This window comes from Bordetella genomosp. 10, assembly GCF_002261225.1.
Lineage (GTDB): Bacteria > Pseudomonadota > Gammaproteobacteria > Burkholderiales > Burkholderiaceae_B > Bordetella_C.
The window spans coordinates 1-230,686 of sequence record NZ_NEVM01000005.1; the positions used below are offsets into that span (position 1 = coordinate 1).

Sequence of the window (230,686 nt, forward strand, 5' to 3'; positions counted from 1 at the left end):
GGGAGCCGCCGGCTTGGCCGGCGCCGCGGCAGGGGCATCCAGGCGCGGCGCCTCGCCCGTGGCGGCCGGCGCGGCCGGCGCAACCGACGCAGCCGGCTGCGCGGCGGACCGGGCGGCAGCGGGAACGGCCGTATGCGAGGAAGCGGCGGCGGACCCGACCGCGCGCGGCGCGGCCGCGGCAGGAGCGGTAGGAGTGGCAGGAGCAACGGGTGCAGCCACGCGCGGCGGCGCGGCGGGCGCAGCCAAGGGCTGGGCCGACACCTCGATGACTTGGCCTTGGTTGATCTTGAACACCGCCACCGCCTGGGCCAGGCGCTGCGCCTGTTCCTGCAGCGAACCGGCGGCGGCGGCCGCCTGCTCCACCAGCGCCGCGTTCTGCTGCGTCACTTCATCCATCTGCGAGACCGCGCGGTTGACCTGGTCGATGCCGCTGGACTGCTCCTCGGACGCCGCCGAGATCTCGCCCATGATGTCCGTCACGCGCTTCACCGACGTCACGATTTCCTGCATGGTCGCGCCAGCGCGCTCCACCTGCTCGGAGCCGGCGCCCACCTTGGACACCGAGTCCTCGATCAGGCCCTTGATTTCCTTGGCCGCCTGGGCGCTGCGCTGGGCCAGCGAACGCACTTCGCCCGCCACCACCGCGAAACCCTTGCCCTGCTCGCCCGCCCGCGCCGCTTCCACCGCCGCGTTCAGCGCCAGGATGTTGGTCTGGAAGGCGATGCCGTCGATCACGCTGACGATTTCCGAAATCTTGCGCGAGCTGGCCGAAATGCCCTGCATCGTGTTGACCACCTCGCTCACGGCCGAGCCGCCGCGTTCGGCCACGTCCGAGGCGCTGGCCGCCAACTGGTTGGCCTGGCGCGCGTTGTCCGCGTTCTGCTTCACGGTCGAGGCCAGTTGCTCCATCGACGCGGCGGTTTCCTCCAGCGAGGCCGCCTGCTGCTCGGTGCGGCTGGACAGGTCGGTGTTGCCGGCGGAGATCTCGCGCGCGCCGACGTTGATTTCCTCCACCCCGCGGCGCACCGAGGCCACCGTGCGGGTCAGGCTTTCCTGCATGCGCTTGATCGCGCCATAGAGCACGCCGACTTCATTGGAGGAGCGGACGTCCACGCGCTGCGTGAAATCGCCTTCCGCGATACGGTCGAAATGATTGCTGGCCTCGCGCAGCGGACGCAGCAGCATGCGGTTGATGAACAGCCAGCAGCCGATCGTCAGCAACACGGCCACGGCCACCATGACGGCCGTCACCACCTGCGATCGGGTGAAATCCTGGTGCCCCTTGCTCATGAGCACGTCGGCGTCCTTGTCCATGGCCTGGAAGAAGGCCTGGAACGCGCGATCCATGTCGTCGTTCGCCGCGCGCACCTGGTCATTGGACTTGGCGAAAGTATCCCCGTCCTTGGCGCGCAGGGCGTTGGCTTGCAGATCCAGCGCCGCGTTCATCTTGCGGAAGGCGGCGTCGACGCCCGACACGATGGCCTGCGCCCCCTCCATCTTGGGGGATTTCGCGAAGGCTTCGTAGGTCTGGGCCGCCTTGGCCTGATAGTTCTTGGCGCGATCGACGTTGGCCACCGCCTGATCGGCCTTGCCGTCCTTCAGGAACTGGTACGAGGTGGCCAGGATCAGCCGGCCGCGCAAGATGCTCACGTAGGTGCTGTACAACTGCGTGACCTGGTCGCCGTACACCACGTTCAGTTCGTCGGCCTTGGTGTTCATGGAGCGCAGGCCCAGCCAGCCGAAGCCGTTGGACGACAGCATGGCCACCATGTACAGGGCCAGGACCAGCGCGATGCAGGTCCGGATTCTCATATTCGCGAACATTCTGTCTTTCTTTCCCACCATGGGCCGAGTCCGGGCGAGCAGCCCCGGACCGCGGCGAAACGCTCTATTTGTTCATGCTGAAGAGGCTGACGCCCTGGATCGACGAGAATGCGGCCATCGATGCCTGCAGCGCCACCTGGCGCAGCGTCAGGGAAGATACCGCCGAGTAGTAGTCCAGGTCCGTCAGGTCGGACAGCACCTTGGTGTCGGTCAGCTTGCGCTGGCTGCCGGTGCTGTCCAGGGCATCCAGTTCGTTCTGGCGCGCGCCCACCGATGCCTGCACCGTCGAAACGTTGTCCAGGTTGATCGCCAGCTTGCGCGCCGCCGTGGTCAGTGTGTTGCGCAGCGAGGCCGACGCGGCGGCGTCGCCTTGCGTGGCCCCGGTCAGTGCCGAGATCAACTGGTCCATGGTCGCGAACACGTCCATGTCGGCGCCCTGCGCCGGCTCCACGGTGAAGCTGTCGCCGTTGGCCGGCGCGCCCGACAGGGTCATCGTCACGCCGCCCATGTCGATCGTGTCGCCATCCGTATAGGCGACCGGCGCCGAGGTGGTCGACGTGCCGCCCGCGTCGGTCGTGGTGATCGTATAGGTGGTGTCGCCGGTGGTGGCGTCGACCGCGAAATCGATCTTGAACGTCGAACCGATGTTGGCGCCGCCGGTCTGGGTGTTCGGCGCGAGGAAGGTCGCCGTGCCGGTGTTGGCCGAAGCGGCCGACGCGATATAGGACGTGGTGCCGGGATTGGCGCGGCTGAAGATGTCCGAGCCGACGTCCGAGGTGGACATCTGGCGCGCCTGGTCCACCTGGACGACGCGCTGGCCGGTGTCGCCGGCGTAGGTGATGGCGCCGGTGGCCGGATCCTGGACGTAGGCCGCGCTGCCGCTCTGGTATCCCGAGAACAGGTACTGGCCGCTGCCGTCGGTGCTGTTGGCCAGCGCGAACAGGGCGTCGCGCGAGTTGCTCAACACCGTCGCCAGCGTCTGGCGGTCGGTATCGGACAGCGTCCCGTTGCCCGCCTGCACCACCTTCTCCATCGAGGCCGTGATGTTGTTGACGATGGCGCTCAGGGCGTTGCCTTCGTTGCCCAGCGACGTGTTGGCCACGTTGCGGTTGCTGGCGTAGTTGCCGGTCATCGACAGGTTCTGGCTGGCGGTGATCGACTGGCCGGCGGCCAGCGGATCGTCCGACGCCGTCACGATGCGGCGGCCGCTGCTGACCTGCTGCTGCAGGGACAACAGCGACGACTGGCTGTTCAGAATGCCGTTCAGGCCGCTCTGGTAAATCATCGAGGTGCTGAGGCGCACGGTCATGCTATGGCTCCTGGTGTTCTCTGGGCTGGCGCGTTCGATGCGGGCTTACTGGATGCCCAACAGGGCCTGGAAGACCGTATTGGCGACGTCGATGATCTTGGCGGCGGCCTGGTATTGCTGCTGGAACATGCTCAGGCTGACGTATTCTTCGTTCAGGTTGACCCCCGACACCGACTGCTGGTCGGTCTGGCGCTGGGAGATCACGGATTGCTGGGCCGTATCGTTGGCCTTGGCGGCGGCCGTCTGCTGGCCCACGGTGTTGACGATCTGCGAAAAGGCGTCGGTCACGCTCAGCGTGCCGCCGGCCAGCGTCTTGCTGGTCTGCAGTTGCGCCATGGCCAGGGCGTTGTTGCCATTGGCGGAACCCGGGTTGGTGCTGTCGGAGGCCGCGATCTTGCTGGGGTCGGTGATCGCCACGGCGATCTGGCCGGCGGCGTCGCGGGTCGGGCTCAGCACCCACTTGTCGCCGTCGGCGGGGACGCCGCTGATGTTCATGCTCAGGCCGTCGAAGGCCATGGGCGGCGTGGTCCCGTCGCCCGTGTACACCTGCGTGCCGTCCGAGCGGGTCACCGTGTAGTTGCCGCCCGTATAGCTGATCGTGTAGTCGTTGGCCGTCAGCGCGCTGGCGTCGGTATAGTCGGCCGTCATCGTGGCGCTGCCGGTGTTCTTGGCGTTGGGCAGCGCCGACGGCGTGCCCAGCGAAAAGAAGTCCTCGCCGGCATCGCCGTTCAAGTCCACGCCCTGCGCCTGCAAGGCATTGAAGGCGGTGGCCAGGCCGACGGACATCTGGCCCAGCTTGTTCTGCAGCGTGTCCAGCGATTGCGAACGGAATTGCAGCAGGCCGCCCAGGCTGCCCTGGGTAATGGCGCTGTCCTTCATTTCCACGGTGGTCGTGGCGCCGCCCGGGCCCGAAGGCACGGTATAGGCGACGACGGTGCGCGACGGATCGGCGGCCGAGGCCACCGCCTGCAACTTGTAGACCGTCGTGCCGGACAGCAGCGACTGGCCGCTGGACAGCGCGATATCGACGGCGTAGCCGTTCGAGGCCGTCGAGGTGCGGATGCCGACCACCTGGCCCAATTGCTGCACCAGCGAATCGCGCTGGTCCATCAGGTCGTTGGGGGCATTGCCGGCGCCGTTGCTGACGGCGGCGACGATCTGCTGGTTCAGGTTGTTGATCTGGCTCAGGTAGCTGTTGACCTGGTCCACCGAGGACGAGATCTGCGTATTCAGGCCGGTGCGCTGCGTCTGCAGGTCCGCATAGGCGGAATTGATCTGGCTCACCAGGCTCTGGGCCTTGCCGATCAGGTCCTGGCGGGTCGCGGCGTCGGCGGGCGAACTGGCCACCGCGTTCAGCGACGTGAAGAAATCGTTCAGCGCCGGCGAGATGCCGGTGGTGTTGTCGCCCAGCATGTTGTCGACCTGTGTGAGCTGCGTCAGCAGGCTGGACGTCGCCGCGCCGGTGCTCTGGGCCTGCACCAACTGGTTGTACAGAAACCCGCTGTACTGGCGCTGCACGGTATCGACCATGACGCCGCGGCCATAGTAGCCCGAGCCGGTCGCGGTGGCGCCCGCGGTCGAGGTCATCACCTTCTGACGGTTGTAGCCATCCGTCCCCGAGTTATCGATGTTGTGGCCGGTGACCGTCAGGCCGGCTTGCGCCGCGTTCAGGCCACTCAGGCCAAGGCTGAACAAACTCATGTCTAGGTGCCTCTGCAAATAACCGTGCGAGTTCTCGGGATACCCGTTTAACGGCAACGATTCGCAAAAATTTAGCGTTATCTATCCGTTATCCATCTATTGATGCCTTCCCATGGCGCCTTCCCTGGCGGGCCGTGGGAAAAACAGGGTCACAGCATGTTTTTGATTTTTCCTGGATCCAGCGCCATCAGATCCCTCCCCCATCGCCGCCCAATCCCGCGGCGGCGGCCGCGCCCGCGCGTCCGCCCCGGAACTGGCCCATGATGCCGATCAGCTTTTCCGCGTAACGCGGGTCGGTGGCGTAGCCGGCCGCCTGGATGCGGCGCGCCGCGTCCACTTCGTCGCGGGCCTGCGCCACCGCCTCGTAGCGCGGGCTGCCGCCGATCAGGCGGGCATAGTCGGCGAACGATTCGGCATAGGAGTTATAGGCGCGGAAGGGCTGCATCACCTTCCTGGGCACGCCGTCCTCGTATTCCGTGGTCATCACGTTGACCACCTTGCCCTTCCAGGCGTCGTTGGCCTTGATGCCGAACAGGTTGTAGCTGGTGCGGCCGTCCTCGTAGCGGATTTCGCGCTTGCCCCAGCCCGACTCCAGGGCGGCCTGGCCCAGGATCAGGCGCGCCGGCACGCCGCTCATGCGCTCGGCCGCCTTGGCGGCGGAGGCCATCTGGGAGACGAATTCCACCACGTGCTCCGGGGCGCCCTCGGCCGCCGCCAGGGCGCGGTCCGCCGGGCGATTGCGATCCAGCACGCGCAGCAGCGCGGCCAGCTCGGGCGACAGGCTGCTGCCGGCGCGCGGCGGCGCCATGCGGCGCAGGTCCAGCGCCATCTCGCCCTGGGCGGGATCCGCCGCATTGGCCTGGGCGGCGTCGTCGACCACCGCGTCGGCGGGCGGCTGGGCGTCGCCGTTCTGCGCGCGCATCTGGCGCAGCAGCGACTGCGCCAGGCCGATGCCGGGCGTGGCCAGTTGCAAGGCCAGTTGCTCGTCGGCCATGGACTGGATCATGCGCGACTGCTCGGAATCGAACAGGCCGCTTTTCATCGTGGCCTCGCGCATGCGCTTGAGCATCATCTGTATATAGACGGCCTCGAACTGCTTGGCGACCTGGGCCTGCTTGTCCGCGCTGTTCGGGTTCACGCTGACGTCGCGCTTGAGCGCGCCCAGCGAGCCGAAGTCGAAGATCGACGCTTGCCCCGAATCGAGCGAGCCGGCGCCGGACAGGATAGCCATGATCAGATGATCTCCAGCTCGGCGCGCAGGGCGCCGGCGGTCTGCATGGCCTGCAGGATGGCGAGCAGGTCCTGGGGCGTGGCGCCCAGCGCGTTGAGCGCGCGCACCACGTCGGCCAGGTTGGCGCTGGTGCGCACGCGCTGCAACGAGCCGTTCTCCTGGCGTACGTCGATCTGGGTGTTCGGCACCACCACGGTCTGGCCGCCGCCGAAAGGCGTGTTCGGCTGCGAGACCGCGTTGGTCTGGTTGACCACCACCGAGAGGTTGCCGTGGGCCACCGCGGCTTCCTCGATCATCACCGTGCGGTTCATCACCACCGACCCCGTGCGGGCATTGATGATGACCTTGGCGGCGGCCGGCGCGCGCGTCACCTGCAGGTTCTCGACCTGCGACAGGAAGGCCGCCTGCCCCGCCGGGTCCAGCGGCCCCTGCAGGCGGATGACGCGGCCGTCCACCACCGAGGCCGTGCCCGGCCCGAAGCGCTGGTTCAGGGCCGCCGAGACGTTCTGCGTCGTGCCGAAATCCAGCTCGTTCATTTCCAGGAAAATATTGCCGTCGCGCGCGAACGTCGTCGGCACCGCGCGCTCGACGATGGCGCCGTTGCTGATGCGGCCGCCGTTCAACTGGTTGATGGCCACGCTGGAGCCGCCCGCCGAGGCGCCGGCGCCGCCCACCACCAGGTTGCCCTGGGCGATGGCGTAGACCTGGCCGTCCGCGCCCTTCATCGGCGTCATCAGCAGCGTGCCGCCGCGCAGGCTCTTGGCGTTGCCCATGGCCGACACCACCACGTCGGCGGTCTGGCCCGGGCGCGCGAAGGCCGGCAGCGTCATGGTGACCATCGCGGCCGCCACGTTCTTCAACTGCATATTGGTATTGGACGGCACCGTCACGCCGAGCTGCGACAGCATGTTCGTCAGGCTCTGCTGGGTGAACGGGGTCTGGCGCACCTGGTCGCCCGTGCCGTCCAGGCCCACCACCAGGCCGTAGCCGATCAACTGGTTGCCGCGGACGCCCTGGATGGCGGACAGGTCCTTGAGGCGCTCCGCGTGCGCGGCGCCGGCCAGCATGGCGCCGGCCACGCAGGCGCGCAGCAGCACGGAGGCCAGGGCGGAAAAGGCGGTGGAGAGCTTCATATCAGAACGGAGATGCAATCAGGAAAAAGCGCTGCAGCCAGCCCATGGTCTGCACTTCGTCCATCACGCCCTTGCTGCGGTACTCGATGCGCGCATCGGCCACCCGCGTCGACGAGACGGTGTTGGTGCCGGTGATCGCGCGCGGATCGACCACGCCGGAAAAACGGATGTACTCGCTGCCGCGGTTGATGGCGATCTGCTTTTCGCCGGCGACCTGCAGGTTGCCGTTGGGCAGCACGCCCACCACCGTGGTCGTCAGCGTGCCGGTGAAGGTGTTGTTGGCGCTGCTGTCGCCCGCTCCCTTGGTCTGGTTGCCGCCCTTGGTGGAGGTGTCCAGCTTGGCGTTGAACCAGCTACTCAGGAAGCCCGGCGAGGCCGAGATCGAATTGTCGGTGGCCGAACTGCGGTCCGTATTGGTCGCCACGTTCTTGGCGGCGGCGGTCTTTTCCTCCAGCACCACGGTCACGATATCGCCGACGTTGCGCGGCCGGCGGTCCTCGAACAGCGGGTAGTTGCCGTAGGCGGTCGGCTGGTAGATGGCGCCGTCGGGCGTCGGGGAAATCGGCGCGGGCGGCGGCGGCGCCGCCGTGGTCGAACCGAGCACCACCGGTTCCGGCGGCACCAGGGCGCAGCCGGCCAGCCACAATGCCATCGAAGCGAGGAAAACGAAACGCATGAAACGCATGTTCGGGTCCGGACGTCGCATCAAAGCTGGGTCAGGCGCTGCAGCATCTGATCGGCGGTCTGCACGGCCTTGGAGTTCATTTCGTAGGCGCGCTGCGTGGTGATCATGTTGACCAGTTCCTCCGCCACGTTGACGTTGGAGGTTTCCAGGTACTTCTGCTGCATCGTGCCCAGGCCGTCGACGCCGGGGTTGCCGATGTTCGGCGGGCCGGACGAATCGGTCTCCAGGTACAGGTTCTCGCCCACGCTCTGCAAGCCGTTGGGGTTGATGAAGTTGGCCAGTTGCAATTGGCCGACCTGCACGTTCACGCCGGGCGCGGCGGGCTGGGTCACCGACACCGTGCCGTCGGTGCCGATGGTCAGCGTCAGCGCGTTGTTGGGGATGTTGATCGGCGGCTGCACCACGTAGCCTTCGGCGGTCGTCAACTGGCCGTTCTGGTCGCGCTGCAAGGAGCCGTCGCGGGTGTAGGCGTCGGTGCCGTCCGGCAACTGGATCTGCAGGAAACCGGCACCCTGGATGGCGACGTCCAGGTCCTGGCCGGTGCTGGTCAGGCCGCCCTGGGTATGCAGGCGCTCCGTCGCCGCCACGCGCGTGCCCGTGCCGAGCTGCAGGCCGGAGGGCAACTGGTTGGCGTCGCCGACCTGGGCGCCGGGCTGGCGCACCGTCTGGTACATCAGGTCCTGGAACACGGCGCGGCCACGCTTGTAGCCGGTGGTGTTGACGTTGGCCAGGTTGTTCGAGATGACGTCCAACTGGGTTTGCTGACCCTCGAGGCCCGTCTTGGCGATCCAGAGCGAACGAAGCATGGTTTTAGACTCCTGGGTTGCCGGGCGCGGGGCCCGGCAGGTAATTCGGTTTCAGAACGGGGCAACGGGGCTTACGAGGTCACCGACAGAATGCCGTTGGCGCGGTCCTCGTTGGTGTCCGCATCCTTGACCACCTGCATCTGCATTTCAAAACGGCGCGAGTTCTCGATCATGCCGACCATCGAGGTCGCGGCGTTGGCGTTGCTGCCTTCCAGCACGCCCGAGGTGACGCGCACGGACGGATCGGCCGGCATCGGCGGCGCCGGCTGGCCGTTGGCCGCGACGCGCCGGAACACGCCGTCGTCGCCGTGCACCAGGGTGTTTTCGTCAGGCTTGACCAGCTTGAGCTGGCCCAGGTTGAGCACCGTATTGGGCGGGTCGCCGGCGCCGATGGAGGTCACCGTGCCGTCCGTGCCGATGGTCAAGGCGGCCATGGCAGGCACGTCGATCACGCCGTTCTGCTGCGACAGCACGGGGATGCCCTGCGAGGTCTGCAACTGCCCGTTGACGCCCACCTGCAGGTCGCCGGCGCGGGTATAGGCCTCGCCTTGCGGGGTCTGCACGGCCAGCCAGCCGCCTTCGGTCACGGCGACGTCCAGTGGGTTGCCCGTGGACTGCAACACGCCCATCTGGAAATCGCTGCGCGGCGTCGCCGCCACGGTCGACACGCGGGTCGGCAGGCTGGTTCCGTCATTGACCGGCACCGAGCGGTACATGGACATCTGGGCCCGGAAGCCCACGGTGTTGACGTTGGCCATGTTGTTCGTCAGAACGTTCTGCTGCTCGCTGATGCGGGCGGCGCCGTTCATGGCGGTGTAGATGATGCGGTCCATGCCTGGTTCGGTTCCGTGTCGGCGTAGCGGGTTTACGAGATCTGCAGCAGGTTCTGCAACACGTCGCTCTGGGTCTTGATGGTCTGCGTGTTGGCCTGGTAGGTGCGCTGCGCGACGATCATGTTGACCAGCTCCGAGCTGAGGTCGACGTTGGACTCTTCCACCGACTGGCCGCGGATCAGGGCCATGCCGTTGGTGCCGGGCTGGCCCAGTTGGGCGGCGCCCGAGTCGGCCGACTCGCTCCAGGCGTTGTCGCCCACCGGCTTCAGGCCCTGCACGTTGTTGAAATTGGCCAGCACGACCGTGCCCACGTTCTGCGTCTCGCCGTTCGAATAGCTGGCGATGATGGAGCCGTCGGTGCCGAACGAGATCGAGTTGAACTCGCCCGAGGTGTAGCCGTTGGGCGTCTTGCTGGACGTGAAGTCGCTGCCGTACTGGGTGGTGCCGGTGTAGTTGATGTCGACGCTTAGCGGCGCGGCGGGCGAGGACGCGCCGCCGGGATCGGCCAGGGTCACGGTCTGGACGGCGGGATTGGTCGTCAGGCGGCCGGCGCTGTCGAAGCGCAGCTCGGTGGGGTTGCCCCAGACCGCCGGCGTGCCGGTCGAGGTCGTCGGCGACATGGCGGCGCCGTCCAGCGTGTAGTACACGTCGTACACGCTAGCAATAGGCTCGTTCGTTACTGGATCTTTCTCCGACTCCCGCTTGACGAAGTACTGCGTCAATTGGTGCGAGTTGCCCAGCGAGTCGTATACGGTCATCGGCTGCGTGTCGGTATAGGTGTCCGCGTTGGCCGGATCGAACGGCGTCGCCGTGTTGTCGATCACGCTGGCGTTGCCGTTCAGGTTGGCGACGAAGCCGGCCGTGGTCGTCGCCTGCGGGGAGATATTGGCCTGCGGCAGCGACAACTGGATCGGCGCGGTGCCGATGCCGCCCGTGCCGTAGCCGGTCAGGTACTGGCCCTGCGCGTTGACGATGTTCAGGTTCTTGTCGATGGAGAACTGGCCGTTGCGGGTGTAGAAGACGTTGCCGCTGCTGTCGACGGTGCGGAAGAAGCCGTTGGCGCCGTCGATGGCCATGTCGTACTGGCCGCCCGAGGAAATCGTGCCCACCGTGAAGCGCTGCTGCACGGCGGAGACCTTCACGCCCAGGCCCACGCGCGACGAGGCGTAGACGTCCGCGAACTGCACGCTGGAGGCCTTGAAGCCGACGGTGCCGGAGTTGGCGATGTTGTTGCCGATGACGTCCAGGTTCTGCGCGGCGGCGTTCAGGCCGCTAAGTCCTTGTCCGAAGCCCATGTGTATCTCTCGCTATTCAAAAATTCAGTGAAACGATGAGCCGCCGCGACGCGGGCGGCGAGCGTTCAAAAAAAGGCCCCCACGCCGCGCGGCTTACGCCGCTTGCTGCCCCCCGGGGGGGCGTTTTTGCCTTGGGACGGCCCGGCGTCAAAAAACGTCAACCCAAAACCTCCCGGATATCCAGCACGCTGAACTGGCCGAGCAGGCCCAGGTCCAGGCGCACGCCGTCGGTGGTGTACGCCACGTTCTGCACCGTGCCCGAGGACAGCGCGTCGGCGGTCACCGCCGCGCCGGTGCTGTCGGTGGCGGTCACGGCGATGGTGTACTTGCCGTCGGCCATGGAATTGCCCGAATCGTCCTTGCCGTCCCAGGTCGGCGTCAGGATGCCGGCCTTCTGGGCGCCCAGGTCCAGCGTGCGCACCACGCGGCCGCTCGAATCGCTGATCGTCATCTTGACGTCGTCGGCATCGGCCTGCAGGTCGATGCCGACCGGGGTGGTGACGCGCGCGCCGGTGTCATCGGTGTCGATGTTCAACGTCGTGCCGGGCACCAGCACGTTCTTGCCGATCATCGAGACGGCCGACATCGACTGCGACACGTCGACCTGCCCGCTGATGGTGGACACCAGGGTCTTCAGGTCGGTGATGCCCTGCACCGTGGAGATCTGCGCCAGTTGCGAGGTCAACTGCGAGTTGTCCATCGGGTTCAGTGGATCCTGATTGTTCAACTGGGTGACCAGCAGGGTCAGGAACTGGTTCTGGATGTCGGCCGCGCTGGAGGCGGTGCTGCTTGCCGACGAACCGACCGAGTTGGCGCTGGAAGTCGACGTGGTCGAGGAAGTGGACGAAACGGCCATGAACGGCTCCGGTTGGGGTTACGCGACGATGTCCGCGCTCATTGCCCGATGGTCAGGGTTTTCTGCATCAACGTCTTGGCGGTGTTCAGCACCTCGACGTTGGCCTGGTAGGAACGCGAGGCCGAGATCATGTTGACCGTCTCGGCGACCGGGTCGACGTTGGGCATGTTCACGTAGCCGTCGCGGTCCGCCAGGGGATTGCGGGGATCGTAGAGGCGCTTGAGCGGCGACTGGTCCTCGACCACGCCGGCCACGCGCACGCCGCCGATTTCCTGGCCGTAGGCCTGGCCGGCCGGCGGGTTCACCTGGAACACCACCTGGCGGGCGCGGTACGGCTGACCGTCGGGCCCGACGGCGCTGTCGGCGTTGGCCAGGTTGCTGGCGGCGACGTTCATGCGCTGCGACTGCGCGCTCATGGCGGAGCCGGCGATGTCGAAAATGCTCAGGAGAGGCATGTCTGTTCCCTGTTTCCTGTTTGCTATGCGTCTTTATGCGCCCGCGTCTTATTCGCTGACCGCGCGCATCATGTCCTTGAGCTGCTGGTTCAGCACCGACATGCTGCTCTGGTAATGCAGCGCGTTGTCGGCGAACTGCACGCGCTCGACGTTCATGTCCACCGTGTTGCCGTCCAGGCTGGCCTGGTAGGGATTGCGGTAGAGCAGGTCGGCGGGACCGCTCTGGCTGGACGCCTGCGCCGGGATGTGGCGCGGCGAGGTCAGCGCCAGGCTGGTGTCGGGCAGCCGCATGCGGGTGTCCATCGCGTTTTGCATGGCCGTGGCGAAATCGAAATCGCGCGCCTTGTAGTTGGGCGTGTCCGCGTTGGCGATATTGGCCGACAGCACTTCCTGGCGATCCGCGCGCAAGGCGATAGATTGCTGGAAGAACGACAGTTCCTGGCTTAGACGATCCATCTGGTGGCCGTTTCCTATAGAGTCTGCTTCGGCGGCGGACGATGGGCCCGCGCCATCCCGGGGCGCGGCGAGCGCACTGCCCGCTTTTCCGGGATGACCAGAATCATAGGTTCGCAAGCTTGCGAACAATTTCGCAAATAACCCGAGATTTCTCAGCTAATTCGGGTATTGGTTCGGGCGCCCTCTTCCTACAATTCCCCTACCTTGAAATACCGGGCCCGTCCCATGCCGCGCTTTTTCTCCCGTTTCGTCCTTGCCGCGTCGACCGCCCTGCCCCTGGCCGCGTCCGCGCAGGAGGCCGCGCCGGCGTTCGCGCCGCAGGATCCGGCCGCCGTGATCAGCGTGGCGGACGACTACCTGCGGCAGCAACTTGCCGCCATCTCCCCCAATCCCATCATCAAGTTCGACGAAGTCCGCACCGAAAGGCTGCAGGCCTGCGACGATCTCAGCGCCTTCATGTCGGCCGGCGCCCGGCCGCGCGCCCGCATGAGCGTGGGCGTGCGCTGCGCCGCCCCCCGGCCCTGGAGCGTCTATGCCCAGGCCTCCGTCAGCATTCCGGGCCAGTACGTCGTGGCCGCGCGCACCATCAACGCCGGCGAGCCCATCACCCCGGACGCCATGGCGCCGCGCGACGGCGACCTGGTCAACCTGCCGCCCGGCGCCGTCACCGACGGCCAGTCCATCGTCGGCATGACCGCCAGCTATCGCATCGCCAGCGGCCAGCCGATCAAACTGACCTCCCTGCGCAGCGCCGGCGCGATCCAGCGCGGCCAGACGGTGCGCATCAACGCCCACGGGCGCGGCTTCACCGTCAGCAGCGAGGGCGTCGCCATGGAAAGCGCCGCGCCCGGCTCGACCGTCCAGGTGCGCACGCCCTCCGGCCAGATCGTGAGCGGCATCGTGCAACGGACCGGCAACGTCGAAGTCCCTCTTTAAACCGTGTTACAACTATCCCCGTCCCGCCCCGCCGCGCCCCCTAAAGTTCAGGGGTGGATTGCCGTTACAAGGACATCGACGGCCTGGACCGGTATCCGCGGATCGCGGCCGCAGCACGGAGAAACAACGTGAAAATCAACGCACCCACCACCCGCCCCACCCTGGGCCCCGACGCCGCCACGCAGCGCAGCACGCTGGCGCAGGCCTATGCCGGCGCAGGCGGCGGCAGCACGGGCGGGTCGTCCCAGGTCGAGCTGAGCAGCGCCTCGCGCGCCCTGTCCGACCTGCAGGACGGAAAATCGGACATCGATACGGCGCGCGTGGCCGAAATCAAGGCGGCGATCGCTTCGGGCCAACTGAAGATCGACGCCGGCAAGATCGCGGACGGCATCATCGCCAGCGCCCGCGAACTGGTGAAATAACCCTGGAAATCCGGAAGACTGGTATGGACTACGTGGCGCAATTGCTGGACTGCCTGCGGGAAGAAGACGCGGCCATCGTCGAATTCACCTCCCTGCTGGAGGAAGAAAGCACGGCGCTGACCGGTCGCCAGTCCTTCGAGACGCTGCAAGCCATCACCGACCGCAAGAACGAATTCGCCGCCCGCCTGGGCGGCCTGAGCCATCGCCGCGATACGCTGCTGGCCGAGCTGGACCTGCCGGCCGCCCACGAAGGCACCGAAGCGGCCGCCGCCCGGCACCCCGAACTGGCCGAAACCTGGCAGACCCTGCTGGCGCATTCGGCGAAGGCGGCCGCCATCAACGAGCGCAACGGCTCGCTGATCGACATGCACCTGCGCCACACCGAGGACGCGCTGGAAACGCTGCGCAACATCGGCGCGGCCAGCAATCTGTACACCTCGCAAGGCCGCTCCGGCGCGGCCGGCGCGCTGCGCAAGGCCTACGTCGCCAGCTAAGCGCCGGGCAGCTAAGCGCCAGACAAGCGGCCAAATAGGCGCCAAGCGCCGAGGCCGGCCCCGCGCCGCCTCAGCCCGCCATTTCCACCATCGCGAAAAAGCGCAGCAGCGCCGGCGGCACCAGCCGCGCCGGCAGCTTGCGCTCCGGTCCCATCAGGTTCTGCAACAGGCGCCGCATCACCGCCGCATTGGGCGCGTGCGCCAATTGCCAGCACGCCGCGCCCAACTGGCCGGCCATCAGCGCCTGGCGCTGCAAGGCGTCGTCGCCCGTGCCCGCGCCGGCCAGGGGCTGCCAGGCGTGGACCATGTAGCGGAAGGCGGACTTGGCCTGCTCGTTGAGCACCAGCCAGCGGGCCACGGCGGCCGCGTCGGCCTGGGTCACGCCGATATTGGTCAGGCCGTACAGCACGGACACCACCTTGCCGGCCGGGTCGATCAGCTTGGCGCAGACCAGGCGCAGGGGCGCGCCGTCGGTTCCGCGCGCCGCCAGCGACACCTCGCCGCCCGCCGCCCACAACCGCAGCGCCACCGGCTTGTCGTCCTTCACCAGGGTCAGGCCCGGCATGTCGCCGGCCTGCCCCACCGGCACGTAGCCCAGGGTCTTGGCCACCGCCTGCAGGATGGTGGGCGTTTCCTCCTGCATGACGCGCAGGGCGCCGGTGCAGCGCGACAGCCAGGCATGGCCCTGCTCCGACAAGGAGGACCACAGGGCGGAAGTGCCGGCGTCGATGACGTGCACGACCGGCAGATGCGGCAAGGCGCCGCCCAGCCACTGCACGCGCGCGGCCAGCGCATCGGCGGGATTAACCGGGGCCTTGCCGGCGTCGGCGTAGGTGGTCACGGCGCCATGCTGCAACACCAGTTGATGCGCCGGCGCGGCCAGCGCGGCGCCGCGGTCGCTCATCAGCAATGCCGCGTGCAGTTGCCCGGACGGCAGGCCGTCTCCACGCAGGGGCGCCTTGCCGTGTATGGCCAGCAGGTGGCGCTGGCAGGTGGCGGAGAATTCGCCGCGCGTCATTTCCAGCGGCTTGCTCCACAGCGCCTCGGTGGGCGCGGGACGCGCGCCGCCGAATTCGCGCCAGCCCAGGCGCGCCTGGACGCAGGCCGGATCCGTGTTCATCCACGCCAGCGCCGCGTCCATTTCCTCTTCGTCGTCGGCGCGCTTGCCCATGGGCTGGGCCACCGCGGCCGCCAGCAACTGGCGGCGCCGCACCGCGTCGACCAGTTCGCCGCCGGCGGCTTCCCGCGAAGCCGACCACAATGCCGCCAGGTCGGATTCGCTGGGGGTGTAGAGGGCCGGCCGCTTCAGGCAGGCAAAGGCGCCGTCGATCAGCTCGGCCGCCGCCGGAATCTCCATGTGCTCGGGCACCCGCTGGCCGCGCGAGACGTAATGAATGGGCAGGCGATGGCGAATGGCGGTGTCGAGGGCGGCGGCGTAGTGCGAGGCCTCGTCCACCTTGGTGACGATGCAGCCGCGCAGCGGCTGGTTGCCGACGTTGCGATAGGCCTGCGCCACTTCGTCCAGCGTGTCGCCCTGGCTGGCGGCGTTGAGCACCAGCAGGCGCTGCACCGGCCGGCCGGCGCCATTGAGCATGGCGGCCTGCTCGGAGACATAGTGGTCGCGCTGGCTGATGCCGGTGGTGTCGATCAGGATGATCCTGCGATGCCCCAGCTCGGTCAGGGTGGCGCGCAGTTCGTCGCCGTCGCGCACCGAGCGGGTCGGCACGCCCAGCAGGCGGCCGTAGATCTGCAATTGCTCGTGCGCGCCGATACGGAAATTGTCGGTGGTCAGCATCGCCAACTGGTCGCGGCCGACGCGCGCCACGCAGCGCGCGGCCAGCTTGGCCAGCGTGGTGGTTTTGCCCACGCCGGTCGGACCGACCAGCGCGAACACGCCGCCGTCGCCCAGCAATTCGTCTTCGTCGCCCACCACCGGCAGGTGGGCCACCAGTTCGCTACGCGCCCAGGCCAGGGCTTGCGCCGCGGTGTACTGGCGCGGCAGGCGGTCCATCAGCGCCCGCACGAGCGCGGTGCTGAAACCGGCCTCCAGCAAGGTGCGGAACAGCGTGGCGACGACCGGCTCGGCGCGCAGGCCCTTGCTCCAGAGCAGGCCGTCGATGCGGTTTTCCAGGGTGCCGCGCAGGGTTTCCAGGGCCTGGCGCCACTCTTGCGCGGCGACCGGCGACTGCTCGGCGTCCGGCGACGGCGCGTCTTCCTCCACCACCGACAAGGCGCTGTCGGTCATGGCGCTGTAGGCGGCGCCGGCGCGCTGGCCGGGCGTCAGGGAGCGGGCGCTGTAAGGCTCCGGCGTTTCCAGCGACGGGGCCGGCGGGATCTCGGCCGGCGGCTCGTCGGCCGGCATATCGGCGATGTCGATATAGCGGGCCGCCATGCGGCCGCCATGCGACGCGGGCTGGGGCGCCGGCTGCGGTGCGGCGGCTTCGCGGAAGGCCGGCCGCGCACGGCTCCAGGCGTGTCCATCGTCCCGGCCGGGCGCGGCGAAGCCGTCCGGCTGGCGCGGCGCGTAGGCCGAAGGCGCGGAAGCGGACGCCGGCGCGGGCTGGGGCCGGGCCGCCGCCGGGAAACGGGCGTGGCCGTTGTCCTCCGCCGTGGCGGCGACTTCCTGCAAGGCGGTCTCGGGGCGGCGCAGGCGGCCGTGGTCGTCCAGCGCCGACGGATCGGTCGCCATGACTTCGATGCCGCCGTCGACGCCGCGGCTGGAAATGATCAAGGCGTCGGGCCCCAGGGCCTGACGGACCTGCCGCATCACTTCGCGGTTGGTCGGAGCAAAGAATCGCAGGATATTCAAGCCGGGCTCCCGCCTATCAGCGCGGTCACGCGCACAATGCGCTCATCGGGGATTTCAGTATTGGCCAGCACGCCGAGCTGCGGCAGATGGTGGCGCAGGAAGCGCGACAGCGACGGCCGCAGCAGCGGCGACACCACCAGCACCGGGGCGTTGCCCAGCGCTTCCTGGCGCTGCACGGCGGCCTGCGCCTCGCGCAGCACGTTTTCGGCCAGGCCGGGCTCCAGCACGCCGCTGGTCGAAATGGCCTGCGACAGCACGCGTTCGAGCTTGACGTCCAGCCCGATGACGCGGATCTCGCCGTCGCCCGGGAACCACTGCTGCGTAATGGCGCGGCCCAGGGCGCGGCGCGACAGCGCGATCAGCTCGCCCACGTCGGGCTGGCCGCCGGCCGTGGACGCCTGCGCCGACAGGCGCGGCGCATGCTCGGAAATCGTGTCGATGATGGAACGCATGTCGCGGATCGGCACTTCCTCGGCCAGCAGGCCCTGCAGGGTCTTCTGCAGGATGGTGAGCGAGAGCGTCTTGGGCACCAGGTCCTCGACCAGCTTGGGCGCTTCCTTGCCGATGCGGTCCAGCAACTGCTGCACTTCCTGGCGGCCCAGCAGCAGCGAGCCGTGGCGGTGCATCAGGTGGTTCAGGTGCGTGGCCACGACGGTGCTGGCGTCGACCACCGTGTAGCCGGCGATCTGGGCCTGGTCGCGCATCGAGGCCTCGATCCACACCGCCGGCAGGCCGAAGGCCGGATCCGTGGTGACCGTGCCCTTCAGCTTCACGGTGACGCCGCCCGGGTCGATGGCCAGCCACTGGCCGGGCATGGCGACGCCCCGGCCGACTTCCACGCCCGAGAGCTGGATGACGTAGTCGTTGGGCTTGAGCTCGAGATTGTCGCGGATGTGGACCACGGGCGGCAGGAAGCCGACGTCCTGCGCGAACTTCTTGCGCAGGCTGCGTATCCGGTGCAACAGCTCGCCGTTCTGCGCGTGGTCCACCAGCGGGATCAGGCGGTAGCCGACTTCCAGGCCCAACTGGTCCACCATGGACACGTCGTCCCAGGTCGCCTCGGCGGCGGCGGCCTTGGCCTGCGCCTGGCCGGGATTGGGCTTCTCCGCGGCGGCGGCCTTGGCGCGCATTTCCCGGCGCACCATCATGTAGCCGGAGCCGCCGAAGATGGCGGCCAGCGACAGGAAGGCGATGTGGGGCATGTTGGGAATCAGGCCCATGATGCCGATGATGACCGCCGTCAGGAACAGCACGCGGGGGTTGGAGAACAACTGCCCCATGATCTGCTGGCCGACGTCCTGGTCGTTGGCCACGCGCGACACCACCACGCCGGCCGCGGTCGAGATGACCAGCGCCGGGATCTGCGCGACCAGGCCGTCGCCGATGGTCAGCAGGGTGTAGACGCGGCCGGCCTCGCTGACCGACAGGTCATGCTGGGCGACGCCCACCAGCAGGCCGCCGATGACGTTGATCACCATGATCAGCAGGCCGGCCACGGCGTCGCCGCGCACGAACTTGCTGGCGCCGTCCATGGAGCCGTAGAAATCGGCTTCCTGCGACACCTCGGCGCGGCGCCGGCGCGCCTCGTCCTCGCGGATCAGGCCGGCGTTCAGGTCGGCGTCGATGGCCATCTGCTTGCCGGGCATGGCGTCCAGGGTGAAGCGCGCGCCCACCTCGGCGATACGTCCCGCGCCCTTGGTGATGACGATGAAGTTGATGATCGTCAGGATCACGAAGACGATGATGCCGATGGCGAAATTGCCGCCCACCAGGAAGTGGCCGAAGGCCTCGATCACCTTGCCGGCGGCGTCCGGCCCGGCGTGGCCGTTCATCAGGACGACGCGGGTCGAGGCGACGTTCAGCGACAGGCGCAGCAAGGTGGCGAACAGCAGCACCGAGGGGAAGGCGGCGAAGTCCAGCGGCTTGCGCGTGAACATGGCCACCAGCAGGATCATCACCGCCAGCGAGATGTTGAAGGTGAACAGCAGGTCCAGGATGAACGCCGGCAAGGGCAGGATCATCATGCCCAGCACGAGGACGATCAACAGCGGACCGGCCAGCAGGCGCGCCTGGGCGGCGCCGTTGGCCTTGAACATGGCGAGCAATTCGCTCATTTACTCAAACTCCTTCGGCCGCGGCTTGCGCCTGCGGGTCGAGCCGGGACGGCACCGGCAAATCGGTGGGCGGCATGGGCTGGACCCAGCCCGGCCGCCAGGCGCGCAACTGGAACACCCAGGCCAGCACTTCGGCCACGGCCGTGTACAGCGCTACCGGGATTTCCTTGCCCACTTCCACGTGTTTGTGCAATGCGCGCGCCAGCGGCGGGGCTTCCAGCAGGGGAACGCGGTGTTCCATGGCGATCTCGCGGATATGGGCGGCGATCAGGCCGGTTCCCTTGGCGACCACGCGCGGGGCGGACATGTCGCCTTCGCTGTACTTCAGCGCCACGGCGAAATGGGTGGGGTTGGTGACCACGACGTCGGCCTTGGGGACGTCGGCCATCATCCGCCGGCGCGCGGCCTGGCGCTGCTGCTGGCGGATGCGCGCCTTGAGCAGCGGGTCGCCCTCGCTTTCCTTGAATTCCTTCTTGACGTCCTCCTTGCTCATGCGCAGCTTCTTCAGGTGGCTGAAGATCTGCCACGGCACGTCGGCCAGGACGAGGAGGACCATGGACGCGATGATCAGCGCGCAGCAGGTGGCCACGATCCTGAGCATGCCGACCAGCCCCTCGATGGGCGTGGTGTGCATGAGGGCGATCATGTCGTCGTGGTGGCGCCAGATGGCGACGGCGCCCACGCCGCCGACGATGCCCGCCTTCAGGAGGGTCTTGCCGAGCTCGACCAGGGTGGTCCAGGAGAAGATGCGGCCGAAGCCCGTGATCGGGTTCAGCTTGTCGAGCTTGATCTCCAGGGGCTTGGTGGACCAGACCAGGCCGCCCAGGGCCAGTTGCGAGGCCACCGAAATCACGGCCACGACCAGGAAGAACGGAGCCAGCACCAGCATGGCCTCACCGACGCCGCGCACCGCCATGGCGATCATCACGTGGGTGTCGCGCGGAACGCGGGCGTCGAAAGCCAGGCCGTTGTGGACGACGCCCGCCAGGCCGCGGTACAGCAACGGCGCGCCCAGCCACAGGTAGGCGAGGCCGCCCACCAGCACCGTAAAGGTGCTGAGCTCGCGCGAACGCGGCACCTGCCCCTCCTCACGCGCCTTTTCGAGGCGCCTGGGAGAGGCGGCTTCGGTCTTCTCGAGGTCGCTTTCTTCTGCCATGCGGGGGGATGGGTCAAGCGGCCGTCATTCCAGGTCGTACGGCCGCTGGCAGGCATTGTAGAAAACGTCCGGCGGGTGCTAAGGGGGGATAAAACGGGGGAAAACGGCGTTATTTGCGGGGCGATGGCGTTTCCCCGCGCCGGATGGCAGCCAGGCCGGGCGGCCGGGCCGCCTCCCCTGCCCCGCGCGCGGGGCGGAGACGAGCTTGGAAACAGGCCCGGAAACAGGCCCGGAACAGGCCCGAATGGGCCCGGAAAGCCGCGCTCAGAAGCCCAGGCTGGCCAGGAGATCGTCCACCTGGTCCTGGCTGGTCACCACGTCGGGCTTGCCTTCGGGGTTGACCTGGGGACCGTTGAGCAGGGAATTGGCTTCATCCCGCTTCTCGGTGGGCACGCTGTCCAGCAGCACCTGCAGCAGCTCGCGCTCGATGGCGCCGACGACGTCCATCATGCGCATGATGACCTGGCCCGTCAGGTCCTGGAAATCCTGCGCCATCATGATTTCCATCAGCTTGGACTGCGTCACCTGCGTCTGCGCCGGCACGCTCTGCAGGAAAGCGCGGGTGTCCTTGACCAGTTCGCGCGCCTGCGGCAGCTCCAGGGGCTGGTCGAACCACTCGTTCCAACGCGAATCGAGCTGCTTGGCGTTGCGGGCGAGATCTTCCTGCACCGGCTGGGCCTGGTCGATGGCGTTGAGCACCCGGTTGGCGGCCTGCTCCGTCATCTGCGCGACGTAGCGCAGGCGGTCGCGCGCATCGGGAATGGCCTGGGCGGCATCCTTGATGGCCTGGTCCAGGCCCAGCTCGCGCATGCTGTCGCGCAGCATGCGCGTCAGCGAGGCGATGCGGTGGATCAGATCGGTGGGATCGCCGTTGGGGGTTTGGACCTGCGTGCTTTCCGTGCTTTCCATGGCAGTCTCAACCGGCGATTTTCTCGAAGATCTTGTTCAACTTCTCTTCCAGCGTGGCGGCCGTGAAGGGCTTGACCACGTAGCCGTTGGCGCCCGCCTGGGCCGCCGCGACGATGTTTTCCTTCTTCGCTTCCGCCGTCACCATCAGGACCGGCAGCTTGGCCAGGTTGGGATCGGCGCGGATCTGCTGCAACATGGACAGGCCGTCCAGGTTGGGCATGTTCCAGTCGGACACCACGAACTGGAAGCCGCCGTTGCGCAGCTTGTCCAGGGCGATGGCGCCATCCTCGGCCTCGTCCACGTTCTCGAAACCGAGCTCCTTCAGCAGATTGCGGACGATCCGACGCATCGTCGGGAAATCGTCCACAACCAGGATCTTCAAACTTTTGTCAACCATCATAGACTCCAAGAAATACTTTCGTCCCGGGCGGGAAGGCCCCGGGCGGGACCGCTCCGCGTCACACGCGGTGGCCGCGGTCGCCCACGTTGGCCAGGATACGTTCGCTCATTGCGTCCAGCGCAACCACTTCATCCGCCGCGCCGATGGCGATCGCCTCGCGCGGCATGCCGAACACCACGCAACTGGCCTCGTCCTGGGCCAGGGTGCGCGCGCCGGCGCGTTTCATTTCGAGCAGGCCGTGGGCGCCGTCCTTGCCCATGCCGGTCAGGATGACGCCGATGGCGTTGCGGCCCGCCGCCGCGGCGGCCGAATGAAACAATACGTCGACCGACGGCCGATGCCGGTTGACCGGCTCGGACGGATCGAGTTCGATCACGTAGTTCGCCCCGCTGCGGCCCAGGCGCATGTGCGTCTCGCCGCCTGGCGCCAGGTAGGCGTGCCCCGGCAGCACGCGCTCGCCGTGGGTGGCCTCGCGCACCGTCAGGCTGCACAAGGCATCGAGCCGCTGCGCGAAGGATCGCGTGAAGCCGGCCGGCATATGCTGCGTGATCAGGATGGCGGGGCTGTCCGCGGGCAGCGGCTGCAGGACGTACCGGATCGCCTCGGTGCCGCCCGTCGACGCGCCGATGATGACCAGTTTTTCCGAACTCGACAAGGGCGAGCGCAAGGCCCGCGGCGGCGGCGCGCTCGCGGGGGCGGCCGCCGGCAGGCGCGCGCGCGCGGCGGCGCGGATCTTGTCGGCGATCAGCTCGGTATATTCGAGCAGGCCGTCGCGGATGCCCAGCTTGGGCTTGGTGACGAAATCGATCGCGCCCAGCTCCAGGGCGCGCAAGGTGATTTCCGAACCGCGTTCGGTCAGCGACGACACCATCAGCACCGGCATGGGCCGCAGGCGCATCAGCTTTTCCAGGAAATCGAGGCCGTCCATGCGCGGCATTTCCACGTCCAGCGTCAGGACGTCGGGATTGTGCTTCTTGATCAGCTCGCGCGCGACCAGGGGATCCGGCGCCGTGGCGACCACGGTCATGTCCGGCTGGCTGTTGATGATCTCCGTCATCAGGCCACGCACCAGCGCCGAATCGTCCACGCACAATACGTTGATTTTCTTCTGCATCTTTTCTTATCGTTCCCGGCCTTTGCTACGGCCTGCCCAAACATTCATACACCGTCTGCCCGCGCAAACGGAATTCCCGGCTGATATAGGTAAAGTTCTCCGAATGGCCGGCGAACAACAGACCGCCCGGCTTGAGCAAAGGAACGAAGCGCTCCAGTATCCGCGCCTGGGTGGGCTTGTCGAAATAGATCATGACGTTGCGGCAGAAGATGGCGTCGAACTTCTCCTGGATCGGCCACGAGGGCGCGAGCAGGTTCAGCATGTCGAAGCGCACCATCCCGGCCACTTCGGGGCGCACGCGCACCTGCCCCGCCGCCGGCCCCTTGCCCTTGAGGAAGAAGCGGCGCAGCCGCGCCTCCTCGATCTTGGCCACGCGCTCATAGGGATAGACGGCGCTGCGCGCCTTCTGCAGCACATTGGTGTCGATATCGGTGGCGAACACGCTGGCGTTGGCCAGCGAACGGCCGCTCAGCGTCTCGGCCAGCGTGATGGCGATCGAGTACGGCTCCTCGCCGGTCGACGCCGCACAGCACCAGACCGAAACCGGGTCCTGCCGCGAAGCGACGAATTTCGAGAGGATGGGGAAATGGTGCGACTCGCGGAAGAACGCCGTCAGGTTGGTGGTCAGGGCGTTGACGAAGTCTTCCCATTCCGGGTCCGCCGCTTCCCGCTCCAGTTGGTCCAGGTAGCTGGCGAAGTCCACGCGTCCCAATACCCGCAGGCGGCGCGCCAGGCGGCTGTAGACCATCTCGCGCTTGTGCTCGCCCAGCGAAATCCCCGCCCGCTCGTGAATCATGCGACGCACGCGCGAGAAATCCGTATCGCGAAAATCGAATTGCCGTTCAACCTGGAAGGACGGCGCCGCCGCTATCGTCGTCACACCTGCCTCTTAAACCGCCGCTTCGGCCAGCAAGCCGGCGCCGCCCGGCAGCGCGGGCGCTTGCCTGCCGCCGAGCTGCTGTGCCGGCGCATCGATGACCTGGCCTTGATTGATCTTGAATACCGCCACGGCCTGGGCCAGGCGCTGCGCCTGCTCCTGCAACGAACCCGCCGCGGCCGCCGCCTGCTCCACCAGCGCCGCGTTCTGCTGCGTCACCTCGTCCATCTGCGAGACCGCGCGGTTGACCTGCTCGATGCCGCTGGACTGCTCGTCGGACGCCGCCGAGATCTCGCCCATGATGTCCGTCACGCGCTTGACCGACGCCACGATCTCCTGCATGGTCGCGCCGGCGCGCTCGACCTGCTCGGAGCCGGCGCCGACCTTGGACACCGAGTCCTCGATCAGGCCCTTGATTTCCTTGGCCGCCTGGGCGCTGCGCTGGGCCAGCGAACGCACTTCGCCCGCCACCACCGCGAAACCCTTGCCCTGCTCGCCCGCCCGGGCCGCTTCCACCGCCGCGTTCAGCGCCAGGATGTTGGTCTGGAAGGCGATGCCATCGATCACGCTGACGATTTCCGAAATCTTGCGCGAGCTGGCGGAAATGCCCTGCATCGTGCTGACCACTTCGCTCACGGCCGAACCGCCGCGCGCCGCCACGTCCGACGCGCTGGCCGCCAGTTGGTTGGCCTGGTGCGCATTGTCCGCGTTCTGCTTCACGGTCGAGGCCAGCTCTTCCATGGACGCCGCGGTCTGCTCCAGCGAGGCCGCCTGCTGCTCGGTGCGGCTGGACAGGTCGGTGTTGCCGGCGGAGATCTCGCGCGCGCCGACGTTGATTTCCTCCACCCCGCGGCGCACCGAGGCCACCGTGCGGGTGAGGCTTTCCTGCATGCGCCGCAGCGCCGCGTAAAGGCGGCCGATCTCGTTGTTCGAACGCGCCTCGATGGTCTCCGTCAGGTCGCCCGAGGCGATGCGGTCGAAGCGTTGCGCGGCCTCGTCCAGCGGGCGGATGACCCGGCGGCGCAGGAACAGATAGGTGGACAGCACCAGGAAGATCGCGATGACGCCGCCCGCGCCGACCGCCACCAGCCCCCACCGGTAGCGCTGCTCGGCCGCGTCGTAGGCTTCGCCGTTGGTGCGCGTGCGCCAGGACTCGAACTGCTCCAGCGCCAGGTTGAAGCGGTCTTCCATGACGTCCGACACCATCTGCGCGTGCAGGTGGTAGTTGGGCAGGTCGGCCTTGGCCAGGTCGTCGAACAAGGGCTTGACGCCGTCCTGCATCATCGCCAGGAAGGCGGCGTCGATTTCCTTGAATTCGCTCTCCAGGCCGGGCGGATGCGGCAAGCCCTGGTAATGCTTGAACGCCGCCATCGACTTGTCATAGGAAATGCGGGCGAAGTCCATCAGGCTCTTGGCGGGCGCCGCCAGGCCGGGCTGGGGGATGGCGGCGTCGCCGATGTGCTTGACCACCTCGCTCAGATGCACCGAGGCCGCGCGGCCCAGGCCGATCATGGCGTTCTTGTATTCGGCCACCGAGGCGTCCAGCGACGTCGCCAGTTGCTGGCTGCGCCGCATCGACTGCATCGTGCCGTTGCTGACGTACAGCGACGCGACGCCCAGCACCGCGCCGAGCACCAGCATCAGCGAGAAGAAGGCCAGCACGCCGAGCAGGCTGGCGCGGATCGACATATTGGCGAAGAAACGGCGCATCGCTAGATTCCCCCCGTCTTTCAGGATCGGCGTCCGTACGGTCCGTGCCGGCGCCGCTCAGGCGGCGGCTTTCTCTACCAGCGCCATTTCGTCGCTGGTCATCATTTTCTCGATATCCACCAGGATCAGCATGCGGTCCTCGATCGTGCCCAGCCCCGTCAGGTACTCGGTCGACAGCTTGGCGCCGAACTCGGGCGCCGGACGGATCTGGCCGGCGTTGAGCATCAGCACGTCGGACACGCCGTCGACCACGATGCCGACGACGCGGCGATCGAGGTTGAGGATGATGACCACGGTCTGCTCGTTGTACTCGACCTTGCCCAGGTTGAACTTGATGCGCAAGTCGACGATGGGCACGATGATGCCGCGCAGGTTCGTCACGCCCTTGATGAAGGGCGGCACGTTGGCGATGCGGGTCACCGTGGCGGCATCGTAGCCGCGGATTTCCTGCACCTTCAAGATATCGATGCCGTATTCTTCTTCGCCCAGCGTGAACACCAGGAATTCGCTGCCGACGTCTTCGACGCGGCTACCCTGCGATTGCGGTTTGGCTGCCATTGTTGTTTCTCCTTCAGGTCAGCATGGCTTCGGGTTGCGCCCACTTTTCGCGGTTGGCGCGCGCCAATGCAAACACGTCGATGATCAGGGCGACGCTGCCGTCGCCCAGGATGGTGGCGGCGGAAATGCCGGGCACCTTGCGGTAATTCGATTCCAGGTTCTTCACCACCACCTGATGCTGCCCGACCAGGTGGTCGACCAGCAGCGCGAAGCGGCGGTCCTCGGCCTGCATGATGACGGCGATGGCCTGCGTCGGGTCGGTCTGGGCATTGGCCACGCCGAACACGCGATGCATTTCCACCAGCGACAGGTACTCGCCGCGCACGTGCATGACGCGCTCGTTGCCGGTCACCGAATAGATCTGCTCGTTGTTCGGCTGCAGCGACTCGGTCACGTGGTTCAGCGGCAGGATGAAGGTTTCCTCGCCCACGCGCACCGACATGCCGTCCAGGATGGCCAGCGTCAGCGGCAGCACGATGCGGGTGGTGGTGCCCTGCCCCGGGACGGACGACAACTGCACGTGGCCGCCCATGTCCTGGATGTTGCGCCGGACGACGTCCATGCCGACGCCGCGGCCGGAGATGTCGGTGATCTGCTCGGCCGTCGAGAAGCCCGGCGCGAAGATGAGCTGCCAGATTTCGTCGTCGGTGGCGTTCTCGCTGACGGCGATGCCCTGCTGCGCCGCCTTCTTCAGGATGCGCTCGCGGTTCAGGCCGCCGCCGTCGTCGCTCACCTCGATGACGATGTTGCCGCCGCTGTGCTGCGCCGACAGCACCAGTTGGCCCACGGGGTCCTTGCCGGCCTCGATGCGCTTCTCCGGCGTCTCGATGCCGTGGTCCAGGCTGTTGCGCACCAGGTGGGTGAGCGGGTCGATGATGCGCTCGATCAGGCTCTTGTCCAGTTCGGTGGCGCGGCCGTAGGTCTGCAATTCGATCTGCTTGCCCATCTTGCCGGCGATGTCGCGCACCACGCGGGGGAAGCGGCTGAAAACGTAGTCCATCGGCATCATGCGGATGGACATCACGGCCTCCTGGAGGTCGCGCGCATTGCGTTCGAGCTGCTCCATGCCGTTGAGCAGGCGGTCGTGCAGCACCGGATCCAGCGTGGACGCCTGTTGCGCCAGCATGGCTTGCGTAATGACCAGCTCGCCCACCAGGTTGATGACCTGGTCGACCTTCTCGACGCCCACGCGGATCGAGGTCGACTCGCTGCCGCCGTGGTTCGCCTGGGCATTGGATGCCGCGGCCGCGCGGGCGGCGCGCGGGGCGCCGGCGTGTTCGCCGGCCGCGCCTGGCGCGGACTCGGCCGGGTGGGCGGAGGCGGCGGAGGCGGCCTGCGCCACGACGTGGGCGGCTTCCTGCGCCGCGGCTTGCGCGGCGGGCGCGGGGACAACCGCCGCGGGCGGCGCGGGTTCGGCCTGCGCCTGGGCGGCGAATTCCTCCGCGGCCTGGGCGAATTCCTCGACGGCCCGCGCGGGCGCGGCGCCCGGCGCGGCTTCATGCGTGATGGCGATCTGGTCGGCGTCGACGATGAAGCAGCAGACCGCCTCGATGTCGTCGGACGAGCAGGTGCTCTCCAGCCACACCGTCAGGCCGCCGCCCGCCTTGTCGCTGGCCAGCACCTGGCCCAGGTTGCCCATTTCTTCCAGGATGGAAGCGGCGTCCTTGTCCGAGATCTTGTTGATGCGCAGGCGCAGCGGCAGGTCGCCGGCCGGAGCCGGGGCGGCCACGGGCGCAGGAGCGGCGGCCGGAGCCGGGGCCACGGGCGCCGCCGGCGGGGTTACGGGCGCGGGCGCCTCGCCCTTGTGCTCCAGGGCCAGTTGGCGGAGCACTTGGCAAATACGTTCGTAGGCCGCCGCGTCCGGCTCCTCGGAGGCGCGATAGGCATCCAGTTGGCTCTTCAGCACGTCCTTCGTTTCCAGAAAAATATCGATCATGTCGGTGCGCAGCGCCATTTCGCCACGGCGTATCGCATCGAGCAGGTTTTCCAGCAGGTGGGTGGTCTCCGCCAGCGCCGTGAAGGTGCCGAAGGTCGCCGCGCCGCCCTTGATGGAGTGCGCCGCGCGGAAGATCGCGTTCAGTTGCTCGACGTCCGGCGAGCCGGCATCCAGTTCGAGCAGCAGTTGCTCCATCTGCGCCAGCAGTTCATCCGCTTCATCGAAGAAGGTCTCGTAAAACTGACTCAGGTCAAGACCCGTCATGGCCGCCCTTCCCTCTCAACTTGCCTGCTCGCCGGACACGTCCAGCAATTCGGTCGCCATTTCCACCAGCAGATCGGGATCGACCGGTTTCTGCAGCCAGCCGCACACGCCCAGGTCGCGCGCCGCCGTCTTGCTTTCCACGTCGTCCTCGGTGGTCAACACCAGCACCGGCACGTCCTCGTAGCGCTCGACCTCGCGCAGGCTGGAAATCAGGCCCAGGCCGCCCATCACGGGCATGTTCCAGTCGCTCACCACCAGGTCGACGGGCGTTTCCTGCGCCATCGCCAGCTCCAGCGCTTCCTTGCCATTGCCGGCCGCGACCACCTTCCAGCCGGCGCCGGTCAGCGTGGCCTGAACTATCATGCGCATCGTCGCGGAATCGTCCGCGACCAGAATCGTCGCCGTCATTTACTCAAAACCCCCTAGAGTCGGTTACTGTGCCGTCGGCGTGGACGCGGCGGGCGCGCCGGCCGCCGCGGGCGCCGGCGCGGTCGACGCCGGCTGCGGCGCGAGGCGTTCCTCGATCGCGCTGCCGATCTGGCGGCCGTCCTTGCCCGAGACGTCGGCGGCCGCGGAATTGTCGCGGTCGAACCGTTCCTGCGTCTCGCGGTTCAACACCACCAGACTGATACGACGGTTAACGGCAGCATATGGGTCATCCTTAACCAGGCTGTAGCTGGAAGACAGCCCCACCACCCGCGCCACCTTGTTTTCCGCCATGCCGCCGGCCACCAGTTCCTGGCGCGAGGCGTTGGCGCGATCGGCCGACAACTCCCAATTGCTGTAGGCGCGCTCGCCGCGGGCGTACTGGGTGGCGTCGGTGTGGCCGGAAATGCTGATCTTGAACGGAATGTCGTTGAGCACCGGGGCCAGCTCGTGCAGGATGTCGCGCATATAGGGCTGCGGCTCGGCGCGGCCGGTCGCGAACATCGGACGATTCTGGTTGTCGATGATCTGGATGCGCAGCCCCTCGGGCGTCATGTCGATCATCAGTTGCGGACGGAAATTCTTCAGCAGCGGGCTGGTGTCTATGGTCTTCTCGATGCGCGAGCGCACCTGCTCCAGGCGGCGCTGGTCGCGCCGCTCGGCATCGCCCTTGACCTGCGATTCCAGGCGGGTGCCATCGGCGCGGCGGATATCGCCGTCGCTGCGGACCGGGTCGGCGCCGCCGCCCGGGATGGCGCTGGTTTCGGCGGAATTGCTGGGACCGCCGGTCAGCGCCACGTGCAGCGGCATGCGGAAATACTCGGCGATGCCCTTGAGTTCCTCGCGCGGCACGACGCTGATCAGCCACATCACGAGAAAAAAGGCCATCATGGCCGTGACGAAGTCCGCGTACGCAATCTTCCAACTGCCGCCGTGATGCCCGCCCCCGGCGGACTTCTTGCGGCGGATGACGACCCGGTGATTATTGACGGTGGCCATCTACGTATCCCGGCCGCCTCAAGCCTTGCCGGCCGACGTCTTGGCCTGGCGCACGTGTTCCTCGAGTTCGGCGAAGGACGGCCGCACGCCCGAGTAGAGCACCTTGCGGCCGAATTCCACCGCCAGTTGCGGCGGGTAGCCGTTCATGCTGGCCAGCAGCGTGGTCTTGATGCACTCGAGGATCTTGATCGATTCGGCCGTCTGCTTCTCGACGCGCGAAGCCAGCGGCGCCACGAAACCGTAGGCCAGCAGAATCCCGAGGAAGGTGCCGACCATGGCCTTGGAAATCAGGTCGCCCAGCACGGCCGGCGGCTGGTCCACCGCCGCCAGCGCCTTGATCACGCCCAGCACGGCCGCCACGATGCCGAAGGCCGGCATGGCGTCGGCCACGGTCTGCAGGGAGTGCACGGGCACGTGGACTTCGTGGCTGAAGGTCTCGATTTCCTCGTCCATCAGCGTTTCGATCTCGAACGAACTCATGTTGCCGCTGATCATGATGCGCAGGTAATCCGTGATGAATTCCATCAACTTCGGATCCTTCATGATGCGCGGCGACTCCATGAAGATGGGGCTGGACGACGGGTCCTCGATATGCGATTCGATCGCCATCAGGCCTTCGCGGCGGGCCTTGTTCAGGATCACGTACATGAGCGACATCAGCTCCATGTACATGTCCTTGTTGTAGGGCGCGCCGCGCAGGGCAGCCGGAATCGCCTTCTTGGTCAGCTTGATCGACTTGGCGCTGTTGCCGGCGAGAAAGGACCCCACCGCGGCGCCGCCGATCAGGGTGAACTCGAACGGCTGGTAGAGCGCGCCCAGGTGTCCGCCCATGATGACGAAGCTTCCGACCACGGAAGCAATCACTACCAAGTAACCAATAACAATCAGCACATCAGGCCCCTGCCAAGCTTAGACGTAATATGAACGCCCATCATCCGCTGTTTCCCCTCACGCAAAAGCGTGGGTTACAGGGGAATTTCGGCGGCTTTTGAGGTTATTGGGCGGAAATCGTCACAGCCCGACGACGTCGGCGGCCACCCCCGCGCGACGTCCCGCACGCTCCTTGGCGGCCGCGCGGGTCTTGCCGGCGCGGGGAGGCGGACGGCAGATGGCGCAGACGAAATCGCCGCGCGGATCGTGCGCGTGGGCGATGAAATGTCCGCCGCACTGCCGGCATTCCGACAACTGCAGCATCTTGCCTTCGAAGAAACGCACCAGCATCCAGGCGCGGGTGAAGCTGAGGACAGGCTCGCCACCTTCGCCGTCGCGCACGCCGTTATGTTCCAGATACAGGCGGTAGGCATCGATGATGGCGCGGATGCCCTTGCTGCCGGTGTTCTCGTTGAGGAACTTGTAGACGTTGTAGAACAGGGAGGAATGGATGTTCGGCAGCCAGGTCATGAACCAGTCCACCGAGAACGGCAGCATCCCCTTCGGCGGCGAGCAGCCGCGGATCTCCCGGTACAGCCGCGCCAGGCGGTCGTGGCTGAGGTTGGTCTCGGACTCCAGGACTTGAAGCCGCGCGCCCAACCCGATCATGGCGCTGGCCAGCAGGATTTCGTCGGCTTCTTGAGATACGCTTTTGGTCGCCATGGGCCGTTACAAACCTGACATATGTAGAAGATAAGAAAAAGTAACCGGTCGTCGGCGCTTCAGGCCAACTGCTCGACCGGTTGCTTCGCCAGGAGAATCGTGGCGTGCGCCTGTTGCAGCGCGCCGCCCAGCACGTCGTGGGTCAAGGCCGACAGCAGGCTGTAGTCGTCGAAGCGGAAACGGCACAGCAGGGAGCTGGAGCTGGCCAGCTTGACCAGTTGCGCGGGCGAGAGGCGCAGCAGGATATCCGCGACCTGGTCGCTGAAGCCCAGGCGGAACATGGCCGAGGCATAGTCATCCCGCAACATGCGCTGAGCCAACAAGAGATAGGACAAATTGACTTCGCGGATGTCGGCGAGCAGAGAATTCTCAGTCTGTTTCATGGGTCTTCCGTTGATCACTTTCGAAGGGCTAAGGAGGCTGGCCGTGTGAACTGAGCAAACAAACGTTACATACGACACATACGATTCAACATCGAGGTTGCGAAATGTGTCCTTTGTTCGCAAACGTCAGAGAATTTACCACGGGTGCTGTCATTTTCTATGTCAAGTATGACAAAAATTGTTTGTTCGACAAATATCGCACTTCAAGGATATATATGGCAACAAAGAATTCCCTAGTTTGAGGCAATTCTGTAAATAAGCCTTCAAATGCTTGCGTCCTTGGGGGAATGGATCGGGACGGAATGCCGACAATTGCACGAAGAAGTGAAAAGTCCGCCCCCGGCGCTTTCGCGCGCTACGGGTTGTTCCCAGGTCGTAACAATGTGGCCTTGGGACAACAAGGGCGGGCGCTCCTGTTGCCCCAAGGTTTCGTAAGTCATAGCGCAATGCCTCAACCCGAAGACAGCCTGGCCGAATATGCACCGCTCGTACGCAAGCTTGCGTTGCAGTTGCTTGCCCGGTTGCCGGCCAGCGTCGAACTGGACGACCTGATCCAGTCCGGCATGATCGGCCTGCTCGATGCCGCCCGCCGCTACCAGGAAACCGCGGACGCGCAATTCGAGACCTATGCCACCACGCGCATCCGCGGCGCCATGCTCGACGAGCTGCGCAACCAGGATTGGCTGCCGCGCAGCGTGCGCAGCAAGGCCAAGCGCATCGAACAGGCGGTCGCGCACCTGGGCCAGCGCCTGATGCGCGCGCCCACCGAATCGGAAATCGCGGCCCAGCTCGACATGCCGCTGAACGAGTACCACGAGATGCTGTACGACGCGCAAGGCGTGCAGATCGTGCATTACGAGGATTTCGGCGCCGAGAACGGCGGCGAAGGCGGCGATTCCGACTGGAGCAACGGCGCCGCGGCCACCTCCTCCGGCGCCAATCCGCTGGACAGCCTGCTGGCGGGCGACTTCCGCCAGGTGCTGGTGGAAGCCATCGAATCCCTGCCCGAGCGCGAAAAGCTGCTGCTCTCCCTGTATTACGAGCAGGGACTGAACCTGAAGGAAATCGGCGCCATCATGGAAGTAACCGAAGCCCGCGTGTGCCAATTGCGCAGCCAGGCGACGGCGCGGCTGCGGGCGTACATGCATAGCCAGTCCTGGCGGGAGATGCCGGGGCACGGGTTGTTGGCGCAGGTGATGTAAGGACGGCCACGCAATGCCGCCGCAATACGGGCACGATAAAAAACTTAGCAAGAAAGGCCTAAAGATCCCAAGGTAGCCGCCGTTATCCAGGCAACGGAATGCTTCGTTGCGGTCAATCCGGGCGATCAACCGTGTCCTTAGCGGCAGCACAGCCGCCTAGTTTGAAGAAGCCTTTCTTTCTTTGGAGCTACTCATGGCCGTCATCAACACCAATTACCTGTCTCTGGTCGCCCAGAACAATTTGTCGAAGTCGCAATCCTCGCTGGGCACCGCCATCGAACGCCTGTCCTCGGGCTTGCGCATCAACAGCGCCAAGGACGACGCGGCCGGCCAGGCAATTGCCAACCGCTTCACCGCCAATGTGAACGGTCTGACCCAGGCGGCTCGCAATGCCAACGACGGCATCTCGATCGCTCAGACGACGGAAGGCGCTCTTTCCGAAGTCAACAACAACCTGCAGCGCATCCGCGAACTGGCCGTCCAAGCCGCCAACGGCACGAACTCCTCTTCGGACCTGAAGTCCATCCAGGATGAAATCAGCCAGCGCCTGGAAGAAATCGACCGCGTGTCCTCGCAGACCCAATTCAACGGCGTGAAGGTTCTTGCTCAAGACAACAGCCTCTCGATCCAGGTCGGCGCCAACGACAACCAGACCATTAACATCAACCTGCAGCAAATCGACAGCAGCACTCTGGGGCTGAGCGGCTTCTCGGTCGCGCAAAAGACTCTCAATGTCGGTGCGGCTGTTACCTCTTTCGGCGGATCGAGCACTGCTGCTCCCGCGACCATCGACGTCAGCGCCGCGGCGACGAAACTGGGTGTCGATGCTTCGACGCTGACTGTTCACAACGTACTCACCAGCGCCGGCGCAGCCACCAGCCAGTACGTCGTGCAATCGGGTGATGATTTCTACGCCGCGTCGATTTCCACCACGGGTGCAGTGACCCTGAACACGACCGACGTCGCCTACACGGATACCGACAATGGTGTGACCACGGCCGCCACGTTGTCGAGCCAATTGGTCCACGTCGGCGTCGACAGCGCTGGGGCGGCCACCGCGTACGTCGCGGTAAGCGGCACCAACTACACGACGGCAGCAACTGCCCTGTCGAACGCTGGCGCTTCGACCAACGTCGCAGCCTCGGCCACCATCGCCCTCAGCGGCGCTACGCCGACGGCGGCCTTCACCTCCGCGTCGACCGTTGACCCGCTGGCGAAGATCGACGCGGCTCTGGCCAAGGTGGATGGTTTCCGTAGCCAACTGGGTGCAATCCAGAACCGCTTCGATTCGGCCATTACCAACCTGAACAACACTATCAACAACCTGTCCGCAGCGCGTTCGGGGATCCAGGATGCGGATTACGCCACCGAAGTCTCCAACATGACCCGAGCCCAAATCCTGCAGCAAGCCGGCACCTCGGTGCTGGCACAAGCCAACCAAGTACCCCAGACGGTACTGTCGCTGCTGCGTTAATTTGAACCTCTGGCTTGGGGGCAGGCCATGGGTTGTATCTGCCCCCTCCTCCGTTGTTCAAGCGTGAAGCCCCTGCCAACTGTCAGGGGCTTCATTCATTTGCAGCCCCCCGCCTGCGGCTCCAATTTCAAAAAGAACATCTCCCGCCCGTCGCCTGCTGTCATCTACACCCTGTTACCTTGGGTATTCAGCGGGTCTGAGAGCGCAGCATAGACCCTTGACAGGTGAAATCAGGCCGATTTCCCTTCTTTTCCTGGCTCTTCACTTCATTGCTTCGGTTTACCATCGGTGTGCTATTGACCTCTTTTATCGGACCCGCACTGTTCGTAGAGGACCAAGCGGACCAAAGAAGCTGAAATGAAACCCATACGCATCGTCTGCGGAACTCGAGCCACCAAGCAGGAGTTCCTCAGCAATACAGCACTAGGCCGGTCCTTACGCCTTCATAAGATGGCGAATCCGATGGAAGTACAACTATTTGCCCAGAATACCAAGGGGCTCTCCTCTATCTACAATTCGGCGATCGACCGGGCGCGCGATCAACCTGCAATTCTTGTTTTTATCCATGACGACGTACAAATCCTGGATTTTTTCTTTTCGCAGAAACTGCGCACCGGACTCCAGCATTATGACGTTCTCGGAGTCGCTGGCAATATTCGCCGGTTGCCGCGACAGCCGGCGTGGGCTTTTGTAGACGATCGCTTCACTTGGGATGATGGTCGATATCTAAGCGGTACCGTCGGTCATATCAAGAACGGCGAACTCGGATTGGCGAAATTTGGAGAGGCGCCCGCTGCATGCCGCCTATTGGACGGATTGATATTGGCCGCCGATAGCGAACGTCTGCTGGATGCCGAGATCCGCTTCGACGAACGCTTCGCATTCCACTTCTATGACATGGCATTTTGCCGCGATGCTGAAGAAAAAGGCCTAACCATGGGCACATGGCCATTGAGTCTGACTCACGAGAGTGATGGGGCATACGGAACCGATGCGTGGCACGACGGTTATTGGCGTTATCTTCAAAAATATGGAAGCTGAGCTTACACCGATGAAGCAAACCCCCATACACCATGCGCACAATCCGGATCTTCTGGCCTTGATTCCTAAAGACGCAAAGCGGATCGTCGAGATCGGATGCAGTTCCGGCGCACTTGCCCGGGAATATAAAAAGACTAATCCCACTGTTTATTATACGGGTATCGAGATCGATCCCGCATACGCCGAGGTTGCAAGCACTTTTTGCGATCGTGTAATTGCCTTGGACATAGAGAATACGGATCCGGACTACCTACGCTCAGAATTAGGAGGCGATTGCTGGGTGTTTGGCGACGTCCTTGAGCATCTTCGAGATCCGTGGAAAGTACTTCAAAACATTCGATCGTCGTTATTGCCCGGCGCATCGCTAGTAGCTTGCATTCCAAACGCTCAACATTGGAGCCTGCAGGCACGATTGGCGGTTGGGGATTTTCGTTATGAAGATTCCGGTCTCCTGGATCGGACTCATTTGCGATGGTTTACCCGCCGCACCATGCTCGACCTCTTCAGAAAAACCGGCTTTGTAGTCAAGGATGCGAGAGCAAGGATTTTTGAAGAACCAGCCAGAGCTGCTTTTTTGCCCATCGTGCGCTCAATGGCGCTAGCGGCCGGCGGCGATGGTGAAGCGGCTATTCGAGATGCCACGCCATTGCAATATGTCTTCCGCGTCGCGGCGGAATGACGGCGGGACGCCACCAGAATGCCTTTCAACGTTTAGATTAAACGCTCAGATCCATGGAATTCGAAAAGAACCCGTCCATTTTGTCTATCGACGAACTCATTCAGGACGCCGACGACATCGGAGATCCTGCACGCGATCACGAATCAGCTCGCACTGCCGTCGATCTAAACGATGATTTTGGACTGCCCTTCGAACAGCAGCTATCGCATATTGGTCATATCAGCCAAAATGCAGGCAGCGTCAACGGTGCAGAAGGTAACCGCGGCAGTGAAGAGACGCCTTCAGAAGGCGTACATTTTTGGCTATCTCCCATCCAGTTGCGCGCCTCCGCTTATCTTTACGGCATTGAGACCGTGGCGCTGGAAAATGCCAAGGTTCTCGAAATCGGCTGCGGATCTGGTAGTAATATTCTCCCTTTTGCCGCAGCGTATCCAAAAGCGAACGTCGTGGGACTGGATCTGGATACCGACGCGCTGACGGAAGCCAGCGACGTGGCTGCGGGCATGGGGTTGCATAACGTTCAATTCCTGGCTGCAGACCTAGAATCGCTGAAGCCAGACTTTGGACAATTCGATTACATCATTGCACATAATGTCTTCGGACGATCGCGGGCCGAGACAACTGGCGCCCTGCTTCGCGTATGCCGGGAAAACCTTTCCCCTAAAGGTATCGCCTTTATCAGTTACAACGCTTATCCGGGATGGAAAGCAGCCGAAATTGTCCGTGACGGTATCATGCTGCATACCAGGTCGGCTGAGACCGACCACGAGTTGGTGGAGGGAGCACGCGCTGCAATCCGGCTTCTATTCAAGGAGGCTATAACGGACCGGCCGATCTCCGCCGCCGTGAAGTCCATGGCCGACACGGCAGAACGCCTGCCCGAAGCCGACCTTATCGCCGACTATCTGGTCAGCCCGAAATCCGGTTGGTATCTCCTTGAATTTGCCGAAGCAGCGGGCTCTGCCGGATTGGCATATGTTGGAGATACGCGGCCGGAACACGAGATCGCGGCTGCCTATGGTCATGCGTTGTCGCTGAATCACAGTCTCGCCGCCATGGGACAACCCAAATTGGTGCGGCAACAATACCTGGACTTCATGGTTGGGCGGGAATCGCGCGGCAGCTTGCTCGTGGACGAGCGCCGCGCTGGCGAGATTCTGCCTACGCCCGATCTCACTCGTCTCCAGCATCTCCGTGTAGCGGGTCGATTTTCACGTTTGCCGGCGAGCGCCGGGCTTGCCCCCGGGACAGTCAGCTACCTCGCCGACATCGGGCAGAGGCGACACATGGACACCGATGACGATGCGGTAATCGCAGTCATCGAAGTTCTAAATAACGCATGGCCGATGACTGTCGACTTTGAAACGCTGGTCTCTCACCCTGCAACCTCTTGCTATGCGCTGAGTGCAGATGAAAGACGAGCCAGTGTATTTAATGCCCTGACGAAACTCTTCAAGCAAGGCATGCTGCGGTATTGCCTCGGTACAGGTCCTTACGATCATGTACAAACGGCTGGTTTCCGCCTGATACCAGGTTTCAAGGAGGAGCTGGCAAAAATTGATGGAGACAAACCGATTACGGTTTCCTATTTCAATTTATGGCATCAGACTGCGTCCATCATGGTCAGCGGCACTGATCGTGCCTTACTTTCCCTACTGGATGAAACCACCACTATCGATTCGCTGTTCCAGGCAGCGAAAGAAATTTCGGATTCAAAGTTTCCTCCTGGGCGCTCTCCTCTCGCCCCTAGTTCTGATCTGGCCACTTGCAACAGCACGGTTGGTCTCATGGATAGGCTCCGCCGAAGCGGTGTGGTTCAAGGAACGGCACGAGACTGGCGGTGTTATTTTTCCTCGGCGCTTTCGATCGTCGGCGAAAAGACTGCCGCGTGGTTGCAATACGTGGGCCCACTGACTTTCTATGCAGACAGGGCGGCCAAGTCGCAGGGGGCAGCCGGCCGGAGCAACATAAACAGACCTGCTACCCCGCATACACCGAAAGAGGTGCAGCGACAGTTGGCTGCATTCCAGCGTAGTTTTGACTCTGACGATTTCGAAGAGGCGATAGCTCGTGGACGGCTGATTACAGAGAAGTTTCCAGGGGTTGCGCTTGGCTGGCTATACCTGGGAACAGGTTTCTTACGCCAGGGCGCCTTTGACGAGGCCTTCAAGGCACTGCGTCATGCGCTAGCCATGGAACCGCTGGATGCCAAGACACACGCGACGATAGGCCTCGCGCTGCAACGAAGCGGGGATACGACAAACGCGGAGATATGCCTTCGGCGGACCATTACGCTGGCGCCGAAAAACCATATCGGCCACTCGTATTTGGGAAGTTTGCTGTGGTCTGCTCGTCGGATGCGGGAAGCCGAGGCATGCTTCACCAGAGCCGCAGAGTTGGCTCCGGAAGTCGCGGAGAACTTGAACAATCTCGCGCTCGCGCTGATGGGACGAGGGGAGTTGGAAAAAGCGATCGACACATACCGTCGATCACTGGCGAGAGGTCCGGACCTGCAATCAGTAAACAGCAACTTCCTTTTCCTCTTGTCGCATTACGAAAATATAACGCCGGAGGCTTTATTCGAGGAACATTGCCGCCATGGAAACAAACTCGTCCAAAGAATAAACGAAAAAGCCGCCGATCTGCCGCCATACAGTGGTAGCCTGGAGCCATCTCGACGATTAAGAATAGGATTCGTTTCCAGTGATCTCTATAATCACGCGGTGGCTTATTTTCTAGAGCCAGTTTGGGGATCACTGGATAGGAATGCTTTCGAAATATATGCGTATCACACCGATACCATCGAGGACGCGACTACGGTGAGATTGCGGCAATTCGCCAGTAAGTGGTGCAATGCGGCATCACTTACCGACATCCACCTTGCTCGAGAGATCCGAAGGGACAGAATCGATATTCTGTTCGATTTGGCAGGCCATTCCGGTATGTCTCGTATGCCGGTTTTCGCCATGAAACCAGCCCCGATCATGGTCAACTGGATCGGCCATCCATCAACGACTGGGCTGCCAAATATGGACTATCACATTCTTGATAGGCATGTCGCGCAACCTGGTGAATTAGATGATCAATTCTCCGAGAAATTGGTGCATCTAAAGGCTGCGCTGCCATTCGCATTGGGTGCTAACTCCCCTGGCATTCAACCGTTGCCTGCCATCAAGAATGGATATCTCACCTTCGGCACATTCAATCGAGCCACTAAGATAGGCCCAAAATCCTTGGAGCTTTGGGCGCGGGTGATGCAAGCGCTGCCGGATGCCAAGTTACTGGTGGGTGCACTACCCGGGGGAGACGCTCAAAGACAGCTTATCGACAGGATCGTCGCCCAAGGAATCAGCGAAGACCGATTACTGCTGCGCCCTCGCGTGCCTATGGGGCAATATCTCAATTTCCATGCCGACGTGGACATTCTGCTTGACACTATCCCCTTTACCGGGCTGACGGTGACTTGCAATGCCATGTGGATGGGAGTGCCCACGCTTACATTGCGAGGACAGACTCGCGCCGGCCGCCAATCCGCAGGAGTCATGAGTCATCTCGGTTTGCCTGAATTCGTAGCCGACAACGAAGATGACTTGATCAAGAAGGCTGTATTTTGGCGTTCACGGCTGGAGCAATTAGCATCGATCCGGCGAAGCATGCGGGAGCGATTGGAACAGTCATCGATGCGCCCTGACGGGCGCCCCGTAGCCCGATCTCTGGAGGCTGCCATGAGAGTAATGTGGCATCGTTATTGCAATGGCCTTGGGCCGGAGGCATTTGTTTCCCCTGAATGAACCCCACACGACAGCCCCACGGCTACCGTTGTCAGGTGTCAAGTTTCAGGGGGGCGATGCAGACGCCATCGATTTTCGATATTGCCGAAATTATGGCGGCTGTCGCAAGTGGAGCAACCGCTACGCCTGCGGCGGTCGCACATTCGCTGCAGTCCGCGGCAAGTTGACGGGCGTCGTGTTACCGGCGGATAGCAGCCTGCCGCATGCTTGCTCCGCCGAACCGCGCCCTCATTCCTCCCCGGAATCCGCATGCCCACTCTTCATCTCGGAGCCCTCTCCCCCATGCCATAGTCCCTCCTGGCAAGAACAATAACCAAGACCAGGAGACTCGACATGTCCACCCCGCTATCCCGCCTGCGCGCGCGCCTGCACGCCGGCTTCCTGCTGCTGGCCCTATGCTGGACCGCCGCCGCCGCGGCCGCCCAGGCCTGGCCCGACCGCCCCGTCTACGTCGTGGTGCCCTATGCCCCCGGCGGCATCGCAGACATCGCCGCGCGCGCGGTCGCCCAGAAGCTGGCCGTCAATACGGGCCAGTCCTTCATCGTGGAAAACAAACCCGGGGCGGACACGCGCATCGGCACCGAGCAGGTCGCGCGCGCCAAACCCGACGGCTACACCTTGCTGCTGGCCGGCGGCGGTTTCGCCGTCAACAACGCCCTGTTCAACAACCTCCCCTACGACACCGCCCGCGATTTCATGCCGGTAGGCCTGGTCGTGTCCAACCCGCTGGTCCTGGTGGTCGGCCCCACGCAGCCCTTCCACTCCGTGCGGGACCTGCTGGACGCCGCGGCCAAGCCGGACCAGCACGTCACCCTGGCCTCCGGCGGCCGGGGGACGCTGAGCCATATGTCGATGGAGCTGCTGTCCTCGATGGCCAAGGTGCACATCACCCACGTGCCCTATCGCGGCGGATCGGCCTTCGTCGGCGACGTGGTCGGCGGCGTGGTGTCGGGGATTTTCGAGAACCCCAGTTCGGCGATGCCCTTGATCCAGTCCGGCAAATACCGCGCGCTGGCCGTCACCAGCGCCCAGCGCAGCCCCGCGCTGCCCGGCGTGCCCACCATGATCGAAAGCGGCGTGCCGGGCTTCGAGGTCACGAACTGGTTCGGCATGTTCATGCCGGCCGGCGTGCCCGAGCCCGTGGCTGCCCAGATCGCCGCGCAACTGCAGCGCGCGCTGGACGATCCCGCGCTGAAAGCGCGCTTCGCGCGGGACGGCGTGCTGGTGGGCGGCCCCATGCGCGCGGCCTTCGGCAAGTTCGTCGCCGGCGAGACGGCCAAGTGGGGCGACATCGTGCGCAGCCGGGGGATCCGTGCCGACTGAACCGCGTCCCGCCATCGATGCCCATCTATTGCAGGTGTTGCGGCGCGCCGCCGCGCTGGAGAGCGCCAGCCACCGCTGGGAATTGCCCGAGGCGCAGCGCCGGCGGCAGGCCAGCGAGCAAGCCGCCGCCCTGCTGCCGAAGCTGGCGCACCGCGGCCTGACGCGCACCGACGTCTACGCCGTCGCCGCCGGCCGGGAGATTCCGGTGCGGCTGTACCGTCCCGCCGCCGCGGCGGGACGGCGCGCCGCGTTGATGCCCTATGCGCACGGCGGCGGCTGGGTGGTGGGCAGCATCGCCACGCATGACACGCTGTGCGCGGAGCTGGCGGTCCGCACCGGCTACGTCGTGGCCAGCGTGCATTACCGCCGCGCGCCCGAGCATCGGCATCCCGCGCAGCACGACGACCTGTGGGATGCCGTGGCATGGCTGCTGCGCCACGCCGCCGCGCTGGGCCTGGACGGCGACGCGCCGATGGCGCTGGGCGGCGATAGCGCCGGCGCCCATCTGGCGCTGGGCTGCGCCTATCGCGCGCTGCGGGAAGCGCCCGGCCGCTACGATCGCCTGCTGCTGTTCTACCCGGCCCTGGACCCGGCGATGTCGTCCGGCAGCGCGCGGCGCCATGCCGAGGGCCCCGGCCTGACGCGCGCCGCCATGCGGTATTACTGGGAGGCGCTGTTGGGCGGCGCCGCGCCGCGCCGCTCGCAACGGCTGGCCTTGCCGCTGACGTGGCCGCGGCGCGGCCCGGCGCTGCCGGCCACGGTGCTGGTCACGGCGGAGACCGACATGCTGCGCGACGAAGGGGAAGACTACGCGCGGCGCCTGCAGGCCGCCGGCGTGCGGGTCGCGCACTGGCGCGCGCCCGGCATGGTGCACGGTTTCGCGCGCATGCTGGCCGCCAGCCCGGCGGCGCGCCGGCAAGTGCGGCGGGCCTGCCGCGCGCTACTGGACATTGCCTGAACCGGCCGCCGGCGCCGGCGCGGCGGGCAGCCATTCGCGCGCCATTTCCTCGGCGCGGGCCATCAACCAGTCGCCCGCAGCGCGCACGGCCTGGGCCGGCGCTGCGGTATCGCGCAACACCAGGTAATAGCCGCTGGAGCCCAGCACCACTTCGTTGAACGGCGCCTCCAATTCGCCGGAGGCCAGCGCCTTGCGCACCAGCAGGCGCGGCACGATGGCGACGCCCAGCTCGGCCTGCACGGCCTCCAGCATCACCGAGTAATGATCGTATTCCGGTCCCGTGGCATCCAGCGCCAGGCCGGGAGCCATGGCGCGGGCCCATTCCGTCCACGCGCTGGGGTAAAGCACGTGGCGCAGCAGGGGCGAGAGAGAGATCGGCATAGCGCCGCAATGCCAGTCGCCGGCATAGCGCCGGGGTGGCCACGACGCACATTTCGCGGCCGAACAGATACTGGGCCCGCACGCCCTGCCAGGCCCCGTTGCCGAAGCGGATGTCCGCATCGACGTCGCCGCGGCCCACGCCGCCGCTCAGCAGGCGCGGACGCATCTGAAGATCGATGTCGGGATGATCCACGGCGAATCGCGGCAGGAGCGGCACCAGCCAGTACTGCAATACCGCGGGGGGCGCCAGGAAGGTCACCGTGGCCTTCTGCGCCGGCTTGGCGCGCACCTGCTCCACGGCATGCCAGATCTGCTGCAACGCCGGCTCCGTCGCTTCCAGGAACCTCGCGCCGGCCGGCGTCGGCGCCACGCCGCCGGCGCGGGTGAAAAGCGGCACGCCCAATTGCTTTTCCAGCAGCCCGACATGCTTGCTGACCGTGCTCTGGGTCAGGCACAGCGCATCGGCCGCGCGCGTGAAACTGCCCAGGCGGGCCACCGCAACGAAGATCTGCAACGTGAGCAGGGAAAATGGCGGACGTGACGGCGTCATGGCTGCGGGGGTTGGGCGGTAGCGGAGTCAGTAGGACCGAGACGAGGCAAAAGGGAAGAAGGCGGTCCTGCCCGCCGAAGCGCGACCGCCGGCCTTTTCGGCGACGTCAAGGCGCATCCGGCGGGCGCTTGCATCACGCGCCTTTTTTCTTCCAGCTTCCATTACTGCCAATGGAAACGTATTTGCCTGCCCTCATTATTTCCGCTCTCGCCCGCACCAGCGCTCCGTGCAAAATTTTATCGCTGACCTCGTTCTCGGAGAGTCCCATCCGTTCTCTGTGCCCACCGGAGGCAGTGCGCTTCAGGAAGGGATAGGCCTCCCTCAGAACGCTGGTGAATAGAAAAGGACCCGTCGTCCTGAGCACGTCTTCGGAATCCTTGCTACTAAGATCCGCGCGCGACAATCTTCCTATCATTTCGTGAAGCACGGGATGGCGAGGGACGGCAATGATGGGGGTATTGTTGATTACTTTTTCTTCAATGCCAGGCGGATATACGGGCCACGTAGTAAAAATTCCAAATCTTGGCACATCGACATCCACTATTCCAATGGCCGTATCATCCACATCAGCATAGACACCGCCAAATTTATACAAGGCATAAATTCTGAAAATATCGGCAGCCTGGGCAAATCGCTTGTTTTTTATGGCGAATTTATATCTTGAATATAAATCCGCATAGGCCTCCTCTGATCTGAACTCCTCCAGCTCAGGGGACCTGTGAATATCGATAATCTGAATCCGTGGGTCTAGCGACTCTTTCGATTTCCAGCGTGCCTTCAGCCGATTCAAACGAGTCGGGCCTGTGGAGCTGTCCGTAAAGAGAAAAGACTGGAAACCCTTCTCCGAGTAAAAATGTATAAACCCATTGAGATTGGAGACAAAAAGGTCGGGCAACACCTTGGGCCCCACCCAGATATGCAGCAGATTCCTGGGCAACTTTTCTGTATTTTCGTCATACGAGGAGAGTATTCTTTCCGCGAGAAGTTCCGTCGGACGCTTATGGATAGCGACGTCATCGCTGGCCAGCCCGTTGCCATCCCTTAAGGAAACCGGGTTGTTCCGCACCATGCAGTAGAGATTTTTCCCGTCGACGGCGCCGCCCGGGTCGGGATTGATCCAGCGCCCGATCCATGGCTGGTAATAGCGCAGCCCGTAGTAATAGAGGCCCGCCGCGTCGCGTTCCTTGCCCGAATACCGAATGGTCTTGTATTTGGCCTCGCTGGTGGACGCGACCGCCCATACGGCGGTGCCGCCATAGGGGTAGTACTCCTCCTGAGTGATGACCGCCCCGGTGTCGTCGGTCTCGATCTGGCACGAGTTCTGCCGATCGCTATACCGGTAGCGAATCTGCCGGTTGCCGATGTCGCCTGGCTTTCCAGCGGTCCAGTTCAACACCCGCGCGCCGTCGTCGAGCACCATGACTTCCAACTGCTCGCCCGCGCTCTGTTGACGGATTTCCAGCCCGGGCAGGTAGATGACGTCGGCTTGATTCCAGGCGCCGCTCGCCTTGGCGAATCCGGTCTTGCGTACGCGCCGGCCGCCGCCATCGTAGGCATAACTCTCGCGGTCGTTCTGCGCCGGGTCCGTGGCGCTACGTTGGACCGTCACCAGGCAACCGAGCTGGTTCAGCCCGCTCCAACGCATCGGCTGCCGCATGTTGCCATCCAGGCAGTTCGCGTTACCGGCCGCATCGAAATAGGTCGCATGCACGTTCGCCGGCGTCGCGCCCGTGGCGGAGGCATTGCTGACGGCGCGATTGCTGGCGAGCGCCACGGTCATGATGCGATTGGGCAAACCGTTGCCCGGGGTAATCCGTATCAGGTTGCCGCCCAGGTCATAGGCGTAGCTACGGCTGTAATTGCGATAGTTCACCGGATCCGGCCCGGGGTTGTCGGTATCCGGCGATCCGCTGGCGACCGCGTTTTCACGCCCACTGGCGCTCAAGAGCCGATAGAGCGCGTCGTAGGTGTACGCGCGCGCGGCCGTCGTGGCCTGATTCTTGAAGCAGGCGGCCTGCGCGGCGTTGTCGGTCATGCCGACGACGTTGCCCACGGGATCGTAGGTGTAGGCCAAGTCCTGCAGCACCGTCGCGATCGCGCCCTGCTTGCGGCTGACCTTGATCCCGAGCACCCGCCCGGTAAGCTGAGGTTCGTACGTGTAGGCGGTGGCAATGCCGTTGGCATCGGCCTTGGTCTCGATCTCGCCGCCCGCGGCGTAGGTGATCGCGGCGGTGACGCCTCTTTCCTCGGCCTGGCCCTGGAGCTGGACCCAGCCCGCGCTCTTGCGCCCGGCGACGTCGTAGGCGCGGCGCTGGACGTGGCCCCGCGCGTCGGTCTGCCGCAGGACCCGACCCAAGGCGTTGTAGGTCCAGGCGGTGCAATAGGCCGGCAGGCCTGTCAGGCCGGCCTGCCAGTCCGCCGCCGACGCGCCGCTCCAATCGCTGGAAGTTTCCGGCGGCAGCAAGGTGCGGTCTTGCCGCTGGGCCGCGCCCTGCACCGTGTAGCCGGCCGCGCGGGTATCGAGCAGGCCCGCCGTGTCGTAGTGCTGGACGACCTGGCCGCGCTGGTTCAGGTTGCGCGGATCGGTCTCGTCGGTCGCGGCATAGCCGGCCGCGGGCAACGCGGCATCTCCGTAAACCCAGCGCTCGCGCACGGCGGGCGCTTGTCCGGCCAGCGCCTCGGTGCGCGACACGGGCCGGCCCAGGGCGTCGCGGGTGAATTGTTGGACCGTGCCGCGGGCATCGCGTTGCCAGACGGGACGGCCGTCGATATCGTGGAAGGCCTGCGCCTGGCCGGCGTCGGCGCCCAGCGTTTGCAGCATCCGGCCCGATAGCGCCGGGGTATATCGGAAATTGAGCGTGGGCGAGGCGCCGCCTTGGGCAAAGAAGCGGGCATCCTGCGAGGACTCGGGCTGGCCCAGGGGATTGAAGGCATCGCGTTCGACGCACTGGCTGGCGACGTCCCCCGGCGCGACGCGGTTATAGCGCAGCGTGCGCACATCGAGGCCGCGGTTGTCGCGAACGCGAATAGTCGGGGTACCAGAGCAAACGGAACTCGACGCCATGACCTCGCAGTACCTGGACGAAGCAGAAGCCCGTCCGTAGCCGGGTGATGCGCGGAGTCTACGCTACCGTATGACGTAACCGCAAGGTTACGCGCGGCGCGGTATCCAGCGTGCGCCGGCGTCGTGCCAAGGACGCGCCGCGACCGCGCCACGACCTCGCGCTTCCGGTAAGCTATCGGCCATGCTCATCAAACCTGCCCTCCACGCGGCCTGCCTCGCGGCCGCTGCTTCTTTCATTCCCTTTGCGGCAAACGCCAGTTGCGGCTGGGGCGACGTCAATCTGCAAAACGCCCAGGCTGCCGTCGTCACCCCGGCCAAGCTTCATTTCGTCAAGCATGCGGATGCGTCCAACCACTGCCCCAGCGACGGCAAGGAGTGCCAGGCGAAGGCCTACCTGATTCGCGGCGACGTGGTGCTGGCGGGCACCCGGGAAGGCGATTTCGTCTGCACCGGCTACGTCACGGCGCGCGGCGACATGCTGCTCGAATGGCTGCCGGCCGCCTCACTGGAGATCGCGCCGGCCGAAGCGCAGAAACCCGTCAATTGGACCGGGACATGGCGCGTCTTCGACAACGAGATAAGCATCGAGCCCAAGGGCGACGCCCTGGCGGTGGACGGCAACGCGACATGGCGCGCGGGCGACAACGTCCACGTGGGCGACCTGCACGGCGTGGTGAAACCCGAGAACGGGCTGCTCGCCTTCACCTCGACGGGCAATGACGCCCTGCCCTACGCGCAAGGCGGCCCGGACGACTGCCGCGTCAAGATGGCGCGGCGCGGCACCTATCTCCTGGTCGAGGACAACTACAAGTGCGGCGGGATGAACGTCACGTTCACCGGTTTCTACAGACAGAGCGTCATGAAGCAGCACTGAGGCCGCCCTTCACGAGCCTGGCCTCGCGGTGGAGGCCAGAAGCGCGGCCGGATCAGCCGGACTCACCCGAACGCTTCCCCCAAGGTCTGGATCTTCCCCGTCTCGCTTGCGTCGTAGCCGACCAGTTGCCCGATGAAATTCCGGTAGCCCGGCCCCTGCATCACGCCCAGCAACGCTCGCATGGCGGGCTGGTCCATCAGTTCCTTGCGCACGGCGAAGAAATAGCGTTCGCGCGCCAGCGGCACGAAATCCAGGCCGAAGCGATGCGCCGCCGTCTCCACGCCGATGCCGGTGTCGGCCATGCCGCTGGCGATGTGCGCCGCCACCGCCATGTGCGTGAACTCGCTGTTCTCGTAGCCCTGCACCTGCGCCACCGGGATGTCCAGCCGGCGCAGCATCAGTTCGATCAGCAACCGCGTGCTGGAACCGGTCTGGCGATTGACGAAGCGCACGCCCGGCCGCGCCAGGTCGGCCATGCCGCGGATGCGCTTGGGATTGCCGGCCGGCACGAACAGGCCGGTATTGCGCACCGCCAGGTGCACCAGCAAGTGATCCTCGCGATGCAGCCACTGCCGGTAGTGCGCCAGCATGGACGGCTCGAACTCGCCCAGCGGCACCTGGAAGCCGGCCAGGTCGCATTCGCCGCCGTCGAGCGCCGCCAACGCCTCGCTGGCGGTCCGGTAGCGCAGTTCCAGGCCCGGCGCCCGCGCCTGCATGTGCTGCATCAGCGCCTCGACCGCGAAGCCGTGGCTGGCGTGCAGGCGCAGGTGCGGCTTGCCCTCCGGCAGCAGGCGCTGCAACTCTTCCTGCAATTCGGAAGCCAGGCTGTCGAGCATGGGCATCAAGCGCGCCTCGATGCGGCGATTGGCCCACAGCAGACGCTGTCCGAAGGGCGCCAGTTCGGTGCCCTGGCGCCGGTGCGTGACGAGCAGCGGCGCGCCGAACAATGCCTCGAACCTGCGCAGCACGCCCCAGGCGTGGCGATAGGACAGGCCGCAGGCGCGGCAGGCGCCGGCGATGTTGCCCGTGGCGTCGATCGCGGCCAGCAAGGCCAGCACGTCCTGTAGCGGGATACCGCCGTCGGCGTCGTCGCGCTCCAGCCACCAGCCCGGCCGCAGCGCGACGCGGAAAGCGCCGGTGTGGTCGTTCATGAGGCGGAGTGTACGCCCGGGTGTACACCAAATAGGAAAATAATTTCATATTGAACCGGGAGCCCGCTGGCTTTAGAGTCGCGCCAAGGAGACACCGGCATCGTCATATATGTCCCAAATAGCATATAGACGTAGCATATAGACGGCCGTACACCACAGAACCTCGGGAGCCCAACTCCATGATCAAAGGTCAGGCCAGGATAGATCTGGCATCCACCGGCGCCGCGCGCGGGACGCATGACGCCCAGCGCCCGCCGGACAACGCCCATGGCGCGCCCTGTACGCCCGCGCTGGCCGCCGTCCAGCGCATCGTCGCCGCGCACGCGCAACGGCCTGGCCCCCTGTTGCCCATCCTGCATGCGGTCCAGGCCGAACTGGGCCACATCCCGCCGGACACCGTGCAGGCCATCGCGGACGGCCTGAACCTGTCGCGCGCCGAGGTCCATGGCGTCATCACCTTCTATCCGCACTTCCGCCAGGCGCCGCCGGGCCGTCACGTCGTCGAGTTGTGCCGGGCCGAGTCCTGCCAGGCCATGGGCAGCGAGCGCCTGGCCGAGCACGCGCGCAAAAAGCTGGGCTGCGATTTCCACGCCAGCAGCGCCGACGGCGCCTACACGCTGGAGCCCGTCTACTGCCTGGGCCTGTGCGCGCAATCGCCGGCCATGCTGGTGGACGGCGTGCCCTATGCCCGGCTCACGCCCAAGCGCTTCGACAAGATCCTGGGCTACGTGACGGAGGCCGCGAAATGAACCAGCCATCCGTGATGCCGGCGCCGACCGCCGTGACGGTCTACGTCCCGCGCGACGCCGCCGCCCTGGCGGTGGGCGCCGACGCCGTGGCCCTGGCCGTCAGCACCGAGGCGGCCCGCCGCGGGCTGGCCGTGCGCGTGGTGCGCAACGGTTCGCGCGGCCTGCTGTGGCTCGAAACCTTGGTCGAGGTCGCCACCCCGGCCGGCCGCGTGGCCTATGGCCCCATAGACGCCGACGACGTGCCCGGCCTGTTCGACGCCGGCTGGCTGGCCGGCGCCGCCCACGCGCTGTGCCATGGCCTCACCGAGGAAATCCCCTATCTCAAGCGCCAGGAACGCCTGACCTTCGCGCGCGTCGGCATCGTCGACCCGCGCTCGGCCGCGGACTACGAGGCGAACGGCGGCCTCGCCGGCCTGCGCCGCGCGCTGGCCATGGAACCGGCGCAAATCGTCGAGGAAGTCCTGCAATCCGGCCTGCGCGGCCGCGGCGGCGCCGCCTTCCCCACGGGCATCAAGTGGAAGACCGTGGCCTCGGCGCCGGCCGCGCAGAAGTACATCGTGTGCAACGCCGACGAAGGCGATTCGGGCACTTTCGCGGACCGCCTGTTGATGGAAGGCGACCCCTTCGTGCTGATCGAAGGCATGGCCATCGCCGGCCTGGCGGTGGGCGCGACCGCCGGCTATATCTACGTGCGCTCCGAATATCCGCAATCGATCGAGGCGCTGGACGCGGCGATCGCGGCGGCGCGCGCCGCCGGGTGGCTGGGCGACGACGTCTGCGGCAGCAGCCGCCGCTTCGACCTGGAAGTGCGGACCGGCGCGGGCGCCTACATCTGCGGCGAGGAAACCTCGCTGCTCGAAAGCCTGGAGGGCAAGCGCGGCGTGGTGCGCGCCAAGCCGCCGCTGCCGGCCATCGCCGGCCTGTTCGGCAAGCCCACCGTCATCAATAACGTGATCTCGCTGGCCTCGGTGCCCATCATCCTGGCGCGCGGCGCGCAACACTACCGCGACTACGGGGTGGGCCGCTCCACCGGCACCCTGCCCTTCCAGTTGGCCGGCAACCTGCGCCAGGGCGGCCTGGTCGAGAAGGCCTTCGGCCTGACCCTGCGCGAACTGCTCTACGACTTCGGCGGCGGCAGCGCCAGCGGCCGGCCGCTGCGCGCGGTGCAGGTCGGCGGCCCGCTGGGCGCCTACCTGCCCGAGTCGCAATGGGACATCCCGCTGGACTACGAGGCCTATGCGGCGGCGTCGGCCATGATCGGCCACGGCGGCCTGGTCGCCTTCGACGACAGCGTGGACATGCTGCGCATGGCGCGCTACGCGATGGAATTCTGCGCGGTCGAATCCTGCGGCAAGTGCACGCCATGCCGCATCGGCTCGACGCGCGGCATGGAGACGCTGGACCGCATCGCGGCCGGCGGCGCCGACCACGGGAAACAGGTCGTGCTGCTGCGCGACCTGTGCGACACCATGCTGGGCGGCTCGCTGTGCGCGCTCGGCGGCATGACGCCCTACCCCGTGCTGTCGGCGCTCGACCATTTCCCCCAGGACTTCGGCCTGGAACGGACGGCCCGCCAGCCGGCCCATCAGCCGGCCTGACGGCCCGCACGGGAGACAACGATCATGCTAGAGACCGTCGTAAAACGAGAACGCGACTACGGCACCCCGGCGCGCGCCGCCGAAGAAATGGTGAGCCTGACCATAGACGGCCAGGAGATCCAGGCGCCCGCCGGCACGTCGATCATGCGCGCGGCCGCCGAGGCCGGCATCAACATCCCCAAGCTGTGCGCCACCGACAGCCTGGAAGCCTTCGGCTCCTGCCGCCTGTGCCTGGTGCAGATCGACGGCCGGCGCGGGTATCCGGCCTCCTGCACCACGCCGGTGGAAGCCGGCATGGTGGTGCGCACCGAAACGCCCAAGCTGCATGAACTGCGCCGCGGCGTGATGGAGCTGTACATCTCCGACCACCCGCTGGACTGCCTGACCTGCCCCGCCAACGGCGACTGCGAACTGCAGGACATGGCCGGCGTGGTGGGGCTGCGCGAGGTGCGCTACGGCTACCAGGGCGCCAACCACCTGCAAAGCGCCAAGGACGAGTCGAACCCCTACTTCGCCTACGATCCCTCCAAGTGCATCGTCTGCAACCGCTGCGTGCGCGCCTGCGAGGAAACCCAGGGCACCTTCGCGCTGACCATCTCGGGCCGCGGCTTCGAATCCCGCGTGTCGGCGGGCCAGGACCAGCCTTTCATGGAAAGCGAGTGCGTGTCCTGCGGCGCCTGCGTGCAGGCCTGCCCGACCTCCACGCTACAGGAAAAGACCGTCATCATGATGGGCCAGGCCGAACATTCGGTCGTCACCACCTGCGCCTACTGCGGCGTGGGCTGCGCCTTCCGCGCCGAGATGAAGGGCCAGGAAGTGGTGCGCATGGTGCCGTGGAAGGACGGCCAGGCCAACCGCGGCCACTCCTGCGTCAAGGGCCGCTTCGCCTGGGGCTACGCCACGCACAAGGAACGCGTGCTCAAGCCCATGATCCGCAAGCGCATCAGCGATCCCTGGCGCGAGGTCAGTTGGGAAGAAGCCATCGGCCACGCGGCCGCCGAGTTCAAGCGGCTGCAGGCCACCTACGGCCGCGACGCCGTCGGCGGCATCACGTCCTCGCGCTGCACCAACGAGGAGACCTGGCTGGTGCAGAAGCTGGTGCGCGCCGCCTTCAACACCAACAACGTCGACACCTGCGCCCGCGTCTGCCACTCGCCCACCGGCTACGGACTGAAGCAGACCCTGGGCGAATCGGCCGGCACGCAGACCTTCGATTCGGTGATGCATGCCGACGTGGTCGTGGTGATGGGGGCCAACCCCAGCAGCGGCCATCCGGTCTTCGCCTCGCGCCTGAAAAAGCGGCTGCGCCAGGGCGCGCGGCTCATCGTCATCGACCCGCGCCGCATCGAGCTGGTCAGCTCGCCGCACATCAAGGCGGACTTCCATCTTCAGGTGCGGCCCGGCACCAATGTCGCGCTGCTGTCGTCGCTGGCCCACGTCATCGCCACCGAGAACCTGATCGACGAGGCCTACGTGGCCGCGCGCTGCGAGAAGAAGGCCTTCGAGGAATGGCGCGCCTTCGTATCGCAGCCGGAGAATTCGCCGGAAGCCATGGAATCGGTCACCGGCGTGCCGGCGGCCGCCGTGCGCGGCGCGGCGCGCCTGTACGCGACGGCCGGCAACGGCGCCATCTACTACGGCCTGGGCGTGACCGAGCACAGCCAGGGCTCGACCACGGTGATGGGCATCGCCAACCTGGCCATGGCCACCGGCAACATCGGCCGCGAAGGCGTCGGCGTGAACCCGCTGCGCGGCCAGAACAACGTGCAGGGCTCCTGCGACATGGGCTCCTTCCCGCACGAGCTGCCGGGCTACCGCCACATTTCCGACGACGCGGTGCGCGCCCAATTCGAGCAGGATTGGGGCGTGACGCTGCAGCCGGAGCCGGGCCTGCGCATTCCCAATATGTTCGAGGCGGCGCTGGGCGGCTCCTTCAAGGGCCTTTACTGCCAGGGCGAGGACATCGTCCAGTCCGATCCCAACACGCAGCACGTGGCGGCCGCCCTGGCCGCCATGGAATGCATCGTGGTGCAGGACCTGTTCCTCAACGAGACCGCCAAGTACGCCCACGTGTTCCTGCCGGGTTCCTCCTTCCTGGAGAAGGACGGCACCTTCACCAATGCCGAACGGCGAATCTCGCGCGTGCGCAAGGTGATGGAGCCGAAGAACGGCAAGGCCGACTGGGAAGTGACCGTGGCCTTGTCCAACGCGCTCGGCTACCCCATGAACTACCGCCATCCGTCCGAGATCATGGACGAGATCGCGCGCCTGACGCCGACCTTCGCCGGCGTCAGCTACGAGAAGCTGGAGCACCTGGGCAGCCTGCAATGGCCCTGCACCGAGGAGACGCCGGATGGCACGCCCATCATGCACGTCGACGAGTTCGTGCGCGGCAAGGGGCGCTTCATCATTACCAAGTACGTGGCGAGCGACGAGCGCAGCACGCGCAAGTTCCCGCTGCTGCTGACCACCGGCCGCATCCTGTCCCAGTACAACGTCGGCGCCCAGACGCGCCGCACGCCCAACGTCATGTGGCACGGCGAGGACGTGCTGGAGGTGCATCCGCAGGACGCCGAGGACAGGGGCATCGCCAGCGGCGACTGGGTGGGCGTGCAGAGCCGGGCCGGCGAAACCGTGCTGCGCGCCGTCCTGACCGATCGCGTGCAGCCGGGCGTGGTATACACCACCTTCCATTTTCCGGAGTCGGGCGCCAACGTGGTGACCACCGACAATTCGGACTGGGCCACCAACTGTCCGGAGTACAAGGTGACGGCCGTGCAGGTCGTGCGGGTGTCCCAGCCTTCGGAGTGGCAGCGCCAATGGAGCCGGTTCACCGATATCCAGCAGAAACTGCTGGCCGAACGCGAAGCGGCGCCCGCCGGCAAGTAAACGCACCGACGCCATACCCACATACGCCATACCCCATACCGATTCCCTGCCCGCCCGACCATGGACCCGCACAACCTGATCCGCATGGCCAACCGCATCGGCGACTTCTTCGACGCCATGCCGGACCGGCCGGAAGCGCTGGAAGGCATCGCCGGCCACATCCAGAAATTCTGGGAGCCGCGCATGCGCAATGAACTGCTGGCGTTCCTGCAGCGGCATCCCGATGGCGTCGACGGCGATACCCGCCTCGCTCCCATCGTGCTGCAGGCCGTCACGCAATACCGCGAGCGCCTGTTGCCGCGCGTCGCGGCGCCGGCGTCGGCTTCGACCACGCCGCCCGCGCCCGCCGGAACGCCGGCCGGGCAGCCATGAATCGCCCGATCCACGCATCTTCCCGGCCATTCCCCTCCTGAAGTACCCCAGAGAAAGACCCCAGAGAAGTACCCATGAAGTACCCGCGATACCCCGTCTCGCCGTCTCGCCGCTTCTACGAACGACAATTAAAGGAAATAAGATGAATACGGCAACCACCCTAGACCTGCCGGGTTCGCGACCCGGCTTTCTCGACAAGGAACGCACCATCGCCGGCCCCGGCTTCAGCCGCTGGCTGGTCCCGCCGGCCGCGCTGGCGATCCACCTGTGCATCGGCATGGCCTACGGCTTTTCCGTGTTCTGGCTGCCGCTGTCCAAGGCCCTGGGCGGCAACGCCCCCCAGGCCTGCGCGGCCGGCATGAGCCTGTTCGACGAACTCTTCACCACCACCTGCGACTGGCGCATCTCCAGCCTGACCGGGACCTACATCCTGTTCTTCGTGGTGCTCGGCTGCGCCGCCGCGCTCTGGGGCGGCTGGCTCGAACGCGCGGGCCCGCGCAAGGCCGGCCTGGTGGCGGCGCTGTGCTGGTGCGGCGGCCTGGTGATCTCCGCCATCGGCGTCTACGTGCATCAACTGTGGATGCTGTGGGTCGGCTCCGGCATCATCGGCGGCATCGGTCTGGGCCTGGGCTACATCTCGCCCGTCAGCACGCTGATCAAGTGGTTCCCGGACCGCCGCGGCATGGCCACGGGCATGGCCATCATGGGTTTCGGCGGCGGCGCCATGGTCGGCGCGCCGCTGGCCAATGCGCTGATGCGCTACTACGCCGAACCGGGCTCGCCCGGCGTCTGGCAGACCTTCCTGACCATGGCCGCGATCTACGCCGTCTTCATGGTCGGGGGCGCGCTGGGCTACCGCGTGCCGGCCTCCAACTGGAAACCGGAAGGCTGGACCGCGCCCGCCGCCCATACGCGCAACGCCATGATCACCCACGGCCACGTGCACGTGAAGAAGATCTGGGGCGTGCCGCAGTTCTGGCTGGTATGGCTGGTGCTGTGCCTGAACGTGACCGCCGGCATCGGCATCCTGAGCATGGCCTCGCCGCTGCTGCAGGAAGTCTTCGGCGGCAGCCTGATCGGCCAGGACAGCCTGGGCTTCGCGCAGTTGAACAAGGAGCAACTGGCCGTCATCGCCACCATCGCCGCCGGCTTCACCGGCCTGCTGAGCCTGTTCAACATCGGCGGCCGCTTCGTCTGGGCCAGCCTGTCGGACAAGCTGGGCCGCAAGCTGACCTACGCGGTGTTCTTCGTGGCCGGCATCGTGCTGTACGCCTCGGTGCCCTGGTCCGCGCACAATAGCCACCTGGCCCTGTTCGTCGGCGCCTTCTGCATCATCCTGTCGTTCTACGGCGGCGGCTTCGCCACCGTGCCGGCCTACCTGGCCGACCTGTTCGGGACGCAGATGGTGGGCGCCATCCACGGCCGCCTGCTGACCGCGTGGTCCGCCGCCGGCATCTTCGGGCCCATGCTGATCAGCTCGCTGCGCGAATACCAATTGTCCATCGGCGTGCCGCGCGCGCAGGTGTACGACATCACCATGTACATCCTGGCCGGCCTGCTGCTGCTGGGCCTGCTGTGCAACCTGGCCATCCGCCCGGTCAACCCCAAGCACTTCATGACGGACGGGGAACTGGCCACCGAGAAGGCGCTGGCCCATGAGCGCGTCTCCGCCTCCGAGGTGCATGGCCAGGGCGCCAGCACCTTCCGCACGCCGGCCGCCCTGGTGCTGTTCGCCTGGGCGTGCGTGGTGATCCCGCTGGCCTACGGCTTCTGGGGCACGCTGCAACAGGCGGTGGTGCTGTTCCGGTAGGACGGCGGCACGGCGATAAAAAACGGCGCGTTCCCGATGAACGCGCCGTTTTTCGTTTGCCGCGAGCAAAGCCCAAGGCCCAAGGCCCGGAGGCCCCGGCGGTGCCGCTTATTACTTCTTCCGCGTGGGCGGCAGGTCCGTGCAAACGCCTTCCGCCACTTCCGCGGCCATGCCCACCGACTCGCCCAGCGTGGGATGCGGGTGGATGGTCTTGGCGATGTCGACCACGTCCGCGCCCATTTCCACCGCCAGGGCCAATTCGCTGATCAGGTCGCCGGCATGGGTGCCGACGATGCCGCCGCCCAGAATGCGATGGGTTTCGGCGTCGAACAGCAGCTTGGTGAAGCCCTCGTCGCGGCCGTTGGCGATGGCGCGGCCGGAGGCGGCCCAGGGGAAGACGCCCTTCTCGATCTTGATGCCCTGCTTCTTGGCATCGTCCTCGGTCAGGCCGACCCAGGCCACTTCCGGATCGGTGTAGGCCACCGCCGGAATGACGCGGGCGTCGAAGAAGGACTTCTCGCCGGACGCGGCCTCGGCCGCCACGTGGCCTTCGTGCACGGCCTTGTGCGCCAGCATGGGCTGGCCGACGATGTCGCCGATGGCATAGATGTGCGGCACGTTGGTGCGCATCTGCTTGTCGACGTCGATGAAGCCGCGGTCCGTCACCGCGATGCCCGCCTTGTCGGCGCCGATCTTCTTGCCGTTGGGGCTGCGGCCGACGGCCTGCAGCACCAGGTCGTAGCGCTGCGGCTCTTTCGGCGCGCCCTCGCCCTCGAAGGTGACGTAGATGCCGTCCTTCCTGGCTTCCGCCGCGACCGTCTTGGTCTTGAGCATGATGTTGTCGAAGCGCGGCGCATTCATCTTCTGCCACACCTTGACCAGGTCGCGGTCCGCGCCCTGCATCAGGCCGTCCAGCATTTCCACCACGTCCAGGCGCGCGCCCAGCGTCGAGTAGACCGTGCCCATTTCCAGGCCGATGATCCCGCCGCCGACGATCAGCATCTTCTTGGGGATGCTGCGCAGGAGCAGCGCGCCGGTCGAATCGACGATGCGTTCGTCGTCGGGCAGGAAAGGCAGGCGCACGGCCTGGCTGCCCGCCGCGATGATGGCGTTCTTGAAGCGGATGGTCTGGGTCTTGCCGTCGGCCGCCTTCACCGTCAGGTGATGGGGATCGGCGAACTCGCCCACGCCGGTCACCACGGTGACCTTGCGCATCTTGGCCATGCCGCCCAGGCCGCCGGTCAGCTTGCCGACCACGCTGTCCTTGAAGCTGCGCAGCTTGTCCAGGTCGATCTTGGGCTCGCCGAAGGTGATGCCGTGATCGGCCAGGGCCTTGGCTTCCTCCATGACCGCCGCGACGTGCAGCAGCGCCTTCGAGGGGATGCACCCCACGTTCAGGCAGACGCCGCCCAGCGTCGAATAGCGTTCGACCAGGACGGTCTTCATGCCCAGGTCGGCGGCGCGGAAAGCGGCCGAATAGCCGCCCGGGCCGGCGCCCAGCACCAGCATGTCGCACTCGAGGTCGGCGCTGCCGGAATAGGACGACGCGACCGGCGCGGTGGCCGGCGGCGCGGCCTTGGCGGCCGGCGGCGGCGCCGGCATCTTGGGCGCCTCGGCGGCGGCCGCCTTGGGCGCGGCCGCCGGCGCGGCGGCGCCGGACGGCTCCAGGTCCAGCACCACCGAACCCATCGACACCTTGTCGCCGACCTTGACCTTCACCGCCTTCACCACGCCGGCTTGCGACGAGGGGATTTCCATCGAGGCCTTGTCCGACTCGACCGTGATCAGGCTCTGCTCGGCCTGGATCGTGTCGCCCGGGGCCACCAGCACTTCGATGACTTCCACTTCCTTGAAGTCGCCGATATCGGGTACCTTGATTTCCACCGTGTTGCTCATAGGGCTCCCCGTTTACAGCGCGATGCGGCGGAAGTCGGCCAGCAGCGCGCCCAGATAGGCATTGAAGCGGGCCGCGGCGGCGCCGTCGATGACGCGGTGGTCATAGGACAGCGACAGCGGCAGGATCAGGCGGGGCACGAACTCCTTGCCGTTCCACACCGGCTTGCGATCCGAGCGCGAGACGCCCAGGATGGCCACTTCCGGCGCGTTGATGATGGGCGTGAAGTGGGTGCCGCCGATGCCGCCCAGCGACGAGATCGAGAAGCAGCCGCCCTGCATTTCGGCCGGCGACAGCTTGCCGTCGCGCGCCTTCTTGGCCAGGTCGGAGGTTTCCTTGGCGATCTCGAAGACGCCCTTCTTGTCGGCGTCGCGGATCACCGGCACCACCAGCCCGTTGGGCGTGTCGGCCGCGAAGCCGATGTGGTAGTACTGCTTCAGGACCAGGTTGTCGCCGTCCAGCGAGGCGTTGAACTCGGGGAATTTCTTCAGGGCCGCGACCACGGCCTTGATCAGGAACGCGAGCATGGTGACCTTGATGCCGGCCTTCTCGTTTTCCTTGTTCAGCGTCACGCGCAGCGCTTCCAGGTCGGTGATGTCCGCTTCGTCATTGTTGGTGACGTGCGGGATCATGACCCAGTTGCGATGCAGGTTGGCGCCGGAGATCTTCTTGATGCGCGACAGCGGCTTGGCTTCGATCGGCCCGAACTTGGCGAAGTCGACCTGCGGCCACGGCAGCACGCTCAGGCCGCCGCCGGCCACGGCCGGGGCGCCCGAGGCGGCGGGTGCCCCGCCGGCCAGGGCCTGCTTGACGAAGTTGCGCACGTCATCCTGCGTAATGCGGTCCTTTGGACCGGTGCCCTTCACGCGCACCAGGTCCACGCCCAGTTCGCGCGCGAACTTGCGCACCGACGGCGAGGCATGCGGCAGTTGGCCGGGCTTGAGCGCGGACGCTTCCAGCGCGGCGGCCGGGCGTTGGGCGGCCTGGGCCGGCGCGGCCTTGGGCGCGGGCGCCGCTTCGGCCTTGCCCGCGTCGGCCTTCGCCGCGGGCGCGCTTTCCGCCTGCGGCGCGGCGGCCGGCGCGGCGCCGCCGCCACCCTCGACCACCAGCACGACGGAACCCTTGGATACCTTGTCGCCCACCTTGACGTTGATGGACTTGACCACGCCGCCCTGCGAGGCCGGGATCTCCATCGAAGCCTTGTCGGACTCCACGGTGATCAGGCTTTGTTCCGGCTTGATCGTGTCGCCGACGGCGACCATCACCTCGATGACTTCCACTTCCTTGAAGTCGCCGATATCGGGCACGGTGATTTCGGCTTCGCCGCCGCCTTGGGCGGGCGCCGGCGCGGCCGCTTCGGCCTTGGACGCCGCGGCGGCCTGGGCCTTGGGCGCTTCGGCCTGGGCCGGCGCGGCGGCGGGCGCCGCCGCGGCATCAGCCGCTTCCAGCTCCAGCACCACCGAACCCATCGACACCTTGTCGCCGACCTTGACCTTCACCGCCTTCACCACGCCGGCTTGCGACGAGGGGATTTCCATGGACGCCTTGTCCGATTCGACCGTGATCAGGCTTTGTTCGGCCTGGATCGTGTCGCCGGGGGCCACCAGCACTTCGATGACCTCCACTTCCTTGAAGTCGCCGATATCGGGTACCTTGATTTCCACCGTATTGCTCATGTGTTTTACCCTCAGGCGTATTGGGGGTTGGCTTTATTGGGATCGATGCCGTACTTCTTGATGGCCTCGGCGACCTTGGCGACCGGGACCGTGCCTTCGTCGGCCAGCGCCTTCAGCGCCGACAATACAACGAAGTGGCGGTCCACCTCAAAGTGCTCGCGCAGCTTGGCGCGGAAATCCGAACGGCCGAAGCCGTCGGTGCCCAGCACGCGATAGTCGCGGCCCTTGGGCATGAACGGGCGGATCTGGTCGGCGAACAGCTTCATGTAGTCGGTCGACGCGATGATGGGGCCCGTGGTCTTTTCCAGTTGCTGGGTGACGAAGGGCACCTGCGGCTTCTTGTCTTCCGGGTGCAGCAGGTTGTGGCGATCCACGTCCAGGCCGTCGCGGCGCAGCAGCGTGAAGCTGGTGACGCTCCACAGGTCCGAACCGATGCCCCAATCCGCCTCCAGCAGGTCCTGGGCGGCCTGCACTTCGCGCAGGATGGTGCCGGAGCCCATCAACTGCACGCGCTGCTTGCCCTTGCCGACGCTCCTGAGCTTGTACATGCCGCGCACGATGCCTTCCTCGTCGCCGGCGGTCAGGCCAGGCTGCGAGTAGTTTTCGTTCATCACGGTCAGGTAGTAGTACACGTTCTCCTGGTTCTCGACCATGCGGCGCAGGCCGTCCTGGACGATGACCGCCAGTTCGTGCGCGTAGGTCGGGTCGTAGGGAACGCAGTTCGGGATGGTCGCCGCCAGCAGGTGGCTGTGGCCGTCCTCATGCTGCAGGCCTTCGCCGTTGAGCGTGGTGCGGCCGGCGGTGCCGCCGATCAGGAAGCCGCGCGCCTGCATGTCGCCGGCGGCCCAGGCCAGGTCGCCGATGCGCTGGAAGCCGAACATCGAGTAGTACACGAAGAACGGGATCATGATGCGGTTGTTCGTCGAGTACGACGTCGCCGCGGCGATCCACGAGCTCATGGCGCCCGCTTCGTTGATGCCTTCCTGCAGCAGTTGGCCGTCGGCGGATTCCTTGTAGTACATGACCTGGTCCTTGTCGACCGGGATGTACTTCTGGCCTTCCGGCGCATAGATGCCGATCTGGCGGAACAGGCCTTCCATGCCGAAGGTGCGCGACTCGTCGGCCAGGATGGGCACCACGCGCGGGCCCAGTTGCTTGTCGCGCAGGATCTGGTTCAGCGTGCGCACGAAGGCCTGGGTGGTGGAGATCTCGCGCCCTTCCTGGGTCGGCTCCAGCACCGCCTTGAAGGCGTCCAGCGGGGGCGCCTTCAACTGCTCGTCGGCCTTGGTGCGGCGCGCGGGCAGGTAGCCGCCCAGCGCCTTGCGGCGTTCATGCAGGTACTTCATTTCCGGCGAATCCTCGGACGGCTTGAAGTACGGCAGCTTTTCCAGTTGGTCGTCGGGGATGGGGATGCCGAAACGGTCGCGGAATTCGCGGATCGAGTCCAGCTCCAGCTTCTTCTGCTGGTGGGTGGGATTCTTGGCCTGGCCGACGTGGCCCATGCCGTAGCCCTTGATGGTCTTGGCCAGGATGACGGTGGGCTGGCCCTTGTGCGCCGTGGCGGCGGAGAAGGCCGCGTACACCTTGTGCGGATCGTGGCCGCCGCGGTTCAGGCGCCAGATGTCCTCGTCGCTCATGCGCGCGACCATGGCCAGCAACTGCGGATGCTTGCCGAAGAAGTTCTCGCGCACGAACTTGCCGTCGTTGGCCTTGTAGGCCTGGTATTCGCCGTCGACGGTCTCTTCCATCACGCGGCGCAGGATGCCTTCCTTGTCGTGGGCCAGCAGCGGATCCCAGTAGCCGCCCCAGATCAGCTTGATGACGTTCCAGCCGCTGCCGCGGAAATCGCCTTCCAGTTCCTGGATGATCTTGCCGTTGCCGCGCACCGGGCCGTCCAGGCGCTGCAGGTTGCAGTTGACGACGAAGATCAGGTTGTCCAGCTTCTCGCGCGCGGCCAGGGCGATGGCGCCCAGCGATTCCGGCTCGTCCATTTCGCCGTCGCCGCAGAACACCCAGACCTTGCGGTTGGAGGTGTCGGCGATGCCGCGGGCGTGCAGGTACTTGAGGAAGCGCGCCTGGTAGATGGCGGTCAGCGGGCCCAGGCCCATGGACACGGTGGGGAACTGCCAGAATTCCGGCATCAGCTTGGGATGCGGATAGGAGGACAGGCCCTTGCCGTCCACTTCCTGGCGGAAATGATTCAGTTGGTCTTCGGTCAGGCGGCCTTCCAGGTAAGCGCGGCCATAGACGCCGGGCGAGGAGTGGCCCTGGAAATACACCAGGTCGCCGCCGCGCTCGGGGGTCTCGGCGTGCCAGAAGTGGTTCTGGCCGGTGCCGATCATGGTCGCCAGCGAGGCGAAGGAGGCGATGTGGCCGCCCAGGTCGCCGCCGTCGGGCGGGTTATGCTTGTTCGCACGGACCACCATCGCCATGGCGTTCCAGCGCACGTAGGAGCGGATGCGCGCTTCCAGCTCCATGTTGCCGGGATGCGCCGGCTCCAGGCCAGGAGGAATCGTGTTCACATAGGCGGTGTTCGGCGAGTACGGAATGTGCGCGCCGGAACGGCGAGCCTCGTCGATCAGGCGCTCAAGCAGATAATGGGCGCGCTGCGGACCTTCGCGTTCCAGCACCGCCGCCAGGGCTTCGAGCCACTCCTGAGTTTCTAGGGTGTCTTCGTCGTTGGCGGCCGTATAGGCGCCTGCCTGGGCGTTAGAGGACATCGTGTGTCTCCTGAAGGGTTGTGGCCGCGCGCTTCGATAGCGGAGCGGGCAAGAATAACCGGCCTGCGGCGCTATTGCCCTCGGCTGTATGGCAGAGGATGATAGTCAATCAGGGCCATGTCGTTTGAGCGGCATTCTAGGAATAAGAATAGTCGCTCGCAAGCAAAATTTCATGTTGCGGTACGGCATTTCATAATGCGAAACCGCATATTATCGCGATGCGAAATGACCAGCTAAAATGCCGGCAGTCTTTTCGGTACAGCCATGGCCAGCGCCCCCAAGTCGAACATCCCCACGCCGTTCCACGATCACGCCCGCCTGCGCCGGCGCGGCTTGTACTGGCTGACGCCCGTCCTCGTGCTGGTGCTCTATATATGCGTGATGGCGGTCTTCTTCTGGCTCCAGCGCATCCACGACGACAGCGTCATGTTCGTCACCATCGACCAGGAGATGCGCCAGCAGCGCCTGCTGTGGGTGGTGCTGGCGCTGTCCTGCGTGATCGTGATCAGCCTGCTGATGCTCTGGCGCTATACCCGCTTCCGTTCGCACGCCGAGGCCGCCCTGATCGCCGAGACCGGCTTTCGCCGCGCCATGGAGAACTCCATGTCCACCGGCATGCGCGTGCTGGACATGGAAGGCCGCATCTCCTACGTCAACCCGGCCTTCTGCCGGATGATAGGCTGGAACGAAGCCGACCTGATCGGCCGCAGCCCGCCCTTCCCCTACTGGGTGCCGGGACGCCATGAGCAGCACCAGCACACCCTGGACATCCTGACCTCGGGCAAGACGCCCAGCAGCGGCCTGGAGGTGGAGGCGCAGCGGCGCGACGGCTCGCGCTTCACCGCGCGCATGTACGTTTCGCCCCTGCTGGACCCCAGCGGCAACCAGATCGGCTGGATGACCTCCATGACCGACATCACCGAGCCCAAGCGTATCCGCGAGGCCCTGACCGCCGCCCACGAGCGCTTCATGACGGTGCTGGAAGGCCTGGACGACGCCATTTCGGTGACCGCCGACACCCATGACGGCCTGGAGCTGCTGTTCGCGAACCGGACCTACCGCCGCGTCTTCGGCGCCCAGACCGGCGGCCACGACGAATTGCTGGCCGGCCGGCGCGGCCGCTTCACCGACGAATCGGTGGAGGTCTTCTCGCCCTCGGTGCAGCGCTGGTTCGAAGTGCATCACCGCATGCTGGCCTGGACCGACGGCCGCCGCGTGCGCCTGCAGGTGGCGCGCGACATCACCGAGCGCCGCAACCACGAGGAAGCGTCGCGCGTGCAGCAGGAAAAGATCCAGTTGACCAGCCGCCTGACCACCATGGGCGAAATGGCCTCGTCCCTGGCCCACGAACTGAACCAGCCGCTGACGGCCATCGCCAACTACAGCATGGGCGCGGTGGCCCTGGTCAAGGCCGGCCACACCAACCCGCGCATGCTGCTGCCGGCGCTGGAAAAAGCCGCCGCGCAGGCCCAGCGCGCCGGCAAGATCATCAGCCGCATCCGCGAATTCGTGAAGCGCAGCGAGCCGCGGCGCCAGCGCGTGGCCATCGGCGGCATCGTGGAAAACGCCATCGGCTTCGCCGAAATCGACGCCCGCAAACGCCGCATCCGCATCGAAAGCTTCGTGCCGTCGAACGCGCCCGAAGTGCTGGCCGACCCCATCCTCATCGAGCAGGTGCTGTTGAACCTGCTGAAGAACGGGCTGGAGGCCATGGAGAACAGCGAATCCGACGAGCTGAAGGTCGCCGTCATTCCGCACGAGCAGCACCTGGAGGTCGCCGTGGTCGACCGCGGCCATGGCCTGGCCGACCCGGAACGCCTGTTCGAACCCTTTTTCAGCACCAAATCCCAGGGCCTGGGGATGGGGTTGAATATCTGCCGTACCATTATCGAATCGCACCACGGCCGCCTTTGGGCCGATCCCAACCCGGCAGGCGGCACCATATTCCGCTTTACCCTGCCCTGCGCCGCGCCACAATCGCAGTCGCAATCTGACCAGTCCGAGGAGCTCCACGCATGAACACCCCAATTCCGTCGAGCACGGTTTACATCGTCGACGACGACGAAGCCGTCCGCGATTCCCTGCGCTGGCTGCTGGAGGCCAATGGCTATCGCGTGCGCGCCTACCCCAGCGCCGAGAATTTCCTGGAAGACTACGACCCCAACCTGGTCGGCGTGCTGATCGCCGACGTGCGCATGCCCGGCATGAGCGGCCTGGAACTGCAGGAACAGCTCATCGCCCGCCAGGCGCCGCTGCCCATCGTCTTCATCACCGGCCACGGCGACGTGCCGATGGCCGTGACCACGATGAAGAAAGGCGCCATCGACTTCCTGGAAAAACCCTTCAACGAATCGGACCTGCGCGAAATCGTCGCGCGCATGCTGGAACAGGCGACGCAGCGCGTGTCCAAGTTCCAGGCGCAGCGCGACCATGAAGCCATGCTGGCGCGCCTGACCGCGCGCGAACAGCAGGTCCTGGAGCGCATCGTCGCCGGCCGCCTGAACAAGCAGATCGCCGACGACCTGGGCATCAGCATCAAGACCGTGGAAGCGCATCGCGCGAACATCATGGAAAAACTGGAAGTCACGACCGTGGCCGACCTGATGAAGGTGGCCCTGGCGAAACCCGAGGCGCACGCATGACGGCACGTATCATCGACGGCGCGGCGCTGTCGCAGAAAATCCGCGAGGAAGTCGCGCAGCGCGTGGCGAAACTGGCCGCGACCGGCGTGCGTCCGGGCCTGGCGGTGGTGCTGGTGGGCGACGATCCCGCCTCCCAGGTCTACGTGCGCAACAAGGTGGCGGCCTGCGAGAAGGCCGGCCTGCACTCCGTCAAGGAACAGTACCCGGCCAGCATGAGCGAGGCCGAACTGCTGCAACGCATCGAAGTCCTCAACGGCGACCCGACCATCCACGGCATCCTGGTGCAATTGCCGCTGCCGCCGCACATGGACAGCCACAAGGTGATCGAGGCGATCGCCGCGGAAAAGGACGTGGACGGCTTCCACATCAGCAACGCCGGCCTGCTGATGACCGGCCAGCCGCTGTTCCGCCCCTGCACGCCCTACGGCGTGATGAAGATGCTGGAAGCGGAAAACGTGCCCCTGCGCGGCGCCGAAGCGGTGATCGTGGGCGCCAGCAATATCGTCGGCAAGCCCATGGCCATGCTGCTGCTGGCCGCCGGCGCCACCGTGACGCTGTGCAATTCGAAGACGCGCGACCTGGGCGCGCAGACCCGCCGCGCCGACGTGCTGGTGGTGGCCACCGGCAAGGCGGGCATCGTCAAGGGCGACATGATCAAGCCGGGCGCGGTGGTGATCGACGTGGGCATCAACCGCGGCGCCGACGGCAAGCTGTGCGGCGACGTGGATTTCGCCTCGGCGCGCGAAGTGGCCGGCGCCATCACGCCGGTGCCCGGCGGCGTCGGCCCGATGACCATCGCCATGCTGCTGGTGAACACGGTCGAAGCCGCCGAACGGCTGGGGTAGAAGGCCGCCCGCGCCCGCGGCGGGGCCGGCATCGGCGGTGTTTCCACCACCCGGTCCGGCCTTGCAGGAATGGCGGCCGCCCCCATTTGAAGTACACATTCGTTTTCCCGGAATCCGTCATGAGCAGCAATCCCCTCCTCGCCCCCGTGCAAGACCTGGTCGACTACGCGGCCATCCAACCGGCGCACGTGGTGCCGGCGGTGGACGAACTGCTGACGGTGGCGCGCGCCGCCGTCGAAAAGGCCGCCGATCCCGCGCTGCCGGCGACCTGGGAAGCGGTGGTCGAGCCGCTGGATTCCGCCTCCGAGCGCCTGTGGCGCGCCTGGTCGGTGGCGGGACACCTGAACGCCGTGGTCAACACGCCCGCGCTGCGCGAGGCCTATAACGCCGCCCTGCCCAAGGTCACCGAGTTCTCGACCTGGGTCGGCCTGCACGAGGGCTTGTACAAGCAATACCAGCGCCTGCGCGCCGCGCCGGATTTCGACGGCTGGAGCCCCGTGCGGCGCCGCATCGTCGACCTGGCCCTGCGCGACTTCCGCCTGGGCGGCGTCGAGCTGCAAGGCGAGGCGCGCGAACGCTATGCCGAAATTTCCGACCGCGAGGCCCAGGTCTCGCAGAAATTCTCCGAGAACGTCCTCGACGCCATCGACGCCTGGTCGCTGCTGATCGAGGACGAAAGCCGTCTGGCGGGCATCCCCGCCGACGTCCTGGACGCCGCGCGCGAAGCGGCCCAGGCCGACGGCCAGGCCGGCTGGAAGCTGACGCTGAAAATGCCCTGCTACCTGCCCGTCATGCAGTACGCGCGCGACCGCGCGCTGCGCGAGACGCTGTACCGCGCCTACGGCACGGTCGCGTCCGAACAGGGCGACGCCCGCTACGACAACTCGCCGCTGATCGAGGAGCTGCTGAACCTGCGCGCCGAGGAAGCCCGCCTGCTCGGGTACGGCAATTTCGCCGAACTGCGCCTGCAGACCCGCATGGCGCGCAGCGCGGCCCAGGTGGCGGAATTCCTGCGCGACCTCGCCGGCCGCGCCCGTCCCTACGCGCAGCGTGACTTGGCCCAGGTGCGCGAATTCGCCGCCCGCGAACTGGGCCTGACGGACCTGCAGCCCTGGGACCTGCCCTATGCCTCCGAACGCCTGCGCGAGACGCGCTACGCCTATTCGGAAGACGAGATCAAGCAGTACTTCACCGAACCGCGCGTGCTGGCCGGCCTGTTCGACGTCATCCAGACCCTGTTCAACGTGCGCCTGCGCGAAACGCCGGTGTCGGCCTGGCATGCGGACGCGCGCGGCGTGCGCGTGGAACGGCCCGACGGCGCGCTGGTCGGCTATCTGTATCTGGACCTCTATGCCCGCGCCGGCAAGCAAGGCGGCGCCTGGGTCGACAGCGAGCGCAGCCGCCGCGTGGCCGCGGGCAGCCTGCAGACGCCGGTCGTCTACCTAACCTGCAATTTCTCGCGCCCGGCCGGCGCCAAGGACGGCAAGGGCGGCAAGGCCGCGCTGCTGACGCACGACGACGTCATCACCCTCTTCCACGAAACCGGCCACGCCCTGCACGCGCTGCTGTCGGAAGTGGACGAGCCCGGCGCCGCCGCGTTCGCCAGCGTGGAATGGGACGCCATCGAGCTGCCGTCGCAGTTCATGGAGAACTTCTGCTGGGAATGGCCGGTGGTGCAGCAACTGTCCGCGCACGTCGAGACCGGCGAACCGCTGCCGCGCGCGCTGTTCGACAAGCTGCTGGCGGCGCGCAATTACCAGAGCGGCATGCAGACGGTGCGCCAGATCGAATTCGCGCTGTTCGACATGCTGCTGCACGACAAGGCGCAGGGCGCGCCCATCGCCGACGTGCTGGCGCTGCTGCAAACGGTGCGCGACGAGGTCGCGGTGTTCTCGCCGCCCTCCTGGCACCGCATGCCGCACAGCTTCTCGCACCTGTTCGCGGGCGGCTACGGCGCCGGCTACTACAGCTACAAGTGGGCGGAAGTGCTGTCGGCCGATGCCTACGAGGCCTTCGAGGAGGCGGCGCGCGCGACCGGCCAGGGCACGCTGGACGCCGCCACGGGCGACCGCTTCCGCCGCGAGATCCTCGCGGTCGGCGGCGGGCGGCCCGCGGCCGAGTCCTTCAAGGCTTTCCGCGGCCGCGAGCCGCGCATCGATGCCCTGCTGCGCCACAGCGGCATGGCGACGGCGCAGGCGGCCTGAGATGGCGGCGCGCCGTCGGCCGGGGTTGATGGGGGCGGCGGGCCGCCTGCTGCCGGGCGTGTCGCTGACGGGCGCGCTGCTGACCGGCGCGCCGGCGCTGGCGGCGCAGCAGGCGCAGATGGCGCAGGCACAGGCAACGCAGGGGGCGCAGATGCAGGCGCAGGCGCAGCCCGCGCGGGTCGTCTACGACATCGCCGGCCACCTGCCCGACCTGCGTTTTTCGCTGTCGGGCGCGCAAGGCAAGACCGTCACCGACGCCGACGTGCGGGGGCGCACGGTGCTGCTGTTCTTCGGCTACGCCAACTGCCCCGACGTCTGCCCCACCACCATGGCCCAGTTGACCGACGTGCTGGGCCAGTTGGGCGAGGACGCGGCCAAGGTGGAGATCCTGTTCGTCAGCGTCGACCCGCATCGCGATACCCCCGATCGTTTGCAAGCGTATGTGAACGCCTTCAATCATTCGACCATCGGCCTGACCGGCACCGACAGCCAGATCGCCGACCTCGCGCGCCGCTACCGCGTCTCCTACCAGATCGAGAAGCCGCGTCCCGGCGCCGACCCCACGGTCTACAACGTCGCCCACAGCCGCGGCGTGTTCGTCTTCGACGCCCAGGGCCGCGCGCGCCTGCTGCTCGCCGACAGCGCCGACACCGCGCAGATCGTGCAGGGCCTGAAGCCGCTGCTCAAATAGAATAGAGGGGCGCGACGATGCACGCCCCCCTTTCCCCGGATTCGATTTATTACAACCGCCGGGCATGACCCGTGCTTATGATCGCGCTGTTTTACCCCCCGCCAACACGCATACACACCAGGAGCACGGCATGGACATCATCATCATGATCATTGTGGGTTTCATCGTCGGCTTGATCGCCCGCGCGATCATGCCCGGAGACCAGCCCATGGGCATCATCCTGACCACCATACTCGGCATCGTCGGCTCCATCGTGGCCGGCTTCCTCGGCCGCACCCTGGGCTGGTACGCCCCGGGCCAGCCCGTCGGCTGGATCGCCTCGGTGGTCGGCGCCATCATCGTGCTTTTCATCGTCGGCCTGGTCCGGCGCCGCGCCTGAAGTCCGGCATAGGGGAGCCCACCCCCTACCGCGCTACGCGCGGCCCCCTCAAGGGGGCGACACCGGCGGACCGGGGAACCCGGCTCCGCGGTGTCTTCGATGGGCTTTGCTTCTTTTTTGGCGCCGGGCCTCCAGGGGAGGCCCACCCCGCACCCGCTTCGCGGGTGCATTTCACTTTCAGCTAGCCTCGCCGGCGCGGCCGGCGATGAGCGCCCGCAGCCACGCATGCCCCGGGTCCCGATGGCTGCGCTCGTGCCAGAACATGGCCATTTCATAGCCTTGCACCGCCACCGGCGGCGCCACCACCCGTAGCCCGGCCGCCGCCCGCAGCAGGCGCTCCGGCAGCATCGCCACCAGGTCCGTGCGCGCCAGCACCGCCGTCACGAAAAGGAAATGCGGCACCGACAAGGCGACGCGGCGCTGCAAGCCCATCTCCGCCAGCACGCGATCCGTGACGCCGTGGAAACCGCCGCCGTCGGGCGAGACGACCACGTGCTCCAGGGCGCAGAACTGCTTGAGGCCCAGCCGCCGCCGCAAGCCGGGATGCCCCGCCCGCCCGGCCAGGACGTAGCGTTCGCGAAACAGGAACCGCCGGTGCAGATGCGCCGGGGTCTCCGCCTCATCCCAAATGTGGAATCCGAGATCGATGTCCCCCTTCTCCATCTGGGCCGCCAGCCGCGGCGGCGCGAGCTCCAGCACGGCCAGGCGGCAACGCGGCGCCGCCGCATACAGGTCCGCCAGGAGCGGCAGCAGGACCGTGGTCTCGCTGTAGTCCGTGGCGGCGATGCGCCAGCTCGCCGCGGCCTGGGCGGGATCGAAGGCTTCGGGCGGCGCGATGGTGCCCGCCAGCACCCGCAGGGCTTCGCGCAAGGGTTCGCGCAGCGCCAGGGCCCGCGCCGTCGGCCGCATGCCGCGCGGCCCGGGCAGCAGCAAGGGATCGTCGAAGATTTCCCGCAGCTTGGCCAGTTGCACGCTGACGGTGGGCTGCGCCAGGAACAGGCGCTGCGCCGCCCGCGTGACGTTCAACTCCGCCAGCAAGGCGTCCAGCGTGACCAGCAGGTTCAGGTCGATGCGCCTGAGATTGTCCATGGCAATACCTGGAATTTCAGAAATTCATTTCCAATATAGCGTGGAAATTCCTAAGCTGGACGCATCTTCAACCTTCACTGGAAATGCGCCATGAACATCCTGCTTGTCTACGCCCACCCCGAACCCCGCTCCCTCACGGGCGCCCTGAAGGACTTCGCCGTCCAACACCTGCGGGGACGCGAACATGCCGTCCAGGTGTCGGACCTGTATGCGATGGGATGGAAGGCGGCGCTGGACGGCGCCGACCGCCTGGACCGCGACCCGGCCGCGCGCTTCGACGCCTCGCTCGATTCCCAATATGCCTATGCGCACGGCACGCAAAGCGCCGACATCGCCGCCGAGCAGGACAAGCTGCGCTGGGCCGACGCCGTGCTCTTTCATTTCCCGCTCTGGTGGTTTTCCATGCCGGCCATCATGAAGGGCTGGTTCGAACGGGTCTATGCCTACGGGTTCGGCTACGGGGTCGGCGAGCATTCCGACAAGCGCTGGGGGGACCGCTACGGCGAAGGCATGCTGGCCGGCAAGCGCGCCATGCTGGTGGTGACGACGGGCGGCTGGACGCCGCACTACGGGCCGCGCGGCATCAACGGCCCGCTGGGCGATCTGCTCTTTCCCATCCACCACGGCATGCTGTTCTATCCGGGTTTCGACGTGCTGCCGCCCTTCGCCGTCCATCGGACGGGCCGCATGGACGATGCGCGCTACGCGGAAACGACGGCCGCGCTCGCGCAGCGCCTGGACACGCTGTGGACGCAGGCGCCCATTCCCTTCCGCCGCCAGAATGCCGGCGATTACCTGATCCCGGAACTGACGCTGCGGCCGGAGCTGGCGCCGGGGGTGGTCGGGTATGCCGCCCACCTCGCCGACGACCCCGCCTAGGCGAGGCGCGCGCCGGATCAGGCCGCGGCCGCCAGCGGGGCCCGCGCCTCGCGCAGCTTGGCCGAGGCGTCGCGCAGGGCGGTGCGCAGGCCCTCTTCCACCACCGGATGGTAGAAGGGCATTTCCAGCATGGCGTCCACGGTCAGTTGCTGCTGCAAGGCCCAGGCCAGCAGGTGGGCCATGTGCTCGACGCCGGGGCCGGCCATTTCGGCGCCCAGGAAGCGGCCGCTGGCGCGGTCGGCGTAGACGTGCAGCCGGCCCTTGTTCTTCAGCATGACGCGCGAACGCCCCTGGTTGCCGAAGTCCACCTCGCCGCTGACGAAGCAGCCTTCCTGCAGGCGGCCGTAGGGCGTGCCGACCACGCCGATCTGCGGGTCCGAGAACACCACCGCCATCGGCGCGCGGCGCTGCCCGGGCGCGACCCGCGGGTAGCCGGCCGCGTTCTCGCCGGCGATGCGGCCTTCGTCGGCGGCTTCGTGCAGCAAGGGCACGTCGCCGTTCGCATCGCCCGCGATGAAGATGGACGAGGCGCCGGCCTGCATCGTGTGGCGGTCGAACGCCGGCACGCCGGCCGCGTTCAGCTTGAGCGAGGTGTTCTTCAGGTCCAGGCCGCCCAGGTTGGGACGGCGGCCGGTCGCCACCAGCGCATAGTCGAAGGTCTCGGTGCGCTCGCTGTTGTCCAGCGCCACGTAGCGGATCTTCACCGCATCGCCGTCGCGCGCCATGTCCAGCACGCGCGCATCGGGATCCAGGTAGAACTCCTCCTGGAAGGCCTTGCGGGCGCTGTCGCGCACCGCCGGATCCGACAGGCCGCCGAGGCTGCCGCTGACGCCGAACACACGCACCCGCACGCCCAGGCGGGCCAGGGCCTGGCCCAGCTCCAGGCCGATGACGCCGGGGCCGAACACGGCCACGCTGCGCGGCAGGTCGTCCCAGTGGAAGACGTCGTCGTTGACGACCACGCGGTCGCCCAGGGCCTTGAACGGCGGCGGCACGGCGGGCGCCGAGCCGGTGGCGATCACCACGCTGGCCGCTTGGACCTCCGTATGGTCGTCCACGCGCAGCACGGTGTCGGAGACGAAGCGCGCATAGCCGAGCAGCTTGTCCTGCGCCGGGATGCTTTCCACGCCTTCCACGACGAAACCGACGAAGCGGTCGCGTTCGCGGCGCACGCGGGCCATGACCTCGCGGCCGTCGACGCGCACCTTGCCGTCGACATGCACGCCGAACGGCGCGCCATGGGCGGCGGCGTGGGCGGCCTCGGCGGCGGCGATCAGCAACTTGGACGGCATGCAGCCCACGCGGGCGCAGGTGGTGCCGTATTGGCCGCCTTCGATAAGCAGCGCGCGCTTGCCGGCGGCGACGGCCGCGCGGTAGGCGGCCAATCCGGCGGTGCCGGCGCCGATCACGGCGACATCGGTGTGCAAGGTCTTCATGGTTATCCTTTTGGCGTTTTAGCGTGGGGGCGCCCGGCGGCCGGCCACGGCGCGCACGGTGCGCACCGGCACGACACGTTGAGGGCCGTGGCGGGCACGCCGGCCGCGACGCGGAACAGCGTCAGTCTTGGCGGGAGAGCGTATGAACCGAGGCCCGGGGCCGCGCTGGGGCGCCCGCGAGGTCCGGTCGTGGATCCGCGCGGGCGCCGCAGGCCTGGCCTGGGCCTGGGAGCCGCGATCAGGCGGCGATGGCGAAGTGCGTCTTCAGCTTGTCCAGGCCGCCGATCAGGGCGCCGTTGATGAACACCTGCGGGGCGGTGCCCGCGCCCGACACGGCGCCGATCACGCGACCGCGCACCTTGTTGTCCAGCGGGATGTCGACGAAGTTGTAGCCCTTGTCCTTCAGGATGGTCTTGGCTTCGACGCAGAAGGGGCAGCCCACCTTGGAGAACACCACGACCTGGTCCGGCTTGGCGGCCGTGGGCGCCAGGTAGTTCAGCATCGTGTCGGCGTCCGAGACCTCGAAGGGGTCGCCGTCCTTTTCGGGTTCGATGAACATCTTCTCGATCACGCCGTCGCGCACCAGCATGGAATAGCGCCAGCTACGCTTGCCGAAGCCGAGGTTGCGCTTGTCGACCAGCATGCCCATGCCTTCGGTGAAATCGCCGTTGCCGTCGGGCAGCAGGCTGATGTTCGACGCTTCCTGGTCCTTGGCCCATTCGTTCATCACGAAGGTGTCGTTGACCGACAGGCAGACGATGCTATCGACGCCGTTGGCGAAGAAGGCCGGCGCCAGTTCGTTGTAGCGCGGCAGGTGGGTGGACGAGCAGGTGGGGGTGAACGCGCCGGGCAGGGAGAACACCACCACCGTCTTGTTCTTGAACACGTCGTCGGTGCTTACCTGCTTCCATTCGTTGCCTTCCCGGATGGGGAAAGTGGCGTTGGGAACGCGTTGGCCTTCACGAGCTTGCAGCATAAGAGGATCTCCAGTCATGGGGGTTTGAAATGTCGGCGTTGACGCCATGACTGAATAATAAACAATAGCTATCTAGTTATCTAATTTAATTAATTTATTTTATTTATAGATTTTGACAATCATAAATGGGAGACCATAGCTTTTACCCGCCGGGGGAGGAAGGAGGTGCCCGGCCGGAGGCCGGGCACCTTATCCGCTTCCCGCCGGATTTTGGGAGCACGGGGTGCATGCAGGACGGGCGCCAACTTGCCGTTGGCTCGAATCCTTCAAGCAGGCGTGGGACTGTAGCCGGCCTCGCGGATAGCGTTTTCGACGATGGTCTTGTCGTCCGTGCCGGTGACGGTGACGCGGTGAGTCGCCACGTCGGCCTGCACGGCGGTGCCGGGAACCGCCGTGGTGACCGCGCCGGTGATGGTCTTGACGCAATGGCCGCACGTCATATCGGGAACCTGGTACTGCAGGACCATGATGTTTCTCCTGTGAAGGTGTTCCGCAAACAAGCCCGGGGACGGGCTCGGGTACGAAACAAGCATAGACCTTCCCATTGTAGGAAGGTCAAGCCATTGCCTTGCGCCCGAACGCCCCGGCCGGCGCCCGGGACAGCGCGGCCCCTTGCAATCAACGGCCCCGGCCTCATGCAAAGCAGTAGACTTGACCTTGCCATCATGGGAAGGATGATACTTGCGTCATCCTTCCTATCCACCCTCCTATCATGAATACCCCCGCCCTCCCCGCCACCGAACTGGATCTCGCCATCGAAGGCATGAGCTGCGCGTCCTGCGTGCGGCGCGTGGAAAAGGCCCTGGCCTCCGTGCCCGGCGTCAGCGAGGCCAGCGTCAACCTGGCCACCGAGCGCGCGCGGGTCGCCTGGCAAGGCGGTCTCGCGGATCCGCTGCTGGCGGCCGTCGCCAAGGCCGGCTACGCCGCGCACGTCATCGAGGACCCCGGCCGCCAGGCCGAGCAGTTGAACGCGCAACGCGAGGCCGAGGCGCTGCGCCTGCAGCGGCGCTTCTGGCTGGCGCTGGCGCTCGCCCTGCCCGTCTTCCTGCTGGAAATGGGCGGCCACGTCTTTCCGCCCCTGCATGACTGGATCCACGTCCACATCGGCATGCAGCGCAGTTGGCTGCTACAGGCGCTGCTGACGACGGTATTGCTGGCCGGTCCGGGCCGCGACTTCTTCCTGCTGGGCCTGCCGGCATTGTGGCGGCGCGCGCCCGACATGAACTCCCTGGTCGCCCTCGGCGCGGGCAGCGCCTGGGGCTATTCCATGGTGGCGACCCTGCTGCCCGGCGCGCTGCCCGCCGGCACCGGCGCCGTCTACTTCGAGGCCGCCGCCGTCATCGTCACCCTCATCCTGCTGGGCCGCATGCTGGAGGCGCGCGCCAAGGGACGCACCGGCGCGGCCATCGCCCGCCTGGCCGCCTTGCAGCCCCGCACCGCGCGCGTGCTGCGGGGCGACGCCGCGACGGACCTGCCCATCGCCGAGGTGCGCGCCGGCGACCGGGTGCTGGTGCGCCCCGGCGAAAAAATCCCGGTGGACGGCGAAGTGGTCGACGGCGGCTCCTACGTCGACGAATCGATGATCACCGGCGAGCCGGTGCCGGTGGAAAAGGCGCGCGGCGCCGCCGTCACCGGCGGCACGCTCAACACGACCGGCGCGCTGACGGTGCGCGTCACCCATACCGGCGCCGACACCGCGCTCGCGCGCATCGCGCAACTGGTCGAACAGGCCCAGGGCGCGCGCCTGCCCATCCAGGCGCTGGTGGACCGCGTGACGTATTACTTCGTGCCCGCCATCCTGCTCGCCGCCCTGCTCGCCTTCGCGGCCTGGCTGGCCTGGGGCCCCGCGCCCTCGCTGCCCCTGGCCCTGGTGCACGCGGTGGCCGTGCTGATCGTGGCCTGCCCCTGCGCCATGGGCCTGGCCACGCCCATGTCCATCATGGTCGGCACGGGGCGCGCGGCCGAACTGGGCGTGCTGTTCCGTCAGGGCACGGCGCTGCAAACCCTGCGCGACGTGGACGTGGTGGCCTTCGACAAGACCGGCACCCTGACGGTCGGCAAGCCCGCGCTGACGGATATGCAGCTTGCCGAAGGGCTTGCGCGCGACGACGTGCTGGCGTGGACGGCCGCGGTGCAGTCCGCGTCCGAGCATCCCATCGCCGTGGCCGTCCTGGCGGCGGCGCGCGAAGCCGGCATCGCGCCGCCCCCCGTGCAGGACTTCGAGGCGCTGACCGGCGCCGGCGTGCGCGGCACGGTGCAGGGACGCAGGCTGGTGCTGGGATCCGCCGCGCTGATGCGCCAGGAAGGCGTGGACATCGCCGCCTTCGGCGCCACCGCCGAGACCTGGGCCAATGCCGGCAAGACCCCCATCCACGTGGCCATCGACGGCCACGCGGCGGCGCTGATGGCGGTCTCCGATCCGGTCAAGCCCGGCGCGGCCGCGGCCGTCGCGGCCCTGCACGCGGCGGGCGTGCGCACCGCGATGATCACCGGCGACGACCGCCGCACCGCGCAGGCGGTGGCGCGGGAGCTGGGCATCGACGAAGTCCATGCGGAGACCTTGCCGGCCGACAAGCAGCGAGTGATCGCGCGCTTGCAGGGGCTGGCTGGCGCGGGTCCGGACGGGACAACCGCGATGACCGCAACGCCCGCAACGATTCCGGGGGCGGCAGCGGCAACGACCTCGGCGGCGGCAACAACGACAGCAACGGCGGCCACGGCAACCCCGGCGGCCACGAGCCAGGCCTCGCCTGAAACCCACGGCAAGCGCCCCGTCGTCGCCTTCGTCGGCGACGGCATCAACGACGCTCCGGCCCTGGCCGCGGCGGACGTCGGCATCGCCATCGGCACCGGCACGGACGTGGCCCTGGACGCCGCCGACGTGGTGCTGATGTCGGGCGACCCGCAAGGCGTGCCGCGCGCGATCGGCGTCAGCCACGCGACCCTGGTGAACATCCGCCAGAACCTTTTCTGGGCCTTCGCCTACAACGTGGCCTTGATCCCGCTGGCCGCGGGCGTGTTGCAGCCGCTGGGCGGCCCCACGCTGTCGCCGATCTTCGCGGCGGCGGCCATGGCCTTGTCCAGCGTCTTCGTGGTGGGCAATGCCCTGAGACTGAAGCGCTACGGCGCCGGAGGGACCCACGCATGAATATCGGACAAGCCGCGGCGGCGACGGGCATCAGCGCGAAGATGATCCGCTACTACGAAAGCATAGGCTTGATCGACGCCGCCGGCCGCACGGAAGCGGGCTATCGCGTCTATACCGACCACGACCTGCACACGCTGCGCTTCATCCGGCGCGCGCGCGACCTGGGCTTCAGCGTCGACGTCATGCGCGATCTGCTGGCCTTGTGGCGCGATCGCGACCGCGCCAGCGCCGACGTCAAACGTATCGCGCTGGCCCACGTGGCCGAGCTGGAGCGCAAGGCGGCGGCGCTGCGCCAGATGGCCGACACCCTGCAGCACCTGGCCGCCCATTGCCATGGCGACCAGCGGCCGGATTGCCCCATCATCGACGAACTGGGCGCCCCCTGACCCATCCCATCGACGCACCGGGCGCGCCCCGGTCGTCATCGGCGATATCGGCGAATCCGGCGCCCTGAGAAAGATCCGAGCGCGGCTCGGATTCTTCGCGCAGACGGCCGGGCCGCCGCTGCCTATGCTCCGCGAACGGGCTATTCCTTACTTCCTGTTCCCGCCCGTTCGCCATCGGTCGCTGACCGATCAAGGAGCTCCATTGAAACGCGCGCACCTGTTCTCCCTTTCCTTCGCCGGCATGCTGGCGCTGGCCGGCGCCAACGCCTGGGCGGCCCCCGACTCGCTGAGCGTGCACGTCCTGGACCAGAACACGGGCCAGCCGGCCGTCGGCGTCCACGTCGACCTGGAACGGAAAATCGACCACCGCTGGCGCGGCCTGGGAACCGGGGTGACGGACCGGGACGGCCGCATCAAGGCGCTTTTCCCGGCCGGCGAGCCCTTCGTCGACGGCGAATACCGCGTCGTCTTCCATACCGGGGACTACCACGGCAAGGCCAAGGCAGCGGCCTTCTTCCCGGAGATCGTCGTCCCCTTCATGGTCGAGGACGCCAATCAGCGCTATCACATCCCCCTGCTGCTGAGCCGCTACGGCTATACCGTCTATCGCGGCCGCTGAAGCGGCGGGCGTGGCGCGCGCAATAGCGCCATCGCGCCGCCGGACCTCGCCATCACGCCACCGGGCCGGTCCATTCCGTGACGAAGTCCCGGAAATCCGGGCGCTGCACGGGAGGCACCGCGCAGCCGGGCGTGCCGATGGCCAGGTAGCCGAGGAAGCGGTAGTCCAGCGGATCGAAACCCAGCGCCAACTGGACTTCTTCCACGTACGTGCCCACGCCCGTGCTCCAGAAGGCGCCGTAGCCCATCATGTGCACGGCGTTCAGGATGTTCATGACCGACGCGCCCGTCGCCAGCATCTGCTCGTGCTCCGGGATCTTGCCGTGGTCTATCTTCTGCGCCACCGCGATGAACAGCGGCACGGCGGCCATCCATTCGCGCACCGACTTCTCCTTTTCGGGCGTCATGCGCGGATCGCCGCTGCGCTTGACCGCGCCCAGGGCCAGGTCCGCCAGCTTGGCGATGTTCTCGCCGCGGATGACGGCGTAGCGCCACGGACGCAGCGAGCCATGGTCCGGCGCCGACATGCCGGCCTGCAGGATCTGGGCCATTTCTTCCGGCGACGGCGCGGGGGCGCGCAGGAACTTGGTCGAACGGCGGGAATTCAGCGCGTGCAAGGGAGTGGAGATCGTTTCAGGGGAGTTCATGCTTCGGAATTTCTCTCGGAATGGATGAATGGGGCGTCGCTGCGAGCCTCCGCGCGCGCGGCGCCGTCCGTGACGACGCCGCGGCGGCCATGCCGCCTCGGATTCAACCCAGGTGGGTATGGCGCTCGGGACGCTCCTCGACCTGCATTTCGGCCAGGCCATGCAGAATGCCGCAGTTCTCGGCGTGCGGCCGGGCCGAAAGACATCGCCGGCGCAACTCCCCCAACTGCGCCTTCAATTGCGTCAGTTCGGCGATGCGCTCGTCGACGTGGGCGATGTGGGCGTCGAAGATATCGTTGATGGGGCCGCAGTCGGCCGCGTGGCTGTCGGCCAGGTGCAGGATGGCGCGGATTTCTTCCTGCGTCATGTCCAGCGCGCGGCAGTTGCGGATGAGGCGCAGCCGGTCGGCGTGCTGCGGCCCGTAGCTGCGGTAGTTGTTGCCGGCCCGCCCGGGCGCGGGTAGCAGGCCTTCCTTCTCGTAATAGCGCACGGTTTCCACCGTGGTGCCGGCGGCCTTGGCCAACTCGCCGATTTTCATGTTCCAGCCTCCGCGAAAGGCGCGTTGCCGGGGCAACGCTTGACCCTATAGTAACCCCAGGGTGTGGAATAAGGCCCATGACTACCAGATTCCCGCCCATCGTCGCCGCCAAAACCAGGGACGGACATGATCCGCACCCGGGACACGCCCATGGACATGGAGCCTGCTGCGGACATGACCATGGAAAGCCGGCCGCCGCCGGGCATGATCCTCACGGACATGGACACCCGGAGCATGCTCATCAGGAGCATGACCATGAGCACGGGCACGGTCATGCCGGCGACCCCGACCATCTCCACGCCTCCGCCCCTGCCGCGCAGGACGACGCCCACGGCCACGCGCACACCTGCTGCGGACACGACCATGGCGCGCGCCATGCGGTGGCGCAGCCGGACGCCGATCTGCGCGCGGCCCCGGGCGAAGCGCTGACGCGGCTGCTGATCGAGCAGATGGATTGCCCCACCGAGGAAACCCTCATCCGCCGCAAGCTCGGCGCGATGCCCCAGGTCAGGCAGCTTCATTTCAACCTGATGCAGCGCGTGCTGACGGTGGTGCACGCCAGCGAGGCCCTGGCGGCCGTGCAAGCCGCCATCAAGGACCTGGGCATGGCGTCCTCGGTGCTGGAAGGCGGGGCCGAGCCGGCGCCCGCCGCGGCGCCCACGCGCTGGCGCGGCCTGATCGCCGGCGGCGTGCTGGCCGCCCTGGCCGAAGCCGTGCATTTCGCCGGCAACCCCATGCTGGGACCGATCCCGGTCGCCGCCCTGCTGGCGCTGCTGGCCGTGCTGGCGTGCGGCCTGGGCACCTATCGCAAGGGCTGGATCGCCGTGCGCAACGGCAACCTGAACATCAATGCCCTGATGAGCATCGCCGTGACCGGCGCGGCCGCCATCGGCCAGTGGCCGGAAGCCGCGATGGTCATGTTCCTGTTCAACGTCGCGGAATTGATCGAAGCCCGCTCGCTGGACCGCGCGCGCAACGCCGTGCGCGGCCTGCTGGACCTGGCGCCCGCCCATGCCACGGTGCGCCAGCCCGACGGCAATTGGAGCACCGTGCCGGCCGCCAGCCTGAAAGTGGACGACGTGGTCCGCGTGCGGCCCGGCGAACGCATCGCCGCCGACGGCGTGCTCGTGGCCGGCGCCTCTGCCGTCGACCAGTCGCCCATCACCGGGGAAAGCCTGCCCGCCGAAAAAACCGTGGGCGACCCTGTCTACGCGGCCACGGTGAATACCCATGGCGCCTTCGAGTACCGCGTCAGCGCCGCCGCCGCGGACAGCACGCTGGCGCGCATCATCCACGCCGTCGAGCAGGCCCAGGGCGCGCGCGCGCCCACCCAGCGCTTCATCGACCGCTTCGCCCGCGTCTACACGCCGGCCGTGGTGATACTCGCCCTGCTGGTGGCCTGCGTGCCGCCCCTGGCGCTGGGCCAGCCCTGGCCGACCGCCATCTACCGCGCGCTGACCCTGCTGATCATCGCCTGCCCGTGCGCGCTGGTGATCTCGACGCCGGTCAGCGTGGTCAGCGGGCTGACGGCCGCGGCGCGGCGCGGCATCCTGATCAAGGGCGGCGCCTACCTGGAAAACGGCCGACGCCTGCGCTGGCTGGCGCTGGACAAGACCGGCACCCTCACCCATGGCCGTCCGGTCCTGACGGATCTGCTGCCGCTGGAAGGGACGACGGAGGCCGCCGCGCGCCGCCTGGCCGCCAGCCTGGCGGCGCGCTCGGATCACCCCGTCTCCCTGGCCATCGCCGCCGGCGCCGCGCAAGCCGTGGGCGCGCTGGCCGAGGTCGAGGACTTCGCCGCCCTGCCCGGCCGCGGCACGCGCGGCCGCATCGACGGGGTCGGCTACCACCTGGGCAATGCCCGCCTGATGCGCGAGCTGGGCTTCGAAACGCCCGCGCTGGCGCAGGCGCTGGACGCGCTGCAGAGCCAGGGCAAGACGGCGGTGGTATTGGCCGGCCCGCAAGGGGCCCTGGCCATCGCCGCCGTGGCCGACACGGTCAAGCCGGCCAGCCGCCAGGCCATCGCCGACCTGCATGCCTTGAACATCCACACGCTGATGCTCAGCGGCGACAACCAGGCCACCGTGCGCGCCATCGCCGATGAAGTGGGCATCGACGCGGCGCATGGCGAGCAGTTGCCCGAGCACAAGCTGCGGGCGCTGGAAGCACGCGCCGGCGAAGGCCTGGTCGGCATGGTGGGCGACGGCATCAACGACGCCCCGGCGCTGGCGCGCGCCGACATCGGTTTCGCCATGGGCGCGGCCGGCGCCGGCACCGCCATCGAGACCGCCGACGTCGCGCTGATGGACGACGACCTGCGCAAGATCGGCGAATTCCTGCGCCTGTCGCGCGCCACGCACCGCGTGCTGGTGCAGAACATCGTGCTGGCGCTGGGCATCAAGGCGGTCTTCCTGGCGCTGACCCTGGCCGGCGCCGCGACGTTGTGGATGGCGGTCTTCGCCGACGTCGGCGCCAGCCTGCTGGTGGTGGCCAACGGCCTGCGGCTGCTGCGCACGGGCGACGGCCGGCTGGCGCGCGGCGAGGCGGCCGGCCCTGTCGACGAACTCAGGACCGCCGGGGCCTGAGCGGGGGTAGCCGGGGGGATTCCCCCCAGCCGCGCTTAGTTAGGGCCCGCTTCTTCGCGCCTCTGCGGGCGCCTGGCGCGCCAGGTAGACCTCGTGCAAGGTGATCTTGCGCACCTCCGCCTGGCTGGACGCGATATGGGCGGAGAGCAGGCGGCACGCCTCGTCCGCCCGTTGCGCCAGCACGGCGCGCAGGATGCGGGCATGTTCGTCGTAAGTGGCTTCCACGCGCGGACGCTGGGTGAAATCCAGGCGGCGGATGATGCGGATGCGTTCGGTGACTTCGCGGTGCACGCGCGTCATTTCGTCGTTGCCGGCGGCGCGGACCAGCGTGCAATGGAAGGCCTCGTCCCACAACCCTACCTGCGCCATGTCCCGGCAACGCGCCTCGGCCGCCACCAGCCAGATGTCGGCCAGGCCGTCCAGCGCGCCGCGGTCGATGCGCGGGGATCCCGAACACAGGCGGCGCACCGCCTCGGACTCCAGCACCATGCGCAGGTCGTATAGCTGCTCGAACTGCTTGAAGTCGAAGGGCAAGACCCGCCAGCCGGCGCGGAACAGGACTTCGACGAAGCCTTCCTGCTGCAAGCGGAACAAGGCCTGGCGCACGGGGGTGCGCGATACCCCCAGGCGCTCGCTGATCTCGCTTTCGGTGAAACGGTCGCCCGGCACCAGGCGAAAATCCGCGATGTCCCGCTTGAGCAAGGCGTAGACGTCGGCCGCGCGGCTGGAACGCGGCGCGGCGGATGCGGCTGGCGCAACGGCCGCGGATGGCCCGTCCGTGGCGGCGTTGCGCGTCCTCATGCCGCGCACGGCCTTACAACGCCGCCTGGCGCGGGCCGGCGACGCCGGACCGTTCCAGAACGCGGGCGGCGCGCAATGCCAGATCCTCCCGCCAAGGCGCGGTAATGATCTGCACGCCCAGGGGCAGGCCCTGCGTGCCCTCCGGCCACAAGGGCGCCGCCACCACCGGGCAGCCCGCGAAGGAAATGGGTTGCGTCAGCAGGCCCATCGCCGCGCGGGCCGGCTGCGTGGCGCCGCTCAAGTCCAGCCACTCGGTGCCGATCGGCAAGGCCGGCACCGGCGTCGCGGGCGCCAGCAGCACGTCCCACCGGCTGAACAAGGCCAGCACCCGTTCCCGGTACACGCGGCGGAAGCGATGCGCGCGGGCCAGCCAATGCGCCGGCTGTAGCGCGCCGGCGATGAAGCGGTCCACGGACAAGGGCTCGAAATCGTCGGCGCGCCGCCGCAGGTCCTCCAGGTGCAGGCTGCCGCCTTCGCTGGCCGTGATGATGAAAGCCGCGACCCGCGCCAGGCCCGCGTCCGGCCACTCGACCATGGCCTGCGCGCCCAGGGCCTTGCCCGCCATGCGCACCGCGCTACGCGCGGCATCGGTGGCGTTGTCCTCGAAATACCCGTCCAGCAGCGCCACCTTCAGCCCGTCCACGCCCTCCTCCAGCACAGGCGCGACGGGCTGGACGGCGCGCGCGTGGCAGCCGGGGTCCTGCGCATCGGCGCATTGCAGCGCGTCGTAGACACGGGCCAGCAAGGCCGCCGAGTCGGCGAAAGGTCCCAGATGATCGATGCTGTGGACGAAAGGATAGGTCCCGCGCCGCGACAGCCGGCCGAAGGTCGGTTTCAAGCCCCACACGCCGCACAGCGACGCCGGCACGCGGATCGAGCCGTTGGTGTCCGAGCCCAGCGTCACCGGCACTTCCCCGGCCGCCACGGCGGCGCCGGAACCGCCCGACGAACCGCCGGCGATGCGCCGCGTGTCGTGCGGATTGCGCACGGGGCCGTAGTGCGTGTTCTCGGTGGTGAAGCCGTAGGCGTACTCGTCCATGTTCAGCGCGCCCACCAGCACGGCGCCCGCTTCGCGCAGGCGCTGCACCAGCACCGCGTCGGCGGCGGCCGGCGCGTGATCGCGGTTGATCGTGGAGCCGGCGACGGTGATCTCGCCTTCGATGTCGTAGAGGTTCTTGACCGCGTAAGGCAGGCCCGCCAGCGGCGGCAGCGTCTCGCCGGCCGCGCGGCGCGCGTCGATGGCGTCGGCCTCGCGGCGCGCGCGGGCCAGCGTGCGCAGGGTGAAGGCGTTGACGCGTTCGTCCACGGCCTCGATGCGCGCGATGCACTGTTCCAGCCAATCGCGGGCGCGCAGCTCCCCGCGCGCGACGGCCGCCAGCCGCGCCAGCGTCTCGCCGCCGGCCGGCAAGCCGGCTGCGTCCGCGCCAGGCTGGGATAGGGTCGAATTGCTCATGCCTCGACCTCCGGAAAAGGCGCCGAGCAGAACAAAGCCACGGGCTCGTCCTCCACGCCCAGGGGCACGGCGTCCAGCAGCGCCGCCATGGCCTGGGTGCGGCCCAGGTGGGCGGCCACGCGCAGCGCGCGGGCGTCGTCCAGCGGCAGGTCCAGCAAGGCCGCGCTGGCTTTCACGTAGTCCAGGATACGGGGGTCTTCGGTCATTGCATTCCTCCTTGTTTCCCGAGAGCGGCGCCGTGCTCAGCGCCGCACCTCGCGCTGGAATATCTCCAGGCTCGATTTCTTGGCGGCCACGAAACTGGCTTGGGACAGCGTCTCCACGGTGCGCGGCCGCGCGTCCGTGTATTCGAGGATCTCCGCGACCTTGGTGGGCCGCTTGGTCAGCAGCAGGATCTGGTCGGCCAGGTAGACCGCCTCTTCCAGATCGTGCGACACCAGCAGCATGGTGGTGCCGGTCTGCATGAAGACTTCCTGCAGTTTCTCACGGATGAACAGCGTCATCTCGAAATCCAGCGCGGAGAACGGCTCGTCCAGGAACAGCACCTCCGGCCGCGGCGCCAGGGCGCGCATGATGGACGCCGTCTGCTGCTGCCCGCCGGACAGTTCGTACGGATAACGGTTCAGGTCGAACTTGACGTCGAACGACGCCACCAGTTCCTCCATGCGGCGGTCCACCTCGGCCTTGCTCTTGCCTTCCAGCAGCAAGGGATAGGCGATGTTGTCTATCGTCCGCATCCAGGGGAACAGCGCCTCGCGGTAGTTCTGGAACACATAGCCGATGCGGGTGTCCTTCAGCGACTTGCCGTCGAACAGGATCTCGCCGCTGTCGATGGGAATGAGCCCGGCGATCATGTTGATCAAGGTGCTCTTGCCGCAACCGTTGGGCCCGAATACCGAGACGATCTTGTTCTTCGGGATATCGAGGTCGAAGTTCTCGTACAGCGGCCAGCCGGCGAAGTACTTGGTCAGCCCGCGGATGGTGATGTGGGTCCCCACCGGGCCGGGCTGGAAGCGCGGCTTGGGGACGTCGGCGAACGCCGGGGGATTCAGGACGCTACTCATGGCTTACCTTCCGCTCCAGTGGACGACGCGGCGTTCCAGCACCAGGAACACGATGTTCAACACATAGCCCAGCGCGCCGGCCGCCAGGATGGCCGCATACATGGTCTTGACGTTCAGCACCTGCTGGGCGTCGATGATGGCGTGCCCCAGGCCGTTTTCCGACCCGATGAACATCTCCGCCACGATGACGATGACCAGCGCCATCGACACCGCCGAGCGCAGCCCGACGAAGCTGGGCTGCAGGCTTTCCCACAGCAGCACGTCCTTGAAGATGCGCCAGCGCGAAGCGCCCATCACCCGGGCCGCCATGACCCGCTGCTTGCGCGCGTTGATCACCCCGTAGGCGCTGTTGAAGACGACGATCAGCAAGGCGCCGAAGGCCGCGATGGCCACCTTGTTGATGTCGCTGACGCCGAAGATGAGCAGGAACAGGGGAATCAGCGCGGACGACGGCGTGGAGCGGAAGAAGTCGATCAGGAACTCGACGCTGCGGTACGCCTTCTCGTTGCTGCCCAGCAGGACGCCCAGGGGCATGCCGATGACGGCGGCGATGACGAAGGCTTCCAGCGTCCGCGCCACCGTGACCGCGAAGTCCGTCAGCAGCGGGCCGCCGGCCAGGCCGGTGACCAGGGCCACCAGCGTGTCGGCCGGACTGGGCAGCAGGATCGCCTTGATGAGGCCGGCCCGGACCACCAGGTCCCAGATGATGAACAGCACGACCGGCCCGACGAAAGGCAGCAGGCGGTCGCGCAACGGCGGTTTCGGCGCCGCCGCGTCGCTGGAGGCGGGCGGCGCCCAGCCCGCCGGAGCGCCCGCCGCGGGGACGGGGGTAGAAGCCTTGGACATGGTTCAAGCCTTGTAAAGCAGTTTCGTGACGTCGACTTTCCGCGAGAAGATGCCCTTCTCGGTGAACAGGTCGTAGAACTTCTGGAAGTAGGCCACGTCGCTGGGCTTGAACTCGTCGTAGGTCATGTAGGCCGCCAGCGGCACTTCCTTGGTCAGCGGGCCCTCGATGGCCGTGTAGCCCTTCATGTACTGGCGCGCGTCGTCGGGATGCTCGCGCACCAACTGGATGCCGCGCTTGTAGGCCGCGATGTACTTCGCCGTGGCCTCGGGGTACTTCTTGATGAAGTCGGTGGTCAGGCTGGCCGCCCCGCCATGCCACGGCGCCTGCGGATCGCCCAGGATGTAGTGCGCCACCACCCCCGCCTCCAGCACGCGCGTGGTGCCGTTCAGGCGGCCCACCGTGCCGGTCGGCTCCAGCGTATAGACGCCGTCGACCTGGCCGGCCGCGATGGCCGCCACGTGCTGGCCGATGGGCAGTTCGATCACCGTGGCGCCAGCGGCGCCGGCGCGCTCCAGCATGGTCTTGGCCAGCGTCACGTTCTGGATGCCGGGGCCGCAGCCTATCTTCTTGCCCTTGAGATCGGCGGCCGTCTTGTAGGCGCTGTCCTTGGCCACCAGGAATTCTTCCAGGACGTTCGTGGCGTTGCTGGGGTTGGTGCAGAAAATCTTGAACATGCCCGGCTGGGCGATTTCGCCGATGGCCAGGTTGGCGGCGCCCACGCCATTGGCGCTGCCGTCGCAACGGCCGGCCAGCATGCCTTCCATGACCTGCTGGGCGCCGGCGAACTTCTGCGCCTCGACGTCCAGGCCGGCGTCCTTGAAATAGCCCTTTTCCACCGCCGCGAAGAACGGCAGCGCCGCCGCCACCGGCCAGAAGCCGATGCGGATCTTCGGCGCGGATTGCGCGCGCGCGAAGCGCGGGGCGGCCACCGCGCCCAGGACGGCGGCGCCGGTCAACAGCGTGCGGCGGCGGCCGGCATCGGGCAATGCGGCGGTCTTGATGATGGGCTTGGTCATGATCGACTCCAATAATCGGGATTAACGGTCAGCAGGGAGAAGGCGAGAGTTTCTGAATGAGCGACGGCGAGAAACAAGGCTTGGGATCGAAGGTTTAGGATCGGAGACTTGGGATCACAGCGACGCCACGTAGGCGCGCCATCCGCCGTAAGCCGTGACGTCGCGCGCGGCCGCCAGCGCATGGCCTTCGCAGACGAAGCCATGCTCCCAGCGGCCATCGGCGAGTTCGACGCTGCCCAGGGCCAATGGCGCGGGCACCAGCGCCAGGAAGCTGCCGACCGCCGCCAGGGGCACCTGCCACACTTCCACTTCGATGGCGGCGCCGCCGGCCTCCACGCGTTGCAGGCCCGGCTTGGGCGGCACGGTGCCGGGCAGCGCGTACAGGCGATAGCGCGGCGCCGTGGCCGTGCGCCGCGCCAGCACGGCGCCGCGTTCGGTCAATTGGCCGTTCAGCGGCAGGCCGCTCAGGTGCGCGCCCACCACCACCAGCGCCAGGTGCGTCTCGGGCGACGGCGCGGGAGCGTCCACGGACGCCGCGGCCGGCGCGGCGGACAAGGCGGCGATCGGCCGCGGCGCCGGCAGCGGCTGGCCGGTCGCGCCCTGCGTCAGGCCGGTGTCGTGATGAAAGCGCTGCCCCAGGTCGGCGAGCTGCCAGTCGCTGCCGGCCTGGCCGATCAAGGTGATGCCGAAAGGCAGGCCGTCCGGCCGTATGCTGGCCGGCACCGACAACGCGGCGTAGTCCAGCAGATTGACGAAGTTGGTGTATTGGCCCAATTCGCGATTGCGCTGGACCGGCTCCCGCGCCATGGCTTCCAGCGTGCAATGGGTGGGCGCGGTCGGCACGCACAGCACGTCGATATCGCGCCACATCGCGGCGGCCTGCTGGCCCAGCGCGCGCAGGCGGTGCTGCGCCTGGAAGACCTGGGCGGCGTCATAGGACTTGCCCGCCGCGAGAATCGACCGCACCGGTTCGATCACCGCGTCCGCGCGCGCATCGAAGAAATCGCGCACGGCGGCGTAGCGCTCGGCCACGAGCGCGCTTTCATAGAGCAGGCCGGCGGCCTCGGCCAGCGGCGCATAGTCCACGGGCACCGGCGTGCCGCCCAGCGCCGCCAGGCGCGCGACGGCCTGGTCGAAGGCGTCGCGCGCCAGCGTGTCGCCGAAGAATTCCGGCCGCACGGGCACGCCGAAACGGAAGGCGGCCGGGAACGGGCGCGTCGCCAGCGCCAGTTCGCGCGAATACGGATCGCGCGCATCGTGGCCCATCGCCGTTTCCAGCACGCGCACCGCCACGGCGACGGTGCGCGCTAGGATGGAAACGCAGTCCACGCTCTGCGCGGCCGGCACCACGCCGTGCGCGGAAATCAGTCCCTTGCTGGGCTTGAGGCCGACGATGTTGTTCAGGCCGGCGGGCACGCGGCCGGAGCCGGCCGTGTCAGTGCCCAGCGCGAAGTCGCATTCGCCGGCCGCCACGACGTAGGCGGACCCCGAACTCGAACCGCCGCTGACGTAGCGCGCGTCGAAGCTGTTGGGGACCGCGCCATAGGGCGAACGGCTGCCGTTCAGGCCGCAGGCGAATTGATCCAGGTTGGTCTTGCCGGCCAGGGCGGCGCCGGCGTCGAGCAGCCGCTGGACGACCGCGGCGTTCTCGGTGGGCACATAGGCGAATTCAGGGCAGGCGGCGGTGGTCGGGATGCCCGCGGCGTCGATATTGTCCTTGGCCGCGAAGCGCAGCCCGGCCAGCGGCCCGGCGGCCGCCGTCGTCAACGGCGCGTCCAGGCGCGTGATCCATGCGCAGGCCGGCGTGCCGGAGGCGGCCGACGGCACGGGCATGCCGGCCGTTGCGGGCACTGAAGGCACGCGGGGGGAAGAAAAGGCAAAGGGGGAAGAAGCCACGTTGTCTCGCACGGGAAAAGCGGATTCGGGAAGCTGAAATCCAAACTTGTGTACAAGACGACTCAAAGCAAAGGCTGTGCCAACTTTGCGTGACGCGTGTTTCGCCGCCATGCGTCGCGGCCGCGACGGGGCTCGCCGCACGGCGAAAAAAACCAGGGAAATCGGGCACATGCGGGCCGCGCCGTGCGGCACGATCAACGCGCCGATGGCGACGCATGGCCGGTCGACAGCGATGCTGAATGACGCCGGGCGACCGCCATGCCGCGCACCGCGCACGTGCCCCCGCACGCATCGGCGCGTGCGAAACGCACCATCACGGTGCGTACGGAACGCCGGCGCGTCAACGCGGCAAGCAGCCCCGCAGCGTATGAAAGGCCGGCGCGATGTCCCGCTCGTGGACGCACGCATAACCCAGCAGCAGTCCGCGCCGCGCGCCGGGATGCATGTAGTAGCGCGACAAGGGACGGGTGAGGACGCCGCGGGCCTGCGCCGCCGCGCTGATCGCCACGTCGTCGCAATCGGGCGGCAGGCGCAGCACCAGGTGCAGGCCGGCGTTGCTGGACTGGGGATCCAGGTACGCCGGCCCCAGGTAGCGGTTGATCAAGCCTTCCAGCAAGGCGCGCCGGCGCGCATACAGCACCCGCATGCGGCGGATGTGCGCCGCGTAGTGGCCCTGCTCCAGCAACTCGGCCAGGGCGGCCTGCGTCAGGGCATGGCCTTCGCGGTAGAGATCCGCGTGCGCGGCGCGAAAGGGTTCGGCCAGGGCGCGCGGCAACACCATATAGCCCACGCGCAGCCCGGGAAACAGCGTCTTGCTGAAGGTGCCGATGTAGATGACGGGCGCGTCTTCCTCCAGCCCCTGCATGGCGGGGATGGGGCGTCCGGCATAGCGGAATTCGCTGTCGTAGTCGTCCTCGACGATCCAGCTTCCCGAGGCCCGCGCGTAGTCCAGCAACTCGCGCCGCCGCGCCAGGCTCATCACCAGTCCCAGCGGATATTGATGCGACGGCGTCACGAAGATCAGCCGCGGCGGCGCCTTGCCGGCGGGCCATCCGCTGCCCTCTTCCTCCACCCGCAACGGCTTCACCACCGCCGACACCATCTGCAGGACCTTATGGAAACCCCAGTAGCCGGGCTCCTCCACCCAGACGGTTTCGCGCGGATCGACCAGCATGCGCAGGGACAGGTCGATGGCCTGGTGCACGCCCTCGGTCACCAGGATCTGGCCGGGATCGCAACGCACCGAGCGGGCCACGCGCAGATGCTCCGCGATGGCGGCGCGCAGCGCCGGATGGCCGCCGCCGTGCGCGTAGGTCAGCAACTGCGGCGCGGGATCGCGCCACAGGCGGGACAGGATGCGGCTGAAATGCCGGTTCGGGAACTGCGTCACGTCCGGCACGCCCGGCATGAAGGCGCCCCATTGGGCGGGCGCCGCCGAGACGTTGGACAGCAGCGCCTGCGCGCGCCGCGCCAGCCGCAACGGCGCGCCGGCGGCGTCCGGGCCGGCGGCGGCCGCCTGCAGGCCTTGCAGCCCTTGCAATCGTTCGGCGCTCAGGTAGCTGTCCGGCGCGGTCTCCGCCACGAAGGTGCCGCTGCCCACGCGGGCGTGGACATAGCCTTCGGTGCGCAGTTGCTCGTAGGCATGCAGCACCGTGTTGCGCGACATGCCGATTTCGCGCGCAAGGTCGCGCGAGGCGGGCAGCGCGCTGGACGGCGGCAGGCTGCCGTCGAGGATGGCCCCGCGCAGGCATTCGTAAAGCTGGCGGTTGAGCGTGCCGCCGCCCGCGGGCGCGAGGCGCTGCAGGACCAGGTCGGAGCAGATCGACTTGATCACGTCAGCTCCCCCGGTCCGCGGCGCGCCGCCGGCGCCGGGGCAATGCGCCGGCCATCCGGCGCGCCCGCGCGGCGTGGCCGCCACGCGCAGCGGGAAGGCGCGACAACAACATGTGGGAGCAAGGTCTCGGACAACGGCCGTCCGCCCTTGGCAAGGGATGCATTCCAGGGAGCCATTCCGGGCAGGCGTCTCCGATCGAGGTTCATTCAGGGCGGCGCTTCCAATTGGCCCATTTCCAATTGGCCCCATCGATTTGAACGAACTGGATCTTTCGGAAGGGGCCAATCCGCCATTAAATCAGGTTTTCCCCCGAACCCCTACCTGAAACGCTTTCATCATGAAAAACGCCGATCTGCAGTCCCGCCGCCTGGCCGCCACCCCGCGCGGCGTGGGCGTGATGTGCGACTTCTATGCCCAGCGCGCCGAGAACGCCACCATCTGGGACGTCGAAGGCCGCGAGTTCATCGACTTCGCCGCCGGCATCGCCGTGCTGAACACCGGCCATCGCCATCCGCGCATCGCCGCCGCCATCGGCGCGCAGCTCGAAAGCTTCACCCACACCGCGTACCAGATCGTCCCCTACGAAAGCGTCGTCATGCTGGCCGAGCGCATCAACGCCGCCGCGCCCATCGAGGGGCCGGCCAAGACCGCCTTCTTCACGACCGGCGCCGAAGCCGTCGAGAACGCCGTCAAGATCGCCCGCGCCCACACCGGCCGTTCGGGCGTCATCGCCTTCGCCGGCGGCTTCCATGGCCGCACCATGATGACCCTGGCGCTGACCGGCAAGGTCCAGCCCTACAAGGCCGGCTTCGGGCCCTTCCCCGGCGAGGTCTACCACGTCCCCTTCCCCAGCGCCCTGGGCGGCGTCACCGCCAAGGACTCGCTGGCCGCGATCAACCAGTTGTTCAAGGCGGACATCGATCCCAAGCGCGTGGCCGCCATCATCATCGAACCGGTGCAGGGCGAAGGCGGCTTCAACGTCGCGCCGACGGAGCTGATGCAGGGCCTGCGCGCGCTGTGCGACGAACACGGCATCGTCATGATCGCCGATGAAGTCCAGACCGGCTATGGCCGCACCGGCAAGCTGTTCTCGATGGAACATCACGGCGTGCGGCCCGACCTGATCACCATGGCCAAGAGCCTGGCCGGCGGCATGCCCCTGTCGGCCGTCTGCGGCCGCGCCGAAGTGATGGACGCGCCGCCTCCCGGCGGCCTGGGCGGCACCTATGCCGGCAACCCCCTGTCGGTGGCCGCGGCGCATGCCGTGCTGGACGTGATCGCCGAGGAAAAGCTGTGCGAACGCGCCGCCGCGCTGGGCGAGCGCCTGGTGGCCCGCCTGCGCGCCGCGCAGAAGGCCAACCCCGGCATCGCCGATATCCGCGCCCAGGGCTCGATGGTCGCCATCGAACTGCGCACCGCCGCCGGCGAACCGGACGCGGACGCCGTGCGCCGCGTCCAGCAGCGCGCCCAGGAGCGCGGGCTGGTGCTGCTGAGCTGCGGCATGTACGGCAACGTCATCCGCTTCCTGTACCCGCTGACGATTCCCGAGGCGCAATTCGAGCGCGCCCTGGGCATCCTGGACGAAGCCCTGCAAGCGTAAGCCCCATGGCCGGGGCCGGCGCGTCCGGCCTGGCCATCGCGAACCAACGCCGGGCGCCGCCCGGCGTTTGCCGCTATCCGCCGGCGCCGGAATCGCCCGGCGCCGCTATTCGGCCTTGATGCCGTTCTCCGCGATGACCGCCGCCCACTTCGCGTACTCCTTGGACAGGCGCTCCCTGGTCTCGGCAAGGCTCGTCGGTTGCGGCTGGACCCCCATGAACTGGAAGGTCTCGACCGCCTTGGGCGTCTTCAGCGCCTTGACGGCCAGGGCGTTGAGTTTTTCCAGCACGTCCTTGGGCGTGCCGGCGGGCGCCAGCAGGCTGTAGGTGGAAACCACCTCGAACCCCTTCAGCCCGGCCTCCGCGGGCGTGGGCAGCGTCGGCAGCGCGGGATTTCTTTCTGTGGTGGTGACCATCAATGCCTTGATGCGCCCGCTGTCCTTGTTGGAAACGACGGTGGGCGCCGTGGCGAAGAGGACGTCGATCTGCCCGCCCATGAGATCGATGATGGCCGGCCCCGCCCCGCGATAGGGAACGTGCACGGCGCCGCCCGGAACGCCCTTGAAGAACAGCTCCGCCGCGATGTGCTCCAGCGAGCCCACGCCGGTTGAACCGAAAGTGAGCTTGTGGGTCTTGGCGTACGCCAGCAGCCCGGTCACGCTGTCGACCGGCAGCTTCGGATTCACCATCAGCACCATGGGCTGCACGCCCAGCAAGGTGACCGGCGCGAAATCCTTCTGCAAGTCGTACCCCACGCGCGAGCCGTACAGGATGCCGTTGATCCGGTAGGTGGTGGTGGGCGCCACCAGCAGCGTGTAGCCGTCAGGCGGGGATTTCGCCACGTAGGCCGCGCCGATGTTGCCGGAAAAACCGCCACGGTTATCGACGATCACGCTTTGGCCGGAGACGTCGCCCAGTTGCGAGGCAACGGCGCGGGCGAGCGCGTCGGCCCCGCCGCCGGGCGGATACCCGATCACGACCGTAATGGGCCTGGAGGGATAGGACTGGGCCTGGGCGGCGCCAGTGCCCGCGCTCAACAACGCCGCACCCGCCAGCGCAAGAACTGCCACGGAGAACTTCATGATTAACCCCTTGGATAATTGAAGCCGACGCGCCGTCTGGTCACGGCACGAGCGGCAGTGTATTCCAACAAGCTAATCCAAACAATAAGTAAAATTAATTATGGGTTCTCGATGGCGCCGCCCCAGGGCGCCACCTTCTTGATCTGCGGCACCCACTGGTGCTTGAGGATGGTTTTCGCGGTGGCGGAGATCCGCTCCCACAGCGCCGCGTGCTCGCCGTCGTGGGCCACCAGCCGCAAGGTCCGTTCCAGCCCCCCGCCCGGCAAGGGCAGGTAGTGGTATTCCTGGGGTTGCAGCCGCGTCTTCAGCACGCATAGCGGCGTGGTGATGGCCCAGCCCAGTCCGGCGCGAACCATGGCGAGCACCGCGTCCGAGGTGTCGAATTCGTACTCCCGCTGCAACGACACCCCCTGCTGGCGCAGATAGGCGTCGATCTTGGGTCCCAGGAAGGTGCCGGCGCTGTACCGGATGAAGGGCAGCGCCTGGCCCAGTTGCTCCAGATTGCCCGCCGGCACGGCGAGGCCCTTGGGCGCCACGATGCAGAACGGCTCCTTGATCAACGGCAGGTCCAGCAACCGGGGGGCGTCGCCGATGTCGTCGGACGTGATGATCACGTCCAGGCGCTGCTCGACCAGGCCGCGCACGTCCGTGCCGGACACCCCCGAGGTCACGGACCAGCGCGAGGCCATGGTGGCGATCTCGCGCAGCAGCACCGGTCCCACCGTGCTGGCGAACGAATCGACCATGCCCATCCGCAGCACCGGCAACTGGGCGTTCTGCTGCAGGCTGACCAGTTGCTCCAGTTCGCGCGAGCGCCGCAGCAGCTCGATGGCGCGCTCGTAGAAGGTGTTGCCGAACAGCGTGAGCTGCATGGGCCGCTTGGAGCGGTCGATCAGTTGCGCGCCCAGCCCCGTTTCCATGGCGCCGATGGCCTGGGAAACGGCGGACTGGGTCATGCCCAGCCGGTTCGCGGCGTGGGTCATGCCGTCTTCCTGCACGACCGCCACGAAAACCTCGATCAGGCGCAGGTTCAGCCAGCTACGGCCGGCGCCCTGTTCGACGTTCAGCGGCGCGGGCGCGGCGGCGGCCTTCGGTTTTTTTTCAGCACTATTTTTGACGGCGGGCTTGCGCATACTATTTTTCAGGACTTATATTAAAAATAAGGAAAATTAATTCCACACCGCCCCATCCGGCAAGGCCTTGCCCGGGGCTACGTGTGTCGGCGTCTCGTTCCTCAACCTGCAACCACCCGAAGGAATCCGCATGGAACCCGATCCTATCCTACCCGTGACGAAGACGCTCGCCGAATTCGTCGCCGATCTGGCCTGGCAAAAGCTGCCGCCCGCCGTGCAGGAAGAAGGCCGACTGGCCATCGCCGACACGATAGGCGGCGCCCTCGCCGCCGTGAACGAGCCGGCGGCGCGCGCCGTGATGGCCATCGTCGAGGGAGAGACCGGCCCCAGCGCCATCTGGGGAACCGCGTTGCGCACCACGCCCCGCAACGCCGCCCTGGTCAATGGCGCCATGGCGCACGCCCACGACATCGACGATACCAATCCGTCGATGCGCGGCCATCCCTCCTGCCCGGTCGTGCCGGCCATCTTCGCCCTCGCCGCCAAGACCGGCGCGAGCGGCCAGGAACTGGTCACCGCCTACGTCGCCGGGGTGGAAATCGCCACCAAGCTGGGGCGCGCCGTCAACATGCCCCACTACAACAAGGGCTGGCACACCACCCTGACGCTGGGCACCCTGGGCGCCGCGGCCGCCTGCGCCAGGCTGCTCCGGCTGGACGCGGGGAAGACCGCCATCGCCCTGGCCATCGCCGGTTCGCGCGCGGGCGGCCTGGTGGCCAACTTCGGCACCATGACCAAGCCGACGCATTCCGGCTTCGCCGCGGAAGGCGGCGTGACGGCGGCCCTGCTCGCGCAGGCCGGCACGACGGCGAACCCCGCCGCGCTGGAGTGCAAGAACGGCTTCTTCGACCTGTTCGCCGGCCTGGAGCAGGTGCAGCCCGCCCTGGCGCTGGAGGCGCTGAACGAGCGCTTCGACCTGGTCGACCCCGGCAACATCTACAAGCAGTACCCCACCTGCTCGCTGACCCATTGCGCCATCGACATGCTGCTCGACGGCGTGGCCGAGGGCGCCATCAAGCCGGACCAGATCGCATCCATCGACTGCGGGGTCGGCTATCGCTGCGTCAGCACGCTGCCCTACCACGACGCGCGCACCGGACTGGAGGGCAAGTTCAGCATGGAATATTGCCTGGCGGCGGCGCTGGTCCATGGCCAGGTCACCTTCGCCGAATTCGAGGACGAGAAGGTGCGTTCGCCCGCCATCGCGGCGATGCAGCGCAAGATCAACCTCTACACCCATCCCGAGCTGACCACGCCGGAATCGGTGCCCTACGACTTCACCGACATCGTGATCAAGCACCAGGACGGCACCGTCTTCCATGGCCGCGAGCAGAAGGCGAAGGGCGATCCGGCCAAGCGCTGGACCTTGCAGCAGTTCAAGGACAAGTTCGTCCGCTGCGCGGCCGGCGGCATGGGCGCGGAGGCGGCGGCGCGGCTGTGGGACGACCTGCATCGCCTGGATGCGCTGCCGGCGGGCCAGCCCAAGGGACTGATCTGAGCCCGCGCGGGCCATCGCGGGTTATCGCGCGTCATCCGGCACGTGGCGGCGCGCCGCCGGGTTGCGGGCCATCGCGCGCCGCGCCATGCAACCCGGCCCTTTGAACTTCACGCCTTGAACTCCATCAACGAAGGAACACCTCCTATGCAAGCCCATCCCATCGAGGGCGTCACCGACATCCTGCACGTCGACGTGCGGGACAAGATCGCAACCGTCACCCTGAACCGTCCGCAGGTGCTGAACGCGCTCAACCACGAACAGCGCGGCAACCTGGAAACCGCCTTCAAGGCGCTGGACGCGGACGAAGCGGTGCGGGTCATCGTCCTGCGGGGCGACGGCCGGGCCTTCTGCGCCGGCCAGGACCAGAAGGAAAGCGCCACCATGGACGCGGCGGGCGCGCATCGCCGCATCGAAGGCTATGCCTCGCTCTATACCCTGATGCGCAGCCTGAGCAAACCCATCATCGCGCGTATCCATGGCTACGCCACGGGCGCGGGACTGCAGCTCGCGCTGCTGTCCGACCTGCGCATCGCGTCGGCCGAATCCAAGCTGGGCATGACCGAGCTGAACGTGGGATCGGCCGCCATCATGGGCAGCGCCTTCCTGCTGCCCTTGATCGGCGAAGCCGAAATGCGGCGCCTGGTGATGCTTTCGGAATTCGTGGACGCGGAGAAAGCGCTGTCCATGAAGCTGGTGCATGAAGTCCTGCCGCCCGAGGCGCTGGACGCGCGCGTGGCGGAGATCGCCACGCGGATGGCCGGCTGGCCGCCACTGGGCATCGCCCTAACCAAGGAATGGTGGCGCAAGATGGGGGACGAACTGTTCTTCGCGGCCATGGACCAGGCCCGCGAATCGCATGCGAAGAACTTCGCCGCCGGCGGCCTGTCCCACGGCGCCCGCAAATTCCTCGAACGGGAGCGGGGTTGAACATGGCGCAGCTTCCCTTGGCCGGCGTGCGCGTGCTCGACCTGACGCAGGCATTGGCCGGCCCCTTCGCCACCATGATCCTCGCGGACATGGGAGCCGAAGTCATCAAGATAGAGTCGCCGGCGGGCGACCTGACCCGCACCACCCCGCCTCACATCGTCCAGGGCACCTCGCTCTATTTCCTCACCAACAACCGCAACAAGCGCGGCATGGTGCTGGACCTCAAGGCCCCCGACGCGCTGGCCGCGTTCTACGACCTGTGCAAGGTGGCCGACGTGGTGATCTACAACTTCAGCGAAGGCGTGGCCGACCGCCTGAAGATAGACGCCGACACGCTGCGGAAAATCAATGAGAAGCTGATCGTCTGCAACATGACGGGCTATGGCCGCAAGGGGCCCGATGCGCGCCGCCGCGCGGTCGATCCCATCGTCCAGTCGCTGGCTGGCGCGGTCAGCATCACGGGCGTGCCCGGCGGCGAGCCGGTGCGCGCGGGCGTGCCGTCCGCCGACCTGTCCACCGGCCTGTACGCGGCGATCGGCGTGCTCGCGGCGCTGCACGGCCGCGACCGGACCGGCGTCGGCAGCAGCGTGGAGGCCAGCCTGTTCCATTCGCAGCTCAGCCTCCTCAACTACATGGCGACCTACTGCGCGTATTCCGGCGAGATCCCGCAGCCGGTGGGGTCGGGCCATCCGGGCACGGTGCCCTCCCAGGTCTTCAAGACGGCCGACGGCTGGATCACCATCGATGCCGGCTTCGACCGGCATTTCCAGACGCTGTGCCGGATACTCGGCAAGGAGAGCCTGTCGCGCGATCCGCGCTTCGTGTCGCGCCAGGTGCGCGCGCGCCACCGCGGGGAACTGCTGCCCATCCTCATTGCCGAAATCGAAAAGCACACCACGGCCGAATGGGAGCGCATCCTCGACGAGGCGGGCATCCCCTGCGGCAAGGTGAACAACGTCAAGGAGGCATTGGAATCACCCCAGAGCGTGGCGTATCACTCGCTGCGCGATATCCGCTATCGCGGCGAGGACGTGCGGGTATTGGCGACGCCGGTGTGGTTCGACGGCGAAGACCGCCATCCCGTCGAACCGCCGCCGGAGCTGGGCCAGCATACCGCCGACATCCTGCGCGGCCTGCTGGGCTACGACGACGCGCGCATCGCGGCGCTGACGGCGAAGCGGGAGGATTGAAACAGGAAAGCCCCCCGCGCGGCGCGGGGGGCTTTTTTATCGCCGGGCGGCCGTGCCCAGGCAAGCTGGGCCCAGGCCGCTCAATACATCGATTCCCCGCCGTTCAAATGAATGAGCTGCCCCGTCACGTAGCTGTGCTGTCCAGACAGGTACAGGCAGCACTCCGCCACGTCTTCCGCCGTGCCCAGCCGCCGCAGCGGCATGCTCTTGACCGCCTCGGCCCATAGGGCCCGATAGTTCGGGTAATTCGCCTCGTCGCGGACCGTGTTCATCTTGCCGGGCGCGATGGTGTTGGCCGTGATGTTGAACTCGCCGAATTCCACGGCGATGGCCTTGGCCAGCGCATGCAGGCCCGCCTTGGCCGTGACGTTGTGGGCGCGGTTGGCATACGTGAAGAAGCCGTCCCGGCCGGAGATATGGATCACCCTGCCCCACTTGTTGTCGCGCATGGCGGGCAACACCGCGCGCGCCAGGTAGAAGGCGGAACTCAGGCTGGTCTCGATGACGCGCCGCCAGTCGTCCACCGAGATATCGAGGAAGGCCTGGCGCGGCCGCAAGCCGACGTTGGAGACGGCGATGTCCACCGCGCCGAAGCGCCGCAGCGCCTGCCCGACCATGTCCTGCACCTGCTCCGGCTGCGTCACGTCCGCCTGCACGCACAGGGCCTTCCCGCCCAGCGCCTCGACTTCCGCGCCGACGGCCCGCAGCGCCTCCATATCGCGGTGGCCGTTGAGCACGATATTGGCGCCCTGGCGCGCGAATCCCAAGGCAATGCCCCGCCCCAGGTTTCTGCCGGATCCCGTTACGAGGACCGTCCGCCCTCTCAAGGAAGCATCAGCTATAGTCATGGTCCTTGCTCCAGTAATGGTGATATGTAGTGGCCGGCGCGCACGCCATCGGGCCTGGCTCGCTGCGGGCCTTCCGATAAGCCGCGCCCCGGGCCGGATGCGTCCCGCCTCTAGGCCGAAAATCCGCCCACATCATTATGGCTAATATCAAGAATTAGCTCCAACTGATATTTAGCGCATTCTCCTTGGCGCGCTTTCCCTTTCGATCCGGTCTCGGCGGACTTTTGGCGCCTGACGACAGCTATCCCGGCCCTTTCCCATGTCACATATCCGCCTTCCCGCGACGGGCTCCCTGATTGCGTTCGAAGCCGCCGCGCGGCACCTGAACTTCCGCCTCGCCGCGGGCGAACTGCATCTGACGCCCAGCGCCATCAGCCAGCAGATACGCGTGCTGGAACAGCAGATCGGCGTGGCGCTGTTCGCGCGCGTGCGCCAGCGCGTGCTGCTCACCAGCGCGGGGGAACGCTATCTCCACGAAGTGCGCCGGATATTGCGCGATCTGCGCGAGGTCACCTACCAGGCGCTCGCCAGCGGCGACAAGGAATGGCTCAACCTCGCGGTGGTCCCGACCTTCGCCGTCAAGTGGCTGATCCCGCGCCTGCCGGACTTCGTGGCCCGGCATCCCGAGGTCCATCTGAATATCGTTTCGCGCAGCGCCCCGTTCGACTTCGCGCACGAAGCCTTCGACGCCGCCATCCACTATGGCGAGGCGGTCTGGCCCGGCGCCCAGCTCGCGCACCTGATGGACGAACAGATGACGCCGGTGTGCAGTCGCGCGTTGCAGGAACGGCTGGGCATCTACGCGCCCGCCGACCTGCTGCGGGTGCCGCTGCTGCAGCAGTTCACCCGCCCCTCCTCGTGGAACGACTGGTTCGAGCACCTGGCCATCGTCCCCGCCAACGCCTTCGAAGGCCCTCGCTTCGACAGTTTCAACATGATCCTGGAGGCGGTCCGGGCCGGCATGGGCGCGGCGCTGCTGCCGCGTTTCATGATCGACGAGGCCGCCGACCAGTTGGTGCGCATCAGCGACGTCTGCCTGCCCTCCCGGCGCGGCTATCACCTCGCCTGGCCCACCGCGAAAAGCGAGCTGGGGAGCGTGCGCAAATTCCAGGCGTGGCTGTCCGCCCAGGCCAGCGCATCGGGACTTGATTAGTTTTTCTGTTCAACAACTCAGAATTTATCGTTTTATGCCTGCCACGGCCGGCCGCAAAATCCGATCATCGACAGAACCGCTCATCATCGAACCATGTCACTCGCTCCCAAGCAGACGGACCGGCGCTGGAAAGATCCCGTCCTTCCCTTCGTTTCCAACCCCGCGCCCGAACGCCTGCCGGCCGATCTCGTGGCGGCGCTGGGCGGCATGGACGTCACTCGCATCGCCGACGCCGTCGGCCGCATGTACACCTGCCAGTCCCAGTTGCGCTCGCTCACGCCCACCGCCCGGCCGCTTTGCGGCACCGCCCTCACGGTGAAATGCCCGCCGGGCGACAACCTGGGCCTGATGGCCGGCATCCGCCAGTTGCAGCCCGGCGACGTGCTGGTGGTCGACGGACAAGGCTTCACGAGCTGGTGCCTGGGCGGGGCCGAACTGCTGAAATTCGCCCGCGACGAATACGGCATGGCCGGGCTGGTGGTCCACGGCGCCTGGCGCGACGCGCAGGAACTGGAGGAAGCGGAGATCCCCGTGTACGGACTGGGCGTCGCGCCCTATTCCGGCCCCAAGCTGGGCCCCGCCGAAGTGAACGTGCCGGTGGCCTGCGCGGGCGTCATCGTGCAGCCGGGCGACGTCGTGTGCGCCAGCCTGGAAGGCGTGGCGGTGGTGCCGCGCGCCCACGCGCGCCGCGTCGCGGACCGCCTGTCGCAAGCGGCCGCGGGCCATGGCATCGCGGCGTTCATGGACGACATGGACGTGCTGGTGCGCCAATGGCTGGACAGGTCCGCCGGATGAGCGCCCTACCCGCCGGCTCGCAGGCGCCCGAGGCAGGCCTTACCCGCTTTCTCGCGCGCGCCATTGCCCGCGCGCGCTACGCGGACCTGAACGCCGCGACGCTCGCGCAGGCCCGCCTCGCCATCGCCGATTGCATGGCCTGCGGCCTTGCCGGGGCCGACACGCCCGCCGTGCGCGCGCTGGCGGCGGCGATGGCCGATGCGGCCGGACCGTGCGGCCTGTGGGGCCGCGGCGAACGCGCGGCGCCGCACGCGGCGGCGCTCATCAACGGCACGGCGGCCCATGTGCACGCGCTCGACGACACCAACGAGTCGATGCGCGGACATCCCAGCGTCGCCGTCTGGCCCGCCGTGGCCGCGCTCGGCGAGGCGCTTGACGCCGGCGGCGAGGCGCTGCTGCTGGCCTATTGCGTGGGCGTGGAAACGGCGGCCAAGCTGGGCCGTTGCGTCAACGACCGCCACTCGCGCCTGGGCTGGCACACGACCAGCACGCTCGGTCCCGTCGGCGCCGCCGCGGCCGGGGCCGTGCTGCTCGGGCTGGACGACGTCCGGACCGCCCATGCGCTGGGCATCGCCGCCTCCATGGCGGGCGGGCTGCGCGTGAATTTCGGCACCATGACCAAGGCGCTGCACGCGGGCTGGTCGGCGCACAACGGCGTCCTCGCCGCCAGGCTGGCCGCCGACGGCGTCACCGCCAGCGAACAGGCCCTGGAAGGTCATGAGGGATTCGTCGCCCTGTTCTGCGGCGACGAGGACGGCAAGCCGGAGGCGGCCGCATCCTGGGGCGCCCCCTGGGAGCTGGAAGCGCCGGGCGTCGTCATCAAGCAATACCCCACCTGCTCGCTGCAACACGCGCTCATCGACCTGGTCCTGGAAGCCCGCGCGCAGCGGCCGCTGGACGGTCCCGGGCTGCGGCTCGAATGCTCCATCAGCCAGCGCCTGGACGCCATGCGGACGCAGGGCTGGCCCACGCACGGCGGCAGCGCGAAATTCAGCGTCGAGTACGGCGTCGCGGTGGCCGCGCTGCGCGGCACGCAGGGCATCGAGGATTTCACCGACGAGGCCGTGCGCGACGAAGCCGTCCGCGCCATGGCGGACAGGGTGCGCGTGCAGGTCGGCGCGCATCTCACGCCGGGCAACGGCGACGCCGCCGAGCTGCGCGTGTTCGACGGGCAGACGCTGGTGCACCAAGCCCGCCGGGAAAAGCCTTGCGGCCATCCCTCCCATCCGCTATCGGAAGCGGCGTTCGCGGACAAGTTCCACGCCCTGGGCGACCCGGCGCTGGGTGCCGGCCGCGCCCGCCAGTTGCTGGCGCTGATCCGCGCGCTGCCGTCCGCCGGCGCGCGCGCCCTCGCGCAAGCGGCGGCGCCGGCCGGCTGAATCCGCCGGCATTCTTTCCCTTTTTTTGAGAAGCGAATCATGACCACGCTGTCCCGCCGTCAATTTCTCGCCAGCGCCGCCGCCGCGCCGTTGGCGCTGCACCCCTGCTTCAGCCGCGCCGCGGGCCGGGTCATCACCCTCATCGTCCCCTATCCGCCGGGAGGCTCGCTCGACGCCATGGCGCGCGTGGTCGCGCAAGGCCTCGGCGACCTCCGCGGGCAGAGCGTGGTGGTGGAGAACAAGCCCGGCTTCTCGGGCAACATCGGCGCGCAATACGTCGTGAAGGGGCCGGCCGACGGCAGCATGCTGCTGATGACGGCGCTCACCACCTATGCCATCAACGCGAGCCTCATGACCAAGACCATGGGCTACGACCTGATGAAGGACCTGAAGCACGTCGCCATCGTCGGCGACCTGCCCAACGTGCTGATCGCGCCCTCCTCCCTGCCCGTGCAGAACCTGACGGAGTTCGTGCAATACGCCAAGACCAAGCCGGGACAGCTTTCCTACGCGACGACGGGCGTCGGCTCGCTGGAACACATCGCGGGCGAAATGCTGTGCCGCGCCGCCGGCATCGAGATGCTCGCGGTGCCCTACAAGGGTTCGACGCCGGGCGTGCAGGACCTGTTCGGCGGCCTCATCCAGGCCATGTTCGTGAACACCTCCACGGCCATCAACAACCTCAAGACCGGCCGCATCCGGGTGCTGGGCATCGCCGGTCCCGCGACGGTCGCGGCGCTGCCCGGCGTGCAGACCTTCAGCGCCCAAGGCGTGCGGATGATGAACGACGTGGTCTCGATCTTCGGCATCGCGGCGCCCGCCGGCACGCCCCAGCCCGTGGTCGACGCGCTCAACCAGGACATCAACAAAGTGCTGGCCGCCCCCGAGGTCCACAACCGCTTCTCCAGCCTGGGCGTGGACGTGGTGACGCAGCCCAGCGAATTCGCGCAGGACCGCGTCCGCCGCGAAATCGCCATCTGGGACAAGGTGATCAAGACCACTGGGATCACGCTGGACTAGAACAGACGCGGCTGTCGGTGATCGCGCCAAGCGGGGCGGCATGCGCGAGCGCCCGCGCGCCGGTAGCGTTGCCCTTGCACCGCCTTGCCGACGACGGCTGCCGTCGGCGCCGCCACGGTGGCCGTCGCGGAACAGCGATCCGCCTAGTCGTCCACCGCGATGAGCACGCTGGACGCCTTGAAGATCGCCGCCGCCTCCTTGCCCGTGGCCAGGTCCAGGCGGTCGGCGCTTTCGTTGGTGACGATGGCGGCCACGCGCGCGCCTTCGGGCGTGTCCAGCAACACCTCGGCGTTGACGGCGCCCTTGGTCACCGACGACAGCTTGCCGCGCAGGCAATTGCGCGCGGACACCAGCACCTTGTCCGCATCCATCATCACGATGACGGACGAAGCCTTGACCAGCGCATAGGCGGCCTTGCCCGGCGCCAGGCCAAGGGAGACCGTGCTGGCATGGGTAATGATGGCGATGATCTCCAGCCCTTCCTGGGTGCGCAGCACGATTTCATCGTTGACCGCGCCGGTCTTGACGCTGGCGATGGTTCCGGCGAACTGGTTGCGGGCGCTGGTTTTCATGGGAATCTCCAATGGGTGGATCGATTGATCGTGCAAGTGCGGGCGAAGACGCGCTCACTGGACCACCCTCCTGTCGCTGCGCGACCTCCTCCCCGAGGGAGGATTCGCGCTTGGGGCGGCCCGGCGCGCGCATGGACGCGAATCTCCGGATACGACATAGCGTAGCCGATTCAGGCCTGCTGGCGGTCCGGTCCGAAGGACGAGGGAGGACGGCCCAGGCGCTTGCGGAACATGGTCGAGAACGCGGCCGGGCTGTCGTAGCCCAGTTCCAGCGCCACCGACGTCACCGACTGCCCTTCCGCCAATCGCGACAGCGCGGCCAGCAGGCAGGCCTGCTGGCGCCATTGCGCGAACGCCATGCCGGTCTCCTGGCGAAACAGCCGGCTGAAACTGCGCTCGCTCTTGTGCAGGCGGCGGGCCCAATCGGCGGGCAGATCGCGGATCCCAGGCCGGTGCAGGAAGGCCATGCACAGCGCGGCCAATGCGGGATGCCGGGGCAGCGGCGCGAAAAACGGCAGGGACGAGGCGCGGGCCAGCTCATGCAGGACCAGCCGCATCAAGGCGCCGTCACGGCCCTTGGGATCGTAGGCCGCCGGAACGTCGCTGCTGGCCAGCAGCAGTTGCCGCAGCAGCGGCGAGACCTTGAGCACTTCGCACTGCGCCCCCTTGCGCGGCGCCGCGCGCGGTTCGATGTACAGGCTGCGCGTGCTCACCCCGACCATTCTTACCCGATGCGGCTTGCCGGCGGGTATCCATACCCCGCTGTCCGGCGGCACGACCCAGGCGCCGTCGTCGGTGCCCACCTCCATCAACCCGGTGGCGCCATAGAGGAATTGCGCGCGCCGGTGGCTGTGGGTGTCGAGCAGCAGGCCATGCGGGTAGTCGGTGCTGATCGCCAGGACCGGCCGCGCGACGGCATCGACGGAATCCAGGGAAACGTTGCGCATCGGAAGCTTCGGAAGGCGGGCTGAAAGTCCAGCATTATCGGCGATGCGGTTTTCATTGCCCATGGGCGGCGGCTTCGGCCCGCGCCAGGAACTGGGCCGGTGATCGTGGGCGAGCACGCACAGTTCGGGCCCCGGCCGCCGCTTGGGGGAACCTGGCTGGCCGTGGTGGCCGTAGTGGCCCCCGGTGGCTGAAATGCGAAACTATCCGTCTGATTCTCGCAAGTCAGCCACGCGATACGGGAATAAGCTTTGCCTCTTTCGTAAACGCTTTCTTGCCTGCCATGTCGCTTTACCTGCTTCTCGCCGTGTTCGGCTGCCTGGCGGGGGTCACGACCGTCCTGTTCGGCTTCGGCGGCGGTTTCGTCGTCGTTCCCCTGCTCTACAGACTGCTGACCCTGACCCATCCGCCCGGCAGTCCGGCGGCCGATGCGGCGATGCAGATCGCGGTCGCCACCTCCACCTGCGTCATGATCTTCGGCGCCGCCATGGCGACGCGGCGGCACCAGCGGGCGGGAAACATCGAATGGACGCGGGTGTGGCCGCTGCTGGCGCCCATCGCGATCGGCGCGGCGTGCGGCGCGGCGGCCGCGACGGCGGTCGACGGCGACAGCCTGCGATGGGCCTTTGCCGCCTACCTGGCCCTGACGATCCTGGATTGCGTCCTGCGGCCGGGTTTCCTGGCCCGGCCCGCGACCGCGGCCGGACACGCCGGCGCTGCCTCCAACACCCTCATCGGCCTGGTCATCGGCCTGATCGCCGCCTTCCTAGGCGTCGGCGGCAGCGTCATGACCGTCCCCTTGATGCGCCGGCGCGGCGCCGACATGACCCGCGCCACGGCCATGGCCAACCCCCTTTCCCTCCCCGTCGCCCTGGCCGGCGCCGCCGCCTACGTCGTCCTCGCCTGGCACGCGCCCGCCCTGGGCGCCTGGCACATCGGCTACGTCGACCTGCGCGCCCTGCTGATCCTGATCGCCGGCTCCTGGCTCGGCATCCGCCTCACCACCCCCTTCATCGGCAAAGTCCCCGACCGCATCCATGCGCGCGTCTACATAGGACTATTGATCCTCGTACTGGTCGCCATGCTCCTGCGTTGATTCTTTCGATCCGAAAGCCGATAGAAGCCGGCTCCCGGCGCTCCTCCCCGTTCAGGCTTTCATGGGGATATTGTCGTGCGCTAAAGGGAAGCGCGGTCCAGGCGACAGCCTGCGATCCAGCCACGCGGTAATATCCTGCAGGATGGCCGGTAACAAATCCGGCTGGCCGGGCATTGCATGGATAGCTGGATATGCAGCAAGCATGATTTTTCCATTCAAGTGCCTGGAGACCCGCATCGATAGCAGACCCGAGAAATACATGCAGCTTGCCACCTGGAACATCAACTCCCTCAACGTCCGACTCCCGCAGGTTCTCGACTGGCTGCAGGCCAATCCGGTCGACGTGCTCTGTCTGCAGGAACTGAAGCTGACCGACGACAAGTTTCCGGTGGATGCGTTCACGCAGGCGGGCTACCACGCCGTGTGGGCGGGGCAGAAAACCTATAACGGGGTGGCGATTCTGTCGCGGCAGCCGGGAAGCGGCATGGTCCGCAATATCCCGGGCCTGGAGGATCCGCAGCAGCGCGTGCTGGCCCTGACGGTGCCGGCGCCGGGCGGCGATATCCGCGTCATCTGCGCGTATTGCCCCAACGGCCAGGCCGTCGGGACGGAAAAGTACGAATACAAGCTGCGCTGGTTCGCCGCGATGCGCGAATGGCTCAAGGGCGAACTGGACCTGCATCCCCGCCTGGCCGTGCTGGGCGACTACAACGTCGCGCCGGCCGATGCCGACGTGCACGACCCGGCGAAATGGGAAGGCCAGGTGCTGGTCTCGGGACCGGAACGCGATGCCTTCTTCGCGCTGATCGACCTGGGCCTGGTCGACTCGTTCCGCCTGTTCGAGCAACCGGAAAAAACCTTCTCGTGGTGGGACTACCGCATGATGGGCTTCCGCCGCAACGCGGGCCTGCGCATCGACCACGTCCTGCTGTCCAACGTCCTGGCGCAAGACTGCACCGCCTGCGTCGTGGACAAGGGCCCGCGCGGCAACCCGCAACCCTCCGACCATGCGCCCGTGATTGCGACGCTGAAGGGCTAAGGGCTAAGACCCACCAAGTCTGGAAAGCGCCTCATGCAGGCCGAGAAGGCCCGGAGCCAAGGACCTTTTGGGGGCGGGACACGGCCCTTCTGAAGCCGCCAAATTGGCGCGCAACGCCTCGCCGCGTTCCGTCCTCCATACGAAATCGAATAAAATCTGAGGAATCACCCCAAATCCGAACAAAAAATTGTAACAACGAACTTTTTCTGAGCGAAACCATGGCGGCGCCTATCTCACCGAATGAAGTTGGCTATGGACACATCGCTCACGAGCTCAAGTTGCGCGTAAGCGGGTGCCAGCTTCCGGCCCGGATCGATACTCGCGTACTGGCCGTTCGACGGCAAGGCAACGAACTGCACGTCCCCGCCAGCGTAGCTCCCGCCAGCGCGGATCCGCTAGCCCATCTCGAGTTCGCCCTGAAATACCAGGGCATCGACCTTGAAATAATCCAGGCTGCGTGCGCAGCCCTCCTTCCCGAACAAATCCAGGCACGCCTGAACAACACGCCCAACGGGAAATTCACCCGGATAATCGCCGCATTGTACGAAGCCTTTACCGGAACGGAATTGCAGAGGCCAGCGCTTACGGCGAGGTACGTCAACCTGTTCGATCCCGACGTCTATGTCTGCGGTCCGGCGCGCAGGCAAGCGAAGTTCAACGTGAACTTCAACGGGCTTGGCGACTTGGACCTCTGCCCGATCGTTCGCCGCACGCCAGACCTGGAGAAGCTTCTTGCCCGCGACATCTTCGGCGATCTCCATGCCTTTGTGGAGTCGATCGGTGGCGCTCAGAATTTGGATCGAGCCCTCGGCTGGGCCTATCTCGACGAAACCCGCAGCTCTTTCGCTATCGAGCACGAGGCGCCCTCCGACGACAAAGCACGCCGCTTCGTTCAACTTCTGCACAGCGCGCACGACGGACGCCCGCTCTCGGAGGACTATCTCACCGAACTGCAACGAGCGACCATTACGAACCCCCTGTTGGAAGCCTTCTCCTTCCGGCATGAACAGAACTGGCTGCAGCAAGGAGGCCGGCTGCGCGCATCGAGCATCACCTACATGCCGCCCCCTCCCGATGATGTCTATCCGCTGATGCAAGCCCTGACAGCGTTCGCCAACGGCGCAGACACGATAAATCCGCTACTCAAGGCCTTCCTGGTCTCGTTTGCCTTCGTCTTTATCCATCCGTTCATGGATGGCAACGGAAGAATCTCGCGTTTTCTCGTGCATCATGGTCTCTGCCGATCGGGCAAACTCGAGCAAGGTCTCATCCTGCCAATATCGGTAGCCATGTCCCATCACGAGAGCGAATACCTTTCAGCCTTGGAAAGCGTCTCACGTCCAATTCGCGGGCTGTGGAACGTGATGATGATCGATGATGGGCACATTGACGCGCAACTCACCGCCAGCGGTTCCCCTTATCGCTACTGGGACGCGACGAAGTGCCTGGAGTTCGGGCTACGGATGACCCACTACGCCCTTGATACGTCATTGATCAAGGAGACCGAATTCCTGAAGCGCTTCGACATCGTGCGCTCCCGCATCAATGCCCGCTACGACCTAATGGATCGCGATCTGCATGCGCTGATTCGCATGGCGCATAGCAACGGCGGAACGATTTCGCAGAATCGGCGTAAGCAATATCTTTATCGGGTACCACCCGAAATTCTGGACGCCATAGAAACCGAAGTCCGGGAAGTATTTCTGGACGATGAAAATGATTGAGGACATGCGGTTACCGGCGAACGGCCGCCACTTAGGTTGCCTGGGGGTGGCGGCAACACACTGTTCAACGCTGAGCTAGAACCGATACGCCACCCTCAGGCTGCCTTGTTGCCCCGACGCGCCGCCGGTGTTGATGAGCGCGTCGTAGTTCAGGCTGACGTCGAGGTTCTTGCGCGGATGCAGCGTGAAGCTGGCGCCGGCGGTCAGGGATCCGCGCGGCAGGCTCGCGCCGGTGGCGGTGAACGGCGTGCCATCCTGCGAGGTGACGCCGATGGCGCGGTTGGCGTCGAGCACTTCCCGCGCGTAGCCCACCCGCACTTGCGCGTTCATCGGATTCGCATCGTCGCCGAATGCCTGGTCGAGGGCCAGGCCGACGTAGGGTTGCAGGCTGTGGATGTTGTCCGTGCCCACGTGCAGGTTCTGGCCGCTCGCGCCCTTCTCGTTGAAACTGTCGGCCCGCACATAGGCATAGCGCAGGCCCAGCTTGGGCGTCAGCAAGGTGCGGGCGCCCAGTTGCAGCGGCAGGCCGGCCTGCAAGCCCAGCGTCGCTTCCTGGCCCGTATGGTTGCCCTCGGCCGTGCCGACGGCGTCGAAGGGCCGCTTTTGCGACAGGAAATTCAATCCCACCCCGGCGGTGGCGCCCAGCACGAAGGGACCGGCGGCGCGGCCGCCATATACCCCCAGGCGCACCGTGTCGAGCTTGCCCGAGCTGCCCGTGCCGCGTTCCTGGATGTCGGCGTGATCGTAGCCAAAGGCCACGCCCAGCACGCCCGGTCCGGCCGGACGGTCATGGCCGGCCAGGAAGCCGTAGCGCTGGCTTTGGAAGCCGGGCGCGCCGCTGTTGCCGCCCACCCGGGTGTAGTTGCCCGTAAGCGTGGCCCACACGGAAGACCCCGGCTCCATCGCCAAGGCCTGCGCCGATCTCATGCCCGCGCCCGATCCCGCGCGATCCAGCAGCGCGCCGCTGGCCGACTGCGCCCCCAGCAACGCCGTGGTGCCCAGCGCCGTGTAGATGCTGGTTTGCGTCGGCGCGACGACCACGGCCGCGGGCGGCGAGGTCTCGGACGCGCCCGGCTCCGCCAGAACCAGGTCCACCGTGTTGCCGCCCACCGAGACCGTCTGCGCCAGCGTCCCCAGCGCCGACGCGCCCGTGCTGCTGACCGTGTCGAACGCGCCGCTCACGCCGCCGGCCGCCGACACGATGGTGTACGAGCGCGCCGAGTACGTGCCGGGGTCGTAGACCAGCGCCAGCGTGCCCGCCAGGCTGGCCGTGCCGCCCACCTTCAATTGCGACGCCTGCGTCGGGCTCACCTCGATCCGCAGCGTGGCATCGCTGGCTTGCGTGTAGTTGCCGCCCACCGTCAAGGTGCCGATCGAGCCGCCCGGCGCCACCGTACCGGCGTTTTCCACGTTGCCCAGGATGGCGCCGTGCCCGCGCAAGGTGCCGGCAGCCTCGACCGCCACGTTGCCGCCCAGCACGGCCGAAGGCGTATCGATGTCGCCCACTTCCAGTTCGCCGCCGGCCACGGTGGTGGCGCCCGTGAACGCCGCGCTGTCGCCGTTCAGGATCAGCAGGCCGCCGCCCTGCTTGGTCAGCCCGCCGCTGCCGCTCAGCGCGCCGGAGAAAATGGTATCCGTGCCGTCGCCGCCCGCCGTCAACGTACCGGACCCGACCAGGACGTTGCCAGCGCCCGCCAGCGACCCGATGCTCTGCTTCGTATTGCCCAGGTCCAGCGTGGCCGCGCTGGCAATCGTCACCGCGCTATTGGCGCTGAAGACATTATCCGCGCCCGCCTTCAGCACGCCGGCCCGCAAAGCCGTCGCGCCCGAATAATCGCTACGGCCCGCCAACGTCAGCGTGCCCGCGCCGTCCTTGACGAGGTTGCCCTGGCCCGTGATCGCGCCGGCGTAGCTCCCGGCGGCCGCCTGGTCCAGCGTCAGCGTGGCCCCGCCCAGCGCCACGGCGCCGCCGGTGCCCGTGAGCGAAGACGCCACGAGATCGTAGCCATGCAGATCCAGCGTGCCGCCGTTCACGACGTAGGCGCCGTTCGAGACGAACGCATGGTCCGCGCCCTGGACCAACGTGCCGTCCAGCACCGCGGTAGGGCCGCTGTAGCGATTGGCCGCCGTCAGCGTCACCGTTCCCGTGCCCGCTTTCAGCAAGGCGCCGCCACCGCTGATCTGGCCCGCATAGTCGCCATCGATGGCCTGGTTGAAGACCAGCGCCGCATCGGCGGCGACGGCGATATCGCCTTGGAGCATGGCGGTCGTCGCCTGCAAGGCGCCGGCGTCGACATGCGTGCCGCCGGTGTAATTCTGCACGGCCGTGAAGACCAGGGTGCCGTTGCCCAGCTTCTGCACGCCGCCCGCGCCCGAGATCACGCCGGTATAGCTGCCGCTCGCATCCTGCTGGAAGGTGATGAAAGCGCCGCTGCCCACCTCGGCGTCGCCCGGCAGGCTGGCGCCCGCCGCCACCAGTTCGCCGCCGAGCACGAGGGTGCCGCCCTCGTAGCTGTTGGCGCCCGTCAACGTCAGCGTGCCCGCGCCTTGCTTGGTCAGGCTGCCCGTGCCGCCGATGGCGCCGCCGTAGGTCTGCGCGCTGCCGTTATCGAAGACCAGGACGGCGTTGTCGACGATGTCGCCGGCGACGCTGCCGTTGCTCGCGCCGTCGCCCAGCCGCAGCGTACCGGCGCCGATGGTCGTGACGCCGGCATACGTGTTCGCGCCAGTCAACGTCAGCATGCCCGCGCCCTGCTTGGCCAGCCCGCCGCTGCCGCTCAGCGCGCCGGAGAAGGTGGTGCTCGCGCCGTCGCCGCCCGCCGTCAACGTGGCGGCGCCGAGCAGGACGTCGCCCGCGCCGGCCAGCGAACCGATGCGCTGGTCCTTGCTGTCCAGATCCAGCCTTGCGCCCGAGGCGACCGTCACCGCGCTGCCGTCGCCCAGCACATCGACCGCGCCCGCCTGCAAGGTGCCGGCGTTGACCACGGTCGCGCCGGTATAGGTGTTGGCGCCCGAAAGCGTCAGCGTGCCGGTTCCGTCCTGGACGACGCCGCCGAAGCCGGAGATGGCGCCGCCGAAACTCACGGCGTCGCTGCGCTTGAAGGCCAACGTGCCTTTGCTGGCGCTGCTGGCGCCCGTGTTCACGTCGCCGTCGATGCTGCCCGCCGTGCCGCCGTCGCCGACCTGCACCGTACCGCCGTACAGGAGCATGGAGCCGAAGCTGTCGGCGCCGGTCAACGTCGCCGTTCCCGCGCCCTGCTTCCAGACGGCGCCGGCGCCGCTGATGCTGCCGGCATAGCGGATGTCGTCGCTACGGTCGAACGCCAGCACGCCATTGTTGGCGATGTCGCCGGAAATCGATCCCGCCGTGCCGCCGTCGCCGATGCGCAGCCCGCCGCCCGTACCGATGGTGGTGCCGCCGCGATGGTCGCTCGCGCCGGTGAGCGTGAGGAACCCGGTCACCGCGAGCCTGCCGCTGCCGCTGATGTCGCCGCCGAAGGTGCGTCCGAAGTCCGTGTCGGCATTGACGAAAGCCAGCGTCCCGTGGCCGACCGCATCCCCCGTGTACACGTTGCCCGTGATGCTGCCCGTTGCGTCGATTTGCAGGGTGCCGCCGGAAATCGCCGTACCGCCGTAGGCGTTCGTCCCGGAAAGGGTGAGGGTCCCCGCGCCGGCCTTGATCAACTCGGCCGTGCTGCTGATCGAGCCCGCGTAGAGCGTGTCGGTCGCATTGTTCAAGATGACGTCTTTCGCGCCCAGCAGGACCGTCGTGCCCGCGTTGCCCGACAGCGCACCGATGGTGGCCGACGTCGCATAGATACCGCTGATGTCGAGGCTGCCGCCGATGAGCGTCACGTCGCCCGAGGGCGACAGGCTGCCGCCATCCGACAAGGCCAGCGTGCCCGCCGTGATCACGGTGCCGCCGCCATAGGTATTGGTGCCGGTCAGCGACAGCCTGCCTGCGCCCTGCTTGACGAGGTTGCCGCCCGGGCTCGTCAGCGCGGTGGCGAAGACGACGTTCTGGACATTGGTATCGATGCGGTATTGCTGACCGGCGGCGGTGCTGAAGCGGGAGGAATAGTCCGTGGTGTTGGAAGCCGAATACTGCAGCGTGCCGCCGCCGAAACTGATCGTGCCCGCCAGTCCCAGTGCCTGGGGAGACAGGAGCGACAGCGTGCCGGCGTCAAGGCGCGTGCCGCCGCTATAAGTATTCGTCCCGAGGAGGAAAAGCGGGCCCGCGCCGGCTTTGGTCAGGCTGCCCGTGCCGCTGATGGCGCCGCTGTATAGCTGCGGGGTGCCGTTGTCGAAGACCAGGGCGGCGTTGTCGACGATATCGCCCGCGACGTTGCCAAGGCTCGTCCCGTCGCCCAGTTGCAGCGTGCCCGCGCTGATCGTCGTGGCGCCGTTGTAGTTGCTCCAGCCGGTCAGCGTCAGCGTACCCGCGCCCAGCTTGGTCAGGCTGCCCCCGCCGCTGTTCAAGCCGGCGGCGAATACGACGTTCTCGCCGTTGGTGTCGATGCGATATTGCTGGTTGGCGGCGGCGCTGAAACGGAACGAATAGTCCGTGGTGTTGGAAGCCGAATACTGCAGCGTGCCGCCGCCGAAACTGATCGTGCCCGGCCCCAGGGCCTGGGAAGACTGGAGCGACAGCGTGCCGGCGTCAAGGCGCGTGTCGCCGCTATAGGTATTCGTCCCGCGGAGGATAAGCGTGCCCGCGCCGGCCTTGGTCAGGCTGCCCGCGCCGCTGATGGCGCCGCTGTAGGTCTGCGAGGTGCCGTTGGCGAAGACCAGGGCGGCGTTGTCGACGATATCGCCCGCGACGCTGCCATTGCTCGTCCCGTCGCCCAATTGCAGCGTGCCTCCGCTGATGGTCGTGGCGCCGGTGTAGGTGCTCACGCCGGTCAGCAGCAGCGTGCCCGAACCCAGCTTGGTCAGGCTGCCTCCGGCGCTGGTCAAGCCGGTGGCGAAGGCGACGTTCTCGCCGTTGGTGTCGATGCGGTATTGCTGGTTGGCGGCGGTGCTGAAACGGGACGAATAGTCCGTATTGTTGGAAGCCGAATACTGCAGCGTGCCGCCGCCGAAACTGATCGCGCCCGTCGTGCCCAGCGCGCCGGCGGAACCGAGCGCCAGCGTACCGCCATTGATGGTCGTGCCGCCGGTGTAGGTGTTCGTCCCGGAAAGGGTAAGCGTGCCCGCGCCGGCCTTGGTCAGGCTGCCCGCGCCGCCCAGCGCCGAATCGACGCCGATATCGAAGCCGTTGCTGTCGATGACGCCGCCACCCGTGCCCAGCGTCACCTGCCCCACGTCGAAGCCCGTGAGGAAAGAGGCATTGCTGCTCCCCGCCTGCAGGGTGCCGCCATTGCCGATGTTGACCTGCCCGCTGCCCAAGCCCTTGCCGAGACTGCCGGTGTGCAGCACGCTGCCGTCGAGCGTCAGCGTGCCCGTGCCGCCGGCATCCTGGGCAACGATGACGTCGATGGCCGAGACCGTGCCGCCATTGAGGATATCGAGGGTGCCGGTACTGTCGAAACGGCTGACAACGATCAGCCCCATCGACGTCAAGGCCCCGCCGCTCTCGACGGTGACGGCGCCCGGGAGCCCGCTGCCGTTGCCGATCAAGAGCCTGCCGGCATTGACCATACCGCCGTTCTGGATCGTCAGGGAGCCCGCGGCATATTCGCCGACGAATATGCCGCTCACGGCGTTCCAGGCCGAGCCGCTGCCGGTCACCGTGACACTGCCCGTCGAGGAGGCGCCGACAACGCTGGCAGTTTCGCCCGCGCCAGTGTCGTTCACCACGCCGCCATTCTCGATGGTGAGGTCGCTGGCAGCGCCGTTGCCTATGTACAAGGCGCCAGGAGTCCACGGCAAGGCCGCGCTACCGATATACGTGCCGCCGGAGGGGGCAACGGTAGCGCCGGCGGCATTGAGGTAATAGATCGTGTCGGCCCGCGCCTGCGGCGAAGATGAAGCGGCCGCCAGGACAAGCGTCAGCGCCCCGGCCGCCCGCCCCGCCTTGCCTCGCCCCCTGGCCGTCTCCGCCACGGCCTGCCAAAGGCCCAGGGTGCAATTGAAGACGAGCCGGTAGGCGTGGTTCATGCTTTTCTCTTCGAAGGAGGATGGCGAGGCGGGGGAGCCGATAGGAGTCGCCTGCCCACGGCGAGGCGTCGCCCACCGTGAAATTGCCTGCCCCTCTTGCGAACGCTGCCCGGCACGTTACTCATAAAAGTAACAATTGACGAGAATATAAATTAAAAGTCGCAAATAAAGGTAATTAATTATTTAATCGCGGGGGATTATTCAAAAATATGTGGCGACGATGTTACTTTTTTGAAATAATTCTGAATCATCACGTTGCCGACCGCCCTCCGCGCACTGGCGCATCGCCCCTGGACGGAAAATCCACCGCACCGGCGCCCGCGACAGCGGCACATGGCGGCCGCGGCCCCCGCAACGAGGCGCAAGGACGCCAGGCCCGGCCCTTACCCCAGCCCCAGCATGTCTGCCAGGCTGCGCTCCGTCCGTTCCTCGACCAGTTGGATATGCGATTCGAGATCGCGCAGGTGGGCGTCCATCTCGGCGATGGCTTCCTTGACCTTGCCCCGCTCCAGGTAATCGACCACCCGCGCGTGTTCGTCGTGTTCGCAAGTGGCGTTGCCGGGGGGCTGGAAGATGGCGACGACCAGCGCGCAGCGCGAGATGATTTCCATCAGATAGCGCGCCAGCAGCGGGTTGCCCGACATTTCGCCCAGCTTCAGGTGGAACGTGCTGGCCAGGCGCGCCCATTCGGTCTGCGGCGCGCTGTGCATGGCGTGGTGCTCCTCGCGCAGTTGCCGGCGCAGCATGGCGAAATCGGCCTTGGTGGCCGACTTCGCCACGAGCGGCAGGATGGACGTCTCCAGTATGCGACGGGCCTCGAACAGCTTGTCCACTTCCTCGCGCGTCGGCATGGCGACGATGGCGCCGCGGTTGGGCCGCAGCTCCACCACGTGGTCATGCGCCAGCCGCTGCAAGGCCTTCTGCACCACGGTGCGCCCCACGCCGAACAGTTCGCACAGGGCGGCCTCGGGCAGCTTGGTGCCCGGCAGCAGCCGCTGTCCCATGACGCCGCCCAGCACCGATCGGTAGATGCGGGTCTCGGCGTCTTCGGCGGTATCGGCCGCGACCAGCGCGCTCGGGCGCACCTTGGGACGGCCGCGTGTCGTCGCGGCCTTGGCGGGAGTCTTGCGTACGGCTTGTTGCTTCATGCGTGGGCGCCCAGGGCGGAAAGTCGTTTGCCGATGGAGATGGCCAGCCGGATCAGCGACAGATCGCTGCCGGCCGGTCCCAGCAAGGATACGCCAGCCGGCAGGCCATCGTCGCCGATGAAGGGAATATTGACCTGCGGCAGCCCCGCCAGGCCGGCGATCGAGGTCAGGCGGAACGTCTGGGCACGGATCGCGTCCACCGCCGCCGGGTCGGCCGTGCGCGCGATCGCCGCGCTGGAGGCCGAGGGCAGCACCGCCACGCGGTCTTCGCCGAGCAGGCCGCGCACCTCGGCGCGCAGCCGGTCCTGCACCGCCCGCGCCTCGGCCGCCGCCTCGGCGCCGGTCCCCGCCGCTGCCTGCCAGCGCGCGGCGATGGCAGGCGCGAACACCGGCTGCTCGCGCGTGATCCAGTCGCCATGCGCGCGCCAGGCGTCATGGGCCGACACGGTGATGTAGGCGCGGCGCCACGTTTCCAGGTCGGTGGCGGACACCGGCCCGCGCGCCAGCGGCAGGCCGGCGGCCTGCAAGGCGCCGGCCACGGACTCGACCAGCGGCCCGAAGGCGGCGTCGGCCTGCGCGCAGGCATCGGTCAGCACGACGGCCTCGCGCCACGCGACCTCGCGCGCATCGTCGAGCAATACCCGGCCCACGCGTTCGAACACCTCGTCCCGCGCGGCCAGCCAGGTCACGGTGTCGAACAGGGGCGACAAGGGCACCATGTGCCGGGCGCTCAACAAGCCATGCGTGGTGCGCAGGCCCCACAAGCCGCAATAGCTGGCCGGCACCCGCGTGGAACCGCCCGTGTCCGTGCCCAGCGCGAAGTCGACCAGCCCAGCGGCCACCGCGGCCGCCGAGCCGCTGGACGATCCGCCGGGCACGCGATCGGGCGCGCGCGGATTGCGCGGCGTGCCGTAGTGCATGTTGTCGCCCTGGATGCTGTAGGCCAGTTCGTCGGTGATCACCTTGCCGTGCAGCCGGGCGCCGGCATCCATCAGGCGCGCCACCACGGGACTGGTATGGGCGGCGGGTTCATGGCTGCGCAGCCATGCCGGGTTGCCCGCCCCCGTGCGATGGCCCGCCACGTCATACAGATCCTTGGCGGCGAAGCCCAGCCCGTCGAGCGGGCCGCTGCCCGTGGGGGCCAGGCTGAAACGTCCATGCGGGACCCAGGCGCCCACGGTGTCGTCGAAAGGCAGTGTCATAGCGTCCGGCATTGTCATAGCGTCGTGTTTCCATTGTTGGACGCCGCCTCGCGCGCCATCGCGCGCGGCGCCGCCACGTCCCGCGCGGCCGGGCGTTGCGCCGCCGCGTGTTCGAAGATCGCGCCCGGCGTCGTGAACCATATCTCGCCGCTGTCGCGCCGCGCGGCGATATGCGCCAGGGCGCGGCGCAGGTGGCGCAGCCGGTAGGGCTGCCCCACCAGATAAGGATGCAGGGCGATGCCCATGACCAGCGGCTGACGCCGCGACTGCTCCAGCATCTCGTCGAAGTGGTCGATGATGAGCTGGGCGAAATCCTTGCCGTCCATCTGCCGCGCCACGATCATGGGAATATCGTTGACCTCCTGCGGATACGGCACGGCCCACAGCGGCGCGCCGCCGCGCGTGCGCATCGGCACGGGCTGGTCGTCATGCGACCAGTTCAGCGTATAGCCGTAGCCCGTCTCGGCCAGCAGGTCGGGCGTGAGCGGCGACTCGGCGATCCAGGGAGAAAGCCAGCCCGCCGGCCGCTTGCCGCCGACGCGCTCCAGCGCCTGCGCGCAGTGCACGAGCAAGGCGCGTTCGGCGGCCTCGTTGTAATCGCCCTGGTGCAAGGCGTTGGTGTGGCCGTGCGCGATCAGCTCGTCGCCGCGCGCCACGCAGGCCTCGACCAGTTCGGGGCAATGGTCCAGCAAGGCCGTGTTCACGATGGCGCCGGCGGGCAGGCGCAAGGCGTCGAACAGGTCCAGGCAGCGCCAGGCGCCGACCCGGTTGCCGTACTCGCGCCACGCGTAATTCAGCACGTCGGGTCCGCCCAGGTGCGGCCCCAGCCGCGCGCCCAGGCCCTCGCCGAAAGCGAAGTGCTCGATGTTGAAGCCCAGGTACACCGCCAGCCGCGCGCCGTTGGGCCAGGCATAGTCGGGCCGCCGATGGATGGGCGAATACGCGAAGCGGCCGTGCGTGGCCAGCGGGCGGAAATCCGGCAGGTCCGCCATGCCCGTAACGTCGATACGACTCATAACGTCGCCAACCCCGCCTTCGCCAGCAGCCATTCGGCGCTGTCGTTCCAGACATCCATTTCCGTGATGAGCCCGTCGCGCAGCACGTAGCGGTCGACGTAGCGATTGCCCTCGAACGGCGTGCCGTCCAGCCACTCGCCATGCAAGGTGCCGCGGTTGTAGACCACCGCGTATGCCGGCGTGGCGCCCGCCACCACCTCGGTGGCCTCGAAGCGCTTTTTCACCCAGGCATAGCGCGACGCATTGAAGGCCGCGCATTCGGCCGGCTCGCGCATGGCGCGGCCGCCGGTGAAGCGGATCCGCAGATCGGGCGAGACGTAGCGCCGCGCGCCCTCGGGGTCGGGTTTCATGAGGATGGTCAGGTAGGCCTCGACGATGGCGCCCGGATCGCCGGTCCCGGCGCCAGCGTCCTGTCTTGGTGCTTCGTGCATCGTTATCTCCCATGTTCTGCGCCACATTGGTGCGCGCGTTGCGCAACATCGATCTTGCAAGGCATGCGGCCGCAAGGCCCCTGCTCCGATTTTTTGCTGCATTAGTCCAATAAATTGTCGTCAATAAATAGAGTGGTTTGACGACAAAAACATATCCTGACCGAAGCAAAAGCCATGCCAGTATTGTCGCCGGGAAAGTAGTTTTGGCATGGGTTTTGCTTTGACTCCCGATGCAACCATTCCGGCCTCTTGCACAACGACATCATCGGGAGAACTCCATGTCGCGCTTTTCTCGCCGCACCTTCGTCCGCTCCAGCCTGGCCCTGGCCTGCGCCACCCTGGGCTTCGCCGCGCAGGCGGCCGAACCCATCAAGATCGGCCTCATCACCGCCCTCTCGGGCCAGTCGGCCCTGGCCGGCGAAGCGATTACGCGCGGCATGCAGATGGCCATCGACGAAATAAACGCCCAGGGCGGCCTGCTCGGCGGCCGCAAGCTCGAACTCGTGCGCCGTGACGACGAGGCCAATCCCGCCAAGGGCGTGACGGCCGCGCGCGAGCTGATCTACAAGGAAAAGGCCGCGGTGATTTTCGGCGGCCTGGACACGCCGGTCTCCATGGCCATCGTGCCGCTGATGAACCAGGCCAAGGTGCCCTTCATGGGCCCGTGGGCCGCGGGCACGCCCATCACCAAGAACGGCGCCAATCCCAATTACGTGTTCCGCGTCTCGGCGGTCGACGAACAGGTCGACGCCGGCATGGTCGACTATGCCCAGAAGACCTTCAAGAGCGCCAGGTTCGGCCTGATCATGGTCAACAACCCCTGGGGCGAGTCCAACCAGAAAGGCATCGTCGCCGCGCTTGCCGCCAAGGGCATGAAGCCCGCCGGCTCCGAGAAATTCGACGACACCGCCGTCGACGTGGTGCCGCAGCTCACCCGGCTCAAGGAAGCCGGCGCCGACACGCTGCTGCTGGTCGGCAACGTCGGCCCCTCGGCGCAGGTGGTCAAGTCGCTCGACCGCATGGGATGGAAGGTGCCGATCGTGTCGCACTGGGGTCCCGCGGGCGGCCGCTTCACCGAACTGGCGGGCCCCAACGCCAAGACCGTGCACTTCGTGCAGACCTACAGCTTCTTCGGCAAGCAGTCGCCGGTGGGCGAGAAGGTCATCGCCGAGATGAAGGCCAAGTATCCCGACGTGAAGGGCCCCGAGAACATCACGCCGGCCGTGGGCGTGGCCAATGCCTACGACGCCATGCATCTCACCGCGCTGGCCATCGCCAAGGCCGGCTCCACCGACGGCGACGCGATTCGCCAGGGCTTCGAGCAGATCGACGGCTACGACGGCCTGATCAAGTCGTACAAGCATCCCTTCACGCCCACGCAGCATGACGCGCTCGGCGCGCAGGACTATATCTGGGCGCAGTTCATCGACAATCGCATCCTGCCCGTGGGCATGGACAAGTAAGCGGCGGAACATTCCATGCAGTTGCTGGCAGCACTCATCAGCGGCCTGGGCCTGGGCAGCATGTACGCCCTCACGGCCCTGGGCTTTCACGTTACGCATGCCGTCTCGGGGACGGTGAACTTCGCCCAGGGCAGCTCGATGATGCTGGGCGCGGTGCTGTGCTTCACCTTCGCCCAGACCCTGGGCTGGGGCATGGGGCCGGCCATCGTGCTGGCCCTGGCGTGCTGCGCGCTATACGGCCTCCTGGTCGAGTTCCTGGCGGTGCGGCCCTTCGCCTCGCGCGGCTCCAATGCCTGGCTCATGTCCACCGTGGCGCTGGGCATCGTGCTCGACAACGTGGTCATGCACACCTTCGGCAAGGAGCCGCGCAGCCTGCCCTCGCCGCTGGCGGTGTCGCCCATCGAGGTCGCCGGCCTGGGCCTGGGCGTGTACCCGCTGCAACTGCTCATTCCGCTGGTGGGCTTCGCGCTGGCGGCGGTCCTGCACCTGGTGGGCCGCCGCACGCGCTGGGGCACGGCGCTGCTGGCCGTCTCGCAAAACCGCGACGCGGCGCGCCTGATGGGCATACCCATCAAGCGCGCGGTGGCCGCGGCCTTCGCGCTGTCGACCTTGCTGGCCGGCGTGGCGGGCGTGCTGATCGCGCCGCTCTTCAACGTCAACGCCGACATGGGCACCCTGTTCGGCCTGAAGGCGTACGCCGTGGCCATCCTGGGCGGCATTTCCAGCGCCTGGGGCGTCATGTTCGCCGGCCTGATCTTCGGCGTGGCGGAAGCCGTGGTCACGGTGACCCTGGGTTCCGGCTACACCCAGATCATCACCTTCTTCCTGGTCATCGTGGTGCTGGCCGCGCGACCCAATGGCCTGTTCGGCCGCGCGGAGGTCAAGAAAGTATGAATTCCAAGTCTCTCGTCCTGGGCCTGGCCGCGGCGGCCGTGGCCATCGCGCTGGCCTTCACGCTCAACAGCTACTACGTTTTCGTGCTGGCCCAGATCGCCCTGCTCGCCATCGTGGGCATCGGCCTGAACGTGCTGCTGGGCCTGACCGGCCAGGTTTCCTTCGGCCACGTGGGCTTCTACGCCATCGGCGCCTACGTGGTCGCCATCCTCACCACCAAGGCGGGCTGGAGCTTCTGGCCCGCCTGGGCCGCCGGCACCCTGTTGGCCGCCGCGCTGGGCGCCCTCCTGGCCCTGCCCGCGCTGCGCGTCAAGGGTCCCTACCTGGCGATGATCACCATCGCCTTCAGTTTCATCGTCCAGCATGCCGCCATCGAGATGGACGGCATCACCGGCGGCCAGAGCGGCATCATGGGCGTGCCGCCGCCGCCGCTGGTCGCGGCATGGGGCGTCGAACAAGCCGTCACCGTGCTCGCCGTGGCCGCCGCCGCCGTGCTGCTGGCCGCCTACTGGCGGCTCTCGCGCGGCGCCTGGGGCGCCGCCATGCGCGCCGTCAAGGACAGCGAGACGGCCGCGCAGTCCATCGGCCTGAACCCCCTGGTCATCAAGACCGTGGCCTTCACCCTGTCGGCGGCCGCGGCCGGCCTGGCGGGCGGCCTGTTCGCGCCCTTGTCGGGCTTCGTCACGCCCGACACCTTCAACTTCATGCAGTCCATCCTCTTCGTGCTGGTGGTCGTCATCGGCGGCTCGGGGACGGTGGCCGGCCCCGTCATCGGCGCGCTGATCGTCGGCGCCCTGCCCGAACTGCTGGCCTCGCTGGAAGACTATCGCCTGCTCTTCTTCGGCGCCTTGCTGCTGCTGGTGCTATGGGTGGCGCCCGATGGCCTGATGGGCCTGTGGCGCCAGGTCCGCGGCCGCGCGGGCATGGCCGCCGGCGCCGATGCGGCGCCCGCCGGCGCGCAAAAGGTCGCCCTGGCCCAACGCCCGCGCGCGACCCTCGCTGCCCGGGACCTGGGCATCACGTTCGGCGGCGTGCGCGCCGTCAGCGAGCTGTCCATGCAGGTGCCGGCCGGCGCGGTCACCAGCCTGATCGGCCCCAACGGCGCGGGCAAGACCACGGCGCTGAACATGCTGAGCGGCTTCTACCAGCCTTCCACCGGCGACGTGCTGCTGGGCGAGCGCTCGCTCGCCGGACGGCCGGCCTTCCGGATCGCGCGCAGCGGCGTGGCCCGCACCTACCAGACCTCGCAACTCTTCGGCTCGCTCAGCGTCGAGGAAAACGTCATCCTGGCCATCGGCCGCGGCCGTCTCGGCGGCCTGCTGGCGGCTCGCAATCTGCGCGGCGAGCAGCCGCGCGCCCTGGCGCGCGCGCTGCTGGCCTATTGCGGCTACCGCGGCGCGCCCGAGGCCGTGGCCGGCGACCTGGCGCACGTCGACCGCCGCCTGGTCGAAATCGCCCGCGCCCTGGCCACCGACCCCGACGTGCTGCTGCTTGACGAGCCCGCCGCCGGCCTGTCCCGCGAGGACAAGGGCATGCTCGCCACCCTGCTGCGCCGCATCGCCGATGCCGGCATCGGCGTGGCCATCGTCGAACATGACATGACCCTGGTCATGTCGATCTCCGACCAGCTCGTGGTGCTGGATGCCGGCCGCCGCCTGGCCGTGGGCACACCCGCCGACATCCAGAACGATCCGGCCGTCAAGCAGGCCTACCTGGGCGAATCCCTGGACGTCCAGATAAGCGCGGCCCGCGAGCCCCGGACGGCCGGCCCCGAATTGCTGGGCGTATCCGACCTGGTGGCCGGCTATGGCGCCGAACCCGTGCTGCACGGCATCAGCCTGCAGGTGCGCCAGGGCGAGATGGTGGCCCTGCTGGGCGCCAACGGCGCCGGCAAGTCCACGCTGATGCGCACGCTGGCGGGCCTGCACCAGAGCCATTCCGGCGCCATGCACATCGACGGCAACACCATCGAGGGCCGTCCGGCCGAGACCGTGGTGGGCCTGGGCCTGGTGCTGGTGCCCGAAGGCCGCCAGGTCTTCCCCGAGCTGTCGGTGCTGGACAACCTGCGCCTGGGCGGCTTCCTGCACCAGGCCGGCCGCGAGGCCCGCGTGCAGGAAATGCTGGATCGCTTCCCGCGCCTGCGCGAACGCCTGCACCAGCGCGCCGGCCTGCTTTCGGGCGGCGAGCAGCAGATGCTGGCGGTGGCCCGCGGCCTCATGAGCCAGCCGCGCGTGCTGTTGCTGGACGAACCCTCGCTGGGCCTGGCGCCCAAGGTCATCGCCGAGCTGTTTGCCTCGCTGGACCGCCTGCGCGCGGAGAACATGACGATTCTGCTGGTGGACCAGATGGCGGGGCTGGCCCTGGCCCTGGCCGACCGCGCCTACGTCCTGGAAAGCGGCCGCGTCGTGGCGCAGGGCACGTCGACGGAAATCGCCGCCAACGATGCGCTGGCCAACGCCTATCTGCATGCGTGAGCGGGCTGCCGGCGTTCTATCCGGGCATGCCCCGGGCAGAACGCCCATCGGGCGCCGGCCCGCGGCCTGCATCCGGCCGCGATAGCCGATCGTGCCGTGGGGGCCGCCTCAGGCCGCCGCCACCCCGGGACCGCTCATGATCTCGATCCCCAGGTTGGCCAGGATGTTCCGCGTCACGGCATCCGGCACGTCCTCGGCATAGACGGCGATGTTCAAGGCGCGCGCGGTCTCCAGCACCGACACCGTCAACTGCTGGCTGCCGATGCTTTGCGCCATGCCGCCGACGAAGCCGCCGCCCAGCTTCACATAAGCCAGTTGCAGGTTGTGCAACTGGCTCAGGGCGTTGAACTGCTGGGCCAGGCGGCGCACCCCGACCCGCGCGCCCGTCTGCGCCGCCACGCGGCACAGCGCCGCCACTTCGGCATGGCGTTCGACCAGGGCGTGCGCGTCGATCTCCAACAGCAGGCGGCCGGCCTGCGCGCGCTTCTCGGCCAGCATGCGCTCCAGTTGCAGCAGGAAATTCTGGTGCCCCAGCGACGGCATGGACAGGCGTATCGTCAATTCGCCCGGATTCATCATCAGCCAGCTCAGGGCCAGCCGCAGGGCCTGGATATCGCAATCCGCCGACAGGTCCAGGCGGATCGCCGCCGGGACGAACAGCCGCGCCGGGATCGGCTCGGAGGCGTCGTCGCCGTGCAGCATCAGCGTGGCTTCCTGCCGCAGCAATTGCCCGTCCAGGGAGGACAGCGGCTGCAAGGACAGGGTGAAGCGCTCGCGCTCGATGCCGGCCGTGATGAGCTGGCGCCACGACGACTCGCTGTTGGCCGACAGCATGGGTTCGTCGTCCGAGGTCAACTGCACGTGATCGTCGCCCGAGCTTTCGCCGCGCATCAGGGCGTAGTCCAGGCGTCCCAGCAGATCGCCCACGCGCGCGCCCGGCGCGTAGTCCGCCAGGGCCTGCACCCAGCGGCACAGGCCGCCCTCGCCCACCGGAATGCGGGCCGCGCGCAGCTCCGCGCGCAGGCGCTCGGCGACCATGATGGCCTTGGGCGCCGGGCATCCGGGCATCAGCAGCGCGAAGTCGGAGCCGTTCAGGCGCGCCAGCACCGCGTTGTCCACCTGCATGTTGTCCAGCATCGCGCGCACGCGATCGACCAGCGTGCGCAGCCACTGGTCCACGAACTCGCGCGGCATGTAGCGGTTGATGGCGCCCAGGTCGCGCTGGCGGAAGACCAGGATATGGCCGCCCGGCGTGGCCGCGTCCTTCGTCGACGCCAGTTCCGGATCCAGTTCGCGCAGGAATTCATTGATGAAGTACTTGCGGTTGGCCAGGCCCGTCACGGGATCCTGGTTGACCTCGATCTGCAACGACTCGATCCTGGCATTCTGTTCCTCGGCCGTCGCCCGCAATTGCTCGCGGGTCTGGTTCAAGGCATCGGTGATGCCGCTCAGTTCCGGCACGCGCGGCGCCAGATGCTGCCCCCACTGGCCGCGGCCGATGGCGCGCATCTGCTCCCCGACTTCGGCCAGCAGCCGCTTCTCGATCCAGCGCACCAGGGCGAAGGCGAACAAGGCCCACAGTACCCCCGCGCCGACCACCAGCATGATCATACGCAGGCTATTGCGCCACAGCGTTTCCCAGGCGTAGATGTCCGTGGCCGTCAGCGTGACCTCGCCCAGTTGGCGCCAGCCGTCGGTCACCACGTGGCTGGCCGACTTGGCCGACAGCGGCACCAGGCGCTGGAACCAGCCCGGCACGGGCGCGGCGGCGTCGCTGCTGCGCGAGATCAGCACCTTGCCTTGCGGGTCCGTCAATTTGACCAGGGAGAAATGGCCGCCGTCGAACAGCGCGGAGACCAGCAGGTCCTGCGTGATGCGGTCGCTGTTCGCGGGCTGCGACAGCGACAGCGCCAGCGACACCGCCGCGTCGTTGCTCTGCACCTGCAACTGGCCGGAAAGATAGTCGCGCGCCGCGTTGACGCTGAATATCAACGTCCCCAGGAGGATGACGACGACGGCCAGCGTGATGCTCAATAGAAGTTGTCGAAGAATGGACATAGTTGCTTCCCGCCGCGGGACTTACGGTCGAATGCCTTCGCGCTCCATGCGCTGCAGCAGATTACGCCAACGCCCGATCCGGTCGACCGGGGCAGCCTGTTTTCCATTTACATAGACGCCTTCCGCATTGAAACTGAAGACGGGGACCAGGTCCCGCCGCTGCGACGCGGGCAGGATGGTGGAAATCAAGCTGTCGAGAACCAGCGGCATGGCATTCGGCGAGGGATAATAGCCCAACACCATGTGCGCGATCTGTTCCGTGCTTTCGGGCCCGCCGATGCGGGCGCGGACGTACACGAAACGCAGCTTGCTGGTGGGCACGCCCAGGCTGATCAGCGAGAAATACTTCCCGATGACGTAATCCTCGCAATCGCCCGCGCCCTTCCCCAGGGCCTCCAGCGGCGTGGCCCAGTAATCCTCGACGCCCCAGACCGTCATGTCGTCGGACTGGCGCACGCGCTGGTTCCAGAAATCGTTGACGCTCGCGAGCTTGTCCTGTTCGGACATCTCGCGGTCGTCCTGCAATACCTTCAACCACGCCTCGACCGCCTGCTCGCCGCGCGCGCCATAGCGGCTGGCAGCCAGCTTCACCAGCTTCTGGCTGTCCAGTTCGAGCGCGCCGCTGAGGCTCCACCCGCCGACCAGGCAAAGTATCAGCGTCCAGCACAGCGCCTGCAAAGCGAGCGGACGTAAATATCTGGGCATGGGGGTCTGGGTGTACTCCGGGCGCCTCCGCGGAGTGCGGAGGTGCCCATCTTACACAGCTACCTCAGTCGTGCGTATGCAGCTTCCCTTTTTGCAACAGATCGGTGATCACTTGCTGGTCGGTGGTGTGGCTGCCGATCAGGTCGACGTTCTCCAGCACGATCTTCTGGTCGAACCCGGTGGCGACCTGGCCCTGCGTGCTGACCTGGATCACCGTATTGCTGCCATCCTTGGTGAAATGCAGGTACTTGCTCAGGTCCCCGTCAGCCGGGTTCTGCAACAGCCCGGCCAGGTCCAGGACGTCGCCGCCCGAGCCGACGTCCGCGGTCGAGAACTGCTTGACCGTGTCGACGGCGGGGTTGGAGGTGGTGCCCTGGTCGTGGAGTTCCCACTTGAAGGTATCGCCGCCACCGCCGCCGACCAGGGTGTCGTTGCCCTGCCCGCCGATCAGCGTGTCGGCGCCCGTGCCCGCGTAGAGGGTGTCGTTGCCCGCGCCGCCATGCAGGGTGTTGTTGCCCGACGTGGCGTAGATGATGTCGTTGCCATCGTCCCCGTACAGGTCGTCGTTGCCGCCGCCGCCGTAGATGATGTCATCGCCGGCGCCGCCGTGGATGACGTCGTTGCTGCCGAGGGGATCGCCCACCACGTTGAAGTCGGCGCTGTGCTGGGCGATATAGTCGTACACCTCCGCCGTGGTCGCGGCGTGGCCATTGGTCGCGGTGAGGTAGTCCACCAGGCCCTGGTAGCCCGCGCCATCGTGGGTCCCGGCGGCATGGCCCGCCCATGACAACGCATCCGTATTGATCGTATCCCCGAAGATGATGTCGTTGCCATCGCCGCCGTTGATCGTATCGCTGCCGACGGACAGCGGATCCTGGTGGGAGCTGCCGCCTTGCAGGACGGCATCCAGGTCGGAAGCCTGGTGGACGATGTCCACCGTGCCCGCCGGCGCGGTGACCGTGCTCGAATAGGCGTGCGTCGTGATGTTGTCGATGTTCACCGTGGAGCTGCCCGAACCCGACGAATTGTCGGTGACCGAGTACACCAGGTGATACGTGCCGGCGCCCAGGACGTTCGACTCCATCGTCACCAGGCTGGAGATCGCGCTGGTGCTGGTGCCGGTCTGCGCCACTTCCCAGTGGCCGTTGACCAGCTTCTCGATGGTCCACTTGAAGGTGTCGCCGGTGTTGAAGTTCGAGGTCGACACGTCGAAGGAGACGCTGGTCTTGTCGCCGATCGTGAAGCTCTGGCTGGTGACGGTGGTGGCGCCGGAGCCATTGGCGTCGGTGATGTGGAATTGCTGGTTGCTCTTGCTGATCGAGCTGCCCGAACCGCCCAGCGACTGGGTCCAGTTGGACACATCGTTCATGCCACCGCTGCTGCCGCTGCCCCGGTTGTTGAAGTTCGCCAAGGTGGACGCGGTGTTGCTGCCGATGCCGATCGTCGCGGAACTCGTTCCGCCCGCCGCCGTGTTGTCGAAGAACTGGAGGATCTGGCTGTCCACGTCGTCGCCGATGCCGACGGCATGCACCTCGCTCACGTTGCTCAGCGCGGCGAAGGCATCCACCGAGTGCTGCACGGTGGTGACGTCCGTCGTGTTGCCGGTGCCGCCGACTCCGCCCGAGCTCTTGAGGTAATACGTCGGATCGCCGTCCGTCAGGAAGTAGGTGACGTTCTCGTAGTTCGCCCCCGTCTTGCCCGCCGCGGTCTGCGCATTGAACCACGACACCGCCGAATCGAACGCCGCTTCGTAGTTCGTGCCGCCGGTGGCCGTCATCGCCTGGATCTTGCTGATCAGCGTATCGACGTTCGCGGTCGTCAGGCCCTGGATCGGGATGGTGCTGTCCGCGTTGGTGCCGAAGCCGATCAAGGCGACGTTGACGACGCCGCCGGAATGGGTATCCAGGGTGTTCAGCAGGTTGATGAGCGCGGCCTTGACGAGCGACATGCGATCCTGCCCGGAGGACGGGTTCTGGCTGCCGTCGAGGCCCCAGGCCATGCTGCCGGAATGGTCGATGATCAGCGCGATGTTGTAGCTCATGCCGGCCACGACGACGGTCTTCGTGCCGCCCAGGTCGCCGACGATGACGTCGTCGCCCGAGCCGCCGTTGATCACGCCGCTATCGTTGCCGCCCACCACCAACTGGTTGGTGGCGATGGCGAAGTTGTACTCGCCGGACGTGTCCTGGCCGCCATGGTCGGTGCCGCCGTTGTCGACCACCTTGAAGCCGAAGCTGGCGTCGCCGCCGTCCGCGCCGGGCACGTAGACGAGCTTGCCCGCGTTGATCTGGTCGACGGAGATGACGTCGCCCGCGTGCACCGTCGCGCCGTTCAGCGTCAGGGTGCCGTCGGTCGGAACGCGGCTGATGATCACGCTCTGCAGGGTGTTGTGCTCGCCCTGCGTGTCGGCGAAGTTGAATTCCGCCGCCGTGAAGGTGTGGGTGTCGCCGACCGCGACGGTCGTCGAGTTGTCGGCCGCGACCGGGGCGTCATTGGTGCCGTTGATCGTCACGTTGACGTTGTACGTCGCGGTGCCGTCTTCCGAAACCACCGTGAACGTGCGGACCGGGAGGCTGTCGCCGCCGGACAGCGCCTGCACCGTCGCGTTGGTGTTGTCCAGCGTGTAGCTCCACTTGCCGTTGGCGTCGATGGTGAAGGTGCCATAGTCGTCCTTCACGGTCTGCGCCTGGAAGAGGCTCTCGCCGTCGTCGGTGTCCTTGATGGTCAGGGATCCGTTGTAGACGCTGGCCGTGTCTTCGTAGACCACGCCCGCCGCGGAATCGCCGGCGCCCACCGTGATGGTCGGGACGTCGTTGGTGCCGGTGACGGTGACGGTCAAGGTGGCCGTGGAGGTGCCGCCCTCGCCGTCGCTGATCGTGTAGTTGATCGACGTGGTGGCGGTCTTGCCCGCACCCAGGTGGTCGAAGGCATGGCCCGCGTTGAAGCTGTAGCTGCCGTCGGCGTTGACGACGAACGTGCCGCCGTGGTCGCCGGCGATGGTCTTGCCGACGTTGGCGTCGACGCCGTTGACCGACTTCACCGCGATGCTGTCGCCGTCCGGATCGGAGTCCTTGCCCACGCCGTTGGCGTCACCCGTGAGGACGTTGCCGGCAGCCGTGCCGCCTTGCAGCGTGCTGTTGGCGTCATTGACCGCCGTGGGCGCCGGGTTGGTGACGTCCCAGGTGAAGGTCTGCGTGACCGTGCCGCCGTGGCCGTCGTTGGCCGTGACCGTGACGGTATACACACCCTTGTCCAGGCCGGCTTCCTGGTGCTGCGAAGCCGAGTGGTCCAGCGTGCCGGTGATCTTGCCCGTGGCCGGGTCGATCGTCAGGCCCGTCGGCAGGCCCGAGGCCGAGTACGTCAGCTTGTCGCCGGCGTCCTGGTCGTGGAAGTAGCCCGCGACCGAGAAGTCGACCTTGCCGGCGTCCACCCCGGTCTGGTTGTTGATCACGTCGACGGTCGGCGCATGGTTGGTGCCCGTGACCGTCACGGTCAGGCTGGCCTTCGAGGTGCCGCCCTCGCCGTCGCTGACCGTGTAGTTGATCGACGTCGTTTGCGAGGCGCCGTTGGCCAGGCTGTCGAAGTCGTGGCCGGCGTTGAAGGTGTAGGTGCCGTCGGCGTTGATGGTGAACGTGCCGCCATGGTCGCCGGCGATGGTCTTGCCGACGTTGGCATCTTGCCCGTTGACCGACTTCACGACGAGCGTGTCGCCGTCCGGATCGACGTCCTTGCCCGCGCCGCCGGCGGCGCCGCTGATGACGTTGCCGGTCGCCGTGCCCGTCGGGGTGGCGCTGTTCACGTCGTTCGCGGCCGTCGGGGCCGGGTTGGTGACGTCCCAGGTGAAGGTCTGCGTGACCGTGCCACCGTGGCCGTCATTGGCGGTAACCGTGACGGTGTACACGCCCTTGTCCAGGCCGGCTTCCTGGTGCTGCGAAGCCGAATGGTCCAGCGTGCCGGTGATCTTGCCCGTGGCCGGGTCGATCGCCAGGCCCGTGGGCAGGCCCGAGGCCGAGTACGTCAGCGTGTCGCCAACGTCCTTGTCGTGGAAGAAGCCGGACGTATCGAAGTCCACCTTGCCGGCGTCGACGCCGGTCTGGTTGTTGATGACGTCGACCGTCGGGACATCGTTGGTGCCCGTGACCGTGACGGTCAGGGTCGCCGTCGAGGTGCCGCCTTCGTTGTCGGTCACCGTGTAGGTGATCGAGCTGGTCGCGGTCTTGCCTTGGGCCAGGCTGTCGAAATCGTGGCCGGCGTTGAAGGTGTAGGTGCCGTCGGCGTTGATGGTGAAGGAACCGCCGTGGTCGCCTGCGATAACCTGGCCGACGTTGCCGGCATGGCCGTTGACCGACTGGACCTTCAGCGTGTCGCCGTCGGGGTCCACGTCCTTGCCCGCGCCATTGGCATCGCCAGTGATGACGTTGCCGGAGGCGGTGCCGCCCTGTTGGGTCGCATTGACATCATTCGCCGCCGTCGGGGCCGGGTTGGTGACGTCCCAGGTGAAGGTCTGCGTGACCGTGCCACCGAGGCCGTCGTTGGCCGTGACCGTGACGGTGTACACGCCCTTGTCCAGGCCCGCTTCCTGATGCTGCGAGGCCGAGTGATCCAGCGTGCCCGTGATCTTGCCCGTCGCCGGGTCGATCGTCAGACCCGTGGGCAGGCCCGAGGCCGAATAGGTCAGCTTGTCGCCGACGTCCTGGTCGTGGAAGTAGCTCGCGACCGAGAAGTCGACCTTGCCGGCGTCGACGCCCGTCTGGTTGTTGATGACGTCGACGGTCGGCGCATGGTTGGTGCCGGTGATCGTCACGGTGAGGTTGGCCGTCGAGGTGCCGCCCTCGCCGTCGCTGACCGTATAGCTGACCGACGTCGTTTGCGACGTGCCGTTGCTCAGGTTGTCGAAGTCGTGGCCCGCGTTGAAGGTGTAGGTGCCGTCGGCGTTGATGGTGAACGTGCCGCCGTGGTCGCCGGCGACGGTCTTGCCGACATTGGCGTCCTGGCCGTTGACCGACTGGACCTTCAGCGTATCGCCGTCGGGGTCCACGTCCTTGCCGGCGCCCGAGCTGTCGCCCGTAATGACGTTGCCGGTCGCGGTGCCCGCAGCGCTGGTGCTGTTGACGTCGTTAGCGGCCGTGGGCGCCGGGTTGGTCACGTCCCAGGTAAAGGTCTGCGTGACCGTGCCGCCGTGGCCGTCGTTGGCCGTGACCGTAACGGTGTAGACGCCCTTGTCCAGCCCGGCTTCCTGGTGCTGCGAAGCCGAGTGGTCCAACGTGCCCGTGATCTTGCCCGTGGCCGGGTCGATCGTCAGGCCCGTCGGCAGGCCCGAAGCCGAGTAGGTCAGCGTGTCGCCGACATCCTTGTCGTGGAAGAAGCCAGCGGTATCGAAGTCCACCTTGCCGGCGTCCACGCCGGTTTGGTTGTTGATGACGTCGACCGTCGGCGCATCGTTGGTGCCCGTAACGATGACGATCAAGGTCGCCGTCGACGTGCCGCCTTCGTTGTCGGTCACCGTGTAGGTGATCGAGCTGGTCGCCGTCTTGCCTTGCGCTAAGCTGTCGAAATCGTGGCCGGCATTGAAGGTGTAGGTGCCGTCGGCGTTGATCGTGAAGGAGCCGCCGTGGTCGCCGGCAATAACCTGGCCGACATTGCCAGCCTGGCCGTTGACCGATTGAACCGTCAGCTTGTCGCCGTCCGGATCGACGTCCTTGCCCGCGCCATTGACATCGCCGGTGATGACGTTGCCGGTGGCGGTGCCACCCTGCTGCGTCGCATTGACGTCATTGGCCGCCGTCGGCGCCGGGTTGGTCACGTCCCAGTTGAACGTTTGCGTAACCGTGCCGCCGTGACCGTCGTTGGCCGTGACGACGACCGTATAGACGCCGCCCTCGCCGCCTTGCGAGGCCGAGTGGTCGATGGTGCCCGTGATCTTGCCCGTATTCGGGTCGATTTCCAGGCCCTTCGGCAGACCCGAAGCCGAGTACGTCAGCGTATCGCCCGCGTCGATGTCCTTGAAGTAGCCGGACACGTCCACATTGATGCCGGTATCCGCATCCTGGCCCACCTGGGTCTGGATATGGCCTTCCGCCGTCGGCACGTCGTTGGTGCCGGTCACCGTCACCGCCAAGGTCGCCGTCGAGGTGCCGCCTTCGCCATCGGTCACGGTATAGGTGATCGAGCTGACGGCGGTCTTGCCTTGGGCCAGGGCATCGAAATCATGGCCGGCATTGAAGGTGTACGTGCCGTCGGCGTTGATCGTGAACGTGCCGCCATGGTCGCCCGCGACCACCTGGCCGACATTGCCCGCCTGGCCATTGACCGACTGCACCGTCAGCTTGTCGCCGTCCGGATCCACGTCCTTGCCCGCGCCCGAAGCGTCGCCGGTGATGACGTTGCCGGTCGCCGAGCCACCCTGCTGGGTCGCGGCGGCGTCATTCGCCGCCGTGGGCGCCGGGTTGGTGACATCCCAGTTGAACGTCTGCGTAACCGTGCCGCCGTGGCCGTCATCGGCCGTGACCGTGACGGCGTACACGCCCTTGTCCAGGCCCGCTTCCTGGTGTTGCGACGCCGAGTGATCCAGCGTGCCCGTGATCTTGCCCGTGGCCGGATCGATCGTCAGCCCAGCCGGCAGGCCCGACGCCGAATAGGTCAGCTTGTCGCCGATATCCAGGTCGTGGAAGTAGCTCGCGACCGAGAAGTCGACCTTGCCGGCGTCCACGCCGGTCTGGTCGTTGATCACGTCGACGGTCGGCGCATGGTTGGTGCCGGTGATCGTCACGGTGAGATTGGCCGTCGAGGTGCCGCCCTCGCCGTCGCTGACCGTGTAGCTGATGGACGTCGTCTGCGACGTGCCATTGCTCAGGTTGTCGAAGTCGTGACCCGCGTTGAAGGTGTAGGTACCGTCGGCGTTGATGGTGAACGTGCCGCCGTGGTCGCCGGCAATGGTCTTGCCGACGTTGCCGTCCTGGCCGTTGACCGACTTCACGACCAGCGTGTCGCCGTCCGGATCCACGTCCTTGCCCGCGCCCGAAGCGTCGCCGGTGATGACGTTGCCGGTCGCGGTGCCGGCCGCGCTGGTGCTGTTCACGTCGTTAGCGGCCGTGGGCGCCGGGTTGGTGACGTCCCAGTTGAAGGTCTGCGTGACCGTGCCGCCATGGCCGTCGTTGGCCGTCACGACGACCGTGTAGACGCCGCCCTCGCCGCCTTGCGAAGCGGAGTGGTCGATGGTGCCGGTGATCTTGCCCGTGTTCGGGTCGATCTCCAGGCCCTTGGGCAGGCCGGAAGCCGAGTACGTCAGCGTATCGCCGGCGTCGATGTCCTTGAAGTAGCCCGACACGTCCACGTTGATGCCCGTATCGGCGTCCTGACCCACCTGGGTCTGGATATGGCCTTCCGCGGTCGGCACATCGTTGGTGCCCGTGACCGTGACCGTCAGGGTCGCCGTCGATATGCCGCCTTCGTTGTCGGTCACCGTGTAGGTGATCGAGCTGGTCGCCGTCTTGCCTTGCGCCAACGCGTCGAAATCGTGGCCGGCATTGAAGGTATAGGTGCCGTCGGCATTGATCGTGAAGCTGCCGCCGTGATCGCCGGCGATAACCTGACCGACCTTGTCGGCCTGGCCGTTGACCGATTGAACCGTCAGCTTGTCGCCGTCCGGATCGACGTCCTTGCCCGTGCCCGAAGCGTCGCCCGTGATGACGTTGCCGGTGGCGGTGCCACCCTGTTGGGTCGCATTGACATCATTCGCCGCCGTCGGGGCCGGGTTGGTCACATCCCAGTTGAAGGTTTGCGTGACCGTGCCGCCATGGCCGTCGTTGGCCGTGACGACGACCGTGTAGACGCCACCCTCGCCACCCTGCGAAGCGGAGTGATCGATGGTGCCGGTGATCTTGCCCGTGTTCGGGTCGATTTCCAGGCCCTTCGGCAGACCAGACGCCGAATACGTCAGCGTGTCGCCCGCGTCGATGTCCTTGAAGTAACCCGACACGTCCACATTGATGCCGGTATCGGCATCCTGACCCACCTGGGTCTGGATATGGCCTTCCGCCGTCGGCACATCATTGGTGCCCGTGACCGTGACGGTCAGCGTCGCCGTCGAGGTGCCGCCCTCGTTGTCAGTCACCGTATAGGTGATCGAGCTCGTCGCGGTCTTGCCTTCAGCCAGGCTGTCGAAATCGTGGCCGGCGTTGAAGGTATACGAGCCGTCGGCGTTGATCGTGAAGGAGCCGCCGTGGTCGCCAGCAATAACCTGGCCGACCTTGTCGGCTTGGCCGTTGACCGATTGAACCGTCAGCTTGTCGCCGTCCGGATCGACGTCCTTGCCGGCGCCCGAAGCGTCGCCCGTAATGACGTTGCCGGTCGCGGTGCCATCTTGCAGCGTGCTGTTGCTGTCGTTGGCCGCCGTCGGCGCCGGGTTCGTGACATCCCAGGAGAAGGTCTGCGTGACCGTGCCGCCATGGCCGTCATTGGCCGTGACCGTGACGGTGTACACGCCCTTGTCCAGACCCGCTTCCTGATGCTGCGAGGCCGAGTGGTCGATCGTGCCCGTGATCTTGCCCGTGGCCGGATCGATCGTCAGGCCCGTCGGCAGACCCGAGGCGGAGTACGTCAGCGTGTCGCCGACGTCCTTGTCGTGGAAGAAACCAGCGGTGTCGAAATCCACCTTGCCGGCGTCCACGCCGGTTTGGTTGTTGATCACGTCGACCGTCGGGGCATCGTTGGTGCCCGTGACCGTGACGGTCAAGGTCGCCGTCGAGGTGCCACCTTCGTTGTCGGTCACCGTGTAGGTGATCGAGCTGGTCGCCGTCTTGCCTTGGGCCAACGCGTCGAAATCGTGGCCGGCGTTGAAGGTGTACGTGCCGTCGGCATTGATCGTGAAGGAGCCGCCATGGTCGCCGGCGATAACCTGGCCGACGTTGGCCGCCTGCCCATTGACCGATTGAACCGTCAGCTTGTCGCCGTCGGGATCCACGTCCTTGCCCACGCCCGCGGCATCGCCGGTGATGACGTTGCCGGTCGCCGTGCCGCCCTGCTGCGTCGCATTGACGTCATTGGCCGCCGTCGGCGCCGGGTTGGTCACGTCCCAATTGAAGGTCTGCGTGATCGTGCCGCCATGGCCGTCGTTGGCCGTGACAACAACCGTGTAAACGCCGCTCTCACCGCCCTGCGAGGCCGAATGATCGATGGTGCCGGTGATCTTGCCCGTGGCCGGGTCGATCTCCAGGCCCTTCGGCAGACCCGAAGCCGAGTACGTCAGCGTATCGCCGGCATCGATGTCCTTGAAGTAACCCGACACGTCCACGTTGATGCCGGTGTCGGCATCCTGACCCACCTGGGTTTCGATATGGCCTTCCGCCGTCGGCACGTCGTTGGTGCCCGTCACCGTGACCGTCAAGGTCGCCGTCGACGTGCCACCTTCGCCATCGGTCACCGTATAGGTGATCGAGCTGGTCGCCGTCTTGCCCTCGGCCAAGGTATCGAAATCGTGGCCGGCGTTGAAGGTGTACGAACCGTCGGCATTGATCGTGAACGTGCCGCCGTGATCGCCGGCAATAACCTGGCCGACATTGCCCGCGTCGCCCTTGACCGATTGAACCGTCAGCTTGTCGCCGTCCGGATCCACGTCCTTGCCCGCACCCGAAGCATCGCCAGTGATGACGTTGCCGGTCGCGGTGCCGCCCTGCTGCGTCACATTGACATCATCCGCCGCCGTCGGCGCCGGGTTGGTCACGTCCCAGTTGAACGTCTGCGTAACCGTGCCGCCGTGACCGTCGTTGGCCGTGACAACAACCGTGTAAACGCCGCCCTCGCCACCCTGCGAAGCGGAGTGATCGATGGTCCCGGTGATCTTGCCCGTATTCGGATCGATCTCCAGGCCCTTCGGCAGACCCGACGCCGAATACGTCAGCGTATCGCCGACGTCGATGTCCTTGAAGTAGCCCGAGACGTCCACATTGACGCCCGTATCGGCGTCCTGACCCACCTGGGTCTGGATATGACCTTCAGCCGTCGGCACATCGTTGGTGCCGGTCACCGTCACCGCCAAGGTCGCCGTCGAGATGCCGCCTTCGCTGTCGGTCACCGTGTAGGTCACCGAACTGACAGCCGTCTTGCCCTCGGCCAAGCTATCGAAATCGTGGCCGGCGTTGAAGGTGTAGGTACCGTCGGCATTGATGGTGAACGTGCCGCCATGATCGCCGGCGACGACCTGGCCGACGTTGCCGTCCTGCCCATTGACCGACTGGACCTTCAGCGTGTCGCCGTCCGGGTCCACGTCCTTGCCGGCGCCAGAAGCGTCGCCCGTGATGACATTGCCGGAAGCCGTGCCGCCCTGCTCGGTCGCGGCAACATCATTCGCCGCCGTCGGCGCGGGGTTGGTGACGTCCCAGGAGAAGGTCTGCGTAACCGTGCCGCCATGACCGTCATCGGCCGTGACCGTAACGGTGTAGACGCCCTTCTCCAGGCCCGCTTCCTGATGCTGCGAGGCCGAGTGGTCGATGGTGCCGGTGATCTTGCCCGTATCCGGGTCGATCATCAGGCCCGTCGGCAGGCCCGACGCCGAATAGGTCAGCTTGTCGCCGGCATCGATGTCCTTGAAATAACCCGACACGTCCACGTTGATGCCGCTATCGGCATCCTGGCTCGCCTGGGTCTGGATATGGCCTTCCGCCGTCGGCGCATCGTTGGCGCCCGTGACCGTGACCGTCAAGGTCGCCGTCGACGTGCCGCCTTCGCCGTCGCTCACCGTATAGGTGATCGAGCTGGTCGCCGTCTTGCCTTCGGCCAGGGTATCGAAATCATGGCCGGCATTGAAGGTGTACGAACCGTCGGCGTTGATCGTGAACGTGCCGCCATGGTCGCCCGCGACCACCTGGCCGACGTTGCCGTCCTGGCCGTTGACCGACTGGACCTTCAGCGTGTCGCCGTCCGGATCCACGTCCTTGCCCGCGCCCGCGGCGTCGCCCGCGATGACGTTGCCCTCGGCCGTGCCGCCCTGCAGCGTCGCATTGGCATCGTCCGCCGCCGTCGGGGCGGGGTTGGTCACGTCCCAGGTGAAGGTCTGCGTGGCCGTGCCGCCGTTGCCGTCGTTGGCCGTGACGACGACCGTGTAGACGCCGCCCTCGCCGCCCTGCGACGCCGAGTGGTCGATGGTGCCCGTGATCTTGCCCGTATCCGGGTCGATCTCCAGCCCCTTGGGCAGGCCCGACGCCGAATACGTCAGCTTGTCGCCGTCGTCGATGTCCTTGAAGTAGCCCGACACGTCCACGTTGATGCCGGTATCGGCATCCTGGCCCGCCTGGGTTTCGATATGGCCTTCCGCGGTCGGCGCGTCGTTGGTGCCGGTCACCGTCACCGCCAGGGTCGCCGTCGAGGTGCCGCCTTCGCTGTCGGTCACCGTATAGGTGATCGAGCTGACCGCCGTCTTGCCCACGGCCAAGGTGTCGAAATCGTGGCCGGCGTTGAAGGTGTACGAACCGTCGGCATTGATGGTGAACGTGCCGCCATGGTCGCCCGCGACCACCTGGCCGACGTTGCCGTCCTGGCCGTTGACCGACTGGACCTTCAGCGTGTCGCCGTCCGGGTCCACGTCCTTGCCCGCGCCCGAAGCGTCGCCATTGATGACGTTGCCGGTCACGGTGCCGCCCTGCTGCGTCGCGTTGGCGTCATCGGCCGCCGTCGGCGCGGGGTTCGTCACGTTCCAGTTGAACTGTTCGCTGACCGACGCGCCGCTCGTATCCGTGGCGGTCACGACGATGGTGTACACGCCCTTGTCGCCGCCCTGCGAGGCGGAATGGTCGATGGTGCCGGTGATCACGCCCGTATTGGGGTCGATCGTCAGGCCGGGGGGCAGGCCGGTGGCCGTATAGGTCAGCTTGTCGCCGTTGTCGATGTCCGAGAAATGGGACGACAGGTCGACGTCCACCTTCTGGGCGTCCACGCCGGTCATGCCGTCGATGGCCGTGCCGGTGGGGGCATCGTTCAAGCCGTTGACCGTGACGGTGACCGTGGCGGTCGAGGTCGCGCCCGACGGATCGGTAACCGTATAGGTCGTGCTGCTGGTCGTCGACTGCCCGGCGCCCAGGTTATGGAAACCGTCGCCGGGATTGAAGGTGTAGCTTCCGTCCGGGAACACGGTGAAGGTGCCGCCGTTCGAACCCGTCACCGTGACGCCGCCCGTGACCATTTGCTGGCCGCCCACCGACACGATGGCCAGCGCGTCGCCGTCCGGGTCCGTGTCGTTGGTGAGGATATTGCCCGAGACCGTCGACCGCTCCGTGCCGGTGGCCGTATCGTCGGCCGCGGTCGGGGCATTGTTGGGCGCCGTCTGGTCGGTCGTCGCCACGCCGGCGGACGCTTGCAGATTCAATGCGCCGACGCCCGAATTGGGATAGGCCAGGTCCAGCGGGGTCGTCGATTCGACGATGCGCGCCAGGCGCACGAAACTGCTGCCGCCGCCGTCGCCGCCGCCCGAGACCAGGGTGGCCGCGGTCGGATCCAGGTTGTCGAACGGATCCTGGCCATTCTGCAGGGCCGCCAGCAGGCGGTCCGAATCGGTGCCCGCCGGGGGCGCCACGGCGGCCTCCGACGCGTCCACCGGCTGGCCGGCCATCTCCGCGTTGAACGCCACGTCGCGGTTCTCGCCGATCGTCAGCGGCATCCCGCCTTCGGTCTGCAGGGCAACCGTCGCACCCGACGCCGTCACGATTTCCGTATCGGGGGAAATCTTGCTTCCGACGTGCAATTCCGTCAGCGAACCATCGCTGTTGCGGATCCATGCGCGACCTGTGACTTGGGTAACGACGGCGGGGGTGGAGAAGGCCATGGGATTTAGCTCCGGTTTAGGATGGCGTAATCCTATAGATCGCACCGAAGTACCGGTATTGTCCTCGAGGACATATTCGAGGGTTGTATTGAACAACCGATGTCCTAGACCGTTCGCCCGGCCTCCCCTGTCGGGCCGCCGGACCGCGCCTTATCGGCTGATGCCGTGCACCTTCAGCGCCAGTTGCAGCCGGTCGCTCACCCCCAGCTTCTCGAAAGCCGAGGAAAGATGCGCCTTCACCGTGCGCTCGGTAATGCCCAGCGAGGCGGCGATCTCGCCATTGGCCTGGCCGACCGCGGCCCGCCGCACCACCATGTCCTCGCGCTCGGTCAGCACGTCCGCATGCCATTGGTCCATGCCGTTGGTCCTGCTGTCCACCAGGCGCAACAGGCGCGTGACCAGCGAGCGCCCCATCCAGATTTCCCCGGACTCGACGACCTCCAGGATCTGCACCAGGGACGCCAGCGGCGCGTAGGCGTGGCAGTAGCCGACCGCGCCGGACGCCAGGACCTTGGTGCCCTGCTCGTCATGCGGCCGCGGGCTGGCGACGATGACGCGCAAGCCGGCGATGGCGTTGGTCCACGGCTCGGAAGCCCAGCCGGGAAGCTTGGGCAGGTCCGCATCCACGACGGCCAAGGTCCGGCCCTGCTCGCGCCAGCGCGCCAGGTCGCCCAGCGACCGTCCGCGCGCGGGCAGCCACCGGCGCGCGTCCAGGCCAGCCCAATGCTTCCACAGCAGATCATCATGTGTGACGAACAGAACCGGTGCCACTTGCATCCATACCTCTGACATTGGGCAAGCCATGGCGCGGGGCGGCGCGGCACGGATTGCGTGAAACAGGATCGGGGCCCAGGGCGGGCCCGGCCCGCCGGCCTTGCCTACCGCTCGGTGAACGCATTCTCCTTCGCGCGCAGGATAGGCTTGAGCAGGTACTGAAGCACGGTCCGCTTGCCGGTCAGGATATGCACCTCGGCCACCATGCCGGGGATGATGGGCAGGTGCTTGTCGCCGACGGTTCCCTTCGACGTGCGCACCCGCACGATGTAGAACGAATTGCCGCGCTCGTCGGTGGTGGTGTCCGCGCCGATCTGCTCGACCACGCCTTCGAGACCGCCGTAGATCGAATAGTCATAGGCCGTGAACTTCACCTCGGCCTTCTGCTGGGCGTGCAGGAAACCGATGTCGCGCGGCTGGATGCGCACTTCCAGCAGCAGCGTGTCGTCGGTGGGAACGATCTCGATGATGTCCTTGCCCGGCTGGACCACGCCGCCGACCGTATTGGCCAGCAGCGTCTTGACCGTGCCGCGGACCGGCGAGCGGATTTCCGACAGCTTGACCTTGTCGGCGAGCGCCAGCTTGCCTTCCCGCAGGGTGCGCAGCTTGGTGTTGGTGTCCGACAGCTCGCTGCGCGCCTGGTTGCGGATGTTCAGCTCCGCCTCCTTGGTCTTGCTGAGCGCTTCCTGAATGGCAGCCTGGATGCGGTCGATCTGTGCGTCGGCGGCCTTCTGGTCGCCGCAGCTCTTGGCGACGTCGCGCTGCAGGCGCAGGAGATCGACCTCGGACACGGCGCCGCTGGCCAGCAGCGGACGGGTGACCGACAGCTCCCTGGACGTCAGCGAGCAGGTCGTGGCCGCCTGGTCGCGCTTGGCCTGGGTTTCCCGCAATTCTTCCTGGCGCTGCTTGACCTGTTCCTTGGCGACGCTGACCGTGGCGTTCAACTCGTTGGTGCGCTGGATCCACGCATTGCGCTCGGCTTCCGCGGCCTGGGGCAGTTGTTGCAGCACTTCCTCCGGCACCGTGAAGGGGTCGCCGGTGGACAAGGCCTGCAGGCGCGCCGCCTTGGCTTCCAGGGAGAGATATTCCGCCTGGTTCTCGCCCAGCGACGAGGCAAAACGCGTCGGGTCTATCTTCAGGAGCACCTGGCCGGGCTGCACTTCCTGCCCCGGCTGGACGAGGATCTCCTTGACCACGCCGCCGTCCAGGCTCTGCACCACCTGCACCTGCCGCGAAGGAACGACCTTGCCCTCGCCGCGCACCACTTCATCGATGGAGCCGAACGCCGCCCAGACCAGCAGGCAGGCCACCACGAACAGCGACGTCCACAGCAGCACGCGGGCGCCGCGCGCCTCGGAGGTGTAGATGGCCCATTCCGCGTCGCCCGCATAGCCGGCGCGCACCTTGGGCTTGCCGCGCTCCTCGCCTTCGAGCAGCGCGTCGAAAAACTTGACGAAAATCGTGCGCGGCAGGCGCAACAATCCACCCAGGAAGGATCCGCCCTGGCCTTCGACGTGCGTGTTCATGCGCCGCCTCCCCGTCCAACCCGGCCGCTGCGCAAGGCCTCGACGACCTGTTCCTTCGGACCGTCGGCCATGATGCGTCCGGCATCGATGACGATCAGGCGCGTGACCAGGTCGAGCAGCGCCGTGCGGTGCGTGATCAGCAGCATCGTCTTGTTGGCGCTGGCGCCCGCCAGTTGCGTCTTCAACCGCGTTTCGCTCTGGTGGTCCATATTGCTGCTGGGTTCGTCCATCAGCAGCACGGGCGGATCGTTGACCAGCGCCCGCGCGACCGCGACCGATTGCCGCTGTCCGCCCGAAAGCGATTCGCCGCGCTCGCCGATCGCCATGTCGAAACCGTCCGGATGGACGTTCGCGAACTCGCTCACGCCCGCCACGTCGGCGGCGGCCAGGATGCTGGCGTCATCGGCATAGGGCGCGCCCATGGCGATGTTGTGCTTGAGGCTGCCGAAGAACAGCGTGGGATCCTGCGGCACGTAGCCGATCGCGCGGCGCAGGTCGGCCGGATCGATCTGGCGCACGTCCACGCCGTCGAGCAGCACCATGCCCTCCGACGGCTGGTACAGGCCGAGAATCAGCTTCTCCAGCGTGGTCTTGCCCGACCCGACGCGGCCGATGATGCCCAGTCTCTCTCCGGGCGCCAGCTTGAAGGACACGTTCTTCAGGGCCGGCTGGGCCGCGCCGGGATAGGAAAACGACACGTTGCGGAATTCGATCGCCCCATGGAACACGGGACGATGCAGGAACTCGGCCGTCTCCGGCCGCTCGACGGGCAAATTCATATAGCCGTCGATGGAACCCAGCGAGGTCCGCGCGTTCTGGTACTGCATCAACAGCCCGGCGACCTGGCTCAAGGGCACCAGGCAACGGCTCGAGATCATGGACGCGGCGATGATGCCGCCCATCGAGATCAGGGAATCGTGCGCCAGGAAAACGCCGATGGTCACGACGGCGACCGAGACCAGTTGCTGCATGGCCCCCACGAAGCCCACCGTCGAACTGGAGATCAGCTTCAGCTTGCTGCTGATGTTGGCGATGTACTCGGTCGAGCGTTCCCAATTCCGCTGCACGGCGCCCTGCGCGTTGAGGGTCTTGACCGTCTCGAACCCCACCAGCGCCTCGACCAGCGTCGCGTTGCGCTGGGACGATGCCTGGTAGGACGCCATGGTCAGCGTCTCCATGCGGAACTGGGCGGCGAGCGACACCAGCACGATCAGGATGATGCAGACCACGGGCGGGATCAGCATCCACGGCGAGATCCATGCCAGCACGAGCAGGAACAGGATCACGAACGGGAAATCGACCAGCGTCGAGATGCTCGCCGACGCGATGAAGTCGCGGATGGACTCGAAGGAGCGCAGGTTGGCGGCGAACGAGCCGACCGACACCGGCCGCCCTTCCATCCGCAGGTCCAGCACCCGCTCCATGATCAGGGCCGACAGGCGCACGTCGACCTTCTTGCTCGCGCTGTCGATGACGTGCGCGCGCGCCGTCGACAGGATGGTATTGAAGATGACCACGATGGCGATGCCGACGACCAGGACCCAGAGGGTCTCCAGCGCGTTGTTCGGCACGACCCGGTCATAGACGTTCATCGTGAACAGCGGCATGGCCAGCGCGAAGACGTTGATCAGCACCGCCGCCACGATGGCGTCCCGGTAAAGACGCCGGTTCTCGAAGATCACCGACCAGAACCAGTGCCGGCCGCGCACCTTGGAGACTTCCGGCGAGCGCGCGTCGAAGCGGAACTGGGGCCGGACATAGCAGGCCATCCCCGTATAGTCCCGCGCCAGTTCCTCGGCGGATATCTCCACCGAGCCGGCGCCCAGCTCGGGATGGCTGATCAGGTATCCGCCGTCGCGGGCTTCCAGCAGCAGGCAGGCCCGCTCGCCATGCAAAAGCAGGATGGCGGGCAGGATGTCCTGCGGAATCTCGGCGAGCGAGCGCTTCACCACGCGCGCCGACAGGCGCGCGCGGGCCGCCGCGCGCGGCAGCAAGGCCGGCGTCAGGCGATGGTCCACCAGCGGCAGGCCGGCCGAAAGCGCCTGCGAGGTCGTGGGCGCGCCGTGCACGCGCGCCAGCTCGACCAGGCATTCCAGCAAGGGATCGTCGTGGGTCGAACGCGGGTCCACACGCCACGAATCCACCGAGCGGTCAAATAACTTGTCCGTCTTCATCACTCAACAAATCCAGATGTTCGGATAATTTTGCTCGGTGCTGCTTGCGCTCGTTGAGCTTGCGTTGCGCATCAGGCGGTAGATCGGTCAATCGCAATGTGCCATTGGCGATCAAGGTATCGATCAAATCTTCGAGTACTCGGACGAAATCCAGGTCCAGCCTGGAAAAGCCGTCCGCTCGCTCATCGCTGCCTTGAGTCGCCATGGCAGATCACCACTTGGGAGTTGTCCCGCTCTGCGCGGGAGAAGTTTGGGAAGGCTTGCCGCTCGGCACGAAGTCGGGCGGCGTCGCGCCGTCGTTGTAGATCACCTTGACCGGCTGCAGGCGCGCGGCGTCGGGCACCGTCGAGTTGCACAGCTTGATCACGTCGTCCGTGACCTCCAGCTTGCCGTTCTCCTCGGGCGTTTCGTCGTTGGCGGGACGCAGGCCCAGGGTGGGCAGCAGCTTGTGCGACAAGGCCAGCCAGCGGTATTGCGCCACCTGCAGGTCATACAAGGCATTGGTCAGCGCGCGGCGCGACTCGAACAACTCGTTTTCCGTGTCCAGCAAGTCGAGCAAGGTGCGCTGCCCGATCTGGAACTGCTGGCGATAGGCGTCGCGCACCTTGGTCGTCGACACTTCGTGGTCGCGCAGGTACGGCAAGGCCTGGCGCAGATGCACGATGTTGTTCCAGGCGATCGCGAGATCCTGTTGAAGGTTGCGGCAGGTGTAGTCGCGCACGTCGCGCGCGGCATAGCTCTGGGCCGCCGTCTGGCGCACGCGCGCCGAGTCGCCGCCGCCGCGGTACAGGTTGTACGTCATCAGCACCTGCACGTTGGTGCTGCGCGTGTTCTTGTAGTCGGGGCCCGGTTGCGAGGTGTCCGTGCCGGTCGAGGCCACGAACTCGAACTTGGGCGAGAACGCGCTCTTGGACGACTGGTTGCCGGCCGCGGCGGCCTGCATCAAGGCCTGCTTCGACAGGAACTGCGGATTGCTGCGCAGCGAATCGTTGAAGTTGGTCGGGTCCTTGGGCAGCTTGTCGTCCAGGCGCGGCGGCGCCGCGAGAACGGGCGGCGCGTCCAGGCCGGTGACGCGGCGGAAACGGGCCGTCACGTCATTCAGGTTGGCGTTCTCGGTCATCAGGTTGGTCTGCGCCAACGCCAGGCGGCCGCTGGCCTGCTCCAGGTCCACGCGCCGGCCCACGCCCGAATCCGCCCGCTCGCGAATCTGCTTCAGGGTTTCGTTGTGCAGGCTGTAGTTCTGGCGCGCGAGCATTTCCAGATCGCGATAGCGCTCGAGATCCAGGTAGGCCTGCGTGGCGCTGAAGGCCGTGTCGTCGCTGGTGGCGAGCAGGTCGTAGAAGCGGGAGAGCTTTTCGAAGCCCGATTGCTTCACGTCGTTGCTGGTGCGGAAGCCATCGAACAGCAACTGGCGCAGTTCGACGGTATAGCCGGGCCGGTTCCAACTGGCGTTGCCTTCGCCCGGCAAATGGCTCTGCCACTCGTGGCCGTACCAGCCCTGCGCGTTCACTTGCGGCAGAAAGCCGGCGCGCACCACGTTCTGGCCTTCCAGCGAAGAGCGGAAGTCGTTGTAGCGGGCCTGGATCTCGGGGTTCGTCAGCAGCGTCTGCTCGACGATCTGGTTCAAGGTGGCGGCGTTCTTGCCCTCGGTCGCTTGCGCAACGGGCCGCGATAAAGGCGCGTTGGGGGCTGCCTTGGTGGTTCCCTGGCTGGGCTGGGCAAGCAGACTGACGGGAATCGCGGCTGCAACAAGTGCAACTACATGCTTCAAACGAAACGAGGTCATAACCTTTCCGAAGTGCGTGTCGTAGTTAAGTAACGGCTGATTTCCCGGCTGTAATACCTTCCGTCTCCGCATCCGCCTCAACGTTGAAACGCACGTCTTTACGTCATTTGCGGCCGATGAACCAGCATCGAAGTGAACTGCGGCGAGATTGTCGATGCGGTGGCCGTGACTATCAACTCCACAAAAATGCCCTTTATTGCGCAATATTTCTGATATTTATGAATTACAGAACGCAACTTGCACACCATTCAGATACATAAGAGTGTCAGGTTATGTAATTTGTTCCCTCGAAACGCCAACTTTTCTCCTATTGACATAGGGCGGGGCTCATGAGGAAGGATACGCATATTGCCTTGATTTCTTAGATTTGCAAGAGAACAACACAACAAAACAAAAAGTTGCTACGTTGTTGCTTCGTTCCAACGTTGGAAATGTATCAGCGCCGGGTAACCATTACGGGCGTGGCGGCCAGGTCGGCCAGGTGGGCCATGCCCGCCAGGCAAGGAATGCAAATCGTTTATCGTCTGCCATTGCGGTACCGCGTCGACGCGACGAGACAACCTGGAGCTCGCATGGCAAATCGATCGTATCTTTACAGCCTCGACAATCGGCCGGCGTCCTATGAGGACCGGCCGGAAACGATACGCGGCCTGTCGGAATGGCCGTATGACGTGCCTTTCATGTACCGCTTGCTGATGTCGGCCGATCCGCGGATCTGCAGCACCTTGATCTCGGATGGCCTGGACGGTTCGAAGACGCCCTTGCACGCCATCAGCGCGCCTTTCGACGAGGGACTGGAACGGGTAAGGCGTTTCGTGGCTGTCGTGAAGACGCTGATCGCCGAGCCCGAGGCGGGGCGCACGGCGGAGACGCGGGAGGAAAGCGGCAAGCCCACGCTCGCGGCCCGGATGCGGCAGTGGCTGGGCCTGTCTTCCGCGTCCGCCGCGCAACCGGCGCCGGCCGCCGCGCCTTCATCGCCCGAGACGGCGCCCGCCGCCATCGAACACCTGCCCGCGTGGCTGGATGAAACCGTCGCCTTCCTCGAAGCGCACCGCGATCGCTACCTGCTGCTCGAAACGATAGAACTGGACATCATGAGCGAGAGCGATCCGGATGCCTTGCGGGCCATGGTCGAGGCGGAAATAGAACGCTGCCGGCGCGTAGGCGAAGGCTACGCGGCGCTGCCGGACGACGTCGCCGAGGCCGCACGAGTGCTGCGCCGGGCCGCCGCGGCGCCCTCTCCCGCGCCGCTCGACGTCTTCCACGGCCTGCGCTTCGACGACGCTTGCGACCACGCGCGTTCCGGCCACACGGAATATCCGCTGGGACTCGAATGGACGGACGTGCTGTACTTCCAGTTGTCCAATCGCGAGGAATTCGAAGCGGCGAAGCGGCAGCCGCCGGAATCGGAATCGGATTGAAGCCGTGGCTGGCTGGCCGTGACCGTGGCCGGCCGCGGCAATAAAAAACCCCGCAAACCAATGATTTGCAGGGTTCTTCCGGGCTTCCCGAATCTCTCCGGAAAGGATCTTGGTGGAGCGGAGGAGGATCGAACTCCCGACCTTCGCATTGCGAACGCGACGCTCTCCCAGCTGAGCTACCGCCCCACACGCAAGACCGCAACTATACCATAAAAATCCGGAAAGATATCTCGCCTCGTCACGCCTGGGGCTTGTCGGCATGCCCCGCGCGCGTCAGGGCCTCCAGCCGCTCGGGCCGCAATACGCGCAGCATGCCGCGGCCGTCCGAGATGTACCCCTCCCGGCGCCACTTCGCGAAGATGCGGCTCAGCGTCTCGGCGCGCATGCCCAGCTTCACCGCGATCTGCGAATGCGTCAACGGCAGGTTGATGGGCTGGTTCGCCTTGGGCCTGCCGGCGCGCAGCACGTATTCGGCCAGGCGCTCCTCGGCCGAACTCGACGTGAGCCAGTCGATCTGGTCGGTGTGATGGCGAACCAAGTTGGCCGCGTGCCGCAGCAAGCGGCCCGCCAGGCCCGCGTGCTCGCCGCATAGCCGGCGCAGCGCGGCGCCGTTCAACAGGCAGGCGGCGCCCGCCTCGATGGCGCGGGCGCAGTGCAAGTGCCGCGGCGTCGCCTCGAACAGGTTGAGCACCGACAGGAAGCCGCCCGGCCCCACGTGGCCGAATACCTTGTCGCCCCCCTCCGGCGTATAGCGCAGGCCTTGCAGCTTGCCGTGGCACACCAGCAGGCACGAGGTCGCTTCCTGCCCTTCCGAAAGCAGCATGTCGCCCGGCTCGAACTCCACCCAGCGGCTGCATCGCGCCAGCCCGGCCAGCGCAGCGTCGTCCACGTCGCCGAACCACTCGTGCGCGCGCAGCGCCAAGACGATCCGCAGCGGCTCCGGAAGCGAATTGACTTTAGTCATTTGGATTCGTGCGCCACATTCCTAGACTTATTAAGAGTAATTCTTATTTTCAATAATCTCAAACACGCATGTCTTCTTCCTGGTTCCGCTGCGCGGCGCGGCACACGCTCGCGCCGATGCTCGCCCTTCTTCCCGTCCTGGCCGCCGCGCAGGCGAATCCCGTCTCGTTCCGCGACATGCTGGGCAATACCGTCACGCTGGCCGGGCCCGCCCAGCGCGCCGTGACGCTGCCCATGCCGGCCGGCTCGCTGCTGATGTCGCTGGACCGCGGCCCCGCCCACCTGGCCGGCATGCATCCGAATGCCCATACCTACCTGGCGCGCAGCGTACTGGCCAAGGCGTTTCCCGCCTCGGTCTCGGTGCGCGCCGACATCACGCGCTCCGGTTTCGCGCCCAACATCGAAACCCTGCTGGAGATCCGGCCCGACATCGTCTGGCAATGGGGGCACATGGGCGACGAACTGCTCGCGCCGCTGCGCGACGCGGGCCTGACCGCCGCCGCCCTGGTCTACGGCAGCGAGGACCGCACCCGCGAATGGATACGCATCATCGGCCATTCGCTGGGGCAGGACGCCCGCGCGCGGGCGCAATTGCAATGGCGCGACACGGTCCATGCCGAGATCGCCCGGGCCACCGGCGCCTTGCGCGCCGACCAGCGGCCCGGCGTGCTGTACCTGTCCCGATATGCGCCCCAATACCGCACCGCCGGCGCCGGCACGAATTTCGAACACGACGTCGCGCTGGCCGGCGGGCGCAACGTGGCCGCGGCCGTTGCCGGGGCGCAGGCGGTGAACATCGAGCAGATCATGGCCTGGGCGCCGGACGTGATCCTGGTCGGCAACTTCGATCCCGGACTGACGCCGCGGGTGCTGTACGACGATCCGCTGTTCGCCGGCTTGCCGGCGGTGCGCAACCACCGCGTCTACCAGATTCCCGCGGGCGGCTACCTGTGGGACCCGCCGAGCCAGGAAAGCCCCTTGTACTGGCAATGGCTGGGCCTGCTGCTGCATCCCGAGCTGTTCGACTGGCCGCTGCGCGAGCGCATCGTCCAGGCCTACGGCGAACTGTACGGCTACACCCCCGACGCGGGCGACATCGACCGGATCCTGCGCGTGCGGGACAACCAGGAGGCCCGTGGCTATGACCGCCTGCGTTGAACCCCGAAGCGGCTGGGCGGACACGCCGCGGCGCGCCAGGCGCGCATGGCCCTGGCTGCTGATGGGCCTGGCCCTGCCCCTCTCGCTGCTGGCCGCGCTGTGCGTGGGCCGCTATCCCCTGCCCTTGCCGCACGCCGGCAGCATATTGGCGGGACTGGCGCTGCCCGAATGGGCCCGCGGCTGGCTGCCCGTGGCCAGCGCGACCGAGCATCGCGTCATCGAGCAGGTCCGGCTGCCGCGCGCGCTGCTGGCGCTCCTCGCCGGGTCCAGCCTGGCGACGTGCGGCGCGGCGCTGCAAGGCGCCTTCCGCAATCCGCTGGTGGGACCGCAGATCCTGGGCATTTCCTCGGGCGCGGCCTTCGGCGGCTGCATGGCCATCCTGCTGGTGCCGTCGCTGCCGGCCACGCTGGCGCTGGCCTTCGCCGGCGGCCTGCTGGCGGTGTCCATCGTCTATGCGCTGAGCCGCTCGCAAGGCCGGTCCACCCTGTTGATGCTGGTCCTGGCGGGCGTGGTGACGGGCGCCTTCTTTTCCGCGCTGATTTCGCTGGCGACCTATTTCGCCGATCCCAACGACAGCCTGCCGTCCATCGTGTTCTGGTTGATGGGCAGTTTCGCTACCGCGTCATATACGAAGCTGGCGGCGGCCGCGCCGCCCATCCTGGCGGGCATGGCCCTGCTGTGCCTGCTGCGCTTCCGCATCAACGTGCTGTCGCTGGGCGACGAACAGGCCGCCGCGCTGGGCATCGCCGTGGAGCCGCTGCGCTGGACGCTGCTGGGCTGCGTCACGCTGGTCGTGTCGGCCAGCGTGGCGGTCTCCGGCACGGTGGGCTGGGTGGGACTGGTGGTGCCGCACATCGCGCGCATGCTGGTCGGCCCCGACCATCGCGTCCTGCTGCCGGCCAGCGCGCTGCTGGGCGGCAGCTACATGCTGTGGGTGGACACGGCGGCGCGCAGCGTCACCAGCGCCGAGATCCCGCTGGGCGTGATCACCGCGCTGATCGGCGCGCCTATCTTCGCCTGGCTACTGCGGCGCGCGCAGACACGGGGGAACGCGGCATGATCGAACTCGACCGTCTCTCGATCCAGGCCGGCGGACGCCGCCTGCTCTCGGACCTGTCGCTGCGCGTGCCCGCCGGCGCCATCCTGGCCGTGCTGGGCCCCAACGGGCGCGGCAAGACCACGCTGCTGCGCACGATGCTGAACCTGCACAAGCCCGCCGGCGGCGCGGTGCGGCTGGGCGGCCACGCGGCCTATGTGCCGCAGCAGGCCGGCGTGCCGTTCGACTACGACGTGCTGTCCATGGTGTGCATGGGCCGCGCGCGCCGGCTGCGCTGGTATGCGTCGCCCGGCCCGCGCGACCTGGAGATCGCGCGGGCATGCCTGGACGCCGTGCGGCTGGGCCATCTCGCCGGCCGTCCCTTCCTTGCCTTGAGCGGCGGCGAGCGGCAACTCGTCTGCATCGCGCGCGCCCTGGCCGGCGACAGCCCGATCATCGTGCTGGACGAACCCGCCGCCGCCCTCGACCTGCACAACCAGGACCTGATCCTGGCGCTGCTGCGCCGCCTGGCCCGCGAACAGGGCCTGACCGTGGTGTTCTCCACCCACCAGCCGCAGCATGCGCAGCATATCGCCGACCAGACGCTGCTGATGCACGCCGACGCCTGCGAGAGCGGCCCCACCGCCACGATGTGCGTCGACGAGCGGCTCAGCCGTCTCTACCGCCTGCCGGTGCGCGTCGTGTCGCAACCCGGCCCGCACGGCGAAGCGCGCGGCGTCATTCCGCTTTTCCGGTGACGCCATGCGCAAGCCTATCGCCTATCTCAACAACTGGACCGGCCGCGGCCCCGCCGCGCTGACCGGCGGCGCGGCGCCCGTCGCGCAGCCCGTGCCGCTCTATGAGCTGGATGCGCTGGCGTTGCCGCGCTACGCGGCCCTGCTCGTGCCGTCCCACAGCGACCAGCGCTACCTCGCCGCCCAGCGCGGCCGGCTGGAGGCCTACCTGCTTGCCGGCGGCACGATGGTCGTCAACGGCCACGTCGCCCATCCCTTCCTGCGCTGGCTGGCGCCTTTCGAGCCGGGCGCGGCCGCCGGCCTGGAAGGCCTGCGCATCCATCGCGCCCAAGCGCATCCGGTTTTCGAGGGCGTCGACGCCAACGACCTGACGTTCCGCCGCGGCGTCGCGGGCTTCTATGCGCGCGGCGGCAATCCGCCCCCGGCCGGCGCGCGCGTGCTGAACACCCTGGGACCGCGCGCCCAGCCGGTGGACTGGCTGCTGGACCTGCCCGGCGGCGGCCGCCTGCTGGTGCATTCGGGCAACGATCTGTGGATGTACGCCGGCGGCGGCGACAGCGCCGCGCGCCTCGTGCCGCAATTGATCGAATGGATATACGAACGATGAGCCCCCGAACCGCCGTGATCGCCGCGCTCGACGCCGGCACCTATTACCACCATCGCACCTTCCACACGGAATCGTTGGCGCCCTATATCGATCGCACGGTCTACGTCCGCGAACTGGACGACGCGGCGCTGGACGGCTGCGACGCGTTCATCGTGTCGTGCCGCAGCAACCCCGATCTTCTGGCGGCGCGGCGCGCATGCTTCGCGCGCTTCCTGGCCGCCGGCAAGACGCTGGTGGCGATGGGCGAGACGGGCTCCGAACAGTGGCTGGACGGCGTGCGGTGGACGCCCTGCGAGGTGAACTTCTGGTGGTGGAAGGAACCCGGCGCCGACCCCGGCCTGCGGCTGGCCGCGCCGGAGCACGCCTTGTTCCGCTACCTGACGCTGGCCGACGCCACCTGGCATCAGCACGGCACGTTCGCGCCGCCGCCCGGCGCGGTGTCGCTGATCGACAAGGCCGGCGCCGGCTCGGTGCTGTACGAAGACCGCCGCAGCACGCCGGGCCGGCTGATCGTGACTTCGCTCGATCCCATGTACCACCACGGCAGCTATTTCATGCCGGCGGCCACTCGCTTCCTGCACGGCTTCCTGCCCTGGCTGAAGGATTCCACGCCGGCGCCCTGACTCACCGCGGCCTGGTCCAACGCGCGCCGTCCCGCGCGCGGTCCCCGCATGCCGCCTATCTCGTCATTCCTCCCGTCATTCACCTCGTCACCCACCGCAGACTCGTATGCAACGCTCTCTTCTACACGCCACCCTGGCCGGCACCCTGGGCGCCGGCCTGCTCCCCGCCGCGCCCGCCAATGCCCAGTCCGAAAACGCCGCTACCTTGCCCGTCATCCACGTGAAGCCCGAGGCCGAACGCGACGACGGCCGGCTGCGCGCCATGACCGTGGAACCGCCCGCCGCGACCATCGACCACGCCGTCACGCAGCCGGTCACCGTGGTCGAACGGCAGGACATCGACCGCACCAATCCGCTCAGCACGCTGGACGTGCTCTCGCGCGTGCCCAACGTGACCGTCAACCGGACCGGCGGCATCGCCGGCACGATCTTCCTGCGCGGCCTGAACACCAATGACATGCGGGTGCCCATGTTCATCGACGGCGACCGCTTCCGTGGCCGCAACACCCTGCAGTTCATGCTGATCGCGCCCTCCGAGATCGAGCAGGTCGAAGTCGTGCGCGGCCCCGATTCGGCGCGCTTCGGCAGCGACGGCATGGGCGGCTTGATCAACTTCGTCACCAAGCGCGCCCACGGCAACCTGGACCACCCGTTCAGCATCACCGGCGGCGAGGTCTCCACCACCTACCAGAGCAACGGCCACGGCGTGCAGGCCACCACCGCCATCGAAGGCTCGGGCGACGGCTTCGACCTGCGCGCCTACGCCACCGGCCGCCGCGCCAGCGACTACGACAGCGCGAACGGCAAGGTGCCCAACAGCGATTTCCGCGGCGCCAGCGGCGGCATCACGCTGGGCTACATGCCCGACGCCCAACAGCGCATCGAGTTCAGCGTGCGTTCCGCCTACGTGGAAGCGGGACTGGCCGGCGCCTCGCCGCCGTATCCGCAAAGCGTCAGCCGCTACGAGCCGCTGAAGGTGAAGCAGGCCCGCCTCGCCTACGACGGCAATTTCGAGGGAGCGCCGGTGAGCAGGCTCAAGGCCAGCCTGTACGTGGACGAGTTCGACACCACGCTGCCCACCCGCACCACCACGTCGTCCAAGGTGACCCAGTCGTACAGCCACGTGATCGGGCCGGTCGCCACCGGCGGCAGCGTGGCGGCCACCCTGCGGCCGTGGGGCGACACGCAGACCACCGTGGGCCTGGATTTCATGCACGAGCGGCGCCCGGGCTCGGAATCGCGCAGCAAGGTCACCACCGCTACTTCCGTCACCAGCACCGACTACAAGCAGACCGGGCCGGACACCTACCAGACCAACGTCGGCGCCTTCGTCACCACCGAGTGGAAGCCCACGTCCCGCTGGACCGTGACGGCCGGCGGCCGCTTCGACTGGTTCCATTCCGACGTCAAGCTCTCGCCGCTGCCTTCGCAGAACCTGTTGCCCGCCTTCCGCGCGGCGCGCAACCAGAACGAGACGGCCACCACCGGCAGCCTGGGCCTGTCCTACCAGGCCACCCAGGTCGTGGAGCTGCTGGGCAGCGTAGGCACCTCGTTCCGGATGCCGTGGACGTCCGAGCTTTTCACCAGCAGCTATACCGGCAGCAGCTACACCTTTCCCAATCCTAACCTCAAGCCCGAACGCGGGGTGAACGCCGAACTGGGCACCCGCCTGCATTTCGAGGACGCCTCGTTCGGGCTGACGATGTTCCGCAGCAACTACCGCAACTTCATCGAAAGCGTCACCACCACCTACATGGGGCTGCCCGCCACGCAGCGCCAGAACGTGGGCCGCGCGCGCATCCAGGGCGTCGAGACCGACTGGCGCTGGCAACTGACGCGCCAATGGAACGTCTACGGCAACGCCAGCTACCTGCACGCCACCAACCGCAGCACGGGCACGCCGCTGAAGTCCATCGCGCCGCTCAGCGGCCTGCTGGGACTGCAATACATGGGGCCGGGCCAGGCCTACGCCCTCAGCGGCGAAATGCAGTGGGCCAAGGGCCAGACCCGCTACGACGCCAGCAGCGAATACCCATCCGCCGGCTTCGGCGTGGTCAACCTGTATGCGCAATTCCAGCTCGACCGGCTGGGCCTGCCGCAATTGCGCAACACGCAGGTGGTGCTGGGCGTGAACAACGTGTTCGATCGCGCCTACCGCACCGCCGCCACGTCGTCCAACGTGGCCTACGCCATGACCGACCTCAATCCCCTGCTGGAGCCCGGCCGCAGCGTCAGCCTGACCTTGCGCACCCGATTCTGACGAGACATCCCATGCCCCCTGTCGATACATCCGTCCGCGGCGCGGCCTTGCGCATCGCCGCCGAAGAAGGCCCGCTGGAAATCACCTACGAATCGGTGCAGGCCTACCATGGCCACGGCGCGCTGGCCATGCTGGCCCTGGTTTTCCAGGGCCTGCGCGGCGCCCTGCCGCTGCTGGAGGAAAACGGCCAGCCGGTGCCGCGCACCGCGCTGGCCGTGACCAGCGGCCATCCCGGTCCCGGCGTGCGCGACGCCATCGAGTTCGTCACGCGCGCGGTCACGCGGGGCTGCTATACGGTGGACACCTCCCTGCCCGAAGCCCGCTACAGCGCGAACCGCGACAAATCCTACAGTTTCCGGCTGCGGCGGGATGCGTGGGAAGCGCGCGCCGTGCTGCGCGACGGCGTGCTGCCGCCCGAGTTCTTCGCCCTGCTCGGCGCCCCCGGCGCGCAGGCGCGGCAGGCGCATGCCGCGCTGCGGCGGCGGATCGCGGGCGAAGTCCTGCTGCGGCCGCCGCAGGAACTGTTCCTGTTCTCGACCCTGCGCGGCTGACGCCGGCAAGCCGCTACGGCAGCACCGGCGGCTTGTATTCCAGCGTCGACGCGAGCGCCCACAGCATGATCAGGACGATGGGCGCGTGCACCACCAACTGGGTGAAGGTGAAGCCCACGACGTCGCGCGCGCGCACGCCCAGCACGCCCAGCAGCGGCAGCATCCAGAAGGGATTGATCAGGTTGGGCAGCGCCTCGGCGGCGTTGTAGACGGTGACCGCCCAGCCCAGGTGCACGTGCAGGTCGTTCGCCGCCTGCATGACGTAAGGCGCCTCGATGACCCACTTGCCGCCGCCGGACGGGACGAAGAAGCCCAGCACCGCCGAGTAGACGCCCATCAAGGCGGGAAAGGAGGCATGCGACGAGACCGAGACGAAGAAGGACGACAGCATGTGCGTCAAGGTGTGGCCGTCGCTGCCGGCCGCCTTGGTCAGGATGAAGGCGACGCCGCCGTAGAGCGGAAACTGGATCAGCACCCCGCCCACCGACGGGACCGACTTGGCCACCGCGGCGAGAAAACTGCGCGGACGCCAGTGCAGCAGCATCCCCAGCATCAGGAACACGAAGTTGTAGGTGTTCAGGTTGGAGATCGCCAGCACGGCGTTCTTGGTGGTGAATTCGTTGTAGATCCAGACGGCGCCCAGGGCCACGATCAGCAGCGTCAGCACCGGGCTGTACTCCATCCAGTCCCCGGGCCGCGCCGGCGGCGCGACCTTGACGGCCGCCTCGCCGACGTCCACGCCCAGCTCTTGCGCGGTCACCGCCTTCTCGCCGGTCGGAGAGGAATAGAAGGCCACCACCATCGACGCCACGGTCAGCACCGCCGCGATGGCGATGGACTGCCACAGGAAGATGGTTTCCGAGAACGGAATCACGCCCGTGATCTGCAACAGCGAAGGCGGCAGGCTGCCGGGATTGGCCTGCAACTGCGCGGGCGCCGAGCTCAGCCCCAGCGCCCACGTCGCACCCATGCCCAGGTAGGCGGCGGCGCCGGCGGCGCGGTAGTCCATGCGCAATGCCTCGCGCCGGGCCAGGGCGCGCGCCAGCAGGCCGCTGAAGATCAGGCTGATGGCCCAGTTCAACAGCGAGGTGGCGATGCTGACGAAGGCCACGAAGCAGATCGCGCCGCGCGCCGTGCGGGGCAGGCGGGCCAGGCGTTCGATGAGCCGCGCCGCGGGCGGCGAGACCGCCACCACGTAGCCCGAAATCGCCACGATCGCCATCTGCATGGTGAACGGTATCAGCGACCAGAAGCCGTCGCCGAAGGCGATGCCCACCTTCTGCACGGGCGCGCCGATGGCCACCGCGCCCAGGGCCACCACCAGCACGGCGATGACCGCGAAGATATAGGCGTCCGGGAACCACTTTTCCGACCATGCGGTGACGCCCGCAGCGAGGCGTTCCAGGCCGCTGGACGATGCCGCGGCCGCCGGCTGCTGTTTGGCGAGAGATTCGGTTTTCATGCACTTTCCCCTTGTCGTGTCATTGACGATAAAAAACTTCAGATCCCTAAAAAAGCTGCGCGGACCAGGCCGCCGCGCGATACCGGGCCGACCGCGCGCGGCCGGGGGCCCTGCTTCCTGCTCCCTGCTTCACGCATCCAGCACGAGATCGGCGACCGGCACGGCCTGGCAGGTCAGGCAGATATCCGGATCCTCCGGCTCGGTCCCATGCAGATGGCGCACCTGGCCGGACAGGATGCGCACCGCACAGCTTTCGCACTGGCCGACCCGGCAGCCGCTGGGCAGGTCCAGGCCCAGGCTTTCGGCGAAGTCCAGCAAGGAGCCGCGCGCGCTGGTCCACACGGACGTCTTGTTTCCCGACCGCGCGAAGCGCACTTCGTGGCGAGCGTCGCCGGCCGACGCCGGCGCGGGCGGGGAACGGAAGACCTCGCTGAAGATGTCGAAGGCCGGCACGCCGCGCGCGATCAGGCCCTCGGCGAGGTCGCGCATCATGGTTTCGGAACCGCACATGTAGAAGCGCGCGCGCCGGCGCAGCAGCGACGCGTCCACGCAGCCGGCGTCCAGCCGCCGGGCGGCCACGCCGTCGCCGGGCAAGGGATGGGCATAATAGTCGACCACCGTCAGGCACGGCAGGCGCGCGCACAGCTCGGCCAGGCGGCCGGCGTAGGCGTGATGGCGGCTGTCCCGATTGGCGTAATGCAGCCAGACTTCCGGCAAGTCATCAGCCGGCAAGCCATCGTCCGCCGCCATGGCGACGAGGGTTTCCAGGTGTGCGATGAAGGGCGTGATGCCGATGCCGGCGGCGAAACAGACCAGCGGCTGCGGCGAACGGCGCGGCACGATGAAATTGCCGCCCGGCGCTCCCAGCCGCACGCCATCGCCCACCCGCAGACGGCCGTGCAGATGACCGGACATGCGGCCCTGCCAGTCCGCGCCGTCCGCGCCCCTGCCGTATTGGCGGCGGACCGCCACCCGGTATTCGCGCCGGGGCGCGGCGGGCGGGGAAGCCGCGGCGCCGACCAGCGAATAGGCGCGCATCAGCTTCTCGCCGTCAGGCAGGCCTGAGATTTCGACCGTGACGTGCTGGCCCGGCTGATAGTCCGGCAAGGGGCCGCCGTCCGCCGCGGTAAAGGCAATCTCCAGCACGTCGCGCGTGCGGGCATGGAGCTGGCTGACGAGGAAGGGCCGCGTGCCGCTCCAGGGCCGGCGCGCCGGATCGACGGCGGGATCACGCTCCAGCTCGCAGGGGAAGGCCCGCATGGGCACCGAGCCGCTGACGGGGTCCGCCTGCGCGGCGCTGATCAGGGCGTTGTAGTTGCTGGCCGTCCCCAGCACCGCATAGCCTTGCTGGCCGATCTCCGGGCAGGCCTGCCACCAGCCGTAGTCGGCGACCAGGACATCGTCGTTCAGGTCCGCGTCGACCAGCGCGACAAAGCGCGCCTGCCCGATGGGCGTGGCGACGCGCACCCAATCGCCGGTGACGACCTGCCTGCGCGCCGCCAGGCCGGGACCCAGCGCCACGCGCGGCAGCGGCGCCCGCTTGCGCAAGGACACCAGCGAGCGGTGCTGGCTGTGGCAGTAGTAGCCGCTCTTGGCCGAGGTCAGGACCAGCGGATAGGCGCCGCCGCCGGCTTCGGCGGGCGATGCGACGTGGACCGGCATGGGGGCATAACCGTGACGCAGCAGGCGTTCCGAATACAGTTCGACGCGGCGCGTCTCCGTGGCGAATCCGGCGACGGGCGCGGCATCCGGCGGCGTGGCCGCGCTTTCCGGCAATGCGTACTTGCGGTCCTTGCCCTGCAAGGGCGGAGACAGCGTCCCGCCCGCCCGGCGCAAATCGGCGACGCGGATGCCCAGGGGCGCGAGGATGTGGTCCCAGCCGCGCTCCAGGCTGCCGTCGAAGAAGGCCTCGCCCATCCCCAGCCGGCAAGCCAGATCGAAAACGATGTCGTTGTCCGAGCGCGATTCGCCGCGCGGCGTCACCATGCGCGGACGCAACTGGATGCGCGCCTCCGCGGCCTGGGTGATCTCGAAGCCGACGCGCAGCCCTTCCCGCTCCCACGGCGTGTTGACCGGCAGCAGGATGTCGGCGTAACGGGCGCTGGGGGTTTCGAACAGATCGAGATGGACGTGGAATTCCAGGGCCTGCAAGGCCGCTTCCGCCATGCCGACGTCGCCCTGCGAGGCCAGCGGGTTGGAGCCGAACGCGAACAAGGCGCGGACGCGGTAGGGTTCTCCCTCCAGGATGGCCCGGTAGAGATCGCGCGCCGTGACCCAACCCGTGGCGGGCGGCCCCAGCGGGCGCTCCGGGAGCCCCAGCGCCTTCGCGCTCTGCGCCGGCGGGATCAGGTCCAGGCCGTTGACGCGGTTCACGGCGTGACGCGCATATAGCCGGTTGCCGCCCGGCACATCGAAGCTGCCGGTCAAGGCGTGCAGCACCGCCACCGCCCGTTCGGTCTGGGTCGCGTTGGTGTGCTGGCCGATGCCGGTCCATGCGTGGTAAGCGACCGGGCCGCTGGTGGCCAGCAAATCGGCGGCCGCCAGCAAGGCATCCGGCGGCACTTGCGTGATCTCCGCCACGCGCTCGGGCGTGTAGGCGCCGGCCTCCCGCGCGAGCAGCGCCAGCACGGGCCGGCAGCGCACCCGGCCGCCGTCGCGCAAGGCGACCTCGTATTCCCCGCGCAAGGCATAGTGCGCGCCGCCCTGGCCGGCGGCGGCCACGCGCGTGTCGTAGGGCGCCGGCGCTTCGTGGTCCTCGCGCCAGACGACGAAGAGGGGCGCATCACCAGGCGCATCGCCAGCGGAAACCCGTTCGCGATGCGGCGCGCGCTCCCATGCCACCTCGCCGGCGCGCAGGAAGCGGCCGGTGTCGGCGCGCACCAGCAAGGGCGCGTTGGTCCATTCCCGGACGAACGTGGCGTCATAGCGCTCCGTCCGCAGCAACTGATGGATCAGGCCCAGCGCCAGCGCCGCGTCCGTGCCCGGCCGCACCGGCAGCCAGACGTCGGCCTGGCCCGCCAGCGCGGTGCGGCGCGGGTCCACGACCATCAGCCGGGCGCCGCGCGCGCGGCCCTTGCCGATGGCGTCGGCCTGGGCCAGCCAGGTGTTCGTGGGATTGTGGCCCCACAGCAGGATCAGGCCCGCCCCCGCGTAATCGGCCACCGGCATGCCGCAGCCGTAGGTGAAGACGTGGGCGTAATCCTTGTGCCAATTGCATATTTCCGTGGCGTAGCAGATATTGGGACTGCCGTAGGCGCGCACGAAGCGCTCGATCCAATCGATGCTGTCCGATAGCGGCGTGCCGCTGGGCGTGGTGACGCCGAACGCCACGGCCTCGGCCCCGCTCTGCGCGCGGATCTCCTTCAGGCGGCGCGCCACCAGGGTCAGCGCCTCGTCCCAGCCGATGCGCTCCCAGCCGGGATCGGCGTCGCCCTTGGGCCGGGTGCGGCGCATGGGATGAAGGATGCGATGCGGGCTATGGACCAGCTCGGGCGCCGCCCGCCCCTTCATGCACATGGCGTGGCCGGTCGGATGCGCGGGATCCGGCACGACGCCCAAAAGGGCGTCGTGCTCGACGATGTTGCGAGTGCCGCAACGTGAACGGCAAAGCGTGCAATAGCCGCTGATCTCGATTGCGCCCATTTCCCCTGTGCCTGAACGTCTTTCTAATCGATCTCTCATGCTAGGGTGGGACGCTCGATATTGCCAATATAAATTTTTAAACCTGTATTATTGGTTTTTTCGATATCTGGACGCCACGCCGGAAAAATGCCCACTCCCATTACCCTGCGCCAGTTCGAATACTTCCTGGCGCTGGCCGAAACCGGCCAGGTTTCCAAGGCGGCCCTGCGCTGCAACGTGTCGCAGTCGACCATGACCATCGCCCTGCGCAATCTGGAAGACGCCCTCGGCGTGCCGCTGTTCGTGCGGCACGCCAAGGGCCTGCGCCTGACGGAAGACGGCGAGCGCTTCGCGCGCCATGCGCAAAACGTGACAGGCGCCGTCGATCACGCGCTCGACGAGATGCGCGCCGCGCCGGACGAGGTCAGCGGCGACCTGCGGCTGGGCGTCACGGAAACCATCTCCGCCTACCTGATGCCGGCCGTGATCGCCGCCGTGGCGCGGCGCTTTCCCAACCTGAACCTGCGGGTCATGGAGCTGGAGCGCCCGGCGGTGGAACAAGGCCTGCTGCGCGGCCAACTGGACCTGGGCCTGGTCATCGTGTCCAACCTCACGCGCTTCGACAAGCTGCAGTACGACACCATGCTGCGCTCGCCGCGCCGGCTGTGGACGCATCCGGACCATCCCCTGCAACAGGCCGCGAAAGTCACGCTGCGCGACGTGTCCGCGGCCGACTACATCCTGCTGGACATGGACGAGCACATCGAGACCGTAGGCAAGTACTGGGGCCGCTACGGCCTGGCGCCGCGCGTGCGCTACCAGAGCCGGTCGCCCGAGGCCGTGCGCAGCCTGGTGGCCTTGCAGCAAGGCGTGACCATCCTGTCGGACCTGGTCTACCGCCCCTGGTCGCTGGAAGGCCGGCGCATCCTGCGGCGCGATATCGGCGACGAAGTGCCGACCATGGACATCGGCGGCGTCTGGCGCAAACGCGGCGGGCTGGGACGCAGCGGCGAACTGCTGATGAGCTTCCTGCGCGCGTCGATCAAGGCGCTCGCGCACGAGTAGGAAAAACGAAACGCCCCGCCGCCTCGAAGGAGACGGCGGGGCGCCGGGATGTCGACATCAGGCGGATCGACGCTTGAAGCGCAGGCGCTCGGGAAGCGCCGCCCGGAGCGCAGCCGCTTAGTTGACGCCCGTTCCCAGGGCCGGATCCGACACCGAGTCCTTGCCGATTTCAACGCGGCCGGCGAAGCGGCGCTGGAAGGAAGCCGCCCCCGTGCAGGTCACGGCGAAGTCGTACCAATTGCCGCTGTCGCCCAGGGTCCAGCTCAGTTCGCCCACCTCCCCCGGCTGCACCGTGGCCGTCCACGGACCGTCGTTGCGATAGGCCTTGGCCGTCGCGGTGAAGGTGCAGGCGGCGGCGCCGTTGTTATAGAGCTTCACCACCACCTGGGCCGGGTCGCACACTGCGTAGCAGACCTGGATTTCAGGCCCGCCCGCGGCCTGCTGCTCGTTCAGGTTGCCGGCGAATGCGCGGTGATAGCCGTTGGGGCCCAGCACCCACAGATCGTAGGCGCCGTCGTCGCCGACCGGCACCGTCCACACTCCGCTGAGCGACTTGCCGGCCTCGACCGCGTAGCGGCGCGGCGGCAGGTCCAGATGGCGCTTGTCGTAGACGTGGAAGACCGCGCCCGCGCTGCCGCTGTTGGCGAACTCCAGCGTCACGGTGCTGGCGCCGGCGGCGACGTGGGCGGTGGTGTGCAGCTCGTAGGGCAGCGCGCGCGACGGGCGGGTGCCGGTCGCCTGCGCCGGCAGGGCCGACGAAGTCGTGGCGACCGGAATCGTCACCGCGGACAGCGCGGCCTGCGCCGCCGCCAGGCTGTCGGCCGAGGTCTTGTCGGTGCGCCCGGCAAGCGTCTCCAGGGCGTCGACGTTGGGGCTGACGAAGTTGAAGCAGGACGTCAGGTCGCCGCAGATCGCGCGGCGGTAGTTGCTGATCTGCGGCTCCTTCACGCCGAAGCGCTTTTCCAGGAACATCAGCGTCGAGGTGTGATCGAAGACCTGCGAGTTCACATAGCCGCCGCGGCTCCACGGCGACACGACCCACATCGGCACGCGCGGGCCGGGGCCGAAGGGACGTCCGTCGACGGCCGGCTGGGTGGCGTCGATGGGCGCGTAGTTGTGGTACTCCACCGCCATGTCGGCGTCGGACAGCGTGGCGCCGCCCGCCACGCTGCCGTCGGCGAAATGCGAGGGCGCCGTCGGCGGCGGCAGGTGGTCGAAGAAGCCGTCGTTCTCGTCGTAGTTGATGAGCAGGACCGTCTTGCTCCAGACCTCGGGATTGGAGGTGAGCGCGTCCAGCACTTCCTGCACGTACCAGGCGCCTTGCGTGGGGCTGGAGGGTCCCGGGTGCTCGCTGTAGATCGACGGCGGGATGATCCACGAGACGGAGGGCAGCTTGCCGTTGGAGATGTCTTCGCGGAAGGTTTCGAGGAAACCGTACGGCATGGTGTTGCCGAAACCCTTGGCCAGGGGGCTCAGGGGATCGTCGATCGCGGGATCGTAGAAGGCGCCCGCCGCGCTGGGCGGATTGTTCTTGATGTCGGTCGCCGCCACGTAGACCGGACGGCGCTCGACCGGCATGTCCTCGATCGCCTTGCGCCAGTGGCGAAAGCCCATCATCTCGTTGCAGCCGTAGTTGTCGACCAGGCTCTGGTAGACCTTCCACTTCACGCCGGCCTTCTCCAGGCGGTCGGCGTAGGTGGTCCAGGTCCAGCCCTTGGTCGACACGTCGATGTCGTTGCCGCCGTTGAATTCGTTGTTCAGTCCCGCCGTCGGCGTATAGGCGCCGCCATTGGGATCCGTGCCGTTGGGGCCGTTGGTGCCGGTCCAGTAGAACAGGCGGTTGGCGATGGTGCCGGTATGGATGCCACAGTGATAGTGGTCGCACAGCGTGAAGGCTTCGGCCAGCGAGCGCTGGAAAGGCACTTCCGCCGTTTCGTAGTAGCCCATGGACAAGGGCTTCTTGGCGTCCGGCCAGTTGCTCATGCGGCCGTTGTCCCAGGCCTTCTGCGAGTCGACCCAGGTGTGGGGCGTGCTGCCGGCGCGGATGGCGTTGCCCGCGGCCTCGTCCAGGTGATAGGGAATCAGCGTGCCGGCGCCCGGCGACGCCGTGCCGGTATAGGTCTGGTAGAAAACGTTGGGCGTGGCGGGCATCGGAATGGGGAAACGATCGCCGTAGCCGCGCACGCCCTTGTAGGTGCCGAAGTAGCTGTCGAAGGAGCGGTTCTCCAGCATCAGCATGACGACGTACTCGACGTCGTTGATGGTGCCCGTGACGTTATTGGCCTCGATGGCCAGCGCGCGGCGGATGGCCGGCGGGAAGGCATTGAGCGCGAGGGCCGCGGCGCCCGTGCCGAGCGAGTTTTGCAGAAACCTGCGTTTCGAAGGATTGAAGCTCATGCTGTCTCGTGTCGCTTGAATCGTGGGTTGCCGCCCGGTGCCGTGTCGCGGAAGTTCGCGGCGCGGCCCGCGGCGCAAGGGGAATGGGACGAACCGCTCAGGGCGCCGGCGCACAGTGCATCGTCGTGCACTGCGCGGGCGTCGAGTTGTCCGGCGGGTTGCCGGACGGATCGGAAGGCGTGGTCGGCGTGGACGTATCCGAGTCGGAATCGTGCGAGCTGCCGTCGAAGCAGCCGCCCAAGGTGACGATCAAGGCGAGCCCGCATGCGAGCCGCGCTACGGTTGTTGGTTTCAATTTGCACCCCAGTGATATGGCAAGCCGGCGGCATCGGTCCGCCGGGCCTTCACAGTGTGGAGAACCGCCAAGACGCCAGCATGTCATCGCGGCAAAAGCTGCCTATGGCGCTATCGGCCGTTTTGGGGGTCTGTGCCCAAAGGCAACAGCCGTGACGCGAGATTGCATGGGGGGAGAGAAGTGCTGGGCTCGCCCAACACCTCGCCCGCTCCTCTCTCGCGCCAGCGATGACGCCATCGGCCAAGATGCCGATCAATGTGCGGGAGTGCTGGACAAGCTGACGGGGAGCGCCGGGCCAAGGGCCGATCAATGCATGGAGGCGCCGGGCAGGCTGGCGATAAAGGCTTCGGCCAGGGGCATGGAGGCGCGTTCGCGCATGCAGTAGAGATACACGCGCAAGAGCGGCGGATCGGGCTCGATGGCCACCGTCCGCAGATTGTCGTCCCGCGGCACGTCGCGCACCGGCATCAGCGTACAGCCCAGGTTGTGCTGGACGGCGCGGCAGATCATTTCCCGGCTGCCCATCTCCAGCACGGCGCGGGGGTTGACCGCGTGCGCGTTCATGGCCTCCTCCATCAGGCTGCGGGTCCAGGAGCCCCGCTCGCGCAGCAACAGCGTATGCGCGGCCAGGTCGTGCAGCGAGATCCCGGCGCGTCCCGCCAGGGGATGCGCCCGGTGCGCGACCAGCACCAGCGGGTCGGTCGCGATCTCCCGACGCAGCAGGCGCTCGTCGTTCAGCGGCTCGGAGGCCACGGCGAGATCGACCCGCGCGTCGAACAGGGCCTCCAGCACGGAGCGCGAGTTGCCGACCTCGATGCCGATGCGCGCGTCCGGATACTGCTCGCGAAAGCCACAGATGATGGAGGCGATGTAGTTGGGCCCGGTGGCGCCGATATGCAGCGAACCGGACAGCATCTGCTTGCCGTTGCGCAGCTTGAAATCGATGTCGTGCTGGATCTGCATCATCTGCCGGGCCAGCGGCATCAGCTCGGTGCCGATGCGGGTCAACGCCAGCCGGCCGCCGCGCCGGTGGAACAGCTCCACCCCATAGCCGGACTCCAGTTGCTGGATGCGCGACGTCACCGTCGGCTGGCTGATCCGCAACTGCTTGGCCGCCGCGGTCATACTGCCCTGTCGCGCGGTTTCGTAGAACGCAGCCAGGAGGAAAGGGAGCATGGAATGCACGGGACGCGGCGCCGCGGACCTGGCCGCGGCATGAAACGGGGATATCGAGTTATACGGCCGGAGATTGACAGTGAGATGAAACAATGCTGTCTTTTTCCTGACTATCGCCGTCCTGGCGGCGTTCCGGCCGCCGGGCGCGACAGCGCCAGATATCGGCCCAGCGCGCCGTTCCACCTCAACAGCAACTCGCGGCCCGGCCGCGGCGCGTCGGGCTGGTCCTCGTGGCTCAGCAGCACGTCCGCGTGATCGTCGTGGAAGTCCTGCGTGATCGTGACACGCCAGCGATCCGGCGTGAAGATCAACTGCGGTTGGAGATTCGCTTCCGGGTCGGCGGTGGCCTGGCCCGGCGCGGCATTGCCGGCCGAGTTGTTGCCGGCGGCGTTCTTATCGGCGGCGTTCTTATCGGCGGCGTTCTTATCGCTGGCGTCCTTGTCGCTGGTGCCCTCACCGGTAGCGCTGTCGCTGGCGGCGGCATCGCTGCCAGTGGTATCGCCGGATGCCGCGTCGTCCCCGTCGTCCTCGGGCGGCATTTTCATCATGATCCACTCCGGCCGGTCGATTTGATAGCGCACGCACAAGAGCGGGCGCAACACGCCGTCCTCCACCGAGACGAAGATACGGTCATGCAGGACGCCGGCGTCGGAATCCGTGACGCGTTCCAGCGCCAGCGCCGGCCCCTGCCGCGACAGGCGCACGCCCACGGGCGGCGCATCGGTGATCCACGGCGCCTGTCCGCCCCCTTGGCCGCGCGACGCGGGCTTGCCGCCGGCGTCATCGGGCGTGACGCACGCCGTGCGCGCAAAGGCATCGTCCGGCCAGCTCGCGATGGACACGACCTGGTATTTCCCATCCGCTTGCGGGCCGGTCAAGCGCAACAACCGCGGCGTCCCCTGCGGCGAGTGCAGCACCGCGAGATCGGACGACGAAAGATTCTCCAGGCGCTGCAACCACGCCCCACGCTCCCCGCTCGCGGTGGATGAAGCGGATGAGACAGACGTGGTGGACGCGTCGGCGCCATAGACCTGCCATTGCAACGCCGCCAGGTCGAGCCACGGCGGCGCCGCTATCTTGCCCCGAGACGCCGGATCCGGCGTCGAAACCGAGGGCGCCGAAACGTCTTCCGACTTGCCAGCACCCGCGACAACATCCCGATCCTCAGCCCCTTTTCCAGTCCCTGCCCTGGCCCCCGCCGCGGGGCCGGGATCGACGCCAGCCGCCGCGGATGTTCCCGGATCTTTGGAAACTCCGGCGGCCTGGGCGGCTCCGGAAGCGCCAGCGGCGCCAACGCCGAAGCCGGCATCGGCCCCCCCTCCAACCGTCGCCACGGCATAGCGCCAAGGCAGGCTGTCCAGCAGGCGCCGATATTCCGCCTGCGCGGACGCCTCCTGCCGCGGCGCCAGGTCGCGCAAGGCCGCGACCCGGTCCACGGGGCCGCCGCTGCCCTCGAAGCGCAGGCGCGCCAGCGCGGTGGCCCATTCGGCATCCTCCCGCGCCAACGGTTGCGAACGCGCCAGCAATGCGCGCGCGGCCGCCGGATCGGCCGGCACGCCCTGTCCGGCCAACAGGATGCGGGCGGCTTCCAGGCGGCCCTTGGGCGATCCGCGTTCCAGCAAGGGCAAGGCTTCGGATGCCCGCTGCGCGCCCACCAGGGCATCCCCCGTCCGCGTCATGAAGACCCGATCCGCCGGCGTCTTCGGCCACCCCACGTAGCGCAAGGCGACGCCGACACGCTCGCCCTGCCGCGCGGGATCGGCCGCGCCGGCCGGCGCCTCGGCGATGCGGCGCCACACGCAGGCCGCCACGTCGGCCGCATTGAAAACCCGCGCCCACGCCGCATGCATATCGCCGAAATCGAGCGCCCGGATGGGCGGCATCTGCGCGATGGGCGTGCTGCCCGCGTCGTAGTCGACGCAACCCTTGGGCAGCACGGGCCGGAAACCGCTGCAGGCGGCTTGCAAGGGCGCCAACGCCGGATCGTCCGCGCCGCCCGGCGCCTGCGCCAGGGCCTGCAATCGCGGCCGCGCTTCCTCGCAGCGCCCCGCGGTCACCAGCAGCACGGCAGCCTGCAATGTGGCTTCCGGCTGGCCCCGCAAGACCTCGTCGAGCTGCTGCGCATACGGCGGCCGGTCCGGTTCCTGTATATCCGGCCCCAGCAGGGCATAGAGATGCGCCAGCCCGATCCGCGCCGTCGCCTGCTGGTCCACCGTCGCCTGCGGATCGGCGACGATGCCGCGCAGCCACGCCAGCGCCAGCCGCGTCCCCGCCGGGCCCGCCGGCTGCGGATAGTGGCCGACCTCGCTTTCGATGGGCGTCAGCATGACGGGCAGGTCCTGGCTCGCCAGCCGCGTCAGCCCGACCTGTAGCAACGCCCAGGTGAGGCGGGCGCGCCGGTCGCCCGTGGCCACGGCCTTGCGCAAGGCCTGCTCGGCGCGCGCGCTGGCCTCGCGGTCGAACGGCGAGTCGAACAGGATGTTCAGGCGGGGCGTCTCCGCCTGCGCCTGATTGTCGACGAGGATGCGGGCGTACTCGGTCCAGGCGGGATCGGAATCCGGCTCCGGCTCGGCGGCGCTCGCGGCACGCGCGGCGGCAAGCGGCATGGCGCAGGCCAGCGCCGCCAATTGCAGCGCCATCCAGATGCCGAGGATCCGGGACGAGCACGAACGGGAAGTCATCATTTGAAGAAGGCAAGGCGCGAGGATGGACGTGGAACCGGGTATACCACAACGCCTCGCGGCGCTTCACCTCTCCCGGGTCTCCCATGTCGTCCGCCTCGCTCACCTCGCTTCACATCGCCTCACAACGACCCATAGCGCAACACAGCGGCATGCCGGTGCGCGGCGGCATCGGCGGCCCGCACCGATGCCATCCACATCGCGGAACCAGAAGCAGGGTTCGTCTACTCAAGAAAAAATCCGCGCCTGGCCCCTCATCCAGGCGCTCGATGCCCCCGCCGCCCTCGACCTGCTTCGCGCCGCAAACACGCCGGCGGGCCGATCGCGGCAAGACTCTTTCTTGGACGGGAAAATGATGATGAATATCGAGCATGCCGACATAAAGGAAATCGTGGAAATCGCGCTGGACCGGGAGATCGAGCAGTTCTCCATGACGGCCGATCTCTACGAGGACTACGACATGGATTCCCTCGGGTCCGTCGCGCTGGTCGTGGAGGTGCAGAATCGCTACGACGTGCGCATCCTCGACGACCATATGCCGAACCTGCGCACCGGCGCCCAGCTCAAGGCGGAAATAGAAAAGCTGCACGAAGAGAAAGCGGCGAAAGAGGTCTCCGCATGACGGGAGACATCCGCTATCCGCAGCAGATGGACTATCACCAGATCCTCCGCTTCGTGCCTTACCGCTCGCCCTGGCTCCTGCTCGACCGCATGACGTCCTGGGACAGCCAGAGCATCACGGTCCAGAAATCCATCTCCGGCGCCGACCCCATGATGGCCGCGCACCTCGCCGACGGCCCCTCCATCATGCCCGGCGTTCTCTATATAGAACTGGTCGGCCAGGCGACCTTGCTGCACGGCGTGGTCAGCGGCCGCAGGACCCCGGAGGACGGCGCCGCCGTGCTCGGACGGTGCAAGGGGGAATTCCTCTCGCCCGCCTTCATCGGCGAAACCATCACCGCCGAAGTCGCCATCCATGAAAAGATCGCCGGCAAGACGGTCTACGAGGGCATGGTCCGGGCCGGCGACCGCCTGGTCTGCCGCGTGTCCGGCATGGGCGCGGAAATGGACGGCCCCGCCCCGGCGATGCCGTCGCAGCCTGCCGGTGCAAGATCATGACGCAGCCCTATCCGCAACCCATCGCCCTCGCGCGGCAATGCTGCGCCATCTCCAACATCGGCGCATCCTGGCCCGAATGCTGGCGCAACCTCCTGGCGGGAGAGCGCGTTTTTTCTCGCGGCGCCGACCTCATTCCCGGCTGGCCGGACAGCCCGCCCCTGGCGGCCATCCTGAAATTTCCCGGCCTGGAAGGCCAGCCGCCCTTCGCGCGGCGCACGGACATCCTGGCGCGCATCGTCGGCCGGCAGATGCGCGCGGCGCTCGACCGGCTTGCCGGCGAACATCCCGCCGCCGCGCTGTCGCTGATCGTGGCCACCTCCCACGGCAATCCCGGACCGCTGTCGGACATCGCCGACGCCCATCACGCGGGCAAGGACCTGTCCACGATGGCCGCCCCTCTCTGGGAAGGCCTGGTCGCCGACAACCTGGTGAAGGAAGTGAACGCGGGCCTGGCGCGCGAACTGCCCGGCGTCACGATATCCGGCGCGTGCGCCTCGTCGCTGGTCGCCATCTCCCATGCGGCGGACCGTATCGGCGCCGGCCTGGCCGATGCCGTCCTGATCGTCGCCATCGACACCCTCTCCCGCGTGGCCTCGGTCGGCTTCGACAACATCGGGGCCATGTCGCGGCAAGGCTGCCGTCCGTATGACAGGCTGCGCGACGGCACCACGGTGGGAGAAGGCGCCGTCGCCATGCTGCTGGCCAGGGACGGCCTGCTTCCGCCGCAGGACGTAGTCGGACGCGTCATCGGCACGGCGGTCTACTGCGACGCCGGCCACCTCGTCGAACCCAGTCCCATCGGGATGTCCCGGGTCATGCAGGGGGCGATGCAACAGGCCGGGCTGCTGCCCCGGGACGTGCGGGGCATCTTCTGGCATGGCACGGGCACGCGCCAGAACGACAAGACCGAAGCCGAAGCCGCCCGCATCGTCTTCGGCGACCTGTCGCCGCCCTGCACGTCGACCAAGGGATCCCTGGGGCACACCATGGGCGCATCGGGGGCCTTCAATGTGCTGGCGGCATGCGAGGCCATGGCGCAAGGGACGCTGCCGCACGTCGTCGGCACCACCGATCCCGAATACGGAAATCTGGACCTCGTGCTTCACCGGCCCCGGCCGGTCGCGGCCGGCCCCATGCTGGTCACCGCCCTCGGTTTCGGGGGAATCAACGCGGCGGTGGCGATCGCGCCGTGCAAGGAGTTTCAATGAACATCCCTATCCTCAGAGACGGGCCTTACCTCCACGCCATCGGCTGGCTGCGCGGAAAGGACTGCGCCGCGCGCGTCGCGACCACCCCGGAATGGAGCAACTTGCCCAACCCCATCGACTTCGCGGGCGACGGCGGATATCGCCTGCAAAGCGGGCTACAAGATGGACTACAGGGCGGACTGCAAGACGGGCGGCAGGACGAAGCCCCGGACGACAATCGCTACGAAATACCCGCCGCCGTCATGCGCGGCAGCGGCGTGACGCGCGCGCGCTCGGCCGCCAAGGCGACGGTGTATTCGGCGCTGCTGGGCAGGAAGCTGCTCGACACGGCCGCCGCGCGGCCCGGCTATCACGGCGACCGCGCCGGCGTGGCGATCGCATCGGGCTCGTCCATCACCCCCATCGCGTGGAAGTTCGAGACGGCGGGACTGCGCCACGGATGGGACAGGACCGATACCTTGCTGCTGCCCAGCTCCATCCCCAGCGCCATCACCACCCAGGTCTCGGCCGCGCTGGACACGCACGCGGCGGCGATCGCCTTCCAGGACGGCCTGCTCGGCGTATGCGCCGCGCTCGAATACGCGCACCTCTCATTCCTGCACCGGCGCTCGGACTGCTTCCTCGTCATGGGTGCGGACGAAGTCTCGCGGGTGCAATGCGACGCGCTTGCCGCCCTGGACGACCGGCGTCCCTGGCTGGACGGCGCCAGCGGCATGGTGCTGGGCAGAGGTCCGAACACCGATGAAGACTGGCAATTGACGCTCTGCGCCAACGTATCCGCGGACAGGCCGCCGGCACTGCCCGCGGATTGGTCCCTGGCCGCATCGCTCGACATCGAGGTCCCGGGCAACGCGACGCTGTTCACCGCGCCGCTGCTTGCCTATGCGCTGCACGCCTTGCTGCGAGGCGCGACGCACCGGGCGATCCTCAACTGCCGGCTGCCCGGCAGAGGCGTCCATATCCTGGGTTTCTCGCAACACAAACACTAGCACCGACACCGCGCGAGGCGGCACAACAATGAAAATCGACAAGGTCCCCGGGAGGCTGGCACATCGGGACGACAGGAAACGCTTGTTCCCCGTCGTCTTCATGTTCCTGTCCTTCGGCAACATGCTCCTATGCCTGGCCGCCGCGCTGTTCATCCCGCAGGCGTCCGCCTATGCGCTCTGCGCGATGCTGTACGCCGCGATGGTCGCGACGGAATATCGCTACGGCATCCGGTCCCCGATATCCATCTCGTTGCTGGTCCTGTACAGCGGGCTGTTATTGCTGGAGTTCAACGCCGCGCCCTTCAGGCAATACGTCGGCCTCATCGTCTTCGCGTGGTTGAGTTTGCTTACCGGCACGCTGCTGCTCGGCAAGAAACCCTTCACCACCTTTTATTCGAAAGGCCGGGGCATGCGGCAGCTTCACTACACCGTCTCCGCGCTCTGGTGCATGACCTATTTCCTTTGCCTGCTATGCCATGCCCTGCGCTTCCCGTCCGCCTCCTTCCTGGTCACGCCCTATCTTCTGTGCATCGCCTGCGGACTGTGCACGATCTTCCTGCACCTGTGCTGGTTCGGAAAGCGCAATTCGCTGCAACCCGCCTTCTCCATCGGCGATTACGCGTTCCGCCGCATATGCGTCGGCTCCGCCGACTTCGACAGGTTCTGCCGTTTCTACGCGCGCCAGATCGATACCCGTGGCGAGGGTGGCTCGGCCGCCGAGGTCGCCGAGGCGGTAGCGAAGATGGAGCGGGAACTGGGCCCGCATGCGTACATCTTCGTCGCGGAACGCGAGGGGCAAGTGGTGGGATGCATACGCTGCATCGTGGACCGGAAGCATCGTCCTTTCCCGATGGAGGAAGACATGGGCCTTTGTTTCGACCATCTGCGCGGCTTCGGCAATCTCCTGTACGTGGGACGCCTGGCGGTGGACCCCGACTTTCGCGACCGGCCGGACGTGTTGAACGGCCTGTTCAAGTGTTTCGTGGACCTGGCGCTCAGCAAGGACATCTCCTTCGTGGTGGCCGAAGGGCTGCCCGCGCGCCTGCCCGTCTATCGGAAACTGGGTTTCGAGCCGATGTTCCCGAGCGCCGACCCGCGCCATTCGATACGGATGTCGCTGGGCTATGAGTGCCATCCCATCTATCTGAACTTCGCCAGGATGGTTTTTTCCCAGAGCGCCGAATCGGCGCGCAAGTACGGATTCTCCGCCTTCGTCAACGCGTACCTGGCCGAGCGTTGGTACAAGCGCAACGCCCTGTCGCACATCCTCAAGCCGCCCGGCCGGTGGCCCTGGCGCCTGGACCTGGCGCGGATCCGGACGACGCTTTGAGGACGAGGACACGATGATCATGCCTCCCCATTCCAGACTGGAAGAAACGCCGCCCTCGCGCGCCCCGACACGTTATGCGCTGGACTTCGACGACCGCTTCGGCGTGCTCGCCCTGACCTGGCAACAGGACTGCCCGCCTTATTTCAGCCCCGACCTGCTGTCCGATATGGCGCGGGAATTGTCGGCCATCCAATCGGAGCGCTTCGGGCCTTCCGGCGCCCTGCGCTATTTCGTCTTGCGCTCCGGCCACCCTAACATCTTCAGCCTGGGCGGCGATCTCGCGTTCTTCCTGCGAACGATCCTGGCCCGGGACCGCCAGGCCTTGCTCGCCTATGCGACGCAGTGCGCCCATCTCATGCATGCGCTGCATTCCGGGTTCCAGGGCGGCGTCACGACGATCGCCCTGGTACAGGGGGCATGCACCGGTGGCGGCTTCGAGGCGGCGCTCGCCTGCAACTACATAGTCGCGGAACGCCACGCCAGGTTCAGCTTCCCCGAAATCCAACTGGGGATTTTCCCCGGAATGGGGGCGCTGCCCCTGCTGGCACGGCGCCTGGGCCAGCGCGATTACGAGGAAGTCTGCCACTCGGGCCGCAGTTTTTCCGCCGAAGCCCTCGCCGACAAGGGACTCATCGACGTCATCGCCGACACCGGACAAGGGGAACAGGCCGCCAACGCGTGGATCCGCAAGCGTCACCCCGCGTTCGCCTCGCACCGGGAAATGGCGGCCGTGCGGCAAGCCCGCGCGCCGATGTCCAGGGCGGATTTCGAGGCGTCGCTGCCGCGGTGGGTGGACGTGGTCCTCTCGCTGGACCAGCGGCGCCTGGCGATGCTGTCATTGGCGATTCAAAAGCAGCAGGCCGAATCGCGGTCTCGATGCATCGCCCCCGCGCCGCCCTGCCCGCCATCCAACCATCCTCAACCCGGCTGAGCGATGCGATGCGCCCAGGGCTGCACCTGCTCCAATTGCGCCGACAATTGAAGCACCAGGTCCTCGCGGCCGAAGCGGCCCACCAGTTGCACGCCCACCGGCAGGCCGGCCTCGGTCCATGCGCCCGGCAGGCTCGCCGCGGGCTGCCCCGTGGCGTTGAAGATGGCCGAGAACGTGCCGTAGCGGCCCACCTTGCGGCGCAGCTCCATGAACGTGCCTTCCTGCATGGTGAGATAACCCAGCTTGGGCGGCAACTGCGTCAGCGACGGCGTGAGAATGATGTCGTAATCCTGCATATAGGCCTCCAGCGCGCGGCCCACGGCGTGGAAACGGTTGATGCAGCCGATGTACTGCGCCCCCGTTATGGTCTTGCCGTACTCGTAGCCGTTGCGCATGGCCGGCTCCAGGTCGTCGTCGGCCAGCGCCTTGCCCGTGAGGCCCAGGCGCGTATCGACGCTGACCACGATGTTGGAGGCCAGCACGTTGGCATGCGCCAGCACCAGCGCGTCGTAATCGATTTCCGGCGGCGCGCTGTCGACCACCTCGTGGCCGGCGGCGCGCAGCAAGGCCGCCACGCGGTCGACCGCGGCCACGCATTCCGGCGCCACGGGAATGTCGTTCCAGGCCTGGCGCCAGACGGCGATGCGCAAGCGCCCGGGCGCCCGCTTGATCGCGTCCAGATAGGAATCCGGCGCGAGCGGCGCGGCATACGGCGCGCCGGTTTCGTAGCCGCCGATGGCGTCCAGCGCGGCGGCGGAATCGCGCACGGTGCGCGAGAGCACGCCGTCGGTCGCCAGGCTGCCCCAGCCCTCGCCGCGGAACGGCCCCATCGGCACGCGGCCGCGCGAGGTCTTCAGTCCATAGACCCCGCAGGCCGCGGCGGGAATGCGGATCGAACCGCCGCCGTCGCTGCCGTGCGCCACCGGCACGACGCCGCAGGCCACCGCGGCCGCCGCGCCGCCGCTGGAGCCGCCGGACGACCGGGTCGGGTCCCAGGGATTGAGCGTGGGACCGCCATTGCGGGCGGCTTCCGTGGTCGGCGCCATGCAGAACTCGGGCACCGTGGTGCGGGCGAACGGAATCAGGCCGGCGGCTTCGAAGCGTTCCGGCAGCGTGGCGTTGCGCGCATAGGTCGTGTCGTTGAGCAGGCGCGAGCCCAGGCTGGACGGGAACCGCACGTGCGCCACGCCCGAGTCCTTGAGCAGGAAGGGAATGCCGCCGAACGCGCCGCGCGGCGTCCAGTCGCGCGCGACCGCCAGCGATTCCTCGTACCGCTCGTAGCACAGCGCGTTCAGCGCCGCGCCCCGCGTCTTCGCCAGGCCGATGGCGCAGGCCATCAACTCCTCGGAAGTGACTTCCTTGCGCGCCAGCAGGTCGGCCAGCCCCAGTCCGTCCAGGGACTGGTATTCCACATCACGCATGCTCTTTGCTCCTAGTCGAGTCGTTCGTCGCCGCCAGATCCGGTTTTTCCCAGGACTTTCCGGGAATGGAATCGATCAGCCGGCGTGTGTATTCATGTTGGGGTTGATAGAAAATCCGCGCGGCGCGGTCCAGCTCCACCAGCTCGCCCTGGCGCATCACGGCGATGCGGTCGCAGATCTCCGCCGCGACGCGCAGGTCGTGCGTGATGAACAGGACGGAGAGGTCGAACTGGCCCGACACCGATTTCAGCAGCGCCAGCACCTGCGCCTGGATGGAAACGTCCAGCGCCGATACGGCCTCGTCGGCGATCAGCAGGCGCGGCTTGAGCGCCAATGCGCGGGCGATGCCGATGCGCTGGCGCTGGCCGCCGGAGAATTGATGCGGGTAGCGGCTGCCGGCGTCGCCGCCCAGCCCCACCAGCTCCAGCAGCTCGCGTGCCTCGCGCAAGGCCGTCGCGCGGCTGGTGCCGAAGGCGATCGGCCCCTGCGCGACGGCGTCGGCGATGCGGTGGCGCGGGTTCAGCGACGCATAGGGGTCCTGGAACACCATCTGGATCTGGCGCCGGAAGGGCCGGAATGCGCGCGCGTCCAGGCCCACCAGTTCCTGGCCGTTCATCCGGACGCTGCCGCCGTCGGGCTTGATCAGCCCCACCAGCGTCCGGCCCAGGGTGGACTTGCCCGATCCCGACTCGCCGACCAGGCCCAGCGTCTCGCCCTGGTGGATATCCAGCGTAATGTCGCGCAAGGCGGCCACTTGCCGGCCGCCGCTGGTGAACAGCTTGCGCAGCCCGCGCACCTGGACCAGCGGTGGGCGGCCGCCCTCCTCCGGCTTGCCCTCGGGCTTGTGCGGCACGGCCGCGATCAACTGGCGCGTGTACGGATGCCGGGGCCGGTTGAGGACATCGTCGGCGCTGCCCGACTCCACCACGCTGCCCTTGCGCATCACGACGATGCGGTCGGCGATATCCGCCACCACGCCGAAGTCGTGGGTGATGAAGATCACGCCGATGCCCATGCGACGCTGGATATCCTTGATCAGCGCCAGGATCTGCGCCTGCGTCGTCACGTCCAGCGCGGTGGTGGGTTCGTCGGCGATCAGCACGTCCGGCTCCAGCGCCAGGGCCATGGCGATGACCACGCGCTGGCGTTGGCCGCCCGACAACTGGAAGGGGTAGGCGTCGTAGATGGCCTGCGGATCGGGCAGCAAGGCCAGATTGAACAGCTCCAGCACGCGCTGCTTGCGCGCCGCCGCGTCCATGCCGGTGTGGCGCTCCAGCACCTCGTCGACCTGGCGGCCGACGCGCATGATGGGGTTGAGCGCGGTCATCGGCTCCTGGAACACCATGCCGAAGGACTTGCCGCGCAACGCGTACCAGTCGTTCAGGCCCAGGCCGACCAGGTCGCGGCCGCGGTAGCGGATCGATCCCCGCGCCACCCGCAACTGGTCGGCCGGCAGCAGGCCCATCACGGCGTGCGCGGTCACGGACTTGCCCGAGCCGGACTCGCCGACCACGCACAGGATTTCGTTGCGATTCAAGGCATAGGACACGCCCTCGACGACGCGCAGGCCGCCGTGCGCGGTGACGACGTCGAGATCGCGGATCTCCAACAAGGCTTCGGTCATGCGGTCCTCCGCCGGGCCAGCTTGGGATTGAGGGCGTCGTTCAAGGCCTCGCCGATCAGGTTCAGCGACAGCACCGTGAGCAGGATGGCGATGCCCGGGAACACGCTCATCCACCAGGCGTCGCGCAGCACGCTGCGCGAGGCGCCGATGATGTAGCCCCAGGTCATGGCGTTGGGATCGCCCAGGCCCAGGAAGCTCAAGGCGGACTCCAGCAGGATGGCGCTGGCCACCATCAGCGAGCCGGAGACGATGACCGGCGAAAGGCTGTTGGGCAGGATCTGCGTGAGGATGATGCGCGCGTTGGACTGCCCCGACAGCATGGCGGCCTGCACGAATTCCCGGTTGCGCAGGCTCATGAATTCCGCGCGCACCAGGCGCGCCAGCGGTGGCCACGAGACCACGGATATCGCCAGCACCACGGTCTGCGTGGTCGGCGTGAGGATGGCCACCAGCACCACCGCCAGGAAGAAGCTGGGTATGGTCTGGAAGAGTTCGATGACGCCGACGATCGCCTGGTCCACGCGGCCGCCGTAGAAGCCGGCCAGCGCGCCCATCGCGATGCCCAGCACGATGGACACCGCCGTCGCCACGGCCGCCAGCATCAGGGTGAGGCGCGCGCCATAGGCGATGCCCGTGGCGATATCGCGGCCCAGCGTATCGGTGCCCAGCAGCGCGCCCTCGGACAGCGGCGGCTGGAACGGCGCGTTGGCGATGTCCCAGGGACTGTCGGGGAAGAACCAACTGGCCGTCAGCGCCAGCGCGGCCACGGCGAGCAGCACGACCAGGCCGGCCACCCCGCCCTTGTTGCGGCAGAATGCGTGCAGGAAGTCTTTCATTTGAGTTCTATCCGGGGATCGGCGACGGTGTAGAGAATGTCGGTGGCGATGTTGATCACCACCACGATCACGGAGGCGACGAAGAACACCCCCAGCAGCACGCTGTAGTCGCGCTGGATCAGGGCGTCGAAGGCGAGCCGCCCGATGCCGGGCCAGGCGAACACGGTCTCGACCAGCAGCGAGCCGCCGATCAGGCCGCCGGCCTGGATCCCCGCATAGGTGATCACCGGCAGCAAGGCATTGCGCAGGACGTGGCGCCGCATCACCGTGCGCTCCTTCAGCCCCTTGGCGCGCGCGGTCTTGACGAAGTCGAGCTGATTCACTTCCAGGATGGAGGCGCGGGTCAGGCGCGCGTATACCGCCATGTGGAACAATCCCAGGGTGACGGCCGGCAGGATCAGGTGCCGCGCCACGTCCAGCGCGTGGGCCAGGCCGGTCAGGTTGGCGCCGACGGTGTCGTAGCCGAAGGCCGGCAGCCATTCGAGCCGCACCGAAAAGAGCAGCACCAGCATCAGGCCGACCCAGAACAGCGGCGTCGCGTAGGCCAGCATGGAAAACGTGGTGATCAGCGTGTCGCCCCAGCGCCCCACCCGCGCGGCCGCCTGCGCGCCCAGGCTGATGCCCAGCGCCAGCGCGAAGGCGAAGGCCGTCAGCGTCAGCAGCAGCGTCGCGGGAAGATGCTCGCGGATCAGGCTGCCCACCGACGCCTGCTGCCGGACGGAGTAGCCGAGATTGAAGGTGGCCACGTCCTTGAGGTACGTGGTCAACTGGACCGACAGGGGTTGGTCCAGGCCGAAGTCGTGACGCAGCTTCGCCAGCGATTCCGCGTCCACCGCGCCCGACTGCCCGGCCAGGATGACCGCGGGATCGCCGGGCGCGGCGCGCACCAGGAAAAAATTGAATAGCGCGATCACCAGGAGGACCAGCACGCCCTTCAGCAGCCGGCCTCCCAGGAAGGGAGCGAGTTTCTTCATGACACCTTGATGGTTAGATAAGTATCAATAATTGATACTTAAATATCTAATATTGGTATAATAGATTCCTTGCGAGCCGCGCATCAAGCGATCGGGGGCGGGAATTACCCTAGGGTCATGTCCCCAAGCCCCTGGGCCTGGGGCCGGAATTCGCGCGCATGGCAACGTCAACCCCCTGGAGTACAAGCCGATGGCCACCTCGGAAACCCGGTTCAATCAATCCCTGGCGAAGGGATTCGGCATTCTCGAAGCGTTCTCCGGCCACCCCGGCCCGCTCAGCCTGAACGAACTGATGGAGCTGTCCGGCCTGGACCGCAGCTCCACCCAGCGCATGCTGCATACGCTGGTGGCGCTGGGCTATCTGGAGCGCGGCAACAACCAGCGCGGCTACGTGCTGGGCAAGAAAATCCTCGACCGCACCTTCGATTTCCTGCGCGGCCATCCCCTGCTGGAGCGCGCCACGCCCATCATCGAACAGCTCCAGCAGGAGACCGGCGAACGCGTGGACCTGAGCCTGTTCGACGACCTGACCCTGGTCTACGCGCTGCGGCGCCAGACCAAGCGGCAGACCTTCTTCGCCACCCTGGTGGGCCGCCGCATGCCCACGTTCAGTTCCTCCGGCGGACGCGCCATGATGTCGCAGCTCGGCGACGAGGAAGTCGACGACATCCTGGCGCGCAGCACGCTCAAGCCCCTGACGCCCAAGACCATCGTCGATCCCGACGTCATCCGCGCGCGCGTGCGGCAGGCGCGCGAGGAAGGCTACGCGCTGAGCCTGGAGGAAAGCATGGTGGGAGAGATCGTGCTGGCCAGCGCGGTGGTCGACCACGAAGGGCGACCCATCGCCGCCATCCACGTCTCCGGCCTGCTGGCCGAGTGGACGCCGGAACCCTTCGTGCAGCGCTTCAGTTCGCTGGCCGTGGCCGCGGCGCGCTCGCTCAGCGGCCGGCCCAGCCGGGTGTGACCCCGGGCGCCGCGATCCCCGGGCAGGACGGGAAAACCCCGACGCCGCGCGCTTGCGCGGCGCGTGGCCTTGCTTCACCATATTGCTGATGGAAACTTAAGTATCAATATTTGATACTTAAGACTTTTTAGTGATAGGCTGGCCCCGCCCCGGGGGCTGGTCGGCCCAGCAAGGAGATAGCCTTGAAGTACGATCCCGCCCGCCGCGCCCTCATGCAGGCAATGATGGCCGCCACGGTCACCGCCGGCCTGCCCGCCTTCGCCTACGCCGCCGAAGCCGCCAGCGCCGATGCCGGCGCGCCCCAATACGGCGGCGTGCTGACGGGCATCATCAACCCCGAGCCGCCCAACCTGAACATCGCGATCCAGCAGGTCGCCAATTCCCAAATGGTGGGCGGCAAGATCTTCGAAAGCCTGCTGACCTATTCCTTCGATCTCAAACCGCTGCCCAGCCTGGCGAAATCCTGGGACGTGTCGGACGACCAGCTCACCTATACCTTCCACCTGCAGCCCAACGCGCAGTGGCATGACGGCAAGCCCTTCACGGCCGACGACGTGATCTTCTCGTACAAGAAGGTGCTGGCGAACACGCCGCGCACCCGCACCCTGATGGGATACGTGAAGGACATCACCGCGCCCGACGCCCATACGGTGGTCTTCACGCTGAAGGAACGCTACTCCGCTTTCCTCTACGCCTTCGACATCGGCGGCGGCGTCATCCTGCCCAAGCACCTGTACGACGTCGACACCCCGATCGCCCAGAACCCGAACAACAACGCGCCCATCGGCACCGGCCCCTTCAAGTTCAAGCGTTGGGAACGCGGGTCCTTCATCGAGCTGGTCAAGAACGAGCACTACTGGAAAAGTGGCCGCCCCTACCTGGACGGCATCATCTACCGCGTGATTCCCGATTCCGCGTCGCGCCGCCTGGCCCTGGAACAGCGCACGGTGCAGCAGGCCTGGCTCCAGGACATCGAACCCTTCGACATCCCGCGCGTGAGCAAGCTGCCGCACCTGAACGCGGTGCAGAAGGGCTACGAATACTGGTCCACGCTGCACTGGATCGAGCTGAACAACTCGCGCAAGCCGATGGACGACAAGCGCTTCCGCCAGGCGGTCATGTACGCCATCGACCGCGACTTCATCGCCAAGCGCATCATGTTCGGCCTGGGCACCGTGGCCACCGGCCCGCTGCATCACAACACCCGCTTCTACGACGGCAACGTCAAGAAGTATCCCTTCGATCCCAAGAAGGCCATCGCGCTGCTCGACGAAATGGGATTGAAGCCGGACGCCAACGGCGTGCGCGTGAAGCTGGGCTTCATTCCCATCCCCTACGGCGAGATGATGCGGCGCGTGGCCGAGTACATCAAGCAATGCCTGGGCAAGGTCGGCATCGCCATCGAAATCGAGAACGTCGACGTGGGCGGCTGGACGACGCGCATGGGCAACTGGGACTTCGACATGGCCTACGACGGCGTGTTCCAGTACGGCGATCCGGCCATCGGCGTATCGCGGACCTACGTCAGCTCGAACATCAAGAAGGGACTGCCGTTCACCAACACCTCGCAGTACCGCAATCCCAAGGTGGACGAACTGTTCGACAAGGCCGCGACGGCGACCTCCGACGCCGAGCGCCAGAAGCTGTACTCGGAAGTGCAGCAGATCCTGGTCGAGGACGTGCCGGTGGCGTGGATTGACGATACGAACTACATCACCTTCCTGGACAAGCGCGTGCACAACGCCATCACCACCGGCCTGGGCGCGATCGACTCCTACGCCGACGCGTGGATGGAGCCGGCCAAATAGCGGCCCTTCCGTCTCATGGCGGCAACAGGCTTCTGGTATGGTTGCGGAAAGCGCCGGCCCGTTCGTGGCGGCGGCGCTTTGCCCCCGGCTTTCCGCCCCTGTTTTCCCGCCCCATCAGGCACGAGGAGTCCCTATGCAACGCGATTTCGATCTAGTAGTCACCATCCTCGGCACGTTCCGCGACGCCGCCGCGTCGACGCTCACCGGCCAGGAAGTCACCCAGGCCGTGCAGGAGCTGGCTGAAGACACCCTGCCGGCGGACGTGGTAGAGCATCACCTGGAAATCCTGGCCGACGCCGGCCTGGCCAAGAAGCTGACCGAAGGCACCACCGGCCAGGACGCCGTCTGGCGCATCACCTGGAAGGGCTATGACGCCCTCGAACAGGACGAGGAAGACGAAGAGGAAGAAGAGGACGACGACGACCTCGACTACGACGAAGAGTAAATCGTAAATCCTCGCCGGCGCCTGTCGCGCGCCGTCAGAGCTGCGTCGTCGGCCGGCCATCCATGGGCCGGCTTTTTTTTCGGCCCGCCTGGCCGATCTCCTGGCCGATCTCCTGGCCAAATCCTTGGCCGATTTCCTGCCCGGCTTCCCGTCCCTCGCCCTCGCCTTTCTCTTCCCGCGCCGCCCCGCCGGCGGCCAGCAATCCCAGGGCGACCGCGCAGGCCAGGCCCGCCGACCACATGGCCGCCTGGAAGCCGCTGCCCAGGGCCCTGGCGTGCAGGCCGGCCAGCGCCGGCGCGGCGCGGTCGAAGACGCCGGCCGAGATCGCCTGGCGCGCCAGTTCGCGCGCGTCTCCCAGCCCCAGGGCCAGCGCGCCCTGCTCGTAGACGCGCAGCGCCCGGCTGGTCATCAGCGCGCCCAGCAGCGCGATGCCCAGGGTCATGCCGGCCTGGCGCAAGGCGTTCATCGTCGCCGACGCCGAACCCGCCAGCCCGGGCGGCGCCATGCCCATGATGACGATGCCGGTGGCCGGCACCGCCAGGCCCGCGCCCACGCCCAGCAGCCCGAAAAGGAGGCCGACGACACGGTACGGCGTGCCGGCCCCGCAGAACCCCAGCAGCGACATGGCGACGCCGATGAGGCCATAGCCCAGCAGCATCAGGCGCCGCACGCGAATCCGCGCGCTCAGGCGGCCGAACAGCATCGACACGCAGGCCGTGGCGAGGAACTGCGGCATCATGCGCCACCCCGCCTCGGTGGCCGACCAGCGCTGGATTTCCTGCAGGTAGATCGAAAAGAAGAACAGGCAACTGTAGTAGGAGAAGCCGAGGATCAGGGAGGCGAGATTCGCCATCACGAAAGGCCGTTGGCGAAACAAGGCCAACGGCAGCAGGGGCTTGGACGCGCGCGTCTCCACCACCGCGAACAGCGCGAAGCCTGCGGCCGCCAGCGCGAGGCACGGCAGTATCGCGGGATGGGAGAAGCCATGCTTTCCCGCCTCGATCAATCCATAGGCCAGCGCGCCCAGGGAGACGATGCTCGACGCCTGCCCCAGCGGATCGCGCGCGGCGTGCTCCGGGTAGCGCCGCTCCGGGATGCCATGGACGCCCAGCGCCAGGGCGAGCGCGGCCAGCGGCAGGTTGATCAGGAAGATGCCTTGCCAGCCCAGGCCATGCAGCAGCAGGCCGCCCAGCAAGGGGCCGAGGATGAGCGCCAGCGCGGCGAAGGCCGACCAGCCGCCGATAACGTGGGCGCGCGCGCCGGGTTCGGGATAGGCGTGTGTCAGGATGGGCAAGGCGCCCGCGATCATGGCGGCCGCGGCGACGCCCTGCACGGCCCTGCCCGCCAGCAGCCAGGCCAGCGTCGGCGCGCAGCCGCATAGCGCCGATCCCAGGCCGAACAGCGCCACGCCCGCCAGCCAGGTCCGCTTGTGCCCGTGCCGGTCCGCCGCCGGGCCGGCCGACAACATGAAGGCCGACAGGCAGATCGCGTAGGCGTTGACCACCCATTGCAGGCCCGCGATGTCCGTGCGCAGCGCCGATTGCATCGTCGGCAAGGCGACGTTGACGATGCTGATGTCCAGCGTCGCCAGGAAAGTGCCCAGATAGGCGGCGCACAGGGCCGCGCGGCGGCGGGAAATCGGCATGCGGGACTCCGGGAGGAACGGCGTGGCGGTCACGCCCATGGCGGCATCCTATACTTCGACTGACCGTCGGTCAATTGAAAATCACAACGCCATGTTCTCCATTCCAGCCCCAGGCTCGGTTCGGTTCGGTTCGGTTCGGGTTCGGGTTCGGTAAAAGATGGGACCGCTGGGCGCCGCGCCGGGGAGTCGCCTACACTCGACACCGATCTGGACAGGAACGCCGGCGCCCGGCCGGCGATAGCGAATGGCACAAGACACGACGAAGACAGGCGCCCCGGCAGCCAAGCTCCCCCGCACCAAACCGGCGGAGGTCCGCCTGGAAGAATTGATGGCCGCGGCCGAGACGCTGTTCCTGGAAAAAGGCGTGGAAGCGACGACGATCAGCGAGATCGTCGATGCGGCACGGGTCGCCAAGGGGACCTTCTACCACTACTTCCCTTCCAAGCACGAGATGCTGATCGCGCTGGGCAAGCGCTACACCGAACAGTTCATGGACAGCCTGCAACGCGCCGTGGACGCCTGTCCGGCGGACGATTGGCGCGGACGCCTGCGCGCCTGGGTGCACGCCAGCGTCGAGACCTATGCGCGCACCTACCGCACGCACGACATCGTCTATCCCAACCATCACCACCTGGATCGCGGCAACGCGGAAAAGAACGCCATCCTCGACCAGTTGCTGGGCATCATCGAAAGCGGCCGCGCGGCCGGCGCCTGGAACCCGGCGCAGCCCCGCGTCGTCGCGCTGCTGATCTACTCGGGCGTCCACGGGGCGACCGACGACGTCATCGGCGCCAGCCCGCGCGCCCTGGCGGCGTTCGCCCGCACCGTCGCGGACGCGTGCCTGCACATGCTGCCGGCGGCACGCTGAAGGCGGCGATTCGCCGGCGCGACGTGCGCGGCGGATGCAGCGGATGCAGCGCGATGCGCGGCAGGCGCATCACTGCGCCGCGGTGCACGCCTCCGGGTCCTTGACGTGCTCCGCCTTGACCTTGCCGTTGTCGAGCAAGGTGATATACGGGCATTGCATGGGCTTGCCGCCGACGTCGACCGTCTCCAGGGTCGCCTTCTCCGAGTATTCGTGCGACAACTGCCCCGTCTTCGTATCGCGCAGGTAGACCTCCAGCCTGATGCGGTCCAGCGTCGGCGGCAGCGACGCATCGCAGTCCGAGGTGTCGCGGACCAGCAGGCGCTCGCCCGCGTTCCACGTCGCATCCGGGTATTCGACGCGGCCGTCATGATAGACCGGCATCACGTAGCAGTAGCGGATCTTGCCCTGGATGCGCACGGGCAGGAAAAAGCTTTCGCCCTGGTCGACCTGGACCAGCTTGCCGTCCTGCCATTTGGCGACGGTGACGAGATGGTCGCAGCAACCGTCGCGCTGGAAATCCCAGACCTGCTTATGCGCGGCGTCGAAGTTGGGCGAGGTCATGTCCTCCAGCTCGTCGGTGACGTCAGTGAACTTGCCCGTGGCGGGCTCGTACCGCCATGCATTGACGGGGATGTTGGGGCCAGCCGGCAGGAACTGGGCCAGCGTCAGGTCGGGCCAGCCGTCGAAGTCCATGTCCGCGACGTCGGGCACGAAAATGCGGCAGGTGCCGACCGAATCCGCGGGCAGCGATTGGACCAGGCGGCCGTCCTTGTATAGCCGGACCTGGCTCACGTGCGGCACCATCGTCACGCAGCTTTCGGCGGGATCCGGCATGCCGTCCGCGACGAGGCGGATTTCATAGGGAAAGGGATGCGTGCCCGGCGCGGGGCCCAGGCTCAGGGGATAGCTGCGCTTGCCGTCCGGGCTGGTCCAGGTGCCCGTCCAGCCTTCGCTATCCGGCCGCATCTCCCAGCGTCCCGTCACCGGCTTGTCCTTGCCGGGCGCGGTCTGGTCGTATTCCTGCAAGGCCGCGCCGCCGTCGCGCCATGTGCCGTCCAGCCGCAACTTGCTTATCTGGCTGGCGTTGCACGGCTCGGTGGACGACCCTCCTGTCGCTTCGCGACCGCCTCCCCGAGGGAGGATTCGCGCTTGGGGCGGCCCGGCGCGCTCATAGCAGTAGTTGCCCGACATCTGCCCGGCGATCCGCTGGAGATAGACGCGGACGTTCCGGTTGGCGATCTTGCCGAAGTAAAGGATGGACCAGGCCGGGAATTCGACCGTGGCCGCGGCGTCACCGTCGGCGGCATTGGCCGTATCAGACGCATTGGCCGCGTTGGCCGCATCCGCCGCTTGCGCCTGCGCGGCCGGCATCGCGAAAGCGGCGGCCAGCAACATCAAGGCAAAGGAAGCGACGGCAAGGCGGACCCGGTCCAGGACCGGCCGGAAGGAACGGCGAAAACTCGGCGGAATGCGCATGGTGACTGGCGTCGTTGTGGCTGAGCATGGGGATATATCACGCCACGCGCAAAGAGGTGCTGACATTTTGTCAGCGCCGCGCCCCGCCGCCACGGCGGGGCCGGCGACACACCGCCTGCGATTCTGCGATTACTTCTTCGCGTCAGGCTTCAGGATGTCGTGCCACTTCTGCGTCTGGTCGGCGATGAAGGTCTTGAAGTCCGCCGGGCTGTTGCCGCCGGCGTCCGCGCCGATGGTTTCCAGCACCTTCTTCATCTGCGGATCCTGCAGGATCTCCTTGACGTCCTGGTACAGCGTCTTCTGCACGTCGGCGGGCGTGCCGGCCGGGACCATCAGGCCGTACCAGGTGGCGAAGGTATAGCCGGGCAGCCCCGCTTCGTCGATGGCCGGGATGCCGGGGAAGTGGCTGCTCGGCTTCTCGCTGCTGACGCCCAGCGCGCGCACCGTGCCGGCGCGGATCTGCGCGATGGCCGAGCCGCTGGTTTCCAGCGCCATCTGGATCTGGCCGGAGATCAGGTCGGCCATCATCGGCGCGCCGCCCTTGTAGGGCACGTGCGAGATATCGATCTTGGCCATGGAACGGAACAGCTCGCCCGCCAGGTGCTCGGTGCTGCCGATGCCGGCCGAACCGTAGTTCAGCTTGCCCGGGTTCTTCTTCGCGTAGTCGATCAGCTCGGGCACGGTCTTCACCGGCAGCTTGTTGTTCACGATCAGCAGATTGGGCGAGGACGCGACGATGGTGATCGGCGCGAAGTCCTTCTGGAAATCGTAGGTGAGCTTGTCGTAGGTCGACGGCGCGATGGTGTGCGCGATGGTCGCCAGGAACAGCGTGTAGCCGTCCGGCTGCGCGCGCGCGACGTAGGCGGCGCCGATGGTGCCGCCGGCGCCGGCGCGGTTGTCCACGATGACCGGCTGCTTCAGCTTCTCGCTGAGCATCTGCGCCAGCGGACGGCCCACCATGTCCGTGGTGCCGCCCGGCGGGAAGGGAATGACCAGGGTGATGGGCTTGTCGGGCCAGGCGGCCTGGGCGCCGGCCGCGGCGGCGCAAAGCAGGCCGCCGGCCAGCAGCTTCGCCAGGGGCGAAATGCCGAATTTCATTTTTTGACTCCTCCGCGGGGGGAACGCGATTGTCGATTGTTATCAGGATTTCCCATGGCTGTACCGCCATTTGGGAAAGCATGTAGGGCGCGAACCTGCCGGCGGATTGTATACCTTGGTGTGCAGCGACGGCATTCGGGACGCCGCGGGCCGGAAAGGACACGGGCCGCATGCGAGCGGCCCGTGTTCCCTGCCATGCGGCTACGCGCGGATCACGCCGACAACCTTTCCTCGATCGCCTTCTTGGTGCGCGGCAGCGCCGGCGGCAGGCCGTGCTTGAGCTGCTCGAACAGTTCGGCATGCAGCTCCAGCTCCTTCTGCCAGGCCTGCTTTTCCACCGAGCTGACCTGCTCGAACTGCTCGCGGCTGAAATTCATGCCCTGCCAATCCAGGTCCTCGTAGCGCGGCGAGACGCCGAACACGTGCTCCTGGCCCTGGGCCTTGCCTTCGATGCGTCCCAGCATCCACTTCAGCACGCGCATGTTCTCGCCGAAGCCCGGCCAGACGAACTTGCCGTCGGGACCCTTGCGGAACCAGTTGACGCAGTAGAAGCGCGGCAGCGTGGCGCCCTTCTCCTCCAGTTTCTGGCCCAACGCCAGCCAGTGCTGGAAGTAGTCGCTCATGTTGTAGCCGCAGAACGGCAGCATGGCGAAGGGATCGCGGCGCACCACGCCTTGCTGGCCGGCGGCCGCGGCGGTGGTTTCGGAGCCCATGGTGGCGGCCATGTAGACGCCCTCTTCCCAGTTGCGCGCCTCGGTCACCAGCGGCACGGTGGTGGAGCGGCGGCCGCCGAAGATGAAGGCGTCGATGACCACGCCTTCGGGGTTCTCCCATTCGCTGTCGATGGAGGGACACTGCGAGGCCGGCGCGGTGAAGCGGGCGTTCGGATGCGCGGCCTTGCGGCCCGTTTCCTTGGCGATCTGCGGCGTCCAGTCCTGGCCCTGCCAGTCGATCAGGTGCGCGGGCACTTCCTCGGTCATGCCTTCCCACCATACGTCGCCGTCGTCGGTCAGGGCGACGTTGGTGAAGATGCAATTGGCGTGCAGCGTGGCCATGGCGTTGGGATTGGTCTTCTCCCCCGTGCCCGGCGCCACGCCGAAATAGCCGGCTTCCGGATTGATGGCGTGCAGGCGGCCGTCGGCGCCCGGCTTGATCCAGGCGATGTCGTCGCCGATGGTGGTGACCTTCCAGCCGTTCAGGCCCTGCGGCGGGATCAGCATGGCGAAGTTGGTCTTGCCGCAGGCCGACGGGAAGGCCGCCGCGACATGGTGCTTGCGCCCTTCCGGCGTGGTCACGCCGAGGATCAGCATGTGCTCGGCCAGCCAGCCTTCGTCGCGGCCCATGGTCGAGGCGATGCGCAGCGCGAAGCATTTCTTGCCCAGCAGCGCGTTGCCGCCGTAGCCCGAACCGTAGCTCCAGATCTCGCGCGTGGCCGGGTAGTGGACGATGTACTTGGTCGGATTGCACGGCCAGGGCACGTCCTTCTCGCCGGCGCCCAGGGGCTTGCCGACGGTGTGCACGCAGGGCACGAATTCGCCGTCCGCGCCCAGCACGTCGTAGACCTTCTTGCCCATGCGCGTCATGATGCGCATGCTGACCACCACGTAGGGGCTGTCCGTCAGCTCGACGCCGATATGGGCGATGGACGAGCCCAGCGGGCCCATCGAGAACGGCACGACGTACAGCGTGCGGCCGCGCATGCAGCCGTCGAACAGGCCGTTGAGCGTCTTGCGCATTTCCGCCGGCGCGGCCCAGTTGTTGGTGGGGCCGGCGTCCTCGGCCTTGTCGGTGCAGATGAAGGTGCGGTCCTCGACGCGCGCCACGTCGCCCGGATCGGACAGGGCCAGATAGGAATTGGGACGCTTCTGCTCGTTCAGCTTGCGCAGCGTGCCGCTCTGGACCATCTGCGCGCACAGGCGGTCGTACTCTTCCTGCGAACCGTCGCACCACACCACGTTGTCCGGTTTGGCGAGCGCCACGAACTCGGCCACCCAATCGACCAGACGGCGGTGCTGTACGAAAGTCGGCACGTTGAGTCCGGCCTGGGGGCCATCGAAGGGTCGGTTCATAGTCTCATCTCCAGAGTGATTTGTAAGAGGTCCGTATAAGGGACAGGCTCCAGTCTCCTGTCCCGCGAATTGAAATGCCCGCGCGCTCGCGCGACCCCACGCCCGGCCTGAAAGGAAAATCGGGACCACCGCGGCCCGCCCGGGCCGCCGACATTTCGCCATGTGGTGTGGGTTAGACGGCCATCATACCCGGCAGGCGCGGCCGGGCGTCAACCCGGCCACATGGCGGAAACAGGGGAAACCCTAGCCTGCCGGGGCGCCGCCAGCGCGCCGGCGGCGCGCGGCCGGGCCCGCGTGCCCGGGAAGATAGACGCGATCGGCGCGGCCACGCGTGTCAATTTGGGGCAACTCGTCACGAAATTGTCATCCTGGCCGGCTATTGGTGTCGCCGGCGATCGCCATCCGGCGCGCGCGTGATTTCCTGGCTATTGCTTCCTCATGACCCTGCCTGCCGCCCAAAGCCGGCTGCTTTCCCTCTCCGCCGGCCCGGGCGGATTGATATGCGCCTTCCGTTTCCAGCCCGATACGTCCCCCACCCGCCTGACCTGGACCGAAGTCCAGAACGCGCCGCCCCCGGAATCCGGCGCTTTCCACTGGATACACTACACGCCAAGACCGCGGATAGCCGCATCCAGGACTGGCTGGAGCACGGGGCGGACGTGCCGGAAGAGGCCCGCGCCTTTCTCGCCGGCCGCGACACCCGCCCCTGCCTGCACGTGTCGGAGGACGGCGTGCACGGCCTGCTGGTGGATCTCAAGATGGACGCTGAAGCCGACGAAGCGGAAAAAGGCGTCCTGCACTTCTTCATGAACGACGGCCTGTTGATCACGGTGCGCACGCGCGCGCTGCAATCCACCGACCGCCTGCGCCGCCGCGTCGAGGACGGTTGCAGCTATGGCTGCACCACCGCCCTGCTGGGCGATCTCCTGGAGTGCCTGGCCGAGGGCTATGCCGCGCGCCTGGAACTGCTGACCGACGAGGTCGACGACATCGAGACCTCGGTCCTGTCCGACCGCCGCGAGCGCGACCGCGGCGCCTTGAGCGCGGTGCGGCGGCAACTGGCCGAACTGCGCCGCCAGATCCACCCGGAGCGCCACATGCTGGGACGTCTGCCCGCCATGCGCCATGCCTGGGCCGAGCCGGAGGCGCTGGACCACCTGGCCCAGGGCGTCGACACGCTCGGCCACCTGGCCGCCTCCATCGACTCGCTGTACGAACGCGCCAAGCTGCTACAGGAAGAGATCGCGGCGCAGATGTCGGAGGAAATGAACCGCAACCTGCTGGTGCTGTCGGTGCTGACCGCCATGCTGATGCCCGCCACGCTGCTGTCGGGCGTCTTCGGCATGAACGTGGCCGACCTGCCGGGCTTACAGACGCCCGGGGCGTTCTGGTGGATCCTCGGCGGGATGGTGGCGCTGGGGCTGGCGACGCTGGTGTTCCTGAAGCGCCTGCGGCTCTGGTGAAACGCCGGGCGGGGAGCCTGTGCGCGGTCTGCAACAAAAACCAAAACGAAAATTAACGAACATGGATTCGTGTCTTTCATTTTCGTTTTTGTTGTTTTATGATCGTTTTCATGACGCTCAATCCCCGTCAATCGGCCCTCATCGACGCCGTCCGCGAAAGCGGCGCCATCACCATCGAAGCCCTGGCCCAGCGCTTCGGCGTCACGCTGCAAACCGTGCGGCGCGACGTCAACCTGCTGGCCCAGGAAGGCCTGCTGGCGCGCTTTCACGGCGGCGTCCGCATCGAGGCCTCGACCACCGAGAACATCGCCTACCAGCAGCGCCAGGCCCTGCATGCCGAGGCCAAGCGCCGCATCGGCCTGGCGGTGGCGCGCCACATCCCGGAAGGCTGCTCGCTGATCCTGAACCTCGGCACGACCACCGAGGCCGTGGCGCGCGCGCTGACGCAGCACCGCGGCCTGCGCGTCATCACCAACAACCTCAACGTCGCCGACATCCTGTCCGCCAACCCGGACTGCGAAATCATCATCGCCGGCGGCACGATGCGCGCGGGCGACCGCGGCATCATTGGCGAGGCCACCATCGAGTTCATCCGCCGCTTCAAGGTGGACATCGGCGTCATCTGCATTTCGGGACTCGAAGCCGACGGCACGCTGCGCGACTACGACCTGCGTGAAGTCAGCGTGGCGCGCGCCATCATGGCGCAGTCGCGCGAGGTCTGGCTGGCCGCCGACAACAGCAAGTACCAGCGCCAGGCCCTCGTGGAGCTGGCCAATATTTCCCAGGTCCACCGCTTCTACACCGACCTGCCCCCGCAAGCGCCGCTCGCGCGCGTGATCAAGCAGGCCGGCGTGCGCTGCGAACTCGCCAGCGCGCCGGCCGATGCCGTCGCCTCCGCATCCTCCTCCGCTCCCGCTTCCGCGGAGGCCCACGCCCATCCCGCCCAGCCATGAATCCCAACCCCAAGCCCCTCGTTCCTCCCTCGCGCGAGCGCATCCTGGCGCAGTTGGACTCGGTCGAGCCCTGGGACGTCATCGTCATCGGCGGGGGCGCCACCGGCCTGGGCACGGCGGTGGACGCGGCGGCGCGCGGCTATCGCACCCTGCTGGTCGAGGGCGAGGACTTCGCCAAGGGCACGTCGAGCAAGGCCACCAAGCTGGTGCACGGCGGCGTGCGCTACCTGGCCCAGGGCAATATCAGCCTGGTGCGCGAGGCCCTGCACGAACGCGGCCTGCTGGCGCGCAACGCCCCGCACGTGGTGTGGCCGCTGGGTTTCGTGGTGCCGGCCTACGGCCTGCTGGACCAGCCCTTCTACGGCATCGGCCTGAAGATGTACGACATGCTGGCCGGCCGCCTGAACCTGCAATCGAGCCGCCTGCTGTCGCGCCGCGCCACGCTGGCCGAGGCGCCGACGCTGGCGCCCAGCGTCGGCGGCCGCGCGCTGCGCGGCGCCGTGCGCTATTTCGACGGCCAGTTCGACGATGCGCGCCTGGCCGTCAGCCTGATGCGCACCCTGTTCGACTTCGGCGGCCTGGCGCTGAACTATCTGCGCGTGACCGGCCTGTCGCGCAGCAAGGACAAGATAGACGGCGTCATCGCGCGCGACCGCCTGAACGGCGCCGAACTGATGCTGCGCGCCCGCTGCGTCATCAACGCCACCGGCGTATGGGTCGACGAGGTGCGCCAGATGGAGGACCGCAAGGCCCCCGCGATGGTGGCGCCCAGCCAGGGCGTGCACCTGACCCTGCCGCGCGACTTCCTGCCCGGCAACCGCGCCATCCTCATCCCCAAGACCGACGACGGGCGCGTGCTGTTCGTGGTGCCCTGGAACGGCCACACCATCGTCGGCACCACCGACACCGCGCGCCAGGACCTGCCGCTGGAGCCCGACGCGGCGCGCGAGGACGTCGATTTCATCCTGGCCACGGCCGGCCGCTATCTGAACCGCCAGCCCACCCGCGCCGACGTCACCAGCGTGTGGGCCGGCCTGCGGCCGCTGGTCAAGGCCACCGGCGTGGGCAATACCAAGTCGCTGTCGCGCGAGCACACCATCCTGGTGTCCGCCGGCGGGCTGATCACCGTGACCGGCGGCAAGTGGACCACCTACCGCCGCATGGCGCAGGACGTGATGGACACGGTGCTGCGCGAGCAGATGCTGCCGTACGCGCCCGGCCAGACCCAGAACCTGCCCCTGCACGGCGCGGGCGGCATGATGCCGGCCGAGGGCGCGCCCCTGTCCACGGACGCCTACTACGGCGCCGACCTGCCGGCCCTGCGCGCCCTGCCCGGCGCCGACCGCATGCTGGTGGCGGCCAGCGGCCTGACGGAGGCGCACGTGCGCTACGCTGCGCGCTGCGAGCTGGCGCGCAGCGTCGAGGACGTCCTGGCGCGGCGCAACCGCGCGCTGTTCCTCGACAGCCGTGCGGCGCTGGACGCCGCGCCGGAAGTCGCGCGCGTCCTGGCCGACGAACTGCATCGCGACGAAACCTGGCAGAGCAAGACCCTGCAGGCCTTCGCCGTCACGGCCGCGCAGTACCAGTTGGACTAGCTTGCGGACGGCGGGCGGCCAGGAAGCCGCCCGTCAGCCATCGCGGCGTAGAATCGTCCGGGTTCCGCGGCTTCGGCCGCGCATCTCCTGGAGATATGCGCGATGGCTATACCCAAGATTCCCTTCGGCCGCACCGGCCTGAAAGTCTCCCGCCTGGCGTTGGGCACCATGACCTTCGGTCTTCAGACCGACGAGTCCGTCGCCAAGCGCATCCTCGACAGGGCCGCCGAAGGCGGCATCAACTTCCTCGACACCGCCGACGTCTATCCGCTGGGCGGCACCCTGGACACCGTCGGCCGCACCGAGGAAATCGTCGGGCGCTGGCTACAGGGGCGGCGCCAGCATTACATCGTCGCCACCAAGGCGGTCGGCGTGACGGGTCCCAACGATTGGGACAAGGGTGCCTCGCGCAAGCATCTGCTGGAGGCCATCGATCATTCCCTCAAGCGCCTGGGAACGGACTACGTCGACCTCTATCAACTGCACTCGGACGACGAGTCCACGCCGCTGGACGAGACCATCGAGGCGCTGGACGTCATCGTGAAGTCGGGCCGGGCGCGCTATGTGGGGGTGTCGAATTTCCTCGCCTGGCGCCTGGCCACCGCGCTGGGCCGCGCGGACTTCCTGCGGCTGACGCGCTTCGTCAGCGTGCAGCCGCGCTACAGCCTGCTGTTCCGCGAGATCGAGCGCGAATTGCTGCCGCTGTGCCAGGCCGAGGGCCTCGCCGTCATTCCCTACAACCCCTTGGCCGGCGGCATGCTGACGGGCAAGCACAAGGGCGGCGCGCCCACGCCGGGCACGCGGTTCACGCTGGGCACGGCCGCCGGGCGCTACCAGGACCGTTATTGGAACGAACGCGCGTTCGAGTCCGTGACGCAACTGGGCAAGCTGGCCGACCAGGCCGGCGTGTCCCTGACGCGGCTGGCGCTGGCCTGGGTCCTGGCCAATCCGGCCATCACCGCGCCGCTGCTGGGCGCCAGCAAGCCGGAGCAACTGGACGAAACCCTGGCCGCGGCGGACTACAAGCTGGACGCGGACCTGAAGGCCGAACTGGACAAGCTGACGCACGAATACCGCTACGGGGATTCGGTCAGGTAGGCGCCGGCTCAGTGCGATGAAACATACTCGGAGGCGGCGTGCGCGGGCGGCACGGCGAAGCTGGCCCGCATGCGCCGCGTCTCCGCCGCCGGCGTGCGCCCGAACAGGCGCTTGAACTCGCGATTGAACTGCGACGGGCTGGCATAGCCGACCGCATGGCAGGCGGCCTCCACCGTCATCCCCTGGCGCACCATCAACAGCCGCGCCTGGTGCAGGCGTATCGATTTCACGTACTGCATGGGCGAAGTGCGCGTGATCGCCTTGAAATGGCCATGGAAGCCGGGCACGCTCATGCCGGCTTCACTGGCCAGCGCGGCCAGGTCGAGGTCCCGAGCGTAGTGGGCGTGTATGTAGCGCAGCGCGCGGCCTACCTTGCCGAACCTTCCCTGCATGGCCAGGGCCGCCCGCAGCGCATCGCCCTGCGAACCGGTCAGGACGCGGAAATACAGTTCCCGCAGCAGCGCGGGCCCGAGCACCGCCGCGTCGAGCGGACGGTTCATGGCTTCGAGAAAGCGCAATACCGAGCCGCGCAGGCCGGCATCCATGGGACTGGAGATCATGCCGCGCGGCGTATCGTCGCGCGCGGGCCTGCCGTGCCTGTCGATCTGTATCGTCAACTCGGCGGCCAACTGGAAATCCAGGTGAAGGTAGATCGCGAGCAGCGGATGTTCGGGGGTGGCGTCGGTCTCCATCGTGAACGGAACGGGAACCGCCACGGCCAGGTAGTGCTGCTCGTCGTAGAGATAGACCTGGTCGCCGAAGTAGCCGCGCTTGCGGCCCTGGCAGACGATGACGATGCCGGGGTCGTAGAGCACCGGCGTGCGGGACAGCGGGCGATCCGATCGCAGGATGCGGACGCCGGGGAGCGAGGTGAGGTTGTAGCCCTCCTCCGGCGCCAGCGCGCGCAGCAGCGCCGCCATGCGCGGCTGGGCGGCGGCGGATCGCCGCGTCGGCGCGGCGCGTTTTCCCGGGATCGGTTCCATCATTTATAGAATCAGGCAGGAATAATATAAAAATACGCCTTAAAGGGCCGGCTGCTGCTGAATATTATGCATGTTCCCTATGCATGAAAAAAGCGGAGATCAGCATGAGCACGGACAAGACCCTCCTCATTACCGGCGTCAGCAGCGGCCTGGGCCGCGCCCTCGCGCAACAGGCCCTGGCCGCCGGGCATCGCGTCATCGGCACCGTGCGCGACGAGCGCGCCAGAACGGCGTTCGAGGCCCTGGCGCCGGGCGCGGCGACAGGCCGCCTGCTCGACGTGACGGACGACGCGGCCGTGGCCGGCGTCGTCGCCGGCATCGAGGCGGACATCGGACCGATCGACGTCCTGGTCAACAACGCCGGCTACGGCCATGAGGGCGTCATGGAGGAATCGCCGCTGCGCGAAATGCGGCGGCAGTTCGACGTCAACGTATTCGGCGCCGTCGCCATGATGAAGGCGGTGCTGCCGGCGATGCGCGCACGCCGCCGCGGGCATATCCTCAACATCACGTCGATGGGCGGCTACATCACCATGCCGGGAATCGCCTACTACTGCGGCAGCAAGTTCGCGCTGGAAGGCATCTCCGAGGCCCTGGGCAAGGAGGTGCGGCCCCTGGGCATCGCCGTCACCGCCGTCGCGCCGGGCTCCTTCCGCACGGACTGGGCGGGACGCTCCATGGTGCGGACGCCCCGCGCCATCGCCGACTACGACGCGCTGTTCGATCCCGTGCGCAAGGCGCGCGAGGAGAAGAGCGGCAAGCAGTTGGGCGATCCGGCCAAGGCCGCGCGCGCCATGCTCGCCGCCATCGACAGCGCCAATCCGCCCGCCCACCTGCTGTTGGGCAGCGACGCGCTGGCCCTGGTCCGCGGCAAGCTGGCGGACCTCGCCGGGGAGATCGACGCCTGGGAGGAAGTCAGCCGGTCGACGGACGGCTGAGGGTGGCGATACCCGCGCGGTGCGCGGACCGCCCGCCGCGAAAGCGCGACGCCTGCGTCATGCTCGGTGCGCGGCGGCACGCCCCCGAACCGTGCATCGCGGCGCGCGGTGGGTTAAGGTAGCGCTTCCGTTTTTGCATCCCCGCGCCATGGAAGTCCACGATCGACTACGCGCCCTGCTCGATGAACAGGGCATCCCCTACAAACTGCTGCAACACGCCGCCGAGGGGCGGTCGGAGGCGGTGGCCGCGATACGCGGGACCGCCGTCGGACAGGGCGCCAAGGCCCTGGTCTGCCGCGTCAGGATTTCGTCCACCAAGCGCGCCCACGTGCTCGCGGTGTTCCCGGCCGACCGCCAGGCCAACCTCGACGCCATCGCCCAGGCCTGCGGCGGCAAGAAGGCCTCCCTGGCCACGCGCGACCTGGCGCGCGAGCTGACCGGCTGCGAGATCGGCGCCATCCCGCCCTTCACGTTCAATCCCGAGCTGGAGCTGCTGGTCGACAGCACGCTGGGCCAGCGCTACGAGGAAATCGTCTTCAACGCGGGCCGGCTGGACGCCTCCATCCTGATGCGGGCCGACGATTACCTGCGGCTGGTCGCGCCGCGCACCGCGCCGTTCTCCTCGGAAGCCGCCCCGGTCCCATGTGCCTAGCCGTCCTCGCCCTGCATGAACTGCCCCACCTGCCGGTGCTGATCGCCGCGAATCGCGACGAATACCATGCCCGTCCCACCGCGGCCGCCGCCCCCTGGGACGACGGCTCGGGCATCGTGGCGGGCCGCGACCTGAAATCCGGCGGCACCTGGATGGGGATGACGCGCGGCGGCCGCTATGCGCTGGTCACCAATTTCCGCGATCCCATGCGCGTGCTGCCGGACGCGCCCTCGCGCGGCGACCTCGTGGGCGATTTCCTGCGCGGCGGCGAGACGCCCGCGGCCTACGCGGCACGCGTCGACGAGCGCGGCGCGCGCTACAACGGCTACAACCTGATCGTCGGCGATCTCACCGGCGCCTGGTATTGCAGCAACCGCGGCGCGCCGGCGCGCGCCCTGCCGCCCGGCATCTACGCCCTGTCCAACCATCTGCTCGATACGCCCTGGCCCAAGCTGGCGCGCACCAAGGCCGCCTTCACGCGGCTGCTGCGGGAAAAGCCGCAGCCCGACATCGAAGGGCTGCTGCAAGCCCTGGCCGACCGCTCGGTCGCCGCCGACGCCGAACTGCCCAGCACCGGCCTCAGCCTGGAACGCGAGCGTTTCCTCAGCAGCCCCTTCATCGTCGACCCCGTCTACGGCACGCGCAGCTCCAGCGTGCTCGCCATCGGCGAACGGGAATGCCGCCTGTACGAACGGCGCTTCGGTCCCGACGGGAACGCCATGGGCGAAGCAGACCTGCGCTGTCCCCTGCGCGCCACGGCCTGACGCGGCGCGGCTGCCGCCCTGCATCCGCTTTATCCGGCTTCATCCCGCTTCATCTGCCAATCACATCAAAAATTCAAATGTATATGTATAGAAAAATATTGATTGTTTGAATATATCGCCGCACGTAGCCTACGCAACTAAGCCAGATCGAGAACAGCGGAGGCATCGGGCAGGGCAAATGAATGAATACGTAGACTACATAATCGTCGGCTCGGGCCCGGCGGGCTCCGTCATCGCGAAGCGGCTGAGCGAACAGACCCATCGCAGCATCTGCGTCCTCGAAGCCGGCTGCGAGGACAAGGACTTCTTCATCCGCGTCCCCGCGGGCTTCGTCAAGACCCTCTACGGCGGAAAGATCACCTGGAACTACCAGACCGTCCCCGCGCCCGCCACCCACAACCGCAAGATCGCCATGCCGCAGGGCCGCGTCGTCGGCGGCTCCAGCTCCGTCAACGGCCTGGTCTACTCCCGCGGCCAGCGCGAAGACTTCGACGACTGGGAAAAAATGGGCAACCCCGGCTGGGGCTATGCCGACGTCCTGCCCTACTTCAAGCGTTCCGAACGCCGCGTGGGACCGTGCGACCCCGCCTTCCGCGGCGTGGCCGGCGAACTCCCCATCACCGACCCGGACTGGACCTCCCCGCTATGCGACGCCTTCATCAAGGGCTGCGAGGAATTCGGCATTCCCGGCAATCCCGACTACAACGGCGCGGAGCAACTGGGCACGGGCTATTTCCAGCGCTATATCTACCGCAACAAGCGCGTCAACTGCGCCGACGCCTTCCTGCGCCCCGCCCTGCGGACCGGACGCGTGCGCCTGAAGGCCGACGCCACCGTCACGGAAATCCTGTTCGACGGCAAGCGCGCCATCGGCGTGAAGTATCTGCACGGCGGCACGACGCACACGCTCTATGCCAACCAGCAGGTCATCATCAGCGCGGGCGCCGTCAATTCGCCGAAGCTCCTGCAGCTCTCCGGCATCGGCCCGCAAGACCTGCTGGCGCAGCACGGCATCGCCGTGAAGCAGGCCATGCCCGGCGTCGGCGCGAACTTCCGCGACCACTACACCGTGCGCAGCATTTCGCGCGCCAGGTCGGTGACCACGCTCAACGAACTGTCCAAGGGCTGGCGCCTGGGCCGCGAAATAGTCCGCTGGTTCATGGGCAAGCCCAGCATCCTCAGCCTGAGCCCGTCGATGGTGCACGTCTTCTGGAAGACCCGCTACAGCCCGGCGCGCGGCGACATCCAGGTTCTTTTCACGCCGGCCAGCTACAAGGCCGGCAGCAACTACGTGCTGGACGACCTGCCCGGCATGAGCACCGGCGCGCGCCAGCAGCGGCCGGAGAGCAGCGGCTACGTCCGCATCCAGTCGAAGGATCCGCTGGCCGCGCCGCTGGTCCAGCCGAATTTCCTCGGCCACGAACTGGACCAGCGCACCGTCGTCGAGGCGCTGAAGCTAGCCCGCCAACTGATGTCGTCCTCCCCGATGGCGCCGTATCTCGTGCAGGAACTGCAACCGGGCAAGGACGTCGCCAGCGACGACGAATGGCTGGACTACGCGCGCCAGAAAGGCACCACCGGCTACCACATGGTCGGCACCTGCAAGATGGGCCCGCGCGAAGACCCCATGGCGGTGGTCGATGCCCGGCTGCGCGTCCACGGCCTGGAGAACCTGCGCATCGCGGATGCGTCCGTCATGCCGCAGGTGCCGTCGGCCAATACCCTCGCGGCCAGCCTGATGGTCGGCGAGAAAGCCGCCGACATGATCCTGGCGAACTGAATATAAATACCGAGACCCGCATACCGATTACTGGAGATAAGCAATGTCCGCCCCCTCCCCCGAGATCCTGAAATCCGTTTCCACGCTGAGCCTGATCGCCGGCGAGCGCGTCGACAGCGGCGCTGCCTTCACGGTCCATGACCGCTATTCGGGCGCGCCCATCGCGCGGGTCGACCAGACCTCGCAGGCGCATATCCGGCAAGCCGTCGCCACCGCGCGCCGCAACCTGAAGAAAGTACCCGACGGCTACGAGCGCGCGCGCATCCTGCGCAAGGCCGTGGACATCATCCAGTCCCGCAAGCAGGATTTCGTCGACGTCATGGCGCTGGAGGCGGGCTTCACGCCGGCCGAAAGCGGCAACGAAATCGCCCGCGGCCTGGACACGCTGGAACTCTCGGCCGAGGAAGCCAAGCGGATCTGCGGCGAAATGATCCCGATGGACAGCAATCCCGGCCAGAAGGACCGCATCGCCTTCACGCTGCGCACCCCCGTCGGCGTCGTCTGCGCGATCACGCCCTTCAACGCCCCGTTCAACGCGCTGCTGCACAAGATCGCGCCGGCCATCGCCGCCGGCAATGCCGTGATCGTCAAGCCGTCGGGCTATACCCCGCTGACCGCCAGCCTCATCTGCGACGTCCTGCTGCAGGCGGGCTGGCCCGGCGAGCTGCTGTCCCTGGTCCATGGCGAAGGCGCCGAGGCCGGCGAATGGCTGCTGGACGAACAGGGCATCGATTTCTACACCTTCACCGGCAGCACCCGCGTCGGCCGCATCATCCAGCAGAAGGCCGGACGCCGGCGCACGCAATTGGAACTGGGCAGCATCGCCGCCACCGTGATCTGCGCGGACGCCGACATCGAGCTGGCGCTGCCGCGCATCCTGCGCGCCACCTTCCGCAAGGCCGGCCAGGTCTGCACCTCCATCCAGCGCCTGTACGTGGCGCAGTCGCGCATCGAGGAAGTGACGGCCCGCCTGGAAGCCGCCACCCGCGCGCTCAAGAGCGGCGACCCGCGCGCCGCCGGCATCGACGTCGGTCCGATGATCGCCGAGAAGGAGGCCATGCGCGCCGAATCGTGGATCAACGAAGCGGTGTCCATGGGCGCGCGCATCGTCACGGGCGGCAAGCGCGATAAATCCGTGCTGGAGCCGACCATCCTCGCCGACGTGCGCGAAGGAATGAAGGTGGTCGACCAGGAGATCTTCGCGCCGGTCCTCACCCTGCTGCCCTTCCAGCACGTCAACGAAGTCGTCGACAGCATCAACGCCACGCCCTACGGCCTGGCCACGGGCGTCTTCACCAATGACGTGAATACCGCCTTCTACATGGCGCGCCAGTTGCGCGTCGGCGGCCTGCACGTCAACGAAACCTCCAGCTCGCGCAACGACGGCATGCCCTACGGCGGCGTCAAGGACAGCGGCTACGGCTTCGAAGGGCCGAAGTACGCCATCCGCGACATGACCGACGAGAAAGTCGTCACGATCTCGCTGCGCGATCCCGCCTGATCGTCCCGGACCGTCCGGAAAGGAAAGACCCGGCGCGCCGGCCTCGCCCATCGCGCCACCCGATAAAAACACAACATAGAGACAGGCCACCCGCGGCGGACAACCGCCCGACGGCGCCGCGGGCCGCCGACCACGACACCGAATCGAACGAGAAACGCGCCCCCGTGCGGGCGCGGTGGCGGCGGCTTGCCGTTGAAAACGCCGCACCGAAACGCCCGCGATGCCCACGCATCGGATATCGACCATCAATCAACCCTCCCGTTTTCGGGACGTTCAATTTTCTGGAGACAAAACATGAAGGCCAAGGAGATCATCAAGAAACGTTCGGCGCGCCTTTTGGGGGCCGGCGCCCTTGCGCTGGGGCTCGCGCTGGGCGCCGCCGCGCACGCGGGCAGCTATCCGGAGCGGCCCATCAGCCTGGTCGTTCCCTATACCGCCGGCGGCGCGACGGACGTCCTGGCGCGCACCATCGCCGACAATCTGTCCAAGGAGCTGAAACAGCCCATCATCGTCGAGAACTATCCCGGCGCCGGCGGCACCGTGGGCCAATCCCGCGTCGCCCGCGGCACCACCGACGGGTATACGCTGCTGCTCGGCAACGTCGGCACGCTGGCCGCCAACGCCTCGGTCTACAAGAGCCTGCCCTACGACGTGCTCAAGGATTTCACCCCGCTCGCCTCGGTCGGCGACGCGCCGCAGGTGCTGTCGGTGCGCGCGAACTTCCCGGCGTCGAACTTCGACGAATTCGCCGCCTACGCCAAGGCCAACGCGGCGAAGATGAATTTCGGCGACGCGGGGATCGGCTCCGGCGCCTTCCTGGGCGGCATGCTGCTGAACGCGACGCTGGGCATCAACGTGACGCCGGTGCACTATCGCGGCGCGGCGCAAGCCACCTCCGACGTCATGGCGGGGCAGATCGACTACACCGTGGAAAGCAGCAGCACCGCGGTGGGCTCCATCGCCACCGGCAAGATCAAGGGGCTGATGGTCCTGAGCAAGGAACGGGTCGGCGTGCTGCCCGACGTCCCCGCCGCCAGCGAGACCTCGCACAAGAACCTGGAGTACGTGATCTGGAACATGATGCTGGTGAAGAAAGGCGTGCCGGAGGACGTGGTCGAGAAGCTCAACGCGGCCATCAACAAGACGCTTACCCAACCGGACCTGCTGGACCGCTACAAGCAGATGGGCGTGACGGTTCCCAGCGCCGACCATCGCAGCACGGCGGGCGCGCGCAAGCTGCTGGCCGACGAGGTGGCGCGCTGGCACAAGCTGCTCGCCGACGCGGGCGTCAAGCCGGAATAATTCAGCGGAAGGTCGAGATCGTCCTGGCCAGGTTCACGAGCTTGCGGATGACGGTCTGGCTCTGGTCCATACCCCAGGCGGCGTTGAACGGCAGGCGGGGAAACGCGGGCGCGTCGCGCAGGATCACCAGTTCGCCGCGCTTGAGCTCCGCCTCGACCAGCGGATAGGTCATCAAGCCGACGCCGGTGCCGCAGCAGATCAACTGCTTCAGGGTCAGGATGTTGCTGCAGATGTCGACCTTGATCCGCAGATTGTGGTCCTTGATGACCTTCATCAGCAGCGGATACATGGGCGATTCCTTGGACAGCGACCAGACCGGCCGGCTGCGCAGCGCGTCCAGCCAGGCCGCCTCGGAATACTCCCCCTGCCGGCCAACCAGGTCGGGCGAGCCCACCAGCAGCACGTCGACGACGCCGATCGGCTCCACGTGGAAGCGGTCCGACGTCAGCGAGGGCGTGGCCATGAAGACCAGGTCCAGATGCCCCGCTTCCAGCTTGCTGACGCTGAGCGAGGTCTGGCCGACCTCGACGTCGAAGCTCAATTGCGGCATGGCGGCGCGCGCGGCCGTGATGAACTGGGAGAACCACGTCTGCCCGATCAGGCCGGCGATGCCCAGGCAGATCAGGCCCGAGGCGTGCGAGGCGTCGTCCAGGGAGTAGATGACGTCGTCGATGGCGGCCAGCAGGGGCTTGATCTGCTGGACCAGTTCGCGCCCCTGCGTGGTCAGGTCCATCTTGCGGCCGCGCTTGTGGAATACCGGGAACCCCAGCCGGCCCTCCAGCTCGCGCATGCGCGCCGAGACGGTGGGCTGCGTGGTGTACATGTGATCGGCGGCCGCCTGGAAGCTTCCCAGTTGCGCGATGTGGCACAGGGTCTGGAGATGCACGATATTGATTTTTGCCATATTTCCCTGCCGCCGCAAAAAAGAGATCGATGCGCGCCAAGCATGAATTTTGCCCGAAGTGAAGCCTAGGATAGCGCCCACCCCAGGCGCGCTTCGCACGCACCCCTCAAGGGGCGACACCGGCGGACCGGAAGGAGGACCCACCCCAGGCGCGCTGCGCGCGCCTCCCCTCAAGGGGCGACACCAGCGGACCGGGGGACCCGGATCCGCGGTGTCCACGATAAGACGTAGGAACCAGGGATGGCTCGGGTATGCCGCTTGCCTCACGGCGGCCGATGCGCGCGATCGGGGTAGAACTTTTTCGGTCGCCGCCTATCGAAGACTGTAGGCGTCACTTGGAGAAAAACCATGAAGCAAGAACCGACTCGCTATCTGACCCGCTCGCAGGCGCACCCCTATCGTCCCCTGATGCTTGCCGCCCTGGCCGGGGCGCTGGTGTGGGCGGCCGGCATGGCCAGCGCGCATGCCGCCCTGCCGGCCACGCAGACGCAAGGCAGCGTCGAATACGTCACGGGCGGCATCGGCCTGGACGAATCGCAGTCCCTGAAGGCCGCGGAGAAAAGCTATCCCCTGTCGCTCCTGTTCGCGCGCAAGCTCGACGGCAAGAACGACTACACCGCGGACGTGAAGGTGGTGATCACCGACGCCAAGGGCGGCACGGTGCTGGACGCCACCAGCGGCGGCCCCTACATGCTGGTGAAGCTGCCGCCGGGCGAATACAAGGTTTCCGCCACGCTGGACGGCGCCGAGCAGACGCGCAAGGTGTCGGTCAAGGGCAACGGCTCGGCCCACGCCGGCTTCGAGTGGAATTCGAAGAGCACTAAATAAAGTACACGTCTCGGCCACGCTCCCGGCCCGGCCGGGAGCCACCGGTCATGCCGCCTGCGGCAAGGCCGGATAGTCCGTATAGCCCTCTTCCGTGCCCGAATAGAACGTCGACGGATTCGGCGCGTTCAGCGGCGCGTTCAACTCGAAGCGCTTGGGCAGGTCCGGGTTGGCGATGAACAGCACCCCGTAGGCCACGGCGTCGGCCTCGCCGTCGCGCAGCACGGTCTCGCCCGTGGCTTGCGTGAAGCCGTCGTTGGCGAACACCACGCCGCCGAACTCGCGCTTGAGCTGCGGCAGCAGGCGGGTTTCGCCCAGGGGTTCGCGGATGCACAGGAACGCCACCTTGCGTCGCCCCATTTCGCGCGCCACGTAGCCGAAGGTCGCGGCGGGATCCGAATCGCTGATCGAATGCGCCTTGCCTTGCGGCGACAAATGCACGCCCACGCGATCCGCGCCCCAGACGTCGATGCACGCGTCGGTCGCTTCCAGCAGCAGCCGCGCGCGGTTTTCGATGGAGCCGCCGTAGGCGTCGTCGCGCCGGTTGGTGCTGTCCTCCAGGAACTGGTCCAGCAGATAGCCGTTGGCGCCGTGCAGCTCCACGCCGTCGAAGCCGGCGCGCCTGGCGTTTTCCGCGCCCTTGCGGTAGGCCGCCACGACGCCCGGGATTTCGTCCAGGCGCAGCGCGCGCGGCGTCACGTAGGGACGCTTGGGCCGCAGCGCGCTCACATGCCCTTCGGCCGCGATGGCGCTGGGCGCCACGGGCAGTTCGCCGTCGAGCAGGCTGGGATCGGAGATGCGGCCCACGTGCCAGAGTTGCAGGACGATGCGCCCGCCGTGCCGGTGCACGGCATCGGTCACCTTCTTCCAGCCTTCGACCTGTTCGTCCGACCAGATGCCCGGGGTGTTGGGGTAACCCACGCCCTGCGGCGTCACCGAGGTCGCCTCGGTGATGATGAGCCCCGCCGACGCGCGCTGCGTGTAGTACTCGACCATGCGTTCGGTGGGAACGCGGCCGGGGCCGGCCTGCATGCGCGTCAACGGCGCCATGACGACCCGGTTGGGCAGGGTCAGCCCGCCGACGCGCAGGGAAGACGAAAACGTGGTCATGAAAGAAAATCCTTTACGCAAAAAAGATGCGTCGATTCTAAAGAATGCCGATGGGAAAAATTGGACGGCCCGGGCGACAACAGTTTTCGGCGCCGTATGTCGCCGGCGTCCTAGGTTGTGAGCGCCTTAGGTTGCCGACGCCTCAGGCTGTCGACGCCTTATGTTTGTCTGCGCCCTACTCCTCGCCCACCCGCCCGCGGAGTTGCTTGACGCGCCCATGCGTCACCTTGCGCTGCACGCGCCGCTGCTGCGACGCGCGCGTGGGCCGCGTGGCCTTGCGCGGCTTGACCGGCCGCGCCGCCTGCCGCAGCAGGGCCACCAGCCGCTCCAGCGCCTCGGCGCGGTTCTTCTCCTGGCTGCGGTGGACCTGCGCCTTGATGACCACCACGCCGTCCTTGCTGATGCGCCGGTCGCCCGAGGCCAGCACGGCCGCCTTGAGGTCTTCCGGCAGCGAGGACGCGCGCACGTCGAAACGCATATGCACCGCGCTGGACACCTTGTTGACGTTCTGGCCGCCCGCGCCCTGCGCGCGGATCATGTCGAATTCGACTTCGCGCTCGTCCAGCGCGGCATGTTCGTGGATGGGAATCATGGGCGCAGTCTACTATTCCACAACCCGGAAGCCCATAAGGTTGCTGCCGCCCGCGCTTGAAATCGCCGATACACTGCCCCAGTTAACGTAGATACCGCGTATCAAGGAAACCTCATGACCGCCCTGTCGGACGTCCCCTTTTCCGTCCTCGACCTGGCCCCCATCGCGCAGAATCGCACCGCCGCGGACGCATTCCGCAACACGGTCGAACTGGCGCAGCACGTCGAACGCTGGGGCTACAACCGTTTCTGGCTGGCCGAGCACCACAACATCAACGGCATCGCCAGCAGCGCGACGGCCGTCCTCATCGGCCACGTGGCCGCGCATACGAAGACCATTCGCGTGGGCTCGGGCGGCGTGATGCTGCCCAATCACGCGCCGCTGATCATCGCGGAGCAATTCGGCACGCTGGAGACCCTGTATCCCGGCCGCATCGACCTGGGCCTGGGCCGCGCGCCCGGCAGCGACGGCCTGACCCAGCGCGCATTGCGCCGCGATCCGCGCAGCGGCCTCGAATTCCCGGAGCTGCTGGAGGAATTGCGGGCGTTCTTGCGGCCGGCGCATCCGACCCAGGCGGTGCGCGCCATTCCGGGCGAAGGACTGGACATTCCCATCTGGCTGCTGGGGTCGAGCGACTTCAGCGCCCGCCTGGCCGCCCAACTGGGGCTGCCGTTCTCCTTCGCCGGCCATTTTTCGCCCGAAGGCATCGCCGCGATGCGCCTCTATCGCCAATTGTTCCGGCCTTCGCCGACGCTCCAGCGCCCCTATTCGATGATAGGCGTGCCGGTCATCGCCGCTGATACCGACGAGCAGGCGCGCCGCCAGGCCACCACGCAGCAGCAGAAATTCCTCTCCCTGGTGCGCGGCAACCGCCTGCAACTGCAGCCGCCGGTCGACGACATGGACCAGCGCTGGAACGAATGGGAGCGCGCCGCCGTCGAGCAGAAGCTGGCCGCGTCCATCGTCGGCGGCCCGGAGAAGGTCAAGCGCGAACTGGAGGCCCTGGTCGCCCGCACCGAGGCCGACGAGGTGATGATCGTGTCGGATTTCTACGATCCCAAGGACCGGCTGCGCTCGTACGAAATCGTCGCCTCGCTGAAACAGGCGCCCGCGCCCGGGGAGACGGCGACGGCGGGCGCGCCGGTTGCTGGCGAAGCGAGTTGATAAATCGGGTCCCGCCCCCACCTACCCTGAAGAGCGGGCAAAAGGCAGGCAGCGCGCCGCGCGGCGTTTGCCGCGCCATCGATGAACCCGGACGCCCCCCGCGTCCGGGCGACCGTTTTTCTACCCAGGCCCTGGCCCGTGGTCCACGCAGGCATCATCGGACACCGGTCTCGGCTGCAAGCCGCCGCCAATGCGGCAAGGATGTGTCAAATGAGCGTAGTGGAAATGAACAAGGACTCCTTCCAGGAAGCCGTGAAGGGCGACGGTACGGTGATCGTCGACTTCTGGGCGCCCTGGTGCGGCCCCTGCCGCGGCTTCGCGCCGGTGTTCGAGAAAGCCGCCGAGGGCCATCCGGACGTCACCTTCGCCAAGGTCAACACCGACGTCGAGCAGGAACTGGCGGGCGCGCTGAACATCCGCTCCATCCCCACGCTGATGGTGTTCCGCGAGCAGGTATTGCTGTTCTCGCAGCCGGGCGCGCTGTCGCCGGGCCAGTTGGAAGAGCTGCTGACCAAGGTCAAGGCGCTGGACATGGAGAAGGTGCACCAGGAAATCGCCACCGCCCAGGCCCAGGCCGGCGAGCAGCAGGCGTAAGCATGGCGGCGGTGGGCGGCACATGTCCGCCCCCGTCCCATCGCCCCATATAGGGTTCTTTGGCGGTTTCCCGACGCCGCCTCCCGGCGCCTCCTCCAGTGCTTCTTCAGGCCCCGCCTGTTTGCTGATCCAGCGCCAATACGCTGCGTCCGCGCGTCGCGTCGGTGATGGCCTGCGCCAGTTCGGCCGCCGCCGCGCGCGGAATGTCCAGCGTCAGCGTCGCGCCCTCGGCGTCGAAATCCTCCGCCACGATGGCCGCGCCGGCGGCCGCCAGCCGCGACTGCAACCATTGCAGATCGGCGTAGACGCAATGGCAACTGGCCCGCACGGTCTGGACGATCTCCACCCGCGGCGCCAGCCGCAGGCAGTTGGCGGCGCACCCGCCATAGGCCCGCACCAATCCGCCCGTCCCCAGCTTGATGCCGCCGAACCAGCGGATCACCAGCACGGCCACGCGGTCGCATTGCTGGCCGTCGATGGCCTGCAGGATGGGCCGTCCGGCGCTGCCACCCGGCTCGCCGTCGTCGTTGAAGCGGTAGTGGTCGCCCACCCGGTAGGCCCAGCAGTTGTGCGTGGCGTCGGGATCGCTATGGCCGGCGATGAAGGCCATGGCCGCCTGCGCGTCGCCGACGGGCGCCGCCAGCGCCAGGAAAACGCTCTTCTTGATCGTTTCCCGGTATTCGGCGGGCTGCGACAGCGTCGTGGCCATCAGGCGGACCCGGCGCGGCGCGCGGCCTTCAGCAAGAGCACGATGATGCCGATGGACAGCAAGGACGCCAGCGCCGCCAGCAGGAAGATCGAGGCATAGCCGTAGGACGCCACCGCCAGTCCCACCACCGGGCCGGTGATGCCCAGCGACAGGTCCAGGAAGACGGAATACGCGCCCAGCGCCGCGCCGCGATTGCCCGCCGGCACGCGCGCCACCGCCTCCACGCCCAGCGCCGGGAACACCAGCGAAAAACCGAAACCGGTCAGCGCCGCCCCCGCCAGCGCGAAGCCGGGCAAGGGCGCCAGCCACAGGCACAGCAGCCCCAGCACTTCCACCGCGATGGAGCAGATGGCGACGCGGAAGCCGCCGAAGCGCGGAATCGTGTTGGCCAGCAGCAGGCGCGCGCCGATGAAGGCGCAGCCGAACACGCTCAACGCCAGCGCCGCGCCGTCCCACTGGAAGGAAGCGTAGTAAAGGGTGATGAAGGTGGCGATGGAGCCGAAGCCCACCGACGCCAGGCCCAGCGACAGGCCATGCGGCAGCACCTGCGCCATCACGTGCTTGAACGCCATGCGCGCGCCGCCCACCACCGCCACCGGCGCGCGCGGCGCCGCCAGCGCGATGCCGAACAGGCCCACGCCCAGCACGGCCGCGCCGACCGCGCCCATGCTCAGGTGCGTCTGCAGCACCACGCCCAGCGGCGCGCCTATCGCCAGGGCGCCGTAGGTGCAGATGCCGCTCCAGGAAATCACGCGGCCGGTATGGGCCGCGCCGACCTTGCCTATCCCCCACGTCAGGCCGCCCGTGCCGACCCAGCTTTCGCCGAAACCCAGGACCAGGCGTCCCACCAGCAGCGCAATCAGGCTGACGGTGGGCGACCGCTCAAAGGCGTAGGCCATCAAGAGGAATACCCCGCTGGCGGCGCAGGCCGCCAGGCCCACCAGCACCGTCTTGCGGGGACCGACGCTGTCGGACATGCGGCCGGCATGCGACCGGCTCAACAGCGTGGCCAGGTACTGGATGCTGATCACCAGGCCCGCCAGCACCGAGCCGTAGCCCAGTTCGTTGTGCACGTACCCGGGCAATACCGCCATGGGCAGGCCCACGGTCAGGTAGCCGAGGAAATTGAACAGCAGGATGGAAAGAATCTGCCCGGTCACCTTCAGGGAACCGGGCGCCGCCGACGATGCGCGTGGCGCGCCAGGAGAAGCCATGGTGCGAGCCGCTCAGACCTCCACGCCGCGCGACGCCAGGTAGTCCTCGTAGCCGCCGCGGTAGTCGATGATCTCGCCGGAGGGCAGGATTTCGATGACGCGGGTGGCCAGGCCCGATACGAACTCGCGGTCGTGCGACACGAAGAACAGCGTGCCGGCGAATTTCTCCAGCGCGAACTGCAGCGATTCGATCGATTCCATGTCCAGGTGGTTGGTCGGCTCGTCCATCAGCAGCACGTTGTGGCGGCCCAGCATGAGCCGGCCGAAGGTCATGCGGTTCTTCTCGCCGCCGGACAGGACCTTGGGCGCCTTGGGCAGGTCGTCCGCGGAGAACAGCAGGCGGCCCAGCACGGAACGGATGGCCTGGTCGTCGTCGCCGGGCTGGCGATGATCGGTCATCCAGTCGAACAGGTTGATGTCGGTCTGCTGGAACTGGTCGGATACGTCCTGCGCCATGTAGCCCTTGTCGGCATTGTCCGACCACTTCACCTCGCCCTTGTCGGCCGCCAGGTCGCCCGCCAGCAGGCGCAGCAGCGTGGTCTTGCCCACGCCGTTGGCGCCGACGATGGCGATTTTCTCGCCCGCCTCGACCATGGCCGAGAAATCGCGGATGACCGGCGCGTCGTAGGCCTTGGAAAGATGCTCCACCGTGACGGCCAGGCGGTGCAGGACCTTGCTCTGCTCGAAGCGGATGTACGGGTTCTGGCGCGAGGAAGGCTTGACCTCGACCTGCTCGGCCTTGATGCGGTCGATCTGCTTCAGGCGCGAGGTCGCCTGGCGCGCCTTGGACTTGTTGGCGGAGAAGCGGCGCACGAAGTCCTGCAGCTCGGAAATCCGCTCCTTGGCCTTGGCGTTGTCGGCCGACAGGCGTTCGCGCGCCTGCGTGGACGCCAGCATGTAGTCGTCGTAGTTGCCCGGGTAGATGCGGATTTCGCGATAGTCCAGGTCGGCCATGTGGGTGCAGACCTGGTTCAGGAAGTGGCGGTCGTGGCTGATGATGATCATCGTGCTCTGGTAGCCGTTGAGCACGTTCTCCAGCCAGCGGATGGTGTTGATGTCCAGGTTGTTGGTCGGCTCGTCCAGCAGCAGCACGTCCGGATTGGAGAACAGCGCCTGCGCCAGCAGCACGCGCAGCTTCCAGCCCGGCGCCACTTCGCGCATCGGCAGGTTGTGCTGCTCGACCGGCAGCTCCAGCCCCAGCAGCAGCTCGCCGGCGCGCGCCTCGGCCGTGTAGCCGTCGTATTCGGCGAACTTGGCCTCCAGGTCGGCGGCGCGCATGTAGTCGTCGTCGGTGGCCTCGGGGTTGGCGTAGATGGCGTCGCGCTCGGACATCGCCGCCCACATCTCGGTATGGCCCATCATGACCACGTCCAGCACCCGCACGTCTTCATAGGCGAACTGGTCCTGGCGCAGCTTGCCCAGGCGCACGCCCGGCTCCAGCGCGACGTTGCCGGACGATGCTTCCAGGTCGCCCCCGATGATTTTCATGAAGGTCGACTTGCCGGAACCGTTGGCGCCGATGAGGCCATAGCGGTTGCCTTCGCCGAACTTGACGCTGACGTTTTCGAACAGGGGTTTGGGGCCGAACTGGATGGTGAGATTGGCGGTGGAGATCACGGTGGATAGATAGATGGCTGCGGCCGCCGCGCAGAAGGCGGCCTGGGAAGGACATCCGCCAGTGTACCAATGCCCGCCGTGCCGCCGCAAAACGGCCGCGCGCGCGGGACGCGCCGCGGCCCTGCCCGCGCCGTCAGAAATCGACCGAGGCCGACAGCATCACGGTACGCGGCGCGCCCCGGGTGGCGTAGCCGCTGAGGAAGGTCTGGCCGACCCAGTAGCCGTGGTTGAACAGGTTCAGCACGTCCAGGCGGACGGTCACCGGCCTGCCGGCCACCTGGGTGGCGTAGCGGGCGCCGGCGTCGTAGCGGACCCAGCCGGGGATGTGCTGCCTGTTCGCCGAATCGAGGTCCAGGCTGCCCGTATAGACCGCGCGCGCGTTCAGCGACAGGCCGGGCACCCAGGGCAGGTCCCATTCGGCGCCGGCGTTGGCCAGCCAGCGGGGCACGCCGAAGGCCTGGTTGCCGTCGTAGACGCCGCCCGCGCTCCTGCGGATCAGGGCGCGCGTGTACGAGGCCCCGCCCAGCACCCGCACCCCGGGCACGATCTCGCCGAAGGCGTTCCATTCGATGCCGCGGTTGCGCTGCCTGCCGTCGGCGCTGTATTCCAAGGTGACCGGGTTCTTGATCATGCTGGGCTTTTCGATCTGGAACACGCTGAGCGTATTGGTGAAATGGCCCAGGTCCCATTTCACGCCGGTCTCGTACTGCTCGGACTTGTACGGCGCGAAGGTGGTGCCGTAGTTCGGCGCGGTGACGTCGGTCACCGTCGATCCCGCCGTCAGGCCCTCGATGTAGTTGGCGTACAGGGACACGCCGTCCCACGGCTTGACGACCACCCCCACCATGGGCGTCAGCGCATGATCGTCGTAGACCGAGGTGCGCGCGCCGGCCTTGTTGAAGTTCTCCGTCTTGATCCATTGCTGGCGCCCGCCCACGGTCAGCAGGATGCGGTCGTCGGCGAAGCCCAGGGTGTCGGCCAGGGCCACGCCGCGCAGGGTGTTGCGGCTGGAGGTCCAGGCGTCGCCCGGCACGTTGTCGTCGAAGTCGAAGCTGCGCGGATCGTAGATGTTGGAGCTGACCGCCGGGCCGTTGACGGAGTTCGACGCCGTCCTGGCGCGCACCGAGTCGAAAGCCAGGGACACCTGGTGCGAGACCGCGCCGGTGAGGAACCTGCCGCGCAGGCCGGCCTCGGCGGCGGCGCCGTCCTTGGCGGAGCGGCCGTTGTAGACCGGCGCGCTGAAGTCGCCGTGCGAATTGATGCCGCTGAGCGCGTTGATGCCGAGGAAGGTATAGCGGTTGTGCGACTGGCCGGCGGTGGCGTAGGCCGTCCAGCGGTCGTTCAGGTCGTATTCGACGCGGCCCTGCACCGTGGTCATGTTCATCTTGTAGACCGAGCCGGCGAAGGGATTTGCCGAGGCCTTGGGCGGGGCCGGGATGTCGGTGCCGCTGAAGCCGAGATAGCGCGGGAAGCCATAGACCGCGCCGCGCTGCGAAATCACGTCCAGCGAGGCGCGCAGCCGCGTCCCGCGATAGTCCAGGCCCAGCGAGCCCAGGGCCTCGCGGCTGGAATTGTGGTCCAGGGCGGTGTCGCCGTTGCGGTAGACGCCGTTGAAGCGGATGCCGAACTGGTTCTGGTCGCCGAAGCGGCGGCCGATGTCGGCGTGGGTGCCGACCTGGCCGTCCGACGCGTAGTCCAGCGACAGGCGGTTCAGCGGTTCGTCGGCGGCGCGCTTGGTCTGCACGTTGATCATGCCGCCGATGGCGCCGCTGGGCGGCATGCCGGCGATCAGCGCGGTCGGCCCCTTCACCACCTCGACGCGGTCGGCGATTTCGGCCGGCACCGAGTCGCCGAAGGCCAGGCCGTACAGGCCGTTGATGGCGATCGCGTCCTGGTAGAAGCCGCGCACGGTGAAGTCCTGGAACATGCTGGCCGCCGGGCTGGCCAGGCGCACCGAAGGGTCGTTCTCCACCACCGCGCCGACCGTGCGCGCCTGCTGGTCGGCGATCAACTGGCTGGAATAGCTGGTGACGTTGAACGGCGAGTCCATGATGCTGGTGCCGCCCAGCAGCCCCAGGGCCGCGCCCGTGTTGACCTGCCCGCCGGCGTAGGGCGTCGCCTCGCCGGGCGCCGCGGCCGCCGTGACGCTGACCGTGGGCAGTTGCGTGACGGCGCCGGACGGCGCGGACTTCAGGGTATAGCCGCCGTCGGGCTGCGCCACGGCGGCCAGGCCGGTGCCCGCCAGCAGGCGGTTCAAGCCCTCGCCGGCGGCGTAGCGCCCATGCAGGCCCGGCGTGCGGGCCTGCGCCACCAGGGCGGCGTCATAGGTGATGTTGACGTTCGAGATGCGCGCATACGTGTCCAGCGCCGCCGCCAGCGAGCCGGCCGGAATGGCGTAGTCGGCGGCTTGGCTGGCCTGGGCCAGCGCGAGGGCCGGCAGGACAACGCCGCCGGCGCCCAGGGCCATGCTCGCGGCCAGGGCGAGGCCGGGCAGCCGGCGCGGGGAAGGAATGGCGGAAGCGCGTAGGGAGAATCGCATCATGTTTCGGAAGGTAGGGGTGGGTACGCAAGTCGTGTCCCCCTAGACCGGACGAAATACGAAAACCCCTCAGTTTTGACGCGATTAATTTGTAACAGCGGCGCCCGCGCCGGCCGCGGCCTCGGGTGCGGGGCCGACGTGCACCCACAGCGCGGTGCGGTACGTCACGACCAGCGACTGGGTGCGCGCGAGGAAACGCAGCAGGGCGTCGGTGTCGTCGATGTGGAAAGTGCCGGACACCAGGCGGCCGGCAATGGCCGGATCGCAGACGACGCGGCCGCTGCGATAGCGCGCGATCTCGGCCAGCACGTCGCCCAGGCGCATGTCGCGGCCGCTGATCACGCCATCGGTCCATGCGTTCGGGTCCATCGCCGGCCTGGACGAAAGACCGGCCTGCGTGCGGGTCAGCCAACCGCTCTGCCCCGCCTCCAGCACGCGCGCGGCGCCCGCCGCGGGTGCCATCCGCACCGCGCCCTCCGTGACGGACAGGCGGCTGGCGTCATCGTCCAGCCTGACCGTGAAGCGCGTGCCCAGCGCCTGGACCAGCCCTTGCGGCGTCTGGACGAAGAAAGGCAGACCGCGGGTCAGCGCCGCGTCGTGGCCCGTCTGCACGTAGATCTCGCCACGGCGTAATGTCAGCAGGCGCCGCTGCGCCGTCTGTTCGAAGGAGATGGCCGTGTCCGAATTCAGGTCAACCAGGCTGCCGTCGGCCAGGCGCACGTGCCGCCGCTCGCCCAGGCGGGTGCTGCGGTCGGCCAGCAGGCGCTGCCACGGCAGGTGTTCGCGCCCCAGCCAGAACACGGTGGGCGCCAGGATGCCCAGCGCGCCGATCTTGCGCAGGGCGGCGCGCCGCTGCACCCGGTGCCGGGCGCGCTGGTCCTGCGCGCTGCGCAGCGTGTCCATGACCAGGGGCCCGCGCACGCTGGCCATCGCGCCCACCATGCTTTGCACGCGTTCCCAGGCCATGGGATGCGCCGCGTCCCGCGCCAGCCAGGCGTCGAACGCCGCGCGGGTCTCCGGCGTGGGCGTGCCGCAGCGTATCTTGACGGCCCAGTCTATCGCCGCGTCGACGACGGACTGGGACAGCGGCGCGCGCGCCACCGTCATGCCGCGAACCACACGCTGTAGCAGTGGCGCAAGGCGCGCGCCATGTGGCGTTCGACCGTGGCCAGCGAGATGCCCAGTTGCCGCGCCGCCTGGGCGCAGGTCAGCCCTTCCAGTTGCACCAGCAGGAAGGCGGCGCGCACGGGCGGCTTGAGCGCGTCCAGCGCGCGGTCGATCAGCACCAGGGTCTCGAACATCACGGCGCGCGTCTCGGGCGAGGGTTCATGTTCCGCCGGCGCGTGGGCCAGGGTTTCGAGCCAGGCGCGATGCAGTTCGCGGCGGCGCCAATGATCGATGACCAGCCCGCGCGCGATGCTGCTCAGGTAGGCGCGCGGCTGGCCGGCCGGCACGGGACGCGGCCGCGCCAGCAGGCGCGTGAAGACGTCGTGGCTGAGGTCGGCGGCATCCGCGCCATTGCCCAGTTGCCGGTGCAGCCAGTTGGCCAACCAGCCGCCGTGGTCCTTGTAGAGCTGGGCAATGGGGAGGGTGGCGTCGGAGGCCTGGATCGCCATGGGAAGGGTCTGCGCGAAGAAGAAAGCCGGAACCGCCGCCGGCGGCCCCAACATCAGGCGCAGACGACATAAATAGGAATAGTTATCATTGCTTTTTTAACATTTGTGCCGTATTGCCGGCAATCCGCGTTATCCAGAATCCTGCGATTTGCGGCGCGCGCGCAACGGACGGCGGTCTTTCCCGCGCCCTGCTCCGCGCCCGACGTCCGCTACGCCTCCACTACGCCTCGTTCACGACGCTCGTCCGCACGGCGAGCTGCCCGACGCGGCGCGCCTGCACGCCGCGCCGCTTGAACCAGAGATACAACCCGCTGCACAGGACGACGATGGTCACCAGGTCCAGCAGCGTCCAGAGTATCTTCAACGGCATGCCGCCGTAGTCGCCGAAATGCAGGGGACGCGAGACTTCCAGCAGCCGGAGGTAGAGCGGCATTTTCACCTTGTCGGTGATCCGGCCCGTCCGGGCGTCGATGAGCACCGGCGTGAACAGGCGCGAGGTCAAGGGCGTGTTCCCCTTGGCCCAGGCCAGATAGTGATAAGGACTGCCGAAGGGATTGCCCGGCGGGAACAGCAGCTTTACCGTCATGCCCGGCAGCGCGTCCACGGTCGTGCGGAACGCCGCTTCCACCGAATGCCAGTTTTCCCGTTCGGGCGCGGGCTGGTTCTTGTAGGGCACCAGCATGGCCTGGACCTCGGTGCGGTTCCAGTACTTGAACAGCGGCGTCGACAGCTCGTTCATGATGCCCGTCGCCCCGACCACCAGGGTCCAGGCCGTCAGCACGATGCCCAGCAGGTTGTGCAGGTCCAGCCAGCGGATCCGTTTCGAGCGGTCCGCGCGCACGGTGCCGAAGTCCAGCTTCTTCATGAAGGGTCCGTACAGCAGCACCCCGGACACGATGGCCACGACGAAGAGCAGGCCCATCGCCGCCAGGAACAAGGCGCCGGGCAAGTCCACGAACAGGTCCGTGTGCAGGTCCCGCACGAGCTTCATGAAGGCCGCGCCCGCCGCGTCGGGCACCGTCGAATCGTGCAGCACCGCGCCGGTATGCGCGTCGAACCTGATGGAATGATTCTGCGATCCGGGCCCCAGGAAGGTCTTCCAAGACGGCGTCATGTAGACGATGACCCGCGGTTCGTCGTCGATCAGCATCGAAGTGATGAGCTGGCCCGGGTAACGCGCGCGCGCCGCATCGGCCAGAACGTCGAGGCTGACGCGCGGCGCGTCGGCGGGGACTTGGGCGTAAGGCGTATCGCCGCCCAGCAGGTCGTCGATCTCGTCCTTGAAGATCAGGGGCAGGCCGGTCAGGCAAAGCAGCAGCAGGAACACCGTGCAGACCAGGCTCGACCACTTGTGTATGAGGTACCAATGCCGCGTGGAGATCAGGGTCGTCATGAAGATGGGCCGTCCGGGGACGCGGGTGGAGTAAGCGCGAGGCGCATGCTTATAGCGGTTTTGGCGCGTTTCGTACAGGCGCGGGCATGGCGCCTGCGCGTCGAAAAGCGTGGTTTATCGAACCTGAACGCGGATGTCTACCTATGCCCTAGTTCTTTTGTTCAGTGAATTGTCAACCACGAACAAACTCTATGTAATAGCTGAAGTAGCGATCTGTCACGGAACGCGTCAAGAAAGGAAAGGCACATGCCGCAAACATTGGAAATCGAATACAAACCCCAAGCGGCCGTTGTGTGGCTTTCCCGGCCCGACGTGCGCAACGCCGTCGATCCCTTGATGGTCCAGGAATTGACCGAGGCCTTCGAGGCGCTCGGGCGCGATCCGCAGGTCCGCGCTATCGTGCTGGCCGGCCGCGGCATCGGCTTCTGCGCCGGCGCCGATATCGGCCAGACCCGCTACGGCGCCCAGCCCGGGGAACAGGACGACCGCGCCGACGCGCTGGCCTGCGCCGCCATGCTGCACACCATTTATTCCTGCCCCAAGGCTACCATCGCCCGCGTCCACGGCATCTGCATGTCGGTGGGCATGGGGCTGGCGGCCGCTTGTGATATCACCATCGCCTCCGCCCACGCCACCTTCGCCCTGCCCGAGACGCGGCTGGGCCTGGTGCCGGCCTTGATCGCGCCCTACGTGCTGCGCGCCATCGGTCCGCGCCAGGCGACGCGCTGGTTCCTCACCGGCGAAACCTTCAGCGCGACGGAGGCCTGGCGCATCGGCTTCGTGCATGACCTGTGCGAGCCGGAATCCCTGGACATGCGCATCGCCGCCCTGGTGGACACGTTCATGCTGACGGCGCCGGACGCCGTCCTGGCCACCAAGCAACTGGTGCACGAGCTGCCGCTGCGCGCCATGGAGAAGAAGAGCGCGGACCCCGCGGCCGCCCCGCCTGCCACGCCCGACATCGGCGAGGCGGGCGGCTCGAATGCCGATCCGGCGGCGGGCGCGCCGGCCGCCGACGCCATGGTCAGGGGGGCCAGCCCCGGCCTGTCGGGCAACCGCCTGCCGGAATGGATCGTCGCCGGCGACCACCCCTCGGGGCTGGCGCCGGTATAGGGTGCAGGGAAGACCCGGGTCACACGCCCGGGTCGGGCTGGCCCGGCGGCAGTTCCGCTTCTTCCGCGCGGCCGCGGTAGCGATCCAGCAGATTGAACAGCAGCGGGTTGATCAGGATCGACAGGATGGCCCCGCCCAGCACCAGGTCCTGGGCCTCGGTGGGCATGATCTGCTGGGTGATGCCCAGCCCCGCCAGGATGAAGGAAAACTCGCCGATCTGCGCCAGGCTGGCGGAAATCGTCAACGCCGTCATCTTGGAATGGCGGAAGGCGCGCACGATGAGGTAGGCCGCGATGGACTTGCCGACGACGATGATGAGCGTCGTGCCCAGCACGCCCCACGGATCGCGCAGGAAGGACAGCGGGTCGAACAGCATGCCCACCGAGACGAAGAACAAGACCGAGAAGGCGTCGCGCAGCGGCAGCGATTCGTCGGCGGCGCGCTGGCTGAATTCCGATTCGGCCATGACCATGCCGGCGAAGAAGGCCCCCAGCGCGAACGACACGCCGAACAGCGCCGTGGCGCCGTAGGCCACGCCCAGCGCGCAGGCCAGCACGCCCAGCCGGAAAAGCTCGCGGTTGCCGGTATAGACCACCCGTTCGAGTATCCAGGGAATGACGCGGCGCCCGAAGATCAGCATGATGGCGACGAAGGCGGCCACCTTGACCACGGTGATTCCCAGCACCCACCACAAGGACGGACCGCCTTCCGCGCCGCGCCCGCCGAGCACGCCCGACAGGGCCGGGATCAGCACCAGGGCGGCGACCATCACCAGGTCCTCGACGATCAGCCATCCGACCGCGATGCGCCCTATTCCCGTCTCGACCATCTCGCGGTCGTCCAGCGCCTTGATCAGCACGACCGTGCTGGCCACCGACAAAGCCAGGCCGAACAGCAGGCCGCCGCCCAGGCTCCAATGCATCAGTTGCGACATGCCCAGGCCCATCAGGGTCGCCACGCTGATCTGCACGATGGCGCCCGGGACGGCGATGCCCTTGACCGACAGCAGGTCCTTGAGGGAGAAATGCAGGCCGACGCCGAACATCAGCAGGATCACGCCCAGTTCGGCCAGTTCCTGCGCCAGGTGGCCGTCCGCGGTGAATCCGGGCGTGTGCGGTCCGGCGAGTATGCCGGCGAACAAATAGCCTATCAGCGGCGGCAGCTTCAAGCGGACGGCGATCGCGCCCAGGATGAACGCCAGCACCAGGCCGCCCACGATGGTCGTGATGAGCGGGGTCGAATGGGGCATCGAATCTCCAGGAAAAAGATGAACGGCGGCACGGCGCGCCGCGCGGCGCCTGGGCGGCCGGTCATTCAATCTGTTGTCAGGTTGGAAGAATATCACGCGCTTTTTACCGGACCGGAACAGTGTGACAGGCTCGCGTCGCTGTTGCGCGCGACGGGCGAAAAAATATGGAACGCGAGCGCGGCCCGGCCGCCGCCGATACAAAAACTTCACCCGCGGACGAAAGCAAAACGAAAGGAAAACCGCGCAGCATGGCGTGACGGAAACCTGAGCAACCGGAGTTCGCATGACCAGGCCCTTGTCGTGGGACATGATTCATGAGGGCGCCGCCGGCGTCGCGCCCGGCGCCTGGGTGCGCCTGGACGGCCATCCGGTCTTCCCCGAACCGGGCGAGGCCTCCGATACGTTTCTCCTGACCCAGCAGCCCGCCTGTTGCGCGGCCCACGGCGGCTGGCACGCGGACATGGTGGTGGAAGTCCATGCGGATACGCCGCTGGACTGGCGCCGCGGTCCGGTGCGCGTGCGCGGCCGCTGGGAATTGCTGGCCGACGATCCCGCCGGCTGGCGCTACCGGATCCGCGCCGCCGAGGTCGCGCCCCTGGCCGAACCGCGCGCCGCCTGGGCCATCGGACGGCGCAACGTCCTGGGCCTGGCCGCCTTCGCCGGCCTGAGCGCGATGGCCGGGCTGGCCGGCTGCGCCGCGCAGGCGGCGGACGAAACGCGGGATGCCGGCAAGGAGCCCGCCGTTCCTCCCTGGCTGTCCGCGCAGAGCACCGTCGACATCCACAGCCACGCGGGCCACGTCAGCCTGGGGCGGCGCACCGTGCCCCTGCCCTTCACGGCCCTGGCCGCCCCCATGCGCGAAGGCGCCATGCACGTGGTCTGCCTGGCCATCGTCACCGACTCCAGCACCGATCACGTCGTCACCAGCCCTTCCGGCCGGCGCCGCATCGTCGCGTATCGCGAACCGGCGCCCGGCGAAATGTCGTCGCGCGGCGAAGCCGGGTTCCAGCGCCTGACGGACCTGGCGGCGCGACAGGGGTTGCGCGTGGTGAAGACGGCGGAGGAATTGCGCGCGGCCTGCCGCGACGGCCCGTCGGTCATCGTGTCGGCCGAAGGCGCGGACTTCCTCGAAGGCGATCTGGCGCGCCTGGACGACGCCTACCATCGCCATGGCTTGCGGCATCTGCAACTGACGCACTACCGCGTCAACGAACTGGGCGACATCCAGACCGCGCCGCCGGTGCACCAGGGCCTTACCGATTTCGGCGCGGCCGTCATCCAGCGCTGCAACGAACTGGGCATCGTGGTCGACGTGGCGCACGGCACCTATGCGCTGGTGCAGCGCGCGGCGCAGGTCACGCGCCGGCCGCTGGTGCTGTCGCACACCTCGCTGAGCCAGCATCCGGGCCGCTACTCGCGCGCCATTTCGCCGGAGCATGCGCGGCTGGTGGCCGACACCGGCGGCGTGATCGGCGTGTGGCCGGTGGCCAGCATCTACCCTACCCTGGCCGATATGGCGCAAGGGATGCGGTCCATGGCCGACCTGGTGGGCGTGGCGCACGTGGGACTGGGTACCGACATGCTGGGCCTGCTCTCGCCGTCGGTCCTGGACAGCTACCGCAAGCTGCCGCTGCTGGCGCGGGCCCTGCGCGACGCCGGCTTCAGCGAGCAGGAAGCCGGCGCCATCCTGGGCGGCAACTATGCGCGCGTGTATGCCGAAAGCATGAAGGCCTGATCACGCGCCGACCGGGTCAAGGATCAATGCCCGTGACCGGCATGGCCGGCATGAGCATGAGCCCCATGGCCGTGATCATGGTCATGGTCCTCGTCATGGCCATGCCCATCGCCATGATCATGATCGTGATCGTGTTCATCGAGCACCAGATGCACCAGCCCCGGCTCGGTCGCCACGCCGATCTTCTTGCCGATCGGCAGCGTCGCCTTGCTGGCGATGTGCCCATAAGGCAGGCCCGTGAGCACCGGCACCTTCACGGTCCGGCGCAGCCACTTCACCACGGCCGGCATGTCGAAGCCGGCGTCGTGCGGCGCCAGGCGGTAATTGGTGAAATGCCCCAGCAGGATGGCCTTCTGCTTCTGCAGGATGCCGGCCTGCCACAACTGCGTCAGCATGCGCTCGACGCGATAGGGATGCTCGGCCACGTCCTCCAGGAACAGGATGCCGCCGCGGATGCGCGGCATGTACGGCGTTCCCACCAGCGAGGCCACCATGGCCAGGGTGCCGCCCCAGAGAATGCCGCGACAGTCCACGGCATCGGCGTCCTCGGTTTCGAAGCTGAGGATTTCCAGTTCGCCGCGCATCAGCTCGCCGAACAGCGCGCCGGTCAGCTCATCGACCTTCTTGCCGCCGAAGTCGGCCACCGCCGTGGCGCCGGAATAGCTGACGGCGCCGGTCTGAGCCAGCAAGGCCAGGTTGAAGGCGGTGAAGTCGCTCATGCCGACGAAGCGCTTGCCGCTGTCGGCCACCGCCTTCCAGTCGATCAGGGGCAGCAGGCGGCCCAGGCCGTAGCCGCCGCGCGTGGCCATGACGATGGGCTGCTTCTGCTTGAGCGCGCGGCCCAGCGCGGCCAGGCGCTGCGCGTCGGTGCCGGCGAAGCGCTGGTGCACCGCCAGCGCGCCGCGGTCGACCACGGTGCGAAAGCCCTCGGCCGTGAGATTTTGCCGGGCGCGCTCGACGGCGTCCGGATCGGCCACCGCCGACGACGGCGAAAAAAGATAGATGCCTTGCTTGTTGCTCATGTCTGGATTTCCTTGCGGCGGCGCGCCCGGAAGAAACCGCGCAGCAGGTCGCCGCAAGGTTCGGCCAGGACGCCGCCATGGAAGGTGGTGTGATGATTCAACTGCGCCACCGCGCCGATGTCCAGCACGCTGCCGCAGGCGCCGGTTTTCGGATCGGCCGCGCCGTAGCAGACGCGCGCCAGCCGCGCATGCAGCATGGCGCCCATGCACATGACGCAGGGCTCCAGCGTGACGTAGAGGCTCAGGCCGGGCAGCCGGTAGTTGCCCAGCCGCCGGGCGGCGGCGCGCAGGGCGACGACCTCGGCATGCGCGGTGGGATCGTGGTCGATGATGGTGCGGTTGTAGCCGGCGCCCAGCACCTGGCCCTCGGCGTCGACCAGCACCGCGCCCACCGGCACTTCGCCGACGGCGATCGCCGCCTCGGCCTGCGCCAGCGCCAGCCGCATCATGGCCGCGTCGCGTTCGGCCTGCGCCGGCGCGGGCAGCGGCAGGTCCCCGAGGCCCGGCATGCCCGGCTCAGCCACGGTACACCCGAGATTTCAGCGCGATGCGCCCGGCCAGGCTGGTGACGGCCTCTTCGAGCCATTGATAGAGCTCGGCCTCGTCGTCGTAGCGCGCCTGGTTCAGGTTGGACACCCGGCCGTCCTCGATGAAGCCCCAGGCCCGGCTGCGCTTGTCGCGATGCCGCGGGTCCCAGACGCCGAAGGCGTAGCCGCCCGCGCGGCGGATGAGGGAAAAGCAGGGAATGTCGGTGTAGCCGTCGCCGACGAAAATCATCTGGTCGAAGGGAATGCGCAGGCGGTCTTCCGGCACCTTGCGGTTGACCTCGAACGGCTTGCTGCGGAAGGCCGGACCGACGATGCCCTTCTGGACGTGGAACAGATAGCGCGTCTTGTCGGTGAAGCTGACCACCCGGCGCGGAAAGCGGATGCCGCCGTCCTCGCCGTAGACGAATTCCGAGGCCCAGATATCGGTGAATTCATGCGCCACCGGCGTGGCCCGCACGACGTCGCCGATGCCGCTGGAAATCAGGTAGAACTCCAGCGCCACCTGCGGATGGGCCGCGCGCACGGCGTCGCGCAGCCGCTGGAACAAGGTCTGCACGCCCGCGTGCAAGGGAAGTTGCGCGCCCCATGCGGCCAGGCGCTCGCGCGTGAACGGGCCGTGCTTGCCGCTTTGCGACAGCTCGATCATGCGATACAGGTAGGCGGGAACGGGATCCCAGTCCTGCTGGAACAGCAGCGGATCGACCTGCTCTTTCCAGAACGCGGCCGTGTCCACGCCCACGCTGCCGAGGAAGCCCGACGTACTGTCGGGCGCCAGGGTGTCGTCGAAATCGAAGATCAGGGCAATGACGTCGGACATGAACGGGGGCGGAAACGAAACAACCGCCATTTTGCCTGAAAGCGGCGCCCAGCCGTAAAGCCCCGGCGCCGTGAAACCGTCAAGCCATGAAACCGCGCCGGACAAGACAAAGCCCGGCGGGCCGGGAGGCGCCGCCGGGCTTCATGCCGCGGGGAAAGAATCAATAACGGGGCGACGAGCCGTAAGGCGTCACGCTGGGCGACGGGGTCTGCGACGAAGGCGGCACGGCGGGCGGCGGCGCCAGCGGCGCGGAGCTGCCCGACGAATAGCCCGACCCCGAGGAGTAGCCCGGGGCGCTGGCGCCCGGCGTGCCGGCCGGCACCTGGATCACGGTTTCACGCAGGATGCCGCCGCCGGCGACGCTGCCCTGGACCGTGGTCTGGCCCTGGCCCGACATCAGGTACATGCAGTCCTGGCGCTGGTCGGCGGGCAAGGCATTGCAACGCTGCGCCGCGTTCTGCGCTTCGCTGTTGCTGCCCACGTCGCTCAGGCCGTTGCGGTGGCGTTCCACCTGGGCCGCGCCGGCTTCGCGCAGGCAGGTGGCCTTGGCCTCGCTGGTGTGGCCGCTGTTGCAGGCCGCGACGTCGCGCTTGTATTGTTCGTCGGCATGCGCGCCGGCGCTCATGCCCATCAGGCCGGCGGCGCACAGCGCCAGGCCGGCGGCCGACAGGCGCAGGCCGCGACGGGCCGGGCGTTGCACAACAGCCGATTGCGTAGCGGTTCCGAAGTCCATATGTTTACCTCCCACATATTCAGTTCAGGTTGGCGCCATGGCGGTGGCGGCGGGCAAGAATCCAGGCAACCGTCCAAACCGCCCGGCGCCCTCGGGATACATGCTCAGCAATTAGCGTACCTGGAATATCGGGCGCCGGAACGCCGTTTATGGCTCGATGTAACGGCCGCCCCCATGGGCAACGCAGCTTGCCACCCAATCTGTTACGTGTGGCTACACATCGACATCATGCGCCGCGCGGGGCCCGGCGGCCGTTGAGCAGTTCCGCGTCCATGCGCCGGAAAATGAAGCCCGACACCAGCGTGATGATGCCGACGATGGCGAAGGTCAGGCGGAAGGCCATGGCCGGCGGATGGGCGTCGTCGCTGGAAAACCACCCGACCATGGTGCCGCCCAGCGTCACGCCCAGGCTGATGGCCAGCATCTGCACCATGGAGAACAGGCTGTTGCCGCTGCCGGCGTCCTCCATGCTCAACCCCTTCAGCGTCACCGTGTTCATGGCGGCGAACTGCATGGAGTTGGCGCCCCCGAAGATGGCCAGTTGGACGATCTGCAAGGCAAGCGGCCAGCCCGGCGCCAAGGCGGCGAAGGAAACGATGGAGGCGCCGACGATCACCGTGTTGACCAGCAGGAAGTTGTCGTAGCCGAAGCGCCGCACCAGGGGCGCCACCCAGGTCTTGCTGATGACGCCGGCGATGGCGGTGGGCAGCATCATCACGCCCGAGTAGAAAGGGCTGTAGCCCATCTGCAATTGCAGCAGCAGGGGCAGCAGGAAAGGCACGGCGCTGCTGCCGATGCGGCACACCAGGTTGCCGACCAGGCCGATGCTGAAGTTCGGTTCGCGGAACAGGGCCAGGCGGAACAGCGGCAGCGGATGGCGCCGCGCGTGCGGGACGTAGAGCAGCACCGTCGCCGCGCTGAGCAGGAACAGGCCCGCGCTCCAGGCGGCATGGTGGGCGCCGGCCGGCGCGTCCAGGGCCAGCGAGAAGGCGACCATGCAGGTGGACAGCAGCACGAAGCCGATGGCGTCGAACGCGGGCGCGAGGCCGCTGATGCCGGGCGGCAGGTAGGCGCGCACGGCGAACAGGCCGATGATGCCGATGGGCAGGTTGATCAGGAAGATCCAGTGCCAACTGATGGCCTGGACCAGCCAGCCGCCCGTCATGGGACCGATCAGGGGCCCCACCTGGCCGGCGACGGAGATGAAGGCCAGCGCGGCGATGTAGGCGTCGCCGCGCATGGTGCGCAGGATGGACAGGCGGCCGATGGGCAGCAGCATCGAGCCGCCCACGCCCTGCACCACGCGCGCCGCCACCAGTTGCGGCAGGTTGCCCGCCATGGCACAGAACAGCGAGCCCAGCGTGAAGATAAGGATGGACGTGAAGTACACGCGCCGCGTGCCGTAGCGGTCGGCCAGCCAGCCCGACGCCGGCGTCAGCATGGCCATGGTCAGCGAGTAGGCCACCACCACCGCGCGCATGTCCAGGACGTCCTCGCCCATGCTGCGGGCCATCGCCGGCAAGGCGGTATTGACGATGGTGGTATCCAGCGCCTGCATGAAAAAACCGGCCGCGACCACCCACTGCATGCCGCGATGCGATGAACTTTCCGTCATGTCCTCATCTCTGAACGTCGTCTGAACGCCGGCCCGTCGCCGTGCTTTTCGACCCGGCCGGTACGCGCCGGTACGCGCCGGAGGCGTGCGGGAGCCGACCGCAATCATAGGCGCATCGCCTATGATTGCAAGAAGCTCCACGCCGCGCGGCCGAGGCTGCTTGCGGCTTCCAATGCGCTCCCCCAAGACTTAAGTCAACCGTCAGCCCGCGTGCCGCTCAATATCGCATTTCCGATGCCGCTTTCCTGGAGTTCCCCGGTGTCCAGTTCCTCCCCCGCCCCGCAAGCCGCGGGCATTGAAATTTTCGGCGCCGCGCCCGCCGCCGTCGCCGCCGAGCGCGAGCGCGCCCTCGCCTATCTGAAGGCGCTGGGCCTGGACGACGTGGTCGAGATCCAGGACGCGCGGACGAACGACGAATCGCTGGTCCGCCTGCGCCTGCGGCCCGACGTCGCCGCCGCCTGGACGCCCGGGTTCGACACCACGGGCCTGCGTCCCATCCTGGACCGGCGCCACCCGGCGGACCCCGGCCGCAACCTGGAACGCGAGATCGTCGTCGCCATGCTGGCGGCGCCGGTCGCCTTCCGCTATCCCAGCCACGACGAACTGGCGGCGGCCGTGCGCATCAAGCGCAACATCGTGCAGGCCGCCTTCAAGACCGAACTGGCCTTCGATACCGAGCAGGCCGAGCGGCCGGCGGACTATTGGACCTACGCCGAAGAGACCGGCTTCACCGTGCTGCCCGGCAAGCCGCTGATCGAGGCCTTGCGCAAGGCCTCGCAGCCGGAGGATTCGGGCAAGCTGTATTCCTTCTCCTGCTACCGCGCGACCGAGTACGTCACGCTGCTGGGCATCGCGCAGGAACTGGCCGACGGCAACCCGGCCCTGCTGGCGCAACTGCAGAAGCGCTGGGAAACGCGCGCCATCATGTCCGGCCTGTTCCACGACGTCTTCCTGCGCGAGTACGGGTCGATGGAAAACCCGCTACCGCCGAAGTACTACGTGCCGGGCGACCGCCTGTGGTTTCGCAATCCCGACGAGCGCTCGGCCGACGCCGAGGGCTTCGAGGGATCGTGGGTGTTCTACCTGGGCGGCGGCCTGTTCAACAACTTCTGGAAGCACGAGCAGCCCTTCACGCTGACGACGAAGTGCGTGGAGATCTACCACTGGCGCGACGGCGTGTACGTGGACGACGCGGGCAAGACGCGGCTGGACGAGAGCATCGTGGAAGACAAGGTCCGCGCCTCGCTGGCCGACCCGGCCGAGGTCGAGCGCATCCTCACGCTGATGGTGCGGCTGCGCGAACCGCGCGGCGTCTATGTCGACGGCGGCTGCATCGACACGACGCGCGAATGCGTGCGCTGGGTGTGCCCGGGCACGGCGGACCTGGTCATTCCGGCGGCGTGATCGCCGGACCTGCCGTCCCTTACTGCGCCTGCAACGCCTTCAGCATGCGGCTGCCGGGACGGCCGTCCTGCGGCAGGCCCAGCCGGGCCTGCTCGGCCGACACCGCCTCGCGCGTCTTGCTGCCCGGAATGCCGTCCGGCGTGCCCACGTCGTAGCCGCGGGCCGCCAGCAACTGCTGCAGCAGCTTGATCTGCGCCCGCGACAGGCCGGGATCGTCGGTCGGCCACGGCGTCGCCAGCGGCCCGTCGCCCTTCAGGCGATTGGTCAACAGGCTGACCGCCAGCGCATACTTGCGCGCCTGGTTGTAATGCAGGATGGCGTCGAAGTTGTTCGTCGCGAGGAACACCGGGCCGCGCGCGCCGGTGGGCGCGAACACGTAGGCCGGTATCGCCGCCCAGGGCGTACCGCCGGGCGCGCCGATGCTGCTCAGGGGCTTGCCGTCGGCAAGCGTGACGCCGGCCGTCGACCATTGCGCCAGGGTGCGCCGGTCCTGCGGATCCATGATCTCGGCATCGGGCGCTTGCGGCAAGGCCGACGCGATGGCGCCGGGCAGCTTCACCTCGACCACGGGCGGCAAGCCGCGCGTCCACCTGGCCTTGCGCTTGAGCAGATGATTGGCGGTGGAGGCCAGGGCATCGGGCAGGGAGTTGTAGAGATCGATGCGGCCATCGCCGTCGCCATCGGCCGCCAGTTCGTAGAACGAGGTCGGGATGAATTGCGTCATCCCGAAAGCGCCGCTCCAGGAGCCGACGAAGTTCTCGCGCTGCACCACGCCGTCGCGCAGCAGGCGCACCGAGGCGTAGGCGTTCTTGATCCACAAGGGTTTCTGCTCGACGCAGGCGCGCGTCAGCCAGGCATTGAGCACGTCGACCTTGCCGAACTGCGAGCCGTAATTGGTCTCGATGCCGAAGATGGCGACCAGGGGTTCGCTGTCGATCTGGTAGGTCTGGTCGATGTTGGCAAGCTGCTGCGCGTACTTGCGCAGCACCGCCTGGCCGTCGGCCACCCGCTGGTCGTCGACGGTCTTGGCGATGTAGTCCCACCAGTATTCCTTGCTCTCCGGCTGCGCCTTGGCGGCCGACACGGTGGCCGCGAGCAGCTTGGAGCCCTGGGTGTAGCGGTCGAAATCGGCGACGCTGATGCCGTTGGCCGGCGCGTCCTTGCGCAGCCTGGCCAGGCAGGCGGCGGGATCGCGGTCCTGTTCGGCCGCCGGCTGCGCGGCTGGCGACGCCGGCGCGGGCGCATCGGTCTGCGCCAGGGCGGAACCGGAGACCGCCAGTCCGGCGCCCAGGCCGGCCAGGGCCAGCAAGCGGGACCATTGCAAAGAGAACGAATGACGGGACGAAGGCGTAGCAGCGGGCATGAAGATCCAGGCGTACTCGTTGGGTGGCCCCTATGGTACCAAGCTACCCAGGCCACGCGCCGGCGGTCTTACCTGGCCCGCAGGCGTTCGAGCAGGGCCATGGCCGCGGCGGGCGCTTTTTCCTTGGCGCCGTTGATGAAATAGAGATAGACGTCGCGCCGCCCGGCGCCGTGCGCGCCCGATGCCGCGGCCGGCGCGCGCGCCATCTCCACGCCGGGCAGCTTTTCCGGCACGCCGCCCGCCGCCCACGCGCGGGCGCGCTCCGCCCAGGCGTCCAGTTCGCGCGGGGGATAGCCGGCGCGCAAACGCTCGTTGGCGCACATGAGGCGGGCGTAGACGAAATCCGCCGTCAGGTCGGGCAGCGAGGGAAAGGCCGGGTTGTCCGTGTAGACCGTGGCCACCTTGTGCTTGCGCGCCAGCGCCAGATAGGCGGGATCGTCGAAGCTGCCGTGGCGGACCTCCAGGGCATGGCGCAGCCGCACGCCGTCCTGCCGGGCCGGCAGCAGGTCGAGAAAGCCCGCCAGGTCCTCGGCGTCGAACGTCTTGCCCGGCGCGAATTGCCACAGGATGGGCCCCAGTTTCGCGCCGAGTTCGGTGATGCCGCTTTCGAGGAAACGGCGGATCGACTCCGCGCCCTCGGCCAACACGCGGCGGTGCGTGGCGTAGCGGGACGCCTTCAAGGTGAAGACGAATCCGTCCGGCGTCGCATCGCGCCAGCGCGCGAACGAGCTGGCTTTCTGCGTGCCGTAATACGTGCTGTTGATTTCGATGGCGGTGACGTGGGCGCTGGCGTATTCGAGCTCGCGGCTCTGCGGCACGCCGGCGGGGTAAAAGACGCCTCGCCACGGCGCGTAGCTCCAGCCGCCTATGCCGACGCGTATGCCGTCGCCGGCGCCTGCCTTATCGGCGGCCGGGCCTGCCTTGGAGGTTTTCTTCGCGCCGGACGTCGTCGTTCGAGTCATTCGATCAAGGCCCCCAGGACCAGGACCGCCAGGACGATCCAGAAGATGAAGCCGAGCAGCGATCGCCTGACCAGGGCGCCGATCGCCGCCCACAGCAACAGCAGCCCGAGTATGAGCAAGGCGAAATTGAACAGGGTCGGGTTCATGCCCAAGGCCCGGGCCAGGCCGGCGGAAAACTCGCCGATGGCGTGGCCGAAGCCGCCCAGGACATACTTCAGGGCGCTGACGATGGACCGGATGACCTCGCCGAGGGTATTGCCCAGGGACGTAAAGAAGCTGTCGGATTGCATGTATCTCACGCGACGCGGTTCAGGTCCGTACTGCTCAGCAGGAAACATGCCCGCCAGGGCCGCCGCCGGGAACGGGCCGGCCGTGGCCGGCGCGGCCCGCCCGCGCTAACATGCGGGCCTGTCTCTGCGCCCCCTTCCCGGCGCAGGCAAGGATACCCGCCGGATGGACGAAATCGAACTCAACGACGGCACCGCCGATCGCTTTCTGCTGGACGCGCCCGGCTTGTCGCTGGTGGTCTTTCATAGCCGCACCTGCGCCAACTGCAAGCTGGCGCGCGAGCAATTGCCCAGGATGGACCTCCAGGTCCAGCGCCTGTGCTGGATAGACGCCGGCGACAACGGCGGCCTGGTGCAGCGCTACGAGGTCTTCCACCTGCCGGCCATGTTCGTGGTGCGCGACGGCGTCTTCTACGGCGCGGTGCAGGCCTCGCTGCAAATGTGGGACATCCGCCGCCAGATCGCCCTGGCGCTGGACAGCTACCCGGCCACCCTGCCGTAGCAAGCCCGCCGCGCCGGTCAGTTCACCGTCGCGCCCGTCTGCTTCACCACCCTGCCCCATTTCGCGGATTCGCTTTCCAGCAGTTGCCCGAACTGCCGCGAGGTATCCAGGCTGAGGGTCAGGCCCGCGGTGGCCAGCGCCTTGCGCGCATCCTCGGCCTGCATGACCTGGCCGGTGGCGTCGTGCAGGCGCTCGATCACCGCCGGCGGCGTGCCCGCGGGCGCCAACAGGCCCAGCCAGATGGTGGCCTCGTAGCCCTTCACGCCCGCTTCGTCCAGGGTCGGCACGTCGGGCAGGTCCGGCGAGCGTTGCGTGGTGGTGACCGCCAGCGCGCGCAGGCGTCCGGCGCGTATCTGCGGCAAGGCGGCGGTGACGCCCAGGAAGCCCATGGCAACCTGGCCGCTCATGATGTCCGCCAGCGCCTGGCCGCTGCCGCGGTACGGGACGTGCATCAACTGCACGTCCGCCATGCTGGCGAACAGCGCCGCGGCCAGGTGCTGGCTACTGCCGTTGCCGGAGGATGCATAGTCCAGCCGCCCCGGCCTGGCCTTGGCCAGCGCGATCAACTCGCCGACGCTCCTGGCCGGCACCTTTTGCGGATTGGTCACCAGCACGTAGGGGCTGTCCACCAGCTTCGTGATGGGCGCGAAGCTCTTGATGGGATCGTAGGGCAGTTTCTTGTACAGCCAGGGCGCGATGACGTGGGTGGTGGACACCAGCGCCAGCGTGTAGCCGTCGGGCGGCGATTTGGCGACGTAGTCCGTGCCTATCGTCGACCCGGCGCCCACGCGGTTCTCGACCACCACCGGCTGGCCCAGCGCGGCGCCCAGTTTCTCGCCCAGCAGGCGCGCCACCACGTCGGTGAAGCCGCCCGGCGCGAACGGCACGATCAGGCGGATGGGTGCGCTGGGATAGGGACCGGATTGCGCGGCTCCCTGGGCGCGGGCGGGGCCCGCCGGCAACGCTCCGCAGACCGCGAGGACGGCAAGGGCGCACACGGCGCGTCCGGTACAGGCCCGCCACCGGCGGACGGCGCGCGCAAGCGCGCCTGCAAGGCAATGTCGCATCATCGTCTCCTCGTTTTCTTGCCCGGACGCCCGTGTCGGTGCCCGGGCGCGGCCCGGTGGTCCGGGCTCGCCCCTTGGGTCGCTACTCCCTGCTTGCTTTCGCCCTGCTCCCGGCCTCAGCGATAGACCGGGTCCGGCTGCGTATAGAACGCATGCAGGATGTGGTAGACCATGTGGTAGTTCTTCTGCTGGAAACTGGCGTGCGAGATGCCCTGCATGACTGTGAATTGCTTGAAAGCATTGGGCAGCCGGGCGAAGAAGGCCGCCAGGTCCTCGAACGAGGCGATGCCGTCGTATTCACCGCGCATGACGATGACTGGCAGGTCGATTTTCTCCGGATCGACCAGCGGCAGTTTCGAGCACATGTCGACGTAGGTGCCGGTGGGCATGGAGTTGTCCAGCGACAGGATGGCGTCGGCGAAGGCGGACACGGTGGCCTCGTCGGCGCAGCCGGGATGGTCGCGCGAAAAGATGCTCTGCACGAAGGCGCGGTCGATGGGCCGGCGATTGTTGGCGATGAAATCGGGCAGGCGCTGCTTGCGCTGCGCCAGCGTGGGGCTGCCCTCCCCGGTCCAGACGAAGGCATCGAGCGCCAGGCGCGCGACGCGTTCCGGATGCTGCTGCGCGAACAGCGCCGCCTTCAGCGCGCCGGAGGAAATCCCGTACATCAGCAGGCGCGGGTCCTTCGCCCGCGCCAGGACGTAGGCGCTGCCGGCGGCCAGGTCGAGCGCGCCGTTGGCGATGTCGGCGTTGATCGGCCGGTGCTTGCTGGAGCGGCCATAGCCTTCGTTGTCCATGCACCAGGTGTCGAAGCCGCGCGCGGCGAACCAGTCCATGGCCGAGGAATCGGGCCGGCCGGGCACGCTGAGATCGAACGTCGGCTGCGACGCCATGGAGGATCCATGCACGAAGAAGATCGTGCCGGCGTGCGGCACGCCGGCGGCGGCGGGTTTGTGCCAGAGAAACAGGTCGACGTCGTCGCGCCGGGTCCAATGTTCCTCGCCGCCATGCCAGGTGACGGCGCCGGTGCCGCCCAGGGTGTCGCGCGCGGGTGCTGCTGGTGACATGAATCGGCCTCCTGCCGTCTGCGTGGGAGCTTGCGATGTTGAGCGCCCGGCGGCGGCGATTCAATGCCGATCGATGAACAGACTGTTCACGCACGGGCCGGCAAATAAATGGGCGCCGGGAAATAGGCACCGGGCAGGCCGGGAGAGGTTGCGCGGCGATCGCGCGCCGGCCCGGGCGGCATTCGATCCCGACGCCGTTCAGCCCGGATGCCGTTCAATCCCAATACGGGCGATCGCCGAATTGCGCCACCAGGAAGTCGACGAACAGCTTGGTGCAGTGCGCCATGGTCGGGTTGGGCAGGTAGGCGGCGTAGAGCGTGCGCTCCGGCAGGCGATAGTCCGGCAGCACGCGCCGCAGCCTGCCGTCGCGCAAGGCCTCGCCGGCCGCGAAGGTCGGCGCTACCGCGATGCCCAGGTCTGCCAGCGCGGCCTCCACCACGGCGTCGGCGCTGTTGGCCCTGAAATTCCCCTTCGGCTTGACCGCGCACTCGCCCTCGGGCCCCTGGAAGCGCCATTCCCCGCGCGCGTCGGCGAAATAGACCAGGCAATTGTGCGCCGCCAGGTCCGCCGGCGTGCGCGGCGCGGGATGGCGCGCCAGGTAGG

Annotated in this window: 183 protein-coding genes, 1 tRNA gene and 1 pseudogene (1 of these 185 cut by a window edge); 79 read left to right on the forward strand and 106 right to left on the reverse strand. The window is 67.5% G+C overall.

The features are described 5' to 3' along the window. From CAL29_RS16335 to flgB, 12 genes are all read right to left on the reverse strand, one after another. Nucleotides 1–1,824 (reverse strand): methyl-accepting chemotaxis protein (locus CAL29_RS16335; protein WP_143277685.1); only part of this gene is annotated, 1,824 nt, incomplete at its 3' end. Nucleotides 1,825–1,888: 64 nt separating this feature from the next. After that, nucleotides 1,889–3,133, reverse strand: coding sequence for a flagellar hook-associated protein FlgL (gene flgL, locus CAL29_RS16340; RefSeq protein ID WP_306430691.1), 1,245 nt, complete (start codon nt 3,131–3,133; stop codon nt 1,889–1,891). A gap of 45 nt (nt 3,134–3,178) precedes the next feature. Further along, nucleotides 3,179–4,834 carry a flagellar hook-associated protein FlgK gene (gene flgK, locus CAL29_RS16345; protein ID WP_094854154.1) on the reverse strand — a complete coding sequence of 552 codons (1,656 nt, stop codon included), beginning with the start codon at nt 4,832–4,834 and terminating at the stop codon, nt 3,179–3,181. Between the two features lie 187 nt (nt 4,835–5,021). Next, entirely contained in the window at nt 5,022–6,065 is a 1,044-nt protein-coding gene (gene flgJ, locus CAL29_RS16350; RefSeq protein ID WP_094854155.1) for a flagellar assembly peptidoglycan hydrolase FlgJ, read from the reverse strand. 2 nt (nt 6,066–6,067) lie between these two features. Beyond that, entirely contained in the window at nt 6,068–7,198 is a 1,131-nt protein-coding gene (locus CAL29_RS16355; protein ID WP_094854156.1) for a flagellar basal body P-ring protein FlgI, read from the reverse strand. A 1-nt stretch (nt 7,199) separates the two neighbouring features. Further along, nucleotides 7,200–7,883, reverse strand: a complete 684-nt coding sequence (locus CAL29_RS16360) for a flagellar basal body L-ring protein FlgH (RefSeq protein ID WP_094854157.1) — start codon at nt 7,881–7,883, stop codon at nt 7,200–7,202. A 20-nt stretch (nt 7,884–7,903) separates the two neighbouring features. Then, entirely contained in the window at nt 7,904–8,689 is a 786-nt protein-coding gene (gene flgG, locus CAL29_RS16365; RefSeq protein ID WP_094854158.1) for a flagellar basal-body rod protein FlgG, read from the reverse strand. Nucleotides 8,690–8,760: 71 nt separating this feature from the next. Beyond that, nucleotides 8,761–9,522: a flagellar basal body rod protein FlgF gene (locus CAL29_RS16370; protein WP_094854159.1), complete on the reverse strand. Its 762-nt coding sequence runs from the start codon at nt 9,520–9,522 to the stop codon at nt 8,761–8,763. Between the two features lie 32 nt (nt 9,523–9,554). After that, complete coding sequence (gene flgE, locus CAL29_RS16375) at nt 9,555–10,817, reverse strand: flagellar hook protein FlgE (protein WP_094854160.1); 1,263 nt, start codon at nt 10,815–10,817, stop codon at nt 9,555–9,557. Between the two features lie 157 nt (nt 10,818–10,974). Continuing rightward, the gene (locus CAL29_RS16380) at nt 10,975–11,673 is read right to left on the reverse strand and encodes a flagellar hook capping FlgD N-terminal domain-containing protein (protein ID WP_094854161.1); all 699 of its coding nucleotides are present in this window, start codon (nt 11,671–11,673) and stop codon (nt 10,975–10,977) included. Between the two features lie 38 nt (nt 11,674–11,711). Next, nucleotides 11,712–12,128, reverse strand: a complete 417-nt coding sequence (gene flgC, locus CAL29_RS16385) for a flagellar basal body rod protein FlgC (protein ID WP_094854162.1) — start codon at nt 12,126–12,128, stop codon at nt 11,712–11,714. Between the two features lie 48 nt (nt 12,129–12,176). Then, complete coding sequence (gene flgB / locus CAL29_RS16390; protein ID WP_094854163.1) at nt 12,177–12,584, reverse strand: flagellar basal body rod protein FlgB; 408 nt, start codon at nt 12,582–12,584, stop codon at nt 12,177–12,179. Between the two features lie 225 nt (nt 12,585–12,809). On the opposite strand from flgB, the gene flgA reads away from it, so the two are divergent. From flgA to CAL29_RS16405, 3 genes are all read left to right on the forward strand, one after another. Further along, nucleotides 12,810–13,520, forward strand: coding sequence for a flagellar basal body P-ring formation chaperone FlgA (gene flgA / locus CAL29_RS16395; protein WP_094854164.1), 711 nt, complete (start codon nt 12,810–12,812; stop codon nt 13,518–13,520). A 128-nt stretch (nt 13,521–13,648) separates the two neighbouring features. After that, on the forward strand, nt 13,649–13,942 hold the full coding sequence (gene flgM / locus CAL29_RS16400; protein ID WP_094854165.1) for a flagellar biosynthesis anti-sigma factor FlgM: 294 nt from the start codon (nt 13,649–13,651) through the stop codon (nt 13,940–13,942). A 23-nt stretch (nt 13,943–13,965) separates the two neighbouring features. Then, nucleotides 13,966–14,436 carry a flagella synthesis protein FlgN gene (locus CAL29_RS16405; RefSeq protein ID WP_094854166.1) on the forward strand — a complete coding sequence of 157 codons (471 nt, stop codon included), beginning with the start codon at nt 13,966–13,968 and terminating at the stop codon, nt 14,434–14,436. Between the two features lie 70 nt (nt 14,437–14,506). Here the strand turns inward: CAL29_RS16405 and flhF are convergent, their stop codons facing one another. The 15 genes from flhF to flhD form a co-directional block, all read right to left on the reverse strand. Beyond that, nucleotides 14,507–17,245: a flagellar biosynthesis protein FlhF gene (flhF, locus tag CAL29_RS16410; RefSeq protein WP_094854167.1), complete on the reverse strand. Its 2,739-nt coding sequence runs from the start codon at nt 17,243–17,245 to the stop codon at nt 14,507–14,509. Beyond that, a complete protein-coding gene (gene flhA / locus CAL29_RS16415) occupies nt 17,242–19,359 on the reverse strand; it encodes a flagellar biosynthesis protein FlhA (RefSeq protein ID WP_094854168.1) in 2,118 nt (705 codons plus the stop codon). Before flhA ends, flhF begins: the two co-directional genes overlap by 4 nt. A 4-nt stretch (nt 19,360–19,363) precedes the next feature. Further along, nucleotides 19,364–20,515 carry a flagellar biosynthesis protein FlhB gene (gene flhB / locus CAL29_RS16420; protein WP_094854169.1) on the reverse strand — a complete coding sequence of 384 codons (1,152 nt, stop codon included), beginning with the start codon at nt 20,513–20,515 and terminating at the stop codon, nt 19,364–19,366. 264 nt (nt 20,516–20,779) lie between these two features. Then, nucleotides 20,780–21,424: a protein phosphatase CheZ gene (gene cheZ / locus CAL29_RS16425; RefSeq protein WP_094854170.1), complete on the reverse strand. Its 645-nt coding sequence runs from the start codon at nt 21,422–21,424 to the stop codon at nt 20,780–20,782. 7 nt (nt 21,425–21,431) lie between these two features. After that, complete coding sequence (gene cheY / locus CAL29_RS16430) at nt 21,432–21,821, reverse strand: chemotaxis response regulator CheY (protein WP_094856694.1); 390 nt, start codon at nt 21,819–21,821, stop codon at nt 21,432–21,434. Nucleotides 21,822–21,882: 61 nt separating this feature from the next. Further along, nucleotides 21,883–22,938 carry a protein-glutamate methylesterase/protein-glutamine glutaminase gene (locus tag CAL29_RS16435; RefSeq protein ID WP_094854171.1) on the reverse strand — a complete coding sequence of 352 codons (1,056 nt, stop codon included), beginning with the start codon at nt 22,936–22,938 and terminating at the stop codon, nt 21,883–21,885. A gap of 25 nt (nt 22,939–22,963) precedes the next feature. Further along, nucleotides 22,964–23,818 (reverse strand): CheR family methyltransferase, encoded by an 855-nt coding sequence (locus CAL29_RS16440; protein ID WP_094854172.1) that lies wholly within the window; start codon nt 23,816–23,818, stop codon nt 22,964–22,966. A 9-nt stretch (nt 23,819–23,827) separates the two neighbouring features. Beyond that, complete coding sequence (locus CAL29_RS16445) at nt 23,828–25,525, reverse strand: methyl-accepting chemotaxis protein (RefSeq protein WP_094854173.1); 1,698 nt, start codon at nt 25,523–25,525, stop codon at nt 23,828–23,830. A 57-nt stretch (nt 25,526–25,582) separates the two neighbouring features. Next, nucleotides 25,583–26,083: a chemotaxis protein CheW gene (gene cheW / locus CAL29_RS16450; RefSeq protein ID WP_094854174.1), complete on the reverse strand. Its 501-nt coding sequence runs from the start codon at nt 26,081–26,083 to the stop codon at nt 25,583–25,585. Nucleotides 26,084–26,096: 13 nt separating this feature from the next. Next, on the reverse strand, nt 26,097–28,283 hold the full coding sequence (cheA, locus tag CAL29_RS16455) for a chemotaxis protein CheA (RefSeq protein ID WP_094854175.1): 2,187 nt from the start codon (nt 28,281–28,283) through the stop codon (nt 26,097–26,099). A gap of 15 nt (nt 28,284–28,298) precedes the next feature. After that, complete coding sequence (locus tag CAL29_RS16460) at nt 28,299–28,691, reverse strand: response regulator (RefSeq protein WP_094854176.1); 393 nt, start codon at nt 28,689–28,691, stop codon at nt 28,299–28,301. Nucleotides 28,692–28,715: 24 nt separating this feature from the next. Then, nucleotides 28,716–29,708, reverse strand: a complete 993-nt coding sequence (gene motB, locus CAL29_RS16465; RefSeq protein ID WP_094854177.1) for a flagellar motor protein MotB — start codon at nt 29,706–29,708, stop codon at nt 28,716–28,718. Nucleotides 29,709–29,726: 18 nt separating this feature from the next. Next, nucleotides 29,727–30,599: a flagellar motor stator protein MotA gene (motA, locus tag CAL29_RS16470; protein WP_094854178.1), complete on the reverse strand. Its 873-nt coding sequence runs from the start codon at nt 30,597–30,599 to the stop codon at nt 29,727–29,729. 120 nt (nt 30,600–30,719) lie between these two features. Beyond that, on the reverse strand, nt 30,720–31,301 hold the full coding sequence (gene flhC, locus CAL29_RS16475; RefSeq protein ID WP_094854179.1) for a flagellar transcriptional regulator FlhC: 582 nt from the start codon (nt 31,299–31,301) through the stop codon (nt 30,720–30,722). A gap of 59 nt (nt 31,302–31,360) precedes the next feature. Further along, nucleotides 31,361–31,684, reverse strand: coding sequence for a flagellar transcriptional regulator FlhD (gene flhD, locus CAL29_RS16480; protein WP_094854180.1), 324 nt, complete (start codon nt 31,682–31,684; stop codon nt 31,361–31,363). Between the two features lie 446 nt (nt 31,685–32,130). Between flhD and CAL29_RS16485 the strand changes: the two genes are divergently transcribed. The 7 genes from CAL29_RS16485 to CAL29_RS16515 all read left to right on the forward strand — a co-directional run bounded on the left by CAL29_RS16485 (nt 32,131) and on the right by CAL29_RS16515 (nt 42,152). Beyond that, nucleotides 32,131–32,886 carry an RNA polymerase sigma factor FliA gene (locus CAL29_RS16485; RefSeq protein ID WP_094854181.1) on the forward strand — a complete coding sequence of 252 codons (756 nt, stop codon included), beginning with the start codon at nt 32,131–32,133 and terminating at the stop codon, nt 32,884–32,886. Nucleotides 32,887–33,079: 193 nt separating this feature from the next. Continuing rightward, the gene (locus tag CAL29_RS16490) at nt 33,080–34,360 is read left to right on the forward strand and encodes a FliC/FljB family flagellin (RefSeq protein ID WP_094854182.1); all 1,281 of its coding nucleotides are present in this window, start codon (nt 33,080–33,082) and stop codon (nt 34,358–34,360) included. 462 nt (nt 34,361–34,822) lie between these two features. Next, a complete protein-coding gene (locus CAL29_RS16495) occupies nt 34,823–35,401 on the forward strand; it encodes a glycosyltransferase family protein (protein WP_256977523.1) in 579 nt (192 codons plus the stop codon). Then, complete coding sequence (locus tag CAL29_RS16500) at nt 35,334–36,080, forward strand: class I SAM-dependent methyltransferase (protein ID WP_094854184.1); 747 nt, start codon at nt 35,334–35,336, stop codon at nt 36,078–36,080. The genes CAL29_RS16495 and CAL29_RS16500 overlap by 68 nt, the downstream gene beginning before the upstream one ends. 53 nt (nt 36,081–36,133) lie before the next feature. Further along, nucleotides 36,134–39,871 (forward strand): O-linked N-acetylglucosamine transferase family protein, encoded by a 3,738-nt coding sequence (locus CAL29_RS16505; protein WP_094854185.1) that lies wholly within the window; start codon nt 36,134–36,136, stop codon nt 39,869–39,871. 333 nt (nt 39,872–40,204) lie between these two features. After that, the gene (locus tag CAL29_RS16510; RefSeq protein WP_094854186.1) at nt 40,205–41,194 is read left to right on the forward strand and encodes a tripartite tricarboxylate transporter substrate binding protein; all 990 of its coding nucleotides are present in this window, start codon (nt 40,205–40,207) and stop codon (nt 41,192–41,194) included. Beyond that, nucleotides 41,184–42,152, forward strand: coding sequence for an alpha/beta hydrolase (locus CAL29_RS16515; protein ID WP_143277686.1), 969 nt, complete (start codon nt 41,184–41,186; stop codon nt 42,150–42,152). Before CAL29_RS16510 ends, CAL29_RS16515 begins: the two co-directional genes overlap by 11 nt. On the opposite strand, the gene CAL29_RS16520 is transcribed toward CAL29_RS16515, so the two are convergent. The 3 genes and pseudogenes from CAL29_RS16520 to CAL29_RS16530 form a co-directional block, all read right to left on the reverse strand. Continuing rightward, entirely contained in the window at nt 42,135–42,533 is a 399-nt protein-coding gene (locus tag CAL29_RS16520) for a LysR substrate-binding domain-containing protein (RefSeq protein WP_094854188.1), read from the reverse strand. The genes CAL29_RS16515 and CAL29_RS16520 overlap by 18 nt on opposite strands. A gap of 43 nt (nt 42,534–42,576) precedes the next feature. Continuing rightward, nucleotides 42,577–43,083: pseudogene (locus CAL29_RS32285) on the reverse strand (LysR family transcriptional regulator); the annotation flags it as partial. 133 nt (nt 43,084–43,216) lie between these two features. Beyond that, complete coding sequence (locus tag CAL29_RS16530) at nt 43,217–46,147, reverse strand: RHS repeat-associated core domain-containing protein (RefSeq protein WP_094854189.1); 2,931 nt, start codon at nt 46,145–46,147, stop codon at nt 43,217–43,219. Between the two features lie 181 nt (nt 46,148–46,328). Here CAL29_RS16530 and CAL29_RS16535 point away from each other — a divergent pair, with 181 nt between their 5' ends. Then, the gene (locus CAL29_RS16535) at nt 46,329–47,021 is read left to right on the forward strand and encodes a hypothetical protein (RefSeq protein ID WP_094854190.1); all 693 of its coding nucleotides are present in this window, start codon (nt 46,329–46,331) and stop codon (nt 47,019–47,021) included. Nucleotides 47,022–47,083: 62 nt separating this feature from the next. On the opposite strand, the gene CAL29_RS16540 is transcribed toward CAL29_RS16535, so the two are convergent. After that, on the reverse strand, nt 47,084–48,172 hold the full coding sequence (locus CAL29_RS16540; RefSeq protein ID WP_094854191.1) for a substrate-binding domain-containing protein: 1,089 nt from the start codon (nt 48,170–48,172) through the stop codon (nt 47,084–47,086). 179 nt (nt 48,173–48,351) lie between these two features. Between CAL29_RS16540 and CAL29_RS16545 the strand changes: the two genes are divergently transcribed. The 5 genes from CAL29_RS16545 (at nt 48,352) to CAL29_RS16565 (ending at nt 55,590) form a co-directional block, all read left to right on the forward strand. Beyond that, nucleotides 48,352–48,921, forward strand: a complete 570-nt coding sequence (locus CAL29_RS16545) for a formate dehydrogenase subunit gamma (RefSeq protein ID WP_094854192.1) — start codon at nt 48,352–48,354, stop codon at nt 48,919–48,921. Between the two features lie 14 nt (nt 48,922–48,935). Beyond that, nucleotides 48,936–50,519 carry a formate dehydrogenase beta subunit gene (locus CAL29_RS16550; RefSeq protein ID WP_094856695.1) on the forward strand — a complete coding sequence of 528 codons (1,584 nt, stop codon included), beginning with the start codon at nt 48,936–48,938 and terminating at the stop codon, nt 50,517–50,519. A gap of 24 nt (nt 50,520–50,543) precedes the next feature. Beyond that, nucleotides 50,544–53,408, forward strand: a complete 2,865-nt coding sequence (gene fdhF / locus CAL29_RS16555; protein ID WP_094854193.1) for a formate dehydrogenase subunit alpha — start codon at nt 50,544–50,546, stop codon at nt 53,406–53,408. Between the two features lie 60 nt (nt 53,409–53,468). Then, the gene (locus tag CAL29_RS16560; RefSeq protein ID WP_094854194.1) at nt 53,469–53,780 is read left to right on the forward strand and encodes a formate dehydrogenase subunit delta; all 312 of its coding nucleotides are present in this window, start codon (nt 53,469–53,471) and stop codon (nt 53,778–53,780) included. A gap of 142 nt (nt 53,781–53,922) precedes the next feature. Then, nucleotides 53,923–55,590, forward strand: a complete 1,668-nt coding sequence (locus CAL29_RS16565) for an OFA family MFS transporter (RefSeq protein ID WP_094854195.1) — start codon at nt 53,923–53,925, stop codon at nt 55,588–55,590. A gap of 111 nt (nt 55,591–55,701) precedes the next feature. Here CAL29_RS16565 and lpdA read toward each other — a convergent pair whose 3' ends face one another. The 3 genes from lpdA to aceE are packed head-to-tail and all read right to left on the reverse strand — an operon-like array spanning nt 55,702 to nt 61,880. Continuing rightward, nucleotides 55,702–57,486, reverse strand: a complete 1,785-nt coding sequence (gene lpdA, locus CAL29_RS16570) for a dihydrolipoyl dehydrogenase (protein ID WP_094854196.1) — start codon at nt 57,484–57,486, stop codon at nt 55,702–55,704. A 12-nt stretch (nt 57,487–57,498) separates the two neighbouring features. Further along, nucleotides 57,499–59,160 (reverse strand): dihydrolipoyllysine-residue acetyltransferase, encoded by a 1,662-nt coding sequence (aceF, locus tag CAL29_RS16575; protein ID WP_094854197.1) that lies wholly within the window; start codon nt 59,158–59,160, stop codon nt 57,499–57,501. An 11-nt stretch (nt 59,161–59,171) separates the two neighbouring features. After that, a complete protein-coding gene (gene aceE / locus CAL29_RS16580; protein ID WP_094854198.1) occupies nt 59,172–61,880 on the reverse strand; it encodes a pyruvate dehydrogenase (acetyl-transferring), homodimeric type in 2,709 nt (902 codons plus the stop codon). 264 nt (nt 61,881–62,144) lie between these two features. Here aceE and CAL29_RS16585 point away from each other — a divergent pair, with 264 nt between their 5' ends. The 6 genes from CAL29_RS16585 to CAL29_RS16610 all read left to right on the forward strand — a co-directional run bounded on the left by CAL29_RS16585 (nt 62,145) and on the right by CAL29_RS16610 (nt 68,641). Continuing rightward, on the forward strand, nt 62,145–63,899 hold the full coding sequence (locus CAL29_RS16585) for a PAS domain-containing sensor histidine kinase (RefSeq protein WP_094854199.1): 1,755 nt from the start codon (nt 62,145–62,147) through the stop codon (nt 63,897–63,899). Beyond that, on the forward strand, nt 63,896–64,522 hold the full coding sequence (locus CAL29_RS16590) for a response regulator transcription factor (RefSeq protein WP_094854200.1): 627 nt from the start codon (nt 63,896–63,898) through the stop codon (nt 64,520–64,522). Before CAL29_RS16585 ends, CAL29_RS16590 begins: the two co-directional genes overlap by 4 nt. Continuing rightward, on the forward strand, nt 64,519–65,367 hold the full coding sequence (gene folD, locus CAL29_RS16595) for a bifunctional methylenetetrahydrofolate dehydrogenase/methenyltetrahydrofolate cyclohydrolase FolD (protein ID WP_094854201.1): 849 nt from the start codon (nt 64,519–64,521) through the stop codon (nt 65,365–65,367). The genes CAL29_RS16590 and folD overlap by 4 nt, the downstream gene beginning before the upstream one ends. A gap of 119 nt (nt 65,368–65,486) precedes the next feature. Next, nucleotides 65,487–67,571 carry a M3 family metallopeptidase gene (locus CAL29_RS16600; protein WP_094854202.1) on the forward strand — a complete coding sequence of 695 codons (2,085 nt, stop codon included), beginning with the start codon at nt 65,487–65,489 and terminating at the stop codon, nt 67,569–67,571. A gap of 151 nt (nt 67,572–67,722) precedes the next feature. Next, complete coding sequence (locus CAL29_RS16605; protein ID WP_256977845.1) at nt 67,723–68,262, forward strand: SCO family protein; 540 nt, start codon at nt 67,723–67,725, stop codon at nt 68,260–68,262. 130 nt (nt 68,263–68,392) lie between these two features. Continuing rightward, nucleotides 68,393–68,641, forward strand: coding sequence for a GlsB/YeaQ/YmgE family stress response membrane protein (locus tag CAL29_RS16610; RefSeq protein ID WP_094854203.1), 249 nt, complete (start codon nt 68,393–68,395; stop codon nt 68,639–68,641). 177 nt (nt 68,642–68,818) lie between these two features. Here the strand turns inward: CAL29_RS16610 and CAL29_RS16615 are convergent, their stop codons facing one another. After that, entirely contained in the window at nt 68,819–69,730 is a 912-nt protein-coding gene (locus tag CAL29_RS16615; RefSeq protein WP_094854204.1) for a LysR family transcriptional regulator, read from the reverse strand. A 90-nt stretch (nt 69,731–69,820) separates the two neighbouring features. Here CAL29_RS16615 and CAL29_RS16620 point away from each other — a divergent pair, with 90 nt between their 5' ends. Further along, entirely contained in the window at nt 69,821–70,609 is a 789-nt protein-coding gene (locus tag CAL29_RS16620) for an NAD(P)H-dependent oxidoreductase (protein ID WP_094854205.1), read from the forward strand. A gap of 17 nt (nt 70,610–70,626) precedes the next feature. Here CAL29_RS16620 and CAL29_RS16625 read toward each other — a convergent pair whose 3' ends face one another. The 3 genes from CAL29_RS16625 to CAL29_RS16635 form a co-directional block, all read right to left on the reverse strand. After that, nucleotides 70,627–72,045 carry a dihydrolipoyl dehydrogenase gene (locus tag CAL29_RS16625; RefSeq protein ID WP_094854206.1) on the reverse strand — a complete coding sequence of 473 codons (1,419 nt, stop codon included), beginning with the start codon at nt 72,043–72,045 and terminating at the stop codon, nt 70,627–70,629. Between the two features lie 238 nt (nt 72,046–72,283). Continuing rightward, complete coding sequence (locus CAL29_RS16630; protein WP_094854207.1) at nt 72,284–73,021, reverse strand: glutathione peroxidase; 738 nt, start codon at nt 73,019–73,021, stop codon at nt 72,284–72,286. A 266-nt stretch (nt 73,022–73,287) separates the two neighbouring features. Next, nucleotides 73,288–73,488, reverse strand: a complete 201-nt coding sequence (locus tag CAL29_RS16635) for a heavy-metal-associated domain-containing protein (protein WP_094854208.1) — start codon at nt 73,486–73,488, stop codon at nt 73,288–73,290. Nucleotides 73,489–73,733: 245 nt separating this feature from the next. Between CAL29_RS16635 and CAL29_RS16640 the strand changes: the two genes are divergently transcribed. The 3 genes from CAL29_RS16640 to uraH all read left to right on the forward strand — a co-directional run bounded on the left by CAL29_RS16640 (nt 73,734) and on the right by uraH (nt 77,174). Continuing rightward, nucleotides 73,734–76,169 (forward strand): heavy metal translocating P-type ATPase, encoded by a 2,436-nt coding sequence (locus tag CAL29_RS16640; protein ID WP_094854209.1) that lies wholly within the window; start codon nt 73,734–73,736, stop codon nt 76,167–76,169. Then, nucleotides 76,166–76,555 (forward strand): Cu(I)-responsive transcriptional regulator, encoded by a 390-nt coding sequence (gene cueR / locus CAL29_RS16645; protein WP_094854210.1) that lies wholly within the window; start codon nt 76,166–76,168, stop codon nt 76,553–76,555. The genes CAL29_RS16640 and cueR overlap by 4 nt, the downstream gene beginning before the upstream one ends. 202 nt (nt 76,556–76,757) lie before the next feature. Then, nucleotides 76,758–77,174 carry a hydroxyisourate hydrolase gene (uraH, locus tag CAL29_RS16650; protein ID WP_256977525.1) on the forward strand — a complete coding sequence of 139 codons (417 nt, stop codon included), beginning with the start codon at nt 76,758–76,760 and terminating at the stop codon, nt 77,172–77,174. Nucleotides 77,175–77,226: 52 nt separating this feature from the next. Here the strand turns inward: uraH and CAL29_RS16655 are convergent, their stop codons facing one another. Beyond that, nucleotides 77,227–77,820, reverse strand: coding sequence for a nitroreductase family protein (locus CAL29_RS16655; RefSeq protein ID WP_094854211.1), 594 nt, complete (start codon nt 77,818–77,820; stop codon nt 77,227–77,229). Nucleotides 77,821–77,923: 103 nt separating this feature from the next. Further along, nucleotides 77,924–78,358, reverse strand: coding sequence for a Cd(II)/Pb(II)-responsive transcriptional regulator (gene cadR, locus CAL29_RS16660; protein ID WP_094854212.1), 435 nt, complete (start codon nt 78,356–78,358; stop codon nt 77,924–77,926). A gap of 126 nt (nt 78,359–78,484) precedes the next feature. Here cadR and CAL29_RS32030 point away from each other — a divergent pair, with 126 nt between their 5' ends. Both CAL29_RS32030 and CAL29_RS16665 read left to right on the forward strand, forming a co-directional pair. After that, entirely contained in the window at nt 78,485–78,787 is a 303-nt protein-coding gene (locus tag CAL29_RS32030; RefSeq protein WP_256977526.1) for a hypothetical protein, read from the forward strand. Further along, nucleotides 78,739–80,943, forward strand: coding sequence for a heavy metal translocating P-type ATPase (locus tag CAL29_RS16665; RefSeq protein ID WP_256977527.1), 2,205 nt, complete (start codon nt 78,739–78,741; stop codon nt 80,941–80,943). Before CAL29_RS32030 ends, CAL29_RS16665 begins: the two co-directional genes overlap by 49 nt. Before the next feature lie 39 nt (nt 80,944–80,982). Here the strand turns inward: CAL29_RS16665 and CAL29_RS16670 are convergent, their stop codons facing one another. From CAL29_RS16670 to pdxR, 8 genes are all read right to left on the reverse strand, one after another. Further along, nucleotides 80,983–81,744: a GntR family transcriptional regulator gene (locus tag CAL29_RS16670; protein ID WP_094854214.1), complete on the reverse strand. Its 762-nt coding sequence runs from the start codon at nt 81,742–81,744 to the stop codon at nt 80,983–80,985. 13 nt (nt 81,745–81,757) lie between these two features. Beyond that, nucleotides 81,758–83,197 (reverse strand): AtzE family amidohydrolase, encoded by a 1,440-nt coding sequence (locus CAL29_RS16675; RefSeq protein ID WP_094854215.1) that lies wholly within the window; start codon nt 83,195–83,197, stop codon nt 81,758–81,760. Then, complete coding sequence (locus CAL29_RS16680; protein ID WP_094854216.1) at nt 83,194–83,403, reverse strand: DUF4089 domain-containing protein; 210 nt, start codon at nt 83,401–83,403, stop codon at nt 83,194–83,196. The genes CAL29_RS16675 and CAL29_RS16680 overlap by 4 nt, the downstream gene beginning before the upstream one ends. Before the next feature lie 36 nt (nt 83,404–83,439). Next, entirely contained in the window at nt 83,440–84,261 is an 822-nt protein-coding gene (locus CAL29_RS16685; protein WP_094854217.1) for an ABC transporter ATP-binding protein, read from the reverse strand. A gap of 3 nt (nt 84,262–84,264) precedes the next feature. Next, the gene (locus CAL29_RS16690) at nt 84,265–85,107 is read right to left on the reverse strand and encodes an ABC transporter permease (protein WP_094854218.1); all 843 of its coding nucleotides are present in this window, start codon (nt 85,105–85,107) and stop codon (nt 84,265–84,267) included. 3 nt (nt 85,108–85,110) lie between these two features. Then, nucleotides 85,111–86,124 (reverse strand): ABC transporter substrate-binding protein, encoded by a 1,014-nt coding sequence (locus CAL29_RS16695; RefSeq protein WP_094854219.1) that lies wholly within the window; start codon nt 86,122–86,124, stop codon nt 85,111–85,113. A gap of 114 nt (nt 86,125–86,238) precedes the next feature. Beyond that, the gene (atzF, locus tag CAL29_RS16700; RefSeq protein WP_094854220.1) at nt 86,239–87,957 is read right to left on the reverse strand and encodes an allophanate hydrolase; all 1,719 of its coding nucleotides are present in this window, start codon (nt 87,955–87,957) and stop codon (nt 86,239–86,241) included. A gap of 403 nt (nt 87,958–88,360) precedes the next feature. Then, nucleotides 88,361–89,851, reverse strand: coding sequence for a MocR-like pyridoxine biosynthesis transcription factor PdxR (gene pdxR / locus CAL29_RS16705; RefSeq protein ID WP_094856698.1), 1,491 nt, complete (start codon nt 89,849–89,851; stop codon nt 88,361–88,363). A gap of 340 nt (nt 89,852–90,191) precedes the next feature. Here pdxR and CAL29_RS16710 point away from each other — a divergent pair, with 340 nt between their 5' ends. Next, entirely contained in the window at nt 90,192–91,454 is a 1,263-nt protein-coding gene (locus CAL29_RS16710) for a 4-aminobutyrate--2-oxoglutarate transaminase (protein WP_094854221.1), read from the forward strand. Between the two features lie 105 nt (nt 91,455–91,559). Here the strand turns inward: CAL29_RS16710 and CAL29_RS16715 are convergent, their stop codons facing one another. Further along, nucleotides 91,560–92,534 (reverse strand): Bug family tripartite tricarboxylate transporter substrate binding protein, encoded by a 975-nt coding sequence (locus tag CAL29_RS16715; RefSeq protein WP_094854222.1) that lies wholly within the window; start codon nt 92,532–92,534, stop codon nt 91,560–91,562. 98 nt (nt 92,535–92,632) lie between these two features. Further along, nucleotides 92,633–93,667, reverse strand: coding sequence for a LysR family transcriptional regulator (locus CAL29_RS16720; protein WP_094854223.1), 1,035 nt, complete (start codon nt 93,665–93,667; stop codon nt 92,633–92,635). 130 nt (nt 93,668–93,797) lie between these two features. Between CAL29_RS16720 and CAL29_RS16725 the strand changes: the two genes are divergently transcribed. The 3 genes from CAL29_RS16725 (at nt 93,798) to CAL29_RS16735 (ending at nt 97,282) form a co-directional block, all read left to right on the forward strand. Then, nucleotides 93,798–95,165 (forward strand): MmgE/PrpD family protein, encoded by a 1,368-nt coding sequence (locus CAL29_RS16725; protein WP_094854224.1) that lies wholly within the window; start codon nt 93,798–93,800, stop codon nt 95,163–95,165. A gap of 144 nt (nt 95,166–95,309) precedes the next feature. Next, a complete protein-coding gene (locus CAL29_RS16730; protein WP_094854225.1) occupies nt 95,310–96,092 on the forward strand; it encodes an enoyl-CoA hydratase/isomerase family protein in 783 nt (260 codons plus the stop codon). A gap of 2 nt (nt 96,093–96,094) precedes the next feature. Then, entirely contained in the window at nt 96,095–97,282 is a 1,188-nt protein-coding gene (locus tag CAL29_RS16735; RefSeq protein WP_094854226.1) for a CaiB/BaiF CoA transferase family protein, read from the forward strand. Between the two features lie 80 nt (nt 97,283–97,362). On the opposite strand, the gene CAL29_RS16740 is transcribed toward CAL29_RS16735, so the two are convergent. After that, entirely contained in the window at nt 97,363–98,130 is a 768-nt protein-coding gene (locus CAL29_RS16740; RefSeq protein ID WP_094854227.1) for an SDR family NAD(P)-dependent oxidoreductase, read from the reverse strand. A 259-nt stretch (nt 98,131–98,389) separates the two neighbouring features. Between CAL29_RS16740 and CAL29_RS16745 the strand changes: the two genes are divergently transcribed. The 4 genes from CAL29_RS16745 (at nt 98,390) to CAL29_RS16760 (ending at nt 102,477) form a co-directional block, all read left to right on the forward strand. Next, nucleotides 98,390–99,283 (forward strand): LysR family transcriptional regulator, encoded by an 894-nt coding sequence (locus CAL29_RS16745; RefSeq protein WP_094854228.1) that lies wholly within the window; start codon nt 98,390–98,392, stop codon nt 99,281–99,283. Nucleotides 99,284–99,376: 93 nt separating this feature from the next. After that, a complete protein-coding gene (locus CAL29_RS16750) occupies nt 99,377–100,078 on the forward strand; it encodes an RraA family protein (RefSeq protein WP_094854229.1) in 702 nt (233 codons plus the stop codon). Beyond that, complete coding sequence (locus CAL29_RS16755; protein ID WP_179284079.1) at nt 100,075–101,457, forward strand: MmgE/PrpD family protein; 1,383 nt, start codon at nt 100,075–100,077, stop codon at nt 101,455–101,457. The genes CAL29_RS16750 and CAL29_RS16755 overlap by 4 nt, the downstream gene beginning before the upstream one ends. A 39-nt stretch (nt 101,458–101,496) precedes the next feature. Continuing rightward, nucleotides 101,497–102,477: a tripartite tricarboxylate transporter substrate-binding protein gene (locus CAL29_RS16760; RefSeq protein WP_094854231.1), complete on the forward strand. Its 981-nt coding sequence runs from the start codon at nt 101,497–101,499 to the stop codon at nt 102,475–102,477. 143 nt (nt 102,478–102,620) lie between these two features. On the opposite strand, the gene CAL29_RS16765 is transcribed toward CAL29_RS16760, so the two are convergent. Both CAL29_RS16765 and CAL29_RS16770 read right to left on the reverse strand, forming a co-directional pair. Further along, the gene (locus CAL29_RS16765) at nt 102,621–103,049 is read right to left on the reverse strand and encodes a TOBE domain-containing protein (RefSeq protein ID WP_094854232.1); all 429 of its coding nucleotides are present in this window, start codon (nt 103,047–103,049) and stop codon (nt 102,621–102,623) included. 170 nt (nt 103,050–103,219) lie between these two features. Then, nucleotides 103,220–103,996 (reverse strand): AraC family transcriptional regulator, encoded by a 777-nt coding sequence (locus CAL29_RS16770; protein ID WP_094854233.1) that lies wholly within the window; start codon nt 103,994–103,996, stop codon nt 103,220–103,222. Between the two features lie 281 nt (nt 103,997–104,277). Between CAL29_RS16770 and CAL29_RS16775 the strand changes: the two genes are divergently transcribed. Further along, nucleotides 104,278–105,090 carry a sulfite exporter TauE/SafE family protein gene (locus CAL29_RS16775; protein WP_094854234.1) on the forward strand — a complete coding sequence of 271 codons (813 nt, stop codon included), beginning with the start codon at nt 104,278–104,280 and terminating at the stop codon, nt 105,088–105,090. 51 nt (nt 105,091–105,141) lie between these two features. Here CAL29_RS16775 and CAL29_RS31620 read toward each other — a convergent pair whose 3' ends face one another. Beyond that, nucleotides 105,142–105,294, reverse strand: a complete 153-nt coding sequence (locus CAL29_RS31620) for a hypothetical protein (protein ID WP_179284080.1) — start codon at nt 105,292–105,294, stop codon at nt 105,142–105,144. A gap of 55 nt (nt 105,295–105,349) precedes the next feature. On the opposite strand from CAL29_RS31620, the gene xth reads away from it, so the two are divergent. Both xth and CAL29_RS16785 read left to right on the forward strand, forming a co-directional pair. Further along, entirely contained in the window at nt 105,350–106,129 is a 780-nt protein-coding gene (gene xth, locus CAL29_RS16780) for an exodeoxyribonuclease III (protein ID WP_094856699.1), read from the forward strand. A gap of 218 nt (nt 106,130–106,347) precedes the next feature. Beyond that, nucleotides 106,348–107,853, forward strand: coding sequence for a Fic family protein (locus tag CAL29_RS16785; RefSeq protein WP_094854235.1), 1,506 nt, complete (start codon nt 106,348–106,350; stop codon nt 107,851–107,853). Between the two features lie 75 nt (nt 107,854–107,928). Here the strand turns inward: CAL29_RS16785 and CAL29_RS16790 are convergent, their stop codons facing one another. From CAL29_RS16790 to CAL29_RS16810, 5 genes are all read right to left on the reverse strand, one after another. Further along, a complete protein-coding gene (locus CAL29_RS16790) occupies nt 107,929–113,952 on the reverse strand; it encodes an autotransporter-associated beta strand repeat-containing protein (protein WP_094854236.1) in 6,024 nt (2,007 codons plus the stop codon). Nucleotides 113,953–114,335: 383 nt separating this feature from the next. After that, complete coding sequence (locus CAL29_RS16795) at nt 114,336–115,100, reverse strand: GntR family transcriptional regulator (protein WP_094854237.1); 765 nt, start codon at nt 115,098–115,100, stop codon at nt 114,336–114,338. Further along, nucleotides 115,097–116,302, reverse strand: coding sequence for an amidase (locus tag CAL29_RS16800; RefSeq protein ID WP_256977529.1), 1,206 nt, complete (start codon nt 116,300–116,302; stop codon nt 115,097–115,099). The genes CAL29_RS16795 and CAL29_RS16800 overlap by 4 nt, the downstream gene beginning before the upstream one ends. 14 nt (nt 116,303–116,316) lie before the next feature. Beyond that, a complete protein-coding gene (locus tag CAL29_RS16805) occupies nt 116,317–117,318 on the reverse strand; it encodes a polysaccharide deacetylase family protein (protein WP_179284081.1) in 1,002 nt (333 codons plus the stop codon). Next, nucleotides 117,315–117,749: a nuclear transport factor 2 family protein gene (locus CAL29_RS16810; RefSeq protein ID WP_094854240.1), complete on the reverse strand. Its 435-nt coding sequence runs from the start codon at nt 117,747–117,749 to the stop codon at nt 117,315–117,317. The genes CAL29_RS16805 and CAL29_RS16810 overlap by 4 nt, the downstream gene beginning before the upstream one ends. Before the next feature lie 278 nt (nt 117,750–118,027). On the opposite strand from CAL29_RS16810, the gene CAL29_RS16815 reads away from it, so the two are divergent. The 3 genes from CAL29_RS16815 to CAL29_RS16825 are packed head-to-tail and all read left to right on the forward strand — an operon-like array spanning nt 118,028 to nt 122,580. Continuing rightward, on the forward strand, nt 118,028–119,212 hold the full coding sequence (locus CAL29_RS16815) for an ABC transporter substrate-binding protein (RefSeq protein WP_094854241.1): 1,185 nt from the start codon (nt 118,028–118,030) through the stop codon (nt 119,210–119,212). Nucleotides 119,213–119,227: 15 nt separating this feature from the next. Beyond that, on the forward strand, nt 119,228–120,106 hold the full coding sequence (locus CAL29_RS16820) for a branched-chain amino acid ABC transporter permease (protein ID WP_094854242.1): 879 nt from the start codon (nt 119,228–119,230) through the stop codon (nt 120,104–120,106). Further along, nucleotides 120,103–122,580: a branched-chain amino acid ABC transporter ATP-binding protein/permease gene (locus tag CAL29_RS16825; protein ID WP_094854243.1), complete on the forward strand. Its 2,478-nt coding sequence runs from the start codon at nt 120,103–120,105 to the stop codon at nt 122,578–122,580. Before CAL29_RS16820 ends, CAL29_RS16825 begins: the two co-directional genes overlap by 4 nt. Before the next feature lie 108 nt (nt 122,581–122,688). On the opposite strand, the gene CAL29_RS16830 is transcribed toward CAL29_RS16825, so the two are convergent. From CAL29_RS16830 to CAL29_RS16865, 8 genes are all read right to left on the reverse strand, one after another. Beyond that, a complete protein-coding gene (locus CAL29_RS16830) occupies nt 122,689–124,638 on the reverse strand; it encodes a bifunctional diguanylate cyclase/phosphodiesterase (RefSeq protein ID WP_094854244.1) in 1,950 nt (649 codons plus the stop codon). A gap of 21 nt (nt 124,639–124,659) precedes the next feature. Next, nucleotides 124,660–125,343 (reverse strand): transglutaminase-like cysteine peptidase, encoded by a 684-nt coding sequence (locus CAL29_RS16835; RefSeq protein ID WP_094854245.1) that lies wholly within the window; start codon nt 125,341–125,343, stop codon nt 124,660–124,662. Nucleotides 125,344–125,407: 64 nt separating this feature from the next. Beyond that, a complete protein-coding gene (locus CAL29_RS16840) occupies nt 125,408–138,157 on the reverse strand; it encodes an Ig-like domain-containing protein (RefSeq protein WP_094854246.1) in 12,750 nt (4,249 codons plus the stop codon). A 150-nt stretch (nt 138,158–138,307) separates the two neighbouring features. Beyond that, nucleotides 138,308–138,934, reverse strand: coding sequence for a helix-turn-helix transcriptional regulator (locus CAL29_RS16845; RefSeq protein WP_094854247.1), 627 nt, complete (start codon nt 138,932–138,934; stop codon nt 138,308–138,310). A 101-nt stretch (nt 138,935–139,035) separates the two neighbouring features. Beyond that, nucleotides 139,036–140,457, reverse strand: a complete 1,422-nt coding sequence (locus tag CAL29_RS16850; RefSeq protein ID WP_094854248.1) for an HlyD family type I secretion periplasmic adaptor subunit — start codon at nt 140,455–140,457, stop codon at nt 139,036–139,038. Further along, entirely contained in the window at nt 140,454–142,631 is a 2,178-nt protein-coding gene (locus tag CAL29_RS16855; RefSeq protein ID WP_094854249.1) for a type I secretion system permease/ATPase, read from the reverse strand. The genes CAL29_RS16850 and CAL29_RS16855 overlap by 4 nt, the downstream gene beginning before the upstream one ends. Continuing rightward, nucleotides 142,609–142,836: a hypothetical protein gene (locus tag CAL29_RS16860; RefSeq protein ID WP_094854250.1), complete on the reverse strand. Its 228-nt coding sequence runs from the start codon at nt 142,834–142,836 to the stop codon at nt 142,609–142,611. Before CAL29_RS16860 ends, CAL29_RS16855 begins: the two co-directional genes overlap by 23 nt. A 6-nt stretch (nt 142,837–142,842) precedes the next feature. Next, nucleotides 142,843–144,417, reverse strand: a complete 1,575-nt coding sequence (locus CAL29_RS16865; RefSeq protein ID WP_094854251.1) for a TolC family outer membrane protein — start codon at nt 144,415–144,417, stop codon at nt 142,843–142,845. A gap of 572 nt (nt 144,418–144,989) precedes the next feature. Between CAL29_RS16865 and CAL29_RS16870 the strand changes: the two genes are divergently transcribed. After that, nucleotides 144,990–145,838: a DUF7822 domain-containing protein gene (locus tag CAL29_RS16870; RefSeq protein WP_094854252.1), complete on the forward strand. Its 849-nt coding sequence runs from the start codon at nt 144,990–144,992 to the stop codon at nt 145,836–145,838. Between the two features lie 110 nt (nt 145,839–145,948). Here CAL29_RS16870 and CAL29_RS16875 read toward each other — a convergent pair. Further along, nucleotides 145,949–146,024, reverse strand: a tRNA-Ala gene (locus CAL29_RS16875). 52 nt (nt 146,025–146,076) lie between these two features. Continuing rightward, entirely contained in the window at nt 146,077–146,802 is a 726-nt protein-coding gene (locus CAL29_RS16880; RefSeq protein ID WP_094854253.1) for a Crp/Fnr family transcriptional regulator, read from the reverse strand. A gap of 68 nt (nt 146,803–146,870) precedes the next feature. Between CAL29_RS16880 and CAL29_RS16885 the strand changes: the two genes are divergently transcribed. From CAL29_RS16885 to CAL29_RS16915, 7 genes are all read left to right on the forward strand, one after another. Further along, the gene (locus CAL29_RS16885; RefSeq protein WP_256977530.1) at nt 146,871–147,959 is read left to right on the forward strand and encodes an ABC transporter substrate-binding protein; all 1,089 of its coding nucleotides are present in this window, start codon (nt 146,871–146,873) and stop codon (nt 147,957–147,959) included. After that, nucleotides 147,943–149,019 carry a FecCD family ABC transporter permease gene (locus CAL29_RS16890; protein ID WP_306430692.1) on the forward strand — a complete coding sequence of 359 codons (1,077 nt, stop codon included), beginning with the start codon at nt 147,943–147,945 and terminating at the stop codon, nt 149,017–149,019. Before CAL29_RS16885 ends, CAL29_RS16890 begins: the two co-directional genes overlap by 17 nt. After that, a complete protein-coding gene (locus CAL29_RS16895) occupies nt 149,016–149,753 on the forward strand; it encodes an ABC transporter ATP-binding protein (protein ID WP_094854255.1) in 738 nt (245 codons plus the stop codon). The genes CAL29_RS16890 and CAL29_RS16895 overlap by 4 nt, the downstream gene beginning before the upstream one ends. A gap of 4 nt (nt 149,754–149,757) precedes the next feature. Then, the gene (locus CAL29_RS16900) at nt 149,758–150,357 is read left to right on the forward strand and encodes a hypothetical protein (RefSeq protein ID WP_094854256.1); all 600 of its coding nucleotides are present in this window, start codon (nt 149,758–149,760) and stop codon (nt 150,355–150,357) included. Next, nucleotides 150,354–150,980 carry a hypothetical protein gene (locus CAL29_RS16905; RefSeq protein WP_256977532.1) on the forward strand — a complete coding sequence of 209 codons (627 nt, stop codon included), beginning with the start codon at nt 150,354–150,356 and terminating at the stop codon, nt 150,978–150,980. Before CAL29_RS16900 ends, CAL29_RS16905 begins: the two co-directional genes overlap by 4 nt. Before the next feature lie 106 nt (nt 150,981–151,086). After that, nucleotides 151,087–153,240: a TonB-dependent receptor gene (locus CAL29_RS16910; RefSeq protein ID WP_094854258.1), complete on the forward strand. Its 2,154-nt coding sequence runs from the start codon at nt 151,087–151,089 to the stop codon at nt 153,238–153,240. 11 nt (nt 153,241–153,251) lie between these two features. After that, nucleotides 153,252–153,791: a hypothetical protein gene (locus CAL29_RS16915; RefSeq protein ID WP_094854259.1), complete on the forward strand. Its 540-nt coding sequence runs from the start codon at nt 153,252–153,254 to the stop codon at nt 153,789–153,791. Nucleotides 153,792–153,804: 13 nt separating this feature from the next. On the opposite strand, the gene CAL29_RS16920 is transcribed toward CAL29_RS16915, so the two are convergent. After that, a complete protein-coding gene (locus CAL29_RS16920; RefSeq protein WP_094854260.1) occupies nt 153,805–155,253 on the reverse strand; it encodes a short-chain fatty acid transporter in 1,449 nt (482 codons plus the stop codon). Between the two features lie 129 nt (nt 155,254–155,382). Further along, on the reverse strand, nt 155,383–158,895 hold the full coding sequence (locus CAL29_RS16925; RefSeq protein WP_094854261.1) for a molybdopterin-dependent oxidoreductase: 3,513 nt from the start codon (nt 158,893–158,895) through the stop codon (nt 155,383–155,385). 126 nt (nt 158,896–159,021) lie between these two features. Between CAL29_RS16925 and CAL29_RS16930 the strand changes: the two genes are divergently transcribed. Next, nucleotides 159,022–159,939: a LysR family transcriptional regulator gene (locus CAL29_RS16930; protein ID WP_094854262.1), complete on the forward strand. Its 918-nt coding sequence runs from the start codon at nt 159,022–159,024 to the stop codon at nt 159,937–159,939. 117 nt (nt 159,940–160,056) lie between these two features. On the opposite strand, the gene CAL29_RS16935 is transcribed toward CAL29_RS16930, so the two are convergent. The 4 genes from CAL29_RS16935 to CAL29_RS16945 all read right to left on the reverse strand — a co-directional run bounded on the left by CAL29_RS16935 (nt 160,057) and on the right by CAL29_RS16945 (nt 166,491). Next, nucleotides 160,057–162,336, reverse strand: a complete 2,280-nt coding sequence (locus CAL29_RS16935) for a phosphocholine-specific phospholipase C (protein WP_094854263.1) — start codon at nt 162,334–162,336, stop codon at nt 160,057–160,059. Between the two features lie 97 nt (nt 162,337–162,433). Beyond that, nucleotides 162,434–162,589 carry a hypothetical protein gene (locus CAL29_RS31625; RefSeq protein ID WP_179284082.1) on the reverse strand — a complete coding sequence of 52 codons (156 nt, stop codon included), beginning with the start codon at nt 162,587–162,589 and terminating at the stop codon, nt 162,434–162,436. Between the two features lie 348 nt (nt 162,590–162,937). Then, nucleotides 162,938–163,807, reverse strand: a complete 870-nt coding sequence (locus CAL29_RS16940) for a LysR substrate-binding domain-containing protein (protein WP_094854264.1) — start codon at nt 163,805–163,807, stop codon at nt 162,938–162,940. 110 nt (nt 163,808–163,917) lie between these two features. Further along, the gene (locus CAL29_RS16945; RefSeq protein WP_143277687.1) at nt 163,918–166,491 is read right to left on the reverse strand and encodes a hypothetical protein; all 2,574 of its coding nucleotides are present in this window, start codon (nt 166,489–166,491) and stop codon (nt 163,918–163,920) included. Nucleotides 166,492–166,840: 349 nt separating this feature from the next. On the opposite strand from CAL29_RS16945, the gene CAL29_RS31630 reads away from it, so the two are divergent. Genes CAL29_RS31630 through CAL29_RS16975 form a run of 6 tightly spaced genes read left to right on the forward strand, consistent with a single transcriptional unit; the run spans nt 166,841 to nt 172,065 of the window. After that, entirely contained in the window at nt 166,841–167,110 is a 270-nt protein-coding gene (locus CAL29_RS31630; protein WP_179284083.1) for an acyl carrier protein, read from the forward strand. After that, nucleotides 167,107–167,607 (forward strand): 3-hydroxyacyl-ACP dehydratase FabZ family protein, encoded by a 501-nt coding sequence (locus CAL29_RS16955; RefSeq protein ID WP_094854267.1) that lies wholly within the window; start codon nt 167,107–167,109, stop codon nt 167,605–167,607. The genes CAL29_RS31630 and CAL29_RS16955 overlap by 4 nt, the downstream gene beginning before the upstream one ends. Then, on the forward strand, nt 167,604–168,815 hold the full coding sequence (locus CAL29_RS16960) for a beta-ketoacyl synthase N-terminal-like domain-containing protein (RefSeq protein WP_094854268.1): 1,212 nt from the start codon (nt 167,604–167,606) through the stop codon (nt 168,813–168,815). The genes CAL29_RS16955 and CAL29_RS16960 overlap by 4 nt, the downstream gene beginning before the upstream one ends. Continuing rightward, nucleotides 168,812–169,804 (forward strand): hypothetical protein, encoded by a 993-nt coding sequence (locus CAL29_RS16965; RefSeq protein ID WP_094854269.1) that lies wholly within the window; start codon nt 168,812–168,814, stop codon nt 169,802–169,804. Before CAL29_RS16960 ends, CAL29_RS16965 begins: the two co-directional genes overlap by 4 nt. Before the next feature lie 28 nt (nt 169,805–169,832). Beyond that, entirely contained in the window at nt 169,833–171,134 is a 1,302-nt protein-coding gene (locus CAL29_RS16970; RefSeq protein WP_143277688.1) for a GNAT family N-acetyltransferase, read from the forward strand. 19 nt (nt 171,135–171,153) lie between these two features. Then, the gene (locus CAL29_RS16975) at nt 171,154–172,065 is read left to right on the forward strand and encodes a crotonase/enoyl-CoA hydratase family protein (protein WP_179284084.1); all 912 of its coding nucleotides are present in this window, start codon (nt 171,154–171,156) and stop codon (nt 172,063–172,065) included. Here the strand turns inward: CAL29_RS16975 and CAL29_RS16980 are convergent. Genes CAL29_RS16980 through CAL29_RS16995 form a run of 4 tightly spaced genes read right to left on the reverse strand, consistent with a single transcriptional unit; the run spans nt 172,053 to nt 176,920 of the window. Beyond that, nucleotides 172,053–173,486 (reverse strand): amidase, encoded by a 1,434-nt coding sequence (locus tag CAL29_RS16980; protein WP_094854272.1) that lies wholly within the window; start codon nt 173,484–173,486, stop codon nt 172,053–172,055. The two genes, CAL29_RS16975 and CAL29_RS16980, sit on opposite strands and share 13 nt — an antisense overlap. Then, nucleotides 173,479–175,110, reverse strand: coding sequence for an ABC transporter ATP-binding protein (locus tag CAL29_RS16985; protein ID WP_094854273.1), 1,632 nt, complete (start codon nt 175,108–175,110; stop codon nt 173,479–173,481). The genes CAL29_RS16980 and CAL29_RS16985 overlap by 8 nt, the downstream gene beginning before the upstream one ends. Beyond that, entirely contained in the window at nt 175,107–175,946 is an 840-nt protein-coding gene (locus CAL29_RS16990; protein ID WP_094854274.1) for an ABC transporter permease, read from the reverse strand. Before CAL29_RS16990 ends, CAL29_RS16985 begins: the two co-directional genes overlap by 4 nt. After that, nucleotides 175,943–176,920 (reverse strand): ABC transporter permease, encoded by a 978-nt coding sequence (locus CAL29_RS16995; RefSeq protein WP_094854275.1) that lies wholly within the window; start codon nt 176,918–176,920, stop codon nt 175,943–175,945. Before CAL29_RS16995 ends, CAL29_RS16990 begins: the two co-directional genes overlap by 4 nt. 190 nt (nt 176,921–177,110) lie before the next feature. On the opposite strand from CAL29_RS16995, the gene CAL29_RS17000 reads away from it, so the two are divergent. The 3 genes from CAL29_RS17000 (at nt 177,111) to CAL29_RS17010 (ending at nt 180,137) form a co-directional block, all read left to right on the forward strand. After that, on the forward strand, nt 177,111–177,884 hold the full coding sequence (locus tag CAL29_RS17000) for an IclR family transcriptional regulator (protein ID WP_094854276.1): 774 nt from the start codon (nt 177,111–177,113) through the stop codon (nt 177,882–177,884). Between the two features lie 182 nt (nt 177,885–178,066). Then, on the forward strand, nt 178,067–179,692 hold the full coding sequence (locus CAL29_RS17005; protein ID WP_256977533.1) for an ABC transporter substrate-binding protein: 1,626 nt from the start codon (nt 178,067–178,069) through the stop codon (nt 179,690–179,692). 133 nt (nt 179,693–179,825) lie between these two features. Then, nucleotides 179,826–180,137: a DUF2513 domain-containing protein gene (locus CAL29_RS17010; RefSeq protein WP_094854277.1), complete on the forward strand. Its 312-nt coding sequence runs from the start codon at nt 179,826–179,828 to the stop codon at nt 180,135–180,137. Nucleotides 180,138–180,171: 34 nt separating this feature from the next. Here the strand turns inward: CAL29_RS17010 and CAL29_RS17015 are convergent, their stop codons facing one another. Next, a complete protein-coding gene (locus tag CAL29_RS17015) occupies nt 180,172–181,782 on the reverse strand; it encodes an MFS transporter (RefSeq protein WP_094856702.1) in 1,611 nt (536 codons plus the stop codon). Between the two features lie 244 nt (nt 181,783–182,026). Here CAL29_RS17015 and CAL29_RS17020 point away from each other — a divergent pair, with 244 nt between their 5' ends. Further along, complete coding sequence (locus CAL29_RS17020) at nt 182,027–182,650, forward strand: TetR/AcrR family transcriptional regulator (RefSeq protein WP_094854278.1); 624 nt, start codon at nt 182,027–182,029, stop codon at nt 182,648–182,650. Nucleotides 182,651–182,719: 69 nt separating this feature from the next. Here CAL29_RS17020 and CAL29_RS17025 read toward each other — a convergent pair whose 3' ends face one another. From CAL29_RS17025 to CAL29_RS17035, 3 genes are all read right to left on the reverse strand, one after another. After that, nucleotides 182,720–184,126: an XAC2610-related protein gene (locus tag CAL29_RS17025; protein ID WP_094854279.1), complete on the reverse strand. Its 1,407-nt coding sequence runs from the start codon at nt 184,124–184,126 to the stop codon at nt 182,720–182,722. Between the two features lie 129 nt (nt 184,127–184,255). Continuing rightward, nucleotides 184,256–185,224 (reverse strand): tripartite tricarboxylate transporter substrate binding protein, encoded by a 969-nt coding sequence (locus CAL29_RS17030; protein ID WP_094854280.1) that lies wholly within the window; start codon nt 185,222–185,224, stop codon nt 184,256–184,258. Between the two features lie 212 nt (nt 185,225–185,436). Further along, a complete protein-coding gene (locus CAL29_RS17035) occupies nt 185,437–187,293 on the reverse strand; it encodes a phosphoenolpyruvate carboxykinase (GTP) (protein WP_094854281.1) in 1,857 nt (618 codons plus the stop codon). 659 nt (nt 187,294–187,952) lie between these two features. Between CAL29_RS17035 and CAL29_RS17040 the strand changes: the two genes are divergently transcribed. From CAL29_RS17040 to CAL29_RS17055, 4 genes are all read left to right on the forward strand, one after another. Then, nucleotides 187,953–188,756 carry a CorA family divalent cation transporter gene (locus tag CAL29_RS17040; RefSeq protein WP_373559785.1) on the forward strand — a complete coding sequence of 268 codons (804 nt, stop codon included), beginning with the start codon at nt 187,953–187,955 and terminating at the stop codon, nt 188,754–188,756. 110 nt (nt 188,757–188,866) lie between these two features. Further along, complete coding sequence (locus tag CAL29_RS17045) at nt 188,867–189,709, forward strand: DeoR/GlpR family DNA-binding transcription regulator (protein WP_094856703.1); 843 nt, start codon at nt 188,867–188,869, stop codon at nt 189,707–189,709. After that, nucleotides 189,706–191,304, forward strand: coding sequence for a glycerol-3-phosphate dehydrogenase/oxidase (locus tag CAL29_RS17050; protein ID WP_094854282.1), 1,599 nt, complete (start codon nt 189,706–189,708; stop codon nt 191,302–191,304). The genes CAL29_RS17045 and CAL29_RS17050 overlap by 4 nt, the downstream gene beginning before the upstream one ends. Nucleotides 191,305–191,406: 102 nt before the next feature. Continuing rightward, entirely contained in the window at nt 191,407–192,402 is a 996-nt protein-coding gene (locus CAL29_RS17055; protein WP_094854283.1) for an aldo/keto reductase, read from the forward strand. An 8-nt stretch (nt 192,403–192,410) separates the two neighbouring features. On the opposite strand, the gene CAL29_RS17060 is transcribed toward CAL29_RS17055, so the two are convergent. Further along, on the reverse strand, nt 192,411–193,322 hold the full coding sequence (locus CAL29_RS17060; RefSeq protein ID WP_218831920.1) for an AraC family transcriptional regulator: 912 nt from the start codon (nt 193,320–193,322) through the stop codon (nt 192,411–192,413). Nucleotides 193,323–193,489: 167 nt separating this feature from the next. Between CAL29_RS17060 and CAL29_RS17065 the strand changes: the two genes are divergently transcribed. The 6 genes from CAL29_RS17065 (at nt 193,490) to CAL29_RS17090 (ending at nt 200,322) form a co-directional block, all read left to right on the forward strand. Then, nucleotides 193,490–194,323 (forward strand): oxidoreductase, encoded by an 834-nt coding sequence (locus CAL29_RS17065; RefSeq protein WP_094854284.1) that lies wholly within the window; start codon nt 193,490–193,492, stop codon nt 194,321–194,323. A gap of 148 nt (nt 194,324–194,471) precedes the next feature. Continuing rightward, nucleotides 194,472–194,975, forward strand: a complete 504-nt coding sequence (locus CAL29_RS17070) for a YbaK/prolyl-tRNA synthetase associated domain-containing protein (protein ID WP_094854285.1) — start codon at nt 194,472–194,474, stop codon at nt 194,973–194,975. Then, nucleotides 194,966–195,739, forward strand: coding sequence for an NRDE family protein (locus CAL29_RS17075; RefSeq protein ID WP_094854286.1), 774 nt, complete (start codon nt 194,966–194,968; stop codon nt 195,737–195,739). The genes CAL29_RS17070 and CAL29_RS17075 overlap by 10 nt, the downstream gene beginning before the upstream one ends. 178 nt (nt 195,740–195,917) lie before the next feature. Continuing rightward, complete coding sequence (locus tag CAL29_RS17080; RefSeq protein WP_094854287.1) at nt 195,918–197,519, forward strand: GMC family oxidoreductase; 1,602 nt, start codon at nt 195,918–195,920, stop codon at nt 197,517–197,519. 43 nt (nt 197,520–197,562) lie between these two features. After that, complete coding sequence (locus CAL29_RS17085; protein WP_094854288.1) at nt 197,563–199,020, forward strand: aldehyde dehydrogenase family protein; 1,458 nt, start codon at nt 197,563–197,565, stop codon at nt 199,018–199,020. Between the two features lie 294 nt (nt 199,021–199,314). Next, complete coding sequence (locus CAL29_RS17090; protein WP_094854289.1) at nt 199,315–200,322, forward strand: Bug family tripartite tricarboxylate transporter substrate binding protein; 1,008 nt, start codon at nt 199,315–199,317, stop codon at nt 200,320–200,322. Between the two features lies 1 nt (nt 200,323). Here CAL29_RS17090 and CAL29_RS17095 read toward each other — a convergent pair whose 3' ends face one another. Beyond that, nucleotides 200,324–201,226: a LysR family transcriptional regulator gene (locus CAL29_RS17095; RefSeq protein ID WP_094854290.1), complete on the reverse strand. Its 903-nt coding sequence runs from the start codon at nt 201,224–201,226 to the stop codon at nt 200,324–200,326. Nucleotides 201,227–201,574: 348 nt separating this feature from the next. On the opposite strand from CAL29_RS17095, the gene CAL29_RS17100 reads away from it, so the two are divergent. Beyond that, nucleotides 201,575–202,054, forward strand: coding sequence for a carboxypeptidase-like regulatory domain-containing protein (locus CAL29_RS17100; RefSeq protein WP_094854291.1), 480 nt, complete (start codon nt 201,575–201,577; stop codon nt 202,052–202,054). Nucleotides 202,055–202,099: 45 nt separating this feature from the next. Here CAL29_RS17100 and CAL29_RS17105 read toward each other — a convergent pair whose 3' ends face one another. Both CAL29_RS17105 and arfB read right to left on the reverse strand, forming a co-directional pair. Next, entirely contained in the window at nt 202,100–203,161 is a 1,062-nt protein-coding gene (locus CAL29_RS17105) for an alkene reductase (protein ID WP_094854292.1), read from the reverse strand. Nucleotides 203,162–203,336: 175 nt separating this feature from the next. Continuing rightward, nucleotides 203,337–203,753, reverse strand: coding sequence for an alternative ribosome rescue aminoacyl-tRNA hydrolase ArfB (arfB, locus tag CAL29_RS17110; protein ID WP_094854293.1), 417 nt, complete (start codon nt 203,751–203,753; stop codon nt 203,337–203,339). 114 nt (nt 203,754–203,867) lie between these two features. Between arfB and CAL29_RS17115 the strand changes: the two genes are divergently transcribed. Further along, a complete protein-coding gene (locus CAL29_RS17115; RefSeq protein ID WP_094854294.1) occupies nt 203,868–204,917 on the forward strand; it encodes an LLM class flavin-dependent oxidoreductase in 1,050 nt (349 codons plus the stop codon). Between the two features lie 210 nt (nt 204,918–205,127). Continuing rightward, nucleotides 205,128–205,511, forward strand: coding sequence for a thioredoxin (trxA, locus tag CAL29_RS17120; RefSeq protein WP_094854295.1), 384 nt, complete (start codon nt 205,128–205,130; stop codon nt 205,509–205,511). A 106-nt stretch (nt 205,512–205,617) separates the two neighbouring features. Here the strand turns inward: trxA and CAL29_RS17125 are convergent, their stop codons facing one another. From CAL29_RS17125 to CAL29_RS17155, 7 genes are all read right to left on the reverse strand, one after another. Next, the gene (locus CAL29_RS17125) at nt 205,618–206,220 is read right to left on the reverse strand and encodes an IMPACT family protein (protein ID WP_094854296.1); all 603 of its coding nucleotides are present in this window, start codon (nt 206,218–206,220) and stop codon (nt 205,618–205,620) included. Beyond that, complete coding sequence (locus CAL29_RS17130; protein ID WP_094854297.1) at nt 206,220–207,434, reverse strand: MFS transporter; 1,215 nt, start codon at nt 207,432–207,434, stop codon at nt 206,220–206,222. The genes CAL29_RS17125 and CAL29_RS17130 overlap by 1 nt, the downstream gene beginning before the upstream one ends. Before the next feature lie 12 nt (nt 207,435–207,446). Further along, nucleotides 207,447–209,051: an ABC-F family ATPase gene (locus CAL29_RS17135; RefSeq protein ID WP_179284085.1), complete on the reverse strand. Its 1,605-nt coding sequence runs from the start codon at nt 209,049–209,051 to the stop codon at nt 207,447–207,449. A 133-nt stretch (nt 209,052–209,184) separates the two neighbouring features. Then, a complete protein-coding gene (locus CAL29_RS17140; protein ID WP_094854298.1) occupies nt 209,185–211,593 on the reverse strand; it encodes a TonB-dependent receptor in 2,409 nt (802 codons plus the stop codon). Between the two features lie 81 nt (nt 211,594–211,674). Beyond that, the gene (locus CAL29_RS17145) at nt 211,675–212,697 is read right to left on the reverse strand and encodes a FecR domain-containing protein (protein WP_094854299.1); all 1,023 of its coding nucleotides are present in this window, start codon (nt 212,695–212,697) and stop codon (nt 211,675–211,677) included. Beyond that, nucleotides 212,694–213,206, reverse strand: a complete 513-nt coding sequence (locus tag CAL29_RS17150; RefSeq protein ID WP_094856706.1) for a sigma-70 family RNA polymerase sigma factor — start codon at nt 213,204–213,206, stop codon at nt 212,694–212,696. Before CAL29_RS17150 ends, CAL29_RS17145 begins: the two co-directional genes overlap by 4 nt. Before the next feature lie 220 nt (nt 213,207–213,426). After that, nucleotides 213,427–214,599, reverse strand: coding sequence for a PepSY-associated TM helix domain-containing protein (locus CAL29_RS17155; RefSeq protein WP_094854300.1), 1,173 nt, complete (start codon nt 214,597–214,599; stop codon nt 213,427–213,429). Between the two features lie 246 nt (nt 214,600–214,845). On the opposite strand from CAL29_RS17155, the gene CAL29_RS17160 reads away from it, so the two are divergent. Next, complete coding sequence (locus CAL29_RS17160; RefSeq protein WP_094854301.1) at nt 214,846–215,712, forward strand: enoyl-CoA hydratase-related protein; 867 nt, start codon at nt 214,846–214,848, stop codon at nt 215,710–215,712. A 19-nt stretch (nt 215,713–215,731) separates the two neighbouring features. Here the strand turns inward: CAL29_RS17160 and CAL29_RS17165 are convergent, their stop codons facing one another. Continuing rightward, nucleotides 215,732–216,961 (reverse strand): cation:proton antiporter domain-containing protein, encoded by a 1,230-nt coding sequence (locus CAL29_RS17165; protein WP_094854302.1) that lies wholly within the window; start codon nt 216,959–216,961, stop codon nt 215,732–215,734. An 18-nt stretch (nt 216,962–216,979) separates the two neighbouring features. On the opposite strand from CAL29_RS17165, the gene CAL29_RS31325 reads away from it, so the two are divergent. Continuing rightward, nucleotides 216,980–217,279, forward strand: a complete 300-nt coding sequence (locus CAL29_RS31325) for a hypothetical protein (RefSeq protein WP_143277690.1) — start codon at nt 216,980–216,982, stop codon at nt 217,277–217,279. Then, nucleotides 217,245–218,696: a dipeptidase gene (locus CAL29_RS32035; RefSeq protein WP_256977534.1), complete on the forward strand. Its 1,452-nt coding sequence runs from the start codon at nt 217,245–217,247 to the stop codon at nt 218,694–218,696. Before CAL29_RS31325 ends, CAL29_RS32035 begins: the two co-directional genes overlap by 35 nt. A 23-nt stretch (nt 218,697–218,719) precedes the next feature. Here CAL29_RS32035 and CAL29_RS17175 read toward each other — a convergent pair whose 3' ends face one another. The 5 genes from CAL29_RS17175 to mdtD form a co-directional block, all read right to left on the reverse strand. After that, a complete protein-coding gene (locus CAL29_RS17175; protein WP_094854303.1) occupies nt 218,720–219,718 on the reverse strand; it encodes an LD-carboxypeptidase in 999 nt (332 codons plus the stop codon). Continuing rightward, nucleotides 219,715–220,227 (reverse strand): tRNA adenosine(34) deaminase TadA, encoded by a 513-nt coding sequence (gene tadA / locus CAL29_RS17180; RefSeq protein WP_373559786.1) that lies wholly within the window; start codon nt 220,225–220,227, stop codon nt 219,715–219,717. Before tadA ends, CAL29_RS17175 begins: the two co-directional genes overlap by 4 nt. A 7-nt stretch (nt 220,228–220,234) precedes the next feature. Beyond that, on the reverse strand, nt 220,235–221,083 hold the full coding sequence (locus tag CAL29_RS17185) for a haloacid dehalogenase-like hydrolase (protein WP_094854304.1): 849 nt from the start codon (nt 221,081–221,083) through the stop codon (nt 220,235–220,237). 160 nt (nt 221,084–221,243) lie between these two features. Next, nucleotides 221,244–221,816 carry a hypothetical protein gene (locus tag CAL29_RS17190; RefSeq protein ID WP_143277691.1) on the reverse strand — a complete coding sequence of 191 codons (573 nt, stop codon included), beginning with the start codon at nt 221,814–221,816 and terminating at the stop codon, nt 221,244–221,246. A gap of 226 nt (nt 221,817–222,042) precedes the next feature. Then, entirely contained in the window at nt 222,043–223,431 is a 1,389-nt protein-coding gene (gene mdtD / locus CAL29_RS17195) for a multidrug transporter subunit MdtD (protein WP_094854306.1), read from the reverse strand. A 234-nt stretch (nt 223,432–223,665) separates the two neighbouring features. On the opposite strand from mdtD, the gene CAL29_RS17200 reads away from it, so the two are divergent. Continuing rightward, entirely contained in the window at nt 223,666–224,835 is a 1,170-nt protein-coding gene (locus CAL29_RS17200; RefSeq protein ID WP_179284086.1) for a hypothetical protein, read from the forward strand. A 19-nt stretch (nt 224,836–224,854) separates the two neighbouring features. Here the strand turns inward: CAL29_RS17200 and CAL29_RS17205 are convergent, their stop codons facing one another. The 3 genes from CAL29_RS17205 to CAL29_RS17215 form a co-directional block, all read right to left on the reverse strand. After that, nucleotides 224,855–226,198 (reverse strand): lytic murein transglycosylase, encoded by a 1,344-nt coding sequence (locus CAL29_RS17205; protein ID WP_094854307.1) that lies wholly within the window; start codon nt 226,196–226,198, stop codon nt 224,855–224,857. A gap of 68 nt (nt 226,199–226,266) precedes the next feature. After that, nucleotides 226,267–227,160, reverse strand: coding sequence for a DUF72 domain-containing protein (locus tag CAL29_RS17210; RefSeq protein ID WP_094854308.1), 894 nt, complete (start codon nt 227,158–227,160; stop codon nt 226,267–226,269). Further along, a complete protein-coding gene (locus tag CAL29_RS17215) occupies nt 227,157–227,450 on the reverse strand; it encodes a hypothetical protein (RefSeq protein ID WP_094854309.1) in 294 nt (97 codons plus the stop codon). Before CAL29_RS17215 ends, CAL29_RS17210 begins: the two co-directional genes overlap by 4 nt. 163 nt (nt 227,451–227,613) lie before the next feature. Between CAL29_RS17215 and CAL29_RS17220 the strand changes: the two genes are divergently transcribed. Then, the gene (locus CAL29_RS17220) at nt 227,614–227,949 is read left to right on the forward strand and encodes a thioredoxin family protein (protein WP_094854310.1); all 336 of its coding nucleotides are present in this window, start codon (nt 227,614–227,616) and stop codon (nt 227,947–227,949) included. A gap of 17 nt (nt 227,950–227,966) precedes the next feature. Here CAL29_RS17220 and CAL29_RS17225 read toward each other — a convergent pair whose 3' ends face one another. From CAL29_RS17225 to CAL29_RS17235, 3 genes are all read right to left on the reverse strand, one after another. Further along, the gene (locus CAL29_RS17225; RefSeq protein ID WP_256977536.1) at nt 227,967–228,947 is read right to left on the reverse strand and encodes a tripartite tricarboxylate transporter substrate binding protein; all 981 of its coding nucleotides are present in this window, start codon (nt 228,945–228,947) and stop codon (nt 227,967–227,969) included. A gap of 185 nt (nt 228,948–229,132) precedes the next feature. After that, on the reverse strand, nt 229,133–230,083 hold the full coding sequence (locus tag CAL29_RS17230) for an alpha/beta hydrolase (RefSeq protein ID WP_094854312.1): 951 nt from the start codon (nt 230,081–230,083) through the stop codon (nt 229,133–229,135). 214 nt (nt 230,084–230,297) lie between these two features. After that, a protein-coding gene (locus CAL29_RS17235; RefSeq protein ID WP_179284087.1) for a LysR family transcriptional regulator crosses the window boundary here: on the reverse strand, nt 230,298–230,686 show its 3' portion. The gene runs 511 nt beyond the window's last position; 389 of the gene's 900 nt are visible here — the last part of the coding sequence; its start codon lies off the right edge, out of view — the gene reads right to left on this strand; the stop codon is at nt 230,298–230,300.

Coding starts and splice junctions, on each gene's coding strand:
- CAL29_RS16630 (WP_094854207.1), bottom strand. CDS start 73,021: ATGCTGCAAGCTCGTGAAGGCCAACGCGTTCCCAACGCCACTTTCCCC.
- CAL29_RS17205 (WP_094854307.1), bottom strand. CDS start 226,198: ATGCCCGCTGCTACGCCTTCGTCCCGTCATTCGTTCTCTTTGCAATGG.
- CAL29_RS16600 (WP_094854202.1), top strand. CDS start 65,487: ATGAGCAGCAATCCCCTCCTCGCCCCCGTGCAAGACCTGGTCGACTAC.
- CAL29_RS16820 (WP_094854242.1), top strand. CDS start 119,228: ATGCAGTTGCTGGCAGCACTCATCAGCGGCCTGGGCCTGGGCAGCATG.
- CAL29_RS16945 (WP_143277687.1), bottom strand. CDS start 166,491: ATGATGACTTCCCGTTCGTGCTCGTCCCGGATCCTCGGCATCTGGATG.
- CAL29_RS17055 (WP_094854283.1), top strand. CDS start 191,407: ATGGCTATACCCAAGATTCCCTTCGGCCGCACCGGCCTGAAAGTCTCC.
- CAL29_RS16955 (WP_094854267.1), top strand. CDS start 167,107: ATGACGGGAGACATCCGCTATCCGCAGCAGATGGACTATCACCAGATC.
- aceE (WP_094854198.1), bottom strand. CDS start 61,880: ATGTCCTCTAACGCCCAGGCAGGCGCCTATACGGCCGCCAACGACGAA.
- CAL29_RS16725 (WP_094854224.1), top strand. CDS start 93,798: ATGGAACCCGATCCTATCCTACCCGTGACGAAGACGCTCGCCGAATTC.
- CAL29_RS16535 (WP_094854190.1), top strand. CDS start 46,329: ATGCTCATCAAACCTGCCCTCCACGCGGCCTGCCTCGCGGCCGCTGCT.
- CAL29_RS16775 (WP_094854234.1), top strand. CDS start 104,278: ATGTCGCTTTACCTGCTTCTCGCCGTGTTCGGCTGCCTGGCGGGGGTC.
- CAL29_RS16530 (WP_094854189.1), bottom strand. CDS start 46,147: ATGGCGTCGAGTTCCGTTTGCTCTGGTACCCCGACTATTCGCGTTCGC.
- CAL29_RS16930 (WP_094854262.1), top strand. CDS start 159,022: ATGCCCACTCCCATTACCCTGCGCCAGTTCGAATACTTCCTGGCGCTG.
- CAL29_RS16605 (WP_256977845.1), top strand. CDS start 67,723: ATGCAGGCGCAGGCGCAGCCCGCGCGGGTCGTCTACGACATCGCCGGC.
- CAL29_RS17025 (WP_094854279.1), bottom strand. CDS start 184,126: ATGCGCATTCCGCCGAGTTTTCGCCGTTCCTTCCGGCCGGTCCTGGAC.
- CAL29_RS16690 (WP_094854218.1), bottom strand. CDS start 85,107: ATGTCCAAGGCTTCTACCCCCGTCCCCGCGGCGGGCGCTCCGGCGGGC.
- CAL29_RS16770 (WP_094854233.1), bottom strand. CDS start 103,996: ATGCGCAACGTTTCCCTGGATTCCGTCGATGCCGTCGCGCGGCCGGTC.
- CAL29_RS16915 (WP_094854259.1), top strand. CDS start 153,252: ATGCCCCCTGTCGATACATCCGTCCGCGGCGCGGCCTTGCGCATCGCC.
- CAL29_RS17090 (WP_094854289.1), top strand. CDS start 199,315: ATGAAGGCCAAGGAGATCATCAAGAAACGTTCGGCGCGCCTTTTGGGG.
- CAL29_RS17000 (WP_094854276.1), top strand. CDS start 177,111: ATGGCCACCTCGGAAACCCGGTTCAATCAATCCCTGGCGAAGGGATTC.
- tadA (WP_373559786.1), bottom strand. CDS start 220,227: ATGCCGGGCCTCGGGGACCTGCCGCTGCCCGCGCCGGCGCAGGCCGAA.
- CAL29_RS17220 (WP_094854310.1), top strand. CDS start 227,614: ATGGACGAAATCGAACTCAACGACGGCACCGCCGATCGCTTTCTGCTG.
- atzF (WP_094854220.1), bottom strand. CDS start 87,957: ATGCCCGTGCCGTCGGCCGCCTCCGGCACGCCGGCCTGCGCATGGATC.
- CAL29_RS16905 (WP_256977532.1), top strand. CDS start 150,354: ATGAGCCCCCGAACCGCCGTGATCGCCGCGCTCGACGCCGGCACCTAT.
- CAL29_RS16715 (WP_094854222.1), bottom strand. CDS start 92,534: ATGAAGTTCTCCGTGGCAGTTCTTGCGCTGGCGGGTGCGGCGTTGTTG.
- CAL29_RS16730 (WP_094854225.1), top strand. CDS start 95,310: ATGCAAGCCCATCCCATCGAGGGCGTCACCGACATCCTGCACGTCGAC.
- folD (WP_094854201.1), top strand. CDS start 64,519: ATGACGGCACGTATCATCGACGGCGCGGCGCTGTCGCAGAAAATCCGC.
- CAL29_RS17155 (WP_094854300.1), bottom strand. CDS start 214,599: ATGACGACCCTGATCTCCACGCGGCATTGGTACCTCATACACAAGTGG.
- CAL29_RS16800 (WP_256977529.1), bottom strand. CDS start 116,302: ATGACACTGCCTTTCGACGACACCGTGGGCGCCTGGGTCCCGCATGGA.
- flgB (WP_094854163.1), bottom strand. CDS start 12,584: ATGGATCGTCTAAGCCAGGAACTGTCGTTCTTCCAGCAATCTATCGCC.
- CAL29_RS16865 (WP_094854251.1), bottom strand. CDS start 144,417: ATGACCTCGTTTCGTTTGAAGCATGTAGTTGCACTTGTTGCAGCCGCG.
- CAL29_RS16830 (WP_094854244.1), bottom strand. CDS start 124,638: ATGTCCATTCTTCGACAACTTCTATTGAGCATCACGCTGGCCGTCGTC.
- CAL29_RS16585 (WP_094854199.1), top strand. CDS start 62,145: ATGGCCAGCGCCCCCAAGTCGAACATCCCCACGCCGTTCCACGATCAC.
- CAL29_RS17190 (WP_143277691.1), bottom strand. CDS start 221,816: ATGGACTTCGGAACCGCTACGCAATCGGCTGTTGTGCAACGCCCGGCC.
- CAL29_RS16805 (WP_179284081.1), bottom strand. CDS start 117,318: ATGAGTCGTATCGACGTTACGGGCATGGCGGACCTGCCGGATTTCCGC.
- CAL29_RS16565 (WP_094854195.1), top strand. CDS start 53,923: ATGAATACGGCAACCACCCTAGACCTGCCGGGTTCGCGACCCGGCTTT.
- CAL29_RS17065 (WP_094854284.1), top strand. CDS start 193,490: ATGAGCACGGACAAGACCCTCCTCATTACCGGCGTCAGCAGCGGCCTG.
- cheZ (WP_094854170.1), bottom strand. CDS start 21,424: ATGGAAAGCACGGAAAGCACGCAGGTCCAAACCCCCAACGGCGATCCC.
- lpdA (WP_094854196.1), bottom strand. CDS start 57,486: ATGAGCAACACGGTGGAAATCAAGGTACCCGATATCGGCGACTTCAAG.
- CAL29_RS16910 (WP_094854258.1), top strand. CDS start 151,087: ATGCAACGCTCTCTTCTACACGCCACCCTGGCCGGCACCCTGGGCGCC.
- CAL29_RS16995 (WP_094854275.1), bottom strand. CDS start 176,920: ATGAAGAAACTCGCTCCCTTCCTGGGAGGCCGGCTGCTGAAGGGCGTG.
- CAL29_RS17100 (WP_094854291.1), top strand. CDS start 201,575: ATGAAGCAAGAACCGACTCGCTATCTGACCCGCTCGCAGGCGCACCCC.
- CAL29_RS16815 (WP_094854241.1), top strand. CDS start 118,028: ATGTCGCGCTTTTCTCGCCGCACCTTCGTCCGCTCCAGCCTGGCCCTG.
- CAL29_RS16890 (WP_306430692.1), top strand. CDS start 147,943: ATGACCGCCTGCGTTGAACCCCGAAGCGGCTGGGCGGACACGCCGCGG.
- flgG (WP_094854158.1), bottom strand. CDS start 8,689: ATGCTTCGTTCGCTCTGGATCGCCAAGACGGGCCTCGAGGGTCAGCAA.
- CAL29_RS16870 (WP_094854252.1), top strand. CDS start 144,990: ATGGCAAATCGATCGTATCTTTACAGCCTCGACAATCGGCCGGCGTCC.
- CAL29_RS31630 (WP_179284083.1), top strand. CDS start 166,841: ATGATGATGAATATCGAGCATGCCGACATAAAGGAAATCGTGGAAATC.
- CAL29_RS17015 (WP_094856702.1), bottom strand. CDS start 181,782: ATGCCGATTTCCCGCCGCCGCGCGGCCCTGTGCGCCGCCTATCTGGGC.
- CAL29_RS16445 (WP_094854173.1), bottom strand. CDS start 25,525: ATGCGCCGTTTCTTCGCCAATATGTCGATCCGCGCCAGCCTGCTCGGC.
- CAL29_RS16710 (WP_094854221.1), top strand. CDS start 90,192: ATGAAAAACGCCGATCTGCAGTCCCGCCGCCTGGCCGCCACCCCGCGC.
- CAL29_RS16960 (WP_094854268.1), top strand. CDS start 167,604: ATGACGCAGCCCTATCCGCAACCCATCGCCCTCGCGCGGCAATGCTGC.
- CAL29_RS17210 (WP_094854308.1), bottom strand. CDS start 227,160: ATGACTCGAACGACGACGTCCGGCGCGAAGAAAACCTCCAAGGCAGGC.
- CAL29_RS16505 (WP_094854185.1), top strand. CDS start 36,134: ATGGAATTCGAAAAGAACCCGTCCATTTTGTCTATCGACGAACTCATT.
- CAL29_RS16590 (WP_094854200.1), top strand. CDS start 63,896: ATGAACACCCCAATTCCGTCGAGCACGGTTTACATCGTCGACGACGAC.
- CAL29_RS16860 (WP_094854250.1), bottom strand. CDS start 142,836: ATGGCGACTCAAGGCAGCGATGAGCGAGCGGACGGCTTTTCCAGGCTG.
- CAL29_RS17130 (WP_094854297.1), bottom strand. CDS start 207,434: ATGGCTTCTCCTGGCGCGCCACGCGCATCGTCGGCGGCGCCCGGTTCC.
- CAL29_RS16925 (WP_094854261.1), bottom strand. CDS start 158,895: ATGGGCGCAATCGAGATCAGCGGCTATTGCACGCTTTGCCGTTCACGT.
- CAL29_RS16980 (WP_094854272.1), bottom strand. CDS start 173,486: ATGCGTGATGTGGAATACCAGTCCCTGGACGGACTGGGGCTGGCCGAC.
- CAL29_RS16610 (WP_094854203.1), top strand. CDS start 68,393: ATGGACATCATCATCATGATCATTGTGGGTTTCATCGTCGGCTTGATC.
- CAL29_RS16655 (WP_094854211.1), bottom strand. CDS start 77,820: ATGAACTCCCCTGAAACGATCTCCACTCCCTTGCACGCGCTGAATTCC.
- CAL29_RS16765 (WP_094854232.1), bottom strand. CDS start 103,049: ATGAAAACCAGCGCCCGCAACCAGTTCGCCGGAACCATCGCCAGCGTC.
- CAL29_RS16900 (WP_094854256.1), top strand. CDS start 149,758: ATGCGCAAGCCTATCGCCTATCTCAACAACTGGACCGGCCGCGGCCCC.
- CAL29_RS16760 (WP_094854231.1), top strand. CDS start 101,497: ATGACCACGCTGTCCCGCCGTCAATTTCTCGCCAGCGCCGCCGCCGCG.
- CAL29_RS16495 (WP_256977523.1), top strand. CDS start 34,823: ATGGAAGTACAACTATTTGCCCAGAATACCAAGGGGCTCTCCTCTATC.
- CAL29_RS16485 (WP_094854181.1), top strand. CDS start 32,131: ATGCCTCAACCCGAAGACAGCCTGGCCGAATATGCACCGCTCGTACGC.
- CAL29_RS16785 (WP_094854235.1), top strand. CDS start 106,348: ATGGCGGCGCCTATCTCACCGAATGAAGTTGGCTATGGACACATCGCT.
- cadR (WP_094854212.1), bottom strand. CDS start 78,358: ATGAAAATCGGCGAGTTGGCCAAGGCCGCCGGCACCACGGTGGAAACC.
- flgE (WP_094854160.1), bottom strand. CDS start 10,817: ATGGGCTTCGGACAAGGACTTAGCGGCCTGAACGCCGCCGCGCAGAAC.
- CAL29_RS17105 (WP_094854292.1), bottom strand. CDS start 203,161: ATGACCACGTTTTCGTCTTCCCTGCGCGTCGGCGGGCTGACCCTGCCC.
- CAL29_RS17140 (WP_094854298.1), bottom strand. CDS start 211,593: ATGATGCGATTCTCCCTACGCGCTTCCGCCATTCCTTCCCCGCGCCGG.
- CAL29_RS16845 (WP_094854247.1), bottom strand. CDS start 138,934: ATGCAAGTGGCACCGGTTCTGTTCGTCACACATGATGATCTGCTGTGG.
- arfB (WP_094854293.1), bottom strand. CDS start 203,753: ATGATTCCCATCCACGAACATGCCGCGCTGGACGAGCGCGAAGTCGAA.
- flgA (WP_094854164.1), top strand. CDS start 12,810: ATGCCGCGCTTTTTCTCCCGTTTCGTCCTTGCCGCGTCGACCGCCCTG.
- CAL29_RS31620 (WP_179284080.1), bottom strand. CDS start 105,294: ATGCTTGCTGCATATCCAGCTATCCATGCAATGCCCGGCCAGCCGGAT.
- CAL29_RS16520 (WP_094854188.1), bottom strand. CDS start 42,533: ATGCCGATCTCTCTCTCGCCCCTGCTGCGCCACGTGCTTTACCCCAGC.
- fdhF (WP_094854193.1), top strand. CDS start 50,544: ATGCTAGAGACCGTCGTAAAACGAGAACGCGACTACGGCACCCCGGCG.
- mdtD (WP_094854306.1), bottom strand. CDS start 223,431: ATGACGGAAAGTTCATCGCATCGCGGCATGCAGTGGGTGGTCGCGGCC.
- CAL29_RS17050 (WP_094854282.1), top strand. CDS start 189,706: ATGAATCCCAACCCCAAGCCCCTCGTTCCTCCCTCGCGCGAGCGCATC.
- CAL29_RS16355 (WP_094854156.1), bottom strand. CDS start 7,198: ATGAAGCTCTCCACCGCCTTTTCCGCCCTGGCCTCCGTGCTGCTGCGC.
- CAL29_RS16545 (WP_094854192.1), top strand. CDS start 48,352: ATGATCAAAGGTCAGGCCAGGATAGATCTGGCATCCACCGGCGCCGCG.
- CAL29_RS16810 (WP_094854240.1), bottom strand. CDS start 117,749: ATGCACGAAGCACCAAGACAGGACGCTGGCGCCGGGACCGGCGATCCG.
- cheY (WP_094856694.1), bottom strand. CDS start 21,821: ATGGTTGACAAAAGTTTGAAGATCCTGGTTGTGGACGATTTCCCGACG.
- CAL29_RS17215 (WP_094854309.1), bottom strand. CDS start 227,450: ATGCAATCCGACAGCTTCTTTACGTCCCTGGGCAATACCCTCGGCGAG.
- flhD (WP_094854180.1), bottom strand. CDS start 31,684: ATGAAACAGACTGAGAATTCTCTGCTCGCCGACATCCGCGAAGTCAAT.
- flhB (WP_094854169.1), bottom strand. CDS start 20,515: ATGGCAGAAGAAAGCGACCTCGAGAAGACCGAAGCCGCCTCTCCCAGG.
- CAL29_RS16880 (WP_094854253.1), bottom strand. CDS start 146,802: ATGACTAAAGTCAATTCGCTTCCGGAGCCGCTGCGGATCGTCTTGGCG.
- cueR (WP_094854210.1), top strand. CDS start 76,166: ATGAATATCGGACAAGCCGCGGCGGCGACGGGCATCAGCGCGAAGATG.
- CAL29_RS17125 (WP_094854296.1), bottom strand. CDS start 206,220: ATGGCCACGACGCTGTCGCAGCCCGCCGAATACCGGGAAACGATCAAG.
- CAL29_RS17150 (WP_094856706.1), bottom strand. CDS start 213,206: ATGGCGATCCAGGCCTCCGACGCCACCCTCCCCATTGCCCAGCTCTAC.
- xth (WP_094856699.1), top strand. CDS start 105,350: ATGCAGCTTGCCACCTGGAACATCAACTCCCTCAACGTCCGACTCCCG.
- CAL29_RS16840 (WP_094854246.1), bottom strand. CDS start 138,157: ATGGCCTTCTCCACCCCCGCCGTCGTTACCCAAGTCACAGGTCGCGCA.
- CAL29_RS16920 (WP_094854260.1), bottom strand. CDS start 155,253: ATGAAAACCGAATCTCTCGCCAAACAGCAGCCGGCGGCCGCGGCATCG.
- CAL29_RS16620 (WP_094854205.1), top strand. CDS start 69,821: ATGAACATCCTGCTTGTCTACGCCCACCCCGAACCCCGCTCCCTCACG.
- cheA (WP_094854175.1), bottom strand. CDS start 28,283: ATGACGGGTCTTGACCTGAGTCAGTTTTACGAGACCTTCTTCGATGAA.
- CAL29_RS16435 (WP_094854171.1), bottom strand. CDS start 22,938: ATGCAGAAGAAAATCAACGTATTGTGCGTGGACGATTCGGCGCTGGTG.
- motB (WP_094854177.1), bottom strand. CDS start 29,708: ATGGCCACCGTCAATAATCACCGGGTCGTCATCCGCCGCAAGAAGTCC.
- aceF (WP_094854197.1), bottom strand. CDS start 59,160: ATGAGCAATACGGTGGAAATCAAGGTACCCGATATCGGCGACTTCAAG.
- cheW (WP_094854174.1), bottom strand. CDS start 26,083: ATGGCAGCCAAACCGCAATCGCAGGGTAGCCGCGTCGAAGACGTCGGC.
- CAL29_RS16850 (WP_094854248.1), bottom strand. CDS start 140,457: ATGAACACGCACGTCGAAGGCCAGGGCGGATCCTTCCTGGGTGGATTG.
- CAL29_RS16885 (WP_256977530.1), top strand. CDS start 146,871: ATGTCTTCTTCCTGGTTCCGCTGCGCGGCGCGGCACACGCTCGCGCCG.
- CAL29_RS16405 (WP_094854166.1), top strand. CDS start 13,966: ATGGACTACGTGGCGCAATTGCTGGACTGCCTGCGGGAAGAAGACGCG.
- CAL29_RS16490 (WP_094854182.1), top strand. CDS start 33,080: ATGGCCGTCATCAACACCAATTACCTGTCTCTGGTCGCCCAGAACAAT.
- CAL29_RS16855 (WP_094854249.1), bottom strand. CDS start 142,631: ATGAAGACGGACAAGTTATTTGACCGCTCGGTGGATTCGTGGCGTGTG.
- CAL29_RS17045 (WP_094856703.1), top strand. CDS start 188,867: ATGACGCTCAATCCCCGTCAATCGGCCCTCATCGACGCCGTCCGCGAA.
- CAL29_RS16755 (WP_179284079.1), top strand. CDS start 100,075: ATGAGCGCCCTACCCGCCGGCTCGCAGGCGCCCGAGGCAGGCCTTACC.
- CAL29_RS16615 (WP_094854204.1), bottom strand. CDS start 69,730: ATGGACAATCTCAGGCGCATCGACCTGAACCTGCTGGTCACGCTGGAC.
- CAL29_RS17160 (WP_094854301.1), top strand. CDS start 214,846: ATGCCGCAAACATTGGAAATCGAATACAAACCCCAAGCGGCCGTTGTG.
- CAL29_RS16540 (WP_094854191.1), bottom strand. CDS start 48,172: ATGAACGACCACACCGGCGCTTTCCGCGTCGCGCTGCGGCCGGGCTGG.
- CAL29_RS17010 (WP_094854277.1), top strand. CDS start 179,826: ATGCAACGCGATTTCGATCTAGTAGTCACCATCCTCGGCACGTTCCGC.
- CAL29_RS17020 (WP_094854278.1), top strand. CDS start 182,027: ATGGCACAAGACACGACGAAGACAGGCGCCCCGGCAGCCAAGCTCCCC.
- flgK (WP_094854154.1), bottom strand. CDS start 4,834: ATGAGTTTGTTCAGCCTTGGCCTGAGTGGCCTGAACGCGGCGCAAGCC.
- CAL29_RS32030 (WP_256977526.1), top strand. CDS start 78,485: ATGATCCGCACCCGGGACACGCCCATGGACATGGAGCCTGCTGCGGAC.
- CAL29_RS16985 (WP_094854273.1), bottom strand. CDS start 175,110: ATGACCGAAGCCTTGTTGGAGATCCGCGATCTCGACGTCGTCACCGCG.
- CAL29_RS16990 (WP_094854274.1), bottom strand. CDS start 175,946: ATGAAAGACTTCCTGCACGCATTCTGCCGCAACAAGGGCGGGGTGGCC.
- CAL29_RS16835 (WP_094854245.1), bottom strand. CDS start 125,343: ATGCCCAGATATTTACGTCCGCTCGCTTTGCAGGCGCTGTGCTGGACG.
- CAL29_RS17200 (WP_179284086.1), top strand. CDS start 223,666: ATGCCGCTTTCCTGGAGTTCCCCGGTGTCCAGTTCCTCCCCCGCCCCG.
- CAL29_RS16625 (WP_094854206.1), bottom strand. CDS start 72,045: ATGAAGACCTTGCACACCGATGTCGCCGTGATCGGCGCCGGCACCGCC.
- CAL29_RS16670 (WP_094854214.1), bottom strand. CDS start 81,744: ATGAGGACGCGCAACGCCGCCACGGACGGGCCATCCGCGGCCGTTGCG.
- CAL29_RS16680 (WP_094854216.1), bottom strand. CDS start 83,403: ATGACCGAAGACCCCCGTATCCTGGACTACGTGAAAGCCAGCGCGGCC.
- CAL29_RS16895 (WP_094854255.1), top strand. CDS start 149,016: ATGATCGAACTCGACCGTCTCTCGATCCAGGCCGGCGGACGCCGCCTG.
- CAL29_RS16635 (WP_094854208.1), bottom strand. CDS start 73,488: ATGGTCCTGCAGTACCAGGTTCCCGATATGACGTGCGGCCATTGCGTC.
- CAL29_RS16675 (WP_094854215.1), bottom strand. CDS start 83,197: ATGAGCAATTCGACCCTATCCCAGCCTGGCGCGGACGCAGCCGGCTTG.
- CAL29_RS16740 (WP_094854227.1), bottom strand. CDS start 98,130: ATGACTATAGCTGATGCTTCCTTGAGAGGGCGGACGGTCCTCGTAACG.
- CAL29_RS17070 (WP_094854285.1), top strand. CDS start 194,472: ATGGAAGTCCACGATCGACTACGCGCCCTGCTCGATGAACAGGGCATC.
- CAL29_RS17145 (WP_094854299.1), bottom strand. CDS start 212,697: ATGACGGTGGCGCGCGCGCCGCTGTCCCAGTCCGTCGTCGACGCGGCG.
- CAL29_RS16460 (WP_094854176.1), bottom strand. CDS start 28,691: ATGACGGCGACGATTCTGGTCGCGGACGATTCCGCGACGATGCGCATG.
- CAL29_RS16975 (WP_179284084.1), top strand. CDS start 171,154: ATGCCTCCCCATTCCAGACTGGAAGAAACGCCGCCCTCGCGCGCCCCG.
- CAL29_RS17035 (WP_094854281.1), bottom strand. CDS start 187,293: ATGAACCGACCCTTCGATGGCCCCCAGGCCGGACTCAACGTGCCGACT.
- CAL29_RS16720 (WP_094854223.1), bottom strand. CDS start 93,667: ATGCGCAAGCCCGCCGTCAAAAATAGTGCTGAAAAAAAACCGAAGGCC.
- CAL29_RS16550 (WP_094856695.1), top strand. CDS start 48,936: ATGCCGGCGCCGACCGCCGTGACGGTCTACGTCCCGCGCGACGCCGCC.
- CAL29_RS16750 (WP_094854229.1), top strand. CDS start 99,377: ATGTCACTCGCTCCCAAGCAGACGGACCGGCGCTGGAAAGATCCCGTC.
- CAL29_RS16510 (WP_094854186.1), top strand. CDS start 40,205: ATGTCCACCCCGCTATCCCGCCTGCGCGCGCGCCTGCACGCCGGCTTC.
- flhA (WP_094854168.1), bottom strand. CDS start 19,359: ATGAGCGAATTGCTCGCCATGTTCAAGGCCAACGGCGCCGCCCAGGCG.
- CAL29_RS16360 (WP_094854157.1), bottom strand. CDS start 7,883: ATGCGTTTCATGCGTTTCGTTTTCCTCGCTTCGATGGCATTGTGGCTG.
- CAL29_RS16940 (WP_094854264.1), bottom strand. CDS start 163,807: ATGCTCCCTTTCCTCCTGGCTGCGTTCTACGAAACCGCGCGACAGGGC.
- CAL29_RS16745 (WP_094854228.1), top strand. CDS start 98,390: ATGTCACATATCCGCCTTCCCGCGACGGGCTCCCTGATTGCGTTCGAA.
- CAL29_RS16370 (WP_094854159.1), bottom strand. CDS start 9,522: ATGGACCGCATCATCTACACCGCCATGAACGGCGCCGCCCGCATCAGC.
- CAL29_RS16560 (WP_094854194.1), top strand. CDS start 53,469: ATGGACCCGCACAACCTGATCCGCATGGCCAACCGCATCGGCGACTTC.
- flhC (WP_094854179.1), bottom strand. CDS start 31,301: ATGGCGACCAAAAGCGTATCTCAAGAAGCCGACGAAATCCTGCTGGCC.
- CAL29_RS31325 (WP_143277690.1), top strand. CDS start 216,980: ATGAACGGCGGCACGGCGCGCCGCGCGGCGCCTGGGCGGCCGGTCATT.
- CAL29_RS16795 (WP_094854237.1), bottom strand. CDS start 115,100: ATGAAGCAACAAGCCGTACGCAAGACTCCCGCCAAGGCCGCGACGACA.
- CAL29_RS17095 (WP_094854290.1), bottom strand. CDS start 201,226: ATGGCAAAAATCAATATCGTGCATCTCCAGACCCTGTGCCACATCGCG.
- CAL29_RS17175 (WP_094854303.1), bottom strand. CDS start 219,718: ATGAGCAACAAGCAAGGCATCTATCTTTTTTCGCCGTCGTCGGCGGTG.
- CAL29_RS17075 (WP_094854286.1), top strand. CDS start 194,966: ATGTGCCTAGCCGTCCTCGCCCTGCATGAACTGCCCCACCTGCCGGTG.
- CAL29_RS17165 (WP_094854302.1), bottom strand. CDS start 216,961: ATGCCCCATTCGACCCCGCTCATCACGACCATCGTGGGCGGCCTGGTG.
- CAL29_RS16380 (WP_094854161.1), bottom strand. CDS start 11,673: ATGGCCGTTTCGTCCACTTCCTCGACCACGTCGACTTCCAGCGCCAAC.
- CAL29_RS17115 (WP_094854294.1), top strand. CDS start 203,868: ATGACCGCCCTGTCGGACGTCCCCTTTTCCGTCCTCGACCTGGCCCCC.
- CAL29_RS32035 (WP_256977534.1), top strand. CDS start 217,245: ATGACCAGGCCCTTGTCGTGGGACATGATTCATGAGGGCGCCGCCGGC.
- CAL29_RS16825 (WP_094854243.1), top strand. CDS start 120,103: ATGAATTCCAAGTCTCTCGTCCTGGGCCTGGCCGCGGCGGCCGTGGCC.
- CAL29_RS16685 (WP_094854217.1), bottom strand. CDS start 84,261: ATGAGTAGCGTCCTGAATCCCCCGGCGTTCGCCGACGTCCCCAAGCCG.
- CAL29_RS16965 (WP_094854269.1), top strand. CDS start 168,812: ATGAACATCCCTATCCTCAGAGACGGGCCTTACCTCCACGCCATCGGC.
- CAL29_RS16695 (WP_094854219.1), bottom strand. CDS start 86,124: ATGACCAAGCCCATCATCAAGACCGCCGCATTGCCCGATGCCGGCCGC.
- CAL29_RS16500 (WP_094854184.1), top strand. CDS start 35,334: ATGGGGCATACGGAACCGATGCGTGGCACGACGGTTATTGGCGTTATC.
- CAL29_RS16640 (WP_094854209.1), top strand. CDS start 73,734: ATGAATACCCCCGCCCTCCCCGCCACCGAACTGGATCTCGCCATCGAA.
- CAL29_RS16970 (WP_143277688.1), top strand. CDS start 169,833: ATGAAAATCGACAAGGTCCCCGGGAGGCTGGCACATCGGGACGACAGG.
- CAL29_RS17185 (WP_094854304.1), bottom strand. CDS start 221,083: ATGTCCGACGTCATTGCCCTGATCTTCGATTTCGACGACACCCTGGCG.
- CAL29_RS17060 (WP_218831920.1), bottom strand. CDS start 193,322: ATGGCGGCGCTGCTGCGCGCGCTGGCGCCGGAGGAGGGCTACAACCTC.
- CAL29_RS17080 (WP_094854287.1), top strand. CDS start 195,918: ATGAATGAATACGTAGACTACATAATCGTCGGCTCGGGCCCGGCGGGC.
- CAL29_RS17030 (WP_094854280.1), bottom strand. CDS start 185,224: ATGAAATTCGGCATTTCGCCCCTGGCGAAGCTGCTGGCCGGCGGCCTG.
- CAL29_RS17230 (WP_094854312.1), bottom strand. CDS start 230,083: ATGTCACCAGCAGCACCCGCGCGCGACACCCTGGGCGGCACCGGCGCC.
- CAL29_RS16935 (WP_094854263.1), bottom strand. CDS start 162,336: ATGAGCTTCAATCCTTCGAAACGCAGGTTTCTGCAAAACTCGCTCGGC.
- CAL29_RS16735 (WP_094854226.1), top strand. CDS start 96,095: ATGGCGCAGCTTCCCTTGGCCGGCGTGCGCGTGCTCGACCTGACGCAG.
- flgJ (WP_094854155.1), bottom strand. CDS start 6,065: ATGGCTATCCTGTCCGGCGCCGGCTCGCTCGATTCGGGGCAAGCGTCG.
- flgC (WP_094854162.1), bottom strand. CDS start 12,128: ATGCCTCTCCTGAGCATTTTCGACATCGCCGGCTCCGCCATGAGCGCG.
- CAL29_RS16790 (WP_094854236.1), bottom strand. CDS start 113,952: ATGAACCACGCCTACCGGCTCGTCTTCAATTGCACCCTGGGCCTTTGG.
- CAL29_RS17085 (WP_094854288.1), top strand. CDS start 197,563: ATGTCCGCCCCCTCCCCCGAGATCCTGAAATCCGTTTCCACGCTGAGC.
- trxA (WP_094854295.1), top strand. CDS start 205,128: ATGAGCGTAGTGGAAATGAACAAGGACTCCTTCCAGGAAGCCGTGAAG.
- flgL (WP_306430691.1), bottom strand. CDS start 3,133: ATGACCGTGCGCCTCAGCACCTCGATGATTTACCAGAGCGGCCTGAAC.